Source organism: Methylophilus rhizosphaerae (assembly GCF_900100975.1).
Taxonomy (GTDB): Bacteria; Pseudomonadota; Gammaproteobacteria; order Burkholderiales; family Methylophilaceae; genus Methylophilus; species Methylophilus rhizosphaerae.
The window spans coordinates 123,491-354,176 of sequence record NZ_FNFX01000001.1; the positions used below are offsets into that span (position 1 = coordinate 123,491).

The following is a 230,686-nucleotide window of genomic DNA, read 5'->3' on the forward strand; positions in this document are numbered from 1 at the left end:
GTATGCGCGTGAATTACGGTATCCGCATCGATACGCGATTCATGCAGGATGTGGTCTTTCTTTTCGGAGAAAGTATCAATACTCACCACCGGGTCACGCGACTTTTCCCATGGCCATGGGAAGCGGATATTCAGCAGTTTGTCCTGGCCTGGAATTTTGTGGGTGATATGGTAAGTCCAGGTAGCAGACAAAGTGCCGGTTTCTTTCAGGAAGTTGAATGAATGCAACGCATCCGCCTTGGCCTGTTCTACATACTTGATCAAATCTGCTTCTGTAACGATGTCGCTCATAATAAATGCTCCTGTTTAAGTGGGTTATGCAGCTTTTGCTGCCTCAAAGGTGGTAAATTCCGGTTGCTGCCTGACCAGTTTTGCGGCACGCTGCAAAGGCGCCGGGTCTATCCAGTCCTGGATATCAAAATCCTGTTTTACGTACCCCCAGTCGCGCAGGAAATTCTTCTGGATTTCCAGGCCTTTGACATATTGGTTACTCAGGGATGGGGTAAAAGAGAGATGTACATTGGCCCCATGCGAGGCAACGACCTCGGATTCGCTGGCGCTCTGCGCTTCTGGTGCCAGCAGGTGCAGCACATCCTGCGGATGCGTCTTTGCCCATTCGGCAGTGCGTAACAACACGGCCAGGTAGCGGTCTACAATATCCGGATGCTTTTGCAGGAAAGCACGGTCAATCGTGATCGGTCTGGGCGTGCCATTGTTTACACGCACAAAAGGATCGTGATGCTCGTTAATATTGAGCAGTTGGCGATAGCCTGGGGTATTTGCCAACCGCACACCACGGGCAAACCGGACGAAAATGGCATCCACGTGCCCATCATTCAACGCCTCCAGTTCAACATGGCGGTATTCAGGGCGCTCACGTCTTGGGCCATCACTCAGGTCATAGCTAGGGGCAGCGATATCCACCCATTGTGCATCGGCTGGCGACAATCCATGTAATGCAAACGCAGTCGCAAAACCATGCTGTGCCGCACCCCGCTGGAAGTCAATCACGGCATCCGCATGGTCAGGAATACCCACGCGCTTGCCTTTAAGATCGCTGATGGAATGGATGGCACTGTCGTCCCTGACAATAATGCCCTGATACTCATCCAGCCAGGTGATGCCGACGACCACGGTGTCATGCCCCAGGCCCTTGGCCCAGATAGGGGGAATATTACCGCCCTCCCTGAACATGCCGGATTGTTTGTGGTGGTAATGTGAATTCCTGACTTCCAGGCTCTCAGCATCACGCAGTGAATGTAACCGCGTCCCATGCCCGGCAAATTCCTGCTGTAGCCATTGCTGGCGGATAGCTAATGCCGAAGCCGTTGCAGCACCGCACCGGGTGTACCAGAGATGCACGACCTGATCTGAGACCGATAAATGTTGACTCATACCTTACCCCTTGGGATTGCCTAAATGACAACCATAGTGGCAAACAACATGCCAACCCTATCTGCGTGCACAAGAATATATGGGCAATCCACAGTATCTATATGATATTTAAAGAATATCTTTGGCGGGCAATGATTGCCCCTGCCCGGCATTCAAGCTCGCCTGCCAACATTCTTCTGCTTGCCCTGCAACAGCAACCTGGATTTTTGCTGCTACCGCAACAAAAAAGCCGGCCACCTAAATCATTGTCTTCCGGGGCACCTGGCTTCTCAGTTCAAGCCTCATGCCTGGCCGCTATGCTTCCCAGAGGGATGCCACATTTCCCCTGCATGAAAAATACAAGTTCTGTACCTATGAATACAGGCTACCCGGGACAGGAAAAATAGCCAGGCCCACAGCCCGCAATCAAGCCCTCAAAAAGCCGTAAACATTTTTTAAAAGTGTTTGTTCAGCAACATCCCGGTAAAACAGTTACCCCGCGTATTGTTGCTGACAAAACAATTTACCTGTCAAAGCCAAAAATAAAAATTCCAATAAAAACAATAATAATCAAAAGGTTATAAAAAAATTATTTGATTGGCATGATTCATGCCCTTGAGGTCACAACACTTTTTTTAAGTGCTTCATCTCAACTCAAGGGAACATTATGAAAAGAACTAATGACACAATCGGCGCGCAACAGCCGAGCAATTTATGGAAATTAAGAACAGTCAAAATAGCTGTTTTAAGTGCCTTTGCAGGTTCACTGGCATTCAATCCAGCCTGGGCTGCCGAAGAAGAAAAAGTAGTTGAAGGCCAGGAAGCACAAGTTTCAGAAACTGCCGAAAACAATGAAGCCAGCAACAAACCTGAAGAGAATCAAGCCCAGGATTCTTCTTTGGGCAGCGTCACCGTAACCGCAAACAGACGCAAGGAAAATGCACAGAAAATCGCTACCCCGATCACAGTTCTCAAAGGGAAAGACCTGCTTGACCAGGGTGTTGGCCGTTCAGCACAGGAAGTTTTTAACTATGTGCCTAACGCGACAGCCGTTGGCCAGCAACATGGCCGGCCACGCTGGTGGATTCGTGGTATCGGTGCCGGCCAGCAACAACAGGATTTGGCCAGCCCGATCGGTTTTTACCTGGATGAGGTGTATATCAGTAATACAAATGCCACCGGTTTCCCATTATTTGACCTGGAGCGTGTTGAAGTGCTTCGCGGCCCTCAAGGTACCAAGTATGGTAAGAACACGACTGGTGGTGCTGTCAATATCATCTCGCAAAAACCTTCATTGAAAGAAGGCAAAACAGATGATTATGTCAAAGCGGAGTATGGCACTTTCAATGACAAAATCATCCAGGGGGGTGTCAATATCCCTCTGGTTGACGACCGCCTCGGTGCCCGTATTTCTTTCTATAACGAAGATACCGATGGTCGTTTCCGCAATCAATTTAAAGGCACCAAAGATGGCGGCTTGCAGGATGGTGCATTGCGCGGCCAGTTATTGGGAAAAATCTCGGATGACTTTGAAGCATTGCTGAATGTCCATTACCGCAAATATAAAACGGATGGTGCCATTACCAACACAAACAGTTATAGAGCAGATGGCGTACTGCGCGCAAACTACAGGCCTAGCACAGACTATGATGATGTCAGCACCAACGCAGACAACTGGACAGACTCGTCACAAACGGGTGCTAACCTGAACCTGAAGTGGAATGTTGGCAAATATGCCCTCACTTCGATTACTGGTTTCGAGGGCTTCAAGAACGAAGGCTTGAGTGATGGTGATAACTCGCCACTTGAACTTTCCCGCAGCCACACAGACAGCCAATCACGCCAGGTTTCCCAAGAATTCCGCATTACCTCCCCGCGTGAAGATCAATGGAACTGGCTGGGGGGTGTGCATTTGTTTAAAGAGACTATTGATTTAGCTAGCCAAAATGCAAAATTGCCTGCTGGCCAGGTCGCTAACTCAAGCCCTGCTGATTCTGGTACAGCCGTTACTTACAACGAAACGGATCTGAAGCACGAAACAACAAGCTTCTCATTATTCGGCAACACTACCTATAACTGGACAGATGCATTTGCAACTTCAGCAGGGTTAAGCTGGAGCCATGAGAAAAAAGACTATGACTTAAATCGCAGAGGGACTAGCAATACGGGTGTCAATGGCAGCTTCTCGAACCTGGCTCAATGGTGGAATTCATTTACGCCATCAGGCGCTGGTTTTACACCAGCCGGTACATTAGGGTCAGGGACATTTAGTACCAGTGACTCCGCCACTTGGAATCGTTGGAGCTATGACTTCACACCAGAATACAAAATAACACCTACTGATCGCGTATTTTTCAAATATGCACATGGCATCAAATCTGGTGGTTTCAATACGGCTGCGACTAATCTGGCTGCTGTCAATGAGGTAAAGCCTGAGCAGCTGGACTCTTACGAATTAGGCTACAAATCCGAATGGCTGGCTGGCCGTTTGAACTTCAACGCAACTGCGTTTTACTACGATTACAAAGACGTTCAGGTCAACGTGGTTGGCTTTAACGTATTGGCAGGCCAAACCGTGTCTTACCTGCAAAACGTAGATAGTGCCAAAACCTATGGCCTGGAGCTGGAAGTACAGGCACTGCCAACCAACGACTGGTTTATCAATGGCAGCCTAGGCCTGCTCAGCACCAAGTACGAAGATGCAGAGATCCTGAACAATGGTGGTAACTTCGACGGCAACCACCTGGTTCGTTCACCTAATGTCACCGCCAACATCCTGAGCACTTATACCTTCCACGTCGACAATGGCGCCAAGGTAGTCGTAGGTGGGGATGCCCGTTTCCTGTCCAAGCAATACTACTATGTGACACCACAAGGTGTGGATGATAATGGTGTATACCGTTCAGGGCTTGAGCAAGGAGCGTTCACCATTGTGAATGCGCGCATTTCCTATATCACTGCAGGTAACAAATACACAGTGACTGCTTATGCCAACAACCTGTTTGACAAGCACTACCTGCAACACTCAACACCGTCATATAGCGCAGGACAGGGTGTTTTTGGTGACAACATCATGCAAGGCAGCGTCAGAACGGTAGGTGTTTCTTTCGCAGCAGCGTTCTAGCGCCTGTAAAACTTCTGCCAGCGCCAGTGCATCTCGTATGTCCTGGCGTTTTTTGCTTGACTCACCACTAAGGAGGACTGCTTGAAGTCCTACATCAATACTGAAGAGAATGGGGTATATGCGCCATCGTCGCGCGCGCCCCTGTTTCAACTAAAACAACCATTGCTGCGTTGCCTGGCCTTGTATGCCCACATGCCGTGGCAATTCACCCTCACTGCCCTGCTGTTTATCCTGGTCAATGCAGGGATGGCCTGGCAACTCTGGCTGGTAGGCCAGATAGTGCAATCCATTCACGTTGGCGAATTTGTCACGCGCAATATGCAGGGCCTGCCTGATTTCACCAATGCGCGTCACTGGCTGATGCTGCTGATTGGTGTGGCAATTGGCCGTGGCATCCTGCAATATATTGGTGGCGTGATGTCACTGATTATTGGCCAGGAACTGCTCTATATTCTGCGCGAACGCATTTTGCACCAGGTACAACGGTTAGACCTGGCCTATCACTGGCAACACGGCATCGGTGAAATTGTGACACGTACCACGCGTGATGCCGACAAAGTGCGTGATGCCCTGATCAATTTCTGGCGCCAGGTGTTTGAAGCCTCCATCTGGGTGCTGATCTCTGTCACCGTTCTAAGCGTTTATCATCCGCTGATTGGCCTGGGCATCCTGCTGCTGGTCGTGGCTGGCATGTGCTTGTTTGTCAGGCATACCAATACTTTGGTCATCCTGGACCGCGAAGTCGGCAACGCTTATGACCAGGTCAATCAGGAACTCAGTGAGGGCGTCAATGGCATACGCGTGATTAAAGCCTTTGGACTGGAATCTCCCCGTACCAAACACTTTGCCAGCCTGGTTGATACCTTTGTCAGCCATGCGCATACCGCGCTGGCCTTTGCCGCCAAAAGAATTCCTCTACCGCAGATGGTGATTGGTTTTAGTCAGGTGTGGATCCTTGCCTTTGGCGCTTACCTGGTCAGCAAAGGTACATTGAATATCGGTCAGCTAGTGGCCGCTTTACTCATCGCGAATGCCCTGGTGTTCCGCGTCGAAGGCATCGGCCGTGTCATGCAGGTATTTGCCGATGCACGCGCTTCTGCCAGCCGCATCTGGGAGTTGCTGGATGAAGAGCCACAGATCCTGTCCGGCTCTCACACGCTGGCGACACAAGCACTGGGTTTCCGCCTAACCAATGTCACTACCCAGGCACCTAACAGTGACCAGGTCATTTTGCATCATTGCAGCCTGGAGGTCAGCCCGGGCGAAACGGTGGCCATAGTCGGGGCAACGGGTGCCGGTAAGAGCTCATTGGCCGGGCTATTGCCGCGATTGCTGGATGCCAAACACGGTAGTGTGGAAATCGGCTCCGCCTGGGCAGGCTGGCATGACGTAAAAACCTTAAACCTGCAACAACTGCGCAAGTCTGTACATGTCGTGCCGCAGGAAAGTTTCTTGTTCTCGGACACACTGGCGGCCAATTTACGCCTGGCCAAACCCGATGCGACGGATGAAGAACTGTTGCAGGCTCTGCATCTGGCAGCCGCCGATGAAGTACTGGAAAAACTCAGTGATGGCCTGCAGACCAAAATCGGTGACCGCGGCATTACATTGTCAGGTGGGCAACGCCAGCGCATCAGCCTGGCGCGTGCCTTTTTATCGGCGCCTTCCATCCTGGTGCTGGATGACTCGACCAGTGCACTGGATGCCATTACCGAGCGCAAAGTACTGGATAACATCCGTAACCTGCGCGATACCACCGGCAAAAACACCACGGTACTTATCATCGCCAGCAAGCTATCCACCATTTTGCTGGCAGATCGCGTCGCCATGCTGGCAGAAGGACGCATGATTGCCGAAGGAGCGCACGAGGACCTGATACAAGCACATTTCGCTTACCGCGAGTTAGTTGGAGTTCAACATGGCTGAAAAATTAAGACAAGAGCGCGCGCTCAATGACATTGAGCTGGAACAGGCGCTGGCAAAAAAGAGCCTGGACCGCAATATGTTCTGGCGCCTGCTGCCGCTGCTGCAACAGGTCTGGGGCAAAGTCACGGCAGTCATCCTGCTCGAAACCTTGCTGGTGGGCGTGATTTTTATCCGCCCCTGGTTTTTACGTGAGGTCATTGACCATGGTTTTCTGCAATCAGCGCAGGGTGTCATCCTCAACACGCCATTACTGGTGTGGATGAGCATAGGCATGGGTTTAAGCTGGATCGTACGCTTTGGTGTATCGGGGCTGTCGCAGTACCTGTCCGGCAGTGCTGCCGTGCATATCCTCAATAGCCTGCGTGTGCAGGTGTTTGCACACTTGCAACAATTGAGCATGCGCTACTTTGACCAGACCAAGGCCGGCCGCATTATCTCTCGTGCCGACCGTGATATCGACGCCCTGGAACCACTGCTGATTCAAGGCCCGCCAGAACTGCTGTCCGCATTGTTGCGCTTTGTGGTGGCGAGTGTCGCGCTATGGATCATTTCGCCCAAACTATTATTGGCCTTGGCCAGTATCGTGCCGGTGCTGTTTGCTGCTACCTGGTTATTCAAACGTATCTCGGAAAAAAACTGGGCCAAAGTGGCCGAGGCCAGGGCCCGCTTTACCGCGCACCTGGTCGAGACTGTGTCTGGCGTACGCATTATCAAGCAAACCGTGATTGAGGACGATAATGCCACCCGCTACCGCGCGCTGTTGCATGACTTTAATACCACCTTAATCAAAGGCAACCTTAGATCCAGCTGGTTTTTACCGTTGACACAAGTGCTAAGCACGGTAGGTATGGCGTTTCTGCTGGCCACCGGCAGCCTGGGCATTGTCGAACACGAAATGACGGTCGGCCAAATCGCACAGAGCCTGTTTTATGTGCAGCTATTTTTAGGCCCATTGCAAGAATTGAATGACCTGTTTGAACGTTATTCTACGGGCGCATCCTCGGCACAACGTATTTTCCTGCTGCTGGATACCGAGCCTGAAATTATCGATCCGGCAACACCGCAACTGCCGGCAGTGCGTGGCCATGTTGCCTTTAACAAGGTGCATTTCAAATACAACCCGCAGGCGCCTGGCTATGTAATTCAGGATCTGAGCCTGGAAATCCCGGCCGGGCAAGTGCTGGCGATTGTCGGCCCGACCGGCCACGGCAAGAGCACCATCGTGCAACTGCTGACGCGCTTTTATGAAGTGAATGCAGGCGAAGTGCTGGTCGATGGCGTCAATGTCAAAGACTACGAGCAAAGCAGCCTGCGGCGTAAAGTTGGCCTGGTATTACAGGACAATGTACTGTTCAGCGGCACCGTGCTGGAAAATTTGCGCCTGGCAGCACCCCAAGCCAGCGATGCTGAACTGATACATGCAGTGAAAGAACTGGGTGCTGACGAGATTCTGGAACGCCTGCCACAAGGTTATGCCACGCAAGTCGGGCCATTGGGTGCCTTCCTCAGCCACGGCCAGCGGCAACTGGTGTGCATTGTCAGGGCTTACCTGGCGAACCCGGCCATCCTGGTGCTGGACGAAGCCACCTCTGCGGTCGACCTGCAAACAGAGCGTAAAATCCAGACTGCTTTCAGGCGTTTATGCGAAGGCCGTACCGCCATCATCATCGCGCATCGTTTATCGACCATCCGTGATGCGGATGCCATTGCCGTGATTCGCGATGGACAGGTGGTAGAGAAAGGCTCGCATGGCCAGCTGATTGCGCTGGACGGTCATTATTCAGGGCTGTACAAAGCCTATCAGGAAGCCTCTGAAACCACCCTGGCCGCTTGATGCTGTCAAACCAACAGTTAGCCGGGAACGGATGTTGCACAGGCAACAAAGTGTCCGCTCCCGCGCACGACAAAAACCATTATATTATTGATTTTAAATAGAATTACCTGCTGGCACGCTTCCTGCAATTGATTGAGCTCCCAAGTCGTATTTACTCACAATCAGGAGACAAACATGTCCACAGATAACAAAATTGACAGCATTTGGTACACCCGCTGCCCGGTACCCACCCCACTCGGCCTCGCCGCACGTGAAGGCTGGTTTAGCAGCGAATTTGTGCAAGATGGCATCACCATCAATACCCTGCAGGAAACCCAGGACCCGGAGTTGCTGGAGTCACACTACGACCACCGCCTGCCGCACTCTTTCCGCCAGGGCGGCAACGTGCCAGCGATCTGGGCCAAAGCCAGAGGCACAGACACCAAAGTCATTGGCCTCAACTGGGTAGACGAAGCACAATTGATCGTGACGCTGCCAAATTCAGGTATTACAAAAGTTGAACAACTCAAGGGCAAACGTATTGCGCTGCCAGTACATGACATCAGCATTGATCACCAGCGTGCCAGCGCTTTACGCGGCATTGTGGTGAGCCTGGAAGCCGCTGGATTAACACCGAAAGACGTAGAGCTGGTCGATATTCCAGTTGAGAAACAACCGCCAAGCATCAGCTGGGCATCAGGCACGCGTGCTGCTTATGCCGCGGAATACAAGGCATTAGAGAGCGGCCTCGTCGATGCCATTTATGTGAAAGGTGCCCGCGGTTATGAAAGCGCCAATGCCCATGGCGTCACCATTATCTACGATGTTCGTCAGCATCCCGATCCTATCGTGCGATCAAACAACAGCGCACCGCGTCCAATTACTGTCGACGCAGCATTGCTGCGAGACCGTCCAGACCTGGTAATCCGTTTTTTGAGCCGCATTGTAGATGTGGCTGAATGGGCAGCCAAACACGAAGCTGAAACTGTGGCCTATATCGCCAAAGAATCTGGTTCAACTGACGAGTGGGTACGCAAAGCCTACGGTGACGACGTGCATCTGCATCAAGGCACCAACCTGGATGCACAAGCGATCGCCGGGCTGGAGGCCTACAAAAACTTCCTGCTGGAATGGGGTTTCCTCAAGGGCGACTTTGACGTCAACGCCTGGATCGACCCGGCACCGCTGGCAGAAGTGTTCCGCCTGAAGAGAAAAGCTGCTTGATTCATTAGCGCAGATCAGGTATTTCCAGGCGGAAATACCTGATCTGCAACCAACTCGCCGACGCCAGTCACATGAACAACATCGAACGCTCTGTGTCCATTCTAGAACAACAAGCAGGCATGGCTCCGCCGCGTGCCCACTGTCATTAAGGCTGCGCGCTGCTGCCGGCCAGTCCCAACCACCGAACACCCATATCAAGCAAAAGGAGTTTTATCATGACACTCAGACTAGGTGACATCGCCCCCGACTTTACCCAGCAATCCAGCCAGGGCGCTATTTCTTTCCACGAATGGCTGGGTGATAGCTGGGCCATCCTGTTTTCGCATCCGGCCGATTACACACCGGTGTGCACCACCGAGCTCGGCGCCACCGCGAAACTGGCGCAGGAATTTAAAAAGCGTAACGTCAAAGCCATCGCACTGTCGGTAGACCCGGTTGAATCACATCAAGGCTGGATCAAGGACATCAATGAAACACAATCCACGGATGTGCAGTTCCCCATCATTGCCGATGCTGACCGTAAGGTTTCGACCTTGTATGACCTGATCCACCCCAATGCCAGCACTACGGCCACCGTGCGATCTGTATTTATCATCGACCCGCACAAAAAAATCCGCCTGACGCTGACCTACCCGGCCAGCACCGGGCGTAATTTTAATGAGCTATTACGCGTCATCGATTCATTGCAGCTAACCGAATACCACAGCGTGGCGACGCCAGCCAACTGGGAAGACGGCCAGGATGTCGTGATTTTGCCGTCAATCACAGATCCGGTGGTGCTTGAAACCAAATTCCCCAAAGGCTATAAAACCGTCAAGCCCTACCTGCGCCTGACACCACAACCGAATAAATAAGCGGTGGATACAACGGACCGGTCTTACCTCCGGTCCGCCCCACGCACACGTATTGCCGAGAACCTATTCATGACACGATTAACACAATTACTGATGGCCGTTTTATGCTTACTCAACCTGCCAGTACAAGCAGCCGATGCAGTGAACGTTGATACCCCACGTGGCGCACCAATCAGTGTGGTTGCCAATTTTCCTGAAGGGAAAGGCCCTTTTCACGCAGTGATTCTGGGGCCAGGCACCGGCACCATGAAGCAAAAAATCAATGAAGTGGTGGAACGCGAACTGTTAAAGCACAACATTGCCGTGTTTCGTTTCGAGTGGGCACTCTATGTGAAAGACAAAAACGGCAAGCCGTCAGATACTGACCGCTCACCAGAGATTGAAGACTTTACGACCGTCGTCGCGCTCGCCAAAGCCGACAAACGCGTGGATCCCAACGCCATCATTGTCGGCGGAAAATCCCGTGGGACGGTCATCGCCTGGCAGGTTCTGCGCAACGACCCAACGCTCAAAGGCATTTTGCAACTGACGCCGGTTTGCAGCAAAGAAGGCTTTACCGCCGACCAACTATATCCAGACATTGCTAACGAGCGCAGCCCCTCACTTTGGATTGCTGGCGATACAGATTCCGCATGCAACCCGAAAACACTTTATAGCTTTCTCGCACGCGCCGGAGGCCCTGCCAGGGCAGCGATCGTGATTGGTGATCATGGTCTGGCAACAGAGCCAACCAGCCAACTGACAGCAGAACTGTCTGCCGACTTCATATCAGCGGTGATCAAATAAAGAAATATATGCCATGCGCAAATTAAAAATTGTTGTCTTGTTTGGCGGCATCAGCGAAGAGCGAGATGTGTCTATCGCCAGTGCTGCACAAGTGATTCCAGCGCTGAGAGAAACAGGGCACGAAGTCATTGCAATGGATACGGCAACTGGCGTGCTTAGCAAGCAACAAGAGACTAAGCTACTCACGGAAAAAGTTGCAGTGCTGCCGCCAGATGCAGATTCACTGGCTCTGATCCGCCATGCTCAAACACATATCCTGCCATCACAAGACCTCACCAACGTAGATGTCTATTTTTTGGCTTTGCATGGCGGCAGCGGAGAAAACGGCAGCATTCAGACCATTCTTGAATTGGCCAATATTCCATTTACCGGCAGTGGCTCGCTTGGTAGTGCCATCGCCATGGATAAAGATATCTCGAAGCGTCTATATTTAAATGCAGGCATTCCGACACCCGCATGGTGCATGACCTCTGACTACAGTCAGCAAACCTTAAATGCCCTGGGTTTACCACTGGTCGTCAAACCAAATGCACAAGGCTCTACGGTGGGTTTATCTATTATTCACGCTCATGCAGAACTCGATGCAGCGATTGATTTGGCCAGTCGTTTTGGCAATGAAATCATGCTTGAGCAATTTATCGCCGGTAGGGAATTAAGTGTGGGTGTACTGGATAACCAGGCCCTTGGCGTCGGGGAAATCGTGCTTGAGCCTGATGCCATTTTTGATTATGAATCCAAATATCAATCTGGGCATGTCACAGAAATTTTTCCTGCCGATCTTCCTCCTGCCATTTATAAACAAGCACAAGAGCTTGCATTGCGGGCGCATAAGACACTCAAACTGGAGGGCTATAGCAGGACAGACTTCAGGCTGGATTCCCAAGGCAAGCTCTGGTGCCTGGAGACAAATACATTGCCAGGCATGACATCAACCAGCCTGATGCCCCAATCAGCCGCTGTCATGGGCATTTCATTTCCAGACCTTTGCGAGAGAATCTGTCAGTTAGCTTTGAGAAGCAAACAATAACATGCCTTACCTGATCTGGGACTTCGACAATACATTGGCATATCGACCAGGCCTATGGTCGCAATGTCTGGTTGACCTCGCGAAAGAGGCTTTTCCTGATACCCGATTAACGCGTGAAGACCTGCTCCCGCACTTGTCACAAGGCTTTCCCTGGCATAGCGCTGAACATAGTCATCTGCATCTTAATCATCCCGATGCATGGTGGAATAACCTTTTACCGATGCTGGCCCGTGCGCTGATTTCCGGTGGCTCGATGGAAGCTCACGATGCAATACAAATTGCCAACCGTGTGCGCACCGAATTTATCAACCCGTCAAAATGGGTAGTATTTGCAGACACCGTGGTTACGCTTAATGCGTTATCTGCACGCGGCTGGCGACATATTGCGTTATCCAATCATGTTCCAGAGTTGCCTCAATTGATGAAAGCGCTCCATCTTGACCATCACTTCGATCACATTGTGACATCCGCATTGCTCGGCTACGAAAAACCTCATCCTTTGGCATTTGAAGCGGCTATCGCTCTTATTCCTCAAAGTGAACATATCGTCATGGTTGGTGATAACTTTATCGCCGACTATCAAGGTGCCAAATCTGCAGGATTGCCAGCCTATCTGGTGCGCAACTCAGATCCTGAATGCGAAACCGCTTTCCCGGATCTGGACACACTGCTACAACATCTTCTTTTACAATCAGAATCCCATACTTGATAGCGATTGGTCACTCAAACACAGAGCCCAGACTTGATAGAAAGTCATCGCTCACGATAAGGTTCGCCACATTGGTTTAGAAAAGATTAAATCTTCTCATGAAAATTAGTCGTTCCCTTTTTCCAATAAGCAGCCGCTTTCATCAGTTCTGTTGGTTGGCCGCGTTCAATCAGCAACGCCCTCACCTGTAAAGCAAAACTATGCTCTCCGGCGACCCAACTGAAGCCATCGCCATCGGGTAATTGTATGGCCCTGACCATATCGATCAACGCTTGGTGAGAGTTAGCCCAGTGTATGTCTCTTGCGGGCACATGGCCGAAGTCGCGGCGGTCACTGTCGTGTTCCACCTGAATCAACGTAATCACCCTGGTATCTACCGGCAACTCTTCCAACCGGCGAGCCACCGCAGGCAAACTGGAAGAATCCGCAATCAACAAATGCCAATCAAAATCCTTGGGAATAATTCTGGAACCTTTAGGCCCGGCAATGATGGCCTGGTCTCCTGGCTTGGCATTCCTGGCCCAATCCGAGGCATCCCCATTCGCATGCAATGCAAACTCAATAGCTAACTCGCACGAGGCGGTATCAAAACTGCGTGGCGTGTAATCGCGCCTGACCGTTTCGCCTTGGCTATTGGTAAAAATGAACGTGATATGATCATCAAACGACAGGCTGTTGAATTGCGCCAGCAATGGCCCGGTAAAAGTCACCGTGACAAACCCTTCGCTTGTATGATCTACTTTCAACACTTCAACAGGTCTTTGTTGCAATTCAAAGCGGACTCTCTCAAACTGATGCTCTTTGATAAACATTTCCATCACACCTTATTTAGTTGATAATATCAACCATGATGACCAACAAAGTAGACATTGTCAACAATAATCCGGATGATACGCATCAAGTTTTTGAAACCATCCACCGACTGATGCACATATTCCGCGCACGCCAATACCGCCTGATACAAGACAGTGGTGTCGACCTGACACATATGCAGCATAAAGTATTAGGTTACTTTGCACGGCACCCAGACGCGACTCTGAGTGATTTGGTAGCGGATTCTGGTAAAGATAAAGCGCAGATTGCACGGCTGATTACCGAGGTGCGCGCGAAGGGTTTATTGGATGCAAAACCCGACAGAACAGACAAAAGGGTGACGAGGCTGAACCTGACTCAAACAGGCAAAGATATATTTGAAAGCCTGAAAAAAGCCGAAAGAGAACTATCCGATCTGGCAGTGCAAGGTCTCACGAAGGAAGAACGCAAAGTACTGCTCAAGCTTTTAGGCGATATTAAAAACAATTTATCAGGCTCAACGCCTTAAACAAGGCCATATACGTTACAAATACCCCACAAAAAACGGCCCGAGAATCAAACCCGGGCCGTGATCAAGACACTACACTGGGTATTATTATTCTTCGATTCTGAAGCCGACTTTAATCGTGACTTGAAAATGTGCGACTTTGCCATCCGCAATATGCCCACGCGTTTCGACGACCTCAAACCAGTTAAGGTGATGTAAGGTTTTTGCCGCACGTTCAATGGCCTTCTTAATGGCATCATCACTGCTGATGGGGGAAGACCCGACCAGTTCAACAACTTTATAAATATGCTCTGACATGGCTCTGTCCTTGATATGGTTGAAGGATTTGCTTGACTGCCAGTTGATTATACTGGCTGCCAAACACGTCCGGGCGCATTCTGGTTAGGATTTCCCTCAATGCGGATCAGCTTGGCCGGGCCATCACGGCGTGGCGAATGAATTTCGTTTTCGTTGTAGACGCGGACATTGCCAGGCCTCAACTCAATAGAATCGCGCAGTTTAACGGTGCCGGGCTTGCCACCTGGCTCTGCGGGCTCAATCACATCCCAGCCATCCATGGTCGTCACGCCAGCCACCTGGCCATAAATGGCCCAGGAAACACCGTGATCATGTGGTTGTGTTTTTCTGGCTTCTTTAAACACGTGGCCCAGAATGGCAAAGCCTAAATCGGTATCTTCGTACAGTACGCGACGTTGTGGTTGGGCATCATCCAGGTATTGCTGTGCGAATGCCTGATCGGACACCACGTCTTGCAGATAGACGCGTACACGCTCGCGGCCAGCCGGACCTTTGTCCTCCAGCAAAAAGGTGCGCACCTGCTGCGCGACCGAATCAATTGTAAAAGCCATGCTTGCTCCTGAAAAAGAAAGATGGCACGTGCAAGACACGCGCCATCATGGTGTTAGGCAGCCAGTTTGCCGCCCTGTTCGTTAGCCAACAGTTGTTGTAAGGCCTGCTGGGCATCGGCCAGTGGTCTGGTATCAATCCAGGCATCAAAGTCAAAGTCACGGTCCAGAATGCCATAGGTGAGCAGGAAGTTTTTCTGCTGACGGAACAGCTCGATACGTTCTGCTGACAAGTCAGGGGCCAGTGATAAGTGGAAATCGTTGCGATAAGCAGCCGCAACGCCTTCTGCCGTACCTCCGGTCTCGCTTTGCAGGATTTCATGCACCCCTGCCAGGTTGGTTTTAGCCCACTCTGCCGCGCGCAGGGTTTGGGTTAAAAAGCGCACCACGATGTCGTAGTGGTTTTCCAGCAGGTAACGGTGCACGGTGATCGGGCGCGGTGTGCCGTTATTCACACGGAAACGTTTTTCCGGCAACGCATCCAGGTCAATTCCCACCACCAGCCCCTGGTCGCGGGCCCCATCCTGCGCAGCAGCGCCTTTGACATACACGGCATCGACTTTGCCTTCAAGCAAGGCATTGAAACTGGATTGCCAGCCACCATAGCGACGACCAGAAGCAGTGACTTCGTTTTGGCCGACTTCTACCAGGTGGATATCATCCAGCGTCAGGCCGACTGAATCCAACGCGCCTTTGTAACCATGCAGGCTGCTATGACGCGTGATGGTACGGCCACGCTTGTTTTCAATCACGTCTTTTGGGTTATAAGCTGGTAATGCCAGGCGTTTGCCTTTGAGGTCTTCCGGGCGGTGGATATTTGAATCCGGGCGCACAATAATCGATTGAGACTCCTCAATCCAGGTCAGGCCGATCAAACTGGTATCGGCGCCTTGTGCCTTGGCCGGGATCGCAAACAAATTGCCACCCTCGCGGATTAGCGTTTGCAGGCCGTGATCGTAATGGTGATGCCTGAAGTCAGCGCTATCGTCATCCTGCAAGGCACGCAGGCGCAGATTGTCTTTGGAAAACTCCTCTTGCAGCCAGCCCAGCTTAAACGCAATACCGGACGCTGTTGGCACGCCACCCTGGCCGTTACCGGCACAACGGGTGAACCAAAGTGTATTGTCTGGAAGTTGTTGTTGGTTACTCATAGCATATTCCTTTAGTAAGTAAAATTATTTTCATGGCAGGTCAAATACGTTGCATTTGCCATGTCAGCAGGTCACACATGATGACCTCTGCGAACACACACAAGACCCAGCTGGGAAGCTGCTCCTGCAGGACATTCCATATCAAATCCTGGGCTTGTTTAACAGTTCACCTAATCTTTTGCATAAAATATGCCAAATGCAGAAAAATTAAATAAAACCTATAATTCAATTACTTACATAAATAAATCAACCCTGGCAGAAATACGAATGTCCGTGATTAAGCAGCCGGGTGATGAGATGGCAACAGTGGATCGTTTATTTCATCAAAGCTGCTCACCCGCCTCATATGCGTGATATAGCTCGGCATATTTGCCCTGCCGCTGTATCAGTTGTGCGTGCGGACCCAGTTCGGCCAATTCACCATGATGAATGACGGCAATCAGGTCAGCATCACGTATGGTGGCCAGGCGGTGCGCGATAATAATGGCGGTGCGGCCTTCGCATAAACGGCGCAGTGCGTGCTGGATACGACGCTCGGTTTGTATGTCGACTGCCGACGTCGCTTCATCGAGAATAAGGATGGTGGGATTGGCCAGGTACGCGCGCAGCAAGCAAATTAATTGACGCTGGCCGTGGCTGAGGTGTGAGCCCAAGGCCCCAACCTCGGTGTGATAGCCGTGCGGCAAGCGGCGGATTAAATCATCAATGCCCAGCTCAGCAGCGGCCTGCTCAAAGTCGGCCAGCGTGGCCTGAGGTTTGGCCAGATGCAGGTTATCGACAATGCTGCCACTAAACAGCACATTATCTTGCAGTACCACGCCGACATGTTGACGCAGGTTACGCTGGCTAAGCTGGCGGATATCAACCTGGTCTATCAGTACCTGCCCTTGCTGCACATCATAAAAGCGCGTCAGCAGCTGGATTAAGGTGCTTTTTCCGTGGCCGGTGGGGCCAACAATCGCCAGCACATGCCCGGCCGGGACGGTCAAATTGAGGTGTTTAATGACTGGTTTGGACTGGTCTGGCAAATAAGAGAAACTGACATTTTTAAACGCAACTGCACCCTGAATGACCGGCAAGGCAATCGCATCTGCCTGGTCTACAATTTCTGGCTTGGTATCCAGTAATAAAAATACACGCTGTGCCGAGGCAACCCCATTGGTATAGCGCTCCACCAGGTCGCCCAACTCTTGCAATGGCCCCAAAAACATATAGACATAAAACAGGCTGGCGGCAAATTGGCCCAGGGTAAGATGGCCCAGGGTGACTTCTTCACCACCGGCGACCAAAAGCAGCATCAGGCCCAGTATGGTCAACACGCCAGTGAAATGCGTAAACCAGCCCGAGGCAATATTACTGCGTACCAGTGAGTGAATAAAGGCATTCACCAGCGTGCGGTAGCGATGCAAATTGCTGTCTTCCTGCACGGTCTGCTTGATAATGCGCACCCCGGCTACCGTCTCTACCAGATGCGCAGTAAAGCGCGTGCGGTTTTCGGCCACACGGGCAAAATGCTGGCTCGAAAGTCTGCGAAACAGGGTGCTGGACAATATCAGCAAGGGAATCACCAGCGCCAGGTGGTAAAACAGCGTGGGTGATACCCACAGCAAAATACCCGCCGCCATGACAAACCTCAGCAAAGCAGAAAATATCTCTGGCGGCCCCTGTATCAGCAAGGGTTCCAGGGCATCAATATCCCTATCGATTCGGGAAATAATGCGACCGGATTTGGTGCGATCAAAATAAGCCACACTCAATTGCTGCACGTGGCTGAACAGGTCTATACGCAACTGGTTCAAAATGCGGATAGCCGCCGTGCCGGAAAAATATTGCGACAGGCCAGCCAGCACAAAACGTGCGGCCCACATACCTGCCAGCCCGATCATGGCCAGGTTGATTACATGCCAATTAAGGCCAACCACAGTAGTACGGTCAGCCGCTGACTCATAGAGCAAACCAGCATCAATGGCCTGCTGAATAAAGTAAGGTCGCAAAAACACGAAACAGACCAGGGCCAACTCCAGCAACATGGCAATAAAAATATAGTTTCGTACAGGCTTGAGCAGTGGTAGCAGGCGCCCGAACATGTTCCTATTCAGCTGCTGTTTGGCCAGGGTTTCTTCGAGTTCGATATCGGACAATGCCCTGACATTCGGGTTACGTTCAGCGGCCATCATCCAACCCCATCAATTCGCGGTATTGCGCATTATTCTGTACCAGAGACGAATGCGTATCTGACGCTACAATATGGCCATCTGCCAGAAAAAGCACTTTATCTGCCAGCAAAATGGTCGATAGCTTGCTGGCGATTACCAGCACCGTTGTCGCCCTGTCTTGCGCTTTCAGCGCGCGGATATTGTTTAATACATTACGCTCGGTCACGGCGTCCAGTGCACTGGTGGCATCATCCAGCACAAGGATGCGTGGCTGCCCGAGCAAGGCACGCGCCAGGCATACACGCTGGCGCTGACCGCCGGACAAAGTCACGCCGCGGTCCCCAATACGGGTTTCCAGGCCATCACTCAAGCTCTCCAGCAATTCTGATGCACTGGCCATTTTTAATGCCCATGCCAGGTCTTCATCAGTCGCCTCCGGTGCCGCCAGCCGCATATTGGCCGCCAGGCTATCAGAGAACAAGAAAGCTTCCTGTGGCACGGTATGCACCTGTTTGCGCAACTCGGCCAGTTGCAGGTCTTTCACATCCAGCCAATGGCCGTCATCCCCGGCAATCGCGACCCGGCCATGGGTGACTTCCGCCAGCCTGGGCACTAGGCCGGCCAGCGTGCTTTTACCTGAACCCGTGGTGCCTACCAGCGCCACAATCTCACCAGCGCCAATTTCAAACGTGCAATCGCTGAGTACCGGATTACCTCCTTCTGGCGGTAATACCGACACCTGCTCAAAACGCAGGGATAAAGGCCCCCCTGGTAAAGCTTGAGTGCCAGAGTGTATTTCTGGCTCGGCATCCAATAAATCCCAGATACGCGCTGCCGACGAGCGGGCATCGGCAAACACCTGTATCACCCGACCGACCCCCTCTACGCGGAAAACCAGCGTATTCACCATCAGCAAGGCGGCAATCAACTGCCCAAGATTCAGCGCCTGTGTGTACACCAGGTGACAGCCAAAACCCAGCACCCACACTTGCCCCAGGGCGACCACAAACTGCGGCAAAGGGATACGCGAGGTATAAAACGACAGGGCAGCAAACGCCTGCGCCATGAAGCGCTGCACCTGTTGCTCAAAACGCTTGATACGGCTGTCTTCGAGCGCAAAGGCCTTGATCACGCGTACGCCGTTAACGCCTTCTGTCAGGTCCTGGTTCACTGCATCGTAGGCTTCGCCCACCGCCCGATCAAGTTTAACCAGGTGTTCGGTTTGCAACAGCAAAATGCCAAAGCCCAGCAAACACAGCAGCAGTGGCACCACGCCTAGCCAGAAGTGATACCAGAATAAAAAGCCCATGGCCGCGCTGACCACCAGTGAGGTATCGACCACCTGGCGCCAAAAGCTGATGAGTGCATCCCGCAGCTTGTCAGAATCGCGCGTAGTACGCGTCACCAGTTCGCCTGCTCCGTGTTGCCAGTGGTAGCTTTGGTCCAGTCGCTGCACCTGAATCAGGATACGCTCACGCAAATGGCCAATCAGGTTCTGCTGGATAACCAGTGATAGCCAGCCGACAAAATACAAGATTGCAGCACGCGCCAGCGCAATGCCGACAATGATCAGTAGCCAGTGCCAGGCCACTTCGCTATCCAGGGTGCCAGTGACCGTGCGCACGATGGCTTTGCCATGCTGCACATCATCAATGGCACGCGCAATCAACCCTTGCTGTAGCGCCAGCATGACATTCGCTGCCGCAAACAGGCCGGTACAAATCCAGAACCTGACTGGTGTTCTGCTATATAGCAGCAGGCAGCGCATCAATGGGTAATCGCGCAGGTTAAATGCCATCAAAGCAGGCCAGCGACGCTTGCCTGGCTGCGTGAATACAGGTTTTTCTTCAAGGGAGGCTTCAGTCAATCGATTCAACTTCTATCTAGTATTCACCTTACCGCAAAGTGGTACAGCGTTTAGCGGTAAGTCTATGTAGGTTTATTGGGATGGCAGGCAACAGCTGGCTTAGCCCACTTGCCGCCACTTGAACAGGTGGGCACTCGCCAGCTTGATCAGCAAGGACATCAGGTACCCCAGCACACCAATGACAAACGTCACGATAATCAGGATATCCATGCGCGAGGCTTCCTGCGCGTTCATCATTAAATTGCCCAGGCCTGCGCCGGCAGTGAATAGCAGCTCGCTACCGATGGTGGATAGCCAGGCAAACGCCAGTGCCAGTGAAAAGCCGGTAAATACCTGCGGCAAGGCGGCTGGCAAAGTGATGCGGCGATAGATTTGCCAGCGGCTCAATCGATAGACCTGCCCGACTTCCCGAAACTTGCTATCCACCTGCAACATGCCTTCAAAGGTGGATAGCACCACCGGGTAAAACGCCGACAGGCTGACGACGATCAGCTTTGAGGTATCGCCATTACCAAACCACAAGGCGAACAAGGGCACCAGGCCTAATAAAGGCACCTGGCGGATCGCATGGTAAACCGGCGTAATCAGGATATTGGCTGTGCGCGACACAGCCACCAGTGAGCCAATAAGGAAACCGGCACTTGCGCCCAGCAACAGGCCGGTGAGCGCACGCTGCACACTGGCCTGCACATTGACCAGCAACTCGCCACTGCGACTGAGCTCAACCACGCCCGCCCAGATCTGCCCCAATGAAGCAAAAGCATAAGCATGATTGGCATCCAGGCGCGACATCGCATCCCAGGCCAGAATAACTAATATCGGCAATACCCAGCCACGCCAGTCGGGGATCCATTTATAAAAAGAATTTTGCATGCGGATGTCTATCTACTTATTTGCTGTGAATGGATGACTATGCTTTTACCGCGGGCTGCCAGGGAATCAGGCGGATCTCGGCCCACTTAAAGATTTTGTCTATGCTAAAACCAACCAGGCCGGTGATGACGACACCAACCATGACTATATCCAGGCGGAACATTTCGCGCCCTAATTGCATCATTTGGCCGATGCCGCTATCGGCGGCCAGCAATTCCGCCGCGACCAGGATAGTCCAGGAGCGTGAAAAGGCGATCCTGAGCCCGGTGAAGACCGGTGGCGTAATGGCCGGAATAATCAGCTTGCGATACAGCGTCGTTTTGGGCAGGTGATAAATACGCGCGACTTCAAAATAGTTGCGGGATACCCCCTTGGTCGCATCATAGGCCGCCAAAGCCACGGTCAGGAAAGCTGCCTTGACCACGATAATGACCTTGAAACTCTCATCTACGCCCAGTAACAGAATCAGGATAGGAATCAAGGCGATGGTAGGTACCTGACGCAACCCCTGGAACGTGGGCAGTACAAACGCTTCCACCCGCGGTGAAATGGCCATCCAGATACCAAACAGCACGCCAGTCACGGCGCCTGTGCCAAAGCCGATCAATAGCCGCAAGAAGCTGGTTTTGAGGTGCAACGCCAGCTCGCCACTAGCTACCAGTTCCTGCAATGTCGCCAGCACCGCAGCCGGCGAGACCAGCACATCGTCAGAATACCAGCCGGCTGCAGTTGCCCACCACCAGACCACCAGTAACAGCAGCGGTGATATCAGGAAAGGAAGGAATCGTTTCCAATCACGTGTCATGAATTATTGCCCTTATACTTGCTACTCACCCTGCGTCAGCACCGCCACCCGCGTAATGCCGGCCCGTTCTATCGCCGCCATCACTTTGGCCACCTTGCCATAATTGACAGCTTCATCAGAACTCAGGTGCAAAGTTACATCCGGGTTATGGTCATGCAATTGCTTGAGCGCAGGCTCTATCTTTTCCAGGGGATATTCCTCACGGTCAATAAACAGCTTGCCCGCCGCATCCACTGACACCGTGACCGGTTTTTTCGGCTCAGGTGCCTTGGTGGCTGCAGTCTTGGGCAGGTTGACCTGGATCGCATTGTTCATCAATGGCGCGGTGACAATAAAAGCCACCAGCAGTACCAGCATGACATCAACCAGGGGCGTGACATTGATTTCACTCAGTACATCATCTTCAGCACTTGTTGAAATAGCCATTATGCAGTTGCTCCTTTGAGGTTACGCACCACTGCAGACGTCCCAGAGGCAACGAACTCGCCCGGCCTGGTCGCATCGGTTGCTTTTCTGAATGTCACGCGGCGGGAAACTTTAATCAGGTCTTCGGCAAAATCATCCAGGTTATTACTACTTGTCTTTAAGCGACGCAGGAAGAAGTTGTAAGCCAGCACGGCAGGGACCGCTACGGCAATACCAATGGCAGTGGCGACCAGTGCTTCACCAATCGGGCCAGCAACAGCTTCCAGGCTGGCGGTGCCCAGTTTACTGATGTCAGTCAGCGCATGCATGATGCCCCATACCGTGCCCAGCAAGCCGACAAACGGCGCGGTACTACCGATACTGGCCAAAACGACCAGGCCAGCTTCGCGCAAGACTTTTTCTTTCTGGATTTGCTGGCGTAAGGCCCGCTCCAGCACTTCCTGGCGGTCACCGCTATGACGCAAGTCATCCGCGGATTCGGCATCCAGGTCTTTCAGCGTTTCAAAGCCGATCTGGGCAACGCGGTAAGCAGGGCCATTATGCCCTTCCAACGTCGCAGCTTCCTGCAGGCTCTTGGCGCCCCAGAAGGCTGCCCTGAATTTGACGTTCTGCTTTCTGATCAGCCAGACCTGGAAAGACTTGGCCAGGATAATTGTCCAGGTGACACCAGATGCCACCAGTAAAGTAATCAATACACCAAGCACCACAGGGGATGCACTTTGATAGGTTTCCAAACTAAACATGTTATTTCCTTCTCTTCAAATTAAAAAATTACTGCAGCCTGAACTCAACCGGGAATACTGCCCAACCTTCAACGGGTGTATTTCCACGCTTTGCCGGTGTAAATGCCCATTTTTTTGCTGCAGCAACCGCAGCATCATCCAGCAAACTGAAACCACTGGATTTCTTAACCTTAACTTCTGCAGGTTTGCCGTTCGGCAGGACCTTTACTCTCAGAATAACCGTGCCTTCACTGCCTTGATCTGCTGCAAACTCAGGATATTCCGGTGGTGGATTGTTTAAATGGCCAACACCGCCTTTGGCCTCTACCAATGGCTCTTCTTTCACCACCGGTGGCGCAGGTGGGGCGGGCTCTGGTGCCGGATCGGCAACTACAGGCCCGGTGGTTTTGGCGGCGGTAGTGTTTTCCTGCACTACCATGTCATTTGGCGCAATATTTTGCTCGGCCGGTGCCGTTTTCAGCGCCGCTGGCTTGGGTGCCACTTTAGGCGGCGGCTCGGCATGCTGCACCTTGGGCGGCGGTGGAGGTAATGGTTTGGGTGGTTCAATCACCGGGGGTGGTTCAATTTCGGGTTTCACAAACTCGACAATGACTTCGGTTTTTTTGGGCTTGACGATGCCAGGCTGCTTCAAGGCATTGATAAAACCTGTGAGCCCCAGGATATGCGCCAGCACCACCACAGCGATAAGTACCAGCAATTTGTTGCGTGGGATAATCTGCTCTACATGATGCAATTTGCTAACCACACGCTCAGATAATTTGTCAAAATCCTCGCTGGTGGCAACCAACTTCCTGGCCTTGCTTTTATCCGTCAGGGAATCCCAGATCGTGGAATGCTGCGCTGGCGTTTTTAGTGCCGTTGTTGACATACAAACTCCTAATGACTCTAACTAATCTCGATGAAGTCACTTAGGACATCATCCTTAATACGTTGAAACTCGGCTGAAGTGCGGTGCCGCGGCCTAGGCAAATCTACCTCCACCACACGCTTGATACGCCCTGGATTCGCCTCCATGACCACCACGCGGTCCCCCAGGAACACAGCTTCCTCGACATCATGTGTGACCAGAATGGAGGTCGTGCCTTCGGTTTCCCACAAGCGTTGCAACTCCTGCTGCATTTTGAGCCTGGTCAACGCATCCAATGCCCCGAACGGTTCATCCAGCAATAACAACCTGGGTTTAAGCACCAGCGCCCTTGCAATCGCCACGCGTTGTGACATGCCACCCGAAATCTGATGAGGGTATGCATTTGCAAAGCCGCTCAACCCAACCAGCTCAATCTGGTGGGTCACCCTCGTTTTCACTTCATCCGGCGTTAAACCGGAAGATTCCAGCGCCAGCGCGACGTTTTCCCTGACAGTCAACCAGGGGAACAGGCGGTGCTCCTGAAATATCAGGCCGCGATCAAGCGAAGGCCCCACCACTGTTGAGCTCAACCAGGCAATGCTGCCGTCATACACCGTATCCAGCCCGGCAATCAATCTCAATAATGTAGATTTACCGCAACCGCTGCTGCCAACGATAGAAATGAACTCCCCCTTCACAACTTGCAGGGAAAAGTCGGAAAGTACATTCAAGGGCTTGCCATTTAACTGAAAAGTCTTGGAAACACCACCCACATCAAGCACTGTGGTTGTACTAGCCAAGGCCAGATGGCTTACGCCATTTAATTGCGCAACGGGTGCTGTAGCATGATCAAGATCGCTGATACTTTCCTGATCCAGGTAATTTAAAGCGGCTTTGGTACGACCCATGACTCTTCCTGTACAAAACAATAGTTCTATATAGGCAAGCCCTATGCCAAGTTTGAGATAATTAAATTTCCCTTTAAAAACAGATAACTATGAATATCTTGTTAAATATGGACAGTTAAGAATGTTGTATATCAATCATTTGAGTGATCGCTGGTGCTGTTATAGCAACAGACATAAAAAAACAGATGGAAGGTATCCATCTGTTAATAGTGAAATTGCCCGGAAGCAAGAATATTATTGTTTTGATGCAATCTGGGATGGCGCCCAGAAGGTTTCCAGTTTCAACTCTTTTAAAGCTTTGTCGACAAAGCTCGCATTCAAGAGCTGGTTGATGTTGATCTCATTGCGGATCAGCCCTGACTCACGTGCATAGGCTGCAGCCCGTTTATAGTGATCAATCAGGGCCTGGTCGTACAGGGGGGACCAACGGTCACGCCAGCTGACACTATCCTCTTCATAATCACGCCTGGCCACACTCTCGGGCTGCACCACGCTTGCATATTCTTTCAAGTAAGTTTCCTTATGTGCTTCTTGCGCAGCCCAGTGGTTGGCCTTGATAAACGAAGTGACAATTGCCTGGGTTAATTCCGGGTATTGCTGCACAAAATCATTGCGTGCCCACAAGCCTCCCATCAGTTTCCAGTCCGGCGGAGCGTTTTTAGTCGACCAGATGATCTTGCCCACCTTTTTATCCACCAGGTTATAAGCGTCACTCAGGGAATAAAAAGCATCCACGGAACCACTGGCCAGTGCAGCTGCGCCGACTTGTGGATTCACATTCACAATTTTAAAATCAGTGAGTTTGAAGCCGTTTTTTTGCACCAGGTTGGCAAACGCGATTTCCCATGGCCGTCCCCGGTGCAAGGCAATGCGTTTCCCCTTGAGGTCTGCAATATTTTTTGCAGTGGAATTTGCCGGGACAACAAGATACGAATTGCCACTGCGTCCCCAGGGCGCTACGAGCTGCACCCGTGGTTTGGAGCCATTGAGGATAATCGGTGGCAGATCACCATAGGCGGCAAAATCGATGGTTTTATTGGCAAACGCTTCGTTGATAATCGGCCCGACCATGGCGGTGGCTGCAGGCACCCACTCGACTTTTACCCCCCGCTTTGCCAGCTCGGCATCCAAACCGGTTTCTGTGACTAATTCCGTACTGCCCAAGTAGCGGGTTTTACCGTTGACGTTATATGCAACGGTTGCAATACGGACGACTTTCGGTTCGTTTTCCATACTATAAGCATCGGTTGTGCCAAAGAAGAACGCCAGTACCGATATTGAAAAACCATATTGTAAAAACTTAATCATGCTTACTCCTATAAACTGCAAGCCATCACGTTCATCCCGTGATGACTTATTTGCAACGATTCCAGACACCCAAAGGGTCAAGCGACAGCTGCATATTGATGCAATAACTGCCCTGCTTCACGCAACGGCCTGTCATCCACCCATGCATCCAGGTCAAAATCCTTGTCCAGGAGCCCATGTACTAACATGAACTGCTTTTGCTGCCTGAACAATTCGATACGCTCTCTGGATAAATCCGGGGCCAGGTGCAAATGGAATTCCTCACCATAGGCCGTGGCCACGCCCTCTTCACCGGAACGCGTCTCCGATTCAAGAATGTCGCGCACGCCTTTAAGGTTATTTTTGGCCCAGTCCGCTGCCCGCAGGGTCTGGTATAAAAACCTGACGACCAGGTCAAAATGATTTTCCAATAGGTCCTCATGGACAGTAATCGGCCTGGGTGTACCGTTGTTCACGCGTGTAGATAAATCCGGAAAGCTATCCAGGTCAATGCCGACAACAGCACCTACCCGTTTTGCGGCATCCACGGCGGAGGCACCTTTCACGTAGACGGCATCCACATGCCCGGCGATCAGGGCATCCAGGCCAGCCCATAACTCACCCAGCCCGTTACGGTTACCGCGGCCGGAAGCCACTTCAACCAGGGTGACATCATCCAGCGTCAATCCGGCAATCTTAAGTGCTCCCTTGTAACCGTGCAGACTCATGCCACGTGCAATACTGCTGCCGCGCACATGGCTGGGGATGGGGTGATCAATAAATGCCGGCAAGGCAAGACGCAAACCTTTCAAATGCTCAGGCTTGCTGATGCCGCTGTCCGGCCTGACCAGAATGGCCTGCCACTCATCAATCCAGGTCAACCCGATCAATCTGGTTGGTGCACCCTGGGCCCTGGCTGCCAGGGCCAGCAAATTGCCGCCTTCACGGATCAGGCTGTTTAACTCATGATCGTAATGGTGTTTTGATAATTCTTTTGGCGCCTCTTGCAAGGTCGCTATCCTGATATTGTCACGCGCAAATTCATCGGTCAGCCAGCCTAATTTATAAGCCAGCCCGGTTGCAGTCGGTACCGGGCAGCGCGTGAACCAGATTTGATCAATATTTTGTTGGGTGGTAGTCACAATTTTTCCCTTGCTGTTACAGGTCGGAAGGACGCAGCAGCCCTTCTTCTTTCGCCTGGTCGTATAGTTTGGCCATTTTCCATTGCTGTTTCAGCACCCCGGGACCGTACTCTCTTGAACCACCCAGCGCTTCTGCAAGTGTCTGTAATTTGGCACCTTCTTCAAGCAATAAAATAAACTCGGCTAATTTACGTACACCTTGTTTACCCCAGACCGTGGAGCCACCATTGGCTTCGAGGATGGCAGTATTGTGAGGATTGATGGCAATCTGATCCAGGATGAAATCAACTTCCTGCTGGCGGCGGTCAATATAGATAGGCAATTCCTTAATCAATTGAAAGCGCTGGACAGGCACATAACGGATAGGTAACGTGCGATGTGTTTGTGCCCATGCCCCCAGGTAAACGGAGTGGACATGCGAAATGGTGGTGACGTCAGGATGCGCCTGGAATAACTTCAAATAGCGATTAACTGCTGCACCGTTGCCCTTGCCTGCATAGACAACGCCATCAAAATCAGCGACTAATGCTTCAATCGGTTTATTTTTATTAAATGGGCCCGGGTCGTTCACGATAATCAACTTCTCCTGGCTAGGCACCCTGTGCACAAAGCCAACCGTACCATTGGCAGTAATGGTGCCAGTTTCCCGGAACACCTCGAATGCCAGTTTGGCCTCGGCAACGGTTTCTTCAATGTAACGATCCAGATCCAGCTCTGTATTCACTGTTACGACTGTCATTTCCCAACCCTTTCTTTTTTCATTCGGAATTTCATCCCTGATGGTGGCAAAGAATGTGCCACTTTATTAAATTTAAAATTACCCTTTAAAATCATATGTTTAACTATTTTTCGTTTCATCATTAAGGGTTGAAATCATGTTGCGGATGCAGCAGGTGTTTAAATTGAGTCAGTGAAATGTTGAATATCTAACTGGCAACCATCGCTATCATATTTATAACAATATGGAATATAAATATAATTTATAGAACTTTGACTTATTAATGATAAATATAATATATTGACTCGCCTGTTAAGTGAGGGAGTCAAAAATGAGCGCACAACGCTGGGATATCCGTGATTCATACACAGAACGTGTTGATCATGTGATTACTCACCCAAACCCGTCCGCTGTCAGCTTGTCTGTTCGTGCAAGCGCACTGGTCTTCAGCGACCCGAAATCGCAAAACCTGCTTTCTTTAATCGAAAGAATTGCCACCAGCGATGCGACAGCATTAATTATTGGTGAAACTGGGACGGGTAAAGAGTTAATTGCGAGACACATCCACTCGTTAAGCAACAGGCGAAATGGGCCTTTTCAGGCAATCAACTGCGGGGCATTCTCGGAAACGCTGGTTGAAAGTGAGTTATTTGGGTATGAAAAAGGCGCTTTTACCGGAGCCAATACTTCAAAAATCGGCTGGTTTGAAACAGCGAATGGTGGCACGTTGTTTTTAGATGAGATCGGTGATTTACCGCAGTCCACGCAGGTGAAACTGCTTAGAGTATTACAGGAACGGGAAGTAGTGCGCGTCGGTTCCAGAAAACCGGTTCCCATTGATGTGAGGCTGATTGCAGCGACCAACGTCAATCTGGAAGAAGCAGTCAAAGCTGGCAGATTTAGAGAGGATTTATACTATCGCATCAAAGTCGTGCCTGTTGATTTACTGCCTTTAAGAGAACGGCGTGGAGATATTCTGCCTCTGGTTGAACACTTTCTAAATGTTTACCGCAGCAAGTTAAATACCTCAAAACACACGCTGTCGCCAGAGACTACTTCATTATTAATGGAGTATGCATGGCCCGGCAACATCCGCGAACTGGAAAATGTCATTCATCGTGCAGTGTTGGTCAGTACGTCAGATACATTGTCGCCAAAGGACTTGAATTTACCCAAGCTCAGCCTTAATACCCAGCATGCACCCAGTGAAGATGACCGGCATGTTTCTATCGTTGCCAATAAAATCAGCTTTGAACAACAGAGTACGCTCTACAAATTGGAAAATGTACTTGAAGAACTATTCGAACAAGCCCCTGATAACCTGTATGAGCTGATTAATGGGTCTACTGTCAGAAAAGCTTATGAACATAGCAAGAATAACCAGGTGCATACAGCTAAACTATTAGGCATTAGCAGAAATATCTTGCGTGCCAGGCTTAAAGAACTAAACCTCATTGCATAAAAGGGGCCGATGGCCCTTTTTATGCATATTGATTATGCGACCAACGCCTCAGCTAAATGCTGTTTGATTAATACACTTGCCTGCTCTAACGCCTGATCAATCCGTTGCTCGATTAACGGACTTTCCAATTGATAATCCTTGAACTCAATATCTTTGGCGTAGATAGTAGTAGGAATAGTATAAATGCCAAAAAAGCTCGCCAGGCTCCGCAGGTGGGATTCCAACACTAGTGCATGATGATCGCTGCCACCTGTAGCCACCAATATAGCCACTTTTCCCGTCAGTTTCTTGGGGTCGATTAAGTCAAAAAAGTGTTTAAGCAAGCCGGTATAAGAGGCTTTATAGATGGGGGTGCCGATTACAATCAAATCGGATTGATGCAGTTTCTCATATACTTGCGTCAAACTGGCGGGAAAATTATTAAATGATACTGTAGGCCCCAAATCTTCAGCGATCTGAGCAATATCAATCACATCGCCAGGGCTATGAAACTTTTGGCTCGCTCTTGTGACAACAGCATTTACTAATGAAAGCGTTCTGGATGGGGTCGTGATATTTCCTGATATTCCAATAATTTTTGGCATTTCAATTTCCTAAGTGATATATGCAATACATCAATAGCAAATTAAATGCCATTTATTTGTTTATTAGAAATCAATCAATTAGAATTTTAATGTTGCTATCGCTGCATAGCAGGCAGCATTTAGTGTTGCTTAGCGTGCAGTACATATTCTTTATTACAGCAAATCTCGAAGTTTGTATCTGAACAGATACAACTTAAAGCTTTGAATGAAGCTCAGATAAAACATAGCATGACGGAGTATAAAGGAAGTTCCCTCAAGAATGCTTTGGCCGGTGCCCCAGAAATGGCATGCTTTCTGCTAACCGCATGCAGCCAGTGACAGACGGGGAATACCAAGACTATTTCATCAAATAGTGAAGATTTTTTGCCTGTCTGGCAACATAATAGATGCCGCTAAAATAAACCTTAGCATTAGATGATTAACTGACTGTGTAATTTGATGCCTTTTAAAAAACTACTCATTAATATCTCAATTGCTGTGTTCGTAATCGTTAGCGGAATATGGCTCTGGGGAAAGATACATCCAGGCGATACTGAAGCTCAAACAGAGGCAATTCCGGAACAGTCGGGCACAGGCAGAAAATATGGTCATGCCGGTGCGGGCGGCCCTCATGGTGACAAGGCCGTACCGGTATTGGCCGCTCAAGTCACCAAAGCGGACATTCCGGTGATCTACACGGCACTGGGCACTGCGACACCTTCGGCAGTGGTCACCGTGACCAGCCGTATTGACGGGCAGCTGATACAGGTGCTGTTCCAGGAGGGCCAACTGGTGAAACAGGGGCAGTTACTGGCCAAAATTGACCCGCGCCCGTTTGAAACGGCACTGGGCCAGATCCAGGGGCAGGCAGCGCGTAACCAGGCCTTGCTGAAAAACAGCCAGATTGACCTGGAACGATTTAAAACCTTGCAATCCCAGGATTCCATCGCTTCGCAGCAAGTGGACTCCCAGGCCTCACTGGTACAGCAATACCAGGGTACTGTGCAGGCGGACCACGCATCACTGGAAAGTGCCAAACTGCAACTGGCCTTCACCAATGTGACAGCGCCCATTAGTGGTCGTATCGGCTTGCGCCAGGTGGATTCCGGCAATAACATCACAAGCGCCAACCCGATTGCCATCATCAATGCCGTGCATCCTATCCACGTGGTATTCACCTTGCCGGAAGACAAAATCGCCAGCCTGATCAAGCACTCACAGAATGACGGCAACGCACGCAAACTCACGGTGGAAGCCTGGGATAAATCGAATACCAGATTACTATCCACAGGCGTGCTGGCCAGTATTGATAACCAGATTGATACGACCTCCGGCACTATCAGGCTCAAGGCTGAATTTTCCAACCAGGATAACCAGTTGTTCCCCAACCAGTTTGTCAATGTCAGGTTACACAGCGACACCCTGCGGGATGCCAGTGTGATCCCGGTGAATGCCGTGCAACATGGCGCCCAGGGTGCCTTTGTCTACCTGATTAACAGCAGTGACAAGGGAGACGAAGTGACCTTGCAGCCAGTTACGGTCGCTTATAGTGATGGCGAGCGCGCTGCCATCTCGCAAGGGCTGAATGCCGGGGCGCGAGTGGTCAGCGGTGGTACGGACAAATTGAAAGACCATGCCAAAGTCACCGTCAAGGACCCATCACGAGGTTCAGGGGCAGATGCTGGCGCAGAGAAAGAAACAACAGCGCATACATCGGCAAACCAGCCGTCAGGCCGCCAGCATCGCCGTGCTGCGGCTGAATAATTGAGGCTACATTCGTTGTCATGAATCCTTCGCGCATTTTCATTATGCGTCCGGTAGCGACTTCGCTACTGATGATTGCAATTTTCCTGGCTGGTATCCTGGCATATACACTGTTACCAAAAGCTGCTTTACCGCAAGTCGATTACCCCACGATCCAGGTAGTGACGCTGTATCCGGGGGCCAGCGCCGAAGTCATGGCCATGAATGTCTCTTCCCCGCTGGAGCGTCAGTTTGGTTCCATGTCAGGGCTGGCGCATATGTCTTCGGCCAGTTCCGGCGGCGTGTCCGTGATTACGCTGCAATTCACGCTGAAAAACAGCCTGGATGTGGCGGTGCAATCGGTACAGGCCGCCATTAATGCCGCCAGCAGTTTCCTGCCGGCCGACCTGCCCTCGCCGCCCATCTACAATAAGGTCAACCCGGCAGATGCGCCAGTCCTGACCCTCGCAGTGACTTCATCGACGCTGGCCTTGCCCAAACTGAGGGACCTGGTGGATACGCATATGGCGCAGAAGATAGCCCAGGTCAATGGCGTCGGCCAGGTCAGTGTCGATGGTGGCCAGAAACCGGCTATCCGCATCCAGGTCAACCCGGCAGCGCTGGCGGCCTACGGCCTGGGTTTTGATGATCTCCGCACCGTGATCGACAATGCCAACTCCAACCAGGCAAAAGGCAATATCGACGGCCCCTTGCTGGCTTATGAACTGGAAGCCAACAGCCAGCTCAGCTCGCCTGAAGAGTACCGCGACCTGATTATTGCCAATGTTGCCGATCACCCGGTACGCCTGCGCGACATTGCCGAAGTCAGGGAAGCACAGGAAGACAAATACCTGGCGGCGTGGGCCAACCGTAGCCCGGCCATCCTGGTCAATATCAAGCGCCAGCCTGGCGCCAATGTGATCGAAGTCGTCGAGCAGATCCATAACCGCCTGCCTTCCCTGACCGCAGGGCTACCGGCAGACGTGACTGTGACCGAATTGACCAACCGCACCCACACCATACGCAGCGCCCTGGAAGATGTACAGTTTGAAATGATGCTGGCCATCGCGCTGGTGGTGATGGTGATTTTCCTGTTCCTGCGCACGGCAGCCGGTACCATTATCCCCAGCCTGACGGTGCCGCTCTCGCTGGTGGGCACTTTCAGCATCATGTATGCCGCCGGCTTCAGCATCAACAACCTGACCTTGATGGCCCTGACCATTGCCACCGGCTTTGTGGTGGATGATGCCATTGTTATGATCGAAAATATCGCCCGCCATATCGAGGAAGGCGAAACACCCATGAATGCGGCACTGAAAGGCGCGCGCCAGATTGGCTTCACCATTATCTCGCTGACCTTTTCGCTGATTGCGGTCCTGATCCCGCTGCTATTTATGGGCGATGTGATCGGCAGACTGTTTCGTGAATTTGCCGTGACCCTGGCGGTGGCCATCCTGATTTCGGCCTTCATCTCACTGACCCTGACACCCATGTTGTGCGCCAGGTTGCTGAAACCGCATACCGAGCCGCCACCAAATGCCAAAAAAACCAGCCTGATGGATCGTGTTGTGCAACTATATAGCCAGGGGCTGGCCGTGGCATTAAAACACCAGCCACTGGTGTTACTGATTGCCGCCGGATCACTGGCACTGACGGTATTCCTCACCGTGGTGATTCCCAAAAGCCTGTTTCCGGTGCAGGATACCGGCCTGATACAGGTGATGACCGAAGCTTCCGGCGCAGCCTCTTTCCAGCAAGTGAGTGCGGCACAGCAGAAAGTGGTGCATAAGATACTGCGCGACCCAGATGTCGCCAGCGTGTCATCCATCGCGGGTGTCGACGGCGTCAACACCACGCATAATAGCGGCCGCCTGCTGGTGAACCTGAAGCCTTACCCGCAGCGTGCCATCACGGCTGAAGCCGTCATTGCACGCCTGCAACGCACGCTGGCAGGCAGTGCAGACATCCGGCTGTATATGCAACCGGTACAGGACCTGACCTTGTCAGACCGCATCAGCAGCACGCAATACCAGTATTTACTGACCGGTACCGACCTCGCCGCGCTGGATGAACTGTTACCGGTGTTCCTGGAAAAAATGCGTGACTTGCCACAACTCACTGATGTGGTCAGCAACCAGCATGATGACGGCTTGCGTGCGGCCATTGAAGTCGACCGCGACAATGCCGGCCGCCTGGGCATTACCATGGCCGATGTCGATAATGCCTTATACAGTGCATTTGGCCAGCGCATGATTTCCACCATATTCACCCAGGCCAACCAGTATCGCGTCATCCTGGAAGCACAATTGTCGCAAACACCCGGCCTTGCCGCCCTGCAACAGGTGTATGTCAGCAGCAGCAATGGCAAGCAGGTACCGCTGGCCACCATTGCCACCATCACGGAAAAACCCGCCTCACTGGTGGTACACCGCGAGGACCAGTTGCCTTCTGTAGAAATCGGTTTCAACCTGGCGCCTGGCTATGCGCTGGGCGATGCCGTCAGCGCCATCGACCGTATCCAGCAGACACTGGATGTGCCACCTACCGTGATCACACGCTTCCAGGGCGCGGCTTCCGCATTTGAATCGGCCCTCAGTAACGAGCTGTTTTTAATGATTGCAGCCGTGCTCACCATGTATATCGTGCTGGGTATCCTGTATGAAAGCTATATCCACCCGCTGACCATCCTGTCCACCCTGCCCTCTGCCGGCATAGGCGCCTTGCTGGGCCTGATGCTGACCCAGCATCCGCTCAGTGTGATTGCCATTATCGGCGTAATCCTGCTGATAGGTATTGTGCAGAAAAATGCCATCATGATGATCGACTTTGCGCTGGAAGCGGAAAGAACGCGCGGCATGCCAGCACAGGAAGCCATTTACCAGGCCTGCCTGTTGCGTTTCCGCCCTATCCTGATGACCACGCTGGCTGCACTGCTGAGTGCCATCCCGCTGGTCACCGGCGATGGGCCCGGCTCGGAATTGCGTGCGCCGCTGGGCATTGCTATGATAGGCGGTTTACTGGTCAGCCAGTTACTGACACTGTTTACCACGCCTGTAATTTACCTGGCCTTTGACAAGCTGGCACGCCGCTGGCAACCCGCGCCCGCCAGCCCGGAGGCCCTGCACTGATGGCCTGGTATACCGTTTTCATCAGCCGTCCGGTAGCAACTTCACTGCTGGCGCTGGCGATTGCACTGATGGGTATAGGTGCATATTTCGGCCTGCCGATTGCTTCCCTGCCGCAAGTGGAAATGCCCAGCATTGATGTCAACGCCCGCTTGCCGGGGGCCAGTGCCGAAACCATGGCCTCGTCGGTGGCCGCGCCGCTGGAACGCTCGCTGGGCACCATTGCCGGCGTCAATGAAATGACCTCCAACAGCAGCAAGGGACAAACACGCATCAGCCTGCAATTCGACCTGAACCGCAATGCAGACAGTGCTGCCCGCGATGTACAGGCAGCCATCAATGCCGCCATTCCCTTATTGCCGTCCGGCATGCAGAGCAACCCGACCTGGCGCAAAACCGGGCCGACCATGATCATGCATATTGCGTTGACCTCCAGCCGCTACAGCCAGCTGGAGTTGTATGACGTGGCATTCACCCTGCTGGGCCAGCGCATCGCGCAGGTGGATGGCGTCGGCCAGGTCAATGTCAATGGCAGTTCACTGCGCTCGGTCAGGGTAGAAGTCAACCCGACCATTGCCAACCAGTACAATGTGACCATGGAGCAAATCCGCAGCGTGATCGCCAACACCAACGCGCACCTGCCCAAAGGCTTTATTGAAAGCCCGCAGAAACGCTGGCAGATCGATGTCAACGACACCGGCACGCGCGCGGTGGACTTTAAAGACCTGATAGTCGCCTGGCGCAATGGCGCACCTGTCCGTCTGCACGATCTTGCGGAAGTCAAGGACTCTGTCCAGGAGCTGCGCAGCATGGGGACCGTCAATGGCAAGCCCGGCGTGGTCATTTCGGTCAACAATATTCCCGGCGCGAATATCGTGGCCACCGTCGATGGCATCAAGGCCTTATTACCCCAACTGAAGCCGCTATTGCCGCCCGGCATCGAGATGGAGGTGCTGATCGACAGGAGCACCATTGTCAGGAAATCGCTGCAAGAGGTACAACACACTCTGCTCATTTCCATAGGCCTGGTCATCCTGGTCACTTATATTTTCCTGCGCAGCGGTCGTGCTGCCCTGATTCCCAGCATTGCCATCCCGGTATCGCTCCTGGGCACCCTGGCGGTCATTTACCTGTGCGGATTCAGCCTGAACAACCTGACCCTGATGGCCCTGATCATTTCCACCGGTTTTGTGGTGGATGATGCCATTGTGATTGTGGAAAACACCACCCGCCATATTGAAGAAGGCCTGGCGCCGCTAGCCGCGGCATTGCAAGCCATGCGCGAAGTCTCGTTTACGGTGATTGCCATGAGCGTGTCGCTGGTGGCGGTATTTATTCCGCTGCTGTTCATGGATGGTGTGGTCGGCCGCATGTTCAGCGAGTTTTCCATCACGCTGGCCAGTGCCGTGATGATTTCATTGTTCATCACGCTGACGCTGACGCCCATGCTATCTTCCCGCCTGCTCAAGGCTTACCAGCCACCGGCAGGCCTGACCGCCTGGCTGGCACGCGGCTTTGCCTGGCCGCAACAGCATTACCGCACTGTGCTGCACATTGCCCTGCGCCATCGCTTTGTCGTGTTGTTGCTGTTCCTGGCGGCGATTGGCTGTAATGTTTATTTATATTCCATCGTCCCCAAAGGTTTTTTCCCGCTACAGGATACCGGCCGCCTGCAAGGCAATTTTGAGGGCGACCAGAATATGTCTTTCTGGGCCATGCGCACCAAAGTGGACCAGTTCATGCGGATTATTGCCCGGGATCCCGACATTGAAACCTATTATGAATATACCGGCGGCTTCGGTGGTGGCCAGTCGAATACAGGGATGATGAATGCCCGCCTGAAACCACGCGCTGAACGCCAGGCCTCGGCGCAGGAAATTGTGGATAGACTGCGGCCCAAACTGGATAAAGTGGCCGGCGCATCCCTGCGCCTGCGCCCCCAGCAGGAATTTAATATGGGACTGCGGGCCAGCTCGGCCGAATTCCAGTACACCATGCTGTCTACCAGTGTCGAGGACTTGCGCAGTTTCTCGCCCAAACTGCGCGAGGCGATGTCCCGGTTACCGCAGCTCACCGATGTCAGCACCGATGCGCAGGACAAGGGGCTGCAGGTCAACCTGATTGTAGACCGCGCCGCGGCGACCCGTTTTGGCATCACCCAGCGCCAGATTGATACTGCGCTTAATGACGCGTTCGGCCAACGCACGGTGTCGACCATTTATGAACCACTCAACCAGTATTATGTGGTGTTGAGTGTAGCTGCGCGTTTTGCCGAAGGCCCGGAATCACTGGCACAAGTGTATGTCACCGGCAGCAATAGCCAACGTATCCCGCTGGCCAGTTTTTCCCATTGGGAATTGCAAAATACGCCGCTTTCCGTCAACCACCAGGGGCAATTTGCCGCCGCAACCGTTTCATTTAACCTGGCGCAAGGCGTATCGCTGGAAGCGGCCAGCCAGGCCATCGAAACTGCTTTTGCCACGCTGGATCCACCCGCCACCATCCACGGCACCTTTGCCGGCAAAGCCAAGGCATTCCAGGATTCCATGAATAGTCAGCCCTGGCTGATCCTGACCGCACTGATTACCATTTATATCGTGCTGGGCATGCTGTATGAAAGCCTGATCCATCCGCTGACCATCCTGTCCACCCTGCCTTCTGCCGGGATAGGCGCCTTGCTGGCGCTGATCTGGTTTGGTAGCGAACTCTCCATCATCGCCATGATAGGCATCATTCTGCTGATCGGTATTGTCATGAAAAATGCCATCATGATGATTGATGCCGCGCGCTATATTGAACAAACCCAGGGCCTGGTGCCGGAACAGGCCATTGTAGAAGCCTGTTTGCAGCGTTTCCGCCCTATCCTGATGACCACGTTTGCCGCGGTGCTGGGTGCCACTCCCCTGCTGTTTGGCGTAGGTGACGGTGCAGAAATCCGGCAGCCGTTGGGTGTTTCCATTGTCGGCGGCCTGCTACTCGGCCAGATACTCACCCTGTTTACCACGCCGGTGGTTTATATTTACCTGGATAAACTCAGCCAGCGCAGCCACCACTGGCTGCGCCGCCTGTCTTTGACATTACACGCAAAACCACACACGTATGAGCATGATTAAACCGCTAAGCCTGATCACCGCCAGCCTGCTGCTCAGCAGTTGCAGCGTCTGGGAGGCCTATACCCGCCCATCCATGGCCCTGCCGGATCACTTCAAGGAAGCCGAGCAATTTGCCGGCTGGAAAACCGCCACGCCAGGAACGCCGGAGATTTCCGGGCGCTGGTGGCAACGTTACCAGGATCCGCTGTTAACCTCCCTGCTGGAGGAAGTGAATCAGGCCAACTTCACCATCCAGATTGCTGAAGCCAATTATCGCCAGGGGGTAGCGCTGGCTAGGGCCAGCCGTGCCCCATTACTGCCAGCGGTGAATGGTCAATCTTCCATCACCCGTGCAAAAAGTGGCCGCGACAGTGCCGATACCGAATATGCATTAGGGCTCAATGCCAGCTGGGAAATAGACCTCTGGGGCCGTATCCGCAACAGTATTGCCTCCGGCGAAGCCAATGCAGAAGCCACTGCAGCCGACCTGAATGATGCCAGGCTGTCCGTGCAGTCTGTACTGGCACAAACCTATTTCCAGTTACGCATCCTGGACTCACAAAAACTGTTGCTGGATAACACGGCGCAGAATTTTGAACGTTCGCTGACACTGACCACCAACCGCTACAATGTCGGCCTGGCATCACGTACTGAAATTGCCCAGGCCGAAACCCAGTTACGCAATACGCGCGCGCAAGCCATTGACATCACCGCTTCAAGGGCACAACTGGAACATGCCATTGCCGTGCTGCTGGGCAAAACACCGGCAGAGTTTTCCATCCCCGATAGTGCTTATCCCAAAACCACCGGCATCACGCTGCCCATTGCCAACGCCAGCCTGCCAGCATCACTGCTGGAGCGCAGGCCTGATATTGCAGCGGCAGAACGCCGTGTTGCCGTCGCCAATGCGCAAATCGGCATTGCGCGGGCAGCGCTTTTCCCTACCCTGACACTGGGCGCCGGATTAGGTTACAGCAATAGCACAGTGAGTGATCTGCTTTCCCTGCCTAGCCGGGTATGGTCCATAGGACCAGCCCTGGCGGGACCAATTTTTGATAACCAGCTGCGCAAATCACAGACAGATGCGGCCATCGCGCGCTATGACGCAGCGGTTTCCACCTACAAGCAAACGGTGATTAATGGCGTGCGTGAAGTGGAAGATAACCTGGCACTGTTACGTATCCTGGCGGCAGAAGCCACGGAACAGGAAATCGCGGTTAAATTTGCCAGGGAAGCGGTGGAACAGACTGAGAATCGCTACCGGGCCGGCATCAGTGAATACCAGAACGTGGTGATTGTGCAGTCAGCCCTGCTGAGTGCAGAACGTAACCTGCTTTCCATCATGGGGAGGCGCCTGAATGCCAGTGTGGCCTTGATGGTCGCGCTGGGCGGCACTTATTAGCTGGTTAAACGGCCCGGCGCTACCAACTGGCGTATAGCCAATAAAAAAAGCTGTGTCTCTCGACACAGCTTTTTTCGTCATATTCCCGGCATTAACGGTTATTGAAATAACCGATATTCATCACCTTGTCGTTTACAAACGTTACTTCTGTTTCCTTGTACGTGTGCTTGTCATCATATTTCACCAGGTTTTTGTAGTACCACATTTCCACCTGTACCGGCTTGGAGTTCTGCTCCTGCCTGGCTCCACCAGGAACCATGTTATCGGCATTGCTGGGTTTGACAGACTGCTGTTTCCTGGCAGGCTCGCCCAGTTTTTCCAGAACCAGCTTCTTGGGCTTGCCGCTGAAGTTGTTGATAAACTCGTCTTCCGTATACGTCTTGCCGGCAAACGCTGAAGCAGCGCCAGCCAACATCACCAATGCAACAATAGCAGCCGAGATTTGTGAGTAAAGCTTCATCATTCCTGATCCTAAATCAAATGTTTTAATAATGCCTGTAGGCGAAAGTATAACTGTTTATATGCCTGTTCGGTTGACTGCCTGTTTGCCCTGGCATGCATTGGCTCAAACCTGTAGTTGCAGGCCATCGTAGCCGGCCACCACATGCGCTGGCAGCCTGGCCTGCAAGGCATGGTACTCCAGCTCATGCGTCATGTGGATCAGCACATTGCATTTGGCAGCTATACGCTCAATCAGCGCCAGCGACTGCGCCAGGCTGACGTGCGTGGGATGTGGTGTTTCGCGCAGGCAATCAATCAGCAGCACCTCCACCCCTTGCAGCAACTCAAAAGAAGTCTCGGGAATCTCCGATACATCGGTCATATACACCAGGTTGCCGATACGGTAGGCATAAATGCGTATCTTGCCATGCATGACCGGCACCGGAATCACCGTCTGGCCGCAGACCTCGAATGGCGCCTCGACCACATGCGCTGCCAGCACGGGTAAATCCCAGAAATCGCAGGGCTCACGCAGGGTGTAGCCAAATTTTTCGCGGATATGCTGAATCGCTTCCGGGTAACTGTAGAGCGGAATCTGGCAACGGTTAAGCTGGCAGAAGGCACGTAAATCATCAATACCATGCAGGTGGTCGGCATGCGTATGTGTATACAGTACGGCATCCACGCGCTGCATGTGTTCGCGCAAGGCCTGCTGGCGCAAATCGGGGGAAGTATCAATCAGGATCACCTGCCCGTCGTCCAGCGTCACCATGCTGGAACAGCGGCTGCGTTTATTGCGGGCATCTGTGGACAGGCAAGTCGCGCAGCGGCAACCAACCGCCGGCGTACCAGCGCTGGAACCAGCCCCTAAAATCGTCAGCTGCATGGCTGCGCGTGCTTGAACAGGCTGAAGAAGTTACGCGTGGTCGATTCCATCACTTGCGACAGCGGAATCTCGCGCAAACGTGCTATTTCTTCGGCCACATGCCGTACATACGCCGGCTGATTGGTTTTACCGCGGAAAGGAATAGGTGCCAGGTAAGGCGAGTCCGTTTCAATCAGCATGGCCTCCAGCGGGACTTTCTGTGCGACTTCTTTAAGGGCCTGCGCATTCTTGAAAGTCACGATGCCGGAAAACGAGATATAAAACCCCATTTCTATCGCGGCCTGCGCTACTTCCCAGCTCTCGGTAAAGCAGTGCATGACGCCACCAATCTCGGCCGCGCCCTCTTCCTGCATCAGACGGAGCGTATCCTGCGCAGCATTGCGGGTATGGATAATCAGCGGTTTGCCGCTTGTCCGGGCCGCGCGGATATGGGTGCGGAAACGCTCGCGCTGCCAGTTCAAATCACCAGTCAGCCTGAAATAATCCAGGCCGGTTTCACCGATGGCCACCACACGCGGATGATCTGCCAGCGCCACCAGCCCGGCCACCGTCGGCTCCTGGATGTCTTCATAATCCGGATGCACGCCAACCGAGGCGTACATATTCGGGTATTGCTCGGCAATGGCCAACACTTCCGGAAACTTGTCCAGCGTCACCGATACGCACAATGCATGCCCGACCTCATTGGCCTGCATGCTGGCACGTACCTGGTCCATATTGGTGGCCAGTTCCGGAAAGTTAAGATGGCAATGTGAATCTACAAACATGAAAACCTGTCTATCAAATACTAAATGGTATGGGTGGGCCGGCTGGATTTGAGCGCCGCACCAAGAATGTTCTCTATGCGCTTTTTTGCTTCTGCGCCACCATCGCGGTCACTGAATTGTATGCCTATGCCCTGTGGTTTGTTATTGACTGTTTGTGGCGTGATCCAGATCACTTTACCCACAATCTTGAGCTTGTGCGGGTCATCCAGCAAGGTCAGCAGCATGAACACCTCTTCCCCCATCTTGAACGGTTTGCTGGTCGGGATAAACAGGCCACCATTTTTCACAAATGGCATATAGGCCGCAAACAAGGCAGCTTTTTCGCGAATCGCCAGCGATAGCACACCAGGCTTGGCAGAGATTGTTTGTGGTGCGTCACTCATGCATGGGCTCCTGACAGTCCGGCAACACCCGCTAGGGCCTAGCCGAATAATTTCTTGTATTGCAACAGCAGTTGTTCCAGTTGCAGTTCCTGGTTCAGCGAATGCTGCGCAGTCATTTTAAAACGATTCAGCTGCTGTTGAAATGCCAGCAGCCTGGTGACGTCCAGTTTTGCCGCCAGCATCTGCAATGTGTTCGCCTCGGATGGATGATAGCGCAACGGCTGCGCATGACGCGCCAGCCATATATCCAGCAACCATTTCTGCAATACCTGGATCGCATGTTCCATGCCCTGCTTAAGCAGGACCGGACCGGCCGCCACAATATCCATCGCACTGCCGCGTGACAAGTGCGGACTCCACTGCTGGTACCACACATACCAGTCCAGGTCTTCCTGCTGCACAGAGGTCGGCGCACCGCCACTGTAATGCCAAATCCATTCCGGCTGCGTCACCGACTGCGCCTGCAGCCATTGTAGTCCCTGCTCACGTGTGGGCACCGGCATATCCACCTGCATGCAGCGACTGAGGATGGTCGGCAACAGGGCCTGCCGCTGGTGCGAGACCAGCAGGAACTGCGTGCGCTGCGGTGGCTCTTCCAGCAGCTTCAGCAGGGCATTGGATGCCGCCACATTCATCGCTTCCAGCGGGTGGATCAGTACCACGCGCATGCCATCGACACGATGGCTGGTCAAAGCCAGGTAATCATTTAAAGCCCGGATCTGGTCGATCAGTATCTGCTGCCGCTTGCGTGTTTTTTTCTTGCTGCCATCCGCATTGTCGTCATCTTCCGGCGTGATTTCCCTGAAATCCGGGTGTGCCCCTTCGGATAACCAGTGGCAGGACCCGCACTCTCCGCACGCCATAGCATTGGCTTGCGGTTGCAGGCACAGCAGGCTGGCCGCCATGGCCTGTGCAAATGCCAGTTTGCCTATGCCGGCCTTGCCGTGGAGTAGCAGGGCATGATGGCGCGCTGTACCGGCATGCATCCACTGCGAGAACAAAGCCTCTTGCCAAGGATATATATTATTAATCATAAAGATAGAATAATTTCCTCAACTGATTTCTTCACTTCATCCAAAGGGCGATGGGAATCTATGACACGAAAACGCTGCGGGTATTCCGCCGCACGTGCCAGGTATTGTGTACGCAACCTGGCAAAAAACTCCACGCCCTGCGCTTCGAATTTATCCGGCGTACGGGCGCCTGCCAGCCGTGCCAAGCTGACCTCTACCGGTACATCAAACAGCAGGGTCAGGTCCGGCTGCAAACTGCCTTGAACCCAGGTTTCCAGCGCCTGCATCTTGTCCAGTGGCAAACCGCGGGCGCCGCACTGGTAGGCATACGATGCATCGGTAAACCGGTCAGACACCACAATAGCATTGCGTTGCAATGCCGGCAGGATGACCTGGTGCAAATGCTCGGCGCGCGCGGCAAACATCAGCAGGGATTCTGTTTCCACATGCATCTCTTCATGCAGCAGCAATTCACGCAATGTTTCGCCCAGCGGCGTACCGCCTGGCTCGCGCGTGACGACCACTTCACGGCCCGTCTTCGCCAGCAACTGCAAAATGGCCGGGATATGCGTGCTCTTGCCTGCGCCATCCATGCCTTCCAGTGTGATAAACAACCCTGCCATGACTTCTTATTCCCGGTTTTTCCAGTGTTTTTTTCAGTTGGTTAGTGCTTTTTCAATTGATAAGTGCGCACAGCTTTATTATGTTCTTCCAGCGAGCTGGTGAACACATGGCTGCCCTGCCCGTTCGCCACAAAATACAGCGCCCGGGTATTGGCCGGATGCAAGGCCGCCTGAATAGATGCCAGTCCAGGCAAGGCAATCGGCGTGGGTGGCAAGCCGCTGCGCGTATAGGTATTGTACGGCGTATCTGTGAGCAGGTCGCTGCGGCTGATATTGCCATGATAACGGCTGCCCATGCCATAAATAACGGTGGGGTCGGTCTGCAGGCGCATGCCCAGGCGCAAACGGTTGACAAACACGCCGGCGATCTGCGGACGCTCGATCTCCACACCGGTCTCTTTCTCCACAATCGATGCCATAATCAGCGCTTCATAAGGTGTCTGGTAAGGCAGGCCAGCCTGGCGGGCTTCCCAGGCGGCAGACAGGTATTGCTGCATTTTCTGGTAGGCACGCTTGTACAGGTCAATATCGCTGCTTTGCGTATCAATAAAGTAAGTGTCCGGGAAAAACCAGCCTTCCGGTTGCGCCAGTTCGCCGCTGACCAGTTGCATCAGCTCCATGTCTGACATATTCAGCGTGTCATGCCGTATGCCCGGCATTTCTGCAAGTTTCTGCCGTAAATCGGCAAACGTCTTGCCTTCGGTCAGTTGCAGCTTGAACTGGTCAAACGTGCCATGCTGCAACAGATCTATCAGGCCCAGCACCTGCAAGGGCGCATTAAAGGCATAATCTCCGGCCTGCAGGCGGCTGCCGCTACCGGTTAATTTGACAATCGCCAGGAAACTGTATGGCTCGCGCAATATGCCAGCCGTGACCAGCTGATCGGCAATACTGCGCACACTGGCACCAGCCGGAATCTGCATGCCTATGGTTTCTGCAGTCATCGGCAGGGGCCGGATGGTGAAAATGACCAGCCAGAGTGCCAGCGCCAGTCCGGAGATGCCCAGCAACGCCGCTACATATTTCAAACATTGCTTGATAAACCGCATAATTCCTAATGAATGATGTAATGAAGATGTGACCTGAGTTCTTTTGCCCAGTGATCGGTCGCCATGACGTGGTCATCAATCTGCGTGACCTGTAACACGCCATACACGCTGTTGGCGATCACGACCGCATCTGCCGCCAGCAACTGCTCCAGTGAGATGGCCGTCACCGCCACCGGTTGGCCATGCGTCCTGTACCAATCCATGATTTTCTGCCGCATCACCCCCGCCACACCGCACTGGTCCAGTGCCGGCGTCATGATGACATTTTCCTTCTGTATCAGCAGGTTGCCGCTCACGGCTTCAATCACATGCCCGTCATAATCGCGTAGCAAGCCATCGAAAAAGCGCGGATCTTTCAGTTCTGCGCGGGCCAGTACATTTTCCAGGCGATTCAAGTGCTTGATGCCCGCCAGCAAAGGCTGCTGGGCTAAGCGCGTCTGGCAGGTATACAGTGCTACCCCTTGTTGGTAAATCGCGGCCGGGTAAACCGGAAGCGGGCTTTGTACCAGCACCCGCGTCGGCTCACAAATGGCCGGTGGCGCATAGCCACGCGCACCTTCCCCGCGGGTAATGATGATTTTGATGATACCGGACGCGGCCTCTTCCGCTGCTGCGGATGAGACCAGGAGCCTGAAATCCTGCATCAGCAAGTCGGCAGAAGGACACACAATCTGGATTTTGCTGCAATCGGCCACCAGCGTCTGGTAGTGCTGCGGCCAATCCTGCAATTCGCCATCCAGCAGGCGCATGGTACGGAACACGCCATCGCCATAGGCAAAGCCGCGATTGGTAGGTGCAATGCCACTCACCAGTTTGCCATTGATGCAATAGCGGACAGTTGTCATCTCGAATAAATCTGAAAAGTCATGGATTCTAACAAGGCTGAAACCTTACCATAAATCCGGGCTGGCCGAGCCATCCCGTGGCATTAATTGACCACGGCCAAACAGGGGTGAGCCGAGAAATAAACGATTTTCCAAAGTTTATTGTCAGGATAGCACGGGCCACATCAGGCGTATGGTATCTGCATTATTCCCAGGAACGCCAATATGTCACTTTCCACCATCCAGGCCAATATCGCAGCCATCCTGAACAAGGCTTATGGCGCCGATACCGGCACAGTCGCCGCCAGCACTGATACCAGCAACGAAACCAAGCCAGTTTCAAATGATAATAACGAAACGGCATCTGCCAGCACCGAAGTGACGCTGGGCGAAGGTGGCAATACCACCGAAATCTATACCGCACAGGGTTTGCTGCAACAGATGCGCCAGATCCAGCTCAGCAATACGCAGTTATTATTCGGCAGTAACGGGGACAGCAGTGATGATAACAACAGCCTGTTCGGCCTGTCAGGCAACGCGGGCAGTGATGGCCTTGAAAGCGCTAGCCAGGACTGGGTACAAAGCATCAGCCAGAACCCTGGCAAAGCCGCCGTGATGGTGGAAAGCGCCAAAAACACTTCCCTGACCACCATTCTGGGCAATTAGATAACGAAAAATCCAGGCCCGCCTGGATTAGCTGTCGGCCTTGACGAAGCTGCCCTGCGCCTTGTCCGCCAATAACTTGAGCAAATCGGCCGATTTCAGCGCCAGCGCATACCCCAGCACACCGCTACCAATCACCACGTTTTCATAACCGGCTACGCTGTTATCCACCAGCACACGCAAACTGGCAGGCAAAGCCACCGGCGGCACAGCGCCCACCACATAACCGGTTGCTTCAGGTACTTCGTCATAGTCGGCCATGCGGCATTTACGCTCATTCAAATGCGCACGCAACAAGGCCCAGTCAGCACGGCCGCCACCCGCGACAGCCAGCAGGCAAAAGCCGCTGGTTTCGCCCTTGAACACCACGCTACGCACCACCGAGGCCGGATCCAGGCCTTGCGCGCTTAACAGTTCTTCCAGGTTGCGGATAGGCTTACTGTCTTCGCTTAAGGGAATTTCAATGACCTGGAAAGCAATAGTGTGCTGTTGCAGTAATTCCGTCACTGGGGAAGTGATTGTCGTCGCCATTATTCATTTCCTATAAAATACTTTAAATAATAAAATTAACTTATTGATATTTAGTATATTTATCGTTACTTCCCTTGCATTTCTCTACCGGGTATTTCTGTGCATTGAGGGCAATTTTGGCATTGGTCGCCGCAATCAGGTCTATCCCGCACACTTCGGCGATACGCATCAGGTAGACAAAAGTATCTGCCAGCTCCTGCCCTACTTGTTCCCTGGTGTCAGCCGCCAGCTGGCGGCTGTCCGCCTCAGTCATCCACTGGAAATGCTCGACCACTTCAGCCGCTTCCACGATCATGGCCATAGCCAGGTTTTTGGGGGAATGGAACTGCGCCCAGTCACGCTCCTCGACAAACTGGTTCACACGGGCGCGTAAGGCATCAATGGAATCTGGCATGGGGTTCCCTATCGTTATTTAGCTGTTTGGTGACTGCTGTGCTGCCGAGGCTGGTTTATCGCGACGGTTACTGCCGGCCACCATCCTGATTTCAAACAGGCGGCACTCCAGCGGGCCATTAAACAACGGTGTTTTTTTGCTCGGGCTCAGGCGCATCAGCTTGGGCATGCGTAAATCATTAGTCAGGAAATAAGTGTTCCAGCCACTGAATTTCTGCTTGAGCGTGGCCGCCATCTGCGGATACAACTCAGCCAGCGTGTCATCTTCACCGATACGCACGCCATAAGGGGGGTTGGCTACCAGCACACCGCTGTCCGCAGGCGGAACCACCTGCGTGAATTCCCAGTGTGTCAGTTGCACCGCCTCCAGCCAGCCAGCCATTTCCAGATTCTGTTTGGTCACCCGTACCGCACGCAAATCCATATCCGAACCATAAATGCCCTGGAAACTGACTGGTTTCATCGCTTTGGCCGCCGCATTGCGGATTTTCCTGAAAGTGTCGGATTCAAAGTTTTTCAGTTTTTCGAAACCAAAATTGCGGTTCAGGCCAGGCGCGATATTCAGCGCCATCATCACTGCTTCCAGTAAAAAGGTGCCACTGCCACACATGGGGTCGAGCAAGACCTGTCCCGGCTGCCAGCCGGTCAGCTTCAGGATGCCAGCCGCCAGGTTTTCACGCAAGGGCGCTTCTATGCTGTTTTTGCGGTTGCCGCGCTGGTATAGCGGATTACCGGACGTATCCACGTAAAGCTGGTAACGGTCACTGGTCAGGTACACGTGCACGCGTACCGCAGGTTCACGCGTATCAATATTCGGCCGGCTGCCCACTACCTGGCGGAATTTGTCGCAAATCGCATCCTTGACGCGCAAGGTGATAAATTCCAGGCTTTTCAGCGGACTGCGCACGGCGGTCACCTTGACCATCATGCTGTGCCTGACATCAAACCAGTTCGGCCAGTTGATTTTCAGTGCGCCCTGGTAAATATCGTCTTCTTTAACGTATTTACCGCTGCCGACCTGCATCAGTACACGGGTGGCCACACGTGAATGCAGGTTGATGTGGTAGCACACGGCTAAGTCACCGCTGAAGCTGGCACCGCCGTCGGTCGGTTTGATATCACGCGCCCCGCTCTGCTTGAGCTCTTCGACAAGCAGGGTTTCCAGGCCGCGCGGGCAAGTGACAAAATAATGGTTATGCATAAGTGGTGATGTCCTGATCGGGCGGATTAATCTCTGCCCAGGGTGAAAACTTTACCATCATTGGGGTTGGCGCTCTGCAGGCGGTCAATCAAATCCGGGAAGGGAATGTGGTGTGTCTGTGTCGCCTCCTGCGCCCGTTTACGTAAGGTCGCCAGGTCAGGGATAGCCAGTTCCGGCTTGAAGCCGAACACAATGATATTGCCTGGTTTGCCAGTCGGCATCATCAGTACGCGCTGTTCAAAACTCTGCTCCATGCGCTGCATATAGATATCGAATTTCTTGTCCGAGCCCCACAGGTTAATCGCAAACAGGCCGTCCGGCGGCAAGGCGTCGGCACATTCATCAAAAAATGCCTGCGTGCAGAAATCTGGCGGCAGGCCATTGCTGCCGAACGCATCCATCATCAGCCAATCGCAACTGCCGGGATGCTGGCGGATATAAGCGATGCCGTCACCTTCAACGATGGCCAGGCGCTCATCATCGTCAGGCACGTAAAAATGGCTGCGCGCCACTTGTATCACTTGCGGGTTCAGTTCAATCACGGTTTGCTGAATCTGCGGGCAGTATTGCCAGATATATTTGGCAATGGAACCGCCGCCCAGGCCGACCAGCACGGTATTGCGGATTGCCGGCTTGAACAGCAGGCTGCCCAGCATGCCCCAGGAATACGCCAGCACCAGCGCATAAGGATCCTTGACCTTCATACTGCTCTGTATAGTGGGCGAACCCAGGTGCATGGAACGCACACCATCGGTTTCGGTGACTTCCACCATTTCGAAATCGGAAACGGCTTTGTGGATTTTACGATTCAGTTTAAACATTATGTACTTTCCACCATGGCCACCGGCGGGTCACCCGCTGCATCAGCCGCAGTTTCTTCGCCTGTTTCTTCAATCAGGCGCAGGAACTTGCAATCAAGCTCCATCAGCAAGGTATCCACGTGCTGGATGGCCAGTTGCACTCTGCTGCCAGGTTTTAGTACTGGCAGGCTATGTACTTTGGTCATATAAGGCAGGTCTTTCAGGCGCACCAGGTTTTCACGCCAGACGGTGCCCTCCACTTCTGCCATATCTTCCTGGATCAGGTATTGCAAACACCAGTAACGCTCCATGCGGGTCTGGAACTCGTTATAGGCATTATAAGTCAGGTCAAACTGGCGCATATGGCCGGTAATTTCATCGCCATTCGCAGCGTAAACCGGTGGTTGCAATGTCAGTACACTGATAATTTGCCGCTGGTTAATCAAATCCACCGCACGGCGCAGTGGCGACGTACACCAGGCATATTGTGCGACGCCCAGGCCCTGGTGAGCCTCAGCCTTGGTGGTCATATATACCTTGCCGCCGTTCTGTGCACGGTAGATGCCAGGCACGCCGTGCTCAGCCAGCAATAATCCCCACTGGCTATTGGCAGCTATCATGAGCTCAGCCACCAGTTTGTCCATGGGAGAGCCACGCTGGCGGTTGACAATGCTGACAATGCCTTCGGTGACATAAAAATTATAGTCCACCGGTTGTGGCCGGGTCGGGTCATATTTGCCACGCGCCTTTTCCAGGCTTTCGGCAAAGCGGAACAGGAGCACCAGTGGCGCCCATAAGGGATGACCGCTGTCCTGCTCCAGTACGGTTTCGTTGAAGTAGGGTTCCAGTGTATCGTGGCGCAGATTGTCAGCGATACGCACACGCTCCAGGCAGCTGCGCTGGCTGACGATGGTGAAATCCGCCGCCACTTCCAGGTACAAGGACAAGGCTGGCTTGGTTTCACCGGCATCCAGGCTGAACGGCCGGATGGCCACTTCCGGCAACATGGTGATTTTATGTCCCGGCATATACACCGTAGACAAACGTTTCATGACTTCATGATCCAGTGCTTCACGCGGAGAAATACCTAGTGACGGAGCAGCAATATGGATACCGACCTGCGTATGCCCATTCGCCAATGGCGTCACCGACAAGGCATCATCAATTTCAGTGGTGGTACTGTCATCAATACTGAACGCCTGCACTTCGGACAAAGGCAACTCAGCAGGCAATTCCGCCAGGGAAAATGCGGGGAATGTCGTGCCACGCGTAAAATATTCGCGCAGGAACGCACCCAGGTGATAATCATGGATGGAAGGGATCGCGCCCGCAGCATGCAATATCTGCACGGGCAGTTTTTTCAGCTCGCTGGCAGCCTGGTCCAGCGCTTTCCACTCCAGGGAGTTCTTGTCCGGTGCATATAGCAACTGGTCCAGTTTGCCTGCCATGCTATCAGGCAACTGTTTTGCTTTGAGCTGTTCGACCATCCGCGCCATGAATTCTGCCTGCTGGCGCTTTTTCTCCATCCCGGCCAGCGCCGCTTTCAAAGTGTCATCTGGCGCAGCCTTGTAATGGCCCTTGCCTTTGCGGTAAAAATACATGGGCGCGCCATGCAGCTTGATCGCAATCGCCGCGGCCTGCTGACGGCTGGGCTTGCCACCATAATACTCTTCAGCCAGCGCCTCAAACCCGAACTCGGCTTCCCCGCAGCATTCCCACAGGAAATCAGTGTCCAGCGTGTCGGCTTCTGCCTGCGCCGCTTCCATAAAGCCAGCCAGGCTGGCGTCAAACCGCATCAGGACGTTCGCTGTCTTGATCTTGCTGCGCTTACCGCTGCTGGATTCGACCTGCATGCTGCTGTCCGCTTCGGACATGATGGAAGCGATTTTGAAGCCACCGTCTTCTTCGTAAAAAACATTCATTGCGGGAAATTACGGCGTGCGACCACACGCCAACAGAATTCAAAAGCGTATTTTACCCGAGAAGCATGGACTTTTTTGGCGCGCACTGAACTTTCACCCCGGAATCACTCCCCAAACTGGCAATAGGCACTAAAATACCCGTATGCACCCGTTAATCTTCGATAATCGCTTTATCCGCGAACTGCCGGGCGACCCGGTAAAAGACAACTACACCCGCCAGGTGAGTGACAGCCTGTGGTCTGCCGTACAACCGACGCCGGTCCGGCAGCCTGAAATGCTCGCTTACAGTCAGGAGGTCGCCCACATGCTGGGGCTGAGCGAAGCCGATATGCAGGATCCCGCCATGATACAAACGCTGGGCGGCAATGGCGCCTTGCAGGGCATGTTTACCTATGCCACGCGCTATGGCGGCCACCAGTTTGGCCACTGGGCCGGCCAGCTGGGCGACGGGCGTGCCATTTACCTGGGCGAGCTGATACACAATCAGCAGCGCTTCGAATTGCAGCTCAAGGGCGCCGGGGAAACACCCTACTCGCGCTCTGCCGATGGCCGCGCCGTGCTGCGCTCCAGTCTGCGCGAATTTTTGTGCTCCGAAGCCATGCATCACCTGGGCATCCCGACCACCCGCGCCTTAAGCCTGGTGACCACGGGCGAGCCTGTGGTGCGTGACATGTTTTATGACGGCAACCCGCAATTTGAACCCGGTGCCATCGTCTGCCGGGTCGCACCTTCGTTTACGCGTTTCGGCCATTTTGAACTACTGGCCAGCCGCGATGAGCTGCCCTTGCTCAAGCGCTTTATCGGCTTCACCCTGGACCGCGATTTTGCCGACTGGTGGCCAAAAACCGGACTGTTACTGGATATTGATCATCCTGGGCAAGCCCTGATAGAAGCCTGGTTTGCCGAAATCTGCACACGCACCGCCATCATGATTGCGCACTGGATGCGCATCGGTTTCGTGCACGGCGTGATGAATACCGACAATATGTCCATCCTGGGCCTGACCATAGATTACGGCCCCTATGGCTGGATAGATAACTTTGACCCTGGCTGGACACCGAATACCACCGATGCACAAGGCCGCCGTTACTGCTATGGCCGTCAGCCGGATATTGCGCGCTGGAACCTCGAGCGCCTGGCAGAAGCACTGGCAACCATCCTGCCGGACAGTCATGGTCTGGCACAGGGTTTAAGCCAGTTTGACCAGGTCTATATTCGTGAATTGTCCACTGCCCTGGCCAGCAAATTCGGCCTGGATAACTGGCAGGCAAACGATGGCGAGCTGATCAATGCCGTGTTTGAACTGATGCAGCGCGCCGAGGTTGACCAGACCCTGTTTTTCACGCACCTCAAACAACTGGATATCTCCCAGCCACAGCTTTCCACCTTGCAGGCGGCTTTTTATACCGAGCAGGGTTATCAACAGTTCGGGCAGGATGTTCAGGCCTGGCTGGATCGCTACAGCCAGCGCGTGCAGCAGTCCGCCCTAACCCCAGCGCAGCGGTTGCAACGCATGTCAGAAAACAATCCTGTCTATGTACTGCGCAACTACATGGCGCAGGAAGCGATAGATTTAGCGGCACAAGGCGACAACACGCGCCTGCTGGCCCTGCTGGAAGTGTTGCGTCATCCATATACCGAGCAGGCCGGTATGGAAGAGTTTGCGAAAAAGCGCCCGGACTGGGCACGCCAGAAAGCCGGTTGCTCCATGTTGTCCTGCAGTTCATAATTGAAATATGCAAACTGCCGAACAATTGATGACCGATGCTGGCTTACGCCCGACCAAAGCCAGGACTGCGGTTTTAAATACCCTGTTACACTCCACCACCGCGCTCAGCCACCCCGAGATCCTGGCCGCCCTGCAAGGCATTAAAGAAATAGACAGGGTCACCGTCTATCGTGTGCTGGACTGGTTACTGGAAAATACCCTGATCCATAAAATTTCCACCGATGACCGCGCCTGGAAATTTCAACTGAACGCCCCAAAACGTAACTACCGGGCCGCAGACCCCTCAAACAACACCAGCCTGTTAAGTAGCCATGGTCATGCGCATTTGCATTGCCAGCGCTGCGGAACAGTACTCTGTATTCACGAACTGGCCGCCCATATCCCGCAAACAATTTTTGATACCTACCAGGTCTCCCAAATCGACATCAGCCTAAAAGGGCTGTGCCCGGACTGTCAGCAGACATAAACTGCATACTCTTGCGCTGGAACATTCAAGCAACACCCTCATTCCGGCACCTTAAGCTCTCCGTTTTACTGCCCCAATAATGCAACATAGTTGCAAATAAAATTTGCACACATTAAAATGCAACTTTATTGCAATGCAATAAAGTTGCTTCTAAATGCTCAATACATCTGAACTCCTCGCCATGCCTGAAGATGCCTATATGAATAAGGCTCAGCTCGCATTCTTCAAACAACTGCTACAAGCGCAATTACAGGCACTACAAGGCAATATGCAGTCGACCAGTAAGCATTTGCTCGATCAGCAGGAAACGCCTGACCCTGCAGACCGGGCGACCCAGGAGGAAACACAAAGCCTGGAGCTACGCACGCGGGAGCGGGAACGCAAACATGTCAAAACCATCCATGCAGCGCTGCTACGCATTGAACATGGTGATTATGGCTACTGCGAAGAAACCGGCGAACCGATTGGCCTGGCACGGTTGCTAGCCAGGCCCACCACCAAACTATGCCTGGAAGCACAAGAGCGTCATGAGCGCCGCGAACGGCAATTCAACCATTAAGGAACCTTCACATGAAAAAACTCCCAGTGACAGTACTGTCCGGTTTTCTGGGCGCAGGGAAAACTACCCTGCTCAATCATATTTTGAATAATCGCGAAGGCCTGCGCGTTGCGGTGATCGTCAACGATATGTCCGAAGTCAATATCGATGCGCAACTGGTGCGCGATGGCGGCGCTGAATTATCCCGGCAGGAAGAGAAATTGGTTGAGATGAGCAATGGCTGTATCTGCTGCACCTTGCGCGAAGACTTGCTGGTAGAAATTACGCGCCTGGCGAGGGAAAACCGCTTCGACTATTTGCTGATTGAAACAACCGGCATTTCCGAACCGTTGCCCATTGCGGAAACATTTACTTTTGCCGATGAAGAAGGCATGTCACTCAGCGATATCGCGCAACTGGATACCATGGTGACTGTCGTCGATGGTTACAACTTCCTGCAAGACTACAGCTCACAGGATATGCTCACCAGCCGTGGCGAATCCCTGGGCGAAGAAGATGAACGCACAGTGGTGGATTTGCTCATTGAACAAATCGAGTTTTGCGATGTGTTAATCCTCAACAAGACTGACCTGATGACGCTGGGCGAAATCTCCCGCCTGGAAGGCATCCTCAAGACACTGAATCCACGGGCGCAAATCATCCACAGCACATTTGGCAAAGTCCCGCTTACCCGTATTATGAATACGGAACTGTTTGATTTTGACCAAGCAGCAGAAGCCTCTGGCTGGTTACAGGCCTTGCGCGGCGAACATATACCGGAGACTGAGGAATACGGGATTTCCAGTTTTGTTTACCGCGCCCGCAAACCATTCCATCCCCAGCGTTTATGGCAATGGATGAATAGCGAGTGGCCAGGGGTTGTGCGCTCCAAAGGGCGTTACTGGATCGCCTCCCGTCCCGAATTCTGCGCCATGTGGTCACAGGCGGGTGCCGTGACCAGGACTGAACTGGCAGGTATGTGGTGGGCGGCTACGCCAGAAGAATTCTGGCCTGAAGATGCAGAGAGCCTGCAACATATCCGTTCCCGCATGCAAACGCCTTATGGTGACCGCCAGCAGGAACTGGTAGTTATCGGTATGCATATGGATCAACAAGCCCTTCAAGCCCGTTTTGATGCCTGCCTACTGACTGAAGCGGAGCTTGCCTCAGGCATGGCTGCCTGGAAAAAACTGCCGGACCCGTTTCCACACTGGGCAATACAGGCGTCAGTGGCGCCGGGGGAAGAGGAAGTGATTACGCAGCTTTAATGTATGCGCATGGTTCAGGTGCATTTCAGGCCTGATTAAACTACGTAAAATCATGAGTAGATTTTACGTGATCACCGCAGGGAGCAATTGAAACACCGGCGTATAGTAGCAGTCATACAAGTACATCACCGGGATGCACTTCAACTAACAACCAAAAGGAGATCATCATGTGGACTAAACCAGCTGCAACAGAAATGCGTTTTGGCTTTGAAGTGACCATGTACGTCATGAACAAATAATCAGCCAGCGCTGAACAGAAAACCGCCGGTCTCCCGGCGGTTTTTTTATGGCTTAATGCGTACCAGTGCGAAACTGGGTTTTAAACGGGGCATGCGCCTGTAGCCCTGGTACCTTTGACGCAGGCGATTGATGGCTGTACGCATGGATATGGCTGACAGTGGCATGCCGGTCAGCCTCTCTTTCGTTGCCTAGCCTGAACGCATTCACAGCCCTCACCAGGGTTTCCGCCTGCTCGACCAGCGACTCCGAAGCCGCGGCGGCCTGCTCTACCAGGGCGGCATTCTGCTGTGTGACATCATCCATGGACATGACGGCCTGGTTGACCTGGCTAATCCCCGTGCTTTGCTCTACCGAAGCAGCCGCAATTTCACTCATGATACCGGTGACTTGCTGCACCGCTGTGACCACCTCGTTCATGGTTCTGCCGGCCTGTCCCACCAGCTGGCTACCTTGAGCGGTTTTGCTGGCAGAATCGTCAATCAGGCCCTTGATTTCCTTGGCAGCGGAAGCCGAGCGCTGGGCCAGGTTGCGTACTTCCGCTGCAACAACGGAGAACCCTCGCCCCTGCTCACCGGCCCTCGCAGCCTCAACGGCGGCATTGAGCGCCAGGATATTGGTCTGGAATGCGATACCGTCAATCACAGAGATGATTGCTTCAATCCGTTTGGCACTCTCATTGATTGCATGCATGGTTGCCACCACCTCATCCACCACGGCCCCGCCTTTCAGCGCCACCTCAGAAGCGGAAGCGGCAAGCTGGCTGGCCTGTTTGGCATGATCCGCATTCTGTTTCACGGTAGAAGCCAGCTCTTCCATACTGGCCGCAGTTTGTTCCAGGCTGGATGCCTGCTGCTCGGTACGGCTGGACAGGTCATTGTTACCGCCCGAGATTTCAGATGCCGCCGTATTAATCGTAGCCGATGCCTCACGTACCTGCAGGATGACTTCTGCCATTTTGTCCATCAGGGCATTCACGCCATCACATAAGGCCGCAATATCCCCGGTTTTCCCCGCAATGGAAACGCGGTTACTTAAATCACCGGCTTTGGCTGCTTCAATCATCGCCCTGGTTTCTTCCACGGCACTGGTCAGTGCCAGTGCACTTTCGTGCTGCGTGGTGATATCCGTCACATAACTTACGACTTTGAAAGGCTGGCCATTCATATCCAGGATAGGGTTATAAAGCGCCTGTAGCCACATGGTCGTGCCATCTTTCCTCACCCGCTTCACCTGGCCGGCCTGCGCCTCGCCACGACGCAAGGCATTCCAGAACGCCTGGTATTCCATGCTGGAGCGATAGCTTGCCTCCACCAGCATGCCATGGTTTTTGCCTGCAATTTCATCTTCGGCATAGCCGGATACCTTCAGGAACAACGCATTGGCGGAGAGGATAGTGCCATCAAGCGTAAAGGCAACCACCCCCTGGCTTTGATGGATACCCGAGATCTGGCCTGCATTATCCGCGGCAATCAGCCTGGATTCCGTAATATCCATAGTGTAATTCACGATCTTGCACGGCTGTCCCTTCAAATCGTAGATCGGGTGGTAAGAAGCCTGAATCCAGACTTCGCGCCCATCCCTGGCAATCCGCTTGTACTGACCCATATCAGAACCGCCATTCACCAGCTTGTTCCACAAGGCAGTGCAGGCCGCACTGCCGACAAATGCCGGATCCAGCACCTTGGTCATGCTGTGGCCCACCAGCTCGCTTTCAGTGTAATCCAGCATGTCCAGGTAGGTTTGATTGACCTTGAGCACCGTGCCATCCAGGCCAATCTCAATCACGCCCTGGGATTTCCCGATGGCGGTAATCTGACTTTCGAAATCGGCATTCTTCAGCTTCTGCTCCGTGATATCCGTGGCATATTTGACCACCTTGTAAGGCTTGCCATCCGCATCCAGAATCGGATTATAAGTGGCATCCAGCCAGATTTCCCGGCCATCTTTGCCGATCCGCAAAAACTCACCCTTGATAGATTCGCCACAGTTCAAGCGCTGCCAGAATGCCTGGTAAGCGCCGCTGTCCACAAAGGCTGGCTCCACCAGCTGGTGATGGCTCATGCCCAGGAGCTCACTGCGCGTATAGCCCAGCACGGACAGGAAAATATCATTCACTGCCATCACCGTCCCATCCAGGCTGAACTCTATGGCACCCGTCGATCTCTGGATGGCGGCCAGTTCATTCTCGAACAATGCCGCTTGCTGCCGGGTTTCTACGGCAGATTCTTTCAGGGTGTTTTCGTTGACACTCAGCAATGTCTGCATTTTTTTCAGTGCCTGCAGCACTTCGCCCAACTCGTTGCTACCCTGCGCATCAATACAAGTGGTGTAATTACCAAGGGTGATTGCCCTGACCGCGCCCATGGTGCTGGCGAGGGGGCGTGTGATTGAGCGGGAAACCAGCAGGCCGCTTCCCATGATTGCAAGTATGGCCAGGCCCGCACCGGCATAAGCCATGACAGGCGCAAACGTGAACACCCCTGCCGCGCCTGCGCCAGCCAATCCTGCCAGGCAGGCAATCGCCAGTACAACCATGCCCATCAGCCGCTGCCGGAGGGTGATATTTCCCAGCAAGCGGACACATGAGCGAAAAGGTGACTCTTTGACGACCTTGCCGTCCACGATAGCCAGGCCGCTGGCCTGGCCGGTTTTAAACAACTGGTAGGCCGTTGCTGCTTCGTTAATCTGCTCACGTGTCGGTTTTCTGCGGGCAGACAAATAGCCCACCACCTGGTCATTCTCGGTCACCGGCGTGATATTGGCCACCACCCAATAGAAATCTCCCTGCTTGGTGCGGTTTTTCACCAGCCCGGCCCAGGGCTTGCCCGCTTTCAGGCTACGCCACATATCGGCAAATGCCTCCCCGGGCATATCGGGGTGACGCACGATATTATGGCTGCTGCCTACCAGTTCCGAGGCGCTAAACCCGCTGGTCTGGATAAAATCCTTGTTGGCGTAAGTAATGATGCCCTTGAGGTTGGTCCTGGTCAGCATGAACTGATCATCATCGAACTGAATTTCCGTGCTAGTGACTGGCAAATTTATTTTCATACTGCGCTCTATCCCTTTATCAAGATATCAATGTGTACTGACATCCATTTTGTCTGTTGTTTATGACGGTATTTGTCCTACAAAAAAGATTATTTTCTCTTTTTTATACAATAACTTAATGAATAATTGCCAGTATTGAGCCAGATCAAATCAAGATGAATCAATCAGCTGATCGAATGACGCCTGGAAACCTGCCGCTCTTTTAAGGCACAGGAACCTAATGCCGTTGCGGTTTACTAAACACACAACATAGCCACCTGGCAGCAAACGGCGAATATCCGGCCAGATGGCGATATAATGAGCCACATCTCTGTTATTACATTTTCATGGAGTCATGCATGCGCGTACACCCCCTCCTCCTGGTTTTATTACTCCTGCCTGCGCTGGGCCAGCCAGCGTTTGCCAGGTCCATCCTGACCGAACAGAATGATGCAGCAAGTGCGCGTGATGCCTATGGTGACGCCATCAGCAAACTGGATGATATCCGGCAGAAAATCAAATCCCAGCAGGAGCTGGTCAATCGGGAGCAGGAAAAATTAAAACAGTACCAGGCAGATGAAGTACAGGCGCAACAAGACCTGGAAACAAAAAAATCCACCTTTGAACAAAAATCCAAAACCCTGGATAACGCCTGGAAGCAGCGCAACGATTATTAACCGGACTACCGCAACATCCTTCGCCAATACCCGCGCCTGCCGCGGGTATTTTGCTTTCTTCTCCCCCATTTCCTGCCAGCCTGGCGACGCTCACCACAAAACTGTCCTGAATTGACGTGCGTCAATACCGGGGTTTATGCACCCTCCTACAATGCGCCCATATTCAACGCATGACCAATCAGCATCTTCAAATTCAAGACAAATGGAGTGAGAACAATGAAAAAAACCGTAATCAGTTTAATGTTGGCCGCCTTGCTGCCTGCCATGCACGTGCAGGCTGAAGAAGGTGACTGGGTAGTCCGCCTGCGCGCCACCAATATCAGCCCGAACGAAAGCAGCCGCCTGGGCAGCACCGTGAATAAAGCAGTCGGGGCCGCCGTGATGACGCCCGGTGCAGACCTAAAAGTTGACAGTAACACTATTCCGGAGCTGGATATCAGTTACTACTGGACCAAGAATATCGCCACCGAACTGATCCTGGCCCTGGGTACCAGACATGATGTCAAAATCAGCGGGGACAGTGCCGGTGTCGTGGGTAACCAGCATCTGGGCAGCGTCAACTTGCTGCCGCCTACCTTGACGGCACAGTGGCACTTCAATCCTGACCAGACCTTTGACCCTTATGTGGGTGCCGGCATCAATGCCACATTCATGCTGGACCGCAATTTGCGTTTCGAATCCGGCGCCACTGCCGGTGAGAAAATCAAAATTGACCGCAACAGCTTCGGCCCTGCACTGCAAGCCGGTATTGATGTCAACCTGAAAGATGGCTGGTTGCTTAACGCAGACGTGAAATATGTATGGATGGATACCGATGTGGAAATGAAGAGCGCCACCACAGGTAACCGCTGGGCAAAAATTGATTCGCTGGATATCAATCCCTGGGTCATCAGTCTGGGCATAGGCAAACGTTTCTAATCAAATAACGTCTCTTCCCTGGGGCATGACGCTCCAACTCGCCTCTGGTATCCCATGTACCAGAGGCTTTTTTTATGCTGATTGCCCACGCTCCGCTGGCGCACCTGGCAGCCATGCTTGCCTATTTGCCTAGTCAGTCAGGTTAAACCGCGCTGCCAGGCTGGTCAGGTTCAGCTGCTCCATCAATTGCTGGCCACGTTCGCGGGCACTGCGCTTTTTCTGGCCGGTATACCTGGCGATGATCAGCTCGTTTTTCATCGAGTGCTCCCAGCCAACTAATTCTGTCACGGTCACCTGGTAACCATGGGCTTCCAGTTCCAGGCAACGCAGCACATTGGTCACATGACTACCGAATTCGCGTGTATGGATAGGATGCCGCCATAACTCACCGAGAAAAGTCCTGGAGAGGGATTCTGCCTTGTGCTGGCGCATGGTTTCTGCAACTTCGGCCTGGCAACATGGCACCAGCACCATGTATTGCGCCTGTTTCTGCAGGCCGAACTGGATGGCGTCATCGGTAGCGGTGTTGCAGGCATGCAAAGCCGTGACAATATCGACGTTGCCCGGCAATTGTGCAGCATCCATGGCTTCTGCCACGGTCAAATGTTCAAACTGCATGCGTTCAAATCCGCATTCTTCGGCCAGTTGCCGGGATTTTTCAATCAGTTCGAGACGACTTTCAATACCGATCACCCGACCACCTGCGTGTTGTTTAAGCAACAGGTCATACAGGATAAAACCAAGATAGGATTTACCTGCACCGTGATCCACCAGCACCGGGGCCGGTTGATTCGTCATCACCGCCTGCATCAGCGGTTCGATAAAATTGACCAGGTGGTAAACCTGCTTGAGCTTGCGACGACTATCCTGGTTGAGCTTGCCATCCCGCGTCAGGATATGCAGCGCCTGCAACAAGGGCAGGGATTGGCCCGGTTTTACCTCGGGCGGTAATGTTGAAAGCGGCAATATTGGGTTGACCATGCGTTTGACTGCTTTAAAATAGCAAACGCGTAGTTTAGCAGCATACGCCCCTGCCCGGCATCTGCCATGATGAGGCGCAGATCTGCGGGAACTCGGGTATGTTTTTGCTGACTACCTATCAGGCTGGGCAATCTTGGCGCCATGCCCCTGTTTTCCCGGGGTGCGCTTGCCAGCCGCACAGCCATGCCAGTTCATGACTGTATTCAATTCGCCGTCACCCGGCGCGAAGTTGTTCAAACGCATCAGGGAGTATGTATGTCATCCAAGTCAGCCAGCATGGTTTTTATCCAGCTGGAGAAATTCCGCAGGGTTTGCCTGTTCCTCCTCATGGTCATCTACGCCTTATGTTCAGGCCATGCATTTGCCGACAGTGTACGACTGAAAAATGGTGACAGGATCACCGGCACACTGGTCATCAAGGTCACCGACCAACTGGTGATTAAAACCAGCTATGCCGGCGACATCAAGCTGAAGTGGGCCGAAATCCAGAGCGTGGATGCAGACAAACCGCTAGTGATGATGCTTGCGGATGGCAGCCTGGTCACTGGCCGTCTCCAGCATGGCGAGCAGGGCCAGATTATCCTGGATGAGGAAACCAACGCACCGCTGATAGACACCGAACTGGCCGAGATCCAGTATATCAATCCGTCCCGCGATTTGATCGGTGAAGGCTATGTCTGGAGCGGCAACCTCAACCTGGGCGGCACCTTTAATAATGGCAATAGCAAAAACCGCAATATGCAGCTCAATGGCGAGTCCATCACGCGCGGACTGGAAGATCGTTATACCGTGCAGGGCTATTACTACTGGACAGAAGATAACGGCGAGCAAACACAAAATGATGCCCGCGTCCGTGGCCAGTATGACCATTTTTTCACACCCAAATGGTTCAGCTACCTCAACACCATCCAGGAAAAAGACCGCTTCCGCGATATCAAACTGCGCAGCACCTATGGTGCGGGTACCGGTTACCAGATGTTTGAAGGAGAAAAGCTGAACCTCTCCCTGGAAGGCGGCCTCTCCTGGATTACCCAGGATTATTACCAGGAAAATGATGAAAATCATGCCGCATTACGCTGGGCAGTCAACTACAACCAGTTCCTGTTTGATTCATTTGTGCAGGTATTCCACCGGCATGAAGTCATGTATACACCGAGGGCACCATCACAGATCCTGCTCTATAGTTCCACCGGCCTGCGCTTCCCTTTCCTGCTGGGACTGAATGCCACCACCCAGCTGGATTACAACTACGACAGCCGCCCGGTAGACGACCAGAGAAAAGGCGATACGCGTGCGCTGTTCACGCTCGGCTACAGTTGGAAGTAGTGACTGCACAAGCGGCCATGCGCGCGAGAACATCGCGGCAATGTTAAAATACGGCTTTATGGCAGAATTTGAGGTGTAAGGTGGCGATACAATGGTTTCCGGGGCATATGACATCCGCCCGCAAAAAGGCGGAAGAAACTCTGGAGCATATCGATGTCGTGATTGAAGTGCTGGATGCACGCGTGCCGGCAGCCAGCCATAATCCCATGATTGAGGAGATGCGCAATTTCCGCCAGCGTCCCAACCTGAAAATCCTCAACAAGGCCGACCTGGCCGACCCGCAAATCACGCAAGCCTGGCTTAATCACTTCAACAGCCAGCCCAATACCAAAGCCGTCGCTCTCTCGTGCAAAAAAGCCGGCGATGCAAAAAAAATCCCCGGCCTGTGCCGCCAGCTGGCACCGCATCGGGGCAGCCCGCTCAAGCCCTTGCGCATGATGATCATGGGCATCCCCAACGTCGGCAAATCCACCCTCATGAATGCCCTGCTCAACCGCCGCGCGGCCAAAGTCGGCGACGAACCGGCCGTGACCAAAAGCCAGCAACGCTTTGAACTGAGCGACAGCCTGAATATCACCGACACGCCCGGCATGATGTGGCCAAAAATCGAGCATGAATCCGATGGCTACCTGCTGGCCGCCAGCCACGCCATTGGCCGTAACGCCGTCATTGATGAGGATGTAGCGGAATTTCTCGGCAACTTACTGCTGGAACAATACCCGGCCCTGCTCAACATCCGCTACAAGCTTGATGTGATGAAACTGGATGTGCAACAGATGGACGGTATAGATCTGCTGGAAGCCATCGCCAGACGCCGCGCCTATAAACGCACCGACGGTGCATGGGATATGGAACGCACCGCCATGGCATTGCTGACCGATTATCGCAGCGGTGCCATCGGCAGGGTTAGTCTGGAATCGCCGAAAAGCCGCGCTGACATGCTGGCGCACGCCGCCGCCCTGCTGCGCGAACAAGCCTCACAAGTGGGCACTGCCCCAGAAGAAACCGATAGCCTTTAAGGGAAACAGCTTACGCAATCACGCGGGCGTGCCGTTTGGCAGGCCTGCTGATTTCGCGCGGCAGCTGGGTCATCAGCAGTTCCATATTGCTGGCCACGCGGTTGCGGCCATGCTGCTTGGCTTTATACAGGTTCTGGTCTGCCGCAGCGAACATGCCATCCAGTGCGTAACCCACGGTTTCAGAACTCACCGCGCCCACACTGACCGTGCATTTGATCGCCCGGGTATCGTCATGCATGCTCTCTACCCCTGCAATACTGACCGGTGTCTTTTCTATGGTCCGGCGTATACGCTCGGCCAGCACCATGGCCTCCTGCTCACCGGTATTGGGTAACAGGATGCAGAACTCCTCGCCACCATACCGGCCGATTACATCGCCACCGCGCAAGGCGGAGCGTATGGTCGCGGCACAGGATGTCAGCACCACATCCCCCACCAGGTGGCCATAGACATCATTCACTTTCTTGAAATAATCCAGGTCGACAATCAGCATACCCATGGGCAAGGCCATACGTTGTGACACGGCCTGCATGCGGTTGGCCGAATCCTGCAAGCCACGGCGGTTCAGCGTACCAGTCAGGCTATCCATAGTTGCCATGGCCTGTAACCCCGCCTGGGTGCGGATATTCATGACCAGCAATAACAGGCTGGTCACTGCCATCAGCACCAGTACAGTCGCCGCCGCCATATAGGCATGTACCGGCCAGGCTAAAAAGCTGGCCAGATCGGCTTCATCTGCCAGTACCACTTCCAGCATCAGGAATACCAGCCACAGGCTGAGGCTGGCAAACAGGCTGCAGCACAACCAGAACACCTGCGCCACAAAATCGGTACCATAACCAGCCAGGCTGCGGCAGCCATATACAAACACCCAGACCAGGATAAACAGGTTGCCCAGGATCAGCCACCTGACCGGCGCATGCAAATTCAGCATCACCGTATTGCAGCTCAGCAAAATGGTCATGACCAGCAGGGAGCGGTAACGGTAGACGCGATAGCCACGCAGCATGCGGATGCCGTTGACATAAATACTGATACCCAGCGCCGCCAGGGTCATCGCCAGCGCGGCATAGCCCGGGCGCACCCCATCCATATCCACCACGCGTGAAATGAAATACAGGCTATAGCCGCCGCCCAGCGTCAACAGGCCGCCTGCCCAGCGCATCACCGGCGCTTTCTGCTGGTATGCACCAAACACCAGCAGTACCAGTACCAGGGTCAAGGCAAGGCCGATTGATGATAGAATGACGCTATTGAGATCCAGCACAGGGAAGGTCAAAAGAAGTTACCTGAACAGTCAGAATTACGATAGTTGTGCGACTATACTCATATAAATGAACGGGTTAAATAGTCCATACAGGCTAATTTCCCTCCCTGTTTGCGTTACCAATTCCTGAAGTTCCATGCAACATCTGTTAAACCCTCCACAACGTGAAGCCATCCATTACCTGGACGGTCCCCTGCTGGTGCTGGCCGGAGCTGGCAGCGGCAAAACCCGCGTCATCACGCAAAAAATCGCCTATCTGGTCAACCAGGCCGGCTACAAAGCCTCGCAGATTGCCGCCATCACCTTTACCAATAAAGCCGCGCGTGAAATGCAGGAAAGGGTCACACCGCTGCTGGAAGGCAAAAGCGGCAAGGGCCTGACCGTCACCACGTTCCATTCGCTGGGCTTGCAGATCCTACGCCAGGAAGCCGCCCTGCTCGGCTACAAACCGCAGTTCTCCATCCTGGATGCTTCCGACAGTTTTAAAATCCTCAGCGATATCCTGGCTACCACCGACAAACAGTTACTGCGCAAAACGCAATGGCAGATTTCCGGCTGGAAGAATGCCTTTGTCAACCCAGACCAAGCCAAAGCCCAGGCGGACGAAGAACTCACGCATGCCGCAGCGCGTGTCTACCAGCTTTACCAGCAAACCCTGCGTGCCTACCAGGCAGTCGATTTTGATGACCTGATCAAAGTCCCGGTTGAACTGTTTGACCAGCACAGTGACATGCTGGACAGATGGCAACGCAAACTGCACTACCTGCTGATAGACGAATACCAGGATACCAACGCCTGCCAGTACAAACTGATCAAGCAACTGACCGGCCTGCGTGGCCAGTTCACCGCCGTGGGCGACGATGACCAGGCCATTTATGGCTGGCGTGGTGCCGACGTCGAAAACCTGCGCCAGCTGACCGTGGACTTCAGCAAACTTAAAGTCATCAAGCTGGAGCAGAACTACCGTTCCACCGTGAGGATTCTGCGCGCCGCTAACCATGTGATCGCCAATAACCCCAAATTGTTCGAAAAAAAGCTGTGGAGCGAACACGGCACCGGTGACCTGATCCATGTCACGGCGACGCAAAGCGAAGAACATGAAGCCGAAACCGTGGTCATGAAACTGCAAGCGCACAAGTTCGAGCACCGCACGACCTACAAGGATTACGCCATCCTCTACCGCAGCAACCACCAGGCACGCATCATCGAGCAGTTCTTACGTAACCATAAAATCCCCTACACCATTTCCGGCGGACAATCTTTCTTTGACAAGGCCGAAATCAAGGATATCACCAGCTACCTGCGCCTGATCGCCAACGAAGACGACGACCCGGCGTTTATCCGTGCTGCCACCACGCCGAAAAAAGGCATAGGCAACACCACGCTGGAACGGCTGGGTGAATACGCCAGTGCGCACAAAATGTCCTTGTTCGCAGCCGCCTTCGAGGGAGAATTTCAGCACGAAGTCGGTGCCAAGCAATTGGATGACCTGTTAACCTTCTGCCGCTATATCCAGACCCTGCAAGGCCGCGCAGTCAAAGACCCGGCCAATGAAGTATTAAACGACCTGCTGACCGCCATCCAGTATGAAACTTATTTATACGATGGTGAAGAAGCACGTGCCGCCGAAACACGCTGGGGCAATGTGCAGGAATTCGTCGCCTGGCTGAGTAAAAAAGGCGAAGCCTCGACCGAATACGGTAACGAATCAGATGGTAAAAACCTGCTGGAACTGACACAACTGGTATCACTGATTACCATGCTGGAAGGCCGTGAAGACGGCGAACCGGACGCTGTCAAGCTCTCCACCCTGCACGCCTCCAAAGGCCTGGAATACGGCCATGTATTCCTGATCGGCTGCGAAGACGGCATCCTGCCGCACACCAACTCTATCGACAGCGACCAGATCGAAGAAGAACGCCGCCTGATGTATGTAGGCATCACCCGTGCCCAAAAATCGCTCAACATCACCTGGTGCAAAAAACGCAAACGCGCCGGCGAGATGCAAGCCTGCGAACCCAGCCGTTTTATCGCAGAGCTACCCAAGGACGACGTCAAACACTTCGGCAACCCATTTAATAGCGCCGACCAATCCGTCAGCAAGGAGTATGGTAAAAGTAAGATGGCGAATATCAAAGCTATGCTTGGCCAGAAACAGTCGTCAGAATAAACTTATCATAACAAAGAAAATAAAATACATAACTCATTGACTTTATTATAAATATAAATAGAATTATCTTATTATAACTTATAAGATAATAGCGGAATGCGCCCACAAAACGAGAGTGCCCGTGCCCGGTTGAGTCAAATCCTGCGCGTAAGGGGATGGAGCTCAGCCTCCTCATTAGCCCAAACCCTTGGTATCAGCATTCCCACCCTGCACCGTATCCTGCAAGAACACGAAACCAACATTGTCCGCACAGGTGTGACCAAGTACGCACGCTATGCCTGGCGCAGGGCACTACGCGGCACCTACGACCCGATTCCCGTCTACGCCATTGATGCGCACGGACAAGGTCAAGCACTCGACTTTCTGCATCTGGTCGAACCGCAAGGCAGCGTGTTTAATCTCGTGCCCTCTGCCTGGCCTATAGATCGCGAACACCTTTCCGGCGCATGGGAGGGACTTCCCTATCCGCTTTACGATATGCGCCCACAAGGTTATCTGGGGCGAAAATTTGCCAGGGCCTTTTCTACAGACCTTGATGTGCCTACCGATCCGGAAGCATGGTCAGATGACCATATCGTGTACGCACTCAGCCGCCGTGGCAACGATACGCCAGGTAATCTAATTATCGGCTACCATGCCTATCAACAGTGGCTGGAGAATATCGCCCATCCTGAAACCATCATTCCTCCCGATCAATTACCCAACCACTATGCAGCACTGGCCACTGAGGCCATTTCACTTTCCGGCAGCGGATCCAGTGCTGGTGGCGAATTTCCAAAATTTACTGCCCAGCGAGCATTGCCAGGCAGCACAACACCGCATGTCATTGTGAAGTTTTCTGGTGCAGATGCCTCCCTTCCTGTCCAGCGCTGGGCAGACTTGCTCGTATGTGAACATCTGGCACTGGAAACCCTGAAAAAAAACAGACACCTCAAAGCAGCGAGCAGCCGCATCATTCAATCTGCAGGCAGGACTTTTCTTGAAGTCGAGCGATTTGACCGCTGTGGCACACATGGCCGCCTTCCACTAATCTCGTTAACCAGCCTGGATGCTGTTTTTTCCGGCAAAGGCAGCGGTGACTGGCCCACACTGGTACAGCCCCTGATAAAAAACGGACTATTGCCAGAGACCTTGTTGCTGGAAGTCGAAACCCTATGGTGGTTTGGTCGCCTGATCGCAAACAATGATATGCATCCGGGCAACCTGTCATTCCAACTCATAATGGGCGAACCCCTGCACCTCTCCCCTGCCTACGACATGCTCCCCATGCTCTATGCCCCTCTGTCAGGAGGAGAAATACCACCACGGCAATTTGCCCCAACACTTCCCCATCCACACCAGACCCAAGCCTGGGAAGCTGCTTATCCTATCGCCCTGGATTTCTGGCAGTCCGCTGCCAGTGATGACCGCATTAGTCCGTCATTCAGAAAAATCTGCCAGGAAAACCTGCAACAACTTCATCGGCTCTCAACACGCCCCTAATGAATCAAGAAACTATCCGCTTCTCGCTGAATTTCGGCTAAAAAGGATTAAGAGATAATCAGTACACCTTCTATTGAATTCCCTGCATTCGGTCATACAAAGGCAACATGCTGATATCAAGCCATGCAACCAGGAAAACACCGCAGCATCACACCAATCCAACACTGGTTACTGCGCCGCACATGCTATAATCCGAACACTTTTTAACCCAGCAATGCAAACCATGTCACAAAAAATCGCATTAATTACCGGCATCACAGGACAAGATGGTGCCTACCTCGCAGAACTATTGCTGGGCAAAGGCTATATTGTGCATGGTATCAAGCGCAGGGCCTCACTATTCAACACCGACAGGATCGACCATCTGTACCAGGACCCGCATATCGAGCACCAGAATTTCATTCTGCATTATGGTGATCTTACGGATTCCACCAACCTGATCCGCATCATCCAGCAGGTGCAGCCGGATGAAATTTACAACCTGGCCGCCATGAGCCATGTCGCAGTCAGCTTTGAAACGCCTGAATATACGGCCAATGCAGACGGTATCGGTACATTGCGCATCCTTGAAGCGATCCGCATCCTCGGTTTAGAGAAGAAAACCCGTTTCTACCAGGCCTCCACTTCTGAGTTATACGGCCTGGTGCAGGAAATTCCACAGAAAGAAACCACACCATTTTACCCTCGCAGCCCATATGCGGTTGCGAAGATGTACGCTTACTGGATTACCGTCAACTATCGTGAAGCCTATGGTATCTATGCCTGTAACGGCATCCTGTTCAACCACGAATCCCCTATCCGTGGCGAAACCTTCGTGACCCGTAAAATCACCCGGGCCTTGGCGAGAATCAAACTTGATTTGCAAGACTGTTTATATTTAGGCAACCTGGACTCATTACGTGACTGGGGCCACGCCAAAGACTACGTGGAAATGCAGTGGCTGATGCTACAGCAAGAGCAAGCGGAAGACTTTGTTATTGCAACCGGCAAACAATATAGTGTGCGTGACTTTGTCAATGCTGCAGCCAAAGAACTGGATATCTCCATTACTTGGCAAGGCACTGGTGTGGAAGAAAAAGGCTATTGGGGCGACAAATGCATTGTGCAGGTAGACCCACGCTATTTCCGCCCTACTGAGGTCGACACATTGCTCGGCGACCCTACTAAAGCGAAAGAAAAACTGGGCTGGGTACCAAAAACCAGTTTTGAAGATCTGGTATCGGAAATGGTGCGTGAAGATTATAAATCCGCTCAGCGTGATGAACTTATCAAACGTCATGGCTACCAGGCCATGGACTACCACGAGTAAATCATGGATAAAAACGCAAAGATTTATATCGCTGGCCATCGCGGCCTGGTAGGCTCTGCACTGATCAGAGCCCTTACCAAACAAGGTTATCTCAACCTGGTCACGCGCACTCATGCGGAGCTGGACTTAACCGATCAAGTTGCTGTGAAGGATTTTTTTGCGGCAGAGAAGCCCGAGTACGTTTTATTGGCAGCAGCAAAGGTAGGAGGCATTCACGCTAACAATACCTATCCAGCTGAATTTATCCATGAAAACCTGGCGATTCAAACCAATGTCATCCACCAGTCCTACGTGAATGGTGTAAAACGGTTGTTATTCCTCGGCTCCAGCTGTATTTATCCGCGTGATTGCCCACAGCCAATCAAAGAAGAATACCTTCTGACTGGGCCATTGGAACCAACAAACCGCCCATATGCGCTGGCAAAAATTGCTGGTATAGAAATGTGCTGGAGCTATAACAGGCAATATGGCACGCAATACTTAGCCGTCATGCCGACCAATCTTTATGGTCCTGGCGATAACTACGACTTGCAAAACTCACATGTGCTCCCTGCATTAATCCGCAAATTCCATGAGGCCAAACTGGCTAACAACCCGACAGTAACGGTTTGGGGGTCTGGCACGCCAAGAAGAGAATTGCTTCACAGCGATGATATGGCAGAAGCTTGCCTGCACTTTCTCCAAATTTCACCACAAACACTTCAAGAGAAACTACCAACAAATCAACCGCCTTTGATTAACATTGGTTGTGGTGAGGATTTGACTATTTTTGAACTGGCGCAAAAAGTGGAGACCATTGTCGGCTATCAAGGCGAAATCGTGCTGGATAGCACAAAACCAGACGGCACCATGCGTAAGTTACTGGACGTCAGCCTCGCCAAAAACCTTGGCTGGCAAGCGAGGCTACCACTTGAAACAGGCATTCACTCCGTATACCAGCAATACCTGTCCTCACTGTAAGCTATGAGCAGTTTCAATAAATTTTTATCCCTGCTAACCGCTTCAGAAAAAGGGAAAGCCAAACTACTTATTGTTTTAATGACGTTTGGCATGATACTGGAGACACTCAGTATCGGCCTGATTGTGCCGGTGGTAGGTTTACTGGTCAAACAGGATATGCTCAATCAATATCCTGCCATCCAACACTTGGTTACACTTTTAGGCAACCCCTCACCTAGCGGGCTTATCATGTTCGTCATGTTGTTCCTGGTGGTTATGTATGCCCTGAAAAACCTCTATTTGGGCTACATGGCATGGCAACAGACCCATTTTGCCTATGATGTACAAAGACAACTGTCAAATCGCCTGTTTAATATTTACCTTACTCAACCATATACATTTCATCTGCAAAGAAATTCGGCTCAGTTAATCAGGAACATTACCGTTGAAACCAACCTGCTAAGCATTTCAATCAACGCATTTTTGCTGGTTATTGCAGAGTCTCTCGTCATTATTGGCATTGCATCCCTGCTATTCTGGTTTGAACCAATTGGAGCACTGGCTGTAGTTTCCATTCTATCAATCGCAGGCTATGGTTTTCTGCGTCTGACCAAACGCAAAATCATTCACTGGGGCGCACAACGACAACATCATGATGGCATGCGGATTCAACATTTACAGCAGAGCTTAGGCTGTATTAAAGATGTGATTCTACTTAACAGGCAAAATCACTTCCTCGAGCAGTTCAAATTACACAATCATCAAAGTATCGAAGTTACTTCTCGACAGATTAGCTTGCAACATATGCCTAGACTAGGGCTGGAATTTTTTGCCATCAGCTCCCTTGCCTGCCTAATTCTTGTGATGCTTTATCAAGGAAAAAACCTGTCTGAAATAGTTCCAATACTTGGACTCTTCGCTGCAGCAGCCTTCAGGCTTTTACCCTCTGCGAACAGAATGCTGCAATCTATTCAAACAGTCAGATTTGCGATACCGATTGTCAATTTACTCCATGATGAATTGAAGCTGGCGCAAAGTCTCAGCAGTGAGCAATCCAGCCATGTTTTCAATCACAGCGGTCAGATTAAAATTAGCAACCTTTCCTTTAGCTACCCCGATACAGAAACGTTAGCGCTGAAAAATATTGAAGCGGCTATTGAAAAGGGAACCACTGTCGGTCTGATAGGCGCCAGCGGTTCGGGCAAGAGTACTTTAGTCGACTTGATGATGGGATTATTACAGCCAATCTCCGGTGAAATTTCAATCGATGGCCACAATATTCATCAGAATATTAAAAGTTGGCAGTCTAAAATTGGTTATGTCCCTCAAACCATTTATCTGATGGATGATACAATCCGTCGCAATATCGCATTCGGTATTGACGCTGCGGCTATCAATGAGCAAGCCTTGGCAGATGCCATCAAAGCTGCGCAACTGAATGATTTTATAGAGAACCTGGGGTTGGGACTGGATACCATCGTTGGTGAACATGGTATCAAGCTCTCCGGCGGCCAACGACAGAGAATTGGCATTGCAAGAGCGCTGTACCATAATCCAGAAGTCCTGATTCTTGATGAGGCGACCAGTGCATTGGATGTTAAAACAGAAAGCGATGTCATGGCTGCCATTGATGCCTTGCATGGTCAAAAAACAATTATCATCATCACGCATAGAATGACGACTGTAGAAAATTGCGATCATCTTTATGAACTTGAAGCAGGTTCTATCAAGTCGGTGAATTTAACCCATAAAAAAACTATAACCCTAACTAATGGATTTTAAAATGCTTTCCAATGCATCCATATTGATCACGGGTGGAACAGGCTCTTTTGGGCATACGTTTGTTCCATTAACACTTGCCAAATACAACCCACGCAGGCTTGTCATTTTTTCAAGAGACGAAATGAAGCAATGGGAAATGGCAAAACTTTATGGCAATGATTCCAGAGTCAGGTTTTTTATCGGCGATGTGAGAGACAAGGACCGTCTGAGTCGAGCATTGCACGACATTGACTATGTTGTGCATGCCGCAGCAACCAAAATTGTACCAACCGCGGAATACAATCCATTTGAATGTGTAAAAACGAATATTAATGGTGCAATGAACCTGATTGACGCCTGTATTGACCAAGGTGTAAAGCGTGTGGTTGCTCTTTCTACTGACAAAGCGAGTAGTCCGGCAAACTTATACGGTGCAACCAAACTAGCTTCAGATAAATTATTTGTGGCAGGTAACTCGTATTCAGGAAAGTCATCCACTCAATTCTCCGTGGTACGCTACGGTAATGTGATGGGTTCAAGAGGCTCGGTGATTCCATTTTTTATGTCTATAGCAGATAAAGGAACTCTGCCAATCACGGATACCAGAATGACACGATTCATGATTACTCTGGAGCAGGGTGTAGAGTTGGTTTGGCATGCTTTTGAAGATATGGTTGGCGGGGAAATATATGTCAAAAAAATTCCCTCAATGAATATTCTGGACATCGCAAAAGCTGTTGCTCCACAAGCTCAACATGAAATAGTTGGGATACGTCCTGGCGAAAAACTGCATGAACAAATGATTGGTGAAGAAGATGCGTTATATACCTATGAATATCCTGAGCATTTCAAAATTTTACCGGCGATACACCAATGGAGCGAAGATCCTAAAAGAATTAATAATGGTGTAAAAGTCTCACCTGATTTCACTTACTCATCAAGCAACAACAAAGAATGGATGACTGTTCAGCAACTTCAGGCTTGGTTATCAAATAACCTTAATACCATCGGGAAAATTTGATTAATGATTCCATATGGTCGTCAATCAATCACAGAGAGTGATATTCAAGCAGTCGTCGACGTATTACGTTCAGACTATCTAACGCAAGGCCCCGTAGTTCCGGCTTTTGAAAATCACATAGCCAATTATTGTGGAGCAAAACATGCAGTGGCCGTAAATAGTGCTACCAGTGCACTGCATATTGCCTGCCTGGCGCTTGGCGTTGGGCCTGGTGATATCGTTTGGACCACGCCGATTACATTTGTTGCCAGTGCGAATTGTGCATTGTATTGCGGTGCTGACATCGATTTCGTTGATATTGATCCAGATACTTACAATCTCAGTATTGAGTGCTTGACACAGAAACTGGAAATAGCTGAAAAGCAGGGAAAACTTCCTAAAGTCGTAATTCCTGTTCATCTTTGTGGCCAATCTTGTGATATGGCTTCTATTTTTGCACTTAGTCAAAAATACGGTTTCAAAATCATTGAGGATGCATCCCATGCTATTGGCGGCAGGTACAAAGGTGAGCCTATCGGTAATTGCAAATACAGTGACATCACTGTATTCAGCTTTCATCCGGTAAAAATTATTACCACTGGTGAGGGAGGTATGGCACTGACCAATCAGCCAGAACTTGCCAATGATATGCAGAGACTGCGCAGTCACGGCATCACCCGAAATCCTGAAGAGATGACACATGCGCCTGATGGCTCATGGTATTACCAACAAATTAGTCTCGGATTTAATTACAGAATGACAGATATCCAGGCAGCACTAGGATTAAGTCAGGTGCAAAGGTTGGATGAATTTGTTACAAAAAGACATGACATAGCAAAGCAATACAATCTTTTTCTTGAAAATCTCCCGGTATTAAAACCATGGCAACACCCGGATTCTTACTCAGCGCTTCACTTGTATGTGATTCGCCTGAAACTGGATGACCTCAATAAAACCCATAAAGAGATATTTGAAGAGATCCGCCAGGAAAATATTGGCGTTAACTTACATTACATTCCGGTGTACAGACAACCATATTACTCACAACTTGGTTATAACAAAAATGACTATCCGGAAGCTGAAAAATATTACAGAGAAGCAATCAGTATCCCCATGTACGCTGACTTATCTGCTCCTTTGCAAGATCAGGTGAAAGAAAAACTCAAATTCATCTTGAAATAACCATTGTTTAAAGACTTAGTAAAATGAACAAATACCCCGAACTCACCCTTGCTATCGAAGACATGCAAGCTCAGGCATCTATCTATCAGCCTTCGGCATTCTGGAGTGAAGCCTCTGATCAAATAGTGAAAGAGATTGGCGATGGCGGAATAGAGAATTTCAGATCCTTACAAAAACCGCTTGGTTTTTTTGTACCTACTTATGGCTCCCCTGCAAATGGTTTCAGTGTGGAGCAAAGCAAAGCGCTTAATCATTGGTTTGAAAGTCATTATGCCAGTGCCAAGAAACCCATACTTGCACTTGATCAATTTTTAAGTGGTTACAGCGCAGCCCTGTCTGATTACAGGGTATTGTTAGCCGCTGACAATATCAACAAGCCTCCCTATCTGCATACTTTCTCGGAAAGTACAGTTGGCAATCCAATCGAGCATTGGGAGTTTAATGAGCGAAAATTCAGCCGCTCCTCTCTCAACTATGCATTGGGACTTGCCCTTCTTAAAAAGCATCTTGCAGATGCGCCCCGAACAGTATTAGAGATTGGTGGTGGCTTTGGCACACTAGGAGAGATACTTTCCCAGTCAGGCATCCATGATATGCGCTATATTGATGTCGACATTCCTCCAACAAGTTTTATTGCTCAGTATTATCTGAGTGAAGTGCTTGGCAAGCAAAACGTAGCTACATTTGCTCAGACGAGAACCAGCGATAGTATAGATATTAACGCCCTTCCCAAAGCCTCAGTGCTTGCATCATGGCAGATAGAAAAGCTAAAAGGCAAAGTAGACTTGTTCGTTAATTTCATCTCCTTTCAGGAAATGGAGCCGCATATTGTTAGTAACTATTTAAGGCATGTATCCAGACTTGAAACTTCATGGATACTTCTCCGGAATATGCGGGAAGGAAAACAGGTACGCAAATCTCCAAATGAGGTAGGTGTTGAAACACCAATCCTGAGTGATGATTATTTATCCATGCTTCCGGAATACGAACTAATCGAACGTAATGTGTTTCCTTATGGCTATCGAACGGTAGACGGATACCATTCCGAGTTGCTGTTACTGAGACGTATGGTATGACAAATAAGACAATTGCAGTGATTCCTGCCCGCGGAGGAAGCAAAAGAATTCCCCGTAAGAATATCCGGGATTTTTGTGGTAAACCGATGATTGCGTGGTCTATTGAGGTCGCTCGCTCCTCGGGCTTATTCGATCATGTCATTGTTTCTACTGATGATAGCGAAATAGCAGACATTGCCATTCAGTATGAGGCAGAAGTGCCGTTTATTCGTCCAGTTGAGTTAGCTGATGATTACACCGGCACCACTCCCATCATTGCCCACGCCATTGACTGGGTGAACCTTAACATCGGTAAAGTTGACTACGCCTGCTGCATCTACGCTACTGCTCCCTTCGTTCAGGCAGAAGAGTTGCAGATAGGGCGAGACTTGCTAAAACAAAGCGGCGCTGATTACACCTTTTCCGCCACCAGCTACGCCTTCCCCATCCAGCGCGCCATCCGTATCACCGATGAGCAGCGGGTGGAGATGTTTTATCCCGAGCACTTCAACACCCGCTCACAGGATCTGGAGGAAGCCTACCACGATGCCGGCCAGTTCTATTGGGGCCGATCTGATGCTTGGCTGGCTGGCAAGCCACTATTCGCTAAGTGCGCCGCGCCGGTGCTTCTACCGCGCAATCGTGTGCAAGACATTGATACTGTCGAAGACTGGGAGCGTGCTGAATGGTTATTCAAAGCCATGTCAGCTCGAGAGACTAAGTAGTACCTTGAGGAGCAATCAAATGACTCAGCGCATTAACATTGATGGCCGCGATATTGGTGAAGGATGCCCTCCCTACATCGTGGCCGAGATGTCAGGCAATCACAATCGTGATCTATCTAGGGCTTTACGGATTATTGACGCAGCCAAGGCTGCAGGAGCTGATGCTGTAAAACTTCAGACTTACCGGGCAGACACTATAACAATCGATCATTACGGCGATGAGTTTATCGTCAAAGGAGGGCTCTGGAATGGACGTCGCCTCTACGAGCTTTATGAAGAAGCGCATACTCCATGGGAATGGCACGCTCCAATTTTCGAGCACGCTCGGCGAATAGGCATCACAGTTTTTTCCTCGCCATTTGATAGTACGGCTGTTGACTTTCTCGAAGAGCTTGGGGCGCCAGCTTACAAGATTGCTTCTCCGGAACTTATCGATCTACCGTTGATCCGCAAGGTGGCACAGACTGGCAAACCAATCGTGATGTCCACAGGGGCCGCGACGCTAGAAGAAATCGCAGAAGCCATTCAAACTGCTCGCAGTGCGGGAGTAAATGAGTTGGTGGTTTTGCATTGCACTGCAGCTTATCCTGCGCCACCTGAAGAGGCTAATTTAGCGTCCATAAAATCATTGGCAGAGCAGTTTGATGTTGTCGTTGGTCTGTCTGATCACACTTTGGGCACAACGGTATCCGCAATGGCTGTTGGATTTGGTGCAAGCTTCATAGAAAAGCATTTCACCCTTGCGCGTGCCGATGGTGGTGTGGACAGTGCTTTTTCTCTTGAGCCTCATGAACTTGCCGAGTTGGTAACGACTGCCCGAATTGCCCAAACAGCCGTAGGCAAACCGACCTTTGGGCCTACATCATCAGAGGCTAGCGTACTTCGGAATCGACGCTCTTTGTATGTGGTGAAGCCGGTGATAAAGGGCGAGGTATTAACGTTGGACAACATTCGCTCCATCCGGCCAGCAAATGGCCTTAAACCAAAGTTTCTTGAAAGTGTGCTTGGTCGTCGAGCTGCCCGTAACCTAGCCTTTGGTGAGCCATTGAGCTTTGAGATGCTTGAGAATTGAACGAATACATTACAAAACGAAGGTCCTGCCCATGAAAGACTCAAGACTAAAACGACATGAACTTGGTTTTCTGCAAGTTGCCGACAAGCCATCGCCGGAAGAATTAGCTTCATATTATAAAAACACCTACTTTCAAAACGAAAAGGCCAATTATCGTAAAAGCTATTCGTCGCTTGAGTTAGAGGTAATTGCGCTGCGAATTGCTCAGCGCGATGCTCAGGCCCAAGCACTGTATGGGCGCGATGACGCTTGCAGTATGCTAGATGTGGGTTGTGGTGAAGGATTTGTTCTTAAACATTACCTTTCTAAGGGTTGGCAGGTTACGGGCATTGATTTCAGTCGTGCGGGCGTCGAGCAGATGAATCCAGATTGCTTACCATTTGTCCAGCAGGGTGACATATTCCAGTTACTGGATGCCCAGATCGCTGCTGGCAATAAGTACGATCTCGTTTGGCTTGGTAATGTTCTTGAACATGTACTGGATCCTTTGGGTCTTCTGCATTCATTGCGTCAAATAGTTGCCTCTAATGGTCTGCTTGTGGTGACTGTGCCCAATGATGGCAATCTCTACCATGAATCTTTGCTGGAAAATGGTGATATCCCTCAGCCGCCCTTTTGGATTGCTATCCCTGACCACATCAGTTACTTCACTAGCGAGAGTCTAAAGCGTGCTGTATTTGCGACAGGATGGAATTTTCTTGCCTTACAGAGTGACTTTCCGATTGACTGGTATCTCGCCCATGAGGGCTCTAACTATGTAGCCGACAGATCGCGTGGTCCCGCTGCTCATCAGGCTCGCTTACGCCTAGAGCACCTAATCGGCCAGGCCGGCCCAGCTGCGGCCAATAGATTTTATGCTTCTTTAGCCGAGGTTGGCTTGGGTCGCAACATGATAGCTTATCTGCAACCTCTACCTGAAAGTCAAACGATATGACACAAGACAAAACCATACGCACTCTTGGCGGTTCTACGACCACTGAAACCGAACGCAAACTTGAATTAACTAAGGGTTTACGTAACTCGCAAATTCCTGACAGGGAGCTTCTCGACAACCTCGGACTCTATCTCACACGTCAGACCCTGTCGCGTATCAATTTTATGCAAAAAATATATGAGTTGATCATTCCAGTCCATGGGGTGGTTATGGAGTTCGGGGTACGCTGGGGGCAAAACATGGCATTATTTTCATCGTTGAGGGGTATCCACGAGCCATTTAATTACAACCGCCGCATCATCGGTTTCGATACTTTCGAGGGCTTCCCATCTGTCGCAGCCGAGGATGGAGAGCTGGTCAAAGCAGGTGACTATGCAGTGGCTGATGGATGGATGCAAGAGCTCGATACGATTTTAGACTTACATAGTCAAGGATCTCCAATTCCACACAAAAAAAAGCACGAACTGGTAAAAGGCGACGCTACAGTAACTTTGCCAGGATATCTGCGAGAACATCCCGAAACGGTGATTGCACTGGCATATTTCGACTTTGATCTTTATAAACCAACCCGGGATTGCTTGGAAGCCATATTGCCGTACCTAACAAAAGGCAGTGTGTTAGCTTTCGATGAATTGAACACCCCTGAGTTTCCCGGGGAAACTATCGCTGTACGTGAAGTGTTTGGTTTACAGAAATATGCAATTCGCAGAGACCCATCAAACCCATTGACTTCATACCTGATCATAGATTAATGATTAACGCGCACGATTATAAAGTGATGCTGCGTTCGCAACTTCACGATGGTGATTTAACGTTGCGAGCAGTAGGTCCGCAGGATATTGAGTCCATACGCCAGTGGCGCAATGCACAAATGGATGTGCTCCGACAAAGTACTGCTATTAGCTTCGAAGAGCAGAAAAGTTACTTTGCTGAGCATATCTGGCCAGATAAGGATTCATTGAATCCTCGGCAGATTCTTCTAGCCATTGAACAACACGGGGAATTAATCGGATATGGAGGGTTGGTACATATCTCTTGGCCTTATCGGAGGGGAGAGATATCTTTTCTCCTTAATCCCAGTCTCGAGCAAAGTCATAAAGTACTTAGGGATATATTCTCACGCTACCTGATGATGATTCAGAGTTTTGCATTTGAAGATATTAAATTGCACAGATTGACTACAGAAACCTATGAACATCGCGTATTGCATATTGAAATACTTGAATCAGTCGGTTTTAAGCTGGAAGGACGGCTACGAGAGCATATAATCGTTGACGGCAAACTAAGAAATTCCCTGTTGCACGCATCGCTCGCGAATGAATGGTGTGGCCGCCGCAATTCAAACAGTCTTTTAGGAGTAATTGTTACATCAGCATCTAGAAAAGTGCCCCTCATTCGCGCATTGAAGGATGCCACGTTTAGACTCAGTCGCAATACACAGGTGATTGCGGGAGATATTGATCCTCTATCTATAGCCAGATTAGAAGCCGACGACTTCTGGCAGATGCCTCGTCTAGGCGATGAGACAATAAGCGACCTCATAGAAGGGTGCCTGTCTCGCGGTATTTCGATCGTATTGCCTACTCGTGATGGTGAATTGGAGTTCTGGGCTCGCCATCGCGAGGCATTTTCTCAGGCTGGTATCGAAGTGATTGTATCTTCATCCGAATCCATTGCGCGTTGTCGTGACAAGTTGGCATTTGCTAGCTTCGGTTGTGATGCTGGTCTACCCATGATACCTGCCTCCAAGTCGCCTGATATATTTGGTGATATCCCGCTGGTGGTAAAAGAGCGCTATGGTTCGGCTTCTCGTGGTCTTGGACTCAATATGACTCTAGCTACAGCCCTTGAACACGCCCGAGATCTGGAGGAGCCAATATTTCAACCGTTAGTGCCAGGGCCTGAAATCAGTATTGATGGATGGGTGGATAAACATGGAATAGTGGCAGGCGTTGTTTTAAGACGGCGGGATCGAGTGATATCGGGCGAGTCGCAGGTGACTACCACCTTTACCGACACTGCTTTGGAAGAGCAAGCGACACAAGTTCTTACGGCGTTGCAATTGCGAGGGCCAGTAGTCATGCAAGCCATCGTTGACGAAGGAAAATTGCATGTCATCGAATGCAATCCTCGCTTTGGCGGAGCCTCCACTGCAGCTATCGCGGTCGGACTGGATTCCTTGTATTGGAGCGTTGCCGAAGCTTTGGATGAATTGGATTCGCCTGTATTCAAAAGAGTACCGGGTGAAGTTAGACAGATTCGCATGCCAGTTGACCGAGTGATCCATGATCCTGATCTTTGATCTCGATGATACCCTTTATGACGAGATGACCTACGTCATGAGTGGCCTTAGAGCCGTTGCGCGGTTCGGAGAAACAACATTCGGTTGGGATGCTGCTCAGTCATTGGCCTTCATGCAGGCTCATTTGTTAAAACATGGAAGAGGGAAAATATTTGATGAATGGCTCAGGTATCACGGCAGATTCTCGAGTGCCCGCGTGGCTACATGCATACGTGTATATAGACACCATCAACCTGAGATTGAACTCTTTCCAACTGCATTGAAATTGATACAGCTTTATCAAAAGAAGTCGCCTTTGTATCTTGTTACCGATGGTCATAAGGTGGCACAGAAACAGAAGGTTAGCGCATTAAAACTAGAGGCCATGTTTAAGCGCATCTTTATCACGCATCGCTTTGGAATTCAAAACGCCAAACCATCGTTGCATTGCTTTGACATTATTCGTAAAACGGAGTGCCGCGATTGGTCTAGTATAGTCTATGTGGGTGATAACCCTACGAAGGATTTTGTGAATCTCAACGAGATGGGAGCATTAACTATAAGGGTTAGCACTGGTTCACATGCGACAGCAATTGCCCAACCGGGGTATGACGCACGTGTGACAATCCCTGATCTCACGCACCTCCCTGCAACCTTAAATATGTGGAAAGAGCGAGTATAAGTGTGCTTATTGCTGACTCCGCAGAAATCCAATAAGCCATGGACATCGCGCGCGATGTGGACTGCAAAGATGAATATACCTACAGCTAGATATGCTAAATATTCTTTGGATCACTTAAGTTCCAATTATGTAAAAAATCACATTAAGTTTATTGATAAAGTTTTTACTGACAAGCTTAATTAAAGCTATACATGACTTGATTGATCTCTTAAAAATAGAAACAGTATGACTAGCCAAATAACCACCCCACTCTTCTTTTCCAAATCTTTACCGGAGGAGTTACAAAAGCTAATTTTGCCTTATACAAACCATATAAAAGTCAGAAGTGAACCTGACTTTTATGGCACAAGTAAAATTCTGTCTGACAAATTGAATTTGAAATATACGCCTCGTTCATTTTCCTCTTGGTCTCATGGAGCACCAATAACAAGGCTTAAATTCTCAGAGCAAGTTATTTGGAATAATAACTGGGTCAAGCATAGACTTGTTTCTAATTCAAGAATTAAATTATTTTTGGAATCTAAAGGAATAGATAAAGTACGTGCAATTGGCTCACCAATAATATATGTAGATGGGAATCAGGTAATACGTAAAGAAAATAGTGTATTAATAATGCTTGCGCACTCACTTTCTTATGCGACATTTGATAGAAGTTTTCAACAGGCAATCGAATTTTCAAAGAAATTGGTAGGTGAAGGAAAATATGTTTGCTTTTGTGTCCATTCCGATTGTTTTGCTGAGAACAAGATTACGTCTGAACTTGATAAACACAATATAGACTGGTTTGTTGGCTCCTCTGTAAGCGATGTGAATTCTCTTAGAAGGATGAGAAATATATTTGAGTATTTTGAAGTAGTAGGAAGTGACGCTCTTGGCTCACATTTTCTTTACTCTCAGCTATTTGGATCAAAATTCTTTTTCATGAAGCCTTATTTCGAGTATAAAGCAGAGTTTTTTAAAAATGATCCTAATTGGGCTAGCAAACAAGAAGCGTTCACTCATACATTAATGGAGTATAGCGAAGCCGTCGTAAAGGCAAGGCACCCCAAATATTTTGAGGGGTACCATAACGCTTTATGCAATAAAGAAATGGCAGAAAGAGAGTGTGGTATATCAGAGAAACTTGAACCAGATGAGGTTGCAGAGCTATTGGGCTGGAATACAAAGGATCAAATTATTTGCTCATTACCTTATTATGGGTCAAAACTTGCAAGTAAAATCAAAGCTAAAATTACACGGACTTAACTCTAAATTGCGAATACTAAATAAAATTAAACAGGCTTTTCTTCTACTCACAAACTTAGAGTCCAGGCTTGATAATATCCAAAATGCGCTTGGCAGAATTGAGGCAAAAACTAATGCCAGTCAACCCTCCAAGAAACTTTCGGATGTGGAATTCAAGGTATTCTCGCAATGGGGTGAAGATGGAATTCTTCAATTCCTCATATCCAACCTCGAAATTAAGAATAAGGTTTTTGTCGAGTTTGGTGTAGAAACCTATAGGGAATCCAATACACGCTTTTTGTTAATGAATAACAACTGGTCTGGTTTGGTACTCGATGGTTCACGAAAAAATATTGACTACATTAAATCAGACTCGATTTATTGGAAGTACAACCTTAAAGCTGATTGCGCCTTTATCGATCGAGACAACATCAATAAATTGATTGAGAGAAATGGACTTGCAGGTGAAATCGGACTTTTATCAGTTGATATTGATGGTAACGACTACTGGGTATGGCAAGCGATTACTGTCATCAATCCTGTGATTGTCGTTTGTGAATACAATAGTTTGTGGGGTGCTAAAGACGCAGTCAGCACGCCTTATGACGCTAATTTTGTTAGAAGCAATAAACATTATTCGAATTTATACTACGGAGCTTCAATAAAAGCTTTGAATGATTTGGCTATCAGTAAAGGATACTCCCTAGTTGGTGGTAATAGTGCTGGTAATAATGTTTTCTTTGTCAGAAACGATATGATGATGGGAAGCATTGAACCTGTAACGGTTGAAGATGCCTGGGTTCAGTCCCAATTCAGAGAGTCCAGAGACCCTCAAGGTAATCTGACTTATTTAGATTTCGAAGTACGGAAATCATTACTAGGTGACCTGCCCTTAGCCGAGGTAAATACTGGGCAATTAATTAAAGTTCGTGACCTTAAATGAGCTCAATCTGGATAACAGGCGGGAAAGGCTTTATAGGCCGCCATCTTGCGCAATTCGTTGCTGGCAACTCACAAACTGTACATGGGCTTGGACACGGTGCATGGGTTGAGGACGAATTCTCAGCCTGTGGCTTTAAAAGCTGGCTCAATGCGGAAATAGATTTTGCCAGTTTGAGTCACTTGGCAGCAAGTTCAGGCCTCCCCGATATTATTTTCCATTTGGCTGGTGGTTCGGCTGTTGGCCCCTCTATTCAAAACCCTTATGAAGATTTTCAGCGTACTGTAGAAACAACAGCGCGGTTATTGGAATGGGTGCGCCAGCACTCTCACCAAACCAGAGTAATTGGTGCCTCAAGTGCAGCTGTTTACGGATCGGGATTTTCCACGCCTATCCCTGAAAATACGCATGCAATGCCCTTTTCACCCTATGGCTTCCACAAGGCAATGCTAGAAAAACTGTTTGATTCCTACCGTGAAACGTATGGATTAAAACTGGGTATTGTGAGGCTGTACTCCATCTATGGCCCTGGACTGGAAAAACAGCTCTTATGGGATATATGCCAGAAACTCGAAAAGTCAGCTAACGGTGAAATTCTCTTGCACGGAACCGGACAGGAGTTACGAGACTGGTTACACATCAAAGACACCTGTAGTCTGCTATGGAAAGTTGCCACTTTGCCTGATTTACCGCAGGTGATTAATGGAGGCACAGGTAAATCCACCAGTATTTTTGATATTGCCCATCTTGTTTCAGATGCATGGGGAGAGAAACATAAAGTGGTGTTTAATGGCATTGGCCGCAAAGGCGACCCGGCTTCACTTGTCGCCGACACAACGTTATCACAGCAACTTGGCTATACTCCCTCAATCAACATTCAAGATGGCATCAAGGGCGTGGTTCACTGGTATCGGGAAAGATCACGTTGAAACGCATTGCTTTTACCCAGATAGGCGGAAGCAAATGGATGGGCGGGTTGAATTATCAGATAAATCTCCTGAACGCATTATTAGCACGCCAATCGCACAGAATCACACCGGTACTGTTTTTAGGGGAGGATGTCGAACCTTCGATTCTTGAACGCTATCACCGTATTACTGGGCTTGTCATCGTTCGGGACAGTCTGTTCAATCAACAGAAAAACTGGTTCCGATTATTTAATTCCATGCTTTCAGGCATTGATTATTCAGCACTCAAACTGTTTGAAAAACATGAGATTGATGTGGCATTTGAATCTGCCAGCTTTTATGGTTGGAGATTCCCGCTCAAGGTTTTAGCCTGGATTCCTGATTTACAGCATCAACGACTTAAACACTATTTTGGTTTCCTGACATTTTGGAAACGGGAGATAGGCTTCCGCATGCAATTGCTTGGCAAACGCCACATTATGTTGAGCAGTGAGGATGCCAAAAGAGATTTTCAGCATTTCTATCATACAGCCTCTCAACGGCTACATGTCGCCAGGTTTGCCGTGCCAGTACAGGTACCAGAGTTTGATGACAATCATTTAAAAGTACGATATGAATTGCCAGATCAGTTCTTTTATTTGCCTAACCAGTTCTGGCGGCATAAGAATCACGAGTGTGTCATTCGTGCTTTGGCCATTGCCAAACAATCCGGCCACTCTTTGACAGTAGTTGCTACTGGCAATTTAAATGATCCGCGAGATTCTGAGCACTTTCCGAATCTGACGAAGCTGATCAACAGTCTTGGATTAGAAAATAATTTCAAAGTGCTGGGATTAATTCCCTATCAAGATGTCCAGGCGCTGATGATGAGTTGTATTGCGCTGATTAACCCTTCCAGGTTTGAAGGCTGGAGTACAACAGTTGAAGAGGCCAAGGCACTGAATCTTGACATGATATTATCAGATATCAATGTACATAAAGAGCAGGCAGGAACAAAAGCTCGCTTTTTTAATGCCGATGATACCGAAGGATTGGCAAAAATTCTGATTGATATTGCAAGCCGTCCATCTGAGAAGCATTTGCACAATACGAACGATATTGGCGAAACATCCCTCAAAAATATGGCTGATTTTGCCGAGTGTTTTACAAACATAGTTTACAAAGTGACCGAGCCCGTATGAAAGTCACCATTATTACCGTCTGCTACAACAGTGCAGAAACAATAAGCGACACCATTTCGTCTATTGCCTCGCAGCAATACCGCAACAAAGAACACATTATTGTAGATGGCGAATCGAAAGACAAAACCGTTGATATTATTAAATATGCCCCAAGTGTGACCCGCTATATCTCGGAACCGGACAAAGGCATTTACGATGCCATGAACAAAGGCATTAAGCTGGCAACAGGCGATATTATTGGCTTGCTGAATGCCGATGATTTTTATGCTGATGATACAGTCTTGACCCAGGTTGCTGAAACCTTCGGGGATCCTACGGTACAGGCTTGCTATGCCGACCTGGTCTATGTCGACAAAAACGATACCTCACGTGTACTGCGCTACTGGAAATCCCGGCCATTTCGAGCTGGCCTATTTAAACATGGCTGGATGCCGGCGCACCCTACTTTCTTCGTGCGGCGCGAAGCCTATGAACAATGGGGAAATTTCAATCTGGACTTCCCCCGGCAGGCCGATTTTGAATTGACCATGCGTTTTCTGGAAATCCATCGGATAAAATCTGTTTATATCCCGAGAATCTGGGTGAAAATGCGTATTGGCGGCGCATCCAATAATAGTATCAAAGGCATCATTAAAGGGAACCTGGAGGCCTATCGGGCCTGTAAGCTACACAATTTAGCGGTAGGCCCTTTTTTCATAGTCAGAAAAGTTCTCTCCAGGATTCCCCAGTTTTTTAGCAAGCCCGAGTTCAAATAATGCATGTACTGGTCACAGGTGCCAGCGGTTTTGTCGGCCAAGCATTACGCAAGCAACTATCTGCCCATGGCTGCGCCTATACTGCGATACAGCGGGAAGCACTTGATCCTGAACGCTACTCAGCCGCCTATGATTGTATAATTCACCTGGCTGGCCGCGCCCACGTCATGCATGACGCCGCGCAAGATATCTACCAGGCTTATGCTGCCGTCAATATTGACTTCACACTTAAAGTCGCAGAACTGGCAAGACAACTGAAAATCAGGCGCTTTGTCTTTTTAAGCTCAATCAAAGTCAATGGTGAATCGTCAGCCCAACCTTTTACCGAGACAGACACACCAGTGCCATTGGATGCCTACGGCCAGACAAAACTGGAAGCAGAGCTTGCGCTAAAAAAGTTCTGTCACGAACATGGGATAGAACTGGTGATTATCCGCCCTCCATTAATTTATGGCCCTGGTGTCAAAGCAAATTTCAGACAGTTGATCAAACTCTGTTTGCTGCCGTTTCCGCTGCCATTCGCCTCCGTGAAAAACAAACGTAGTTTTGTCAGCCTGGAAAACCTGACCGATTTCATTACTTTATGCTGCACCCATCCGCAAGCAGCCAACCAGACTTTCCTGATTGCAGATGATGAAGATGTGTCGCTGACTGATTTAATCCGGACGATCCGCAGTGTGAAACAGCAGTCATTGCTGCTATTCTCCTTGCCATTATGGCTGTTAAAAATACTGTTCACTCTGCTAGGCAAATCAGGCATGGCAGCAAGATTGTTTGGCACATTACAAGCAGATATAAGCAAAGCGAAAAGCCTGCTCGGCTGGCAACCCAAGTTCAGTTTCCGTGAAGGCATTCAGCAAACCCTGAAAGAACTCTAATTTTGAAAAGATTATTCGATATTGCGCTGACCCTGGTTGCCCTGTTTTGTTTGTCCCCACTGATTATCCTCACCTGGTTACTGGTAAAGCTCACTTCAGCCGGCCCTGCTTTATACTGGAGCCAGCGCGTGGGCAAAAACAACCAGTTGTTCAGCATGCCCAAATTCCGCTCCATGCGTATCGGCACCCCGCAACTGGCCACGCACCTGATGAACCAGCAGGTTAGCCCGAATGCGTTTCTCACACCGGTGGGCAGCTTTATCCGCAAAACCAGCCTGGATGAGCTGCCACAGCTGTGGAGCGTACTCACAGGCGACATGTCGATTGTCGGGCCGCGCCCTGCCCTGTTTAACCAGGATGATTTAGTCGCACTACGCACAGAAAAAGGTGTACATATATTAAAGCCCGGCATTACCGGTTGGGCACAGGTGAATGGCCGCGATGAAATCCCGATTCCGCAAAAAGTAGTGCTGGATGCTTATTACCTTAACCATCAATCCTTTTGGCTGGACCTTAAAATCATCCTGCTGACCATAATCAAAGTGGTCAGACGTGATAACATCACGCATTAATCGACTTTAACGACCATCAGATGCTCAAGCTGCCTGCTCGATTGCTATCTCTGTTAGCCTACTTTCATGATGCCATTGCAGTAGTGTTTGCCTGGTGGGTGGCTTTTCTGTTTCGCTTCAACTTTCACGTACCTCCTGCTTACCTCGGCTATTTGCTGGAGAGTTTGCCGATTATTTTTATTCTGCATAGCGTCTGTTTTTATAGCTTCGGACTGTATCGCGGCCTATGGCGCTTTGCCAGTCTGCCGGATCTGAAACGCATTGTACGGGCGATTGCGTTTGGTGCGCTGCTCACAGTCAGCTTTGCTCTGGTAATACATCCCGAGATCATTATTCCGCGATCGGTATTATTTATTCATCCCATGCTACTGGTCATCCTGATGGGCGGTAGCCGCTTCGTCTATCGCGCCTGGAAAGAACGCCGTATGTTCAATAGCGTGGCTGCCCAAGGCAAACCCGTGATTGTGATTGGTGTGGAGGACAGCTCGCTTAACCTGATCAAGGAATTAAGCAAAAGTCCAGAGTGGCGTGTGGTGGCCATGATAGACCCCAACAAAAAACTGGTGGGGCGTGAAATCATGCATACCAAGGTGGAAGGTGGTTTGCAGGATATTCCCCGTATTGCTCAACGTTATGACTGCAAGCATTGCATGATTGCCATGCCGGGCAGTCGCCATGAAAAACGCCGGGCGGCGGTGGAGGCAGCGCGCCAGGTGGAAGGCATGGAAGTGCTGACCTTGCCGGCCATGTCTGACCTGATCAGTGGCCGTGTCAGCCTGTCGCAGATCCGCAGGATTGATGTCGAAGACTTGCTGGGGCGCGATGTCGTGCAACTGGATACGCATGGCCTAAGTGCGATGCTGGCGAATAAAGTGGTGCTGGTTTCCGGTGCAGCCGGGTCTATCGGTTCCGAACTGTGCCGCCAGATATTGAGTTTTCACCCTGCCCAGCTGGTTTGCCTGGATATTTCCGAATATGCCTTGTACACCTTGCAACAGGAATTCAACCAGTTGGTAACAGAGACTGAACTGGTGTATGTGGTGGCGGATGTCAAAAACCAGGTGCGCATGCAGCGCATCCTGCAGAGCCACCAGCCGGATGTGGTGTTGCATGCCGGAGCTTACAAGCATGTGCCCATGATGGAGCATTTCAATGTGGTGGAAGCCTTGCAGAACAATGCTTACGGCACTTACCAGATCGCGGCAGCCTGCCAGGCCGTGCGTGTGCCGACCTTTGTGCTGGTTTCCACCGACAAGGCAGTGAACCCGACCAATGTCATGGGCGCGAGCAAGCGCCTGGCAGAACTGATCTGCCAGGGATTACAGCACCAGAAGCACTCCCCTACCCGTTTCATTACCGTGCGTTTTGGCAATGTACTGGGTAGCAGCGGCAGCGTGATTCCCAAGTTCCGCGAACAGATTGCGCATGGCGGACCAATTACCATCACCCATCCCGAGATTACACGTTATTTCATGTCTATCCCTGAAGCAGCCCAACTGGTGTTGCAGGCGGCGACCATGGGCAATGGTGGTGAAGTGTTTGTACTGGATATGGGCACACCAGTACGCATCATTGACCTGGCGCGTGACATGATCAAGCTTTCCGGCTTGCAGGAACAGGATATCCGCATTGAATTCACCGGTCTGCGGCCTGGTGAAAAACTGTACGAAGAGTTGCTGGCCGATGACGAAAACACCCTGCCGACCAGTCATGAGAAACTGCGCATTGCCCAGGCACGCAGTGCGGATGGTGCCTGGCTGGCCAGCCTGCTTGAATGGCTGACTCTGACCCCCAATATGACCGAAGAACAGATCAAGCAGGGCTTGCAGCGCTGGGTGCAGGAATATCAGCCAGATACACGGCCTGCGCCAAGCATTTCCTTACGTGTTAAAGACATGTCGACTGAGAACATACACGCCCCCTCTCCGTCGCAACAATTACACTAGCGCATCGACTTTAATTTGTATACGCGTTAAAATATGCGCATATAAATATGCGCATGGAATATATCAATGCAATCAACGACACCAGCAAGGCCACGCCAGAAGAGCAGTATGAGCGGAAAGCGAGCAACCAACCTGAGCTTGAGCGTGGATGTCCTCGAACACGCAAAGCTACTGGACATTAATATCTCTCAAGTATGCGATAACCACCTGCGCGAAGTTGTTAGACTTGCGCAAGCCAGAAAATGGCAAGAAGAGCATGCTGAGTTTATTGCCGCATACAATCGGATTATCGAGACTGAAGGCTTACCTCTTGACGAATGGAAAAGCTTCTGATGGCAAGATTTGACGTTTATGCGAATACAGGCAGCCATGCCTCCACCACGCCCTATCTGCTGGATATTCAAAGTGATCTGCTGAGTGGCCTGGATAGCCGAATGGTCATTCCACTGCGACATCTTGCACAATTCCCCAGGGTCAAACTGCCATCCGAATTGACACCGGTTTTCAATATTGAGGGCGTAGATTGTCTGTTGGAAACTCCCAAAATGGGGGCAGTGCCGCAACGCCTTCTTCGTTTACCAGTCATGTCCCTGGCAGCATCACACGATCAAATTACCGCCGCGTTAGATTTCCTGTTTCAAGGTTATTAACGCTGGCACTTTCTCAAGTTACTCACAACACATCATGCCTTTAATTACCCTGAAACAGGCAAGCTTGGCCTTTGGCCATGTACCTTTGCTCGACCACGTCGATTTCCAACTTAATAATAAGGAATGTGTGGGCATTATCGGGCGGAATGGTACGGGCAAATCCAGCCTGCTTAAAGTGGCTGCCGGACAGATCAAGCTGGATGAGGGCGAATGCTGGCGCGACCCGAACAGTAAAATTGCTTATGTGCCGCAGGAGCCTGTACTGGATTCATCACATGATGTCTTTACTGCTGTTGCCCAGGGTTTGGGTCAAGTTGTGGCGCAATTGCGCGAATATCATGATATCTCGCAGCAACTTTCCCACACACAGGATGCGGAAAATCTTTTAGATCGCTTGCAGCAACTGCAACAGGCGCTGGAAGCGGAGAACGCTTGGGCATTGCAATCACGCATTGAATCTGTGCTATCCAGGCTGGGATTGAACTCCGATACGCCGATTGCCACGCTTTCCGGCGGCTGGCGCAAACGCGTGGCGCTGGCACAGGCGCTGGTGCAGTCACCTGATGTGCTGCTGCTGGATGAGCCGACCAACCACCTCGACCTGGAAGCAATCCTCTGGCTGGAAGAGCTGCTGCTGGGCTTCCAGGGCAGCGTCATGCTGATTACGCATGACCGACGCTTCCTGGACCGGCTGGCGACACGCATTGTGGAACTGGACCGCGGCCACCTGACCGAATTCACCGGTAATTACAGCCAGTACCAGGTTAAAAAAGTCGAACTGCTGGCCGTGGAAGCACAACACCAGGCCCGGTTTGACAAGTTCCTGGCACAAGAGGAAGTCTGGATACGCAAAGGCATTGAAGCGCGCCGTACACGTAACGAAGGCCGTGTACGGCGTCTGGAACAGTTGCGCCGTGACCGCGCGGCCAGACGCGACCGCCAGGGACAGGTGCAATTACAACTAGACAGCGGCGAGCGTTCGGGCAAGCTGATTGCCGAACTGGAAAACGTGCATATGGCCTATGGCGACAAAGTACTGATCCAGCGCTTCAGTACGCGTATCATGCGTGGCGACCGCATCGGCCTGCTCGGCCCCAACGGCATTGGAAAATCCACCCTGCTCAAGCTGATTCTGGGTGAATTGAAACCAACCCAGGGTCGCATACAGTTAGGCACCAATATCCAGGTCGCCTATTTTGACCAGATGCGTGAGCAACTGGATCCTGAAGCCACGCTGGCAGATACCATCAGTCCAGGCTCCGACTACGTGCAGATTGGTGATGAACGCAAACATGTGATTGGCTACCTGGAAGACTTCCTGTTTGCGCCACAACGCGCACGTTCACCCGTGAAATCACTCTCAGGTGGCGAACGTAACCGCTTATTGCTGGCACGCCTGTTTGCACGGCCGGCCAATGTACTGGTGCTGGATGAGCCCACCAATGATCTGGATATTGATACGCTGGAGTTACTGGAAAACCTGCTACAGGATTACGCTGGCACGCTGTTCCTGGTCAGCCATGACCGCGCCTTTCTCGAAAATACAGTCACGCATGTGATTGCATTTGAAGGCCAGGGCAAACTGACCGAGTTCGGTGGCGGTTATGATGACTGGCTGCGCTTTAGCCAGGAGCGTGCCAGTCAGGCTGCTGCTTCACAAAAAACACCTCCCTCGCCTCAAACCGGTGCCGCGCCAGCAGCCACATCACAACCTGCCAGCCGCAAGAAACTGAGTTTCAAAGAGCAACGTGAGCTAGAGGCGCTGCCACAGGAGATTGAAACCCTGGAGCAGGAACAGGCCGGCATCCAGGCCCAGTTTGCGCAGGGAGATATCTACAAACAGGCGCCGGAACAAGTGAAAGCATTGCAGGAAAGACTGGATGAGATTGAGGGAATGGTGCTGCAAAAGCTGGAGCGCTGGGAAACGCTGGAAAGTTTACGCTAATCGGTCAACAAGCCGTATTTGCCCTTATGATTTATCAATAAAAAAGCCGAACCACCCGGGTTCGGCTTTTCAATTTAACAGGTACTTGCCTAGACAGAGAAACTGGTGCGTGAGCTATTGGCTGCATGAGCCTGGCCATTTTTACCATACAGTTGTGTGCTGCCGGAGGATTTACCTTGCAAGACATCCAGTCTTTCCTGGTTGCGCTGGAAATGCTTGTTGATCAGGAGGCCGTTGAGGCGGTTAAGCTCTTTGGCTTGTGCCAGTTGTTGCTGGAAATCCATCCACGCACGATCCGTGCCCTGGCTGGAGCGTAGCTTCAGCCATTTTTCCATGCCGGTTTCATTACCTTCAAATCCTGCTGCGGCTAATGCGACGTAGCGCTGGTTGGCAGCTTCACCCAGTGCCTGTAACAATTCGGCACGGTTATCGACCAGTTTTTCTATGGTCGCCATGTCTGCGGACACCAGGGCCGTTTGTTCATGCTGCAAATCCTGAATCAACTTCGCCACCAGCATAGCATCGGCATCAAAACTGATCGCCGGCATTGACGTTTGATTTGCAGTATTCATTAGGTCATCCTTTATTAGGTTGTATCAAATCTTTGACTGTCTGCAGCAAACCATCTGCTACTTTGGCTGTATCTACCGAGAAGTCGCCACGGGCAATCGCGGCTTTAATCTCGTCCACTTTATTGGCGTCGAAAACTTCACCACTGGCCAGGCCTGACTCCAGGGATTGCAACTGTACCGAGGCGGCAGACAAAGTCACATTATCCGTGCCCGGCTGCTGGCTGGTGGCCGCTCCTGCCTTGTCACTGCGGTTGCTGCCGGCATTTTTGTCCAACGCCGTTTTATCTACACCCGTGGTGCCCAGTTTTTTAATCGAATCTGAAATATTCATGCCGTATCTCTCCTGTTTCGCTGACTTCAGGGTGCGCAGACCCTATTTGTTAACAGTTCTAACGGCATAGTTTAAGCGAACTTTAGCGCTGAAACCACTTTTTATCGCAAGTTTTTGATCAGCAAGCACTTTTCAGTTTGGAAACATCCGCTGGCAAGTTAAAAACTGGCGGTTAAAAACGCACATCTACTTTGCCATTGGCCTGGGCAATTCCCTTGACCAGCTGGCCACTGCTGACTTTCACATCCACCACCTGACCGACATTCGCGGTCTGCATGGCGGTGCCATCTGCCGTGATGACAAACCCCTCACCCCGGCTGCTTAATTGTACGGTCTGTCCCTGCATCACCACCGGCATCGACTTGAGCAGGTCCGGCCTCAGCACAGTGCCCAATGGCATATTCAACAAAGTCTTTTTGCCTTCCAGCATGGACAGGTCAGTGATAATACCAGCCGGTAACTTGGTCAAGTCGCCGGTCTGCATGACGACGTCAGAAGACTGCAACGGAGAGCCCTGGCTCAGTGGCAAGGCAGTTACTGCATAATCGCCCCATACCTGCACATCGGTCTGTACGTACAGGGTCCATGGCTTGGTCGCAGATTGCACACAACGCACGCCGACATGGGTTTTACCCCACAGGCGCGCACCTTGCACCGTAAATCCTTCCATCAGGTCGCATTCCGCAATACGGATACGGCTATCCAGGGGCTGGATTTCGATATTGACTTTGCCGGGGTAGCCCTGGGTCTGGCTTTGCACATATTGCATCACCGTCTGGTATACCCGCGTATGGATATCGCTGGCAGGCACCATGGGCTGCTGGTTAGCCATCACAGGATTCGCCGGAACACGATCTGCTGCCTGCACAGGGCAGCACAGAAACCAGGCCAGGCCTGGAATCGCTGCAGCAAGAAATATGTCTGGACGAAGTTTCATGGAGGCCATTGTACGCAAAAGCATCATCAGCAATTGATGAAATAAAGGCCATTTACCCCGCTTAATTGAAAAATCATTCTCGTCACCGCGGCGTAGACTAGGCACAGCTAGAAAAAGTCATGTGCGCGAGTTGACCCGTTTGCTGATGCCAGTCTGCTTATCCGGGTTAACGGTTGCCGATGACAAAACTTTAAAAGAATACCGAGACTTTTCGGGTAACCCCGGGAAAGGAAAAGACGATGATGAACAAACTGGATGCTGCGCTGAATTTTCACCAGACAGCCCTGCGTGTACGCAATCAGCGTCAGGAGCTGCTGGCTTCCAATATTGCCAACGCGGATACACCACAATACAAGGCACGCGACATTGATTTCAAATCCGTCATGCAGACAGCTCTGCAATCAGGGCCGGAGGCAAGCTCTGCACAGACAGCAGCCAGCCAGCTGCAGCAAACCAATAGCGCACACCTGGGTGGCAGCGCGGGCAGTGGTTACGCCAGCAATAGCGATGTGCTGTTCCGCTCAGTCGTGCAAGGCTCTGTGGATGGCAATACGGTCGACATGGACGTGGAACGTAATGCTTATGTGGACAATGGGATCCGCTACGAAGCCAGCCTCACCATGATGACCGGCCAGATCAAAAAAATGCTGTCAGCCATTACTGGCCAGTAAGTAAGGGAGCAACGTTATGTCTTTATTTAATGTGTTCAAGATTTCCGGCTCCGCCATGAGCGCACAATCCATGCGCCTGAATACGGTCGCCAGCAACCTGGCCAACGCCGACAGCGTAGTCAGCTCGGATGGCAAGCCCTACCAGTCCAAACAGGTGGTCTTCAAGGCCATCCAGGATGCTGCCAGCAATACCAGCACGGTACAGGTAGATCGCGTCATCGAAGATACCAAGCCGGGCAAAATGGTGTTTGACCCCAAACACCCCATGGCCAACAGCGATGGTTATGTCACCATGCCCAACGTCAACGTGACGGAAGAAATGGTCAATATGATCTCGGCCTCGCGCGCTTACCAGAACAACGTGGAAACCATGAATTCTGCCAAAACCATGTTGCTCAAAACCCTCAATATCGGTCAATAACCCTAGATTCAATAATCTTAGATAAGGACGCTTAACATGACAACCGTGAATACGAACAACCAGGTATCGCAAGACGTCCTGGATATGGTGAACACACGTAAAAACTCGGAGAAAAACAGTGTGGATGAAGCACAGGACCGTTTCATGACCTTGCTGGTCACGCAAATGCAAAACCAGGATCCACTGAACCCGATGGACAACGCACAGGTGACCAGCCAGATGGCCCAACTGAGTACGGTGACCGGCATCAACAAACTCAACGACACCATGAGCAGCATCATCAACAGCGTACAAGTGGGCCAGGCTTACCAGGCCACCAGCATGATAGGCCATGCAGTACTGGTACCAGGCAATGCCCTCAGCCATAATGAAGAGGGTGGCTATTTCGGGGTGGATGTGCCGAATGGAGCAGACAGCCTCACCGTCAATATCAAGAATGGTGCCGGCCAGACCATACGTACGCTGACCTTTGGCCAGCAGGAAGTCGGCGTCAATGCGCTGTCCTGGGATGGCAAAATGGACGATGGTACCGTCGCACCGAGTGGCAACTACACTTACGAAATCAGCGCCAAACTGGGGGACAGCACCACCACCAGCACGGCCCTCAGCCTGGCACAGGTACAAAGTGTCTCTAACAAAAATGGCAGCATCAAGCTTAACTTGAGTAATAACACCGACATCGCAGTATCTGATGTGATGGAAATTTTCTAATTCATTGACAGCATTCAGTCTTTCCAGGAGAGAGCATTATGGGTTTTCAACAAGGCTTAAGCGGTTTAAATACAGCATCCAAATCACTGGACGTGATTGGTAACAACGTCTCGAACGCCAACACGGTCGGCTTCAAGCAATCACGCGCAGAATTTGCCGACGTGTTTGCCGCTTCACTGATCGGCAGCGGCGCACCGCAAATCGGCATCGGGACCAAAATCGCCAACATTGCCCAGCAATTTACGCAAGGCAACATCACCTCTACCGACAATACACTGGATATTGCCATTAACGGTTCTGGCTTCTTCCGCCTGAGTAACAACGGCGCCATCACCTATACGCGTAACGGCCAGTTCGAGATGGATAAAAACGGTTATATCATCACCAGTGACGGCAAACGCCTGATGGGCAATAGTGCAGACAATATCAATGGTTCCACACCAGTGGAAATCCAGATTGATACCAGTGACCTGCAACCTGTTCCATCCACCAAAATTACCGGCCAGTACAACCTGAACGCCGAAGCCGATGCGATTGACCAGACCGTCACCCCGTTTGACCCCTCTGACCCGACAAGTTATACCAATTCCACCGCGATTACCGTGTATGACTCACTGGGAAATTCCCATACCGTACAAAACTATTTTGTAAAAACCGCTGACAATAGCTGGAACGTGTATACCACAGCAGATGGTGCCGATATTACGCCCAGCCCTACGCCGGTCATGCAATTTACCACCACGGCAGCATACGATACTGCCAACTCTACCGTAGGCAGCGTCACATTTACGCCTACGGGAGCCAATCCGATCACCCTGGCACAGGATTACACCAAATCCACCCAGTATGGCTCTGTTTTCAGTATCAACAAACAGACTCAGGATGGCTATACATCAGGCAGGATTGCCAGCTTCTCCATCGGGTCTGATGGTGTGATCCTGGGTCGCTATACCAATAATGAAACCAAGCAGCTTGGCCGTGTCATGCTGGCCAACTTTGCGAACCCGAACGGACTGGTCTCGCTGGGGGGGAACCAGTGGGCGGCCACCAATGCATCCGGTGACGAATTGCTAGGCGCACCGGGCAGCAGCACCATGGGTTTGTTGCAATCCTCGGCCCTGGAAGACTCCAACGTCGACCTGACTGCTGAACTGGTCAACATGATTACCGCACAACGTGTCTACCAGGCCAATGCGCAAACCATCAAGACCCAGGATCAGGTATTACAGACATTGGTCAACCTGAGATAAGTAGCACGCTGACTTGAAGAGATGACTGAATGACTGAGGAGCTGGTATGGATCGCTTAATTTACACGGCAATGACAGGCGCCAAACATATCCTGGAACAGCAGGCCACGACTGCACATAACCTGGCGAATGCGACCACGACCGGCTTCAAGGCACAGATAGACAGTTTCAGGGCAGTGCCTGTCCTGGGCGATGGCATGCCGACGCGTGCTTTCGTGGTCGATGCCACGGTCGGTACCGATTACAAATCCGGTACGCTCCAGCAAACCGGGCGCGACCTGGATATCGCGGTACAGGGAGAAGGCTGGATTGCAGTCCAGCGTACCGATGGCTCTGAAGGCTATACCCGCAACGGTGACCTGAAAATCAACGAAAACGGCCAGCTGCAAACCGCCACCGGCCTGAATATCATGGGTGACGGCGGGCCTATCAGCATTCCACCGGACTCGACCATCACCATAGCTAAAGATGGCACGATTTCCACGGTCAGCAAACTGGCAACGCCCAGCCAGACCACCATTATCGGCAGGATCAAGCTGGTCAACCCGCCTGCTGCCTCGTTAAAACGCGCAGATGACGGCGTATTTGTCACCAGCAACGGCCAGGCAGCCCCGTTAGACCCTAATGTCACCGTGGCCAGTGGCACGCTGGAAAGCAGCAATGTCAACGTGGTGGAGACCATGGTCAACATGATCAGCCTGGCACGCCAGTTCGAGATGCAAATGAAGATGCTGGAAAATGCGCAAAATAACGCTGGAAAAGCCGATCAACTCTTCAGTATGAATGGCTAAGGCCTGCATTACTATTTAAGGCATGAACAGGGGGATCCCCCCAAGGAGTAGACGATGATACGCTCATTATGGATTTCAAAAACCGGCCTCGATGCGCAGCAAACGCAAATGGACGTGATTTCGCATAACCTGGCCAACGTCAGTACCAGTGGTTTCAAGAAATCGCGGGCCGTATTTGAGGACCTGCTCTACCAGAATATCCGCCAGCCAGGCGCGCAATCTTCCCAGCAAACGCAGCTGCCAAGCGGCCTGCAACTGGGCACAGGTGTGCGCCCGGTCGCTACCGAGCGCCTGTTTACCCAGGGTAACCTGCAGCAAACCGACAACAGCAAGGACGTGGCCATCCAGGGTAACGGTTTTTTCCAGATCATGATGCCGGATGGCAGCACTGCCTATACGCGTGACGGTTCTTTCCAGATGGATAACCAGGGTCAGCTGGTCACTTCCAGCGGCTTCCCGCTGCAACCGACCATTACCATTCCACAAAATGCACAGAGCCTGACCATAGGCCGTGACGGCGTGGTCTCCATTACCACGGCGGATTCAACCGCCAGTACGCAGATTGGCCAGATCCAGCTTGCCACCTTTATCAACCCGGCCGGCCTGGAATCCAAAGGCGAAAACCTGTATGTGGAAACCACGGCTTCCGGCAACCCGAATACCAACACGCCTGGCCTGAACGGCGCAGGCTTGCTGCAACAGAACTACCTGGAAACTTCCAACGTAAACGTGGTCGAGGAACTGGTCAGCATGATCCAGACCCAGCGTGCCTATGAAATCAACAGCAAGGCCATTACCACGTCGGACCAGATGTTGCAGAAACTGACCCAGATGTAATGTTTGTTTGAAGGCAGGCACCATGATGCATAAATCCATTTTCAGCTTGTTACTCTGTCTGGCACTTTCCCAGTTACTGGGCGGGTGCGCCGTTACGCCTTCCACCATCGTACAGACACCGCCCACCCCGCGTGTGGCGATGGCGCAACCGAATACCCGGACCGAAGGGGCCATTTTCAATACTGGTGGCTATCGTCCGCTGTTCGAAGACCGTCGGCCACGTTATGTCGGTGATATTGTGACCGTGCGCATTGCCGAAAACACTAGCGCCAATAAAGCTTCCGATAATGCCCAGGGCAAAGATGGTTCAGTCGCCGCCTCTGTGACTGGCCTGTTTGGCCATAACGTACCGAAATCAGCGTTTGGCGCCAACTCTGCGATTTCATTCAAGGACAAAGGCAGTGCCGATGCCAGCAATGCTTTCAGTGGCGATGTCACTGCCACCGTCGTAGACGTGTTGCCAAATGGCTATCTGGTCATCAGCGGCGAGAAGCAGATTGGCTTTGATAAAGGCACCGAATATGTCAGGTTCTCCGGCGTGGTGAACCCTGACATGATTATGCTGGGCAACATAGTGCCTTCAACCAAAGTGGCGGATACCCGGGTCGAGTATCGCTCCAGCAGCAAAATTGATGCTGCCGAAGCGTTCTCCATCTTCTCCCGCTTCTTCCTCAGCATGATCCCGTTATAGGAGCGCTGACCATGTCACGCCTGTTTAAACTGTTTACTACCGTTTTAATCGCCAGCCTGGGGTTGAGTGCACCGCTCGCCCATGCGGAACGTATCAAGGATATCAGCAATATTCAGGGGGTCCGTGCCAACCAGCTGATCGGTTATGGCCTGGTGGTGGGCCTGGATGGTACCGGTGACATGACCACACAAACGCCGTTCACCGTGCAGAGTATTACCAGCATGATGAACCAGATGGGCATGACTTTACCTGCCGGCACCAACCTGCAACTGAAAAACGTGGCCGCCGTGATGGTCACCAGTTCACTGCCTGCTTTTGCCCAGACCGGGCAAACACTGGATGTGACTGTCTCCTCCATGGGTAACGCCAAGAGCCTGCGCGGCGGCACCTTGCTGATGACGCCGCTCAAAGGCGCAGATGGCCAGATCTACGCCATGGCCCAGGGCAACCTGGTGGTCGGTGGCGTGGGTGCTTCCGCCAATGGCAGCCAGACCCAGATTAACCATTTAAGTGTAGGCCGCATTTCAGAAGGGGCCACGGTTGAACGCGCCCTGCCCAATACCCTGCTCGACCAGAACATTGTGCGCCTGGAATTGAAGGACAGCGATTTTTCCACTGCCAACAATGTGGTAGAGGCCATTAACAAGAAATTCGGCCCGCAGACCGCCCAGGCGGAAAGTGGCCGCGTGATCCAGGTACGCCCACCGGAAACCATGAGCCGCGTCTCTTTCCTGGCCAACCTGGAAACCATTAACGTATCGCTGGCAGCCACCCAGGCCAGGATTATCCTCAATGCACGTACTGGCTCCGTGGTCATGAATAAAGCCGTTACCCTGGACAGCTGCGCCGTGTCACACGGTAACCTGTCCGTGGTGATCAACACCTCACCGGTGATCAGCCAGCCTGGCCCGTTCTCCAACGGCCAGACCGTGTCTACCGCCGTGTCGGAAATCAATATCAACAAAGAGCCTGGCAAAGTGCTCAAGCTGAACAATGGTGCCAACCTGTCTGATGTGGTCAAGGCCCTGAATGCAATTGGCACTTCCCCACAGGACCTGCTGGCGATTCTGCAGGCAATGAAAGCCGCCGGCGCCCTCAACGCCGAGCTTGAGGTCATTTAAGCGAGACGGCCATGCAAGCGCGTGTCGATACCAATAGCCTGGCGATTGATGGCAATGCACTGAACAGCCTGAAAAACGCCAAAAGCGACTCCCCGGAAGCCATCCGAGAAGTTGCCCGCCAGTTCGAGGGTATCCTCATGAACATGATGCTAAAAAGCATGCGCGACACCGTGCCGCAGGATGGCATCACCGATAACGAGCAAAGCAAGATGTTCATGGGCATGCTGGACCAGCAGCTCACCAGCCAGCTCAGCCAGAAAGGCATGGGACTGACCGATGTACTGGTCAGGCAGCTCAGCAAATTTAGCCACAAGCCAGCAGAAGAAACCGGCAAGGCAAAAACGCAAGAGCATGACAGCAAACACAACCTGGTGAATGGCTTGTCCTCCAGCAATGCCACTCCGGGCAAAGCAGTCCTCATGCAGGCAGCACAGAAAATCCGTGACGCCTACCAGCAATGGGAAGCCACGTCCCCGGATACAACCGGAACAGACAATGATGCAACCGGCGCGGGCGGCATTCCCGAATTGCCGCCGCTTCTGGAAGAAGCCAGGGAAAACGTACAAAACTTCACCTTGCCGCAAGCGCCGCTGGCCAATGCGGTACGCACCGTCGCCGGTAAAACGCAACAGTTTATCCAGCAGATGCTGCCGCATGCGCAGGCAGCCAGCAATGATTCCGGTATTCCTGCCCAATTCATGCTCGGCCAGGCCGCGCTGGAAAGCGGCTGGGGCAAACATGAAATCAAAACGGCAGGCGGCGTCAACAGCCATAACCTGTTTGGTATCAAGGCAGATGCAAACTGGAAAGGCAAAGTGGTCAACAGCACCACCACGGAATATGTCAATGGCGCTAGGGAAACCCGCGTGGAAAAATTCCGCGCCTATGACAGTTACAGTGATGCCTTCAAGGATTACGCCAAACTGATTTCACAAAACCCGCGTTACCAGCAGGCCATGAACAGTACGCATGACGCCAGTGCCTACGCCCATGCACTTCAACGGGCCGGCTACGCAACCGACCCGCAATATGGCAAAAAACTGACCCAGGTGATTAAACACTTGCAAGGTTGAGATTAAAGAATTTGAAAAAACTGCCGATAGGCAAATTAATTGTAACTTTACAAACGTGTCTGTCGCTCTGCAGGGCGAAGGCACCTGAGGTCATCCAGCTATGTCCAGTATATTCAATATCGGCAAAAGTGCATTAACGGCCGCCCAGATCGGTATTACCACCACAGGGCACAATATCGCTAACGCCTCGACGCCAGGCTACAACCGCCAGGTTATTGTGCAATCCGCCGCACAGGCCCAGAACTGGGGCTATGGCTATATCGGCCAGGGTACGAATGTCTCCAGCATTACGCGTGTATATAACGATACGCTGGCCAAACAGATGCTGAGCGCCACCTCCTCCAGCGGCGCAAGCGGCGCCTATTACAGCAATATTTCAGACATTAACAGCCTGCTCTCTGATTCCAGCGCCGGACTCGGCCCGGTAATGACCCAGTTCTTCAGCGCCGTCAGTGCGGCGGCAGCCAACCCCGGCGATATCGCTACCCGCCAGACTGTCCTGTCATCGGCAAACTCGCTGCTGGGCCGGTTTGGTGCGGTGAATGACCGCCTGAATGATATACGCCAAAGCCTGAATACCCAGATTTCCACCAGCGTAGACAACATTAACAGCTATGCCACGCAGATTTCACAACTCAATGCGGCAATTGACAAGGCCCGCAGTACATCCGGTAACCCGCCGAATGACCTGATGGATCAGCGTGACCTGCTGGTCTCCCAGTTGAGCCAGGAAATCAAGACCACCGTCGTACAGCAGGACGATGGCAGCTATAACATCCTGATAGGCAATGGCATGCCGCTCGTCGTTGGCAAGGAAACTTACCAGCTTACCACCCAGCCCAACCCGACAGATCCGGGCCGACTGGAAGTTGCTTACGGCAACAATAACCCGAAAATCATCACGGGATCCACACTGGCAGGGGGCACACTGGGCGGCATTATAGCGTTCAGGAGTGAAACACTGGATCCGGTACAGAACCAGATCGGCCAGCTGGCGATCACGCTGGCCACGCAGTTTAACGAACAGCAGCAGAATGGCTATGACCTGAATGGCGATGATGGCGTTGCCATGTTTAATATTCCGCAACCCGTGGTCACCAGCAGCGCCTACAATACGGACCCATCCAAACAGGCAACGGCAACATTCGTCGCCGGACAGTCCTCCCAGCTGACCAGCAGCGATTACACGCTGAAATATACCAACGGCCAGTACAACATCATCCGCAACAGTGATAAAACCGTCACACCAGTGACTACCTTGCCTATCACGGTGGATGGCATTGAGTTCAATGTGAATACCTCCACGCCGGCGGAAGGTGATGAATACCTGATACGCCCTACCCAGGCAGCTGCCGGCAAGATTACACTGGCCCTTGATAACCCGGAAAAACTGGCACTGGCCGAGCGCATTGATAAAGATGGCAACCTGGTCGCATTCAAGGGTCCTGGCGACAACGGCAACGGCTTGAAACTCGCCCAGCTACAGGATAATGGTGGCGTGCGCCTTATGGGTAGCAACAGCACGCGCTCCTATACCCAGGCATTTGCACTGATGGTGAGTGCCGTGGGCACAAAAACCAATGAAATGATGATTACCAGCAAGGCAGATGCTGCTTCGCTGGAAGCCGCCAACAGCGCCATGCAATCAGAGTCTGGCGTGAATCTGGACGAAGAAGCTGCCAATTTGCTGCGCTACCAGCAGGCCTACCAGGCTGCCGGTAAGATGATGCAGATTGCCAGCCAGATGTTTGACGTACTGATGCAACTGGGCCAATAGTGACCTAAAGGATAGTCCACCATGAGAATTAGTACCAACACCATTTACCAGAGCGGCACCAACCGCCTGATGGATCTGCAGAATGACCTGAGCAAGCTGCAGGAACAGATTTCTTCCGGCAAGAAAGTACGCTCTCCTGCCGATGATCCGGTGGCCGCGGCGCGTGTGCTTGAGCTGACCAATGCCCAGAATATGAACAACACCTATACGGAAACGCGTAAGGTGGCCAAAACCTCGCTGGAAACCTATGAATCCAGTCTGACCAGCATCACCAATGTGATCCAGGATATACAGTCTTCCCTGGTCAATGCCGGTAATGGCAGTTACACCAACGATCAACGCCAGATTATTGCCAATGAACTGCAGACTCGCCTGGATACCCTGGTCGGCCTGAGTAATACCAAGGATTCACAAGGCAATTACATGTACTCCGGTTACCAGACAGAAACAGCGCCGTTTGACACGTCCACGGGCAGTGTGGTTTTCCAGGGGGATTCCTCAAAACGCGCGTTACAGGTAGATGTACGGCGCCAGATGCAGGTCACTTACACCGGTGACCAGGTATTTCAGGCCAATGGCAACGATTTGTTTGCCACCCTGCAAGACACTATCAATCTGCTCAACACCCCCATTACGGATGACGCCTCACAGCAAGCCTTTAGTAGTGGCCTGGCAGATTCCATCACAAAAATGCAAGGCTCCCTGAACCAGGTATTGAGCGTACGTGCTGATCTCGGCAGTAAACTGAACGAACTGGACACCCTGGACACCACAGGCAGCGATATGGATTTGCAGTATCAAACCTCCATTTCCAACCTGCAGGACCTGGATTACACTGAAGCCCTGTCAGACCTGGCCAAGAAAAGCACCATTCTGGAAGCGGCACAGAAATCCTACGTGCAGACTTCGCAGCTTTCACTGTTCTCGTTTCTTTAAGGGAAAAAGGGAGCAACAAAAAAGCTGGCTTGCGCCAGCTTTTTTATTTTTGGTTAGGCGCTGCCGGAACAGACAGGCATGCGATCAGCGTATCACCTGCAACATCAATTGCTGCGCATCTATCAGCCAGCGGCTGATCGGGCTGACCAGGGATGGCAGGCTCAGCAAAGTCATCACCATACCGACCGAAATCGTAATCGGGAAGCCGATACCGAAAATATTAAACTGGGGTGCCGCCTTGGTCAGGATACCAAGTGCCATATTGGTAATCAGCAAGCTGGCGACCACCGGCAATGCCAGCAGCAACCCTTGCGAGAAAATATGCCCGCCCAGCAGCGCAATGGCCTGCGCATTCAGTTGCCAGTGCTGCAGCAGGATAGGCATGGTTTCGAAGCTTTGCAGCATCACGGCCACCACAATCAGATGCCCGTCCAGGCTCATGAAGACCAACAGTGCCAGCATGGTCAGGAACTGGCTGATAGCGATACTCTGCCCTTGCGCCTGCGGGTCATAAAAGCTGGCAAAGCCCAGCCCCATACTCATACCCATCATAAAGCCGGCCATCTCCACGGCGGTGAACATCAGCCGCATGACAAAGCCCATGCTGATGCCAATGAGCGCCTGCGCCAGCAATGACAACAAGCCCTGCCAGGACATCACTTCAATGGCGGGCACCTGGATAGCGGGAACGATAGCCAGCGTGATAACGAAACCGATCGCAAGCTTGATACGCTTGGGAATGGAAGGATGGCTGAATAAAGGCACCACAGACAGGCAAGCCAGGATGCGTGTCAGTGGCCATAACAGCTGCACTATCCAGTGTTGCAGGTCAGAGGCATGCAGCGTAAGCATGGGTCACCTGGTGCTGGATTAATTGACGAATTGCGGGATCATGCTGAACACATGATGCATGTAATCCACCAGGGTCATCAGCATCCAGTGCCCGGCCAGCAGCATCATGGCCATCACTCCCACCAGTTTGGGGATAAAGGAAAGGGTTTGCTCGTTAATCTGCGTGGCTGCCTGGAAAATACTGACTACCAGACCTACCGCCAACGCAATGCCCAGGATAGGGGCCGCTACCATCAAAGTGGTTTGCATCGCCTCACTGCCTAAGGTCATCACTTGTTCCGGACTCATTGCTTACTCCTTGATCTCAAATGCGCTATTCACTGAACAGCCACCTGGTTACATGACAAAACTCTGTGCCAGCGACCCCAGGATCAGCTGCCAGCCATCCACCAGTACAAACAGCATCAGCTTGAACGGCAGCGAAACAATCGCCGGCGACACCATCATCATCCCCATTGCCATCAGGATACTGGCCACCACCATGTCTATGATCAGAAAGGGAATATAGATGGCAAAGCCGATCTGGAAAGCCGTTTTCAGCTCGCTGGTCATAAAAGCCGGTACCAGGATACGCAAGGGGACTTCTTCCGGTGTCTTGATGGCTTCGTTATGTGCCATATTGGCAAACATGGCCAGGTCATTTTCACGGGTCTGCTTGAGCATGAACGCCTTCAGCGGCACAACGCCCTTCTCCAGCGCTTCCTGCATGGTAATTTTGCTCTCGGACAAAGGCTGGTAGGCATCGGTATAAATTTTGTCGAACACCGGCCCCATGACAAAAAAGGTAATAAACAATGCCAGGCCGATCAATACCTGGTTGGATGGGGCAGACTGCGTGCCCAGGGCCTGGCGCAACAGCGACAGCACAATCACGATACGGGTAAAGCCGGTCATCATCAGCATCGCGGCCGGGATAAACGTCAATGCGGTCAGCAGGATCAGCGTTTGCAGGCTCAGGGTGTAATCCTGCCCGCCGCCAGCCGCCGGCGTCACTGTGCCCAGGGGCAGGCCTTCCGCTGCCCAGGAGGTGGCTGGCAACAGCCACAGCAGCCCGGCCAGCAGTGGCAACCAAATAGATTTCAATACAGAGATTACGCGCATGTCATGGCACCCGGAATTTAATCAGGCCGGCCAGGGCCGGGCATGATTGAAAAAGATGAGGCTATGGTACGCTGACCCGGCCTGAATCAAAGACTGGAAATGAACGACTCAAGGCTTGTTTTTGAAGGATTTGACGGTTTGCTGCAAGGTATGTTGCATCGCCTGTTGCAAGCGTACTGCAAAAGAAGCCTGCGGATCAATGACGGCATCATCACCGGCCTGTATTGCTGGCGCAGGCGTTGCAGAAGGTGGTATCACCTCCCCCAGCGCCGTCATTTGGCCAGGGCCCACGCCGACCACCAGCCAGCGACCGGCCACTTCCAGTACGACCACCCGTTCCCGGGGGCCCAGCTGCACCCCGCCCACCTGTTTGATAATGCCGGTATGGGACAAACCCTGCCCCGGCATCACACGTCTCAACAGCCAAGCGATTGCTGCAATCACCAGCAGGACAATCACGGTACCCAGCACCATGCGGCCCAGGCTGTCTCCAGCAGAAGGCGCCGAAGCTGCCGCAAGACTGGCCGGTTCAGCCGCCAGTGCCATCCCTGGCAGCAGGCTGGAAAAAAACAATGCGAATCGGGTAAAAGTCTTCATCAGGCAGCGCCTACAGGGTTAGCGGTTCAGTTTGCGTATGCGTTCAGCCGGCGTGATGATATCAGTCAGGCGGATACCGAATTTATCGTTCACCACCACCACTTCACCCTGCGCAATCAGGCAGCCGTTCACCAACACATCCATGGGTTCGCCAGCCATGCCGTCCAGTTCCACCACCGAGCCTTGTGCCAGTTGCAGCAGGTTCTTGATCGAGATCTTGGTGCGCCCCAGTTCCACTGTCAGCTGTACCGGGATATCCAGGATGAAATCAATGTCATTCTGCGTGCCCTGCAATTTATTGTTGGCACTGAACTCGTTGAATACGGCGGTTTTGCTGCTGGGTTCCTGCAATGCCGCCGATTCCGCCTGCGTCTGCTCTGCCAGGGCTGCTCCCCAGTCGTCCTCGGCAATCGTCTGTACATCACCATCGGCAACATCAGACATTCCCATTGCAGCGGCAGCCGCTTCCAAATCATCATCTGCACTGTTACCAGTGGCGGGATCCATAGCCATTATGACTCTCCTTGCAATTGCTCCTGACTACCGTCAGCGCGTATTAATTTCTCAACTTTGAGGGCATATTGCCCGTTAAATACCCCGTAACGGCATTCCATCACCGGGATATTGTCAATCTGCCCTTCAATCATGTCGCTGATATTGATGGGAATCACATCTCCCTCTTTCAGCTCCAGCAGGTCAGCTACCGTCATGCGGCGAGTGGCCAGGTTAGCCACGATCTCGACTTCTGCGGCCTGGATCTGCTGCGTCATCAATTTGACCCAGCGCTTGTCGCCACCCAGGTTTTCCCCCTGTAAGGGCGAAGTCAGCAGGTCCTTGATCGGCTCCACCATGGAATATGGCACGCAGAAATGCATTTCGCCGCTATTCGGGCCCAGCTCGATATTGAAGGTAATCGCCACCACCACCTCATTCGGTGTCGCAATATTGGCAAATTGCGTATTCATTTCCGAACGCAGGTATTCGAACTGCACCGGATATACCGGCGCCCAGGCTTTACCATAGGCCTCAAACATAATGTTGAGGATGCGCTGGATAATCCGTTGCTCGGTCTGTGTGAAATCGCGGCCTTCCACCCGGGTATGAAAGCGGCCATCGCCACCAAACATATTGTCCACCACCAAGAACACCAGCGTCGGATCCAGGACCAGCACGCCAGTGCCACGCAATGGATTCATGTGGATCAGGTTCAGGTTGGTGGGCACCACCAGGTTACGGATAAAGTCGGTGTACTTGGTAATCCTGACCGGGCCGACCGAGACTTCCACGGTGCGGCGCAGGAAGTTGAACAACTCGACCCGCAACAAACGGGCAAAACGTTCATTGATGATTTCCAGCGTCGCCATACGGCCACGCACGATGCGCTCCTGGGTAGCCAGGTTGTAGTCACGAACGCCACCCTCGTCCTTGACGGGTGCATCGCTGTCGTCATCGCCCGCCACGCCTTTGAGCAGCGCGTCGATTTCATCCTGTGATAGAAACTTGTCAGCTGACATGATGGTTCACTTTTAACACCAGGTGTTCTGCATTACTGGATCACAAATGAGGTAAACAATACCTGTGTGACGTTCAATGGCTTGCCTTTTTCCGTCAATGGTTTTTTCAGCTCGGCCAGTAACTCTGCACTGAGTTGCGCCTTGCCTTCCGGCGTCGCGATATCTGTCGATTTCTTGCTGGTCAGCAACAGCAGTACCCGGTTGCGTAACACCGGCATCTGCGCTTTCATTTTGTCTGCCAGCTCACTCCCCTTCACCTCCATGGTCAGGTCCAGCTGCAGGAATTTTTCATCAGGGTCGGGCAACAGGTTGACGGTAAAGGTTTCGAACGGGACATAGGTCAAGGCTGTTTTCGGGTCAGCATGCGCGCTTTCCGCTTCGTGCTCAGCCTCTTCGTCTGCCTTAGCTGCTTTGGTCTGGTGGGTATCCTCTTTTTTCTTCATCAGGAAAAAAGCGGTACCACCGCCCACCACAACCAGGCCCAGCACGACTGCCAGAATAATAATGATCTTTTTCTTGGAGTTGGGCACTGCGATTGCAGCTTCTGCTTTCGCGGGTTCTTGAGCCATGACACAAACCTTTCAATTGAACTTCAATACAGCATGCGAGATGGTGTCATTATGCGTAAAATGCGGTCCCGGAGATTGCCGGATAAAAGGGCAAATTGGGCGTTTAATTAGCCTTTATGCCGCCGGGGAAGGCAGCATTGCCCTTATCAGACAAAGGTATCGACCAGGCCGCGGACGGACGTCGTTCTCACTGCGGCGGCAGGTGCTACCGTCTCAACCCCCGCCTGGGCACCCTGTCCAAAGGCTCGGCTACCATCCTCCGAAGCCTGTTGCCCGAAGTGCTGTTGTGCCTGCTCGCCATTGCCGACAAACGTTTGCCCCAGGGCCAGCCCTTGCGACTGCATGCGGTCACGCAAATCCTGCATGCCGTCTTGCAGTGCCTGGCGCACCAGCGGGTTATCGCTGATAAAGCTGGTATTCACCGACTGGTTATCCACTTTCAGGACTACCTGGATAGGCCCCAGGTCAGGTGGGGACAAGGTCAGGCTGGCGACATCATCGCCACTGCCTACCATATTCAGCACATGCTGGTTCATGGCTGCCTGCCAGCGCTCATTGCCGAATGGCGTGGCAATTTGCGACATCATTACGTTGGCACCCTGGGAAACCCCTGCCGCATTCAGCCACGCATTGTTAGGCATCACCTGCGCTGCCGGTGCTACTTGCGCAAGGCTGGATATTGCCGGTTCGGTCTCTATCTGGTTCAATTGACTGGCCGCTTTATCCGTACCAGCTGTCTGTTGCACGGCCGCTGCCACGGCTTTGGCAATGCCCAGCGTTTCAGTGAAGTTGTCATTTTTATCTGCCAGGGCAATATTTGGCTCATCCGTGGAGAGCTGCCTGGCCTCCACTCCCTGGCCAGCGCTGTCCTCCGCCACAGACGTGTCGGCCGGAAGCACACCACGCGCTTTCTCTGCGGTATCACCAGGAACAACCGTCGCTTTTGCCAATAATGCATCGCTTTGCAACGGGTCTTCCGCTATGTCACCGGATACGCCTTTAGCTTTGTTGATCACCCCTTGGCCTGTGGCCGGGCGCATTGCCATCATGGTCTGCATCCAGGGCGCCAGGCCAGCGGCCTGCGCATCGGCGGTTTCCAGGTGAGCCATTAGGCGTTTCTTGCGCGCCTGTGGTGTTTCATCAGCTGCGGACGTTTCTTTTGTGCCATCAGTGGGCTGGTCATCGTGACTATCATCGCCCTGCGTTTCCTGTGCCTGCTTTTCATCCGTCTTGGCAGCAGGTGCCTGGGTTTGCTCCGCGGCAAGTTGCCCATTGGACTGGGCCACGGCGGACCTGGAAGATTCGCGCATATCTTTTGCCAGCGGCCTGGGTATTGGATCGGTACCGGTAGTGGTACCGGAAGATTTGTTGGTCTGCTGCATCTGCTTGCGCAAGGCCTGTGCAAATTCATCCGGTGCATTCGCCACGGATTCCTGAGACTGTGTATTGCCGGCAGCGGGCTTCACCGCGTCAGCTGCCCCCATATTCAATAATACCGAGGGGTTTAAAAATGTCATGTCAATCTCCTGTACAACTTTTGATTACAAGCGCGTACGTTTGGCACGGCTGGCAAATTCATCCATCATTTTCTGGTCACGCTTGTTTTCGGCCTTTATCTGCAAGGTTTCTGCGCGCGTGATCAATACTTCATACGACTTTTGCTTGCGTCGTTTTTCCTGCAATACCTGCTGTTTCTGCAAAACCATTGCCTGGAACTGTTCTATTTGAGCATTTTGGCCTTGCACGGCAGATTCCAATTGCGAGAAAAAGCCCTGGAAATTACGGTATAAATCGGATTTGATGCCTTTTTGTGCCAGCTGCTGCCATTGCTGCTGGTACTCCTGCTGATATTGCCCAAGCAATGCCTGCTGCTGCCTGGCGTGCTCCAGCTGTTGCATAACCTGCGCCAGCACCTGCATGGCTGCTTCGACTTCCTCGCCAGCCAGCCGGTTCAGCAGGGCCAGGGTATGGGTGGACTGTTTCGCCATGGATAAGGCCCCGCTGCGTTAAGACACCACTTGCGAGAGTTGCTGCAAGCTATCCTGCATGGCCGCACATTCATGGATATCCTGCTGCAGGAACTGGTTAATCTGGTCATGCTTGCTGATAGCGACATCCAGCATAGGATCGGAACCCGGCTGGTAAGCACCGACCGCAATCAGGTCCTGGTTACGCAGGTAGCGGGAATACAGCTGCTTGAGCAAGCGGGCCGACTGCTGGTGCTCCTTGCTGGTGATATTGTGCATGGCACGGCTGATGGATTGCTCAATATCAATCGCCGGGTAATGGCCGGCTTCCGCCAGGCTGCGGTTAAGCACGATATGCCCATCCAGAATCGCCCGCGCCGAATCGGCAATCGGGTCCTGCTGGTCATCGCCTTCGGTCAGTACAGTATAGAAAGCTGTAATCGAGCCTTCACCACGTGCGCCGTTGCCGGTACGTTCTACCAGCGCCGGTAACTTGGCAAATACAGAAGGCGGATAGCCTTTGGTCGCAGGCGGTTCACCAATGGCCAGCGCAATTTCACGTTGTGCCATGGCGTAACGGGTCAGGGAATCCATGATCAGCAGTACATTTTTGCCTTGCTGGCGGAAACGTTCGGCAATGGTGGTGGCGTAGCTGGCGCCTTGCAAACGCATCAGGGCGGAAACATCAGCCGGTGCAGCCACGACCACGGAACGGGCCAGGCCTTCAGGCCCCAGGATCTGTTCAATAAACTCCTGCACTTCTCGCCCCCGCTCACCGATCAGGCCAACCACAATCACATCCGCGGTGGTATAACGGGCCATCATGCCCAGTAATACGCTTTTACCAACACCGGAACCGGCGAACAGGCCCAATCGCTGGCCGCGGCCCACCGTCAGCATGGCATTAATGGCGCGTACGCCTACATCCATGGTTTCTTCAATCGGTGCGCGCATCAGCGGGTTGATCACACGGCCATTCAATGGTGCGGTCACGTCAGTGGCAATCGGCCCCAGGCCATCCAGAGGCACGCCGGCAGCATCGACCACACGCCCCAGCAAACCATCACCGACAGGGAAATGACGCGCCCGGTCCTGGGCGCGGCGGCGTGGCGGACGGCCAAACTGCGGTTTGGGCAAGGTGTCTGTGACTTCCATACTGAATACCTTCGCGCCGGGCACCACGCCATCCACGGCAGTCTGCGGCATCAGCAACAGGTTTTCGCCATCGAAGCCTACGACTTCCGCCTCTACACGGCCGCCGTCCTGCAACGGGATAAAACAGGCACCGCCGATAGGCATTTTGATGCCGGTCGCTACCATCACCAGGCCGGTGACTTTGACAATACGGCCCGCCACTTCCAGCGGTTCAACCAGGTTGATGATTTCGCGGCAGTCTTTCAGGTAACTTTGCCAGCGCAGGGTATGAATGTTATCGCGAGTGGTGTCGGCAGCAGGCGCTGCCGCCTGGATATCAGTCTGTGGCTCCACAGCGGAATTGGAGTCAACAGCAGGGTCGTTTAACTGTGTCATACGGTGGCCACCAACATGCAATTGCGTTAATTACTCGGCTGATGACACAGGCTTATGCCAGTCATCGTAATGGGACAGGCCCTGCACCAAGCGTTTCCAGCGGATTTCGTTACTGGCATCAATCTGGTTGTCAGCTGTCTCCACCAGGCAGCCACCGCGTTCAACCTGGCTATCCTCCACCAGTTGCCAGCCCTGCTCTTTCAGTTGTTCGCCGATATTGGCACGCAGCACTTTGGCATCTTCATGATGCACAATCACCCTGGCGGGCTGCTTGATATGCGGCAGGTATTGCATGGCATCCAGCACCACCGGAATAATCGCTTCGCTATCTGCCTGCAGCTTGCTCTTGAGCATGGCCTTGGAGAGTTCCAGGGCCAATGTCAGGATAGATTCGGCCACCGCCACATCCTGCATGGACAAGGCCTGCTGGAAACTGGCAGACAACTGTAATAATTGCGCACTTTCCGCCTCAATGCGGGTCTGGCCTTGCACCAGGCCATCCTGGTAGCCGGTTTTGAAACCCTCTTCATAGGCTTCCTGCCTGACCTGTTTCAGGATATGGCTGACAGTACGCGCATTCTCTTCGGCCTGCGCTTTCTCCCGCCTGACCCGCTCGGTGTCAGATACCTCATCAAAACTGGCTAACTCCCAGCGTTCATAAGCGGTCATTTTTTCTTTGGGTGTTGCAGAGGCTACCATGCGACATTTTCCTTCGTATGACTTTTAAATATACTGCTCGCTGTCACCTTTGCCAGCCAGCATAATCTGGCCCTCATCGGCCAGGCGGCGAACGGTTTGCAGGATAGTTTTCTGCTGGTTTTCCACTTCGGACAGCTTGACCGGTCCGCGGCTTTCCAGGTCATCACGCATCATGTCTGCCGCGCGCGAAGACATATTGCGGAAGAATTTTTCGCGCATTTCCTCGGACGTCCCTTTGAGCGCGACGATCAATACATCGGACTGCACTTCACGCAGCAGAATCTGGATGCTGCGGTCATCAATATCCATGATGTTGTCAAACACAAACATCTGGTCCATGATCTGTTGCGCCATGGCATCATCGTAGCTCTTGAGGCCATCCATCAGCTTGGCTTCATTTTCACCACTCAGGTAGTTCATGATATCTGCCGCCGTTTTCACACCGCCTATAGCCTGACGCTTGAGGTTGTCATTACCGGACAGCATTTTCAGCATGCCTTCATTCAGCTCCCGCAATGCGGTTGGCTTGACGCTATCCAGTGTGGCAATACGCAGAATCACATCCTGGCGCAACCGCTCGGTGAAATGGCTCAATACTTCGGCGGACTGCTCTGCTTCCAGGTGGGAGAGGATGGTTGCAATAATCTGCGGATGCTCATTCTTGATAAAATCGGCCACGCTGAAGGCATCCATCCACTTCAGGCTCTCAATGCCGGCAGCATCCTGCGATTGCGGAATACGGTTGAGCAAATTGGAGGCCTTGTCTTCACCAAAGGCCTTGACCAGGACGGAACGGATATAGCTGTCTGAGTCCAGGCCGAAATCGCTGCTGCCGGCAAAATCCAGCATGAATTTTTCCAGTACTGACTCGACCTCTTCCTTGGGGACGGGCTTCATCGCAGCCATGGCCACGCCGAGTTTCTGTACCTCTTTGGGGGAAAGATGCTTCATGACCTCGGCGGCCTCATCTTCGCCGAGGGCCAGCATCAAAATCGCACTTCGTGTTACGCCATCAACAGCCATCTGCTATTTCTCCACGGAAGTCCAGTTGGAAACCACATTCGCCACCATGCGTGGATTCTCCTTGGCCACCTGTTTGGCCGCCTGCAAACTCTGGGACAGGCCTTCGCTATCAGCGCCTGGCAAAGCCGGGGCATCGCCACTCAGCGTCACCAGCGCATCGTCACCATTGCGGCTATCGCCTTCTATATGGGGCAAAGCGGTAGCCGCGGCGGCTTCCAGCGCCTTCTTGTCCGCACCAGTCAGCTTGTTGGCCAAAGGCTTGAGCAATTTCTTGTACAGCATTACCAGCACGATGACACCGGCCAGGAAGCGCAAGGACTGCGTCGCGTAGTCAATCACCATGGGGTCTTTCCACCAGGGCGCTTCGGCCAGTTTTTCCTGTGCTTCGCTGATAAAAGGGGTATTCACGACGGAGATGGTGTCGCCACGCTCGCGGTTGAAACCCATGGCCTGCATGGCCAGGTCGCTCACCTGTTGCTTCTCGGCAGCATTCATGGCACGGTAAGTGGTTTTACCGGTACTGTCGACCAGAGGAATATGGTTCACCACCACCGCAACATGCAGGCGCTTGATGCCACCTTTCGCCTGCTGGATATAGCTCACGGTTTTATCCAGCTCATAGTTGGTTGTATTATCTTTCTGCGTATTTTGTGGCGGTGCCGGTGCAGCAGCAGGTGCTGCACCTTCACCTTCCGGCTGTGCGCCTTGCGCATTAGGTGCATTGATAGGCGCAGTAGCATCACCAGGTGGCTGGTTGCTCAGGGCACCAGGCACGGCGCCGGTGTTGTTATTGCTGCTCTGGGATTCATGACTTTGCGCACTACGCACGGCCATCTCTTCCGGCTTGCTGTTGGGTTTATAGGATTCGTTGGCCTGCTCGGTGTTAGAGAAATCAATTTCAGCACTGGCTTCGGCATGTACGTTTTTGGCACCGACAATCGGTGTGATAATGGACTCCACCCGACGGGCAATACTGTTCTGCATATTTTCGACATACGCGACCTGTTCCGGATCCAGGCCGTTCTGTTTGGCCTGCTTGGCGTTGTCAGATAACAGGTTGCCATTCTGGTCAACCACGGTGACATGGTCGACTGACAGGTTGGGTACGCTGCTGGCGACCAGGTGTACCACGGCACCGACCTGCTGTGCATCCAGGCGGCGGCCACTATGCAAATTCAGTAACACGGAAGCGGTAGGGTACTGCTGCTCGCGCACGAATACGCTGGGTTTGGGGATTGCCAGGTGGATGCGTGCGGCCTGCACGGCGGAAATGGACTGGATGCTGCGCTCCAGTTCACCTTCCAGGCCACGCTGGAAATTGACCTGCTCGACAAACTGGGAGACGCCGAATTTCTGGTTTTCCAGTAATTCAAAACCGATATTGCCACCTTTAGGCAAGCCTTGTGCCGCCAGCCGCAAGCGTACCTGATGCACCTGGTCCGCAGGAATCAGGATGGCGCTGCCACCTTCGGAAAATTTGTAAGGGATATTCTGCTTTTCGAGTTCGGCAACAATGGCGCCGCCATCCTTATCGGCAAAATTGGAGAACAGCACGCGATAATCCGGCTTCTGGCTCCATAACCAGAACACCACCATGATGGCGACGATGGCGGCAATCCCCGCAACCAGCAGCAACTTTTGCCCCAGCTGGCCGAATAGATCGGGTGTGCCATTTGACTCTATCGTTGACTCGAGCGCAGCAGCATCAGCAGCCATTTAAATCTCCATGTTCGACAATCTGCAGGAATACATGAACGCCCTTCCGGGCAAAGTTGCAAATCATGCATTTCAACTTGAATACCTTGAGCGGCATTCATACATGGAACGCATTATGCGCCTGCCCTGCAAATTCAAATTGGCAAATAAGACGGATTAATCTCGCCTATTTTCCGGAGCAGCCGGGGGAGCGCAATGTTACAGTGGCTACCATTGTCATCCGTGGGTCAGAACGACCCGATACAACGAAAGGAGACCACATGAACGCAGGCGGTATTGATGCCCAGCGCATCTCGTCCATGCTGGCACAGTTACGTGCAGCAGCACAGAAACCGGAAGGCCTGGGCGCCCCGGCAACCCAGGCGCTCAGCCAGGTGCAGAAGCCGGCGGCGGCCAGCCCCACTAGCCAGGTCAGTTTCAGTGATGCGCTAAAAGCGTCACTGGACCAGGTCAACAACATGCAATTGCAGTCAGAAAAAATGGGCCAGGATTTTGCCATGGGCAACGATAATGTCAGCCTGTCCGATGTCATGATTTCCGGGCAAAAGGCTAACATTGCCTTTCAGGCCACGGTACAAGTCCGCAACAAACTGGTCAGCGCCTACCAGGAAATGATGAACATGCAGGTTTAACCTGCCTGACACTTTTCTTGCCAACCGGCTTTACCCCTTCTTCATCCCGGCGGGATTTCCTGCCCGCCACCCTGCTCCAGCTGATATAGCCAGGCCAGAATTTCGGCAATGGCCTGGTATAGCTGCGGCGGGATATGCGCATCCAGCTCCACCTGCATCAGCAACCCCAGTAAGGCCCGCGATTCATGCACATAGACATTGTGCTCCCTGGCGATCTCAATAATGCGTTCTGCCAGCAAGCCGTTGCCCTTCGCCACCACGCGCGGCGCAAGGTCACCGGCTTCATACGCCAGTGCCACGGCAGACTGGGTATAGTGTTTATCCGGTTGCATGGGATGGTTCACCGCTATCAGGGGTGTCGCGACTGATCTGTAGCGACGTCACTGCCAGGCCGGCAGTGTGTAAACTGCCCGCCAGCTGGCTGCGTGCCGCCTGCATGCGTTGCAGCGTTTCATCCGCTTCCGCCTGCATGTGCACTGCCAGGCGCCCGTCGGTCATGACGATGCGCACCACGACATCCCCCAGGCGTGGAAATTTCAGGGTGAGGTCGCTTTGCAAGGTGTTCATGGCAGGATCTTCGGCCGGATTGGGGGAAGGGTCACGTTCACTGACCTCCCATTGCATGTGTTGGCCCGGCCAGATTTCACCGTGCCAGATCACGCGCTGCTGTTCCAGCACCTGCAACTGCTGCGCGACCATTTCCGGCGCTATAAATTGCGGTTTGTTTTGCGGCTCCTGCAGCAACTGGTGCCACGGACGGCTGCCCAGCGTAGCCTCTTTCAGGTGGGATTCATAAAACAGGCCAGAGCTATCCAGCGCATGCTTTAAATCCCTGGCCAGCACTTGTGGTTTTTGCGGGCTATGGCTGACGACGGCTTGTGCTTGCAGTGCCATCGCCTGTTGCTGGAACATGGGAGAATTGATCCAGCGCTGTAGTTGCTGGGCGGGATTGCTCAGGTCAACCTGGCTTGCCTGCCCAGGCATGGCATGCAGCAACAATGCCAACCCTTCAGTGGAGCCATGCTGCGCGGTATTGGCCAGCAAACCGGCAGATACCAGCCCGGTGCCAGGCTGGTTGCCTTCTTTCGCCGCATCGGCCAGGCTCCAGCGTACCTGCGGGTACGCTGCCTGCGCCTCTTTCCCGGCGGAAGATTGGCCCAGGTACTGCATTTGTAATGCTTGCTGCTGTGCGAGATGTGCCGGTAACTGCATATACACCAGGGCAGGTTTCTGATCAGGCAACTGGATTTCAACTTTGAAGCTGGCCATGCCAGCGGTATTGGGAGATTCTTTTTGCAGGATTTGTCCGGTGAACTGTGCGCCCGGACGTAAACGGCTCCATAGCGGCGCCTCAGCCTGTGTGCCTTCGACCGGTGCGATCAAAGATACCGCACGCAAGCCCTCTGTCTCTTGAGATATGTTACGAGGAGAGAGAACTTGCGGGATCGGGAGCATTTACAAGGTATCCGGCGGGATGCGCGCATGGAGTTGCGCATCAAAAATCATATCGGTAATCCGGTGCATGACAGGGTAAAGCAAATCGCGGATTTCACCATCGTCGGCCAGGATCTGCTGCACCAGCACCTGTTTGCGTTTATGCTGTTCCGGTGTCAGGGATAAGGACTGCAACCGCAGGGTCTGTTCCAGGGTTTTAATCACTTCGATCTTGAGCATGTAGGACTGCTCCAGTTCCGTGACTTTTTCCCAGGCATCCTGCCTGGCCGCAATCAGCATCTGCGCCATGATCTTGGCAGAAGATTCGTAGGTATCAATCAGTGCTTTCGACATGTTGTTATGCCCCTGCCATCGCCAAACGGTTAAAAGCGCTGGCCTGGCCTTGCTGTGCAACCAGCGTATCCATGGCAGCATTGGCCTGCGCGGCTTTAGTTACCCCGTTCTTTTCCAGGGTTTCCCAGGCACTTTTCAGGCTCATCAGCAATTGCTGGATTTCATGCACTTTTTTCGCATCCATATGCAGGCTGGCCTGCATCAGGCTACGGGTCATGTATTGGTACAATTGGTCCAGGCTACCTGCAATCTGGCCACCGGCCTGCTTGTTCAGGCTGGCGCGCAAGCCATTGTCAATAATGGAGACAGCTTTGGTCAGGCACTCTCCCTTTTTCGTGATGTCGCCTTGCTGCATGGCCTGCTGCGCATGGATGCAGGCAGTGATAGCGCCTTCATACAACATCACGGTTAATTTTAAAGGGCTGGCATCGACCATGCCGGTTTCCAGGCTAACATTGGCGTAGGCATGAATGCCTGACTGTTTGTTTCCGAACATAAAACTCTCCTGACTGCTGGTCTGTGTTAGCTGTGATTAGCTTTTATTCAATGCCGCAATTTGCTGGCTGAGATAAGAACTGGTGCTTTGCATGCTGCTCAGCAAGGCATCCAGGTTGGCGTACTGCGTCCTGTAGCGCTGCTCAATAGCCGGCATTTTGGCGTTCAAATCATCATATCTGTCTTGCAACCCCTTGATAGAGGTCTGGATACCATCGGTTTTCACTGTCAGTGATCCCACATCTGCTTGCAGCCAGCTATCGATCATGCTGCTGAGCTCGCCGGCGAGGCCCTGGCTGAATGTGACTGTGCCGCGGCTACCCGTGGCAGAGCCGTTAATCATGATTTTGAGGCCCTGGGCCGCGTTGTCTACGCCCCCTGTCAGGTTGGCACCACTGCCTATAGCCGCTACGCCATTAATGGTGCCGGCAACACTCTGTGTCCCGTCAGCCAGCTGGCTGACATTGATGGCGTAGGTGCCAGACAATGTTTTGCTGGAGCTGCCCATATAAGTGACCTGCGGGTCGGAAGTGGTGGCAGACGGCGCAAACAGTTTGGCCACATCAGATAAGTTGGTACTTAATGCTTTTGCCAGTTTGTCGCTATCCAGGCTTAATGAACCATCGACATAGGAGGATTTGATGCCAATATCCGCCAGGGTACGGAACGTGGTTGCCGTGGGTGAGGTTTTTGCCAGCATGCCCTTCAGTTTGACCATGATGTCGCGTGCGGTTGAATCGCCCAACAAAGGACCGTTGGAGGAAGAACCGCCTTCAACAAACTTGGTCAGGTCGTTCAAGGTGGAATTTAACTTGTTGTAAGCATCAACAAAACTTTGTACTGAATCTTGTATCGCGCTGGTATCCGTTGCCACCTCCAGTGTGGCATTGGTACTGGTCACGGATTTCAGGTTCAGCGTCACTCCCTGGATCACATCACTCAGCGTATTGCTGGATTTGCTCACGGCCAGACCATCCACGGTCAGCAAGGCATTTTGTGCCGCGACCAGTTGTGTCATGTTCTTGCCGCTACCTGCTGTTGCCAGCGGATCATACGCCAGCGCAGACAAACCCGTGCCATCGGTGCTGTTACCATCGGCATCAGTCACATCAATTTTCATGCTGTTGACTTCGCCAGTCTCTTTTGAAGTGATGACCAGGCGGTTACCGCTGCCGTCATTCACAATCGACGCACTCACAGACGCATTTTGTGCGTTGATGGCATCACGAATACCGGACAGCGTATTGTTGCTGCTGTCTATCGTGATAGTGATCGCCTGTTTATCCAGGTTGCTGGTAAAACTGGCGGCGGTACCATTCGTGGTATCCGCTGCGTTATAAGTACCAAAAGAGATCTTCAGGGTACCAGTGCCTATGATATCGCTGGTATTGGCAAAAGCAGCTGTCGCCAGTTTTTGCGAAGCTGCCAGCTGGTTGACGGAAATGTTGTAGCTACCACTGGTCGCCGTACCGTCTGCGGTGGCCACAATACTGCTGCCGTCAGACAAGGTAGCGGTTTGTGTCGTGAACTTGGCTGCGGTTGACAGCTTGTCTAGTGCGGCCTGGAAAGTGCTTAAACCGCTTTTTAGAGTGCCATACGCGGAGAGTTTGGTATTGTAAGAGCTGATCTGCGTTTGCAGTTGCGTCAGGGGTTGCTTTTCAATCGTCATCAACCCGGTGACAATCGAGTCAATTGCCAGGCCGGACGCGCCGGTTGTTGGGGTAATTGTCGCCATCTCTTCTCTCCAGACACTAAAAAAATAATGCCCCTAGGCTTTCTGCCTGATCACCAGACCACGCAGATTATCCAGGGTTTTGCTAATTGCCAGCACTTCCTCATTGGGAATCTGGCGCAAGACCTGCTGTGTTTCAGTATCTACCACTTTCACTACAATACGATCAGTGTCGTCATCAATTGAAAACTGTATGGTTTGCAATGCAGGGGCCACATAATCATTCAGTTTCTGTACGGCGCCAGTCAATGTTGCCTTATCCATCACATCTGCAGGTTTCTGCTCACCACTACTGGCATACTTCACCAGTTTGAGGCTATTCACAGCTGCCAGCCCTTGGGGTGGTCTTTGTCCGCCCATGCCATCTATAGATTGAGTCATGATACTGCTCCTTCTGCTTAGCCTAAATCCACAGGGACAAGTCCCTGTGGATCCGATTGAACTGGGTTAGAGAAAATTATCTCAACAGTGTCAATACTTGGTTAGGCGTCTGGTTCGCTTGTGCCAGCATCGCTGTACCTGCTTGTTGCAGAATTTGTGCACGTGTCATGTTGGCAGTTTCTGCGGCAAAGTCAGCATCCATGATACGGGACTTGGCAGCAGACATGTTTTCAGATGAAATCTGCAGGCTGCTGATCACAGACTCGAAACGGTTCTGGTAAGCACCCAGCTGCGCACGGCTGGTGTTCACAGCTTTCAACGCTTCATCAATCGCAGACAGTGCAGCTGAAGCAGCTGAAGCTGAAGCAATCCCGCCTGAGATGGTACCTGCAGCCGCAACAGAGCTTACGTCGATGGTATCAGCGGCATCGGCACCTACCTGGAATGATGTGGTAGAGGAACCAAATGTCGCAGAACCGTTAAACTTGGTCGCAGTGCTCAAACGTGTCAATTCCTGGTTCAACTGGCTGAATTCTGCATCCAGGTTGGCACGGTCACCGCTACCATAGGAGCCGTTGGCAGCCTGAACAGCCAGTTCACGCATACGTTGTAAGGCATCAGTACCTTTAGCCAAACCACCTTCAGCTGTTTGCAGGAAAGAAATCGCGTCATTGGAGTTGCGGATCGCTACGCCCATACCGCGAATCTGTGAATCCAGGCTGGTAGCAATCGCCAGGCCTGCAGCGTCATCCTTGGAGTTGTTGATACGCAGACCAGAGGACAAGCGTTGAATAGAGGTATTCAGGCTTGACTGTGAAGTAGTCAGGTTACGTTGTGCATTTAAAGATGCAATGTTGGTGTTAATTACTGCAGCCATGTTATGTCTCCTTTAGAGTCGTATATCCAGTTAAGTGTCAAATCGTCGTATTACTGTTACCTCAACGCTGATTCGCTTGCTACTTACCAAATTTTGCTAATTCATCGTTGTTGTTTGTGTTATCGACCAGTCCGGAAATTTCTTTAATACTGTATGTAGAATTTCTTTTCCATCGGTCGAACACTTGTTTCTGTTAACGACTGCTCTGCGGAGTTCTTTAATCCTTTTATCAATATTCGTTCATCATTCAACCCGATCTATTTTATATAAAGTAGCCTGGGCTTCATTGCCAGAGATAACTGTCAATTACCTTTTAATTCCGGTGACACGCCCCATCCTGCCTAGCAAAAAATAAAGCCGCCCAATTACTCAGGATTTGGAGGCTGTTTAAGGCGCTTTTCTGCCAATCACTTCACTCCCTTTCACACCATAATTCTGATAAATGTGCGCTGGTCTTGAAGGCTGGTGTCAACAAGACATATATAAGGAGTGTGGCATGGCATCAGTGTATGTAGGAATGACAGTGGATATTCTGCATCATGGGCATATCAATATTATTGAGCAGGCCAGGAAATATGGCGACGTAACCATTGGCTTGTTATCCGATGCCGCTGTGTCAGATCACAAGCGTTTGCCCTACCTGACGTTTGAGCAGCGTAAACGCATTGTCGAGAATATTCGTGGTGTCGTGAATGTGGTGCCGCAGGAAGAATGGGATTACGCGCCTAACCTGCTGAAATACAAGCCCGATATCATGGTACACGGTGATGACTGGCTGGATGGTCCGTTACTGCCTTACCGTGAGCGTGCACGTGCCGCGCTGGCCGAATATGGCGGTCACCTGATTGAGATTCCTTATACCCGTGGTGTCTCCTCCAATGAAATGGTGGGGTAGATGCAGGCGTTGGGAACCACACCGGATATCCGCCGCCGCACCCTGAAAAGGTTGCTGGCGGCCAAACCTATTTCCAGGTTTATCGAAGCCCACAACCCGATTTCCGCCCTGATTGCCGAACACGTCTCCGCACAACGCAATGGCAAAACCTGCCAGTTTGACGGGTTCTGGTCCAGCTCGCTGACGGATTCTACCGCACGCGGCAAACCGGATATTGAAGCGGTGGAGATCAATAGCCGCTTATCCAATATCAATGACATTTTCGATGTCACCACCAAACCTCTGATTATGGATGCGGATACCGGCGGCAAGCTGGAGCACTTTGAACTCAATGTGCGCAGCATGGAACGCCTGGGTATCTCCGCCACCATTATCGAAGACAAAATCGGCCTGAAAAAGAATTCCCTGTTTGGCAATGAAGTGCCGCAATTACAGGATGATATCGAACCCTTCTGCGAAAAAATCATGGCAGGCCGTGCGGCACGGGTCAGCGATGACTTCATGGTGATTGCGCGTATCGAAAGCCTGATCCTGGAAAAAGGCATGGAAGATGCTGTCAAGCGTGCACAGGCTTATGTCGGTGCCGGCGTGGACGGCATCATGATCCACAGCCGCCAGAAATCCCCCGATGAAGTATTCGAGTTTGCCAACATCTTCAAATCCGAATTCCCCACCACACCACTGGTGTGCGTACCGACCAGTTATAACAAGGTCACTGAAGAAGAACTGGCTGCACGTGGCTTCAACCTGGTGATTTATGCCAATCATATGATGCGTGCAGCCTATCCGGCCATGCAGCGCACCGCCATGGAAATCCTCAAGAACGGCAGGACCGCAGAAGTCGAGTCAGAATTGATGTCGATTAACGATGTGCTGGAACTGATTCCCGGAACTAAATAATTAGGAGCGCTATCATGATTGAGGCTGGTGCATTTCTGGAAGCCCTGCAAAACGAAGGCGTGCAATTTTTTACCGGCGTGCCTGATTCATTATTGAAAGAGCTGTGCGCCTGTTTTTCTGACCGGCTGTCTGAATCACATCATGTGATTGCGGCCAATGAAGGCGGCGCCACCGGCCTGGCCATGGGCCATTACCTGGCGACTGGCACGCCGGCGGTGGTGTATATGCAGAATTCCGGCCTGGGCAATGTGGTGAATCCAATTGCATCGCTGGCCGATCCGCAGATTTATGGTATTCCCATGTTACTGGTGATTGGCTGGCGCGGTGAGACTCAATCAGATGGCAAACAGATCCACGACGAACCGCAACACGTCAAGCAAGGCCAAATCACGCTGGAACAACTGGATCTGCTTGGTATTCCGTTTGAAATTTTCCAGACCGATATCAACTGTGTCGTGACACAAATCCCCCGTTTGCTGGCAATTGCCAAACGCAGGTCGGGGCCGGTTGCCCTGGTGATACGCAAGCAGAGCTTTGCACCATACAAGGCGAAAACAAGCAGAAAATCAGCCCCGGCAAATGACACTTTGCCCAGCCGGGAAGACATGCTGACCAATATCGTGCGCCTGCTTACAGATGAGGTGGCAGTCGTTGCGACCACTGGCATGGCTTCGCGTGAACTGTTTGAATTCCGGCATGCACAGAACAGTGGTCATGCCAGGGATTTTCTCACCGTCGGCGGTATGGGCCATGCCTCACAGATTGCCTGCGGCATCGCACTGGCACAACCGGACAGGCAGGTAGTCTGCCTGGATGGCGACGGCGCCCTGCTTATGCACATGGGCAGCCTGACCCTGAATGCGCAACAGCGTAACCTGGTGCATATCGTGTTTAACAACGGCGCGCATGATTCCGTTGGCGGCCAGCCAACCGTGGCTGCCCAATTGAACCTGTCCGATATTGCCAAAGCGGCCGGTTACCAATGGGTGATCCGCGTAAGTTCAGGCAGCCAGCTCAGCGAAGCCTTGCACTATGCGCTGAGCCTGGGCCAAAGCTGCTTTATCGAAGTACTGTGCCGCAAAGGTGCGCGTGCCGATCTTGGCCGCCCTACCCGCACGCCGGCACAAAACAAACAGGACTTCATGCAGTTCCTGGAAGAGGTTGAGTATGCCTGATCAGTCGCCCACCCTGCTTGCACACATCACGCAACAGAATAGCGTCAAAGCCTTATTCACAGCTGGTCCTGCCAGCCTGCTGGAAGAAAACCTGCGTGGTCTGCGCCCCTGTTTTGGCCGTGGCGATGAAGATTACCAGCAGGTGGAACAGGCTGTGCTGGATGCCCTGAAACAGATGAGCGGCCATGCACAGATTGCACGCCTGCAAGGATCTGCCAGCCTGGCGCTGGAAATTGCCTCGCTCAACTTTTTGTTTGGCAAAGTGCTGGTCATAGACAGCGGGTATTACGCACAACGCCTGGTGAGTTTTGCCGAAGCGGCACAGCGCCTGGGCCATGTCGGCTCAGTGATTGTCGCCAACTGGCAAGACCTTGCCAATATTGAAGGCAAGTTTGACTGGATTGTCGCCTGCTATACCGAAACCAGCATAGGCTTGAAACTGCCTATTCATGAATTACGCGCACTGGCTGATCGTGCTGGCGCACAGTTATTTCTGGATGCCACCGCTTCAATTGGCCTGGAATCAGCCCACGAACAGGCCGATGTGATTGCCTATAGTTCCTGCAAGGGACTGTTTGGCCTGACCGGCGCCGCCTTTATTGCCTTTAACCAGTTACCGACACAAACCGTGGATGGTTTTTATCTGGACCTGCATACGCACCTGGAACGGCGCATGACCGGCCCTTACCATGCAATTGCTTCCTTATATGAAGTATTACCGCAGCATCACGATTTACGTGAAGCGGTGTTTACCAATAAAGCAATGATGCTGCAAAAATTTTCCGGCTTTGATACCCATCCAGCCAGCCACCAGCCAGCGCTATGCACCTGGGTAGATGCCAGGATTGGTTCACATGACCCGCGTGCCGTGTTGTACGCACCGCGTGGTATCAGCCGTGGCAGTGTGGTTTGCCACCTGGGTGAAGCGCATTTGGGTAAAGCTGCGCGTGGCGAAATTTTAAACATGCTGGAGGTATTGGCATGAGTACACAAAAACGCATCATGGTGGATATGTCAGCCACGCTGATCCATCACGGCCATGTCCGCCTGTTAAAAGCGGCCAGACAACTAGGTCGAGTCATTGTGGCACTAACGACCGACGAAGAAATCCGCAGCAAAAAAGGCTATGAGCCTGAGCTGGATTATGCCGCCCGTACCGAAGTATTGTTAGCCATGCGCGACGTCGATGAAGTGGTGCCTAGCCCATGGCTGCTTGATGAAGCCTTTTTACAACAGCACCAGATTGATCTACTCGTCCACGGCCACGATAACAGCAACCCGGTTGCGGCTGAAAAATTACATATCCTGCCTCGCACAGAGGGCATCAGCAGCACGCAATTGCGTGCCCGTGTCCTGAAAGCCGTCAGCCAAAAAATGGAGGCGAACACATGAGCAATTTATGGCAACAAATCTGGGAAAAACGCACCCTGCAACCTCAGCACGCGATCACGCTGGACACATTGATCTCGCTGGATGGTTTTGATAGTGGTGCCGGCAAAATCAACCCTGCCGACTGGCAGGAGTACACCCGCCGCATCAGCGAAAAACTGGGATTAAAACCAGGTGACTCGGTATTTGAAGTCGGCTGCGGCGCTGGCGCTTTCCTGTTTGCACTACGCCAGCAATTTGCGCTTGAGGTCGGCGGCCTCGATTACACAGCCGGCCTGATTGAAGCAGCACAGCAAGCCATGCCGGACGGCGATTTCCATGTGCAGGCTGCGCAATCATTAGAAACTGAACCTGCTTATGATTTTGTGATTGCCAACAGTGTCTTCCATTATTTCGATGAAGTCATGGCGGCGCAGGTGCTGCAGGCCATGTGGAAAAAATCCCGGCATGGTATCGCCATCCTGGATATACCAAATGCTGCCACACGTGACGCCTGCGAACTTGCGCGCAGAGAGGCATTGACGCAAGCCGAATATGAAGAGAAATATAAAGGCCTGCACCACACTTATTTCACTCCTGAATGGTTTACCCGGCAACTGCCTGAGCGCTCGCATCAAGTGTTCCAGAGTTGCGTGCCTAATTATGCACAAAGTGAGTTCCGCTTCAGTGTGATTTTTTCCAAACATTTGCATGGATAACGCGTGATCATGACTACTTCCGCTATCAATACTTTGCCTGCCATCACTTTCTTCTACACCGACAATTGCGAGCGCCAGGCACTGGCACCTATCGCAGACGAAGCGGCAAGCAGAGGCATCCCTATTCAATGGAGCACGGATTCCAGGCAGTATGCCGAGATCGGCGTTTACTGCGAGCACGCGTGCAAGCCGAATGCCGGCTTTTCAATGATATTGCTGCACGACCTGGCACAGCGCCATGATATCTGGCCGCACTTCTGGCACCATGAGCCCTGGCAGGCGTTTGACATGGGGATTGTGCCCGGCCCGGCCTGGGTAGACCGCTGGCAAACCCAGGCAGTCTATGCCCAGGCGCGTCCTAAATTAGGTTTATTTGACCTTGGATGGCCCAAGGCTGACCTGGTTTACCGTAATCAGAACGAATTCAAACAGCAGGCACAGGCTTTGCGTGAGAAGCTGGGCCTGAAGCATGAGCGTTCAGTGCTGTATGCACCTTCCTGGGAAAACCACGGCAAGCAGGATGATTTTGTTCAGGCACTGAAAGACCTGCCCGTGAACCTGTTGCTGAAGCAGGCGCCATGGTCAGAAAAATACCGCTGGGTACTCAACAATATTGATGAGATGGATGCCTTGCATAGAGGCTGCGCTGACAACGTGTATGTGATTGACCGCGAAATCAGCATCATGTACTGCCTGGGCTTGGCCGATGTGATGGTGTCTGACGAGTCCAGCGTGCTGACAGAAGCCTTGTTGCTGGATGTGCCTGGCGTGGCCGTGATTGACTGGGTCATTCCTGACACCAATCCGCCAAGACCTGCGTGCGTACCTTATGACTATGTCACTAAAACCACACGCGCCAACTTGCGCGACACCGTATTGAACGTGCTGGAAAACCCGCAGCAATACCAGGCTGAGATTGACGAAAACAAACAGCAGCAATTCGCCTACCTGGGTGAAAGTGCCAGGCGTATTGTTGATAATATGGTCGCCGCTTTGCAAGGCCAACCGCTACCTACACCGCCACTCACTGCACAGGTGGAAATTGACCGTACGACTTACCTGCATGCGGAGAAACTTGCAGCTGAAGGCGATATGAAATTGTCGACACAAATTATGCTGGAGCTCATCAAGAAAGACAGCACTTGCTGGGAGCCATACAATGACCTGGGTACAGTGCTGGTAGGCCAAGGCCAATACGAGGATGCCGAATTACTGCTTGAAAAAGCAGTACATCTGGCGCAAGACAATCCGTCAATTCCTTTAAGCAACCTGACCGAGGTCTATTGCCTGCAGGAGAAAGCAGATAAAGCGCTGCAGACATTGGTCAAATTAAGCAAGCATGCGCCTAATGCAGCGGCTTCTATTCCACATATCCGCAAATGCATGGAAACGATGTTTTAGTTTTCCAAACGCTATTTGACGGGTTAGCAATCACATTCATTTAACTGCTGTGAACCTGCAGGATGATGATTCGTCATTACGGCTAATACCGGAATCCAGGCATGGTGTGATTTGAACTAATATGAGTTTAGATTAGGAACGTTGTCTTTCGCCTCTGGGCGAAAAGGATAGTTCACCATCCTAAGAAATACTTTCATCCGCACATACCCTACTTCAATATCGGCTAGCCTCTTCAAATCTAGCCACCATAAAAAAAGCCTGCCATTTTTCAATAGCAGGCTTTGATCACAACACGTTCATTAAGTAAACAACTGCCGTACCGGCAACCCCGCACGTGAAAACTCCGAGGTCAATCCATTCACATGCTGCTCCGGCAACCCCTGGATCAGGTTCTGCAAGCGGTTGAACACACTGATGAATGCCTGCAATTCATGATCCTGGTAGCTATAACCCAATTGCTCCAGCACTGCCAGTGATAATCCACCAATATCGGAGGGTGTTTGCGGATGCGGTTTGGCGCAACCACGGATACGGTGCAATGTCAGGAACAGGCCCCGCAAGGCCACGAAAGACACCGGCAACGGAATGGCAAAGTCCCATTCCAGGTCAAAGAAGTTGCCCTGCCCTTGCGCATCCACAACAAAGTTGGTCGGGGTGGCATCAAAATATTGGGATGGCAGCAGTGTTGTCGCACCTGCGAATTCCGGCAATGTATGGCCACCTTTAGTCACATTCGCTTCCAGGGCTTTCACCCAGACAGAAGCCCAGGCAGTCAGGTCTTCTACGCGCCAGCCAGGACGGTTGACCAGTTGGGTCAATTTGTCCATCCACAACGTGCCACCGTGGTAAGGCGATGGTTCCCAATCGGCTTGCAGCAATTTGGCCGTTTCCCCGGTATTGCGGGTACGGGTCGACAAGGTATTGTCGGCATGGACGAATTGGGTTTCCTTGCTGAACACTGCCTGGCGCTGGCAGCCGTAGTGTGCCGCCAGTACATCAGAGTGCTGTTTCCCGGCCTGCTGTGCCGGGTAAGCCACAAACATGAATGAGTTGGCCATATCTTCCACCAGGTGATTGCGTGCCAGCACTTGCCAGGCATTTTCCAGCGAGAAGGTCGGGTGACGCGGTGACTGCCTGTCATGCACAACCGAGCCAGCCGCCAATGCGCCGACATCCCAGCCCGCTGCCTTATGCGCAGGATTAAAGCCTTCAGGATAAATCACGGTCACCGGTGTTTTGTAATCGGGCAATGGCACATACAGTTCGGTGGTTGCAAAACCGGCACTGCGGATCAAGGCATCCAGCTCTACCCGGCCAAATGTGATCGGCGTGGTCGTGCTGTAGGAATCATTAATCCCATACATGGCCTGGCCCATGTGGTCTTCAGGCGCACCGCAGAAATACTTGAGGCCCAGCTGGTTTTCAATCGCCACAATCAGCATGCCGTCTTCCTTGAGGAAAGACTTGGCTTTTTGCAGCAAGGCCAGCAAAGGATTAGCTTCCTTGACATAGACCTGCGCATATTCAAGCACGCCGATCAGGGTGACGACATCGAATTTTTCATCGGTTTCATAAGACTGGATCAGGTCGCAGAACACGCTGACGTTCTGTAATTCAGCGCAGCGCTGACCAATGATACGCGCACGGTTAGGGCTGCCTTCCACGGCCACCACTTGTCCGCCCAGTTCCCCCAGGAAACGCGTCACTGCACCGCAACCGGCGCCCAGCTCCAATACTTTGCCGGAAGCAATTTTTTCCGAGAATGGGCGCAGCAGGTTGGCGCGCTGTGAAGTCAGGTGATAGTAGCTTGGCCAGTCAGTGGCTTTCGCTGAAAGCTCATCAGAAAACACGCTCCTGTCGCGTGACTGGCGGATGATGTCATACAGGCGCTGTTCGGCATTGCCGGCATCCTGGTAACCGAATGCTTCGGCCTGGGCACGCTGGTAAAAATTGTCCTGCGGACGGTAGATATAGCCACCCACAGTTACCGCTTTTGTATTCTCTACAGCCGGTGTGGCAACCTCTGCATAATAAGCGGCACAAATCTGCTGTAACCTTTGTACTGCAGCTTCCGGCAAACCATGCTGGCGGGAGAACTCAATCACTTCAGTGACTTCCTGCTGGTGGGTGGTTTGCATCAGGGCATGCACATAAGCCGTCCAGTACTCTTCCGTTTGCGGCGCCAGGATCACGGCCTGTTCCAGTAATGGCAATGCCGCTTTGGCGGATTCCGGCAAAGAAATCAGCCCCAGCCCATAATAAGCCACGTGGTGTTTCGGGGAGATACTCAAAATCTCCTGGTACAACGCAGCGGCTGGTGCCAGTTCGCCCTGTTCCTGGTGTTTGATGGCCAATTGCAGCACTTCTTCAATCGACTGTTCCAGCGCCTGCTGACCAGCTGAATCCTGGTCGATAGCTAAAGTTTCCATGTAAGGTCCTTTGGTGATAATTTGGTTTGCAGTTGGCGCAATAAGTGCTTCATCGCCTGCAAGCAGGTTGATATTAAAAGATTCAGGAGACTGGTTTTGACACCAGCGATACCACATATTGCGCAAAGCTTCAGCCAGTGATGCTGATAATCTGGCGGGCTGTGATAATAATGACTGCTGTAAGCGGTCACGCATGCCGTTGTGCAGTGCTGCCAATGCAGCCAGGTCAGCACACAAACTTTTTCCCTGTTCTATCCAGGCCTGGTGATTCGCGGCAATCCATGCCGGCAGGCCCGCATGTTGCATCAACGCCATGGCACCACGGCTGCTCAGGCGGTCACCTGCCAGACATAACGTTGGCACCCCCATCCATAAGGCGTGTGCGGTCGTTGTGACGCCATTAGAAGGGAAAGTATCCAGGCAGATATCCACACGGTGGTATTGCTGCAAATAATCAGCCATATCACTGCGTGCAACCAATTCCACCCTGTCTGCGGTAATCCCTGCCGCATCAAACCATGCCAGCAGGTGCGCATCATTATCAGTTGCTGCCATGCCGCCCAACAGCATGCGGCTGTCCGGTACGGCTTGCATCAACTGCGCCCACAATTGCACGGTAGCCTGTGTGATTTTGTTCGGGCGGTTAAAGCAGCCGAACGTGATATAGCCATTGTTAAGTGCGGGTAATGCCTGGACATCCGGCATATTCGCATCCGGGACAAAAGGCGCATTCACCGGCAGCTGCACCAGCTTTTCCGTAAACTGGCCATCCAGTTCTCCTGCCGGTGCCAACGCCGCATCTGCCAGGTAATAATCCATGGCGGCCAGGCCAGTGGTATTCAGGTAACCCAGCCAGCTGATTTGCACCGGTGCCGGCTTGCGTGCAAATGCCAATAAGCGGTTACCTGAGGTATGGCCGGACAGATCAATCAGGATATCTATCTCATCCTGGCGAATGGTCGCGGCCAGGGCTTCATCCGATAGCGCAGAGACTTCCTTCCAGCCAGCAAAATACTGGCGCATGTCTGCGGTCACTGTGTCACTGACCGGATGGTTGTAATAGGCATATAACGCCAGTTGCGGGTCACTGGCCAGCCCGGGCAGTAATGGCTGCAGGAAATGGGCGACGGAATGCGCCCTGAAATCTGCCGACACTATCCCTATCCGCAACCTGCGATCTGGATCACGGATATTGGCATGCGGCTGCCAGCCAGCTTTCAAGGGGGTTTCATACCTCTCGGCATAAGCCAGGTGTGACTGTAATAGCGTTGCTGTATCCACTTCCTGCGCATGGCTCATGCAGAACAGCAAATTGCTGAAACAACCCGCGTCAGCAGGTTGCAATGCCAGTGCCTGTCTGAAATGGCTGATCGCAGCAGGTACATCCCCCAGGTCCTTGAGTACAATACCCAGGTTATTGTAGGCAGCGGCATAATCCGGTTTCAGCGCAATTGCCTGCTCGAATGCCTTGGCGGCTCCCCTTAAATCGCCCTGCGCTTTCAGCACCAGGCCATAATAACAATGTTCTTTCGGGTCATTCTGATTGAGGTCCAGGGCATGTCTGGCCGGTTCGCGTGCATCTTCCTTGAGCAGCATGCGCACATCACTCAGCATTTTCCAGCCGTTCAGCCAGTCAGCATGCTGGTGTAACAATGCCTCTAAACGTTGCTGCATCTCGGCATATGCTGCCTGCTCAAACAGCGCAAGCAGAGCCGCTTCTTCGGCTTCCAGAGCATTCATCAGCTGCTCTGTGGCCGAGTCATTGATCCCCCAGCTGGCCATTAAAGATTGTAGTGCCTGTGTGTGATGACCACGCTGTAGTGCCTGCGCCAGCACGGTTTGCAGTTGCGGATGTTTAGCCATCTCCAAGGCATTGACATAGCTGCTGAGCAACTGCCATTGTTCTGACTCTAAACCATAGGCTTGCTCAAACAGGGCAATCGCCTGCGTTTGCTGTTGTTCATTCCAGGCCATCAGGCCCAGGTTATGCAAGGACAAGGCATGCTGCGGATGAATCTGCAGGATTTCCTGGTATAACGCACGCGCGGCCTGGGATTGCCCCTGCTGTTGCTGCGCGACCGCCAGGTCAAATACTTCGGCAATCGATTCGAGCAATGCCGCAGAGGGTGCCTGCTGGGCAGCTTCCCACTTGCGTGCGTATTGCTGATATTTCTCACGCCAGCGCTGCGTACCAAACGCCCCGCCACTCTGGTGCGTCAGGCGCACTGGCCATACACCCAGTTGCAATCCGGCCTGGGTGGCTGTGCGGCAGAAATCCAGGTCATAAAAATGAAAGTCAAACTGCGGGTCAAAGGTGACATTGGCTTGTACCAGGCGCTGTTTATAGGCAGCCAGGAACACGCCATCCATCAACTGAGCGCTGCCTGACGGTTTGCCATAGGCAGAAACCGGTCCAAATGCATACTGGCCATGACCAACCGTCCCGCGCAAATACACAGGGTCATCCCAGGTAAACCGGGTATCGACAAAGCACCACGCAGGCTGGCCTGGCTGCAGGCGTGCATTACCCGCCACGCCAATGACGTCATACTGCTGCAAACCGTTAGACACGCTTTGCACAAAGGTATTTTCATCAATCCAGACATCATCATGGATAAACACCAGCAAGGCATTATCCGGTGCCGCAGCTATCGCTTCATTGAAAATCTCCGACAATCCGCGAGTATTCTCGCAAGCCACTTTTGCCACCAGGCGTGCATCCTGCTGCATATGCCGCGTCAGCGACCTGCCCAAGGCTGACTCACGCCAGAAAGTGGCTTCATCCATACGCGTAGCGCTGACGACCCAGACTGGCGTATCGCCGGCAAAGGCTGCTTGCACCGGCGTCTCGGCCAGGCATTGCTCGGGTTTCAGCTTAGTCAGTGCTTGTTGCCACAAACTGAACAGCAATTGCTCGAAATCATGCGCGAACTGCCCACCATTCATCAAAGGTGAAGCGATCACCTGCGCGCGTAAGCTGGCACGCAATGTCGCCAGGGCATCCAGGTCACGGCCAAACGCAATGGCTTTGCGGATATAGTCCTCACGACTGGTTGCCACCCACTCAGGCAAACCGGTGCAGGTCATAAAACTGGCACCCTGGCGCGCAATCAGGGTATCACCCAGCACAGTCAGCGTCGGTACGCCCATCCACAACGCCTCGCAGGTAGTGGTGCCACCGGTGAACGGGAAAGTATCCAGGATCATGTCGATCTGGTGATGGTTTTTCAGGTACTCTCCCCTGGACACGCCGCCAGCCAGGGTGCAGCGCTCGGCCGCAATACCATGTCTCTGCAACCAGGTGAATGCCTCTGCGCGCACCTTGGCATCATTGAAAGCCCTGGTCTGCCAGTACAACCTGGCCGAAGGCAGGGCTTGCAGGATTTCTCCCCAGCAGGCCAGCACATCATCGTTGACCTTGCTGTATTTCTGGAAGCAACCGAAAGTCACCGCGCCCGTCGCCAGCGCTGGCAGATCGTTGACGGCGACATCATAGTCCGGGATAGCGAAACACATGCGTGTATGTGGCAGGTATTCCACCTGCTCGGTAAATTGTGCCGCAACCTGTCTATCTATGCTGACCGGATCAGCAATCACATAATCCATGGCCGGCAAACCGGTGGTCCCCCAGTAGCCCAGCCAGGTCGCCTGTACCGGGGCGGGCCTATGAGCGAAAATCGGCAGGCGGTTACCTCTGGTCAGGCCGGACAAATCCAGCAGGATATGAATACCATCTTCACGGATCTGCTTGGCCGCTTGTGCATCTGTCAACCCGGCCAGGGAGCACCACTGGTTGCACAACGCTTTCAACTCATGGGAAAAAGCATCTTCGCAACCATCGGTGGAATAACCATAAATTTCCAGGCGGCTGGCATCAAACTTCTGCAACCACTGATGCAGGAAATAACCCACCGGATGTTTACGCAAATCAGCCGATACCACGCCGATACGGATACGTTGCTCCTGTGCATGCACATGCCAACTGTCATAAGGCAGCACATGTTGCATGATGGACGTACCCAGTTGGCGCGCGTACTCCAGGCTTTCATCGTGTGACAAGGTATTGACGTAACTATTGCAAAATAACAGGTTGGTCAGTGTCATCGCATCGCCAGGTTCCACTGCCAATGCCTGCTTCAAAATCTCAATCGCTTTTTCGACCTGCCCCATATCCAGATAAATATTGGCCAGGTTGACATATCCGCCGATAAATTCCGGATGACTGTTCAATACTTTTTCCAGGCAAGTGATGGCTTCATCGAAGCGCTCCAGCTGGCGCAAAATGACACTGTAATTACTCACAATCACTTTAGCGTCCGGTAATTGCTGCAAGGCCTGCTCATAATAGTGGCATGCCTTGTCATATTCCTGCCGGGTGCCCTCGATCAGGCCCATGTTCGCCAGTACATAAGGATTATCCGGATCCTTTTCCATGGCTTTCAGGCAGCAGCTTTCAGCCTGGCTGTACAAATGCTGGTTGATCATTTCAGTCGCAAAGCTATTCAGGGACTCCGCGCTGAAATCCTCAAGGCGCAGGATCTGGTCCAGGTATTGCTGGTATTCCCGTGGGCGCTGCGTCACACGGTATAACTTGGCCAGCCCTTTCAGTACGGATAATGCCTGTGGCTGTATGGCATAACCGGCCAGCAACCATTGCTCGGCTTCATTGAAATTTTCTTTTTCGAGGTATAGCGCCCCTAAATGGCCGTATGCCTCGACGTAATCAGCCTGCAGGGCGATTGCGGTTTCATAGGCCTGGATGGCCTCACTTTCATTGTCCAGTAACGCCAGCGCCACCGCCATATTGAAAAAAACAACCGCGTTTTGCGGTTCCAGCCCTGCGGCTTCGCGATAATATTGAATCGCCTCCAGCGGCTTGTCTGCTTCATGCAACAGCGTCGCCAGTTCAAAATTGACACGCCCATCCTGTTGCTGCACCTTCAGGCCTCGGCGCAGCAGTTTTTCGGCTTCCTGCAATTGCCCGGTTTGTTTCAACTCACCCGCCCAATTCGCATAAGCGCGGCTGAAGCCGGGATTCAACTTGATGGTCTGCTGGTAATATTTGATGGCTTGCGAGTGGTCTTCCTGCTGGGCGTAGACATTCGCCAGGTTATAAAACACCTCGGCATCTTTTTTCAGTAATTTGCCGGCCTGGGAAAACGCGTCTGCGGCGGCAGCGAGATCGCCTTGCTGCTGGTACAGGCTCCCCAACAGCTTCCATGCCAGTCCTTCCCGCGGAAAATCTGTAGTGATTTTCTGCGCCAGAGACATGCATTGTGCCCACTCGCCCTGTTGCCAGGCCTGTATCAGTTGCTCCATCCAGTAGGGACTATCCTTTTCCGGCGAAGCAGCGGATGGCAAAGAAGCAGACGACGGTCTCATAAAAGAAATTCCAGAAAATTTCTCTTATTATTGAAAATTCAGGCGCAAATGGATTGCCCAAAAAAAGCGGGAAAAACCGGTCAACTTGCCTGTTTCAAGCAGCTTGATACAGTGAAATAGCCAGGAAAGCCGCGGCCAAGCTCAAAACACGGGAAACTTCCTCTCAATGCAGAGCGTGATAGTGCGAGATCAGAAGATTAAAGTCACCGGCAACATTGCCGTAAACAATGTCCCTGAGGGCTGCGATGACGGTTATTGAGAGAGCATCAAGCGCGCTCAGGCAACTTGTTCCTGCAATACCGGCAGGTCAGGCTCCCATCGCACCAGCTCGTACAAACTGCATTGCAAATATGCGCAGAGCTTATTGAGATGATCGGTACTGGCGTTATAAGCGCGGTCTTTTAACATGCGGTGCAGCGTCATGCGGCTGATACCGCTGGCATCCGCTATTTCCGTGACAGTGATGGTCCTGCCCCACGCCAATTGTTTTTGTAACATCACCGACTTTAGTTCAACGTAAATCACATTTTTTCCATATTCAATGACCACACCCTCTCATGCAGGTCATGGTTGAGGGCAGATAGCCAGCATAACGTAGCTCCCCGCTTTGCCCTTGATGCATATCAACCAAGCAGGCCAGTGGCAGGAGAAGCAGGTATACATTATACAATTTTATATAATGTATAAAATGACAATCCTATGAAATCCGGCGATTAAACGCAGTTTATTTCAGCGGGCAGGAAGAATTGCACACGATGCTACTTTCTGGCACGCGTGACTTTGGCTGGCGGACTGTCCGGGACAGGTGTTGACCTTTCGTTTTCTGGCGCACGCTTTGCCAGCGACGGTAGCATATGCTTGCCTTTGCGTGAGCCGAAAAAATGCGAATAGGCCCAGGTAAATTCTGCGCCCAGCAGGAAGATTTGTGCGGAATAATAAATCCAGACCAGCAATGCAAGCAGCGAGCCTGCCGCGCCATAACTGCTGGAAATAGCGCTACGGCCGATATAAATACCAATCAACCATTTACCCACGGTAAACAAGGCGGCAGTGATGGCAGCGCCTGTCCACACTTCACTCCAGCGGATACTGGCACGCGGCATAACTTTGTAAATCATGGCGAACATGCCGGTTGTCAGTAAAAAACTGAATACAACATTGACAATAGAAGCAATCAGCATCCAGTCCGCAAACACCGGCGACCACCATTTATTCATGGCAGAGAGGCCGGCACTGAAAATCAGTGACACCATCAGTAAAAAACCGATACCCATGATCATGCCGAACGATAACAGCCTGGCACGTACCAGGCTCCACAAACCGCTATTATCCCTGACCGGCGCCCGCCAGATCCTATCCAGCGAATCTTGCAACTCCCCGAAGACGGTGGTGGCGCCGACCAGTAGCAACACCATGCCTATCGCGGTGGCCGCAACGCCTTCTGTCGGTTGATTGGTACTTTCCAGCAATGCCTGTACCGCGCGTGCACCCTGCTCGCCCATCAGGCTGTTCAGTTGGCCGAGAATCTCTCCTCGCGCCGCTTGCGGCCCGAACACGATGCCGGAAATGGCAATGACGATCAGCAATAATGGTGCAATCGAGAACAGTGTGTAATACGCCAGCGCTGCGCCCATGCTTTGGGCATGGTCATCGTTCCATGACCGGAATACGCTCTTGATAAATATCCACGCCTGTTTGACCGGCATCGTTTATTAAGCCTGTCAATCTGTGGTAATCAGGGCAGATGTACTGGGCGACGTTACCATATCTTCCTGCAGTATCTTTTCCGCTGCTGGCACAGGTGGCTCAGCGGCGTTTGTGCCATTTAATACCTGATCCAGATATTGCAGCCCCTGGGTTTTATCCTTGAAAACGGCAAAGGTTTCATCGGGGTGCTGGACGAGATAACCCCATTGCGTAAATGTTTGCGGGGCAAGTTTGATATATAACGCGTGCAGCGTATAACCGTGACTTGCAAACAATGGTGCTCCGAATTCTGAAAGCATGGCAAGCTCCTGACATGAAACTGGGAAGGATGCCTGCACAAACACACGCTATTGCGATGCAGGCATTAGCCGTTACAGGATACAAAGAGGGAGAAGCAGGCGGTATAAGCCTATCGCGTATTTCGCTGTCAGATATGACCGCGATAGCGGCCAGCACCTATTGCCGCCTTAACAGGATCGTGATGAGCAACACAGAATCCGCCAGCGCCTTGACCGTATGCGCATCATCCGCTTTCAAGTACACCAGCTGGTTGGCTTCCAGCACCTGTACGCGGCCATGCATGGTCAATTCCACCACGCCCTGCAGGCATTGTATGGTCAGGTCCCCGGCAGCGGTATGCTCCGGGGTAGACTTGCCTGACTTGAGGACGAAGCGGAATACTTCAATATGATTTTCCCGGATCAAGGTGGCAGAAGCCGTCGCCTCCAGATTGCCGCCCACAGGGCTGATGTCGATAATATCGCCTGGTGCAAAATGCTGGATACTCATGTGCCACCTCCATTCAGGTCAAGAAATCAAGTCTTTCGCTGCAACGCCGGGCGCCTGAACAATGTCAGCAAAATCTGGCTGGCAATGGATACGGCCCCGATGATAAAGACCACATCACCAAACGTCCTAACCCAGCGCAGCGTTTGCATATGCGGTTGCTGCATGAAAGCCTCGCTGCGCGCATACCACAGACCTTCGCTGACACTGGCCTGGAACTGCAGGAAACCTATGGGCAGCAGGCTGGTGAAGATCATCAGCAACAGGCCAATATTCAGCGCCCAGAAGCCGGTTTTCATCAGCCGTTCGTTAAACGCCACCTGTGGGTACAGATAACGTAATACCAGCAAGGTAAAACCCAGCGCCAGGAAACCATACACCCCAAACAGTGCCGCATGGGCATGCACGGCCGTGGTATTCAGCCCCTGGATGTAATACAGCGAAATCGGCGGATTAATCAGGAAACCGAATACGCCGGCACCCAGCATGTTCCAGAACGCGACTGCAGCAAAACAGCATAAGGGCCAGCGCAGGTTATTCAGCCAGGCAGCCCGCGTGTGTATATGCCAATGATGCCACGCTTCATAACTCAGCACCAGCAAAGGAACCACTTCCAGTGCACTGAAACTGGCACCCACCGCCATAATCGGGGTCGTGGTGCCCGAAAAATACAAGTGGTGGAAAGTGCCGGGTACGCCCCCTATCATGAACAATGAGGCAGAGGCCAGGCTGGTCACGGTCGCCGTTGTCCGGGAAACCAGTCCCAGCGATAGAAAGACATAGGCCAGAGCAACCGTTGCAAACACTTCAAAAATGCCTTCCACCCATAAATGCACCACCCACCAGCGCCAGTACTCCATCACGGACAGGTTGCTATGCTCACCATAAAACAGGCCGGAACCATAGAACAGGCCAATGGCGATCACCGATGCCGTCAGCAAGGCCAGCAGATTTTTATCGCCGGCAGGCACTTTAAGTGCCGGGATCATGCATCGCAGCATCAACCCCAGCCACAGCAGCAGGCCAATAAACAGGGCAGCCTGCCAGAAACGGCCCAGGTCTATATATTCATAGCCCTGGTGGCCGAACCAGAAATTAAACCGGATCGGCAATAGATTGGCGATCGCCGTATATTGGCCGAGGAAAGAGCCCACCACTACGATCAGCAAGGCCACAAACAGCAGATTGACACCCAGTTTCTGGTAAGCCGGGTCACGACCGCCATTGATAATCGGGGCCAGGAACAACCCTGCCGCCAGGAAGCCGGTTGCGATCCAGAACAGTGCGCTCTGGATATGCCAGGTGCGTGTCAATGCATAAGGAAACCACTGGGAAACATCCACCCCGTAAAACTCTTGGCCTTCTACGGTGTAATGCGCGGTAAAACCACCAATCATGACCTGGAACACCAGCAGCGCGGCGACAATAAACAGGTATTTCCCCAGGGCCCGTTGCGAAGGTGTCAGCACTAAAGTGGTAATCGGGTCCAGCATGCCCGTGACCGGCAAATCTGCTTCTTCTTTACGCAGCATAGAGGCACCCAGGATCAGGAAACCGACCCCTGCCAGCAACAAGATCACGCTGCCCATGGACCACAAAATATTTTCACTGCTCGGCTGGTTGCCGATCAACGGCTCGTGCGGCCAGTTATTGGTATAAGTCACCTTGCCATCAGGGCGCTCAGTCGCTACGGCCCAGGCTGTCCAGAAAAAGAAATTGGCCAGTTTCTGCCGGCTTTCAGCCGCTGGCAAAGTATTGTCCTTCATGGCGAATGCAATGCGTGTCTGCTTGAGCGCCGCCGCATCGGAAAACAAGGCATCGTAATAAGCCGCCGCCTGCTGCACCGCTGCCGCACGCCTGGGCGTCAGTTGCAATACACCCTGCGCATCCAGCCGGTTACTGCGGTATTCTTGCTTCAGCAACTCACGCAGGCCAGCCTGATGCACGGCATCCAGCTCGCTGTAGGGCTTCTGGAAAGCGTCCTTCGCAGCCATGTCCAGCCATGCCACCAGTTCACGATGTAACCAGTCTGCAGTCCAGTCAGGCGCCTGGTAAGCACCATGTCCCCAGACAGAGCCTAGCTGCATCCCGCCTACGGATTGCCAATAAGATTGCCCTTGAAGAATATCTTCCCGGCTAAATGATACCTGGGAATCAGCACTGCTCACCCGCTCCGGCACCGGAGGTGCGAACCGGTAAATCTCGGACCCATAATAGCCGAGGATAGTGAAAGTGACGATCAGGACAGCGATCAGGATAAACCAAAGCTTTTTATACGCCCCCATATGTTTCCCCTTATTATTGAGTTTGGATGATCACGCTCGAGACTGCCTGGAAACTATAGCACTAATCACAGGCGGAACGAGGCAGCGCATACTTGGTTGAAGTATTTGTTTATGGATTATTTGATCTTTATCAAACTTATTCAAAACACGGCAAGAAGAATATCTTGACGTGGTGGCCCAACTTACAGGGCAAGAAAAATGGAGCGGGAAATAAAAAACCAGCTGAACAGCTGGTTCTTAAAAATCCTCTTTTGTTTTTTCTAATTGGCCGGTTGCGCAAAGAGGCCTGCATGGCCAGCCTTGCAGTGCGCTCTTCGTTTGCTCACACCAATCTCATGACAGGTTCTCAACCATCCTCCTGTCATGACACTTACCGGATAACGACGCCCCAGGGCAGTTTTCCTACGGCAATATCCTTGAGTTTGGTATTTGTTTGGGTATCAATCACGGACACATTATCACTACGGCCATTGGCCACATACAGCTTTTTACCATCTGGTGTCAGCGCCATATTCCATGGCCGCTTTCCGACTGCGACCGTGGCGATGATGCGCTGACTGGTAGCATCAATCACACTGACATTGTGGTCGCCACCGTTGCTGACATAGACACGGCTGCCATCCGCATTCACGACCACCCCGTTGGCCCGCAAACCCACCCTGACCGTTGCCTCCACCTTCCAGCTTGCGGTAGAGATGATTTCCAGCAAATTGGCAGCTTCATTGGCAACATAAGCCAGTTTGCCATCAGGGCTGAAAGCCACCCCGCGCGGATGCTTGGTTGCGGCGACCAAATGCTCGGACTTGAACGAGGTGAGGTTAATCACATCCACATTATTACTTTTCTCGTTACTGGCCAGCAGCCATTGCTGGTCAGGTGAAAAAACACAATGCTCAGGATTGCGCCCCTGGGTCGCGATGGTTTTCTTCAGCTGATTGGTTTGCAGGTCTACCAGTGCCACGGCATTTTCCTCTTCCAGGCAAGCGGCCAGTAGCTTTCCATCCGGTGAAATATCGATACCCTCAGGCTCATCGCCGACTTTAATCAAGGCAGTTTGCACGCCTTGTACCGTATCCACGACGGCCACTGCGTTTTTATCACGCACGACCACATACAGTTTCTGGTTAGCGGGGTGGATGGCAACTGCCTGGATTTTCTTGCCCAGCCTGCCATTGGCTGGCAATTGTTTCACTACCTCATCTGTGCCGGTATCAATGACAGATACCGTGCCATCTTTTTCATTCGGGACATACGCCATTGGCTGGGAAAATGCAGAGGAACAAAAGAGGGTGAATACACATGCGGTCAATGTATATCGCAGGTTGCCTTGCATAGGGAATCCTTCAAAAAAAATTGGCCAGTTGTTACAAACAACTGGCCGTATGGAGATAGATCTTATGCAAATCAGTTAAATCTAAAATTTAAATGACAGATGCATAGTAGTCGCTTGTTTTTCAAAACTATAGCGAGAAACTTCCCGATATGATTGGGAAAAACTCCCGACAACGCCAGGTCATCCCTCCTTTGATGGTGCCTGGTACCAGGATTGTTCACCTAACAAAACCTCAGGGCAGGCTTCCGATGAACTGGCCAAAAGCTCTCGGTTGTGAACCTACGGCAATGGATGCTTTCACATTCAAGCTTTGCCCATCTATCACGGCCAGTACATTCTTCATCCAGCTAGCGACCAGCACCTGTTGGTGCACGGTATCGTAAGCAATGCCCTCAGGCGTGCCTGGCACACGTATGGTACGCATCACCTTCTGGCTGACCAGGTCGATCACGCTGACAGTATCCTCACCGGTATTGGTCACAAACAACCGCTGCCCGGCACTGTCTTCTACCACGCAATAAGGGTGGTCACCAACCGTCCATGTATGCACGACTTTATTGCTTGCTGTATCTACCACACTGACAGAATTTGAATACACATTGACAGCGAATAACTGTTTGCCATCCGCACTTAACGTCAGTCCAAACGGATGCTGCCCGACATTGACCCGGCTGAGTTCCTTGCCGGATTGCGTATCAACAACGCTGATATCATTGCTATCCCGATTGGCGACATATAACGTTGCACCATCCTGGCTCAGCTGCAAGCCGCCTGGCGCCTGGCCAACTTTGACCCTGGCCATGATGGTCCCGGCGTCAGCGGCGATGATCAGGATGGTGTCGTGATACCAGTCAGCCACATATAAGCGGTCGCCATTACGATTGACGGTGATGCCGACCGGCGAGATTGGCAAGGCAATCGTCTGAATCACCTGCTGGCGCACCATATCGATCACGGACAACGACTTGCCCTCGACATTGCTGATATAAGCCCTTTGGTGAAGGTGATCGATTGCCACACCCACCGGTGCCCTGCCCACCTTGATGGTGCTGGTTACCCGCTGCTGTTCAAGGTTGATCACCGAGACCGTATCTTCGCCCTGGTTGGTGATATAGGCACTCCCGCTTGCCTGCCCCAATAGCGGCATGCTTATTCCCAGCACACATAGCCAAGCCCTCAATCCCGGCAACCTCACTTTATTCATGCCTGACCAGATAGATCGCAATCGCCCTCCTTTCATTGCTGCCACCTGTTGCACAGAGGAGAATTGCCCTGGAAAGGCATGACGGTACATACTCGATCGGGGATGCGCGTCCTGCCTTCATTTGCCGGCGGTCATTTTTTGCTCGAAATGTGCCGTCATTGACGCCATGTCCAGGGCCTGCCACATTTGCACGTGGTGATTCAGCTCATGAGCATGCATGGCGCCAGTCACCATATCCACCACCACGCGCTCACGAATAACCATTAAAGCCGGAACTTGCCTGACCTGGAAATTGGCGGTCAAATCGGTAGCTACATCAATATCCGCCACGGCAAATAATATCTGCGGATAACGGCCAGCCACTTCAGTGAAAACAACGGCAAATGGCTGGCACGGATGGCACCATTTGGCGGTAAATAACAGCACCAGAAAATCATTGGCGGTCACCCAGTGATTAAATTGTGACTGGTTGCCGATGGTTACCGGGGTACATGACATAGGCTCAGTATTCATGGTCATTCCTTGTGTGCTGCGGCTCCGCCCTGGAGCAAGCGTTTGATGGTACTCAGGGTCCAATGCTGTGGTCCGGCCATGCTATACGAACACCCCAATTCTGTTGCAGGATCTGCCGCGGTTAATACATGCCGGGTATGGTCTGCCGTTTGTACCTGCATAAACCAGCGATCAACCCATACTTCCACAGCCTCGTCCCGGGCAGGCATGGCGGCTTCGTTTAATTGCAATGAAACCAGCTTGCCACCATGTGCCAGGCAAAGTGCATCCTCAGTTTCAACCAGTACCACCAGTTCAGCCTCATCTGCAGCGACAGCCATGCCACTGCACAAGGCTGATACCATGGCGGTAAAACAGAGGAACACGCGCATATCCATTGCCTGTAGCCGCTATATTCAAGCGCAGGTTGTCATGCCCAAACGGCTGAAGATCGGGCGCAGGTTCAGGCAAATCTTATTGCGCAGACTGTTATTACCAGCAGCGGCATTCTTGCGGCCATCTTTCAAGCCTTGCAAGCCCGCTTTGACAAAAGCGTCTACCGCGGTTTTGGCAGATTCGTCATCCTGGCCGGCAGGTGGTTCATTGCCGGTAAAGGCACGGTAGTAGCGTGCCATCCAGGTCACTTTGGCATTGGCGCCTTCTGCCGCCACCTTGATTTTGCCGTTGAGCGAACTGACCGGCAGTGCTTCCAGGTCGATATCGCCAGACAAGCGGTATGACACCGTCATGTCCGCCACAGACACTTCGTCGATTTCCTGCAACAACTGCTTGCCATTTTTCAGGGTAATTTTCTGCTGCTTATCATTCACTTCTTCACACGCCGTCACTTCCGGGTGCCATTGTGCCAGCGCACAGGGACTACTGACGCGTTTCCACACCGCCTCTGCCGCTGCGTCAACCTGAATGGATTCATCCGTTTTTTGCGGCGTTGGGCCGTGCGCCCAGACATTCGCACTCAGCATTAATCCAGCCAGTAATAAACACTTTTTCATTTCTACTCCTTCTCGATAAAATCTGTAGCCGGGACTGTCCCGTCATGGCTACGCACGGACAAACTGCCCGAGCTTGCGCCAGCACTGTTTTATATACCTGAGCCAATGACTACCGGCAAAGGTCAGCCCCAGGTAAACCAGCCAGCACATCAGCACGGGTACAGCCAGCCAGGGCCTTAAATCCGTATCGGCCCAGCGCCAGGCGGTCATACCAAAGCCTGTGGCCCAGTCACTGCTCTGTGCTGCCGTATCCAGCCGCACATAAGACAGGCCGGTGCTGCCGGCCAGCTGTTGCAGGTTATGTTCATCCAGCGCCGACAGATGGGCATTGTCCAGTAAGGTGTTGCCAGGACCGTGCCCGGCATTACGGTCATGTTGCCCCTGCTCCATGGCCAGCACTGATAACGTTTCGGCCATGCCAAAATTGCCATAGCGTTGCACTTCTTCCTGTTCCCAATACCCTGCCACCGCATTCTTTTCATCCAGTTTGGGGATTTTGCTGAGTACGGGCTTGCCCATGCCAATCAGGTAACCCTGCACCTCTCCGGATTTACCGGCATAGGCAGGCATATACCTGGGATTGGCAGGCGGCGCTTGCTGGCCATCGGTAAAAAACATCACGCGCATCTGTTTGCCAAGCTGCGGTGCCTGCTCCAGGGCGTTGTACAATCCATGTGCAATAAATGAATCGGCCGCCCAGGCCATGCGCCAGTCCATGCTGGCGACGGTCTGGTCCAGTGCGGCAAAATGACGGCATACCTCGACTGGCCTCACCACATTGACCACATTGCGCTCGGTGAACATCCCCAACGCCACTTTCGAGCCGCATGGCAATGCTGACAAGGCTTTGCGTATGCTTTGCTTGGCCACCTGCAAGCGGCTCATGCTTTTGCCGCCCACCTCATAGTCAGGCACATTCATGCTCTGCGTGATATCCACCACGAAATACCAGTCATACACGCGATTGGGCAGCATGCTGTGCGGTTTGAACAGCGCCAAGGTAAGCAATAAGCACATCAGCATCAGGCAGCGCCTGCGCCAGGCCAATGTCCGGCCTGCTTCCCCTTTCCAGCCGCGCAGCCATATAGCTAGGCGGCCCACCCAAACACTCACCATACCAGGCTGCATCAGGGCATACCCCTAGGATTACCTGGCATGGCAGGCCAGCCACTGGGCTGCTCTTCTGCTTTAATCTGGTCATCTTCGTATTGCTGTGGTCCTGACATGCCATGGCTAGTCGGCGACAGGCGCAAGGCCAGATGATAGTTATACTTTGCCTCTGACCAGTCCGGCTGAATGCGCAAGGCTTTCTGATAACTTTCTTTCGCCAGCGCAACCAGCGGCCCTGCCTCATCCCAGGCTGGCAGGCCCCGTTGCTCCAGCAGGCGCGTCGCCGTACGCATATAGAGATTGCCGGCGTTGAAATATGCCTGTTTGCGCAAGGGGTCATCTTCACCCACCTTGCTTACCAGCGCGGCATATTGCGCCAGGGCCTGCTCCGGTTTTAACTGATTGTCATAAAACACGGCATTGGCAAACAGGGCTTGCGGTGTCTGGTTTGCCGAAAACAAGCTTTGCCTGATCAGCACCTGTGGTTCCAGGCTACTGCGGTATACCTGGGCCTGGTACATTTCAATCAATTGCCTGATCAGCATCAGCGTAGCAATCAATACGATCAGGCCAGCCCACAATATGCCACGCCGCATCACGCCTGCCAGTTTTCCATTCATGCCTGCCACCGTTTCAATTCCAATCCATACAAAGCAATCAGCAACACCGCCGCCAGCCAGGCCAGGCCATAGGCAAACTGGCTCAAATCCCGCCGTGACACGGGCTCCAGGTAACGCGTTGGTTTGTTTTCCAATTTGGAAATATCCCGCACAGCCGCCATCACCGCCTCAGGGTTCTCCGCCTCATATACGCGATAAGGGACATTCAGGGTCTGGAAATATTCATGCAGGGCATATTCGGGATAGGCATCAATATTTTCACCTTCCGCCAGGTTTTGCTTGAGGCTGACGCCGCTTTCAGAACGTAAATAAATCCAGTACAGCGAAGCCTGCTGGCGCATAAACATGGCTCGCAACATATCCTGGGTTTTACCATCCAGGTGTGCGCCACCGTCGGATACCAGCACCATGGCACGCGCGCCAGTGACCGGCTGATCGGCAAAATAATCCAGCGCCATGCCCAGGCCACGCGCCACGGCCGTAAACCCCATGCCGCCAGCCTCGGTGGCATCTAGCGCCGCTTGCACATAAGCACGGTCATTACCCAGTGGTGCCGCCAGGATAGGAGACGTACTGAACGTGACCATGCCCATCAGGTCATCATGTCCTTGTGCGACCAGTGTTTTGAGCACATTGCGTGCGACTTCCATCTTGGGCATGCGCGCCTGCACATTCCCTTTTTTCACAAACGGCTCATTCATGCTGGCACTGCGGTCCAGCACGATCATGACATGCGCCCCACGCCCGACTTTTTCCACATATTGCGACTTGAGATATGGTCCGGCCAGCGCCAGCGCCAGTGACAGGACCAACAGGCTCAAGGCCATTTTCCATAGCCTGTCCAGCCAGGTCGACAAGGGGTCTTCAGGCAACCCTTGCAACGCCGGATGCGGAAAATTCATTTGCCCGTGCAGTATCCAGGGCAAGATTGCCAGCGGTAACAACAACAGTGGCCACAAATGGGACAACCCCCAATGCTCACCATAGCCGGAGGCCAGCAATACCTGCTGAGTGCCATCGCTCCACATACTCAGGAAACCTCCACCTGGCTCAGGCGCCTGGCCAGTTGTTTTAGCTCTTCTAATGACCAGGCTGCCTGCTGGCCAGCGAAGAAGGCATGCTGCACTTCCTGGTAGAAATGCCTTAATGCCTCGGCATGTGCCGCGATCGCTGTTTGTGTCGCTAACAACCCGGGCAGGTTTTCTATGGTCACGGCATAGCCGGCACACTGGTCCATGGCCCGGCTGATCAGCCGCATGGCCTGCATGCGCGCTGCATTACCATCATCCGGCAAGCGACGAATGGTGCGCCACGCCTGCCTGAACGGCATGCGTTTTTCCTGCGGCAATTGAATCCAGCCAAAGTACCACAGCAGGTAGAGCACGCTAATACCCAGCAAAGACAACCAGCCAGCCAGCTGCCATAACTGGCTGGCCAGCGGCCACTCAGGTAGCGGTGTATCGGGATACAATTTGACATGCTCGGCATCAATGCGCGCTGGCAACAGGCTGGACACAATAACTTTATCTGCCGGCACATCGACGGCCAGCCGTTGCTGGTCACGCCTGAACTCCAGGTGCAGCTTCTTCAGCGGCAGGGTCTTGACCGTATCGCCTGCGGCAAATATCTGCCAGTCGATATCAAGCATAATCAGGCGCTCATGCGCCATATCCTGAGTTTTCCAGTGCGCATTCCTTAATTCAATCGCCTCATTTTGTGCCGGTGGCGGCAGGCTGGAGGGATCCAGTTCAAAGCCTGGCGGCACATGCAGCGTGATGTGCTGCCGTGCAATACTGCCCAGCGTGTAGTCCGTTTCACGCGTGGCACTTTCAGCGCGCACCTGGAAATTGCTGTTTTCAGCGGTCAAACCAGGCCCGGACAATAAGCCCAGGCCAAGTAACAGGCTGGCTACCCTCACACCTTTAAATTGACACCATGTGGCACTCATGTCATTGTCTCCATCAAATGACGGCTGATATCTTCAGCCCGCCAGCCCGGATACAGCCACAAAGGCGACCGTGTGCCGGCTTTGAGAAATTTCGTATTCAATATCTGTGTCTGCTGCCGGGCGTGCGCTGCAATCTGCTGGTGCAGGCTGCGCCTGAGCATCCAGCTGCGCTCTTCACCGGTTTCCATATCCCGCAACCTTGCCCAGCCAAACGCCGGTAATCCTTCCGTTGCCGTCCGGTCCCGCAAGATCACGGGGATCACATCATGTGGCTGCCCAGCCTTCAGGGTTTGCTGCATCAGGGTTTCCGGCCAGTAAAAATCGGAGAGCAGGAAAACCAGCGCCCGCTGCGGCCCAATCGCTTCCATCACTGCCGGCATGGCAGAGGCACGATGGCCCTGTACATCACCAGCCGCTTCCTGCTGCTGCCAGTAGCGGGTCAGTTGCCGCGCCACCGCATGTGCCGTACCAGGCTGGAAGGTAGGTAATACCTGCAACGCTTCTTGTGGGATGTCATTGGCTGCACGCATGCCGAAAGCATCCCCCTGACGGGTGGCAGACCAGGCCAGTGAAGATACAAATTCCGTGACCTGCTGGCGCATATTGGCCGTGCCGTTAAAAAACATGGAGCTGGACACATCGACAATGGCATAGACGCGGATAGCGGCACGCTCAAGATAAGCCCTGACCAGCCACTGCCTCGGCACAGTACGCACACTGGCACGGATATCGATGCGCTTGGGGTCGGGGCAAGCCAGCAATGAAGCAAACCCGGCAAAATCGCTGCCGTTGCCATGATGCGGGGTCAGGGTTGCGCCTGCATGGTAGGACTTTGAACGCCAGTTGGTTTTGTAGAAAAACAGGCTGGGTTCAAATGCCGCATGCACATATGACGTCTGGTCTGTCATGACAGGAGGTACGGAGGGAATAGCCATATTGCGTGACGCTGCCTGTTATTCAAGGCGCGGAGACCTTATCCAGCACCGCTTGCAGTAACAGCGGTGCCAGGTGTTCGTGCTGCAAGGCGTAGGCACCATTGAAGAATACGCGATGCGTCACCACAAACGGCCATACGGCACGGATATCATCCGGTGTCAGATAATCACGGCCCTCCAGCCAGGCACGTGTACGTGCGCTACGCATCAGCATGGCCATGCCGCGAGGGCTGGCTCCGCCCGCCAGTAGGCGGGACATGTCCACGTCCGGCAACTGTATGCCTGCTGCCAGCGGATCCTTGAGTACCCGCCACAAATCCACCGCATAATTCTGCAGCGGCATTTCGGCACGGATGGAGACCTGTATGTTTTCTGCCAGCAGGTTCAACTGGTCATAAGGTGTCAGGCCGGCAGGCAACTGCCCCACCAAGGCTTCCACATCGTAAAAGCGGGTATCGAACATCAGCGCACGTTGCAAGTCACGTTCATCCGGTGCCTTGACCGAAATTTCCATCAGGAAACGGTCACGTGCTGCTGCAGGGATTTCAAAGGTTTCTTCACGTTCCAGGCGGTTCCTGTCGGCAAATACGGTCAGATGTGGGAAGTGGTATTCGCGATTAAAGGCATTCACCGAACGCTCCGCCATCAGGCGTAAAAACAGGGCGTGCGCCTGTGGCCGGGCACGGTTGATTTCGTTAAAAAAGAATACGGATAATGCCTCATCATGCTGCAACAAAGGGCCAGGTTTGACCGCAGCCTGGCCTTGCTCATTGATGTAGGCATGGTAAAGAAAATCGCTGGGCATCAGGTCGATGGCGCCTTCAATCCGCTGGTAGCCCCCACCCAGCAAATGCGCCGCGGCACGCAGTAATGTGGTTTTACCGACGCCAACATCCCCTTCCAGCAGTACATGTCCACGGGAGAAAATCGCAATCGTCAGCGCGCGGATTTGTTCCGGCATACCCACCACGGCTGTGTTCAAAGCTTGTTCAAACGCCAGTGCGCGCTCGCGCCAGGCTGGCAGATCCATTTTATTTTCCATACATAATCCACGATTCAGGATGAAACAGGCCACTGTCGACTGCATACAATCGACACCGGTTTGCCACATACAAAGGGATGCGAAAACTGACACCGGAAACGATGCCAGTTTCCTTGGGGGGAATTTAGGATTACTTCACGTCAAACACGAAGTTGCCGCTGGATTTGGCGTTCGCAATGCGTTTCGCATTACGCTCGTCCATCGCCTTGATGGCTTGCTCTTGCTTGTTGAGTTCTACCGGATCATGTTTAGGGTCATATTTGGAACCCTCGATTTTTGCCGGATAGCCGGGTTTGGCTTCCCAGCAGTTACCTGGCTCTTTACAGTTTTGACCGTCGTAAGCCAGGGCCTGATTTGACACTGCAAACACACCGGCCACGGCCAGTAATGTCAATACGTGTTTCATCACTTTCTCCTTCATCACAAATTAACTGGTGTATTGTTTTCAATTAACGGATTGCCCACCAGTCCAACAATCCGATAATGGGGTTAACTATGCGGCGCAGCACCACCGTTTTTCAGGTTCTCTTCTGCCTGATGGCGGATCCAGGCGACCACATGAATGATTTCATCCACGGTCAGGCGGCCTTGCTGCGGCCCCATCATGCCGGCTGCACCGCCATAAATGGTTTCAAAAATGCCCTTGTCGGTTTCGTTCTTAGGATAAGTCCAGTACTCGTCTGCCAATGCAGGACCCAGCTTGCCCTCCGCCAGGTGGCCATGGCAGCCGGAACAGGCGGTTGAGAAAATGGTGTAACCTTTTTTCACCTCCTCCTCATTGCCACGATAAGGGTTCTCGCCGGTGGCCAGGAAATGCTTTGCTTCCGGTGTAAAGGTCTCGCCTTCCATAGGCGATACATCCAGCACATCCCCGGAAATCGTGCCGCGGAACTCCAAAGGTGGTCCATCTTTGAGCGTCACCTGGGCAGAGGTACTTTTAACTTCACTGCTGGCCCGGGTAGACGATGTATCATCTTTGGCACAGGCAACGGTCAGGAAAGCGGCCATAACCAGCCCGGAAACACCAAACGCCATGGCAAGCTGCTGCTTCATGCGGCGCGATTGTGGTTGTTGAGATTCTTTCACTTCAAACTCCAAAAACTAATTAATAAGATAGCGGCCGGTTAAAGGCTCAACAGCGGAATGCCTTCAGTTTTAAGAATGGCGGTGATTTCAGTCCCATGTGTCTCAATCACTTTGTTCAGGGCATCCACCAGTTCAGGGTGCTGTTTGCTCACGCCCATCACGACGCTGTAATGCATGGGGATTTTTTCGCCATTGGATTTCTTGGCGTTGTCTTCAACCAGCACCATATTCAGTGGCACGTCCGAAGCACGCACATAACGTGCCGCTTCCGGCGCCCACAACATCGCCATATGCAGGTGCATATTTTTCACATCATCAACCAGGCGCGAAGGTGGGACATGTACATAACGGTTACGGGTAGACTGGAAATTCTGGATTTCGGTAAAGTAATCAAACATGTCGTCAAAACGATTGATTTGCAGCAACATGTTTTTTCCGGGACTATCCGGCATCACACCGATACGGAAACTCTTCTCCTTGAGGTAGGGATGATCCCAGGATGTGACATCAATCTCCCTATCCTTGCGGGTGACAAACACATAGCCAGAACGGTAATAAGGCTTGGTGGCTAATACACGTGGATCCTGTGGATCTGTGCCTATCAGCACATCGCATTTGCCCGCCTCCATATCTTTTTGCAAGGTTAAAGGATTGGTCCACCAGAAATAATTGACCGGGACATTCAATGCTTTGCCAATCACAGCCGCAATCTTGTTTTCAAAGCCTTGCTGCTGGTCATTGGAAAAAGGTAATTCGGATTTGCCGGCACACACATTCAGTGCATTGGCCGCGACCGCAGGCAGGGCAAGCAGGCTTAACGCCATGGACAAACATACACCCAACCATGTATTGCGGGATTTCTTTACTTCAGGAAACATCTGATTTTCTCCGGGGTAGAGAACAGGATGGCCTGCCATCATTGCGACTGACGGCCATCCTGCACACTTACATCAACAGGTTCAGTGGTTGTTTGATTACAGGCTGAACACCATCAGGCCACCGCCCATCTGTGTGTGGTTTTGCAGTTCCTTGAACGCACCAACCGCACCCAAACCGGCACTTGGGTCTGTCAAATCAAACACCAGACCAACACCTGGCCAGCCACCAACACCGTACATGCTGCCTACGTATTGTTTGCCTTTGAAGGTGTAAGTCATTGGAGAACCGATACCACCGGATGGCATCTTGAAGTTCCACAACTCTTTACCGTCTTTGTTATCCAACGCTTTCAGATAACCGTCCAGGGTTGCGTACCAGACCAGGCCACCTTTGGTGTACAAAGTACCGCCCCAGGCCGCGAATTTCTCCCACTTGGTCCATTTGGCTTTACCTGTGGTCAGGTCAAACGCACGGATCTGGCCCATTTCTTTCTTAGTTGGGCCGTTAGGGCCAGGGTACATCGCCAGCGTTGCACCGACGAAGAACTGACCTGCACGGTATGGCAGCATGAACGGCTCCCAATCCATACAAATATGGTTCAGGCCAGCGTACAGAGTACGGCTTTCCGGATCGTAAGAGTCAACACCTTGGTTGTGGAAGCCCATCGCTGATGGACAAATGTTGATACCTTTATGGTCCATACGTGTCGCAAATTCTGGATCACGTACTGGTGTACCTGTTTTCAGGTCAACTTTCTTGAACACGTTTACAGCCGGGTCAACTTTTTCAGCCACTACCAGGCTGCCGTTTTCGCGGTTCAGTGTGTACAAGATACCGTTACGGTCAATGTGACTCAGCAATGGCGTCATTTTGCCGTTCACTGGCTGGTCAGTCAGTACCATCTGGTTCACACCAGCAAAGTCCCACTCATCATGTGGCGTTTTTTGGTAGCCCCATTTAGCCATCCCTGTATCCAGGTCACGGCCCCAAATGGTCATTGTCCACTTGTTGTCGCCAGGACGCATGGTTTCGTTCCATGGTGCAGGGTTGCCTGAACCGTAGTAGAACAGGTTCAATTTAGGATCGTATGCATACCAACCCCAGTTTGTACCGCCACCGATTTTCCAGGCATCGCCTTCCCAGGTTTTAGTACCCAGGCCAAACTGGCCGTAGTGCGGATTGTCTTTGTTGAAGTCTTTCGCCAGGCGGATGGACTCATCAGAACCGGTTGCGAATGCACGCCATTTCAGCTCACCTGTTTTCAGGTCCAGTGCGTTCACCGCACCGCGCACACCCAGTTCAGCACCAGAACAACCGATCAACACGGTGTCTTTAGCCACGAATGGCGCCTGTGTCAGTGTCTGACCCACTTTAGGATCACACATTTCCACTTCCCAGTTCACCTTGCCGGTTTTCGCATCCAGCGCCAGCACGTGGCCGTTCGCTTGTTTTTTAACGATTTGACCAGCACCATATGCCAGGCCGCGGTCCACCACGTCACAGCACATCACTGCTTTAGTGGATGCATCCTGCTTGGGTTTGTGCTGCCAGACAATTTTGCCCGGATCGTTCAGGTTCAAGGCATAGGTGTTGTTCGGGAAAGCCGAGTGGATATACATCATGTCGCCGATCACCAATGGCGCACCTTCGTGACCATTCAGTACACCGGTGGAGAATGACCACGCAGCTTTCACGTTTTTAACGTTGGATTTGGTAATCTGGGCCAACGGGCTATTGTGCTGGCTGTAGTAGCCACCGGTTGCGATTGGCCAGGAGCCAGGGGTGTTAACCACTTTGTCCAGGTCTGCGTCCGCCATGGCCAGGCCGGAGAAGCTTGCAAATAGGCCCCCGACCAAAGCACCCAGCATAGCACTTGATGTTTTCATTTTCATACAATCTCCTAATCACTTAAGAATGAGTTTTTTTTGTGCTGTCGCTGACACCCCCCCGAATGCCGCACTTCACGACCGAGATTGTTAATAATTTGTAACATCGCTAACAGATGAAAGATTCCCTATGATGACTTCAAGAATTCATTCGTCATGACCGGCCAATAACGGGAATTTTTCACAAGGCGTTGGGAATTGATGTGGTCTATAGTGGCGCATGTCCCGGCGCCATACCTGCTGTGGCGTATCGGAAATATTCCATAAAGTATCTGGTCACTCAGTCATGCATTCTTATAACCGGTCTATCCACTTGAATACGGCCATTCACAAGCTCGGCAAATTAGGCCGCCCCGGCCGGGACACGCTCATCGTGATCACTGGCGTGGTGCTGACTTTTGTTCTTTCGTCGGAATTCGACCTGGCCGAGCGCATCAATGCATGGCTGCTCACCTATGAGTATGCGCAACTGGACGAAGTCCCATTGACCCTGTTTGTATTTGTATTACTGAGTGTCTGGTTCAGCCAGCGCCGCTGGCGGGAGATTCATGCAGAGATTCAGCGCCGCAAGCAAACCGAGGCACAGTTAAGCAGTAGCCGGCAACTTTACAAAACCTTGTTTGATGGAGACCTGACGGGCAATGTCGTGCTGGATATGGAAGGCAATATAGGCATGCATAACCGTGCGTTTGACCGTATCTGCCGTCCGTTAGACCATGACAGAAATGCCCGTGACCTGTTCTCGTTTGAGTGGCTGGCATTTGTCGCGCAACTGAAACATCACCAGGAAATCAATTTCAGCAAACTGCAAATCCGCCGCCCTGACGGACTGCCATGTTATGTGGGTGCACGTTTTATTTATGTGCACGCCAGCCAGTCGCAACAAGCACAGATTCATGGTTACCTGGTGGATATGACTGAGCAGTGCCTGGTAGAACTGGACCTGGAACGCACCCTGAAAGAAAACAGGATACTGGCGCGCCACGCGATGCAAATGCAAGAGCAGGAGCGCAAATATATTGCCAGCGAGATCCACGATGAAACTGGCCAGTACCTCACTGCCATCCGCATGGATGCGCTGGCCCTGCAAAAAAGCCCGCCGGACCAGGCGCATGTGATCTCCGTCAGGATCGCCTCCAACACCCAGCATGTCCAGCAGTCCATCCGGGCACTGATCAAGCATCTGCGTCCGCCAGCCCTGGATTCGCTGGGGCTGATCGGGGCCGTAGAACGGCTGGTCAACGACTGGAAGAAACACAATCCCCAGGTGGATTGCAAAGTACGGCTGGATACTGGCGATCATGCCCTGAGCGAGGATATCAATATTGTGGCCTTCCGCGTCGTGCAGGAAGCACTGACCAATATTTCACGCCATGCGCAAGCCAGTGAGGTCTGCGTTGATATCCAGGTCATCACCCGCCAGGGCAAACCCATGTTGCAGATAGAAATTCGCGATAACGGCAAAGGCATGGATATGTCGCAAACCTCGGAAGGCATCGGCCTGGTCGGCATGCGCGAACGTATTGAATCCCTGCAAGGCAGCTTCAAACTCATGAGTGGCCAGCAAGCTGGCACACTGGTGACAGGCTTGCTGCCCCTGCACGCCAGTAAACAGGCGGCACCGCTGCCGCTTGCTTCCAACCTGTTTCCAGATCCAGGAGTGAATGACTATGCAACATCCTAAATGGTTAGCCCTTATCGCCCTTGCCTTACCGCTTACGCTACCGGCCAAAGACTTGCAGACCAAAGAACAGCCGTTCCTGCAGGCTTATAGCGGCAAGTCCCGCCAGTTTGTCGAAGAGCAGCTGGGCAAGCCGGTGAAAAAAGAAACGGCGGTCAAACCGCACAATGCAGACCAGATTCTGCAAGCCCAGCAACAAGCGATACCTGGTGCTGGCGAGCAGATTGAAATGTGGTATTACCGCGGCAAAATACAATACGCACCCAACAAGTTTTTCAATACGGCGGAACTCACCTTTGCCAATGACAAATGCGTCAACATCACCTTTGCAAACAAAAAGTAAGGGGGTCGCGCCATGGCTAAAGTAATGATCGCCGATGACCACGCCATGCTCAGGCAAGGCCTGCGCACCCTACTGGAACAAGCCAGCCACCAGGTGATGACGGATGCATTGACGGGGGAAGAAGCCTGCCTGCTGGTAGATAAACATCACCCTGACTTATTGATACTAGACCTGGATATGCCAGGCATAGGGGGTCTCGAAACACTTAAACGCCTGATGCATCGCCAGCCACAGATGCGCGTGCTGATTTTCAGCATGCATGATGACTGTACTTATGCAACACGCGCCATCCAGGCCGGTGCGCGCGGCTATGTCACCAAAACGGAGCCTCCCGAAATCGTACTGGAAGCTATCCACAAAATCCTCAAGGGGGGGCGCTACCTGAATAACGAGCTGGCGCAAAATCTTTCCATCTACCATATGGAAGGCCAGGAAAACCCGATCCAGAAACTGTCGCCGCGCGAATTTGAAGTGTTCCGCCGTATTGCCCAGGGGGAAACCCTGGCGACCATTGCCAAAGGGATGTATATCGGCTACAAAACCGTTGCCAACCTGCAAACCAGTGTGCGCCAGAAACTGGGGGTAGAAACCACAGGCCAGCTGGTACATATCGCCGTCCGCTTCGGCATCATCAAAGGCCTGGAACGCTAACCCGGCCCAGTACACATGATTCTGGTCATCGCCCGCAAAGAACTTCGCAGCCTGTTCGCCACGCCTATGGGCTGGCTTATCCTCGCCATTTTCCAGGCGATTGCCGGCACCTATTACAGCCTGAGCTTTAACCAGTATTTTGAAATCATGCAAAGCGCACAATGGCAGGTACAACGCATAGGCATTACCCAGTTCATGGCCGAAGGCGTATTTGGCGTGGCTACTGTCCTCATGTTATTTGTCGTGCCGCTGGTGACCATGAAACTCATCAGCGAAGAGAGAAAAAACCAGACCATGACCTTCCTGATGAGTGCGCCACTGTCCATGAGCGAACTCATTCTGGGCAAGCTGCTGGGCATTATCAGTTATCTTAGCTTACTGATTTTCAGCATGACGCTGATGATCGTCCTGATGCGCCCCCTGGCAGAAATAGACCTGCCCTACCTGCTCACCCATGCACTGGGACTCTGGTTGCTGATGGTTGCCAGCAGTGCGCTCGGATTATATGTTTCCTGCCTGACAGCCACCCCTATCCTGGCCGCCTTCTGCAGCCTGGTGGCGCTGGCCGCCTGCTTATTGCTGGACAAATTCTTCACCGATAACCAGCAGGCCCTGTTTTACGATTTTTCGCTAATGCAACATTACCGCCAATTCGCCTCGGGGATGCTGAACAGCTTTGATATCCTGTTTTTCGTACTCTTTGCCACATTCTTTGTACTGCTGTCGATTCGACGCTTACATGCCGACCGCCTGTATGACTGACTCTTCCCGCTTCAAACCGCTTCGTTCACGATTATCACTTGCTGCACACTGGTGGCAGCACCGCCTGGCGATTCCCGCGTTATTACTGGTGGCACTGGCGCTGGGGTTTCTGTCCTGGCGATTCAATGTCATGTCTGACCACACCAACAATCACCGCAATACCCTCTCAGCTGCCAGCATCCAGGTGCTGCACGCATTACCCGGGCGCATAGAAATAACCGCTTTTTGCAGCAACAGCCCGTATAAGGGGCGCTATTTCAGAAAATCCATTGAAGCCCTGCTGCAGCGCTACCAACATCAGCACACTGATATACACCTACAATTCATCGACCCGGCAAATGCCCCCACGCTAGCTCGCGAGCAACAGATCAAAAAAGAAGGCGAAATGATTATCCGCTACCGCGGGCAGCAGGTGCACATGTATTTACCTTATACCGAAGAAGCCTTCACCAATCTGCTACTGCAATTGCAGCACGGCGAGCGTGCGCCCTTACTGTTTGCAGGCAGTAACGGAGAACCATCCCTGGATAACACCACGGACACCGGTGCCAGCCAGCTCGCCACCGCTATCCGCAGTGCCGGGCTACATGCATACACCGCAGCCTCCCTTGAACCAGCGCCCGGCACTAATGAAAAACTGCCTACCCTGGTTTTGGGTGGTGCATCAACCCCTTATTCAGACACACAGGTACACGCCATCCAGGCGCACATTAGCAAAGGGGGCAGCCTGATATGGCTGGTAGATTCGGCTGAAAAACAGGGCTTACAATCACTGGCACAAACACTGGGACTGGAAATCAGCCAGGGCATCGCCATTGACCCGGCCAACCGCCAGTATGATATTGCACTACACGCACTGGGCACACAACGCTACTCCGGCCAGGGTCCTACAGAAGACTTTGTGCTACGCACTTTTTTCAATACAGCCCATGCCATCGTGCGTTACCGCCAGCCCAACGATACCTGGCAAACCATGCCACTGGTCGCCGCAGCAGAACAAGGATGGGTCAGCGCAAGCTACCGCAGCAACCAGCCAGATAAACTGCCCGCATTTAACCCTCAAACCGATACGCAAGGGCCGGCCACCGTGGCATTGGCACTGGAGAAAAAATTCGAAACAGGTGAATGGCAAAGAGTCCTGGTCATTAGCAGCACAAGCTTTTTCACCAATGTACAATTGCAAAAAGGCGGCAACCTGGCATTGAGCCTGCGCAGCCTGCAATGGGTAGTCAATAACCAGCCAACGGTCACGCTACCAGTCGCCCCATTGCGCGATAGCGTGATCCTGTTACCCTCACAGCCAGCCTGGCTAATGCTGCTATTCAATGGCTTCCAGTTCGGCCTGCCCGCCCTGCTACTTATCGCTGGCTGGTGGACATGGCGCCGGAAATACCGGCATTAATTGAAAATATCCCACTCAACTCAATGGGGCCTGGCTCCATTGGTTATTCGTTCTGCGGTGCCTGATCAATCCGGTTCGAAATGCCAGTTCAGGCTGAACCAGACACCACGCGGCGCACCAGGGGCCAGGAAGTTGGTCATCAGCCAGTCGTTGGAGTTATGGTTGTAACCATCCGGGCCAATGGCACCATTGATACTGGGGGAAAATGGATTGCGGCCCAGGCGCCCGGCGCTGAAATATTCCTTGTCAAAAATATTGTTCACAATCATGCTTGCCGTCCACTCCTTGCTGAGCTTGTAACTGGTCTGAAAGTTAAAGAACATATAGCCAGCAACCTTGCCGGGGTTATTCGTGACCGGTCTGGCAATGGGTTGGTTATTAGCGTCCAAATCATAGACAGTCACCCCTTTCTGATGGTCATTGTTTTCGTTGCCACGTAAGAAGGCTGAAGAATGGGCCACAGCTGACAAGCCTACCTGCCAATCGGGAGTCACATCATAGCTAAGGCTGGCATTGAAGTTATGCATGGCCACGCCTGGCATGCGATCACCAGGTTTGACTTTGATGCGCCTTGCCGTGTCACCTACATCGTAGACGCATTGACCTGATGAATTGCAGTAGGGGTCAAGCGTGGAGCTGCTGTTGTCATCAGCCGCCATGGTGAAGTTGCTTTCAAAGGTGGCATCGGTCAGCGCATAGTTGAGGCGCATCCTGAACTTGTCATAAGTGGCGGTCAGCCCTGCCTCCAGCCCTTTCCTGCGGGTTTTATCAATGGTGTCAAAGAAGGTACGGTTACCCGGGTAACTGATCATGTAAATATCGTCCTTCAGGTCAGTTTGATACACTCCGAGGTTCCACTCTATATTGTCTGTCCATCTGCCGCGCATGCCCAAATCAATCGTGGTCGCTTTAATCTGGGGTAAATAAGGGTCGCCGGACAGCGTGGTTGGTAAAGAGCAGGAGCGGTTTTCAATAATGCTCTTTTCAATATACTTTTGTGTACCATCTGGATTAAGTCCATTAGGAATCATGGTCTTATCAAATGCGCAGCCTAGCTCAATCACGGAAGGCGTTCTGGTGCCCTGTGCCCAGTTACCGTACACATTGAGATTTTCCTTAGCTTGCCAAGTGGCGCCAAAAGAAGGGTTCAATGAGTAGTAGCTGAACTTTTCCTTTTCTGCCGGGTGCAGCAGGTTGGCAACATTCGGCACGATATATCCGGTGGTAGGACATACCCCATTCACGCACACATCATTGTAATTAGGATATGCCTGGTATTGCGCCAGATCCCAGACAAATGTGCCGTAGGTGCGTGACGCAATCCTGTTTTGCCCATGGGTTTCGTTATAGCGTGCGGCACCAGTAATATGCAGCGTCTCTACCGGACTCCAGGTTTCGCTGAAGTAGATACTTTTTGTGATCTGTTTGCCGTCAAAATTGTTGTTACTGATTTCCTGGCTGGCAGCGGCATATTGGTCACGAATTTCATCCGGGGCCAGATAGGCATTGCGCTCGGCATCCAGCATGCCCAGCATCTGGCCACTGGTATAGGTGGCCGAAGGCGCATCTATCGACATGCCCAGCATGAACTTATGTTTAGGGAAGTTCCAGTTGAACTGGATAGACGCTCCATCTGTGATCTGGTCAATCTGGGTATTGGAAAGCACGGCGGTGGGTGTGCCTTCCACCACGCCTTGAGAGCCGGGGCCGGTACCATAATAGGCGCCATCGACGGTCTGTGGCGGCGATCCCGGCGTCCCCGATACCGGGACGGACAGGGCGCGCAGACCCAGATCTTCCGGCTTGGTGATATCGCCGTGACACACGTCTCCATTGACCGGCGAGCGGAACACTACGATGTGTTTGACGCCGACCCCGTCACCAGGCGTATCGTCGCCAGCGGCCAAGGTATCCGGGCTGTACCAGTAGAACGAGGTCATGCCGCTGATCAGGGTATTACCCGGATCATTGATCTGCAGCGCGGAAAGCGTGGTGACGGATTCAAAGTAGTAGGAAAGATCACCGCCGGAATAGCTGGTAGTGTCGCCGTTCGGCACTTCCTGCCCCAACCCCTCACCGCCCGGGGTGAAGATATTGGTCTGCTCGAAATTCTTCTGCCGCTGCAGATTATCCAGCGCCCGTGCCAGAAACTGCGGGTTATCAATCGGGGCGTTGATGGCGCTGGACGGCAGGCTGGCAAAGGCGTCGTTCACCGTTGGGGCAGATAAAAATCCGCTGAGTACGGGATCCGCGAACAATGCGCCCCAGTCGCCATTCGGCACGTCAAGAATGGCATAATCCGGCAAGCCATATTTGTTGGTACTGTTAAACAAACAGGTAAACTGCTCACCTGTAGCCAGGTTTCTTTTAACCTGCTGGTTGCCAAACTCGGTATAAACATCCGCCCCCAAAGATTTACGCTTGCTATCCCGACGATAAGCCTGGGCAGTGATCGTAAAGTTATCATTCACAAAATAGCTACCAGATAACTGGAACTGGGCCAAGCGGTTCTTGGTGGTGTCTGGTGAGGTGTATACGCCGTTCCTGTCCTGACGGTACATTTCATTTGGCAATAAACCATTCCCCACCAGGTCATTCCCGACAAGCAGTGTGCTCAGGTTTAAATCCAGCTTGTCACCGCGATAGCTGGCTTTGCCAAAAAACTGGTTGACCTTGCTCGGTGAGTTTTCACGCCAGCCATCTTCCATAAAGAAATTACCAGCCCCAAATAACCCGACTGTGCCATTATTCCAGCCGCCTTCTAGCTGTAATTGCTTGCGGCCAAATGAGCCGGTCAGGACATTCGCATCGACGCCCGCATTGTTAAAGCCATCCTTGGTTTTCAGCGCAAATGCGCCCCCGAGCGTCCCCAGGCCAAACACAGGGTTAGAGCCAGGGAACACATCGACACCGGCCAAGGCATTCATGGGCATCATGTCCCAGTTCACCACATCACCAAACGGTTCATTGACACGGATACCATCAAAAAATACAGATAATCCTTGTGGCGTACCAATCTGCGGGCCGGCAGTAAACCCGCGGTACTGCACATCCATTTGGAATGGATTGCCCTGGTAATCATTGACGGTTACCGACTGCAGTTTTTTATTCATCAGGTCCGCAATACTTAATGAATGAGAGTCTTTAATCTCCTGGGCAGAGATACTTTGCACGTTGCCAGGAATCTCTTCCTTGGTCAGCCCCAAACCAGGTAACGGACCGATTTCATAAAAACGTTTGGCACGTACTTCGACTTTATCCAACTGGACACTTTTATCTTCAACTTTAGAAACACGCTGGATATAAAGCGTCTGGTCATTCAGCCTGGCTTCAAGCCCGGTATTCACCAATAACTTCTGCAAAGCCTCTTTACTGCGCATGGTGCCACTCAAAGCAGGTGCCTGTTTATCTGAAACCAGATTGTCGTTATAGGTAATATTCAGGCCGATTTTTGCGCTGAGCGCCTTGAGTGAGGTGGCCAGTGGCTGGGCGGGCAGATTGACGGTTATTTTCTGCGACAGGACAATGTCTTCATCAGATTGTGGCAGGCTGGTATTGAGTTCTGCCGCCTGTAACGTGGCGAACCAGGCATCACCATTGGCAAAACATGCCGCAATCGCCACCCCCATCATCAGTTTTATAGATTTTTGCATCAGGATTTCCTCGTTATTCCTTGGCTTGTTACTGCCTTAATGCACGAGAAACAGAAATCCTGATATGCCGATTGCAAAAAATTGTTAGCAACCGGCGCTGATGTGGCCCATTAATTGATTATTTGTCTGGACTGACAGTTTCAAGCAATGTGCCTGCCGTCGTTTGGCGGACACGGACATTGGCGATACGTGGCAGCGTGGAAATAAAGTTATTGGTATCTTTCACTGTCACCACGGCACTGATATGCTCGGTGGATAGCCCATCCGACATGACTGGGGTCGGGTTATACCGGCTCAGTGTTTCTGCAATTTCCGGCAGGTCCGCCTGGTTAAATACCAGGGTTCCGCTACTGAATCTAAAATAATCCTGTGCCGATACATTGCGGCGTGGCTGCAAGTGGTTTTGTTTAAACTCTGCCACCTGGTTATTTTGCAGAATGATCTTCTCCGGTCCGGTTTTGGAAACCACCTCCACCTTGCCATGATCCACACTCACCCGTTCCAGACGACTGAGTTTGTTGACGGCAAAACGTGTGCCTAATACCGTCACTTTCATACGGTCGGTTTCCACCACAAACGGTTTACCCGGATCGCGCTGCACCTCGAAAATGGCTTCCCCTTTCAGCAAGGTGATATGCCGCTGATGACGGTAATATTTCACTTCGATTTGCGTGTCGGCATTTAATGTGACATGGCTGCCATCTTCCAGCATTTGCGTGATCTGTTGCGCCCGCGTGGTTTGGGAGGCCAGTTGCAACGTTGGCGTGGCCTGCCAGGTGTGATATTGCTGGTAACCTGCCCAGCCGACAAACATCAGTGCAACACAGGTAGAAACAGCGCCGGCCACTTTGCGCACAGCCTTCTTGCGCTCGCTGCGTTTAAAGAACACATCCGCCTGCCTGCCTTGCGCAATAGCCTGCAACTCATTCACCGAATCAATGCCCTGCCAGGCATCACTAATGCTTGAATACTCTTGTTGATGTAGCGGGCTTTGCATCAGCCAGGCTTCAAACTGGCTGCGCTCAGGCGCATCAGGCGCAGCCTCCTGCATGCGGATAAACCAGCGGGCGGCAGTTTCACTGATTTTTTTCTGCGCAGTCATGGTTTATTTGAGAAATTGTTCGCGGGCAGCACGGATATCAAGCAAAGCGCGGATCAGGTGGCGCTCAACCATGTTGAGGCTGATATTCAACTGGCTGGCGATTTCTTTCTGGGCGTAGCCCTCGATGCGGTACATGACAAACACCTGCCGGCACCGTGGCGGCAAATCCTGGATAATCTGGGTTACCAGTTCCAGGCGCTGTTTGATATCTGCCAGATGCTCGACTGATACCGTAAAAGGCTCTTCAAGATCGGCCTGTTGTTGATAGTCAGCAAAATAACTCTCTCTACGGTATTGCTCAAGTAACAGATTCTGCACAATCGTGCGCAAATAAGCATGCGGCTCATGTGCGCGATTCGGACTGGAAGTCAGGGCAAACCTGAGAAACCCATCATGCAGAATATCGCTGGCCATATGCTGGCACCGCGTTTTACGCCGGATACCAGGCAGTAACGTCGTATATGCCCAATGTAAGTTGATCCCGTGCCAGAACATTTTGCTTCACTATAAATGGCTGTTCCCTTTACATAGGCAAAGATCGTACCGGCAAAAAAACACTTATCCATTTTTATGTAAGCGATTGTTTCATCATGACTTTTTGATTAACTCACTATGCGTCGATCAGTTAAAGCTGGTTGCAATCAACCACGATGGTCCAATTTAACCAGCAATATGTCAGCCTAATCAATCTGGCACAAAGTGCCAATTGAGGCTAAACCACACCCCACGAGGCGCTCCAGGCGCAACAAAGTTAGTGCTTAACCAATCACTGGAATTATGGTTATAGCCATCAGGACCGATAGCACCCAAAATACTCGGTGAAAATGGATTGCGCCCCAAACGACCTGCGCTGAAATATTCTTTGTCAAAAATATTGTTCACGATCATGGTTGCGGTCCACTCTTTATTGATTTTGTAACTAGTCTGGAAATTAAAGGTGGCATAGCCGGGCAATGTTCCTGGATTAGTCGTTTGTTGACGTGGTACCACTGCAGTTTGTCCAAAGCCAGTTGTCACTTCCCTATACATTGTTACACCTTGCTTATGTTCATTATTCTCGTTGCCTCGAGCATAACTACCAGAGTGCATCACTGCAGTAAGCCCTACCACCCATTTATCTGTCAGGTCATAGGTCAGATTTGCGTTCAGATTATGCAATGCCGCACCTGGCATACGATCCCCAGCTTTAACCTTAATCACTCCTCGACCTAAAGCAGGGATATAAAATGAGCTACTGTTATCTTCACTCATCATGTAAAAGTCATCCTGAAAAGTTGCATCCGTCAAGCTGTAGTTAAGGCCAAAACCGAGCCTGCCCTCTTTACCTGATAAGCCGGCCTCAATTCCACGGCGGCGGGTTTTACCAATAGTGTCAAAGAAGCCTTGACTATTACCTACTGCGACAAAATAGATATCATCCTTTAAATCAGTTTGGAAAGCGCCCAGATTCCAACGCATATTTTCACCAATCGTGCCTCGCATCCCGATGTCGTAAGTAGTGGCCTTAATTTGAGGAAGATAAGGGTCACCGGATAGCGTTGTAGGCAAAGTACACTGGCGATTCTCTAAAATACTCTTAGGAACCTCGTATGTACCCCCCTGACCATCGCTATAAAATTTGCCGGTTGGGGTGTGATCAAGCGCGCAACCGAGTTCAATTACACTTGGCGTACGCGTCCCTTGTGCCACATTGGCATAAATATTGAGATTTTCCTTAGCCTGCCAGGTAGCACCGATAGAGGGATTTAGCGAGTAATAACTAAATTTCTCTGTTTCAGCAGAATCCAGTTGATTATATAAACTTGGAAGCCTGAAATTCAAAGGCACATTGGAGCAATCACCATCGGGGCAAACAGCAAACTCACTTGGTATGGCAATCACATCCCCAATCTCATAAGCAAACAACCCACGACGGGCAGCAATTTTATTTTTGGTTTGTGTTTCGTTATAGCGGGCTGAGACATTGAAATGCCAATCATCTACTGGCGTCCAGGTTTCAGAGAAATAAACGCTCTTGGTTGTATTCGTGCCCGTGAAATTGTTATTTTCGATGGGAATAAAAGCACCGACAAATTGTGGATGTGCTTGTGCCGGGTCGAGATAACCATTTCTGTCTGCATCAAAAAATCCCAGACGTTGCGAATTGGTGTAATCAGCACTGGCAGCATCAATCGCAGCGCCGACCATGAATTTATGATGTTCAAGATTCCAGTTAAATTGAATCGAAGCACCATCAACAATCTGATCAATCTGGTTGTCAGTCAGGAGTGCAGTAGGCGTTCCCTGCACATATCCTGGTTGCCCTGTACCTGCACCATCAATCAGTTTAGGATCAATGCCATTTTGTTGATATAAAACATATCCTGGCGATGGTGCTCGTAATGATAAACAATTAGACTCATTTGTTGCTGGTAATAGCATTACATAGTTTCTGATTACGTCTGTTCCTGAAGCACCTCCGGCAGTATAAAAATAAGTTAAATCATTAAAGAGAATGCCGGAGCCTTGGCTATCAAATGTTTGAAATACATTGTCAAAATCACCGAGAAATGAATAGTCACCTGCAGCAGGATCAATATCCCCTCTACTAGGTGGAGGTGGCGGCGCATTTCTGTTGTAAGCTGCTTGTTCTGTAAAATTACTGTACAAGTTGAAATTGTAGCGATAAGTATCTACAAGCCCTTGTGATGTAATGGCAGCATTCAGATTACCAGAATAAGCAGTACGTAGATCTACACTTCCTGGAGCCCCTACATTTGTAATCACATCATTAAAAAAATTAGATGTGAATATATCTTCCCCTTGCGTAACATTGATGGGAATTACTAAATAGTCTGGCAACCCATACTGATTACTATTTGTAGTAGTTGTAAAAGTACAAGTAAACTCTTCTGCAGGAGTACCATTCGCAGGGTCAGCTGGCTTTGGCAAACGCTTAGCTGTTAGCTCATCATCCCAATTTGTCATGACATCAGATCCCTTCTGATGTCTCTTACTGTTTCTTCGGTATATCTGACCTGTGATAGAGAAAGTGTCATTCACAAAGTAGCTGCTGCTTAACTGAAACTGCTGAAGTCTGTTTTTAGTCGTGTCCGGGGAAGTAAACACGCTGTTTCTATCCTGTGCGTACATCTCGCTTGGAACCAAGCCATTGCCCACCAAATCGGTTTGTACTAGTAATGCGCTTAAATTAAGATCTAATTTATCTCCACGATAGCTAGCCTTTGTGAAAAGCTGGTTCACCTTACTGGGTGAGTTTGTGCGCCATCCATCTTCCAAGAAGAAGTTGCCTGCTGCGAAGAGGCCAACCGTACCGTTATTCCAGCCACCCTCAACTTGTAACTGTTTACGGCCAAATGAACCAGTGAGAATATCTGCATCTACGCCGGCATTATTAAAGCCATCTTTAGTTTTAAGCGCAAAAGCACCGCCTAAGGTATTCAGACCAAAAATCGGGTTGGAACCAGGAAACACCTCAACACTCTCCAGCGCGTTCATGGGCATCATGTCCCAGTTCACTACATCGCCGAATGGCTCATTCATGCGGATACCATCCAGGAAAACACTTAATCCCTGGGGTGTACCAATCTGCGGGCCTGCGCTAAAGCCACGATATTGCACATCCATCTGAAAAGGGTTGCCCTGATAATCATTCACCGTCACAGATTGCAACTTACGGTTCATTAAATCCGCTAAACTAAGCGAGTGTGCTTCTTTAATCTCCTTCGCTGAAATGCTTTGCACGTTGCCAGGGATTTCTTCCTTGGTTAGCCCTAGCCCAGGCAAAGGGCCGATCTCATAGAAGCGCTTGGCGCGGACTTCGACTTTATCTACCTGCACGGTTTTCTCCTCTTTTACCGCACGCTGGATAAAAATCTTTTCACCTTCGATCCGCCCTTGCAGGCCGGTACCATCCAATAATCGTTTAATCGCTTCCTTACGGGTCATGCGGCCTTTAATGGCAGGTGATTTCTTATCTACGATGAGATTGCTATCCACCGTTAATGACAAATTGGACTGGATGGAAAACTGGCGTAGCGCTGCGGCAAGCGGTTGCGCGGGCATATCCAGGTTCATGGGAACAGAGAAACCTTCGTCCGCCTCCTGGGGCAAGGCGGTATTGAGTTCTGCGGCAAGGGCTGCAAATTGAACTGGTACACTCAGGCCAATGAATGTGGCTAAAACCGTTTTTCTAATGGTATTTTTTTGCATGGAAATTCCGCCGGTGACAGATCTTGATAGAGGTGTAACCGGCGGAATGGCAAAATGCCTGATATGCAAAAGTTAAAAAGAAATGTAAAGAATCACCTGGCAGGTTTGATCACCAGTTGATCCTGCCTGTTTTCCAGCATGACGGGTACCGAGCGTGGTAAGGTCTGGATAAAGTCTTCAAGCTCCGACACTTTCAGTACGGCATTGACGCGCGGACTATCATCGCCAGGAAACCGCGCGCTGACAGCGGTCTTGCGGTAGCGTGAGACAGTCTCGGCCACTTCAGACATATCGGCACGGTCAAATACAATGTGACCGGTGGCAAAGCTGAAACTGTCTGCCGCATTACGATCAACCTTGGCAGGAACGGCGGTTGGTTGTGCAATCTCGGCCACTTCACCATCGTGGAGTATGAGTGTGTTTTCCGTGCCATCGGCACGCGCCACCTGCACACGCCCATGATCAACACTGATACGTACTTTCCTGTTCAACTGATTCACGGCAAAACGGGTCCCTAGCACCGTGACCTTCACCTGCTGCGTTTCAACCACAAATGGCCGCTCCGCGTCTTTGGTCACTTCAAAAATAGCTTCGCCGCGACTCAGTTTCACCAGGCGCTGATGGCGATAAAACACGATTTCCAACGCGCTATTGGCATTGGCGGTCACCACAGAACCATCGTCCAGCGTACGCTTCACAATCTGGGCAACTGCCGTGGTTTGTACTTGGGTGGAAAGCGGCGTGGCCTGCCAGTGCTGGTATTGCCGGTGCCCCAGCAGGCCCAGGCCAACACACACCAGCACCACCGCCAGGCCGGATCCCAGCCTGGACACTTTCTTGCGGCGGGTAGACTGCTCGAAATAAGCTTTCTGTGACAATGCGCTAGATAGCTCCTTCAGGCGTTCGGTGGACGTAAAATCATCCATGGTATCTGCAATGAGTTGATAGGCGGCCTGGTGCCGGTGATCAGATAACAGCCAGGCCTCAAACACTGTGCGCTCAGGCGCATCCGCCGCAGCCTCCCGCATGCGCATATACCAGCGGGCAGCTTGTTTTTTGATAGACTCGTCAGCCTTACTCATATCACTCGCTAATCAATTCACGGGCGCCGCTTAAATCCAGAATGGCGCGCATGACATGGCGTTCAACCATGTTTTTACTGATACCGAGCTTTACTGCAATTTCGGGGTGGGTATAGCCTTCCACGCGATACATCCAGAACACCTGACGGCAGCGTGGCGGCAATTGCTCCAGTATCTGCTGAATCATTTCCAGTCGCTGCCTGATGTCATTTAGTTGCTCGACAGACAACGCAGGGGCATCCAGCCATTCCCGGTTAAGTCCAATATCGGCCTCTAATGATAAAAACCGCTGACTGTTATGATAAGCATCGACAATCAGATTTCTGGCTATGCTCCGCATGTAGGCATGTGGCTCTTCCTCTTTGTGAGGGCTGGCAGAAACCGTATAACGAATAAAGGCATCATGCAAAATGTCTTTGGCAACATGCGGGCACGACACCTTAAACTTTATATAGCTCAACAGGTCGGTATAAGCCCAGTGCAGGTTAATTCCACACCACATCATTGTTTTTTCCATGGCAACCATGCCGCAAAATGCATGCCATGCCTGGGAGGTGGATAAATCCCCGCCACGTGGCAAAACAGGCGCATATCAACCACCACAAAGGCTGAAAACAACCACTCCTGGGTGTTTGTCAGTCAATCATGTTGCAGGAGAGGCTGGCATGCCTGCGCCGATGTCAGCCTCGGCAAAAAAATTCCCTGCACCCGCCGGAGGAAGCCAGCAAGTGCAGGGACAGGATAGAATTACCAGTCTTTTTGGGAAAAGGATCACTGATAATTCCGGGGGCAAAACGATTATTATTATTGTTATGCTTACTCCAGCTTGAAAGAGACGGGAATAGTGATACGGAAGGTCTTGCTTCTCAAGCTATCTTTCATCCCCAGTTGCTGTATGGCTTTTTTCACCATGCGCATGGCCTCTTCATCCAGCGGCACATGCTTGCTGCTTTCTGCCAGCGAAACCTGTGTCAACTCGCCGCGCGTGAACTGGGCAACTACAGTCACCTCGCCTTCCAGATGCCGCCTGATGGCAATGGTGGGGTACTGCTTGCTTTTGTTCACCAATGCACGCAACTGCTCGCCATAATCACCCCAGGCATCATTATCATTAGCCGTTAACTCATCGGATTCACTGTTGGTCCGTACACTGCCAGAGGTGGCAGATCGTGCCTCTTTCGCAGTCTGCTCTTCTGATGAATGCTGGTTTTCAACCGGGCTGGGAACTGAGGGAGCGGTAACCGCTGGCGCTGGTGCAGGTTCCACTTTAACCGGCTCAGGCTCGGCTTTGGCCTGTGTTTGTTCAGGTACCCGGTATTCCGCTTCATGATTAACCGGGGCGGCCAGCACCTGTTTCGGTGTCGGCACGGGGGTTGGCGTAACCACGGGCTTCTGTACAGGTTTGGGCGGTTCAGGCGGCGCAGGGGTTGATACCGGTTCGACTACCTCCTGTTGCCTGGCGGATGGCGCAGGTGCCTTGACAGAAAAGAACTCGATTTCCAGCCGGTCCGGCACATCTGGCAATCGCACCTGGCTCAAATGCGGGTAAATCACCACCACCAGCGCATGCAGTGCCAGCGACAATATGACCGCACGCCAGACCTGCGTATCATCCGCCCTCCCTGCATGCACGCCATGATTGAACGCCAAGCTGGTCATGTTATTTCTTTGACTCCGGCGACATCACAAAACTGAATTTGCTGATACCGGCGCGCTGGATAGCCGCCAGGACTTTGGCCACAATGCCATATTCGGCATGTTCATCGGCATAGATTTCCACTGCCGGGTCTTCCCGCTGTTTGAGGTTATCCAGGTCGGCAGTCAAGGTTTCCAGGGTCAAGTGTTCCTGGTCAAGAAACACATCGCCACCATCAGTGATACTGATATGTGCCGTTTTAGGCACCGTCACGGCCACCTCAGCGCTGGCCTGCGGCAGCTTGACCTTGACTGCATTCATCAGCAAAGGGGCAGTCACAATAAACACCGTGAGCAAGACCAGCATCACATCCACCAAGGGCGTCACATTGATTTCACTGACCAGGTCTTCCTGCTCTGCATCACCGAGGATCGCCATGGCCTTACCCTTCCATGCCAGACTGGGTCAGCAGGGACTGGAAACGGCTGGCCACCTGCTCCATATCCGCCCTATGCACTTTCTGCCTGCGCATAAAGTAGTTGTAAGCCAGCACAGCAGGCACCGCCGTGGCAATACCAATCGCCGTGGCAATCAGCGCTTCACCAATCGGGCCAGCAACTACATCCAGCCCGGCAGAGCCAGTGGCCGTGATGGTCTTGAGCGCATTCATGATCCCCCACACCGTGCCGAACAGGCCGATAAACGGCGCAGTAGAGCCGATGCTGGCCAGCACAGCCACCCCACCGTCCATACGCTTATGCTCTTCATAAGCCTGCTGCCTCAGGGATAACAGGATCACTTCCTGGCGCTCGTTCCGGCGCAACACCGAATTAGCCATCACGGCATTCATGGCATCCATTCCGGCATTGCACAGTCGCGCAAAACTGCTGTTACTCTTGGCAATCAGCTTGGGCAATTCATAGATGGTTCTCACCTGCTGCCATTCAGAGAGGAAATGATTGGTTTCATTGCGGGACTTGTACCACGCCCAACTCTTCATGATGATGATAGCCCACACCACTACCGAGAGAACGCCCAGCAGGTACAACACAAAATCGACAATGTCAGGTACTGAATCCACAAAAGGCTCCAAAAGAAAACAAATGATTCAAAACGCCCGGAGAGTCAGCTGATCAAAAACCGTCTCACGGATAAAAATGCCACTACGGGAATAATTCCCATACATTTAGGGAAATTTACGTATTCACCTCCCTACAATTGTTTAATCGCTGGGCGAGGCAAAACCCTGATGTTTTTAACAAAATTTTACAAATAAAAAGAGGGAGACCATGAATTAAGTGGAAAATGATCCTCTCAATCATGCATTACAAACTGAACATGTTGGTCGGTTTTGAGAGCGATTCTGCAAAAGTGGAGGGTATAACGTATATGTCAAATACGTCAGGAAAACTGGCTTTCATGCGTGAACGCCAGCCGGGGATAGCGATATTTCTTCAGACGGTATCACCCCCTACAACCCTCACAACGGGTTCCTGCCGGAGATTTCCTGGGGCACGTAGACAAAATACCACTCACCGTAATAACGCTTGTTGTTCAGGTGTTCCAACTCGCCGTGATAGCCTTTGGTTTTAAAGGGCGGTTTATCGGAAAGACTATAGATGCCCATGATGCCGCCACTAGGCGCCTCTACAATACCCCAGCCTTCGCGCTGGGTAATCGGGTCCAGGTAGGCTTTACGTAAATGCTGCCTGGGGGTGGCGAAGCGCTCGTCCTTGAGCAAGGCTTCAAAGCTGCGTGGAAATGTTTTCACTACTCCCGGCGTCTGGTTGTAATAGCGCCCGATGGCGTTCCGGTAAGCAATGCCGACCCGGATCAGTTCCTGCTCTCTTTCGCGCAGCACCTGGGTTTGCCAGCGCATGGCTGCTTGCGCCATTACCAGCCCGCTCAGCATGATCAGCATGAACATGCCAATCAGTACAAACCCTGCTTGTGCGGCAGCGTTCTGTGGCTGCCTACCAGAGCGCATACGGTGTGCCATCTTCCGAAACCAACGTCGAGCCGCTATGCACATCGAACACACTGCCCGATTCGTCAATATTCGGTGGCAGCGTGATCACCCAGGTATCCACGCGTTCGGTGACCGGGTCAGGAGGAATCGCTTTCAGGTATTGCCGTTCGACCAGCTCATCCAGGGTTTCAGGGTAGCGGTTCTTGTCACTGTAAAATTTATCAATGGCATCACGCATGGTGAGCAAATCATGCCGCAATGTGGTCTCTTTGGAGCGCTGTAACACATGCATGAATTTGGGGGTCACAAGGGTCAGCAGCGTGGCGAGGATCGCCAGTACTACCAGCATTTCAATCAGGGTAAAGCCGCGTTTCATGTGCTTACCATTCGCTGTAAGGTTGCTGGTTAAGGCCAATGCCCGCGGAGCGCGAAGAGACATCATAGACATCCTGCGCCATGTCATCCACTGCCCCGTCATAGGCACGGATACGCCAGGTTTGGGCATTGCTTGACTGGATATCGGAGGCAAAAGGATCACGTGGAATACGCCGCAGAAAAAACAGCCGTTTCTTTTTGGGATCCTGTGCATTCTGCACACCGGTGACCAGGATGGTTAAATTGGGCGGGTAGCCGCTACCATCGGCCACCTTCTTGATCAGCCCCTGGTCAACCGCATCTTTATACGCATCCAGTGCATCGCGGATCTGCCACAAGGCACGCTTGAGTTCACGCTCTTTTTCGCGCTTGCTGTTCAGTTGCACTACCGGGCTGGCCGAAGTCACCAGCAAGGCCAGCAGCGCCAGAGTCACCAGCAGTTCCACCAGCGTGAATCCCGCTATACGCAGCGATGAAAAGGGCAAGCGGTTCATACACTTCCTTCCCCTATTAAGGCTGGCTACTGCCAGTCTCTGTACTGTTCATGATCTGTGCGCCAAACCCGCCATCGTTCAGGACATTGCTGCTTTGCCGGGATTCCGGCGTCACCACCGGCGCTGGCGGGGTTGTCTCGGCGGCAGGGGCCGCACGCACATTGCCTGCACCCAGCGGATTGGCCGCAGCCGCCACGCCGGAAGGAATCAGGCTGTACACCGCATTGGCCGGGCTGATATTGTGCATGATACGTGGGGTAATCAGCAGCACAATTTCGTTCTTGCGCTTGTCCTGGTTATCATTGCTGAATAACTTGCCGATAATGGGCAGACTACCTAGCCCGGGCACTTTGCGGCGGACCTTCTGTTCATCGTCCCGGAACAGGCCCGCCAGGATCTGGGTTTCGTTATTGCGTAACTGCAAGGTGGTATTGGCGTTGCGGCTGCCTATGGTATAGGCGACCACGCCACTGCTGGTGGTCACCTGGTCGGTGATATTGCTGACCTCCATTCCCACCTTGATGCTGACCTGGTCCTGCATCTGGATGACCGGTTCCACATCCAGCTTGATCCCCACTTCGATATAGTTCACATTCTGGCTGACAAAGCCCTGGGCACTGGCCACACTGGTGAGTACCGGGATTTTGTCACCGACATGAATCTTGGCGTGGTCACGGTTTTTCACCCGGATCTTGGGGCTGGCCAGGAGATTGGTATCCGTGTCCTGATGCAGCAGGTTGAGCACAATGGCAGGATCATTAATGCTGAACACGCCCAGGTTACCATTGAAATTGCGCAGTTCGGTCAGGCTCAGGCTGCCCGGCTGTGGCTGACCGGCGTTCCCGATGGCATTGCCCTGTACCCCGACACCGATCTGGCTTGGATACTGGATCCCCAGGTTTTCCAGGTTGCGCCGGTTGATCTCCATCACCTCGACTTCGAGCATGACTTCGGGTTCATTCAGGTCTTGCGAGGCAATCAGTTTTTCCGCGACTTTAATCCTGTCCATGGTATCGCGGATCACCAGCGTATTCAGTTTCTCATCAATATAGAGGTCACTGGCGCGCAAGACCGTTTTCATCATGTTCAGGGCCCGCTTGGCATCCATGTGGGTCAGGTAAAAACTGCGTACAAACAGCTCTTCATACTGGGCGGCACGTGACATGGGGTAAATCAGCAAGGTATTGCTGTTCAGCACCTTCTTGCCCAGTTGGTGACTGGTCAGGATCACATCCAGTGCCTGCTCCACCGGAGTGTCCCGCAGCAACACATTGACACGGATGCCCTCGTTCAGCTCCTGGTCGAACGAAAAATTCAGGTCTCCCGCCTTGCCCAGGTACTCAAACGCACTCTTGATAGGCGTATTTTTCAGTTCAAGCGTGACTTTCTTTTTAAGTGAAGACTGCAGCGGCCGTACCACACCACTACGTTCGGATTTTTGTTGCTCCAGTTCCTCAAACAGTTTTCGCGCCTCGGCATGCGCAGGTTGTTCTGCCAGTATGCTGCGCAACGTGAATTCCGCACCGGCAAAATCCTCAGCCGCAATAGCGGTTTTTACCTGCGCAATCTGGGCATCATGCGCACGCGCCTGTTGCACTTTCTGCAGGCCATCTACCGCCAGCCGGCTATTGGGCGCAGCCTGCAATACCTGCTGATAGGCGCGGGTGGCATCATCATACTGCTGCGCCTCCCGCAGGTTATCCGCCTGCTGGACCTGTTTTTGCAGTTTCCTCTCCTGTAACAGCGCCAGCCAGTTCTTATATTGCGGCTGGCGCGGATTTCGTTCCACCAGCGGTTGCAGCAACTGGATGGCTTCATCCTCCTGCCCGCGGGCGGCATAAAGCCTGGCCTGCTCAAGGTTTGCATCATCCGCGGTATTGGCCGGCAGGTAACCGCAACCGGCTAACAGCAACCCCAATGTGCAGACGTGTACCCATTGCCTTTGTTTTTGCTTTAATTGTTTTTTCAAAACACTACCCCATCGTCCAGCCTGATTTCAAAACGCTCACCAGCATGCTGCAACACGACTTTTTGCTGGTCGAGTGCCGCCACCTGCCACCCTTCGGCAAAGCGGTCGCCTGCCTGTAATACATATTGCTGCTGGCCATCGGTCAGGAACACCCTCCAGCGACCACCTTCCAGTAACCGGCCTGCATATTGATAAGGGTTCACCGGGGCGGCCGGTGGCGGTGCCATCGCGGCTGCCCCCGGCATGGCCAGTGCCGCAAACAGATTGACGGCAGGCCCTTCTTCGCCGCTACCAGCCTGCACCGGTACAGGCACCGATGGCATCGGGGGTGCCGTGACTGGGCTGGCGGCTGACAAAGGCACGCTTTTTAGCGGAACGCGAGGTGATGTTGCAATCGCACTGTTCCCTGCGGACGGCTCATCCTGCCCTACCCACCAGCAGGCCAGCAATGTACCCGTCAATGCCACCCAGACGACCCAGCGCCGCATCACGATGCCCCTCGTTTACGCGTATACAGGTTGAACTCAATATAAGCCTCAATGCCAGGCTGCATGACATCGGTACGTTGCAATTTGAACTGGCTGAGCGCCAGGCTGGGATAGGCCTGCAATACCTGTTGCAGGAACTGCCTGAGTGGCAGGTATTCCCCTTTAAGTGGCAGTTTGATGCGTTGGACCTTCAAAGCGGCATGCTCCAGCGGCAGTACCTGGAATTCAGCGCGCTCAAACAGCATGCCCATGGCATCTGCCTGTACCAGGATATCCGCACTGATCTGGTCGGCCTGGTCTTCTGTCGGCCAGGTTTGCAATACTGTCGCAGCGGCAGGTGCTTTCATCTGTTCAGGCACTTGCACCTGTTTTAACGTGCGGGTGGCGGCGACATGCCGCGGTAATGACTGCAGGGCCTGCTGTAAATGCTGCTGGCTGAACCAGGTATAAGCAACCAAACCTAGCAATAACACGTTCACTACCAGCAACGCCGTCAGCCAGCGCTGGCTGAAAATACTGCGCTGCCACAGGAAAAGCAGGCGTTGCGTCAAAATATCCATCCTGCCTCCAGCTGTACGGTGGTCATGGCCAGGCCATTCACGTCGGTAGATTCACTGGCATTCAGCTTGACATCCGCCAGCGTGGCCTGCTTTTTCAAGCGTTCCACCAATGCCCAGCCCTGTTGGCGCTGAGGTGCCAGTACCGTCATCCGCAAGTGCTTATGCCGGGCATCCGGTGCCAGTTGCATCCAGTAGAGTTCGGGCTGGTGCACCTGCTCCAGGGTGGTTAATAACGGCAGCCAGGGCGTTTGTATAGATGCCTGGGCATCTGCCACCTCTCTAGCGACCGCCTGGCTCACTGTCCCCATATTGCCTGCCTGCCGTGGCATGGGTGGTTGCAGGGCAGCCTGCCGTGTACGCAATTGCTGTTGCAGGGCGGCATTACCGGTATCCAGCTGGCGATAAGCACCAAACGACCCACCTGCGCACAGCAACAGGACCAGCCCCCATACGAAGATCATGGGTGCAGGCAGGCGGCCATGGGCATGGTTAAATATCAGCGGCTGCATCAGGCCACCTTCCTGCGCAATAGCTGGTTAAATGATTCGCCCAATCCCTGCAACGGCTTGACATCGACTACGGTAAACGGCGCCAGGGTATCGCGGCTGATGCCGCTCAGCTGTGCATGCGGCAGATAAACCGGCAAGGCAGCGCGTTGCGGGTACATGACCTGCTCCCGCAACAAAACCTGCTGTAACGTCTGCCGCCAGTGCGCATCCACCGGCACATAACGAATGTGTTGCCAATCGCCATGTATAAGGCAGGCCAGCGTCAGGCTGTTTGATTCGCGGCAGACCACCCAGCCATCCTGCCTGTTTTTTTGCCGTTGCAGCATATGCAGCGCCTGGTTGGCCGCCAGCATCCAGGCTGGGGCTATCATTCCTGGCAGCAACTGGTATTCGGCGCACACACCCTGTAATTGGGTAATCAACGTTACCGGCAGTGCATTCACCAGCGTGTGCTGGCCGAAGCCGCCAGTGTGTGCTTCTATGTGCCAGTCCTGCATCTCCTGGCCAAATGCCTGCTGCAAGCCATGGCGGTAATAAGCCTGCCGGTCAGCCTGGCTGCGGATTTCACTTTGCCAGGGCAATGCCAGCCAGCGCGCATACTGGTTGGAAAGCACTACCACCACATGCCAGCGCTGCCCTGTCAGTGGCGCCAGCACATCACGCAGCGTTTGCCACAATATCTCCGGCGGCATGGCTTCCTGTGCATTGCCGGCCAGCGGATAACGCTGGTGCCCGATCAATTGCCTGGCCCTACCGGGCAACCATTGCCGTGAGAACATGAACACTTCCAGCTCATCACAGCAAATGACCAGCCTGAGCTCCGGTGCCGTCAGTGCCTGCCACCAGCGGCGGCTGGCTGCCGGGCGGCAATCAATGCCTGGTTCAGGATAGTGATGTAACACGATTAATCTCCTGCAAGGTGGTTTCACCACTTTGTACTAGCGCCAGGCCTGCCTCACGCATGGAACGCGTACCTGACTCGGCCGCCAGCGCCTTGATCTGGCTGATCGGTGCCCTGGATACAATCAACTCCCGCATACGGTCATCAAACAGCAATAATTCGGCAATGCCTTTTCGCCCCTTGTAGCCCGTGCCGTGGCACTGCCCGCAACCCTGCCCTTTTTTAAATGCATAGGTTTTCACCGTGCTGGCAGACAGCCCGGATTTCTGCAATAACTCAGCATCGGGCTGGTCATCCACCTTACAGAACGGGCAGATCACGCGCACCAGCCGCTGGGCCAGGATCACATTGACCGCAGACACGAAACTATAGGCATCCACGCCCATATTGGTGAAACGGCCTATCACATCAAATACGTTATTGGCATGCACCGTGGTCAGCACCAGGTGCCCGGTCAGCGCAGACTGCACGGCGATCTGCGCCGTCTCGCCATCACGGATTTCGCCGACCATGATCTTGTCCGGGTCATGGCGCAGGATGGAACGCAAGCCGCGCGCAAACGTCAGGCCTTTTTTCTCATTCACGGGGATCTGCAATACACCGGGCAACTGGTACTCCACCGGATCTTCAATGGTGACGATCTTGTCCTGGCCCTGGTTGATCTCGGAAATCATGCCGTACAAGGTAGTAGTCTTGCCGCTACCGGTGGGGCCGGTGACCAGCAGCATGCCGTAAGGCGCCTCCGCCTGGGCACGTATCTGGCTTAACAATGCCGGGGCAAACCCCAGCACCTCCAGGCTGATGCCCTGCGCTTCACTCAGCGCCTTGCGGTCCAGTACCCGCAAGACCGCATCTTCCCCCACCACGCTGGGCATGATGGACACCCGCAGGTCGATCTCACGCCCCAGCGCGTGCACCTTGCAACGTCCATCCTGCGGGATGCGCCGCTCGGCAATATCCAGCTCCGACATGACCTTGATACGGGAAATGGCCTGCTCCGCCTGCATTACGCCATTGAGCCCGCCTACTTCATTGAGTACGCCATCAATACGGTATTTCACGCGCAGGCCATGGATGGTCGATTCGAGATGGATGTCGCTGGCACCGGCCTTCAGTGCATCATATAAAGTGGAACGCACAAAGCGCACCACCGGGCTGCTGTCTTCGCTGATGGACTTGAGTGACAGTTCTTCCACCGGCACATCTTCTTCGCTGGCAACGCCTTCGCCCGTGTGCACCTGATCCAGCGCGCGCATTTGTGCCTCGTGGAACTGCAGGCAAGTGGCAATATCATGGCGGTGTGCCAGGCACCATTGCACCGGCAGGCGCACCCGGCTTTGTAAGCGTGTTTGCAGACCTTCATCAAACGGATTGGCAATCACCAGGTGCAAACAGCCAGTTTCTGCCTGCATCAATATGGCCTGCTGCGTGACCGCCTCGTTAAACCCCAGCAGGTCGAATACCGGCTGCATGGCATGCAATTCCAGCGCGTTCAGGATGGGGTAATGCATCAGTTGGCCGAGCGCCTGCACAAAGGCATCCGGTGCCAGGCCGGACAATTCTTCCAGGATCTCCATCAGTGGCCGTTTACTTTGAGCGGCCAGCGCTTGTGCCTGCGGCAATAGCTCAACAGCTAGTGGCGACATCGCTGCCTGCTGCGTCGGCAAATCCTGCATATTCATCCTATGGCCACCTTCACTCCCTGGCGCTGATTACTCGATCGCGCCAGCCAATTCAAAAATCGGCATATACATCAATACCACCACCAGCCCGACAATCAGACCGATCACCACCATCAATGCCGGCTCCAGCAATTTGCTAAGCCATTCAACCCGACGCGCAGTATCCTCATCATAAAAAACACCTATGCGCCCCAGCATCTCATCCAGCTGGCCGGACTTTTCCCCGACGCGCAGCATCCGGTTGGCAATCGAAGTCGTCAGCCCGTGAGATTCCATGGAAGAGGACAACGGCTTCCCCTCCCGCACCTCGCCAATCACTTTCTGCAACGCTCGTTGCAATTCCTGCGGCAGCAGAGATTGCACCATTCCCAACGCGGTCAGCAAGGGAATTCCTCCCTGTAACAACATACCCAGCGTGCGGTAAAAACGCGCCAGCTGGTAAATACGCAAAGCCTCTCCCAGGCTGGGGATTTTCCATACCTGCTGCATCACCCATGCCTTGCTGGCCGGGCGGGAGAACACCAGCCACAACAGCATTGCCATGCCCAGCGTGCCCATCAGCACCACCTCGCCATGGCCCTGCAGCAATTGTCCCCAGCGCAGCAACATCCTGCTGGCCCACGGCAGCTTATCGCCGCCACTTTCATAAATCGTACTGAACCGCGGCACGACATAACCGAGCAGGAACAGCACCACCAGCCCGCCAACCGCCATCAGCAAAACAGGGTAAATAGAAGCAGAAATGATTTTTTTGCGGATCGCCTCCACCTGCGCCTGGTAAGCCACATGGCGCCGCAGGGCCTGCACCATATCGCCGGTACGCTCACTGGCCCGGATCAGGGCCACATACAGCGGACTGAATACCGAAGGCTGCAACGCCAGTGCCTGCGAAAGCGGCAAGCCTTCGTACAAGGCAGTACGCAGCCTGGTCAGCACGGCACGTGCATGATCCTGCTGTTCTTTTTCCGCCAGGCCTTCAATCGCCTCAATCAGGCTGAGGCCGGATTCCAGCAGCGCCAGCAACTCCTGGCTGAACAAACTCAGGTTGAAGGTTTGCGCCTTGAGTGGCCAAGCAGGCAACCAGCGGCCCTGCGCCTGTCGCACCTGCAACACGCCATAGCCCTGGGCCTGAACCTGCTGGCAGGCAGACTGCCGATCCGTGGCTTCCAGCGTCAGCCAGCTGACCTGCGTCCCCTGCATGACCTTGAGTTCAAACTTCATGCCTGTGCGCTTCCTTGGCCAGGTTATTGCCAGCTGCTGATATCGCTGTCGGCATCCTGGCCGCCCGCCGTGCCATCGCTGCCCAGGGTCCACACATCGTAATCGCCGTGCTCACCTGGATAGCGGTATAGATACTGGCGCCCCCAGGGGTCAGCCGGCACGCCTTTGGCCAGGTATGGCCCTTGCCATTTCGGCTCGTTGTCAGGGTTGCGGTTGAGCGCTGCCAACCCCTGCTCGGTGGTGGGGTAATGCCCGATATCCAGCCGGTAAAGATCCAGCGCATGAGCCAGTGCCGTAATTTGTGCCTTGGCCGTCTTGGTCTCCGATTTACCAATCTGGGCAAAATACTTGGGCCCGACATACCCGGCCAGCAAGCCAATAATCACCATCACCACCAGCAACTCCAGCAAGGTGAATCCCGCCTGCCTGCCTTGTTTCAATCTATGTTTCATCTTCTTTCCTTATTTGCCGGGAATAAATAACTGGCTGACGCGGTTGAGCGCTTCCAGTGTCAGCAGGCCGCTACTGAACTGCAGATTGGCCCAGTCACTGATCAGGCTGTAATAAGCCTTGGTCAGCGACAATTGATTGGTAAACAGTTTTTGCTGCGCATCCAGCACTTCGTGATTGGTCTTAAACCCGGCCAGGAAACCTTTCTGGGTACCATCCAGCGCCACTCTGGCCGACTGGACCGCCTGCCGGTAGGCATTAATGGCCTGCTGCTGCGCCAGCAGGCTTTGGTAATATTTGCGCACATTGAACTCGATCTCGCGCGACTTGGCCGTCATGCTTTCTTCGCTGGCGGTCAAGCGGCTGGCACTCTGGCGCACATTGGCGTTGACATAGCCGCCGGCGAACAACGGTACATTCATCTGCAAGGCAATGGTGGTGGTATCAAAGCGCGAGCCCAGCGTATTGTTACTGTCGTTCTCGCTATAGGAGCGTATGCCGACCAGGTCCAGCGTGGGGTAATGCCCGGCCTGTTTTTTCTCTACATCTTTCCTGGCGACCTCAATCTCGGCATTAGCCGCCGCCAGTTCAGGGTGGTGTTGCCTGGCCAGCGCCAGCCAGCGATCCAGCGGATACTCAGCGCCCGTGAATGTATTGAGTCCGTCCACCACCAGCCCGGCAGACAACGGCGTAGCCACGCCCGTTAGTATCTGCAGGCTTTGCTGGTTGGAAAGCAGGTCATTCGCTGCCTGGATTTCCTCTGCCCTGGCCACATCCAGGTTCGATTGCGCCTCACTCACTTCAACCACGGTACCGCTGCCGTGGCGATAACGTTGCTCTGCCTGCTGCAATTGCTGGCTCACTGCCTCGATCTTGCTTTGCTGCAAACTGACCCTTTCCTGCGAATACAGGGTTTCCAGGTAAACCGACACCAGTTTGAGGATCAGCTTGGCATTCTCCTGCGCCAGCAAAGACTCCTGCTCACTGACATAGGATTTGGCACCACCATAAATGGCCATGGTTTCCTTATTGAACAAAGGCTGCCTGACGCTCAGGTTATAGTTCTGCAGGGTATAGTTCAGGTCGCTGTTGACTGCGCCTATGCTGGTTTGGGTCGTGCGGTCGGTGTCGCCTTTCCCGCGCATCAACCCCAATTGCACTTTCGGATAGAACAGCGCTTTGGCCTTGGTCAACTCTTCCCGCTCGGCTTCGGTATTGGCCAGCGCCGCACGGTAATCCGCGTTATGCGTCACCGCCAGCTGATACAGCGCATTCAGGTCTTCCTGCGCCTGCGTTTGCGCTTGTGTTTGCAAGGCCAGGCACGGCATCACACAGCACAGTACCGCATAGGCGTTCAATCTATGCCACATCCGCATAAGGAAACCCGGAATCAGTGATCTAGCGAGATGAAGTGCAAGGCGCACGGCACGCAGGAAGCAAGACAGTACATAGAGTACGGCTTGCTTACGAGTACCGCGCAACGCCGCAATTCGCTCGCGCAGACATTGATGACGTGTTTCCATTACTCTTCCTTCATCGAAGCTGCCAGCCGCTTGCTCAACGGATGCATCCAGTAACTCCACAGGGTACGCTCGCCGGTTTTGATCACTACCTGTACCGGCATGCCAGGCTGAAGCTGGCGACCATGCAATGTTTTCATGCCTTTTTCCGTGAGCACCACCCGGGCCAGATAGTAGCTCTGGCTGCCTTCCAGCGTGGCTGCAGGCTTGGTCAGCAAATCGCTGGAAACGGATTTCAGGCGGCCTTCGACCAGCAATTGCGGACTGTTTGAAAAGGTCGAGAAGCGGATATCCGCAGCCTGCCCGGCATGAATCTTGTCGATTAAATGGGGCGGCACCTGTGCATCAATAATCAGCGGCTCCCCTGACGGCACGATATCCATCAGCTTTTGTCCCGGCTGGATCACGGCGCCTACCGTATGCACCTGCAAACCCACCACCTGGCCGGCAGCCGGGGCACGTATTTCGGTACGCCCCAGTTCATCGCGCAAGGCCAGCAGTTTTTGTGCATCCGCATCGACCTGCAGTTTGACCTGGGCCATTTCCGCATCTATTTCTTTCTGTTCCAGCTGGTTACGTTGCGTGATCTGCTGTTGCAGCTCCATGATGGCGCGCTGGGTGCGGATGATATTCGCCTGGTTATTGGCCTTGTCGCCATGCAAGGCCGCAATGCGCTGTTCCAGGTCACTTTGCTGGTTACGCGGGGCATATCCCTCGGCTGTTAATGCTTTCAGGTCTTGCAACTGCGCCAGCAACAGCGCCAACTGGGATTCATCACTGGCCAGCATGCCCTGGTACCCTTCAATCATGGCCTGGTAGCCGGCAATGGACTCCTTCTTACCGGCGATATCGGCTGCCAGGGTAGAGGTTCTGGCAGCCAGCAGCTGGGTCTGGTTACGCATCTGCTGCCGGATCAGCGGGTCTTGCTGTAGCGCCAGTAAATCCGGGTGAAACTCAATCACCGGCTGATGCAATTGTTCGGCACGCAAGCGGTCTTCCTGCGCACGCAAGCCGGCATAGCGCTGGCGCACTTCCTCGTAGCGTGCCTTGCTGGCCTGTTCATCCAGCTTGAACAACACTTCGCCGGCGCTGACTTCCTGCCCTTCATGCACCAGCAGGCTGCTGACGATGCCACCGGTGAAATGCTGCACCACTTTGTGATTGCCTTCGACACTGACCTGGCCTTCGGTAGGCACCCCCTCATCCAGCGGAGCGAGTGAAGCCCACACCACAAAGCCGATCACACCCGCCAGCAAGATGAGAGTGCCTTTCCTGGTGCTGCTAGCATTACGGGCATAAGTTTCAATCGCATGCACATTGCCCGCTACAGGATTGGCATCGGGGTTGGCCATTGTCAAGCGCATGGGGACTCCGTAGCCACGCCTGGAGCAGTGGCATTCAGTTGGTTAAGGTAGACAATTCCCGCATCGCGCGGGCCATGATGCACGACTTCGCCGCGCTTGAGTACCAGCAAGTCATCCGTGACTTTCAGCACACCGGCACGGTGCGAGATCACCACAATGGTGGTCTGCAATTGTTTGAAGGCCTGCAACAGTTGCATCAGCATCGCTTCGCCAAACTCATCCAGGCTGGCATTGGGCTCATCCAGCACCAGCAAGGCAGGTTCCTTATAAATGGCACGGGCCAGCCCGAGTAACTGGCGCTGGCCGCCGGAAAGCGGCAAGCCCTGTTCATCCAGCCGAGTATCATAGCCCTGCGGTAACCGCAGGATGGCTTCGTGCAGGCCCACCCGCTGGCAGGCCTGGATAATGTGCGGGCTGTCCAGGGCGCCGAATCTGGCCACATTCTCGGCAATCGTTCCCTCCAGCAGAGAAACCTGTTGCGGCAGGTAGCCCACGCTATTCAATACCGTGCGCGCATTTGCCGCATTAATCGCAAGCTGGTTGATGTAGTAAGCCCCGCTATGCGGCACCACCCCCACCAGCAGGCGTGCCAAGGTACTTTTACCAGAGCCGGAAGGCCCCATGACACACAATACGCGGCCAGGCGCAATGGTCAGGTTCAGCGCATGCAGGATGCGCCGTGATTGCAACTCCACGCCGAGATTTTCCAGGATCAAGGTATAAGGCCGCGCCAAGGCCTGGGCTGGTTTCGGGTCAACGGCGATACGGCCCAGATTGAGCAAGGCCTGCAATTCACTGGCAGCCGCATTCGCCTGCAACCACTGCCGCCAGCTGTGCACAATCACGTCAAACGGTTGCAGGGCACGGGCAATCAATACATTGGAAGCAATCATGGAACCAAGGCTGAGCTGCCCCTGGATAGTCAGCCAGGCAGCCACGGCCAGCATCAATGATTGCATGGTATAGCGCACCCATTTGTTGACGAACTGGCTGCGGTCACTGGCAGCCAGCCAGGTATGCTCGGCCTGCGCCTGCTCGGACAATAATGCCTGCCAGCGCTGTCGCAGGGTCTGTGACATGCCAAGCACATGGCTGGTCTGCAGGTGCCTGACCTTCTGCTGGATAAAATAATCGGTCATTTGCCTGGCGACCTGTGCCTGTAGCGCCGGTGCCGCCACCACGCGCTGGTTCCAGACGGCCACACCGCACTGGATCAGGCAAAATACAATCGCGGTGCCGCCCAGCAGTGGATGCAAGGTAAACAACACTGCGATATACACCACGCTCCACGGGATATCCAGCATGGCAAACAAGCCCTGGCCGGTCATGAACTGCCTGACCGCGTTCAACTGCTGCAAGGCCTGGGCAGGCGGCTGGCGCTGCACATGATGCGGATCAAACACTGCCGCAAATACCTGCTTGCCATAGGTCAGGTCAAACTGCACGCCGGTCTTGATGGCATACAGGCTGCGCAGCCAGTCAGCGCCCGCCATCAGCAACAGCAAACCCGCCGCCAGCATCGTCACCGCCACCAGGGTCAGGGTGCTGCGGCTGAGCATGACCCGGTCATATAACTGCAACATATACAAGGTTGGCACCAGCATCAGCACATTGGTCAGCAGGCTGAGCCAGGTCATCTGTATAAACTGCGGGCGGAAAGGCCTGACCAGGGACCACCAGGCCCCGCGACTGAGTGATTGCATGACGGCGTTCATGGCCGTGCCACCTTTCCGGCTTCCTGTTGAAAACTGGCCAGCACTTCTGCCGGTTTGCCATAACGGATCATCTGCCCCTGGCGCATGACCAGCATAGCATCCGCAATGGCCAGCACATGCTGCAAGTGGCTGATGATGATAAACGTGGTGCCCTGCTGTTTAAGTCGCGCAATCGCCAGTTGCAACGTGCGCTCCGTGCCGGTATCAAGATTGGCATTCGGCTCATCCAGCACCACGATGCGGGGCTTGCCATAAAAGGCGCGTGCCAGCCCGATTAGTTGCCGCTCGCCACCTGACAGTGGTATGCCACCCTGCCCAATGCGGGTCTCCAGCCCGTCCGGTAACTGCTGAATCCAGTCAGCCAGCCCCAGCAGGTCAATCACCTCAGCCAGCGCCTGCGAGTCAGGAGTCTTGAAACGGCAGAGGTTATCAATCAGCTTGCCATCAAACAGGTCCACTTCCTGCGCCAGGTAGCCGATATGTGGCCCCAGTTTCACTTTATCCCAGCCATAGACATCCACGCCGTCATAGCGCACGCGGCCACTACTTGGTACCAGCAGACCCACCAGCAGCTTTGCCAGGGTGGTTTTGCCTGAGGCGGAAGCCCCTGCCACCACCAGCACATGGCCGGCGGGCAAGGTAAACTGCACCTGGCGGATAAATACTTCAGACTGGGTCTTGCCAGCCTGCGGAATAGCATAGGCCAGTTGCTCGACACGCACTTCGCCGGTCGGCGGCGGCAGTACCAGGCCATCGGTTTTTTTAACCGCCCCGGCAAACAGGCTGTCAATACGCCTGAATGCCGTCCATGCCTGCTCATAAGTTTTCCAGTGGCCCACGCATTGCACCAGCGGCGCCAGCACCCGGCCCGCCAGGATAGATGCAACTATCATCATCGCCCCACCCTGCACCAACTCACCGTTAATAAACAGGTAACAACCCAGCCCCAGGATCAGGCTGGTCTGCATGGTCTGCAACCAGCGCGACACCGCCGCACTCCTGCCCGCCAGCTCGGAGGCTTTCGTCTGTTGCCACAGAAAACCGTGCTGGCTCTGCAGCCAGCGCTGTTCCACCGGTGCCAGCATCTGCATGGCATGCATCACATCGCCATGACGGCTGATACTGGCAAAATAACGCTGCGACTCCATCGCCTGTTCATTCGCCAGCTTCATTAATGGGGTCACGCGGGCCTGGTTCTGTACGGTCAATGCCAGCTGGATCAGCAGCCCTACCAGCGTCAGCACGCCCAGCGCAGGGTGTATCCAGAACACCGCCCCTAAAAAAATCAGGCAGAAAGGTGCATCCAGCAAACTGAGCAAAGCAGAAGAATGCAAGGTGCTTTTCAGCGTGGAAAAATCGGAAAATACTTGTGGTGCAGGAAAATCCGGCATGGATAACCTGGCAGCAAACACCCGGTCAAACAGGCGTTCCTGCAATAACTGTTCAAAACGATGGGCATTGGCCTGCAACAACAGGCGGCGCTGCCATTCCATGGCTTCCATCACCAGGTAAGCGAAAACAGCCAGCAAGGTCAGCATCAATAATGTAGACGCATTACGGCTGTTAATGACGCGGTCATACACTTCCAGCATATACCACGAAGGCACCAGGATCAGCAGGTGCGTGACCACGCCAAACATCCACACTTTGTGCCAGGCTGGCCAAAGTTCGGACATGACTTGTTTAATGCTCTCGGATTGCGACAACATGCTCAGCAGACTTTCAAACATAGACTGCGGGCAGGGGGAAAGTCTGCCCGCAGTATGCGTGTAATTACGCGATGATGAAGTCCGAAGTGGACACTGTGTTGACACCCGTCAGCACGGCAATGTCTACTGCTGCACCACTACCGTTACCATCAGCGTCATAGCTCAAGGTATGGGTTGTCGTGTTGTATACCAGGTAGTCATTGGCATCCTGTGCAGTCCCAGTTGAATTCACACGCAGCATGCTGGCATTGAAGCCTGCCAACTGGCTGTACTGATCCAGATGCAGTTCGATCTTGTCAGTGCCACGGGTAAAGTCAGTGATGGTATCCACACCGGTCAGGTTGAATGCAGTGTTGGTGTAAGTCTGCACAGTGGTTGAAGAACCTGTCACCACCTGCTCATACACCTTGCCGAATACAAACGTATCCGCACCGCCGCCGCCAGTCAGCGTATCGTTACCACCATTGCCGATAAACACGTCGGCCTTGCTGGTGCCGATAAAGGTTTGCTGGTCAGCGTTACCTTCAAAGCGCAGGCCATTGGTAGTCACGCCAGAAGCATCGACCACCACATTGTTGATAGTGCCGCCGTTGTTACCCAGGGTGTTGGAAAGATCAGCCACAGTGCCATTGGCCTTGAAGTAGTAATGATCGTTGAGCAACTGCAAATCGGTGTTTTCAACGTTCAAACGCCCCACTGTGCCACCCACTTGCACCACTTCCATAGACTGGAAGTTAGCATCATTCAGCACCACAGTACCATTGGCTTTGGTGTTGGCACCAATACCAGTCGTGATCCGCAAAGTATCCACGCCATCACCACCCACGATCACATCGTGTTTAGCACCAGTCGCAATCCACTCTTTGTTACCGTCATCAACCTTGGAAGTCGTGCCTTGCACACCACTACCAAAACCGCCGATCACAAAAATGTCATCGCCTTCACCACCATCCAGGTAGTCAGCGCCGCCATGACCGATCAACAGGTCATTGCCGCCGTTACCGTAAACAGTGTCGTCACCCAAACGCATGGTGACATACTCAACACCATCGCCACCGTAAACGATTTCGTGGGCATCACTGCCTTCGTTAGCGCCGTCAATGCGCGTGTAACTACCAGCCTCGCCTTCAGATGCATCGTAGATTACGTCGACGTTGTGGTAAAGATTAGCTACGGAATAATCATCTACCTCAAATACGGCAGCTTCATAAGTCACTGGTGTTGCACCAACGATGGTTGCTGCTGGAGTGAAAGTAGCGTCTTCAAACTCTAGTTCGACAGTGACAGTTTCAACTGGGCCACCGGCAACACCATAGATATGTGTACCAGGGTTAAACTCACCGGTACTTAATGACTCACCATTTTCCTCCAGTTGTTCAGCTTCTAGCGTGATATGGACGCCACTCGCCAACTCAATGCGCTCAATGCCAGAGAAAACAATATCCTCAAACTCACCAGACTTTGTGAATTCAAGGGTATCCACCGCATTGTAACCAGCAATCGTTGTGGCAAAGGTACTTATGGCTGATGAGCCAGGACGAGTAACGATATTCAAGCGAACATCTGTTTCTGCCTCTAATGACATATCGTCATCGTCAATTGCGACGATCTCACCAGTTGTAGTATCAATTGCAACCAAACCGGCATCTTCATCAGTTTCATCGGCTTCAGACAGTTCAATATAGCGTGCTTCATTGCCTGAATTATCAAGACCCGATACACCACCTTCAATAATGATATGCCCAGCATCTTCCTCATTCCCAATCCGGAAAGTATCATTACCGTCTCCTCCTATAGCAACATCATATGATGTCATCAGAAAAAGATTACCTTGGACTGTTTCATCTCCTGAGGAACTATCGTCACCCTGAAGGTAGTCATTACCCTCACCACCACTTAAAACGTCATCTCCATCACCACCATAAATGACATCATTACCGCTTCCGCCATACAGGGTATCATCTCCAGCACCACCAAAAATATTGTCAATGCCATCGCCACCATCAATATAATCTTCGCCATCACCAGTTTCGATAGTGTCATCGCCAGCGCCGCCTAAAATTATGTTGTTGCCATCACCACCAAAGATGATGTCATCACCATCACCACCAAAGATAATGTCATCACCATCACCACCGTCAATGAAATCACTACCTGCCAACCCTAAAATGATGTCATTCCCTCCGTCACCGTAGATAGAGTTATCTAAACTATTGCCCACGATCAAATCAGGGTTAGATGTGCCTGTATAATCTGTTTCTGTACCATTAAAAATTTTAATTGCCATCATGAAGCTCCTCAAATTTTGGAACCAGAGCAGATTCAGCATCTACTCTGGTGAATTAATATAGAAACACTTAGCTATTAAGGTACAGTAGCCCCAGGAGGTGCATAGCCGAGATCAAGAGTAATTTCTTGCATAGTGGTAGCTTCCTGTCCGGTCTGACGTAAACGAATAGCACCAGCCTTTTCCCAGCCAGAAATAGCTGAATCATCGCACGCAGCCTCTACATAGGTCATTGCAGAGTTTACATTCGTGCCGCCATCATCATCCAGGTAACCAGAATCCAAAGTAAAATCTATCCAGTTGCTATTGACAACAGCATCCTGTGTTGTTGAAGAAGTTGAAGCCACAGTTGTAGCATTGATTCCAGTAGCCTCCCCACTCAAATTACTTGTCACGCTATTTTTGGTCGGCAAATCAAGATAATTGGTACCAAGCAAAGCTTTATTTGTAGCTGTATCATATTTGTAAGCACGGTGCTGTACAGAGGTAAATGTTCTACCAATACGATATACTGGGGAGGCATTTGTCGCTTGAATGTAATAACCTGCATTTACAGATAAAGAACCAAACCCTGCACGTGCAATGTCATTTACCTCGAAGTACTGTGTACCTGCTGTATCAGGATCCCAATCCGCATCATATGCTGTAAAGCGTGCACCAAAGATGCAAGAGGTTTTAGCTGCATTTCTCCATACCCGATCTAAAACATAACCGACAGTTACGCCGTTGATGGTCGCACTGCGTGTTTTGGACGCAGCTAATGTATAACCAGCCCCAGTCGGATCTGCAGACTCGCTTGTTGGAAATACGGCACAAGTATTGTTAGCAGTAGTAGTTGGTAAAGTTGGGATGCTAGATCCAAAATTCCCAGTGGTATTGCACGAGGTATAAGCCGAGCTGGTGAATCCAGTAGTCGGAATCGCCACTAATCCAGTAGCCATACTCTGCATAGAAATAAAACTCAAAGCACCTAACACTGCAAGTTTAATCGTTACACTTTTCATAATTACTCCTTTGAGACATTTTGCAAAGCACTGAGGTAGCCTGCATCACCCATTCCCACACCCTTCTAGCCCCTCGTCAGTTCTAAGCAAGGTGTGGCAAATTTCTAGTACAAATACTTTAAAAAAACATTAAGGCGTAAGCCGACTCACTGAAACCAGCAACTGGTATCACGACCAGCTCTGTTGCAAAAGCAAATGTTGTATTGAACGCACATAGTCCCAAAACTGCCATCGCCAAAATCAGTTCTTTCATCTTCTACTCCCTGGAAAAAGGTACAATAAGCAAGCATTTGTGGCTGCCCGCATCACGGATTTCCGTCATTTCTGGTCCCTCGTAAGTTCTAAGCAAATCACGGGAATTTAATCAAGGTACGCCACAAATGCCCTTTTTCATGCTCCCCAGAAGTTAACTAAACTCACGCAAGTTTTCACTAGGAGTTTTTCCCGCCTGTATTAATCCGGCTGGAAATGCCAATTCAAGCTAAACCAGACTCCCCTTGGTGCCCCTGGCGAAATAAAATTCGTGCTACGCCAGTCTGCTGAATTATGGTTATAACCATCAGGCCCGATATTGCCTAACACGCTTGGTGAAAAAGGATTTCTCCCCAGACGTCCAGCCGTAAAGTACTCTTTATCAAATAAGTTGGTGACAAGTACAGTAGCCGTCCACTCTTTATTGAAGCGATAACTGCTTTGCAAGTTAAAAGTCGCATAACCAGGCGCCTTGCCTGGGTTAGTGGTAGGCGCTAATGTGCGGGTATACACCTCGGTCATGGTTGTACCATTTCCGCTACCATCATCTACCTGTCGAAAGGCGGTGAAAGTTCGTGAAACACCCACCTGATGCTCGTTATTCTCGTTGCCGCGCATAAAACTATCAGAATGCGCGACCATAGTCAGACCCACATTCCAGTTGTCAGTCAAGTCATAGCTCAGGCTAGCATTCAGGTTGTGTAGTGAAACACCAGGCATACGATCACCAGGCTTAACATTAATGACACCCTCGCCCAATGTATTCACAGTTCTAGAGCTACTGTTATCTTCACTGAACATCAGAAAATCATCCTGAAAGGTAGCATCGGTCAAACCGTAATTCAGCCCCCAATGCAACCGATCAATATTGCCTTTAAAACCTGCTTCAAGCCCACGACGACGAGTTTTACCCACTGTGTCAAAGAATCCTCGCCCGTTGCTAATGGCCACAAAATAGATGTCGTCCTTGAGATCGGTTTGATACGCGTTGATATTCCATTGCGTGTTTTCACCCCATGTACCTCTCATCCCAACTTCATAACTGGTTGCTTTAATTTGCGGAAGATATGGGTCACCTGACAGGGTGGTTGGTAAGGTGCACTGGCGATTTTCGGCAATACTTTTGGGCACTTCATAAACATTACCATTGCCATCGGATTGAAAAACACCTGAAGGTCTATGATCCAAAGCACAACCAAGCTCAATCACACTGGGAACACGCGTACCTTGTGCCACATTAGCGTAAATATTTAAATCAGGCCTGGCTTGCCAACTTGCCCCCAACTGCGGATTGAAAGAGTTGAATTTAAACTTCTCAGTTTCCGCACTATCTAGTGCATTGGTGATTCTAGGTGTGGTGTATTGTGTGGAAACGCCGGTACAAGCTGGGTCAGTACAAATATTGTAACTATCAGGATAGCCAATGACATCGCCAATTTCATAGGCACCTATGCCACGTCGTGCAGCAATCTTGTTTTTTGTTTGCGTATCATTATAACGGCCTGACATGCTGAAGTGCCAGTTATCGACGGGGCTCCAGGTTTCACTAAAATAGATGCTCTTAGTAGTTTGGGTCCCTGAGAAATCGTTATTACTAATCCACTGATCTGCGCCTACAAACATGGGGTGAATATCATCAGGAGCCAAATAAGCATTACGCTGTGCATCCAGTAAGCCTAGACGTTGCTTATTCGCATAAGTGGCATCAGCAGCATCTATGGACGCACCAACCATAAACTTATGATGGTCAAGATTCCAGTTAAACTGAACTGACCCGCCATTAGTCACTTGGTCTATCTGATTATCGGTAAATATAGCTGTTGGGATGTAATATTTTTTACCGGTATCGGGATCAACTTCGTATACTACCCCCCCTGTTCCACTACCAGCGCCATCCACAGTAGCGATAGTGTTGGAATTAGGCGCAAAATATGAAAAAGCCCCATCCATTGTAGCTTTATCTCGTAATTGAGTAGCTAAACAATTTGCGTTGTTAGTTGGGGCAGTAAAAATAACAAAATTTTTATAATTGACCCCTCCCACAGTTGAGTAGTACCAGTTTTGATCCGAGAAATAAATATTTTCCCCCGGAGCCGTAGGAAAGCGTCTTAAACTCAAATCACCTGAAAAATAAGACTCTTCACCGCCAAATGTTGTACCTGAATAGTCTGGAGCACTTCCATGGGCAGCACCATCAACACCAGTATTTCGATTGTAAATTTTATTTTCGTAAAAATTTCTCCAAAAAGTAAACTGCTCCGTAACAGCATTTACATAGTACTGAGGTAACTCTTGATTGAACTCTCCTAATGAAAAATCAGCAGTTCCATTTGCAAAATAATCTAGTACTAGCGGACTACTAAAGAAATCATAACCATCAGCCTCACTTACTGACACCACTACATAATCAGGCAACCCATATTTATTGTTCGCACTACTGTTAAATAAACAGGTATATTGCTCAGTAGAGGAGGGGATACGGCGCGCAAGGGCATCATCTTCAATACCCATAAACGCATCTGCCCCTACCTGATGACGGCGGCTATTTCTGCGATAAACCTGACCTGTAATACTGAAAGTTTCCGTTGCCTGAAATGCACCTGATAACTGGAATTGAGCTAAGTTATTATCGGTTTTATCAGGTGCGGTAAAGATACTTGTCGGATCTTGAGCGTACATCTCATTAGGTAATAAACCATTACCGGTCAATTTCGTTTGCACGAGTAACGTACTCAAATTTAAATCCAGTCTATCCCCTCGATAACTGGCCTTACCAAAAGCCTGATTAACTCTGCTGGGTGAGTTCTGTCGCCAGCCATCCTCCAGAAAAAAGTTGCCCGCACCAAACAAAGCAAGCTCACCATTATTCCAGCCCCCCTCAACTTGGAGTTGTTTGCGGCCAAATGAACCAGTGAGAATATCAACGTCGGCACCAGCGTTATTGAAACCATCTTTGGTTTTCAGTGAGAAAGCGCCGCCAAGTGTATTTAACCCAAATATCGGATTGGAACCGGGAAACACATCTATGCTAGCCAATGCATTTAAAGGCAGCATGTCCCAGTTCACCACATCGCCAAATGGTTCGTTTACTCGGATACCATCAATAAACACGCTCAAACCTTGCGGCGTACCAATCTGCGGACCAGCAGTAAAACCACGATATTGCACATCCATCTGGAATGGGTTGCCTTGGTAATCATTCACCGTGACTGATTGCAATTTACGGTTCATTAAATCCGTAATGCTCAATGAGTGAGCTTCTTTAATCTCTTGTGCAGAAATGCTTTGTACGTTGCCAGGGATTTCTTCTTTGGTTAAGCCCAAACCTGGCAGTGGGCCGACTTCATAGAAGCGTTTGGCGCGCACTTCGACTTTATCCACTTGCACGCTTTTGTCTTCAGCTTTGGGTGGTGCTTTTTGAATAAACACGGCATCGCCTTCGTTTTTAGAAATCAGACCGCTCTCCCCTAATACCCTGCGCAAGGCTTCTTGGCGCGTCATGCGACCACGCACCTCCGGTGCGGTTTTACCTGCAACAAGGTCGTTAGGGAAAGAAATGCTCATGCCCGTGCTTTTTCCCAGATCGTGCAACGAATTTGCAAGGGGTTGCCTTGGAATATCAATATTGACCGGAACACTGAACGTCTCCTCTTGCTGTTTTGGCAACTGCGTATTCAACACTTCAGCCTGCGCCCCATGCACTGATACCACCCCCAACACTGCTACGATGGTGTGCAGTGTTTTTATATTTTTGACTTTCATCCCAATCCCTCTCCTCTATGTAGACTCATCTGATGAAGAGGCAAAACCCTGACGTTATTAACGTAACTTTACATAAATAGTGTATGATGCAGATGCGAATTATTCAGATGAACAGATATCCGCTTGCATTAAAGATGCTGTTCATATTTCGCGATTGATATCTACATGACATCACTGGGATTGACATGTCCCATTTTGGGACTATAATTATTGTATGCGAATCATTGCCGTGAGCTATCTACGCTCATTCTGGGAGAAGAACCTAAATGCAGAGCAGCATTTAAAGTCGTGGATTGATGAGGTGAAACAGGCAAATTGGAGTCAACCGACAGATATCAAAGACCAATATCGTAACGCCAGCATCCTCAAGAACCGCCGGGTAGTCTTCAACATCAAGGGCAATGACTATCGATTAGTGGTCTCAGTGGCGTATCGCTACCAGGCCATCTATGTGAAGTTCATCGGCACGCACGCCGAATACGATCTGATTAATGCCGAAACCGTTGAGATGGAGCACTGAGATGGAAATTCGTCCAATTTACACAGAAGCTGACTACAAGACTGCCCTACATGAGGTGTCTGCTTATTTTGACAGGGAGCCTGAGCCAAACACTCCTGACGGTGACCGATTTGAAATACTGCTGACCTTGGTAGAAGCATACGAAGCAAAACATTTCCCTATCGACTTGCCTGATCCAGTCGAGGCCATCAAATTTCGTATGGAACAGGCAGGCCTTGGACCGAAGGATTTAGTACCAGCGATTGGTCGATTGAACCGTGTTTATGAAGTGCTCAACCGTAAAAGACCATTGACTCTCAATATGATATGGAATCTCCATGAAAAACTTGGTATTCCTGCCGAGTGCTTAATTCAACCACCCAAGCATCGTATTACAGCTCAATCCTAATTTGTATCAGATAGTTGTAATCAATCACTGATATGAATACCTGATTCAAGTTATTCCGCTTGCTACATGAAAAATCACCAAGTTTTCACTTGACGGTTAGTGTCGCAACAGCCTTAAAATGCGCGTACATATCGGACTTGGGGCTGCTTAAACCTGAAGCACTGCCGATATTTATCGGCGTCCATCTGCGGTTCATTAAACAGGGGGGAAGTAATATGAAAAAGACTCACGTTAACAAACTCGCAGCATTTGATACCGCAGCGTATTTGACCAGCGAAACCGCGATTGCGGCTTATTTGACCGATATTATTGAAGCGAATGACCCTGGCCTACTGGCAGATGCGCTAGGCACCATTGCCCGCACACGCGGCATGTCAGAAATTGCCAATGAAACCGGGATTGGCCGCACTGCCCTTTATAAAGCTCTGCGCTCTGACAGTGCCCCCCGCTTTGACACCATTAACAAAGTCTGCCAGGCATTAGGCCTGCAACTCATTGTACAACCGCAAGATGCTAGTATCTACGGCGTGCCAGATGAGGAAAACCCTGAATTGACGGCCAACGACTTCAAACAGATGCGCCCCCTGGAGGAGTTCTTAGCCGAACTAAACCTAACGACACCACCAAAAAAACCGACTAATAAGCATAAAAAAGCCGCTTGAGCAGGGTTATTTTATCAGCGTGCATTGGCGCTCATCTGCGGTTTATTAAGCTGGGAAAGAAAGACCAAACTTTATGAAAAAACAGCTGCACGACATTGACAATGTACCGGAACAGACTGTTGAACTCACCAAAAGACTGAAATCAATTGATCGGATCGCCCCACAACTGACCATAGAACATTCAAGCAGTCAACGAATTGGAGTCATCAAAGGAAAACTTGCAATTCCCGATACGATTGATGCACATAATGAAGAAGTGCTGCGGCTGTTTACAGGCGCTCCCGCATAACACCACGCTTGGTGATTTTATCCACCTACCCACAAATATCCTACTTTAATAAAACAATAAGTTATACTAAAATAGGACAAGCTCAAAAACCTGGAGACTGCAATGTTTCAAACCTTACGAAAAGCGGGTGGATCACTCGTCATGACCGTGCCAAAAACTTTTATTGATCAGAATGGGCTTGGTGAAGGCTCACAAGTAAAACTACATTTGCTTGGTGCAAAGATGACGGTTGAGGCACCTACCAGGCCACGTTATAGCTTGGCCGACCTGATGGCTGAAATGCCGGAAGGATTACCGCGTGTCGAGGGCTGGGATGAAATTCCCTCGGTGGGCCTGGAGAACATGTGATGGCATACGTGCCAAACCGTGGAGACCTCGTGCATCTCGATTTCGACCCTGCATCAGGATGGGAAATGAAAGGCCCTCACTTTGGCCTTGTATTGAGTGGAAAAGTCTTCAATCAACAAGGTTTGGCATTGGTTTGTCCGATTTCCCAGGGCGCTGCAGCGGCCTCACGCACGTATGGGACAGTAGTGACACTTATGGGGGCAGGAACCGATACTCAAGGCGCAATACATTGCCATCAGTTGAAATCGCTGGATTGGCGCGCGCGAAATGTACACCTAAAGGAAACCGTGCCGCAATATATAGTAGATGAGGCTTTAGCCAGAATCGAAGCCATTCTTTTTGAATAAAAATCCAGTGCCCATTTTCGATGGCGCCCGCCCGTATCGAAACAACAGGTTATGCATGGCGAGCCAGGATCTCACTTGAATGAGTGACCGTTTTCTTTAAATAATTGGTGCTGGAACCTTTGTGTATTGCTTGCGATGTGCTGATGTAACCGATCTATCATGGTTTTCTCTGTACCAGGAGAAGCGATTGCATTCATTTCTTCTGCAACAGCACTCAAGGTAGCCAGTAAGTTGACCGCAATATCTTCGGCGACGGTGAGTATGTATTTTGATTTAGATCCCCACGACCTGGCCATTTGCGTGACTTGATCTTGATGAATGTTTGATGGCTTATTTTCGCCGCCAATATTGAATGCAAATTTTCGGGACAGTCCAGGGTAGACTGAGGTGGAAAGTATGTCATAGAACGGTGTTAGCCTCACCTCACCTTCAGCGGTGTAATAGATGGATAGATTTTTTGCATGGCTATCGTTATTGCCTACGTAAAGATTAAAAAATAGCCACTGAATAAACCTTTTCGTGTCCGCGGCAGTTACGCCACACTCTTGAAGCATCTCCCGACATCTCAGCAGCGTTGGGCCACCATCTGACTCATATTTAGTTGTCGACGGTTTTCCATCGATCTGACATAAGTCTAGCTGGTGTAGTCGTTTAATCCGTCCGTGAGTGTCTATAGTTCTGTCATATCTTTTAATGACACATGCCTTTGCGATTGGTTGATAACTAACCTCGGCCACGCCTAACCCCAAGCGATCAGCGAGTGTCATGGTACAGGTTTCATTAATGGCCGATGCCCAAACGCCTTCCACATCCCTGATATCAGGTTTAATAATATAGGTAGATGGGGCGCTGCCCAGAGGCAGGAGAAGATTTCCATCATGGTCGATATGTATACTGAGTTTTCTTTGTGCACCAGCTAATGAGACTCTAAGTCCATCCTCTTCCTGGATTGTGCGAATAATCCCTTGCTGGTGGGTGAATTCTTCCGCGATATCCTGCCAGGTGATCGGTTGGTATTGTGGAGGCTGTGGTGTTTCATCATCAGGTAAAATAGTGAGATCACTTGCGGTATCACCACCTATCACACTCAATAGGCCAAATGTGGAAGTGGCTTGATGTTTAAGTTTTAATAATTCCCGAATGCCAGCTTCAGGAAGCAGATTCTCAAAATAGGACTCAACAGCTGCTCCAGAATGCTCTGCCTGAGATAGAGGTAATTGGGGTGATATGCCAGTGTGATGATTGCTCTGCCATTGATGGGCGTAAATAAACTTAATGGGCGTTTCATTCATTAATGTTCCGACCAAGTCACCCTCTCTATAGACGCCAAGCTTTTTAACTGTAGCCATTAATAGCGACCTTTTCTCTGTATGACCATTTCCAGCCCAAGGGTATCTAATACATCTAATACCTTCTGAAGCTGTACTGTAGGTTTCCCGTTTTCCAACTCAACAATAAAACGATTACCTGTATTGGCCAAACCTGAAATGTCTGCCTGAGTCATTTTTTGTGCAACTCTAAACGTACGCACGAAACTACCCAAGTCTTGGGTAGATTTTATAGTCACAGACTGAATTGGCTTGTTGATGTTATCCATGATAATGCGCCTAGAATATTACCTAACGGTAATATAGTACATGATTAGATATGCTTTGCAATCACTTAATTACCGTTAGGTAATATTTTCATTTTCTTTGCTTTATGAATATCTTTAAATTACCTTTCGGTAATTTCTAATCATCAAGATTCAGGGATGCATAAGTACGGGATAGAGGGCTTGAAAGAAGAATACGTGATCGCTACAGCGGGAGAACCGCGTTGACAAACACTGTTAGACTCTCATTGAATTAAAGCTGTCATCAAACAGACATAGACATCCAAACTTTGCCTAGTGTTTTTTCCACTGAAACGCCAGTCGATGTGGTTTTACAGGCCAACGCTTTATCCTCATTGGCCTGACCCAAATCCGTCTGATACCTTGTTAATTCTGCTGGCTATCGATCAGCGTATATTGCGCCGTCTCTTTTACCGAGACAGGCGCAATATTGGGCAGGCCACGCAAGAACTGTTCAATATCCTGGATATTGATATCCGCCGAAATATTGCGCAGCTGTTTGCCTTGTGTCTCCACAGGTTTGAGGCGATAGCGTGAAACGGTGGTTGCGATTTCGCCCACACTGGCCCGGTCAAATACCAGGCGGCCATCAAGAAAGGCAAAGGCATCGGAAGCTGGGCGGTTGACCAGCACGGTGGCATGATTGGGGTAGACTTCAAGCACCTGGTCATTGGTGATGATGCGCGACTCGACAGGTGCATCCTGCACAGAGGGTCGTAGCTGCTTAGGTTCCACTTTGACGCGCCCATGATCGACGCTGATACGCACCAAACCATCCAGGCGATTCACGGCAAAGCGGGTACCTAGTACGGTAATCGTGGCCGTATCGGTCTCCACCACAAAAGGTCGCTGCGGATCTTTTGTCACCTCAAACACGGCCTCCCCTTCCTTAAGCAGCACATGGCGCTGGTGGCGGTAATAGGTGACCTCCATTTTGCTCCTGGCACTTAATGCCACACGTGTGCCATCATCCAGTGTTTTAAGGGCAATTTGCCCCACCGGGTTTTGGGCTGCCATCTGCATGACAGGGGCGGCCTGCCAATCCTGGTACTGGTGATAGAACAGCATGCCCATGACACTGAACAGGAAAATGGCGAACACTTGCCCTACACGGCGCTGCCGGGCCTTGCGCCTGGTCTCCTGCGTTAAAAAGGTATGCTGTTCGGCCGCATCTGCCAGGCTGGCGAGAGATTCAGTGGAATTGAGCTGATGCATGGCCCGAGTGATGCTGTCATATTCGGCAGCATGCCGGGGATCTTCGGCCAGCCATTGTTTAAACGCTTTATACTCTGCCGGATTGTACGGCTCCCGCATATGCAGGTACCAGCGGGCAGCCATTTCACTGAGTGAAAGCGGTTTGGCAGGCATCGTACTAATTTGCCAGGGATTGCTGGAATGCCCGGATATCCAGCATGGCGCGGATCAAGTGCTTTTCAACCATATTCACGCTGATTTCAAGGTGTACCGCGATTTCCCGCTGTTTCATTTCATCCACATGATACATCCAGAACACCTGGCGGCATTTGATTGGGAGCAAGTCGATAATGCGTTGCAGGTGAAAAAGCTTTTGCCGGGTCTCATAGAGCTGTTCGGGCGAACATTCCAGGATCAGGGCCGTTTCGTCTATATGCTCTTCATCGACAAAACGCATTCTGTAGCGAAACTCATCCACCAGCAAGTGGTTCACTATGCCATTCAGATAGGCTTGCGGGGATTCTTCCCTGGCCGGATGGCTGGATACGGCAAAATACACCAGCGCATCATGCAGAATATCCTTGGCTTTTTGTACGCATGCCGTCCGGCGACCAATACGCTTAAGCACATCGGTATAAGCCCACTGTAAATCAACGCCGCACCATGCCAGGGTTTCGCTCATATTGCACCACCACATTTTTTACAATCGCACTATTGATTGCAAAACACGTGCCATTACATTTTTTTTGCAATAAGCGATTGATTCTCAATTAAAAAATTATGAGCGGCGAATTTTTACCGGTTAACTTGCGGCTGAATTAAACCAGATTTAAAAGAATTGGTTGAATGGAACCACCAGAATTTTGCCCCTAATGCCTTTGGCAGGGGAAGCGAATAAAATATAAATAGGCACATATTCAACCCAGGCTTGCCCGCATTCGCCCGCCCTACTCTGTTTCGATCAGGCCGTGCTTCATTGCCAGCCTGACCATTTCCACCGGGCTGCTGACAGACAACTTTTGCTTGATCAAGGTGTAGTAATTAGCCACCGTTTTCTGGCTGATTTTCAGCGTGTCTGCCACCTCTTCGACCCGCTTGCCGGCTGCCAGCAGGCGGAAAACCTCAAATTCCCTGGCGGTCAGTTGCTGTAACGGATTATTTTCACCGATTAAGGTTTGCAACGCGATTTTCTGGGCCACTTCGGGGCTCAGGAAGGTCTTGCCTCTGGAGACATGCAGGACGGCCTGTAGCAGGTCATCTGCCACACCGGTTTTGGTGACATAGCCTTTCACACCAGCTTTCAGGGCTTGTGCCGCGAAAGAAACAGCTTCATGCATGGAAAAAATGACAATGCGCGCATTCGGGTAGCGTTGCAAAATACGCTTGGCGGCTTCCAGCCCGCCCATGCCGGGCATGGAAATATCCATCAATACCACATCCGGTTTTACCTCGCCATATAGTTGGTAAGCCAGCTCGCCCGTCTCGGCCTCGGCCACAATCTCTATCGATTTATGGCTTTCAAGTAGCCGCCGCAAGCCTGAACGTACCACGGTATGATCATCTACCAACACGACTTTAATCGTCATGTCGCTGCCTCCCCGAATGTACCTGCTTGAGTGAACTGCACCTCTATGCGCGTCCCCTGCCCCGGTATACTTTTAATTTGCATACGTCCCCTTAACCCTTCCACACGCTCTTGCATCCCTGCCAACCCATAACCACGACTTTGCGCAGAGGGATCAAATCCGCGACCATCATCTTCTATTGCCATATACAAACCTTCTTCCCTATTCGCGACCTCAATCGTCACTTTGTTTGCCGCTGCATGTTTGCTGATATTCGTCAGGCATTCCTGCAAAATGCGGTATACGGTGACAGACACCGATTCATCCGGTTGCAACAGATCGCTGGAAATCACATTCACGACAATGACACTGCGATGCCTATCCTGCCAGTGGTGAATCAGTTCGGTCAGTGCCAGGCTCAATCCCAGTTCATCCAGCACACGTGGCCGCAGGCGGGCCAGTAAATCCTGGATGGTAAACATCATCTGCCTGGTAATGCTGGCGATCGCCTGTGCGCTTTCCCGCGCAACCGTCAGCTTCTTCGCGGCAACCATTGCACTGGCATCGATATGCACCGCTGTCAGGTATTGCCCTATTTCATCATGCAAATCGCGGGCCAGTTTTTTACGCTCTTCTTCCTGCAAGTGAATAATCTGCTGCGTTAACCGGTGATTGTTGCGGATACTTTGCTCCAGCGTGCTTGCCATCCGGTTGAATTTATCGCTGATCTCCCGCAATTCGACCTGTTCGAAACTAGGTAGCCGGCTTTGATATTCGCCATGCTCAATCTGGTTCAAGCCATGAATAATCTGCTTGACTGGCTGAAAGGTGGAGCGTACTGCCAGATACACAAAAACCAGGACGCTCAAGCCAAATAGCCCTACGATTGCCAGCAGGCCGGCGGTATCATCCCATATCTCCCGCAATTCGAAAGTCGGGTCTGGCGTAATCACCAGTTCACCGATAAAACGGCCATTTAGAATAATATTCTTGCGCTTTGGCTCTTGCAGCACGCTCGAAATATCCAGCAGTTTCACAAACCACTCTGGTGGGTCTTCTCCATCATGCACTACACGGACTGAACGGTTCGATTCCCGTAAATGCCCATTATTATCAAAAAAATCTATTTTCAAGTGGCGGATATTCACCAGTTGCTCCAGCCGGAAAATAGTGATTTTTCCATCTCCGCCCCGATTCAGCCAGCCAAAATCCGTCATGTAATGCGCGATCTCGGCATCCAGCAAATGAATGACCAGGCTGGTAGTCGACTCGACTTCAGCCAGCACATCTTCACGTGCATTTTTAATCACCGACATTGCCCAGGATAACAACAACCCTACCAGCAATAAACTGATAATCAGGTGGAGCTTGGTCTGCAGACTTAATGATTTCATAGCCGGGGATGATACTAGCGAGCCTCATTCAAAAGCAATGAGGAATTTTCCCGGCCTGATAGGAAGACAAGATATGTTGGCACTGTCAGCGAGGCGGAAGAGCACAAGAGGAAGCAGGAAAAATCAATGAGATACCCTGTCCAGTAACCCCATAATCTGCCAGTGTCCCGGCAGATTCAAGATAGAGATGCATGGCTAAACTGTTCGTGCACGCCCTGGCCCCTACCTTTTGGCTGAACAAACAAAAAACCAGCTAAGTAGCTGGTTTTTAAAGGATATTTTGGTGCCCGGAGCCGGAATCGAACCGGCACAGCCGTTAAGCCGAGGGATTTTAAGTCCCTTGTGTCTACCAGTTTCACCATCCGGGCGGTAGCTCTGACAAGCTGCGTATTCTACCACCCTGAAAAAGTTTGCCTAGCTTAGGATGCAACGCACTTGAGAGAAATCTGGAGCGGGAAACGAGTCTCGAACTCGCGACCTCAACCTTGGCAAGGTTGCGCTCTACCAACTGAGCTATTCCCGCATATCTGGAGGCGCGAGCCGGAGTCGAACCGGCCTAAACGGCTTTGCAGGCCGCGGCATAACCGCTTTGCTATCGCGCCAGAACCAACAACATAAAAACAACTTATGTTAAAAAGGGAAAGCTGCGCTTTCCCCGAAATTTGGAGCGGGAAACGAGTCTCGAACTCGCGACCTCAACCTTGGCAAGGTTGCGCTCTACCAACTGAGCTATTCCCGCGTATTTCCTTGCGTCATGCATCGTAAGGAAGCTGGCATTTTAATGATTTTTGACCCGGTGTCAAGGAAGTTTTTTTAAAAAAGCATTCTTTATTGCAAATGCTTTTTTCAGATGGTTTCACGGATGGCGGGCCAGGCAGCGCGCAGGTAATAGCCCATGGAAATCAATGTCAGCAAAGCGGCAATCACTATCAACCACTCTCCTATCCACTGGATGTTCAAACCAAGCAGCGGGTCGTACCAGAGTAACAGCACGATGGCGATCATTTGTGCTGCGGTTTTTACCTTGCCAACCATGGCGACGGCCACATTGGCGCTTTTACCTATGCTGGCCATCCATTCGCGCAAGGCACTGATGGCAATTTCGCGGCCGATGATAATCAGGGCGACTACGGCACCGACACGATGAAGCTCAACCAGCACAATCAGCGCAGCCGCTACCATTAACTTGTCAGCAACCGGATCAAGAAAAGCACCGAATTTGGACATCTGCTGGTATTTACGCGCCCAGTAACCGTCCAGCCAATCCGTCAGCGCAGCCAGGATAAAGACCGAAGAGGCAATCAGGTTCACCCAGTGAGCAGGAATGCCTTCTGAGGTGATGGCGTGCGCTGGCAGGTAGAAGATGCCGACGAATACCGGAATCATGGCGATACGCAGCAAGGTTAATAGATTGGGAACGGTCCACATATGTCTGTTTCTTGTCATGATGCACGGAGCAGGTTAATGCAGGCGCTCGTAAATGGTTTGCGCCAATGCCGGACTAATGCCCTCCACCTGGGCAATTTCATCTATGCTAGCACTTTTTATCCCATCCAGGCCACCAAAACGCATCAGCAGCGCCTTGCGCCGCTTGGCGCCCACGCCCTCTATTTCTTCCAGGCTTGAAGTCACCCGTGCCTTGGCCCGCTTGGCGCGGTGCCCGGTAATGGCAAAACGGTGGGCTTCATCACGGATTTGCTGCAACAAGTGCAAACCCGTATTATCCATGGGCAGGTTCAACATTTCGCCCGTATCGGAAAAAATCATGGTTTCCAGGCCGGGTTTGCGTTCTTCGCCTTTGGCAATACCCACCAGCAGAATATCGTCCAGACCGACCTCCTGCATCACTTCCATGGCAACACCCAGCTGGCCTTTGCCGCCGTCGATAAAAACCAGGTCTGGCCGCTTGCCTTCGCCGGCCGCCACTTTTTTATAGCGCCGCGTCAAGACATCGCGCATCGCAGCATAATCATCGCCAGGCGTAATGCCGGTGACGTTATAGCGGCGGTATTCGCTGTTCTGCATATCGCCACGGTCAAACACCACGCAGCTACCGACCGTGGCTTCGCCCATGGTATGACTGATATCGAAACACTCGATCCGCTCTGTGCTTTCGGCCAGGTTGAGTGCTTCACGCAGGGCAAGCAATCGTGCCTGCTGGTTGGCCGAAGTCGCCAGTCTTTGCTGCAAGGCCAATTCGGCATTGGTTTGTGCCATTTTCAGCCAGACTTTTTTATCGCCAATGGCATTGGTCAACACCCGTATTTTCCGTCCGGCCAGTTCACTCAGCATGTTTTCAAATGCGGTTTTATCGACTTCTGCGCCACATACCAGCAACGGCGGTGTATTTTGCGCCACATAATATTGCGTCATAAAGGCTTCTACTGTTTCGACAAGGTCTGCATCCTGGCTGTTTTTCGGGAAGAAACTTTTATCACCCAAGTGGCGGCCACCACGAATCATGACCAGGTTAATGCAATGCTGGCCCTGGATATCCGCACAGGCAATCACATCGGCATCACTGACACTGAAATCACTGACAAACTGCTTGGCCTGTACCTGGCGCAAAGCCTGCATGCGGTCACGCAAGACAGCAGCCTGTTCATACTCCATATTGTCAGCCGCCTGGTTCATTTCATCGCCCAGGGCGTCGATCACTTCACTGGTTTTGCCCAACAGGAACATGGCCGCATGCCGTACATCGTGTGCGTAATCCTCTTCAGAAATCAGGCGGACACAAGGCGCGGTACAACGTGCAATCTGGTATTGCAGGCAGGGTCGCGAGCGGTTGGCAAAAACGGTGTTTTCACAGGTGCGCAACTTGAATACCTTTTGCAGCAACTGGATGCTTTCCCGCACGGCTGGCGAATTGGGAAATGGCCCGAAATACTGGTGCCCTTTACGCTGCGTGCCGCGATGGAACGCCAGGCGTGGAAATGCATCGCCCGTGAGCGTGATGTAAGGATAAGACTTGTCGTCGCGGAACAAGACGTTGTAACGCGGCATCAGCCCTTTAATCAGGTTGTTTTCCAGCAGCAGCGCTTCGGCTTCCGAGCGTGTCACCGTGGTTTCGATATGGTTGATTTGCGACACCATCATTTTGGTGCGCGGGCTGGCAAGATTCTTGTTAAAGTAACTGGAGACCCGTTTTTTCAGGTCTTTGGCCTTGCCGACATAAATCACCGTGTTTTCCGCATTCAGCATGCGGTACACACCGGGTAAATTGGGCAGGTTCTTGAGTATCGGCTTGGGGTCAAACATGCGCGTATTTTACACGCATGTTTGCGGGTTGGCAGGCGTCAGCCAAGCAGTTCACCGCCGATCGCCCAGTCTTCGAACTCCACTTCCTCAAAGACGATATACGTGTAATTGGCCGGTTTATGCGCATGTTTGGTCAGTGTTTCGGTGATTTCCTTGGCAATTTGCTTTTTCTGCTCCTTGGTCACAGAGCCGGCCAGTTTGACGTTGACAAAAGGCATAATGATCTCTCCTTTGAATGATAATGAACTGTGGCGCCAGGGCTTGGTACAGTGTTAATGCGTATGCCCTGTGCCGCCACGCCAGATATCCCTGATCAGGTTCAGGGTAACCACCAGCAGCAACACCGAAATCAGGATGGACAAGATGGGGTCAATGGCCATCCAGCCAGTGAAGTAAATCACGGCACCCGCCACCACGGCTGCCACAGATCCCAGTAAATCACCCAGCACGTGCAAAAAGGCTGCGCGGTGATTCAGGCTGGCATCACCGCCATGATGATGGTGCTGGTGATGCATATGTCTGGCCACAAAGATATTCACCAGCAAGCCCAGCGTGGCAATGACGCCGACGTAGCCACCAGCAACAGAAACCGGGTGGCTGAGCCGCTCCACGGCTTCAATGATAATCCAGATGGCCACCCCCAGCATGGAAAGCGCATTAATCATGGACACCCGCCGCTCCAATTGGCTGGAAGCGTCATTGTGCCGTGTTTGATGCGCTGCCCACATGGCCAGGCCGAGCGCGACTACGTCGAACAGCATATGCCAGGCATCACTGAGCAAAGCCAGTGATTGCGTCCAGACACCGCCAACAAATTCGACAATGGTAAAAATACTGATTGCCAGGAAAGGGACCAAGAACGGGTTGCCATGCGCATGGTCATGAGGCGCTTCCTGCTGCGCTGGCTGGTGTGACTGGCAGCATGCTTTAACGTCAGGCTGTTCCATAGGGGCTTGATGATTTTTCATGCTTGCATGCTAAAGCAATTTGGCCTGTTTTCACAATAGGGTACAAAACGAAATTGCAGCATTGTGACTTATAATGGCGGCTGTTCAAGAGTGATGCCATGTTAAGTTACCGCCACGCCTTTCACGCCGGCAATCATGCCGATGTCCTCAAACATTGGGTTTATAGCCTGGTACTAGACTATTTCAACCAGAAAGACAAACCTTACTGGGTGGTGGATACCCATGCCGGCGCGGGGATTTACCGCCTGGATGCGGCGGTCGCCAATAAAACGGCGGAATATATGGACGGGATTGCCAGGCTGCAAAATACCAAAGTGCCCGCCGCGTTTGAGCCTTACCTGCAAGCCGTTTCTGCGACGCATAGGGATAGCGGCAATGAGACTTATCCCGGTTCACCGGTGATCGCCAGCCATTTCTTGAGATCCACCGACAAATTGCGCCTGTTTGAGCTGCATCCGGCAGATGCCCCCTTGCTTGAGCAACATTTTAACGGCCAGAAAAGACAGGTCTCTATCCAGGTCAAGGATGGTTTCGAAGGTGTTAAAGCCTGTTTGCCACCACCAACCAAGCGCGGCGTGGTGCTGATAGACCCGCCCTATGAGGTCAAGCAGGATTACGCCCATGTGGTGAATTGCCTCAAAGACAGTTTGAAACGGTTTGCCACAGGTACTTACCTGGTGTGGTACCCCCGCCTGCAGCGGCCTGAGCCGCAGCAAATGCTGGATCAATTACGCAATTTGAATACGGATTACCTGCATATCTGCCTAGATGTGCAGGCACCCAGTGCTGAAGGTTTCGGCATGCACGGTAGTGGCATGTGGGTGATTAACCCACCCTGGACATTGCGCCAGTCAGTCGAACCGCACCTGGCCTGGCTGGCACAAACACTGGCGCAGGACGCAAATGCACGTGCCTGGTGCGAAGGCCAGCAACGCTAATACGACGACTAATAACGGATGCGTACACGGCGAGCCTGGTCTACATGGTCTGCGATACGTACATCGAATGTACTGACAGCAATGGTTTGCCTGGTGGCCGTTTGAATGCGCACCCGCCATTCCCCGTCGCTCAGGTTGGTTTTATAGGTATAGCCACGATAGCCACTGTCGCGCCCGCCAGCCAGCGAGAAGCCGGGAGTAGACATGCTGACCCAGCGCCCCGCCACTTTCTTCTGCCAGTCATGTACCAGCCTGGTATGCAAGCCCTGTGGTGCGAACACAGCCGAAAAACACACCAGTTTCTGCCCCGGCTGCAAGGAAAAATGGTCACTATCCACCCGCCAGAAATTCCACCACGGGGATTTTTCCACCGTCATCCAGTAGCCCTGTGGTGACTTCTCCAGATCATACGCAATCACCACGGCCTGTTTTACCAGCGGTACCGGCGGAATCATGTCTGCACGGTAAGCCAGCATTAATAGCCCGGCAATTACCCACACCGGCCAGATACGCCCGGTATGATGCGGCGCACGCTGGTATAACAGAAAAGTGATCGCGGCCCCTAACAGCGTGCTTAAATAAAACCAGGCAGCATGCACACTGCCAAACAGGAAAGGGAAAGCAAAATTACACCATAAAATGGAACATAAGCCGAACATGCTCCAGCACAGGCTGAAACGCCGGTATTCACTTTCCATAAATTCGTTCGCGATCAGTAATACGCCCAGTATCAGGGTCACTACCCAGGCCAGGCCATTACTGGAGCTTTTAAAATACAGGATAAACAAGGCGCTCAGTACACTGCCAAACAGGAATTGTAATATCCAGTATGGCCAGTCCTGCACCGGCCAGCCTGCAATTTTGCGCTGTATCCATGGCCAGGACAGCACTCGCTGTCCCAGGCGCGTGGCACCTGCAATCGGCTCAGCCAGGTGATACATCAAGATTGCTGCCACCAGCAGGTACAGGGCAAAAGTCACCATATCCAGTACCGCCACTTTTTTACCTATGGTGATGGCATCCCAGGCAAATCCACCGATAAAAAAGGTAATCGGTAACAAAGCCTTGGTGCGTGCCAGGCATAGAGATAGTAGAGATGGCTGGTCGGGATCGGGAGCGGTCATCATCGGGTCAGGCATCGTCAGGCTCGGGACATCCACAGAACATTGCTGTTTTTTATCATATCCCATAATGATGAGTACCGGACAGATGTAAAGCGTAAAGCTTCTTCTATTATCAAAAGGGGCCTGTTAAACTTTAAGTTATCTTAAGAAAAAGTCGTTATATGTATTCAACGGGAAGATATATGGGCAATCCCTCTCTGGACATGAAGTGATTCAGGCACACAATCAGGCATGCGTGATTTATTCAGACAATTAAAAGATAAAGTAACCGAAATTAAATCTGTCAGTAATGAAACTGAACAGGCGTTAATTCGCGTGACTTTTGTCAGCTTTATCACGCTGTACCTGCTTTTCAATCACAGCGATATTGAACCGGTGGCAGTCTGCCTGCTTTACCTGGGCTGCGGTTTCCTGATGCTGTTCAACATTTTGCGTAATCCGCAGAAAAATGAAAGACGCCAGTGGATAGCCATGATCATGGATATTACGGCTACTTCGCTGGAGCAAATGATCTCCGGCGCCATGGCCGGTATATTCATTGGTATCTACCTGTGGCTGATTATCGGTTATGGCCTGCGTTATGGCACCAAATTCTTCAAAGGCTGTTATGCCCTCAGCCTGATCGGCTTCAGCCTCACGCTTTACCTGAGCCCTTACTGGAACCAGCACTTGCACGTGGCGTATGGTTTCCTGCTGACCTTGCTGCTGGTTCCCCCACATACCTTGCGCCTGCAAATCAGCCTGGAAAAAGCAACCAAGCTGGCTGATGAAGCCAACGAGGCCAAAACCAACTTCCTTTCCAATATCAGCCATGAAATGCGGACACCGCTCAACGGCATTATTGGCGCCAGTGAATTGCTGGTGCAATCGCGGCTGGACCAGAAACAGTCGGAGTTACTGAAAATGGTAGGCACCTCTGCCACCAGCCTGAAAAAACTGATCAATGATGTGCTGGATATCAGCAAAATCGAAAAGGGCAAGATAGACCTGGAAGAGATTTCCTTTTTCCTGCCTGACCTGATCCAGCGACTGCAGCTGATGTTCCAGCTGGAGGTAGAACGCAAACAGTTATGGTTGCGCTTTCACCTTGATCCCGCGGTAGAACGGCATTACACGGGCAGTCTGCATCATCTTGAACAGGTCTTGATGAACCTGGTGGCAAATGCGATTAAATTTACGCAGCATGGTGGCGTCGATGTCACGGTAGGCATCCGGCAAAGCCATCTCCATACCAGCCTGCTGAAGTTCAGCATCCGGGATACCGGCATAGGCATCAAGCCGGATGCGCTACCGTATATTTTTGACAGTTTCACCCAGGCTGACAGCAGCATTACCAGACGTTATGGCGGCACTGGCCTGGGCACCTCGATTGCCAAACAGCTGGTCGAATTGATGGGCGGGCACATTCATGTTTCCAGTGACGAAGCCAGCGGGACCACTTTTGAGGTGATTCTGCCATTGAGCCATGCCGAGGCCGCGGACCAGGTAGCCCTGGAGGAAATGAACCTGACCGGCACCTCCAACGTGGTGCCATTGAGCAGCCATACCAAATTCCGCAAGAAAATCCGTGTCCTGATCGCGGATGATAATGTGGTCAACCGCATGATCCTGAATGAAACGCTGCAAAGAATGCACTGTGTGGTAAAAGCGGCGGAAAATGGTGACGAAGCACTGGATGCACTGGAGCATCACCAGTTTGACCTGATGATCCTCGATTACAACATGCCGGAAATGAACGGCCTGGAAGTCTTCAATATCTATCACGCGCTACCTGGCAGCAAACCGTTACGCACGGTGATATTAACGGCCGATGCCACCAAAACCACACAAGATCGCTGTTTGCGCGCCGGTGTTTACCAGGTGCTCACCAAACCGGTGGTTTCCAGGCAGATTCAGGCACTGATAGAGACCGTTGGGCGGACCATGGACACGGAAAGCATCGCACTGCCTGTACCTGCTACGCACGCAGCGTCCAGGCCAGTGCAGGTAAACACACCTGCTTCCCCGGCAGTTATCACCACACTGACGCCTGGTAGCGAGCCCATGCTGGACAGCAACCGCATGGCGCATTTGTTAAAACTGGGCGGTAGCGAAGCCTTCCTGCATCGACTGATTACGGAATTTATCGACACCACGGATGACCTGATGCGGGTACTGGGCACAGAGTGCCTGGACCTCAACTTTGAGCATGTGCACAAACTGGCGCACATGCTGGCCGGGGAATCCGCCAATATGGGCCTGATGCCACTCAGCAAGCAGAGCCGCCGCCTCTTGGGCCTGGCAATGGAGGATGCCCCCATGATTTCAGGGCTATACCAGGCCGTGATGGATGCCTATGAAGAGACGCGTGCGCAATTGCATCAATATCGCAGCACGCTTTCTTCAAAACGCTCAAATAAATAATCAGGCACCTTCTAAGCCCTGGCACTATTGGTTTACCGCCTGCTGTAGCACTTCGGTTTGCAAGGCTGGCTCGGCAACATCCTCCTGGCTTGGGAATAAGCGTGACTGGGCACGATAGAACCGGTCCATGACTTTCAGATCCCGTTCAGTGAGCCTCAGCGCGTTCTCTACCCAAACATTCACGATATCTTCCAGTTCACTATAGGCCAAAGGATTGACTCTGGCTTTGGCTTTCTGCGCAGATAAAAAGCCCTCAGCCTGTTTGCTGTTTTTATGGATAAACGCCTGTACAGCCTGTTCTCCCTGCCCTTCATCCACCACAATGTCGATCAACCCCATTTCCAGGCATTGCTCGGCGGTAAAACGCTCGCAACCCAAGATCATCTTGTCAGCCACCGCCATGCCTGCCTTGCGCGCAATAAAGCTGTAAGCGCCCATGCCGGGAATCATATTAAAAAACAGTTCCGGAAAGCAGAAAACTGACTGGCGTTCCGCGATCAGTACATCGCTGGTCAGCGCCGCCTCTATGCCGGCCCCCAGCACTTCACCTTGCAATAACGAGATTTTGGTCACATGATCCAGCTCGAAGCGGAAAGCGCGTTGTGCTACCACATCAATACTCAGTTTGGCATAGACTTGTAATTGGGCCCTATCTTTATTGCGGATAGCCGTGGCCATCTTCTGCAAATCCCCCCCCATATTGAAATAACCAGGCGTGGCTGACGCAAATACCGAATAACGGATAGGCAGCACCTCATCACTATCCGTTTGCACATATCCCCCGCTACGCCGGATATCTTCATGATGCGTATGCAGGTCCACCAGCAGCGCATGGTTAATGCAAGGGATACGCTGCGGCTGGTGCAGATAACTCCATAATGTCTGCTGTGCCGCATCAAAGCGGCAAAACACCTGACCATAATCATGTGCCAGCAAACGATGTTGATAATTAACTAATCCTTGCTCAAACGGTTTCATGTGCTTCTCCTTGGACATTAAAAAAGTCATGTGATGGTTATCCATCGCGCGATGGACGCTGACAACACATCATAATCAAAAGTACAGGAGACGATTTGCCTTTTACAGTTGCAAGGATGTTTCAGCCCGGAAACAAAAAAGGGGCCTCAGCCCCTTTTCCATACCGTACAAAAACAGTCAGGCCGTTTCTTGAATCGGGATCACTTTTCTTACATTTTGCAGGGAACCTGCATATTGTGTCATCTGGTCAAAATTGAGGTATTTGTAAATCTCTGCCGTATTGGTCAGCTTGGTGCCCAGCGTATCCAGGTACTCCTGCACGGTCGGCATCCTGCCCAGCTTGGCGCAGACAGCTGCCAGCTCAGCCGAGCCCAGGTAAACACGCGCATCCTTGCCCATACGGTTATCAAAGTTACGGGTAGAAGTGGAGAACACGGTGGCTTTGTCCGCTACACGTGCCTGGTTCCCCATACATAATGAACAACCCGGCACTTCGGTGCGCGCACCAGCCACGCCAAAAGTGGAATAAACGCCTTCAGCCCTTAATTGCGCCTCATCCATCCGCGTTGGTGGTGCAATCCATAAACGCGTCGGGATGCTACCTGCGCCTTCCAGCACTTTACCTGCCGCACGGTAATGGCCGATATTGGTCATGCAGCTACCGATAAACACTTCGTCAATCTTGTCGCCTACCACGGCTGACAAAGGCTTGATATCGTCCGGGTCATTCGGGCATGCCACCAAAGGCTCAGTAATTGTCTTCAAATCAATTTCGATCACATGTGCATATTCAGCATCCGCATCCGGTTGCAGCAACTCCGGTTTTTCCAGCCACGCTTTCATGCTGGCAATGCGGCGTTCCAGCGTACGCGCATCGGCATAACCGTTTTCTATCATGTTCTGCATCAGCACGATATTGGAGTTCAGGAATTCGATGACAGGCTCTTTATTCAGCAACACGGTACAACCGTTGGCGGAACGCTCGGCAGAAGCATCCGCCAGTTCAAATGCCTGTTCCACCTTCAGGTCAGGCAAGCCTTCGATTTCCAGCACACGGCCGTTAAATACGTTTTTCTTGCCCTGCTTGCCGACCGTCAGTGTGCCTTCCTTGATCGCGGCATAAGGAATGGCATTCACCAGGTCACGCAAAGTGATGCCTGGTTGCATTTCGCCTTTAAAACGCACCAGCACAGACTCCGGCATATCCAGTGGCATCGCACCGGTGGCAGCCGCAAACGCAACTAAACCGGAACCGGCGGGAAAGCTGATACCAATCGGGAAACGCGTATGCGAGTCACCGCCGGTACCCACGGTATCCGGCAGGATCAGGCGGTTCAGCCAAGAGTGAATCACGCCATCACCGGCACGCAGGCTGACGCCGCCACGGCTGGACATAAACTCTGGTAACTCGTGTTGCAGTTTGATATCCACGGGCTTCGGATAAGCAGCGGTATGGCAGAAGCTTTGCATCACCAGGTCAGCACTAAAACCCAGGCAAGCCAGTTCTTTCAGTTCATCACGTGTCATGCCGCCCGTGGTATCTTGCGAACCCACGGTGGTCGCTTTTGGTTCGCAGTAAGTGCCTGGACGAACCCCCATATCTTTCGGCAAACCACAGGCACGTCCTACCATTTTCTGTGCCAGGGTATACCCTTTGCCAGTCTCCCTGGCCGGTGCAGGTTTGATAAATACATCGGTTTCCGGCAAATTGAGCGCCTTACGCGCGTTCGCAGTCAGGCCACGGCCAATAATTAACGGAATACGGCCACCGGCACGCACTTCATCCGGCAGCGTGATCGGGGTCATTTCAAAAGTCGCCAGCACTTCGCCCGAGGCTGACAATACTTTTCCTTCAAATGGCCTGATTACAATCACGTCCCCGGTATTCAGCCTGGAGACGTCACATTGAATCGGCAACGCACCGGAATCTTCCGCGGTATTGAAGAAAATAGGTGCAATCTTGCTACCGAGAATCACGCCACCGGTACGCTTGTTAGGGATAAAGGGGATATCATCACCCATCCACCATTGCACGGAGTTAATCGCCGATTTACGGGAGGAACCGGTACCGACCACATCGCCAACATAAGCCAGTGGCAGCCCTTTTTGTTTCAGGCTTTCAATGGTGCTTAAACCATCTGCCATGCGGTTGACCAGCATGGCTTTGGCATGCAATGGAATATCCGGACGGCTCCAGGCATCCTGCGCCGGGCTCAGGTCATCGGTATTGGTTTCGCCATCCAGCTTGAACACGACCACTTTGATTTCTTCTGCCAGGGCAGGCTTGCTGGTAAACCATTCAGCATTCGCCCAGGATTCCATCAAGGCTTTGGCATGCGGATTGCCTGCTTTCATTTTGGCATCCACATCGTGGAAGGCATCAAACATCAGGATAGTCGTCGCCAGGGCTTTGACTGCCTGTGGTGCCAGCGGCGTATCCAGTAATGCCACCAGGGCCTGTACGTTATAGCCACCCAGCATGGTGCCCAGCAATTCAACCGCCTTTTCAGCGCTGACTAATGGCGAGCTGGCTTTACCATTGGCCACATCAGCCAGGAATGCCGCTTTGACATAAGCCGCCTGGTCTACCCCCGCAGGCACGCGGTTTTGCAACAAGTCAGTTAATAATGCCTCCTGGCCAGCCGGCGGATTTTTTAATAATTCAACCAGGGCGGCCACTTGCTCTGCATTCAGCGGCAAGGGAGGCAGGTTCTGCGCGGCGCGCTCTTTTACGTGGGTATCGTATGCTTGTAACATGGTTCGTTCAGCTCTATCAATCAGACTCAAGGTTGGTAAGGGTGGACCAGCACCATGGGCTGGCCGCGAAATATTCCGTTATTATAATTCAGTCCCCCCTGCCGCATGTGAATTGTGTGCCACATTCCGGCATAGCGGCGCCTCAACCAGCACTATTGGGCGCTGGTTCCGTATAGCTGTTTGGCAAATGGTGTGCCGCAACTTTTACCGCTGGCAGACGACTCCCATTTATCCAGTAATGCTTTTTCATACCCTTTGCCATGCTGCTTTTCCAGGTAGGCACGTACTTCAAATACATCGGCAAAACCGTTATGGTCACTATCCATCAGCGCAACCTGGTCTTCCAGTGAAGGCCCCTGGTAACGCCCCTCGCGGGTAAAATATTCCAGCGCAGACTCTGCATATACGGGCAAAGCCAGCCCCAGCATCAGGCATGCCCCGAGTGACCGCAATATCCCGTTGTCTACATTCATCATACTGTCCTCTGTTTATTAAGTATGACCTATCTTTCATTAAATCATGCCAGGTCTCTGTGATCTGGCTCACATGGTGCTATACCGCATGCAGGGCAATTTTTTTCTTCCATTGTGCCGGCCCGGTATTGTGCACGGATTCGCCATTGGCGCTCACAGCCACGGTGACCGGCATATCTACCACCTCAAACTCGTAAATGGCCTCCATGCCCAGGTCTTCAAAGGCCAGGACGCGGGATTTTTTAATCGCCTTGCTGACCAGGTAAGCGGCCCCACCGACCGCCATCAGGTAGACGGATTTATGCCTGGCAATCTCCGCCAATGCCTCTTCACCGCGTTCAGCCTTACCGATGGAACCCAGCAGGCCGGTATTCAGCATCATATCGGTATAGCTATCCATGCGTGTAGCCGTGGTTGGTCCGGCCGGGCCAACCGCCTCATCGCGCACCGCATCTACCGGGCCAACGTAGTAAATAAAGCGGTTATTGAAATCCACAGGCAATGGCTCGCCTTTGTCCAGCATGGTTTTAATACGTTTGTGTGCGGCATCCCGCCCGGTCAGGATTTTGCCGGTCAACAGCAAGGTATCACCGGTTTTCCAGGTGTGTGTTTCTTCACGTGTCACCGTTTCCAGGTTGACCCGTTTGGCTTGCGGGCTCGGTGTCCAGTGCACATCAGGATAAATATCCGGGTTGGGTGGCGCCAGTTCTGCTACACCGGAACCATCCAGCGTGAAATGCACATGCCGCGTTGCAGCACAATTGGGAATAATCGCGACCGGCAGGCTGGCGGCATGGGTGGGATAATCCAGGATTTTTACATCCAGCACCGTGGTTAAGCCGCCCAGGCCTTGCGCACCTATCCCTAACTGGTTGACCTTCTCATACAGTTCCAGCCGCAGCTCTTCAATGCGGTTCTGCGCACCACGTGCCTGCAGTGCCTGGATATCAATCGGCTGCATCAGGGATTCTTTCGCCAGTAGCATGGCTTTTTCTGCGCTACCGCCTATGCCTATGCCCAGCATGCCCGGCGGGCACCAGCCGGCGCCCATCTTGGGCACCACTTCCAGCACCCAGTCAACAATGCTTTCATTCGGATTGAGCATGACCAGTTTGGATTTATTCTCGGAGCCACCGCCTTTGGCCGCAATCTGGATATCCACCTTGTCACCGGCGACCATTTCCACATGGGTAATGGCCGGTGTATTGTCCCTGGTGTTTTTACGTGCACCGGCCGGATCATTCACAATCGAAGCGCGCAAGGTATTATCCGGGTGCAGATAGGCGCGGCGCACGCCTTCATTAACCATGTCTTCCAGCGTCATATCGCCTTCAAACTGTGCCTGCATGCCGACTTTGACAAACGCCACCACAATGCCGGTATCCTGGCACAAGGGCCGCTTGCCTTCTGCACACATGCGTGAATTGGTCAGAATCTGTGCAATCGCATCCTTGGCGGCGGGCGATTGCTCTTTCTCGTAAGCCACGGCCAGCGCCCGGATGTAATCTTCCGGGTGGTAATAAGAGATATATTGCAGGGCATCGGCAATACTCTCAATAAAATCTTGGGTCTTGATCAGGGCCATGGTGTTCTGAAAAATTAGGTGTTCTTGAAAAACGCTTGTCGTTAGCGGGCGCTGCTTTTCATATAAGCAATCGAAGGGCTGACATCTTTACGCAGGATTTTACCATTTTTGGTGCGGGGAAATTCCTTCGCCAGGTAAACTGTTTTCGGTGCCTTGTACGCTGCCAGGTGCTGTTTGCCAAAGGTAACCAGCTCATCTGCCTGTATTTCAACCTCCGGTTTGGGAATCACATAAATCACCACCAGCAATTTATCTTTCTCCAGTTCCTCGCCTACTGCGGCGCAATCTGCGACCGCTGGGTGCCCTTTATACACCCGCTCAATCTCGTAAGGGGACACGCGGTAACCGAAGCTCTTGATAATGTCATCCTTGCGCCCGAGGAACCAGAGATAGCCATCGGCATCGTATTTGGCGTAATCGCCAGTGAAGAAATAACCATCATGTTTATATTTGGTGGTTTCTTCCGGTAAATTCCAGTAGCTCAGGAATAAGCCCGGATCGCTATCCGGCACGCAAATCATGCCCTCCTCGCCTTCAGCCACCGGTTCACGTGTTTCAGGATTCAGCAACACGATAGCGTGACCTGGCTGTGGAAAACCGGCAGAGCCAGCACGAATCGGGCGGTAAATGCTTTGCGACAAATAGTAAGAAAACTCGCTCATGCCGACTGCTTCATAAATATCCAGCCCGAAACGCTCACGCCATTGCATTAGCACTTCATCCGATAAGTGTTCACCGGCGCTCATAAAATGACGCACGCTGAGAATATCGGCCTGAGTGGCCCTGGTTTTCTGCAGCAATTGGCGATAAATCGTCGGTACACCAATAAAGATGGTAGCTTTATGCTTGGCAATCAAGTCCAGCCATTTTTGTGCATCATTTTTACCTTCATGGACAATGACCGTTTTACCGAGATACAAAGGATCCATCAGGCCGGTACCCAGCACATAAGTCCAGTTGAACTTGCCGGAATGCATGATACGGTCTTGCAACTGGTCACTGTAATTGAACCAGTATCCTGCCGCAGGTTGGCGACCCAGCAAGGCACGGTGCGCATGCAATACGCCTTTGGGATAACCTGTGGTGCCCGAGGTATATACCAGGTATGCCGCATCTTCGGCAAGGGTTTGATAAGCAGGTTGTATATTTCCCACTGCCGCTAACGCTGCATCCAGCGACAAAACATTGAAACCCTCAACGGGTGTCACTTGCCCATTAAGCTGCGTCAACAGGATATGTTTCAGGTTGGGTGTCTGGGTAATATTGTTTTGCATCTTGGCTGACATGCCAGCCCAGGCCGCTGCATCTGTGACTAACACAACCGCACCAGAATCTTTAGCCAGATACGCCACCTCCTCCGCCGTCAGCAAGGTAGAAGTAGGCACTGAAATAGCCCCTGTTTTCATGGTACCTAAAAAGGCGATCGGGTAATCCAGGCTATTAGGTAAACGGATCAGCACACGGTCGCCCGGTTGCACCCCCAGATCACGCAATACCTGCGCAAAGCGGTCAGTACGATCAGCCAGTTCAGCGAAAGTAATCGTACTGGTACCAAAGGTATCATCCTCCACGATCATAGCGATCTCATCAGCCTTGGCTGTTCCAAGATGACGGTCGCTACAAGCGACACCAATATTAAATAGCTCCGGGATTTTCCATTGCCATTGTGGATAAGGAGTTAGCTGTGTCATGTTACAACCTTTCAAATTCAAACCTGCGATTTAACCGCCGATGAACGCGGATAAACGCCGATACAACCTATTTAGTATCTTTAAAAATATGCATGCAGTTAAATGGGCTCCATTTTCACATCGGCGTGCATCTGCGTTCATCGGCGGTTAATTCTTGAAGTTAGCTATCTCCAAGGTAGCCAATGTTTTAAAGCAAAATGCCATAAGGCCAGTTCTGGCGTACTACTTGCGCCGGCATCAACTGCAGCACATGCAAGGCAAACTCCATATCGCTGGTTTTCAGCGCCCGCAACGCATGCGCCCGTAACAAGGTCTGCAAGGCCTTACCAAACATGGGTGGATCCAGCATCTCGCCTTCAAACTTGATCGCCCCACCCAGCAGTGCATCCGCTTCAATCGCCGCCTTCAGGATCGCCACCTTCTGATTAATTTCCGTCGGTGATGGCGTATAAGCAGTCTTGCACAAATGGATATGCCCAGGATGAATCACCTGTTTGCCGGTCAGGCCCATGGCTGCTTCCTGGCAGGCGTGCTTGTAGACCACGCGTGACTCGTTATCGCCATGCAAATCCAGCCAGCGGCGTACGTCATGCGGCTCTACAAATTTGTCCGGCATGATGTTGCTGCCTATCAGGGTTTCCACCCCGCCAATCACCCCTTTACCGGCGATCCTGGCCTCAAAAATCAGTTGGTTGATAAAGTAAAACAGTTCTTCAATCCAGTGCTCAGGTGTGATGTGTATGCCCAGCGCCTTGGAAAAATCGTGAATCCCGAACACCACGTGCTTCACTGTGTCGTACTGCATCAGGTCAGGCGCGATTTTGAGTGATTTCGGATGCTCGATAATCGGCTGTATTGTGATGTGCGGATTGATACTGATCAGGAAGCTGGATAAATCCCGCACTTCCGCTGCGCCATAAGATTCACCGGCTTTGGCCAGCATCACCACATCGATATACTCACCCATATCGCGCACCAGTTTCATGTCTTCTTCGTACTCATCGGTACGGAAAGAATTGGCGCGGATGGCAATCGTCACGCGTTCGTTGACCTTGCGCAGTTTTGGTAACTCCTGCCGCAACAGGGTACGACTCATTTCCTTCTGACGACAGCCATCTTCCAGGTCAAAAATCAGGGTATGCGCATTAGTAAAATGGGCATGCTTGACCATGCGGTTGGCCGCCTGCTCCATATCCTCATAAATACCGAGGCTGGGTGCGTATTTCACTGGCGGGTAATACAGTTGTATGCCTGGCCAGTAATCGCCCAGGGCGCTGGCATCCAGCGTGATTGGCTCTTCCCCCATATGCTGCATCATGCGGTTTCCTGTTCTGCCGATGGCCGGCTCGCTCTTAGTTTTTCCAATACAACCGCCTGTGGCTCCCGCAGCGGCGGCCTGCCTGCCGTGTGTGTATCCTGTATCAGTTCCCAGAACACGTTATCCGGTAATTCCAGCAAGGCATCCAGTTGACCCATTTCCGCCATGGTCAGGCCACTGAAATGCTCGCTGACAAAACGTTGCAGGACGATATCCAGTTCCAGCATGCCACGGCGGCAACGCCACGCCAGCCGCCGCTGTTCTGCTTCACGTAAAATTTCTGCGTTCAACATGCCATCCCTCCTTACAACACCTTGATACCAAATATCTTTTTGCTAGGCTTATGCTGCGTATGTTCTTTGGCTTTTTCGATTTTCAAATTCTTGATTGCCGCAATGGCCGCATTTGGATTGAGTTTTTTCGGGCAGACATCGGTACAGTTCATGATGTTATGGCAACGGTACAAACGGTAAGGGTCTTCCAGGTTTTCCAGGCGTGCTTCCTGCTCCTGGTCACGGCTATCGGCAATGAAACGGTAGGCCTGTATCAGGCCGGCTGGCCCGACAAATTTGTCCGGATTCCACCAGAAACTGGGGCATGAGGTGGTGCAGGCACCGCATAAAATGCATTCATATAAACCATCCAGTTTGGCACGGTCTTCCGGGCTTTGCAGGCGCTCGGTTTCGGGTGGCGGCTCGTGGTTTTGCAGGTACGGCATGACTGAATGGTAGTTATCGAAGAACTGCGTCATATCCACCACCAGGTCACGGATCACCGGCAAGCCAGGCATGGGGCGTAACACGACCGGCTCCTGTAAATCTTCCAGCTTGGTGATACAGGCGAGGCCGTTTTTGCCGTTGATATTCATGGCATCGCTGCCGCAGACACCTTCACGGCACGATTTGCGCATGCTCAGGGTGTCATCGACTACTTTGAGGCGCATAAGCGCATCCAGCAGCATCTGGTCGCTGTCTTCCAATTCGATGTCGTAGTCCTGCATATAGGGCTTTTTGTCTACGTCCGGATTAAACCGGTAGATGGAAAAACGCATATCAATACACCCTTTTCTTCAGCTCGAATGGTTCTACACTTAATGGTTTGAGCCGTACCGGTTTGTAAGCCAGTTTTTGCCCGTCAGCAAAATATAATGAATGGCTCAGCCAGTGGACATCATCCCGCTCCGGGTAATCTTCCCTGGCATGTGCGCCACGGCTTTCCTGGCGCGCATTTGCTGCATGCATGGTGGCCAATGCCACTTGCATCAGGTTGTCCAGTTCCAGTGCCTCAACACGTGCGGTATTAAATACTTTGCTCTTGTCAGTAATCCGCAGATGCTGCGCCTGTTCGGCGACTTGTTGGATTGCATCAACACCACTTTCCAGTAACTCAGGAAAGCGGAATACCCCGCAATGTTTCTGCATGGTTTGCCGCATGGCCTGACCTGTTTCCGCCACAGTGGCACCGGCAGTAGCAGTTTCCAGTCGATTCACGCGTGCCAGCGTGGCATCTGTAGCATTGGCGGGCAATGGTTTGTGCGCTTTAGCAGCTGCAATATCGGCAGCCATTTTGTCGCCAGCAGCTTTGCCAAATACCACCAGATCCAGCAGTGAATTGGAACCCAGCCGATTGGCGCCATGCACGGAAACACAGGCGCACTCACCCACGGCATACAACCCGTTCACTATTTTTTCAGACTGACCATCGTGCACGACTACCTGGCCATCCAGATTGGTAGGAATACCACCCATCATGTAATGCGCGGTCGGTACCACCGGGATAGGGTCATTGGTCGGATCTACGCCAGCAAAGGTCTTGGCAATTTCGCGAATGCCAGGCAAACGCTTGCTGATAATGTCTTCACCCAAGTGGTCCAGTTTGAGATAAACCGCATCTTTATATTTGCCAACACCGCGTCCTTCTTTGATTTCGGTCGCCATGGCGCGCGAGACGACGTCACGGCTGGCCAGGTCTTTCGCGCTTGGCGCATAACGCTCCATAAAACGCTCGCCATCGCCATTGACCAGGTAACCCCCTTCGCCACGCACGCCTTCAGTAATCAGCACACCGGCATTCAATACGCCAGTCGGGTGAAACTGCCAGAACTCCATATCCTGTAATGGCAAGCCGGCACGTGCCGCCATCCCCAGGCCATCGCCGGTATTGATATAGGCATTGGTACTGGCCTGGAAAATACGGCCACCGCCACCGGTGGCCAGCATGGTTGCCTTGGCATGGATGACATGGATATCGCCGGTTTCAATTTCCAGCGCAATCACCCCCAGCACATCACCATCGCTATCGCGGATTAAATCCAGTGCAAACCATTCGATCAGGAACTGGGTATTGGCTTTAACATTGCGCTGATACAAGGTATGCAGCATGGCATGGCCGGTACGGTCAGCCACAGCGCAAGTACGTGAAATCGGTTTTTCCCCAAAGTTACGCGTCATGCCACCAAACGGGCGCTGGAAGATGCGGCCATTTTCCAGCCTGTCAAACGGCATACCGAAATGTTCCAGCTCAATGATGGCCTTGGCGGCGTTACTGCACATAAACTCGATCGCATCCTGGTCGCCCAGGTAATCCGAGCCTTTAATGGTGTCGTACATATGCCATAGCCAGTTGTCGTCGGAGACATTCCCCAGGGCTGCCGCGATGCCGCCCTGCGCTGCCACGGTATGCGAACGGGTAGGAAAGACTTTGGATAGCACGGCCACATCTGCGCCGGATTCCGCCAGTTGCAAGGCGGCACGCAACCCGGCACCACCGCCACCGACGATGACGGCATCTACCTGATGATGCTGAATATTACTTGCACCTGTCGTATTGCTTAAAGCGGCCATGCACTCACCTTTTAAAAATCCATTCCAAACAAAATCCACAGCACTGCCAGCGCATTGCCGCAAACGGCGATATTCACCAGCCACTGCAACACGAACCTGCTCCCCAAATGCGGCACGTAATCGCGCAATACATCACGTACGCCCAGCCAGGCATGCATCAGCATGCAGATAAAAAACCACAACGTGAGCAAACGCCACCACAAAGGTGAAAATACTGCCACCCAGGCTGCATAATCCTGTGGTGCCAGCCATAACACGCGCACCCAGAACAGCAATAATACGATTGCCATCGACAGCGCACATAGCCGCTGGGTCAGCCACAATCGCATACCCGGGTATCTGGCGGTGAGTAATTCAAATAACATGCCAGCCTTCTACCAGATGGCGCAGATCACAAACAACATGGTGAAGGCCACCAGCCCAAGAACCACACGGCTGGAAAAGCGCGCTTTTTGCAGCGTGGTCATCCAGTGCACATCCATGGCCAGGTGACGGATCCCGGCATAAAAATGGTGAAAAAAAGCCCAGGCAAGTCCGGTCAGAAGTAACTTGACCGGCCACTGCTGTAGTTGCGCCGACACTGCCAGGTAGCCTTGCTCGTTACGCAATGAGAGATAAAGCGTCCATAACAATAATGGCTGTACCAGGAACAGAATCACCCCACTGGCGCGGTGCATGATCGACACCACGGCATTGATCGGTAAACGAATCGTGAATAAATTCAGATTCTTTGGGCGCTGCTTTTTCGGCTTCTGGACAATCATGCCTGCTTACTCGCCTTTGCTGGCTGCCTGCGCTACCGCCCCTGCGACAAATGCCATCAGGCGTGGGTCGAATGGTTTGGGGATAATGTAATCCTTGCCAAACGACAGTGATTGCAACTGGTAGGCATCCAGCACCTGCTGCGGCACAGGCTCACGTGCCAACGCACTCAATGCGTGTGCCGCAGCCACTTTCATCTCTTCGGTAATCTGCCTGGCCTGCGCATCCAGCGCACCGCGGAACAGATAGGGAAAACACAAGGCGTTATTCACCTGATTGGGGAAATCACTACGCCCAGTCGCCATAATCACGTCATCGCGGACGGCGAATACCTGGCTGGGTAAAATCTCGGGATCAGGGTTCGCCAGCGCAAAAATAACCGGCCTGGCAGCCATTGAACCGACCAACTCAGGTGGCAGGCCATTTTTGGCAGAGACGCCAATAAACACATCGGCCCCCTGCATGGCATCTGCCAGGGTTTTAACGGGGCCTGGCGCAATGGCCAGCTCGCGATTGTTGTCATGCAAATCATCGCGGCTGGTATCCAGGATACCTTTGCGATCAACCATCGTAATATCCGTTGCGCCCATACGCTTGAGTAGCCTAGCACAGGAGCAACCCGCCGCGCCCGCGCCTAAAAACACAATCCTGGCGCGGGGCAACGTTTTGCCTTGGAGATCCAGCGCATTCAGTAAGGCAGCCGCCACAATCACGGCCGTGCCGTGCTGGTCGTCATGAAAGACCGGGATATCCAGCCGTTTTTTCAATTCGTTTTCGATGTAAAAACAGTGTGGTGCCGCAATATCTTCCAGGTTGATGCCGCCAAACGTCGGCGCAATATTCACCACCGTCTGGATAAACTCGTCCGGCGTGGCGGCATTCACTTCAATATCAAACACATCAATGCCGGCAAAACGCTTGAACAGTATTCCCTTGCCTTCCATCACCGGTTTGCCCGCCAGTGCGCCGACATTACCCAGCCCCAGCACTGCCGTGCCGTCGGTAATCACCGCCACCAGGTTACCCTTGTTGGTGTATTTATAAGCGTTGGCCGGATCCGCTTCAATTTCACGCACTGGTGCAGCCACGCCTGGTGTATATGCCAGGGACAAATCCTGCTGTGTCGCACAAGGTTTGGACGACTCCACGCTCAGTTTCCCGGGCTTGGGAAACTGATGGTAATCCAGTGCGCGCTGCTTTAAATCGTCCATTTCCGAATCTCTTTTCTCTTAGATGTCCGTCCCACGCTCCAACAAGACTTTTCAAAATGCATTTTCAAAAGTCGCCTATTCCAGTTCGCTCATGTAGTGATGGTCATCCGTCAAACAGAATCCCAGCCGCCACTCCATCGGCCGGTCGCCATAGGTAAAAGATACGCGTTCCACACTCAGCAGCGGATACCCTTCCTTCAACCCCAGGGAACTGGCGACTTCTGCACTGGCCGCCACGGCCTTGATACGCTCTTCGGCGCGTATCATGCGGATGCCGAACTGGGATTCGTACATGCTGTACATGGAGCCATTACTCTCTTCCACCTTGGCGCGATTAAGCCCTTTAAACGGCGCTGCCGGCACCACAATATAGTCATAAATCAATGGACGGCCGGAAAACGTCAGCAAACGCTTTACTTCTATGGTCGTGGCGCCGGCCTTGATTTCCAGCACCTTGCCGGTATGCACATTGGCCTTGCTTTTCACGCAGGAAAGAAATTCGTTCTGCAATAGTTCCTTCTGGCCACTTTCTGCCGTCAGCCTCAGGAAACGCAACCTGACATCATCCTGGTTATGGGTGGCGACAAATGTACCCTTGCCCTGGCGGCGGATCAGGATGTTTTCAGTGGCAAGGCTATCAATCGCCTTGCGTACCGTGCCCTGGCTGACTTTATAACGCTGCGCCAGTTCGATTTCACTCGGAATCATGTCGCCGGGCCGCCACTCCCCGCCAATCAGGCTTTGTGTCAGCAAGACTTTGATCTGGTCATATAGCGGCCGGTAACTTGGCGACCCAAACGACTTATCTACCATAAGTAAAAACTCCAATCAGTAAAAGTACCAGGCAACAACCGCATGAACGACATGCGGAAACCTCTTTCGTACTGCTTAATTTATTTATATCCCAGCCTCATTATCGTGTCAACTGTTTTATATCTTATATAAGACATAAGATATTTATTGACAGACATTTTTTTATCATGAATAATTTGCCCAACCCTTCCAGAAAAGGAAACGCAATGTCATATCCACTGAGACCCAGGCGCTCCATGCTCTACGTTCCCGGATGCAACACGCATTACCTGGATCGCGCACGCACGCTGGCAGCCGATTCAGTGATCCTGGATCTGGGTGACCCGATCCTGGTTGATGCCAAGATTCAATCACGTGACAACGTAGTACAAGCCGTGAAGCAAGGGGGTTACGGCAAACGTGAGGTGGTCATCCGCGTCAACGACCTGGACTCCATCTGGGGGCACGATGATATTAAAGCGGTCGCCACCGTCGGTGCCGATGCCATTCTGTTCCCCAATATTGAATCCCGCGAAGATGTATTGCGCGCCCAGCAATTACTGGATGACGCCGGTGGCAAAGATGTCCCCATGATGGTCATGATAGAAAGCCCGCTCGCAGTATTGAATGTCAAGGAAATTGCCGCCGCCTCCGAACGCGTGATCTGTATGGTGATGGCGACCTCAGACTTGATTTCCCAGCTGCATGCGCGCGTCACGCACGAGCGCTCGGCTATCCTGACCTCACTTTCGCTGGTGATCCTGGCGGCGCGTGCATATGGCAAAGGCGTGATTGACGGTATTACCAGCGACTTCAAGAACATGCATTCGTTTGAATATGCCTGCCGCCTCGGGCGAGATATCGGTATGGATGGCAAATCGCTGGTGCATCCGGCACAGATTGCCTATTGCAATGATGCCTATACACCACAACGGGCCGAAGTGGCACATGCCCGGCTGATTATCAAGGCGCTCAAAGAAGCCAACGAAGCCGGCCATGGCACGGTTGTCGTCAATGACAAACTGGTGGAACATCATCACATCAAGGCCGCACAGCGCCTGATCCGGCTGGCTGAAGCCATCAGCGAACTGGAAGAAGAGTTTATTTAAAGACACAGCAAAGGAGCTTGCCATGCAAAACAAAATCCATGCGGGTCATTTCTTTGAAGACTTCAAACTGCACGAAGTCATCCATCACGCCACGCCACGCACCATTACGGCCGGCGATTGTTCGCTGTACATTGCCCTGACCGGTGCCCGCAATCCGCTGCATTGCAGCGAACCACTGGCCCGGTCACTGGGTTATCCTTCGGCACCGGTCGATGATTTGCTGGCCTTTCATATCGCGTTTGGCAAAACCGTGCCGGATATTTCAGTCAATGCCATTGCCAACCTGGGCTATGCCGATATGCGTTTCCTGCAACCGGTCTATGTCGGCGACACACTGGCTACTTCCAGTGAAGTCATCGGCCTGAAACAGAATTCCAGCGGTAAAAGCGGTGTGGTCTGGGTGCATTCCACCACCGTCAACCAGCATCAGCAACCGGTCTTAAGCTGGGTACGCTGGGTCATGGTGCATAAAAAGAACCAGGATGCGCCAGCACCAGACACCGTGATACCGGAACTGCCTGAATTTGTCGCGCCGGAATTGCTTTCCGTCCCCGCGCATTTCACCATGCAACCCACACTGGCGGCGGCTACCGGCGGCCAGTACTGGTGGGAGGATTACGCAGTAGATGAATGCATGCGTCACCCGTCCGGCCTGACCATTAATGAGAGTGACCACACCATGGCAACGCACCTGTACCAGAACAATGCGCGCCTGCACTTTGATGCGCACCTGATGAAAAGCACGCCGCAAGGCCAGTGCCTGGTCTATGGCGGCGTCATCATGTCCGCCTGCAAGGCACTCAGTTATGAAGGCCTGGAAAATGCCATTGCCATCCTGGCGATTAATGGTGGCAGCCACGCCAATCCCAGTTATGCCGGTGACACCATTTACTGCATGACCAAGGTACTGGACAAGTGGGCCCTGCCCCATCCCGGCCTCGGTGCCTTGCGCCTGCGCATGGTCGGCGTCAAAAATATCCCGCCCGCCACACTGGAAAACATCAAAACCGCGCAGGGCTACCATCCGCACGTAGTGCTCGATCTCGATTACACCGTTCTTATTCCACGCAAAGGAAATTAAACCATGGCAGTCCATCCCAACCAGGCACTTTTTGGTGGCGAAAAACCTTTCCGGGTCATTCCGGCCTGCGAGCATTTTGCCGGTAGTGAGAAACTGATGCTGAAAGCGCTGTCACTGCAGGATTCCGCCAGCCCGAACGGGATAGGTGCGGTATTCGATGTCACCTGTGACTGTGAAGACGGCGCGGCCAGCGGGCAGGAACAGGCGCACGCCGAGATGATTGTCCGCGTGCTGAACTCCGACGCCAACCAATACAAAATGGCCGGCGCACGTATCCATGACTACACGCATCCGCACTGGAAACAGGATATCGACATCCTGGTAGGAGGTGCCGGGAATGTACTAAGTTACATCACCATCCCGAAATGCACTGATATTGCCCAGGCACGTGAAATGATTGCCTATATCCAGCAAATAGCCAGGCAGCATGGCATTTCCCGCGAAATCCCGGTACATCTCCTGATCGAAACCCACGGTGCCTTGCGGCAGGTGCATGAGATTGCACAACTGCCATGGTTGCAGGTGCTGGATTTCGGCCTGATGGATTTTGTCAGCGCCCACCACGGTGCCATCCCGGCCAGTGCCATGCGTAGTCCGGGGCAATTCGAGCACAAGCTGCTGGCGCGTGCCAAAACTGAAGTGGTCGCCGCTGCCCTGGCGAATGGCCTGATTCCGGCCCACAACGTGACGCTGGACCTGAAAAATGCCGAAGTGACCTACGGCGATGCTTTCCATGCCCGCAACGAATTTGGCTTTATGCGCATGTGGAGCATTTACCCAACGCAGATACAGGCCATTGTCGATGCCATGAAACCTAATTTTGATGAAGTGACGGATGCCGCCAATATCTTGCTGGCCGCACAAGCCGCCGACTGGGGGCCGATCCAGTATGCCGGTGAACTGCACGACCGCGCCACTTACCGTTATTTCTGGGAAGTATTGCAGAAAGCCCGGCAAACCGGCGTTGCCATGCCGCAAGAGGCTAAACAGGCTTTCTTTTCCGTTTGATATTAACCGCCGATAAACGCAGATGCACGCAGATAAAAATATAAGATCAATGACTTATTTTTATCTTGTTTGAAAATATCGGCGGTTAAATAGAATTTAATTTTAAAAGGCTCACCATGCAATCATCCAACACCCCAGGCGCGCGTTTCCGCACGGCGCTGGCAGCTGAACAGCCACTGCAAATCATAGGTGCGATTAATGCCTATCACGCCATGCTGGCCACACAATCCGGCTTCAAAGCCATCTATTTATCTGGTGGCGGGGTTGCCGCCGGCTCACTGGGACTGCCTGACCTGGGTATTTCCAGCCTCGAAGATGTACTGGTCGATGTACGCCGCATCACCGATGCCGTGGATACGCCGTTGCTGGTGGATATTGATACCGGTTTTGGCGGTGCGTTCAATATTGCGCGCACCATCAAAAGTGTTGCCAAGGCAGGCGCAGCAGCCGTACATATTGAAGACCAGGTCAGCGCCAAACGCTGTGGACACCGCCCCAACAAGGCGATTGTCAGCCTGGATGAAATGGTGGACCGCATCAAAGCTGCGGTAGATGCCAAGCCTTACGATGACTTTGTTGTCATGGCACGCACTGACGCACTGGCGGTAGAAGGCCTGCAATCGGCGATTGACCGTGCCTGCGCCTGCGTAGAAGCCGGTGCCGACATGATTTTTCCCGAAGCAATGACGGAATTGGCCATGTACCGGCAGTTTGTCGATGCCGTCAAGGTACCGGTGCTGGCCAATATCACTGAATTCGGTGCCACGCCTTTATTCACGGTGGATGAACTGGCCACTGCCGGTGTCGGCATGGCGTTATACCCATTGTCTGCCTTCCGCGCCATGAACCAGGCAGCCCTCAAGGTATATCAGGGCGTACGCAAGGATGGCACCCAGAAAAACGTGCTGGATCTGATGCAGACACGTGCTGATCTATATGAGCACCTCGGTTATCACGCCTTTGAACAGAAACTAGACGCGCTGTATAAAAAATAAGCGCACGCGACCAGAAACAAGGAGGTTTGTCATGAATACCACCACTGATCCTACTACCCCCGTCACTGAAGCTCCCAAACGCAAAAAAGGCGTGGCTTTGGCAGGCGTGGCTGCAGGGACCACGGCCATTTGTACCGTGGGTCATAGCGGTAATGACTTGCATTACCGTGGTTACGATATCATCGAACTGGCAAAACACGCTACGTTCGAAGAAGTCGCTTATTTGCTGATACACGGCGAGCTGCCCACCCGGCCACAACTCACCGCC

The 230,686-nt window shown here is 52.2% G+C and carries 218 protein-coding genes and 4 tRNA genes (2 of these 222 cut by a window edge); 87 read left to right on the forward strand and 135 right to left on the reverse strand.

Annotated elements, in window-relative coordinates; translation table 11 throughout:
- Window positions 1–290, reverse strand: partial view of a class II aldolase/adducin family protein gene (locus BLP53_RS00555; RefSeq protein ID WP_091468194.1) — the start only. The gene continues 415 nt to the left of window position 1, outside the view; 290 of the gene's 705 nt are visible here — the first part of the coding sequence; the start codon lies at window positions 288–290; its stop codon lies beyond the left edge, outside the window.
- A 24-nt stretch (window positions 291–314) separates the two neighbouring features.
- Complete coding sequence (locus BLP53_RS00560; protein WP_091468198.1) at window positions 315–1,394, reverse strand: ABC transporter substrate-binding protein; 1,080 nt, start codon at window positions 1,392–1,394, stop codon at window positions 315–317.
- Window positions 1,395–2,040: 646 nt separating this feature from the next.
- Between BLP53_RS00560 and BLP53_RS00565 the strand changes: the two genes are divergently transcribed.
- The 8 genes from BLP53_RS00565 to BLP53_RS00600 all read left to right on the forward strand — a co-directional run bounded on the left by BLP53_RS00565 (window position 2,041) and on the right by BLP53_RS00600 (window position 12,836).
- On the forward strand, window positions 2,041–4,497 hold the full coding sequence (locus BLP53_RS00565; protein WP_091468200.1) for a TonB-dependent receptor: 2,457 nt from the start codon (window positions 2,041–2,043) through the stop codon (window positions 4,495–4,497).
- Between the two features lie 81 nt (window positions 4,498–4,578).
- Entirely contained in the window at window positions 4,579–6,423 is a 1,845-nt protein-coding gene (locus BLP53_RS00570; RefSeq protein ID WP_091468203.1) for an ABC transporter ATP-binding protein, read from the forward strand.
- On the forward strand, window positions 6,416–8,257 hold the full coding sequence (locus BLP53_RS00575) for an ABC transporter ATP-binding protein (protein WP_091468207.1): 1,842 nt from the start codon (window positions 6,416–6,418) through the stop codon (window positions 8,255–8,257). The genes BLP53_RS00570 and BLP53_RS00575 overlap by 8 nt, the downstream gene beginning before the upstream one ends.
- Before the next feature lie 174 nt (window positions 8,258–8,431).
- Window positions 8,432–9,460, forward strand: coding sequence for an ABC transporter substrate-binding protein (locus BLP53_RS00580; protein ID WP_091468209.1), 1,029 nt, complete (start codon window positions 8,432–8,434; stop codon window positions 9,458–9,460).
- A 215-nt stretch (window positions 9,461–9,675) separates the two neighbouring features.
- The gene (locus BLP53_RS00585; RefSeq protein ID WP_091468212.1) at window positions 9,676–10,314 is read left to right on the forward strand and encodes a peroxiredoxin; all 639 of its coding nucleotides are present in this window, start codon (window positions 9,676–9,678) and stop codon (window positions 10,312–10,314) included.
- Between the two features lie 69 nt (window positions 10,315–10,383).
- Window positions 10,384–11,100: an alpha/beta family hydrolase gene (locus tag BLP53_RS00590; protein ID WP_091468214.1), complete on the forward strand. Its 717-nt coding sequence runs from the start codon at window positions 10,384–10,386 to the stop codon at window positions 11,098–11,100.
- Window positions 11,101–11,113: 13 nt separating this feature from the next.
- Complete coding sequence (locus BLP53_RS00595; RefSeq protein WP_091468218.1) at window positions 11,114–12,127, forward strand: D-alanine--D-alanine ligase family protein; 1,014 nt, start codon at window positions 11,114–11,116, stop codon at window positions 12,125–12,127.
- Window position 12,128: 1 nt separating this feature from the next.
- Window positions 12,129–12,836 carry an HAD-IA family hydrolase gene (locus BLP53_RS00600; RefSeq protein ID WP_091468220.1) on the forward strand — a complete coding sequence of 236 codons (708 nt, stop codon included), beginning with the start codon at window positions 12,129–12,131 and terminating at the stop codon, window positions 12,834–12,836.
- A gap of 86 nt (window positions 12,837–12,922) precedes the next feature.
- On the opposite strand, the gene BLP53_RS00605 is transcribed toward BLP53_RS00600, so the two are convergent.
- On the reverse strand, window positions 12,923–13,648 hold the full coding sequence (locus BLP53_RS00605; protein ID WP_091468224.1) for a siderophore-interacting protein: 726 nt from the start codon (window positions 13,646–13,648) through the stop codon (window positions 12,923–12,925).
- A 35-nt stretch (window positions 13,649–13,683) separates the two neighbouring features.
- Here BLP53_RS00605 and BLP53_RS00610 point away from each other — a divergent pair, with 35 nt between their 5' ends.
- A complete protein-coding gene (locus tag BLP53_RS00610; RefSeq protein ID WP_245652553.1) occupies window positions 13,684–14,157 on the forward strand; it encodes a MarR family winged helix-turn-helix transcriptional regulator in 474 nt (157 codons plus the stop codon).
- Between the two features lie 87 nt (window positions 14,158–14,244).
- Here BLP53_RS00610 and BLP53_RS00615 read toward each other — a convergent pair whose 3' ends face one another.
- The 14 genes from BLP53_RS00615 to BLP53_RS00680 all read right to left on the reverse strand — a co-directional run bounded on the left by BLP53_RS00615 (window position 14,245) and on the right by BLP53_RS00680 (window position 27,946).
- On the reverse strand, window positions 14,245–14,454 hold the full coding sequence (locus BLP53_RS00615; protein ID WP_091470281.1) for a dodecin: 210 nt from the start codon (window positions 14,452–14,454) through the stop codon (window positions 14,245–14,247).
- 47 nt (window positions 14,455–14,501) lie between these two features.
- Window positions 14,502–15,005, reverse strand: coding sequence for a cupin domain-containing protein (locus tag BLP53_RS00620; RefSeq protein WP_091468230.1), 504 nt, complete (start codon window positions 15,003–15,005; stop codon window positions 14,502–14,504).
- Window positions 15,006–15,058: 53 nt separating this feature from the next.
- On the reverse strand, window positions 15,059–16,153 hold the full coding sequence (locus BLP53_RS00625) for an ABC transporter substrate-binding protein (protein WP_091468232.1): 1,095 nt from the start codon (window positions 16,151–16,153) through the stop codon (window positions 15,059–15,061).
- Window positions 16,154–16,476: 323 nt separating this feature from the next.
- Entirely contained in the window at window positions 16,477–18,330 is a 1,854-nt protein-coding gene (locus BLP53_RS00630; RefSeq protein WP_091468235.1) for an ABC transporter ATP-binding protein, read from the reverse strand.
- On the reverse strand, window positions 18,317–20,185 hold the full coding sequence (locus tag BLP53_RS00635) for an ABC transporter ATP-binding protein (protein ID WP_091468239.1): 1,869 nt from the start codon (window positions 20,183–20,185) through the stop codon (window positions 18,317–18,319). The genes BLP53_RS00630 and BLP53_RS00635 overlap by 14 nt, the downstream gene beginning before the upstream one ends.
- A 90-nt stretch (window positions 20,186–20,275) precedes the next feature.
- A complete protein-coding gene (locus BLP53_RS00640) occupies window positions 20,276–21,049 on the reverse strand; it encodes an ABC transporter permease (RefSeq protein WP_091468243.1) in 774 nt (257 codons plus the stop codon).
- 37 nt (window positions 21,050–21,086) lie between these two features.
- Complete coding sequence (locus BLP53_RS00645) at window positions 21,087–21,854, reverse strand: ABC transporter permease (protein WP_091468246.1); 768 nt, start codon at window positions 21,852–21,854, stop codon at window positions 21,087–21,089.
- A gap of 21 nt (window positions 21,855–21,875) precedes the next feature.
- The gene (locus BLP53_RS00650) at window positions 21,876–22,280 is read right to left on the reverse strand and encodes an ExbD/TolR family protein (RefSeq protein WP_091468250.1); all 405 of its coding nucleotides are present in this window, start codon (window positions 22,278–22,280) and stop codon (window positions 21,876–21,878) included.
- On the reverse strand, window positions 22,280–23,023 hold the full coding sequence (locus tag BLP53_RS00655) for a MotA/TolQ/ExbB proton channel family protein (RefSeq protein WP_091468253.1): 744 nt from the start codon (window positions 23,021–23,023) through the stop codon (window positions 22,280–22,282). The genes BLP53_RS00650 and BLP53_RS00655 overlap by 1 nt, the downstream gene beginning before the upstream one ends.
- Window positions 23,024–23,051: 28 nt before the next feature.
- Entirely contained in the window at window positions 23,052–23,891 is an 840-nt protein-coding gene (locus BLP53_RS00660) for an energy transducer TonB (protein ID WP_091468254.1), read from the reverse strand.
- A 17-nt stretch (window positions 23,892–23,908) separates the two neighbouring features.
- The gene (locus tag BLP53_RS00665; protein WP_091468258.1) at window positions 23,909–24,778 is read right to left on the reverse strand and encodes an ABC transporter ATP-binding protein; all 870 of its coding nucleotides are present in this window, start codon (window positions 24,776–24,778) and stop codon (window positions 23,909–23,911) included.
- 234 nt (window positions 24,779–25,012) lie between these two features.
- A complete protein-coding gene (locus tag BLP53_RS00670) occupies window positions 25,013–26,086 on the reverse strand; it encodes an ABC transporter substrate-binding protein (protein WP_091468261.1) in 1,074 nt (357 codons plus the stop codon).
- 77 nt (window positions 26,087–26,163) lie between these two features.
- Window positions 26,164–27,207: an ABC transporter substrate-binding protein gene (locus BLP53_RS00675; protein ID WP_425412884.1), complete on the reverse strand. Its 1,044-nt coding sequence runs from the start codon at window positions 27,205–27,207 to the stop codon at window positions 26,164–26,166.
- A gap of 16 nt (window positions 27,208–27,223) precedes the next feature.
- On the reverse strand, window positions 27,224–27,946 hold the full coding sequence (locus tag BLP53_RS00680) for a class II aldolase/adducin family protein (RefSeq protein ID WP_091468268.1): 723 nt from the start codon (window positions 27,944–27,946) through the stop codon (window positions 27,224–27,226).
- A 310-nt stretch (window positions 27,947–28,256) separates the two neighbouring features.
- On the opposite strand from BLP53_RS00680, the gene BLP53_RS00685 reads away from it, so the two are divergent.
- Window positions 28,257–29,387: a sigma-54 interaction domain-containing protein gene (locus BLP53_RS00685; RefSeq protein WP_091468272.1), complete on the forward strand. Its 1,131-nt coding sequence runs from the start codon at window positions 28,257–28,259 to the stop codon at window positions 29,385–29,387.
- A gap of 32 nt (window positions 29,388–29,419) precedes the next feature.
- On the opposite strand, the gene BLP53_RS00690 is transcribed toward BLP53_RS00685, so the two are convergent.
- A complete protein-coding gene (locus BLP53_RS00690; RefSeq protein ID WP_091468275.1) occupies window positions 29,420–29,971 on the reverse strand; it encodes an NADPH-dependent FMN reductase in 552 nt (183 codons plus the stop codon).
- A 438-nt stretch (window positions 29,972–30,409) separates the two neighbouring features.
- On the opposite strand from BLP53_RS00690, the gene BLP53_RS00695 reads away from it, so the two are divergent.
- Genes BLP53_RS00695 through BLP53_RS00710 form a run of 4 tightly spaced genes read left to right on the forward strand, consistent with a single transcriptional unit; the run spans window position 30,410 to window position 39,312 of the window.
- The gene (locus tag BLP53_RS00695; protein WP_091468279.1) at window positions 30,410–31,714 is read left to right on the forward strand and encodes an MdtA/MuxA family multidrug efflux RND transporter periplasmic adaptor subunit; all 1,305 of its coding nucleotides are present in this window, start codon (window positions 30,410–30,412) and stop codon (window positions 31,712–31,714) included.
- Between the two features lie 20 nt (window positions 31,715–31,734).
- Window positions 31,735–34,821: an efflux RND transporter permease subunit gene (locus BLP53_RS00700; RefSeq protein WP_091468283.1), complete on the forward strand. Its 3,087-nt coding sequence runs from the start codon at window positions 31,735–31,737 to the stop codon at window positions 34,819–34,821.
- A complete protein-coding gene (locus tag BLP53_RS00705) occupies window positions 34,821–37,931 on the forward strand; it encodes an efflux RND transporter permease subunit (RefSeq protein WP_091468287.1) in 3,111 nt (1,036 codons plus the stop codon). Before BLP53_RS00700 ends, BLP53_RS00705 begins: the two co-directional genes overlap by 1 nt.
- On the forward strand, window positions 37,924–39,312 hold the full coding sequence (locus BLP53_RS00710; RefSeq protein WP_176755175.1) for an efflux transporter outer membrane subunit: 1,389 nt from the start codon (window positions 37,924–37,926) through the stop codon (window positions 39,310–39,312). The genes BLP53_RS00705 and BLP53_RS00710 overlap by 8 nt, the downstream gene beginning before the upstream one ends.
- A gap of 91 nt (window positions 39,313–39,403) precedes the next feature.
- Here BLP53_RS00710 and BLP53_RS00715 read toward each other — a convergent pair whose 3' ends face one another.
- The 8 genes from BLP53_RS00715 to pabC form a co-directional block, all read right to left on the reverse strand.
- On the reverse strand, window positions 39,404–39,772 hold the full coding sequence (locus tag BLP53_RS00715) for a hypothetical protein (RefSeq protein WP_176755197.1): 369 nt from the start codon (window positions 39,770–39,772) through the stop codon (window positions 39,404–39,406).
- A 105-nt stretch (window positions 39,773–39,877) separates the two neighbouring features.
- Window positions 39,878–40,639 (reverse strand): MBL fold metallo-hydrolase, encoded by a 762-nt coding sequence (locus tag BLP53_RS00720; RefSeq protein ID WP_091468294.1) that lies wholly within the window; start codon window positions 40,637–40,639, stop codon window positions 39,878–39,880.
- Window positions 40,630–41,406, reverse strand: a complete 777-nt coding sequence (locus tag BLP53_RS00725; RefSeq protein ID WP_091468297.1) for a TatD family hydrolase — start codon at window positions 41,404–41,406, stop codon at window positions 40,630–40,632. The genes BLP53_RS00720 and BLP53_RS00725 overlap by 10 nt, the downstream gene beginning before the upstream one ends.
- Before the next feature lie 20 nt (window positions 41,407–41,426).
- A complete protein-coding gene (locus BLP53_RS00730; RefSeq protein WP_091468300.1) occupies window positions 41,427–41,789 on the reverse strand; it encodes a PilZ domain-containing protein in 363 nt (120 codons plus the stop codon).
- Between the two features lie 38 nt (window positions 41,790–41,827).
- On the reverse strand, window positions 41,828–42,823 hold the full coding sequence (gene holB / locus BLP53_RS00735; RefSeq protein WP_091468304.1) for a DNA polymerase III subunit delta': 996 nt from the start codon (window positions 42,821–42,823) through the stop codon (window positions 41,828–41,830).
- Window positions 42,820–43,425, reverse strand: a complete 606-nt coding sequence (tmk, locus tag BLP53_RS00740; protein WP_091468307.1) for a dTMP kinase — start codon at window positions 43,423–43,425, stop codon at window positions 42,820–42,822. The genes holB and tmk overlap by 4 nt, the downstream gene beginning before the upstream one ends.
- 41 nt (window positions 43,426–43,466) lie before the next feature.
- Window positions 43,467–44,474 (reverse strand): endolytic transglycosylase MltG, encoded by a 1,008-nt coding sequence (mltG, locus tag BLP53_RS00745; protein WP_091468311.1) that lies wholly within the window; start codon window positions 44,472–44,474, stop codon window positions 43,467–43,469.
- A gap of 5 nt (window positions 44,475–44,479) precedes the next feature.
- Complete coding sequence (gene pabC / locus BLP53_RS00750) at window positions 44,480–45,319, reverse strand: aminodeoxychorismate lyase (protein WP_091468314.1); 840 nt, start codon at window positions 45,317–45,319, stop codon at window positions 44,480–44,482.
- Between the two features lie 204 nt (window positions 45,320–45,523).
- On the opposite strand from pabC, the gene BLP53_RS00755 reads away from it, so the two are divergent.
- Window positions 45,524–45,964, forward strand: coding sequence for a hypothetical protein (locus BLP53_RS00755; RefSeq protein WP_091468317.1), 441 nt, complete (start codon window positions 45,524–45,526; stop codon window positions 45,962–45,964).
- A gap of 27 nt (window positions 45,965–45,991) precedes the next feature.
- Here the strand turns inward: BLP53_RS00755 and BLP53_RS00760 are convergent, their stop codons facing one another.
- Genes BLP53_RS00760 through BLP53_RS00780 form a run of 5 tightly spaced genes read right to left on the reverse strand, consistent with a single transcriptional unit; the run spans window position 45,992 to window position 50,808 of the window.
- Window positions 45,992–46,492 carry an aminoacyl-tRNA deacylase gene (locus tag BLP53_RS00760; RefSeq protein WP_091468320.1) on the reverse strand — a complete coding sequence of 167 codons (501 nt, stop codon included), beginning with the start codon at window positions 46,490–46,492 and terminating at the stop codon, window positions 45,992–45,994.
- A gap of 40 nt (window positions 46,493–46,532) precedes the next feature.
- Window positions 46,533–46,886: a nucleotide pyrophosphohydrolase gene (locus BLP53_RS00765; RefSeq protein WP_091468323.1), complete on the reverse strand. Its 354-nt coding sequence runs from the start codon at window positions 46,884–46,886 to the stop codon at window positions 46,533–46,535.
- Window positions 46,887–46,904: 18 nt separating this feature from the next.
- A complete protein-coding gene (locus BLP53_RS00770; protein ID WP_091468326.1) occupies window positions 46,905–48,086 on the reverse strand; it encodes a THUMP domain-containing class I SAM-dependent RNA methyltransferase in 1,182 nt (393 codons plus the stop codon).
- Window positions 48,087–48,112: 26 nt separating this feature from the next.
- Window positions 48,113–48,907, reverse strand: a complete 795-nt coding sequence (locus tag BLP53_RS00775) for a polyamine aminopropyltransferase (protein ID WP_091468329.1) — start codon at window positions 48,905–48,907, stop codon at window positions 48,113–48,115.
- Window positions 48,907–50,808: a ribonuclease catalytic domain-containing protein gene (locus BLP53_RS00780; protein ID WP_091468332.1), complete on the reverse strand. Its 1,902-nt coding sequence runs from the start codon at window positions 50,806–50,808 to the stop codon at window positions 48,907–48,909. The genes BLP53_RS00775 and BLP53_RS00780 overlap by 1 nt, the downstream gene beginning before the upstream one ends.
- A 142-nt stretch (window positions 50,809–50,950) precedes the next feature.
- On the opposite strand from BLP53_RS00780, the gene BLP53_RS00785 reads away from it, so the two are divergent.
- From BLP53_RS00785 to pqqA, 5 genes are all read left to right on the forward strand, one after another.
- Complete coding sequence (locus tag BLP53_RS00785; RefSeq protein WP_091468339.1) at window positions 50,951–52,537, forward strand: protein adenylyltransferase SelO; 1,587 nt, start codon at window positions 50,951–50,953, stop codon at window positions 52,535–52,537.
- 7 nt (window positions 52,538–52,544) lie between these two features.
- Window positions 52,545–53,003: a Fur family transcriptional regulator gene (locus tag BLP53_RS00790; protein WP_091468344.1), complete on the forward strand. Its 459-nt coding sequence runs from the start codon at window positions 52,545–52,547 to the stop codon at window positions 53,001–53,003.
- A 154-nt stretch (window positions 53,004–53,157) separates the two neighbouring features.
- Entirely contained in the window at window positions 53,158–53,562 is a 405-nt protein-coding gene (gene dksA, locus BLP53_RS00795; protein ID WP_091468349.1) for an RNA polymerase-binding protein DksA, read from the forward strand.
- An 11-nt stretch (window positions 53,563–53,573) separates the two neighbouring features.
- The gene (zigA, locus tag BLP53_RS00800; protein WP_091468352.1) at window positions 53,574–54,809 is read left to right on the forward strand and encodes a zinc metallochaperone GTPase ZigA; all 1,236 of its coding nucleotides are present in this window, start codon (window positions 53,574–53,576) and stop codon (window positions 54,807–54,809) included.
- A 167-nt stretch (window positions 54,810–54,976) separates the two neighbouring features.
- Window positions 54,977–55,048, forward strand: a complete 72-nt coding sequence (pqqA, locus tag BLP53_RS00805; protein ID WP_081624291.1) for a pyrroloquinoline quinone precursor peptide PqqA — start codon at window positions 54,977–54,979, stop codon at window positions 55,046–55,048.
- 52 nt (window positions 55,049–55,100) lie between these two features.
- On the opposite strand, the gene BLP53_RS00810 is transcribed toward pqqA, so the two are convergent.
- Window positions 55,101–58,100, reverse strand: a complete 3,000-nt coding sequence (locus BLP53_RS00810; protein ID WP_091468354.1) for a PAS domain-containing protein — start codon at window positions 58,098–58,100, stop codon at window positions 55,101–55,103.
- Between the two features lie 338 nt (window positions 58,101–58,438).
- Between BLP53_RS00810 and BLP53_RS00815 the strand changes: the two genes are divergently transcribed.
- Complete coding sequence (locus BLP53_RS00815) at window positions 58,439–58,756, forward strand: hypothetical protein (protein WP_091468357.1); 318 nt, start codon at window positions 58,439–58,441, stop codon at window positions 58,754–58,756.
- Window positions 58,757–58,972: 216 nt separating this feature from the next.
- Window positions 58,973–59,674 carry an OmpW/AlkL family protein gene (locus BLP53_RS00820; RefSeq protein WP_091468361.1) on the forward strand — a complete coding sequence of 234 codons (702 nt, stop codon included), beginning with the start codon at window positions 58,973–58,975 and terminating at the stop codon, window positions 59,672–59,674.
- 129 nt (window positions 59,675–59,803) lie between these two features.
- Here BLP53_RS00820 and BLP53_RS00825 read toward each other — a convergent pair whose 3' ends face one another.
- Both BLP53_RS00825 and BLP53_RS13850 read right to left on the reverse strand, forming a co-directional pair.
- Complete coding sequence (locus BLP53_RS00825; protein ID WP_091468364.1) at window positions 59,804–60,655, reverse strand: class I SAM-dependent methyltransferase; 852 nt, start codon at window positions 60,653–60,655, stop codon at window positions 59,804–59,806.
- A gap of 111 nt (window positions 60,656–60,766) precedes the next feature.
- The gene (locus BLP53_RS13850) at window positions 60,767–60,898 is read right to left on the reverse strand and encodes a hypothetical protein (protein ID WP_281202779.1); all 132 of its coding nucleotides are present in this window, start codon (window positions 60,896–60,898) and stop codon (window positions 60,767–60,769) included.
- 12 nt (window positions 60,899–60,910) lie between these two features.
- Here BLP53_RS13850 and BLP53_RS00830 point away from each other — a divergent pair, with 12 nt between their 5' ends.
- Both BLP53_RS00830 and ylqF read left to right on the forward strand, forming a co-directional pair.
- Entirely contained in the window at window positions 60,911–61,981 is a 1,071-nt protein-coding gene (locus BLP53_RS00830) for a DUF481 domain-containing protein (RefSeq protein WP_091468367.1), read from the forward strand.
- 80 nt (window positions 61,982–62,061) lie between these two features.
- The gene (ylqF, locus tag BLP53_RS00835; RefSeq protein WP_091468371.1) at window positions 62,062–63,000 is read left to right on the forward strand and encodes a ribosome biogenesis GTPase YlqF; all 939 of its coding nucleotides are present in this window, start codon (window positions 62,062–62,064) and stop codon (window positions 62,998–63,000) included.
- A 10-nt stretch (window positions 63,001–63,010) separates the two neighbouring features.
- Here the strand turns inward: ylqF and BLP53_RS00840 are convergent, their stop codons facing one another.
- Window positions 63,011–64,279 carry a GGDEF domain-containing protein gene (locus BLP53_RS00840; RefSeq protein ID WP_245652554.1) on the reverse strand — a complete coding sequence of 423 codons (1,269 nt, stop codon included), beginning with the start codon at window positions 64,277–64,279 and terminating at the stop codon, window positions 63,011–63,013.
- 124 nt (window positions 64,280–64,403) lie between these two features.
- On the opposite strand from BLP53_RS00840, the gene BLP53_RS00845 reads away from it, so the two are divergent.
- The 25 genes from BLP53_RS00845 to BLP53_RS00965 all read left to right on the forward strand — a co-directional run bounded on the left by BLP53_RS00845 (window position 64,404) and on the right by BLP53_RS00965 (window position 91,858).
- Complete coding sequence (locus BLP53_RS00845; RefSeq protein WP_091468374.1) at window positions 64,404–66,437, forward strand: UvrD-helicase domain-containing protein; 2,034 nt, start codon at window positions 64,404–64,406, stop codon at window positions 66,435–66,437.
- Between the two features lie 96 nt (window positions 66,438–66,533).
- Complete coding sequence (gene yjjJ / locus BLP53_RS00850; protein WP_091468378.1) at window positions 66,534–67,919, forward strand: type II toxin-antitoxin system HipA family toxin YjjJ; 1,386 nt, start codon at window positions 66,534–66,536, stop codon at window positions 67,917–67,919.
- 223 nt (window positions 67,920–68,142) lie between these two features.
- A complete protein-coding gene (gene gmd / locus BLP53_RS00855) occupies window positions 68,143–69,228 on the forward strand; it encodes a GDP-mannose 4,6-dehydratase (protein ID WP_091468382.1) in 1,086 nt (361 codons plus the stop codon).
- A 3-nt stretch (window positions 69,229–69,231) separates the two neighbouring features.
- Window positions 69,232–70,188, forward strand: a complete 957-nt coding sequence (locus tag BLP53_RS00860; RefSeq protein WP_091468386.1) for a GDP-L-fucose synthase family protein — start codon at window positions 69,232–69,234, stop codon at window positions 70,186–70,188.
- 3 nt (window positions 70,189–70,191) lie between these two features.
- Window positions 70,192–71,949 carry an ABC transporter ATP-binding protein gene (locus tag BLP53_RS00865; protein WP_091468389.1) on the forward strand — a complete coding sequence of 586 codons (1,758 nt, stop codon included), beginning with the start codon at window positions 70,192–70,194 and terminating at the stop codon, window positions 71,947–71,949.
- Window position 71,950: 1 nt separating this feature from the next.
- Window positions 71,951–72,949 (forward strand): UDP-N-acetylglucosamine 4,6-dehydratase (inverting), encoded by a 999-nt coding sequence (gene pseB, locus BLP53_RS00870; protein WP_091468393.1) that lies wholly within the window; start codon window positions 71,951–71,953, stop codon window positions 72,947–72,949.
- 3 nt (window positions 72,950–72,952) lie between these two features.
- Window positions 72,953–74,110 carry a UDP-4-amino-4,6-dideoxy-N-acetyl-beta-L-altrosamine transaminase gene (gene pseC, locus BLP53_RS00875; protein WP_091468396.1) on the forward strand — a complete coding sequence of 386 codons (1,158 nt, stop codon included), beginning with the start codon at window positions 72,953–72,955 and terminating at the stop codon, window positions 74,108–74,110.
- Between the two features lie 23 nt (window positions 74,111–74,133).
- Window positions 74,134–75,186: a putative sugar O-methyltransferase gene (locus BLP53_RS00880; RefSeq protein ID WP_091468400.1), complete on the forward strand. Its 1,053-nt coding sequence runs from the start codon at window positions 74,134–74,136 to the stop codon at window positions 75,184–75,186.
- Window positions 75,183–75,890 (forward strand): pseudaminic acid cytidylyltransferase, encoded by a 708-nt coding sequence (gene pseF, locus BLP53_RS00885; RefSeq protein ID WP_091468404.1) that lies wholly within the window; start codon window positions 75,183–75,185, stop codon window positions 75,888–75,890. Before BLP53_RS00880 ends, pseF begins: the two co-directional genes overlap by 4 nt.
- Before the next feature lie 19 nt (window positions 75,891–75,909).
- Window positions 75,910–76,962 carry a pseudaminic acid synthase gene (gene pseI, locus BLP53_RS00890; protein ID WP_091468409.1) on the forward strand — a complete coding sequence of 351 codons (1,053 nt, stop codon included), beginning with the start codon at window positions 75,910–75,912 and terminating at the stop codon, window positions 76,960–76,962.
- A 31-nt stretch (window positions 76,963–76,993) separates the two neighbouring features.
- Entirely contained in the window at window positions 76,994–77,896 is a 903-nt protein-coding gene (locus BLP53_RS00895; RefSeq protein ID WP_091468412.1) for a class I SAM-dependent methyltransferase, read from the forward strand.
- Window positions 77,893–78,648: a class I SAM-dependent methyltransferase gene (locus tag BLP53_RS00900; protein WP_091468416.1), complete on the forward strand. Its 756-nt coding sequence runs from the start codon at window positions 77,893–77,895 to the stop codon at window positions 78,646–78,648. The genes BLP53_RS00895 and BLP53_RS00900 overlap by 4 nt, the downstream gene beginning before the upstream one ends.
- Window positions 78,648–80,198 (forward strand): GNAT family N-acetyltransferase, encoded by a 1,551-nt coding sequence (locus tag BLP53_RS13720; protein WP_218119014.1) that lies wholly within the window; start codon window positions 78,648–78,650, stop codon window positions 80,196–80,198. Before BLP53_RS00900 ends, BLP53_RS13720 begins: the two co-directional genes overlap by 1 nt.
- Window positions 80,182–80,859 (forward strand): HAD family hydrolase, encoded by a 678-nt coding sequence (locus BLP53_RS00910; protein WP_091468419.1) that lies wholly within the window; start codon window positions 80,182–80,184, stop codon window positions 80,857–80,859. The genes BLP53_RS13720 and BLP53_RS00910 overlap by 17 nt, the downstream gene beginning before the upstream one ends.
- 225 nt (window positions 80,860–81,084) lie before the next feature.
- Entirely contained in the window at window positions 81,085–82,104 is a 1,020-nt protein-coding gene (locus tag BLP53_RS00915) for a hypothetical protein (RefSeq protein ID WP_091468422.1), read from the forward strand.
- Window positions 82,067–83,026, forward strand: a complete 960-nt coding sequence (locus BLP53_RS00920; RefSeq protein ID WP_218119015.1) for a hypothetical protein — start codon at window positions 82,067–82,069, stop codon at window positions 83,024–83,026. Before BLP53_RS00915 ends, BLP53_RS00920 begins: the two co-directional genes overlap by 38 nt.
- Complete coding sequence (locus tag BLP53_RS00925) at window positions 83,023–83,952, forward strand: NAD-dependent epimerase/dehydratase family protein (RefSeq protein WP_091468426.1); 930 nt, start codon at window positions 83,023–83,025, stop codon at window positions 83,950–83,952. Before BLP53_RS00920 ends, BLP53_RS00925 begins: the two co-directional genes overlap by 4 nt.
- Window positions 83,949–85,112, forward strand: a complete 1,164-nt coding sequence (locus BLP53_RS00930; RefSeq protein WP_091468430.1) for a glycosyltransferase family 4 protein — start codon at window positions 83,949–83,951, stop codon at window positions 85,110–85,112. The genes BLP53_RS00925 and BLP53_RS00930 overlap by 4 nt, the downstream gene beginning before the upstream one ends.
- Window positions 85,109–85,867 (forward strand): glycosyltransferase family 2 protein, encoded by a 759-nt coding sequence (locus tag BLP53_RS00935; protein WP_091468433.1) that lies wholly within the window; start codon window positions 85,109–85,111, stop codon window positions 85,865–85,867. The genes BLP53_RS00930 and BLP53_RS00935 overlap by 4 nt, the downstream gene beginning before the upstream one ends.
- Window positions 85,867–86,745: an NAD-dependent epimerase/dehydratase family protein gene (locus BLP53_RS00940; protein ID WP_091468437.1), complete on the forward strand. Its 879-nt coding sequence runs from the start codon at window positions 85,867–85,869 to the stop codon at window positions 86,743–86,745. Before BLP53_RS00935 ends, BLP53_RS00940 begins: the two co-directional genes overlap by 1 nt.
- 2 nt (window positions 86,746–86,747) lie before the next feature.
- A complete protein-coding gene (locus BLP53_RS00945) occupies window positions 86,748–87,317 on the forward strand; it encodes a sugar transferase (RefSeq protein WP_091468441.1) in 570 nt (189 codons plus the stop codon).
- Between the two features lie 20 nt (window positions 87,318–87,337).
- The gene (locus BLP53_RS00950; protein ID WP_091468444.1) at window positions 87,338–89,263 is read left to right on the forward strand and encodes a polysaccharide biosynthesis protein; all 1,926 of its coding nucleotides are present in this window, start codon (window positions 87,338–87,340) and stop codon (window positions 89,261–89,263) included.
- A gap of 66 nt (window positions 89,264–89,329) precedes the next feature.
- Complete coding sequence (locus BLP53_RS00955; protein ID WP_091468448.1) at window positions 89,330–89,596, forward strand: type II toxin-antitoxin system CcdA family antitoxin; 267 nt, start codon at window positions 89,330–89,332, stop codon at window positions 89,594–89,596.
- Complete coding sequence (locus BLP53_RS00960) at window positions 89,596–89,913, forward strand: CcdB family protein (protein ID WP_091468453.1); 318 nt, start codon at window positions 89,596–89,598, stop codon at window positions 89,911–89,913. The genes BLP53_RS00955 and BLP53_RS00960 overlap by 1 nt, the downstream gene beginning before the upstream one ends.
- 34 nt (window positions 89,914–89,947) lie before the next feature.
- Window positions 89,948–91,858: an ATP-binding cassette domain-containing protein gene (locus tag BLP53_RS00965; protein WP_091468457.1), complete on the forward strand. Its 1,911-nt coding sequence runs from the start codon at window positions 89,948–89,950 to the stop codon at window positions 91,856–91,858.
- A gap of 89 nt (window positions 91,859–91,947) precedes the next feature.
- Here the strand turns inward: BLP53_RS00965 and BLP53_RS00970 are convergent, their stop codons facing one another.
- The 3 genes from BLP53_RS00970 to flgA form a co-directional block, all read right to left on the reverse strand.
- Entirely contained in the window at window positions 91,948–92,430 is a 483-nt protein-coding gene (locus tag BLP53_RS00970) for a flagella synthesis protein FlgN (RefSeq protein ID WP_091468461.1), read from the reverse strand.
- Between the two features lie 4 nt (window positions 92,431–92,434).
- Window positions 92,435–92,761: a flagellar biosynthesis anti-sigma factor FlgM gene (gene flgM / locus BLP53_RS00975; RefSeq protein ID WP_091468464.1), complete on the reverse strand. Its 327-nt coding sequence runs from the start codon at window positions 92,759–92,761 to the stop codon at window positions 92,435–92,437.
- Between the two features lie 172 nt (window positions 92,762–92,933).
- Window positions 92,934–93,698, reverse strand: coding sequence for a flagellar basal body P-ring formation chaperone FlgA (gene flgA / locus BLP53_RS00980; RefSeq protein ID WP_091470300.1), 765 nt, complete (start codon window positions 93,696–93,698; stop codon window positions 92,934–92,936).
- Window positions 93,699–93,937: 239 nt separating this feature from the next.
- On the opposite strand from flgA, the gene flgB reads away from it, so the two are divergent.
- The 11 genes from flgB to flgL all read left to right on the forward strand — a co-directional run bounded on the left by flgB (window position 93,938) and on the right by flgL (window position 103,976).
- Window positions 93,938–94,369 (forward strand): flagellar basal body rod protein FlgB, encoded by a 432-nt coding sequence (gene flgB, locus BLP53_RS00985; RefSeq protein WP_091468468.1) that lies wholly within the window; start codon window positions 93,938–93,940, stop codon window positions 94,367–94,369.
- Window positions 94,370–94,385: 16 nt separating this feature from the next.
- A complete protein-coding gene (gene flgC / locus BLP53_RS00990; protein ID WP_091468471.1) occupies window positions 94,386–94,790 on the forward strand; it encodes a flagellar basal body rod protein FlgC in 405 nt (134 codons plus the stop codon).
- 36 nt (window positions 94,791–94,826) lie between these two features.
- Window positions 94,827–95,501 (forward strand): flagellar hook assembly protein FlgD, encoded by a 675-nt coding sequence (locus BLP53_RS00995; RefSeq protein WP_091468475.1) that lies wholly within the window; start codon window positions 94,827–94,829, stop codon window positions 95,499–95,501.
- 38 nt (window positions 95,502–95,539) lie between these two features.
- Entirely contained in the window at window positions 95,540–96,751 is a 1,212-nt protein-coding gene (gene flgE / locus BLP53_RS01000; protein WP_091468480.1) for a flagellar hook protein FlgE, read from the forward strand.
- 46 nt (window positions 96,752–96,797) lie between these two features.
- Window positions 96,798–97,541: a flagellar basal-body rod protein FlgF gene (gene flgF / locus BLP53_RS01005; protein ID WP_091468483.1), complete on the forward strand. Its 744-nt coding sequence runs from the start codon at window positions 96,798–96,800 to the stop codon at window positions 97,539–97,541.
- Between the two features lie 54 nt (window positions 97,542–97,595).
- The gene (flgG, locus tag BLP53_RS01010) at window positions 97,596–98,378 is read left to right on the forward strand and encodes a flagellar basal-body rod protein FlgG (RefSeq protein WP_091468489.1); all 783 of its coding nucleotides are present in this window, start codon (window positions 97,596–97,598) and stop codon (window positions 98,376–98,378) included.
- Window positions 98,379–98,400: 22 nt separating this feature from the next.
- Window positions 98,401–99,069 carry a flagellar basal body L-ring protein FlgH gene (locus BLP53_RS01015; protein WP_245652555.1) on the forward strand — a complete coding sequence of 223 codons (669 nt, stop codon included), beginning with the start codon at window positions 98,401–98,403 and terminating at the stop codon, window positions 99,067–99,069.
- A gap of 11 nt (window positions 99,070–99,080) precedes the next feature.
- Entirely contained in the window at window positions 99,081–100,190 is a 1,110-nt protein-coding gene (locus BLP53_RS01020) for a flagellar basal body P-ring protein FlgI (protein WP_091468494.1), read from the forward strand.
- Window positions 100,191–100,201: 11 nt separating this feature from the next.
- Entirely contained in the window at window positions 100,202–101,263 is a 1,062-nt protein-coding gene (gene flgJ / locus BLP53_RS01025; RefSeq protein WP_091468497.1) for a flagellar assembly peptidoglycan hydrolase FlgJ, read from the forward strand.
- 100 nt (window positions 101,264–101,363) lie between these two features.
- Entirely contained in the window at window positions 101,364–103,040 is a 1,677-nt protein-coding gene (flgK, locus tag BLP53_RS01030) for a flagellar hook-associated protein FlgK (protein ID WP_091468501.1), read from the forward strand.
- Between the two features lie 21 nt (window positions 103,041–103,061).
- Window positions 103,062–103,976 carry a flagellar hook-associated protein FlgL gene (flgL, locus tag BLP53_RS01035; protein WP_091468506.1) on the forward strand — a complete coding sequence of 305 codons (915 nt, stop codon included), beginning with the start codon at window positions 103,062–103,064 and terminating at the stop codon, window positions 103,974–103,976.
- An 84-nt stretch (window positions 103,977–104,060) separates the two neighbouring features.
- Here flgL and fliR read toward each other — a convergent pair whose 3' ends face one another.
- From fliR to fliF, 13 genes are all read right to left on the reverse strand, one after another.
- Complete coding sequence (gene fliR, locus BLP53_RS01040) at window positions 104,061–104,828, reverse strand: flagellar biosynthetic protein FliR (protein ID WP_091468510.1); 768 nt, start codon at window positions 104,826–104,828, stop codon at window positions 104,061–104,063.
- Window positions 104,829–104,846: 18 nt separating this feature from the next.
- On the reverse strand, window positions 104,847–105,116 hold the full coding sequence (fliQ, locus tag BLP53_RS01045) for a flagellar biosynthesis protein FliQ (RefSeq protein ID WP_091468515.1): 270 nt from the start codon (window positions 105,114–105,116) through the stop codon (window positions 104,847–104,849).
- A gap of 48 nt (window positions 105,117–105,164) precedes the next feature.
- Window positions 105,165–105,929: a flagellar type III secretion system pore protein FliP gene (fliP, locus tag BLP53_RS01050; RefSeq protein ID WP_091468519.1), complete on the reverse strand. Its 765-nt coding sequence runs from the start codon at window positions 105,927–105,929 to the stop codon at window positions 105,165–105,167.
- A gap of 108 nt (window positions 105,930–106,037) precedes the next feature.
- Window positions 106,038–106,526, reverse strand: coding sequence for a flagellar biosynthetic protein FliO (gene fliO, locus BLP53_RS01055; RefSeq protein WP_091468522.1), 489 nt, complete (start codon window positions 106,524–106,526; stop codon window positions 106,038–106,040).
- Between the two features lie 18 nt (window positions 106,527–106,544).
- A complete protein-coding gene (fliN, locus tag BLP53_RS01060; RefSeq protein WP_091468524.1) occupies window positions 106,545–107,039 on the reverse strand; it encodes a flagellar motor switch protein FliN in 495 nt (164 codons plus the stop codon).
- Window positions 107,039–108,040 (reverse strand): flagellar motor switch protein FliM, encoded by a 1,002-nt coding sequence (gene fliM, locus BLP53_RS01065; protein WP_091468527.1) that lies wholly within the window; start codon window positions 108,038–108,040, stop codon window positions 107,039–107,041. The genes fliN and fliM overlap by 1 nt, the downstream gene beginning before the upstream one ends.
- 32 nt (window positions 108,041–108,072) lie before the next feature.
- Window positions 108,073–108,609: a flagellar basal body-associated protein FliL gene (fliL, locus tag BLP53_RS01070; RefSeq protein ID WP_091468532.1), complete on the reverse strand. Its 537-nt coding sequence runs from the start codon at window positions 108,607–108,609 to the stop codon at window positions 108,073–108,075.
- A 146-nt stretch (window positions 108,610–108,755) separates the two neighbouring features.
- Window positions 108,756–110,126, reverse strand: a complete 1,371-nt coding sequence (locus tag BLP53_RS01075; RefSeq protein WP_091468536.1) for a flagellar hook-length control protein FliK — start codon at window positions 110,124–110,126, stop codon at window positions 108,756–108,758.
- A 24-nt stretch (window positions 110,127–110,150) separates the two neighbouring features.
- Entirely contained in the window at window positions 110,151–110,597 is a 447-nt protein-coding gene (fliJ, locus tag BLP53_RS01080) for a flagellar export protein FliJ (protein WP_091468539.1), read from the reverse strand.
- Window positions 110,598–110,615: 18 nt separating this feature from the next.
- A complete protein-coding gene (gene fliI / locus BLP53_RS01085) occupies window positions 110,616–112,106 on the reverse strand; it encodes a flagellar protein export ATPase FliI (RefSeq protein ID WP_245652556.1) in 1,491 nt (496 codons plus the stop codon).
- Between the two features lie 30 nt (window positions 112,107–112,136).
- A complete protein-coding gene (locus tag BLP53_RS01090; protein WP_091468542.1) occupies window positions 112,137–112,805 on the reverse strand; it encodes a FliH/SctL family protein in 669 nt (222 codons plus the stop codon).
- Between the two features lie 24 nt (window positions 112,806–112,829).
- Window positions 112,830–113,828, reverse strand: a complete 999-nt coding sequence (gene fliG / locus BLP53_RS01095) for a flagellar motor switch protein FliG (protein ID WP_091468546.1) — start codon at window positions 113,826–113,828, stop codon at window positions 112,830–112,832.
- 3 nt (window positions 113,829–113,831) lie between these two features.
- Complete coding sequence (gene fliF / locus BLP53_RS01100; protein WP_091468549.1) at window positions 113,832–115,544, reverse strand: flagellar basal-body MS-ring/collar protein FliF; 1,713 nt, start codon at window positions 115,542–115,544, stop codon at window positions 113,832–113,834.
- A gap of 260 nt (window positions 115,545–115,804) precedes the next feature.
- Here fliF and fliE point away from each other — a divergent pair, with 260 nt between their 5' ends.
- The gene (gene fliE, locus BLP53_RS01105) at window positions 115,805–116,176 is read left to right on the forward strand and encodes a flagellar hook-basal body complex protein FliE (protein ID WP_091468554.1); all 372 of its coding nucleotides are present in this window, start codon (window positions 115,805–115,807) and stop codon (window positions 116,174–116,176) included.
- Between the two features lie 41 nt (window positions 116,177–116,217).
- Here fliE and BLP53_RS01110 read toward each other — a convergent pair whose 3' ends face one another.
- The 7 genes from BLP53_RS01110 to BLP53_RS01140 all read right to left on the reverse strand — a co-directional run bounded on the left by BLP53_RS01110 (window position 116,218) and on the right by BLP53_RS01140 (window position 121,449).
- Window positions 116,218–116,508, reverse strand: coding sequence for an EscU/YscU/HrcU family type III secretion system export apparatus switch protein (locus BLP53_RS01110; RefSeq protein ID WP_091468557.1), 291 nt, complete (start codon window positions 116,506–116,508; stop codon window positions 116,218–116,220).
- Window positions 116,495–117,574: a flagellar hook-length control protein FliK gene (fliK, locus tag BLP53_RS01115; RefSeq protein ID WP_245652557.1), complete on the reverse strand. Its 1,080-nt coding sequence runs from the start codon at window positions 117,572–117,574 to the stop codon at window positions 116,495–116,497. The genes BLP53_RS01110 and fliK overlap by 14 nt, the downstream gene beginning before the upstream one ends.
- A 57-nt stretch (window positions 117,575–117,631) precedes the next feature.
- Window positions 117,632–117,964 (reverse strand): flagellar protein FliT, encoded by a 333-nt coding sequence (locus tag BLP53_RS01120; protein WP_091468564.1) that lies wholly within the window; start codon window positions 117,962–117,964, stop codon window positions 117,632–117,634.
- A gap of 4 nt (window positions 117,965–117,968) precedes the next feature.
- Complete coding sequence (gene fliS / locus BLP53_RS01125) at window positions 117,969–118,460, reverse strand: flagellar export chaperone FliS (RefSeq protein ID WP_091468568.1); 492 nt, start codon at window positions 118,458–118,460, stop codon at window positions 117,969–117,971.
- A gap of 36 nt (window positions 118,461–118,496) precedes the next feature.
- Window positions 118,497–120,194 carry a flagellar filament capping protein FliD gene (fliD, locus tag BLP53_RS01130; protein WP_091468571.1) on the reverse strand — a complete coding sequence of 566 codons (1,698 nt, stop codon included), beginning with the start codon at window positions 120,192–120,194 and terminating at the stop codon, window positions 118,497–118,499.
- 33 nt (window positions 120,195–120,227) lie between these two features.
- Window positions 120,228–120,572: a flagellar protein FlaG gene (locus BLP53_RS01135; protein ID WP_176755176.1), complete on the reverse strand. Its 345-nt coding sequence runs from the start codon at window positions 120,570–120,572 to the stop codon at window positions 120,228–120,230.
- A gap of 76 nt (window positions 120,573–120,648) precedes the next feature.
- The gene (locus BLP53_RS01140; RefSeq protein WP_091468577.1) at window positions 120,649–121,449 is read right to left on the reverse strand and encodes a flagellin N-terminal helical domain-containing protein; all 801 of its coding nucleotides are present in this window, start codon (window positions 121,447–121,449) and stop codon (window positions 120,649–120,651) included.
- A 496-nt stretch (window positions 121,450–121,945) separates the two neighbouring features.
- Here BLP53_RS01140 and BLP53_RS13750 point away from each other — a divergent pair, with 496 nt between their 5' ends.
- The 7 genes from BLP53_RS13750 to BLP53_RS01170 are packed head-to-tail and all read left to right on the forward strand — an operon-like array spanning window position 121,946 to window position 127,907.
- Window positions 121,946–122,344: an FAD synthase family protein gene (locus BLP53_RS13750; protein WP_245652558.1), complete on the forward strand. Its 399-nt coding sequence runs from the start codon at window positions 121,946–121,948 to the stop codon at window positions 122,342–122,344.
- On the forward strand, window positions 122,345–123,244 hold the full coding sequence (aepX, locus tag BLP53_RS01145) for a phosphoenolpyruvate mutase (protein WP_245652559.1): 900 nt from the start codon (window positions 122,345–122,347) through the stop codon (window positions 123,242–123,244). It begins immediately after the preceding gene.
- Window positions 123,245–123,258: 14 nt separating this feature from the next.
- The gene (gene aepY, locus BLP53_RS01150) at window positions 123,259–124,419 is read left to right on the forward strand and encodes a phosphonopyruvate decarboxylase (RefSeq protein WP_091468581.1); all 1,161 of its coding nucleotides are present in this window, start codon (window positions 123,259–123,261) and stop codon (window positions 124,417–124,419) included.
- Window positions 124,412–125,404 carry a pyridoxal-phosphate-dependent aminotransferase family protein gene (locus BLP53_RS01155; RefSeq protein WP_091468584.1) on the forward strand — a complete coding sequence of 331 codons (993 nt, stop codon included), beginning with the start codon at window positions 124,412–124,414 and terminating at the stop codon, window positions 125,402–125,404. Before aepY ends, BLP53_RS01155 begins: the two co-directional genes overlap by 8 nt.
- On the forward strand, window positions 125,401–125,811 hold the full coding sequence (locus BLP53_RS01160) for an adenylyltransferase/cytidyltransferase family protein (protein ID WP_091468588.1): 411 nt from the start codon (window positions 125,401–125,403) through the stop codon (window positions 125,809–125,811). The genes BLP53_RS01155 and BLP53_RS01160 overlap by 4 nt, the downstream gene beginning before the upstream one ends.
- A complete protein-coding gene (locus BLP53_RS01165; RefSeq protein WP_091468591.1) occupies window positions 125,808–126,506 on the forward strand; it encodes a class I SAM-dependent methyltransferase in 699 nt (232 codons plus the stop codon). The genes BLP53_RS01160 and BLP53_RS01165 overlap by 4 nt, the downstream gene beginning before the upstream one ends.
- Window positions 126,507–126,515: 9 nt before the next feature.
- Window positions 126,516–127,907, forward strand: coding sequence for a CDP-glycerol glycerophosphotransferase family protein (locus BLP53_RS01170; protein ID WP_091468594.1), 1,392 nt, complete (start codon window positions 126,516–126,518; stop codon window positions 127,905–127,907).
- Between the two features lie 299 nt (window positions 127,908–128,206).
- On the opposite strand, the gene BLP53_RS01175 is transcribed toward BLP53_RS01170, so the two are convergent.
- The 21 genes from BLP53_RS01175 to BLP53_RS01275 form a co-directional block, all read right to left on the reverse strand.
- On the reverse strand, window positions 128,207–135,718 hold the full coding sequence (locus BLP53_RS01175) for an O-linked N-acetylglucosamine transferase family protein (protein ID WP_091468597.1): 7,512 nt from the start codon (window positions 135,716–135,718) through the stop codon (window positions 128,207–128,209).
- A 276-nt stretch (window positions 135,719–135,994) separates the two neighbouring features.
- Window positions 135,995–136,216, reverse strand: coding sequence for a helix-turn-helix domain-containing protein (locus BLP53_RS01180; RefSeq protein WP_245652560.1), 222 nt, complete (start codon window positions 136,214–136,216; stop codon window positions 135,995–135,997).
- 260 nt (window positions 136,217–136,476) lie between these two features.
- A complete protein-coding gene (locus BLP53_RS01185; protein WP_091468600.1) occupies window positions 136,477–137,424 on the reverse strand; it encodes a YihY/virulence factor BrkB family protein in 948 nt (315 codons plus the stop codon).
- Between the two features lie 15 nt (window positions 137,425–137,439).
- Window positions 137,440–137,724, reverse strand: a complete 285-nt coding sequence (locus tag BLP53_RS01190) for a hypothetical protein (protein WP_091468604.1) — start codon at window positions 137,722–137,724, stop codon at window positions 137,440–137,442.
- A 157-nt stretch (window positions 137,725–137,881) separates the two neighbouring features.
- Entirely contained in the window at window positions 137,882–138,214 is a 333-nt protein-coding gene (locus tag BLP53_RS01195; RefSeq protein ID WP_091468607.1) for a cupin domain-containing protein, read from the reverse strand.
- A gap of 26 nt (window positions 138,215–138,240) precedes the next feature.
- Window positions 138,241–140,496 carry a nitric-oxide reductase large subunit gene (locus BLP53_RS01200; RefSeq protein ID WP_091468611.1) on the reverse strand — a complete coding sequence of 752 codons (2,256 nt, stop codon included), beginning with the start codon at window positions 140,494–140,496 and terminating at the stop codon, window positions 138,241–138,243.
- Between the two features lie 370 nt (window positions 140,497–140,866).
- On the reverse strand, window positions 140,867–141,829 hold the full coding sequence (locus BLP53_RS01205; protein ID WP_091468615.1) for a beta-propeller fold lactonase family protein: 963 nt from the start codon (window positions 141,827–141,829) through the stop codon (window positions 140,867–140,869).
- A 232-nt stretch (window positions 141,830–142,061) separates the two neighbouring features.
- Window positions 142,062–142,976, reverse strand: a complete 915-nt coding sequence (locus tag BLP53_RS01210) for a YncE family protein (protein WP_091468619.1) — start codon at window positions 142,974–142,976, stop codon at window positions 142,062–142,064.
- 174 nt (window positions 142,977–143,150) lie between these two features.
- Window positions 143,151–143,546 (reverse strand): thioredoxin family protein, encoded by a 396-nt coding sequence (locus BLP53_RS01215; RefSeq protein ID WP_245652561.1) that lies wholly within the window; start codon window positions 143,544–143,546, stop codon window positions 143,151–143,153.
- Between the two features lie 2 nt (window positions 143,547–143,548).
- Window positions 143,549–143,917 carry a hypothetical protein gene (locus BLP53_RS01220; protein ID WP_176755177.1) on the reverse strand — a complete coding sequence of 123 codons (369 nt, stop codon included), beginning with the start codon at window positions 143,915–143,917 and terminating at the stop codon, window positions 143,549–143,551.
- A 24-nt stretch (window positions 143,918–143,941) separates the two neighbouring features.
- Window positions 143,942–144,538, reverse strand: coding sequence for an SRPBCC family protein (locus BLP53_RS01225; RefSeq protein ID WP_091468624.1), 597 nt, complete (start codon window positions 144,536–144,538; stop codon window positions 143,942–143,944).
- 48 nt (window positions 144,539–144,586) lie between these two features.
- Window positions 144,587–145,666: a vWA domain-containing protein gene (locus BLP53_RS01230; RefSeq protein ID WP_091468627.1), complete on the reverse strand. Its 1,080-nt coding sequence runs from the start codon at window positions 145,664–145,666 to the stop codon at window positions 144,587–144,589.
- Window positions 145,666–146,268 (reverse strand): hypothetical protein, encoded by a 603-nt coding sequence (locus BLP53_RS01235; RefSeq protein WP_091468632.1) that lies wholly within the window; start codon window positions 146,266–146,268, stop codon window positions 145,666–145,668. Before BLP53_RS01235 ends, BLP53_RS01230 begins: the two co-directional genes overlap by 1 nt.
- Window positions 146,265–147,296: a vWA domain-containing protein gene (locus BLP53_RS01240; protein WP_091468636.1), complete on the reverse strand. Its 1,032-nt coding sequence runs from the start codon at window positions 147,294–147,296 to the stop codon at window positions 146,265–146,267. The genes BLP53_RS01235 and BLP53_RS01240 overlap by 4 nt, the downstream gene beginning before the upstream one ends.
- A gap of 2 nt (window positions 147,297–147,298) precedes the next feature.
- A complete protein-coding gene (locus tag BLP53_RS01245; RefSeq protein WP_245652562.1) occupies window positions 147,299–148,216 on the reverse strand; it encodes a hypothetical protein in 918 nt (305 codons plus the stop codon).
- A complete protein-coding gene (locus BLP53_RS01250) occupies window positions 148,213–149,151 on the reverse strand; it encodes a DUF58 domain-containing protein (protein WP_245652563.1) in 939 nt (312 codons plus the stop codon). The genes BLP53_RS01245 and BLP53_RS01250 overlap by 4 nt, the downstream gene beginning before the upstream one ends.
- 22 nt (window positions 149,152–149,173) lie before the next feature.
- Window positions 149,174–150,193 (reverse strand): AAA family ATPase, encoded by a 1,020-nt coding sequence (locus tag BLP53_RS01255; RefSeq protein WP_091470318.1) that lies wholly within the window; start codon window positions 150,191–150,193, stop codon window positions 149,174–149,176.
- 130 nt (window positions 150,194–150,323) lie between these two features.
- A complete protein-coding gene (locus BLP53_RS01260) occupies window positions 150,324–150,599 on the reverse strand; it encodes a methanol dehydrogenase [cytochrome c] subunit (RefSeq protein ID WP_091468644.1) in 276 nt (91 codons plus the stop codon).
- Between the two features lie 83 nt (window positions 150,600–150,682).
- Window positions 150,683–151,279, reverse strand: a complete 597-nt coding sequence (moxG, locus tag BLP53_RS01265) for a cytochrome c(L), periplasmic (RefSeq protein ID WP_245652564.1) — start codon at window positions 151,277–151,279, stop codon at window positions 150,683–150,685.
- A 38-nt stretch (window positions 151,280–151,317) separates the two neighbouring features.
- Window positions 151,318–152,157 carry a methanol oxidation system protein MoxJ gene (gene moxJ, locus BLP53_RS01270; RefSeq protein ID WP_091468652.1) on the reverse strand — a complete coding sequence of 280 codons (840 nt, stop codon included), beginning with the start codon at window positions 152,155–152,157 and terminating at the stop codon, window positions 151,318–151,320.
- Between the two features lie 96 nt (window positions 152,158–152,253).
- Entirely contained in the window at window positions 152,254–154,050 is a 1,797-nt protein-coding gene (locus tag BLP53_RS01275) for a methanol/ethanol family PQQ-dependent dehydrogenase (RefSeq protein ID WP_091468656.1), read from the reverse strand.
- A 280-nt stretch (window positions 154,051–154,330) separates the two neighbouring features.
- Between BLP53_RS01275 and BLP53_RS01280 the strand changes: the two genes are divergently transcribed.
- From BLP53_RS01280 to BLP53_RS01300, 5 genes are read left to right on the forward strand one after another with little or no spacing between them, the layout of a single operon-like run.
- Entirely contained in the window at window positions 154,331–155,728 is a 1,398-nt protein-coding gene (locus BLP53_RS01280) for a histidine kinase (RefSeq protein ID WP_245652565.1), read from the forward strand.
- On the forward strand, window positions 155,715–156,068 hold the full coding sequence (locus BLP53_RS01285) for a hypothetical protein (protein ID WP_091468659.1): 354 nt from the start codon (window positions 155,715–155,717) through the stop codon (window positions 156,066–156,068). Before BLP53_RS01280 ends, BLP53_RS01285 begins: the two co-directional genes overlap by 14 nt.
- Window positions 156,069–156,080: 12 nt before the next feature.
- Complete coding sequence (locus BLP53_RS01290; protein ID WP_091468662.1) at window positions 156,081–156,719, forward strand: response regulator transcription factor; 639 nt, start codon at window positions 156,081–156,083, stop codon at window positions 156,717–156,719.
- A 15-nt stretch (window positions 156,720–156,734) separates the two neighbouring features.
- Window positions 156,735–157,481, forward strand: coding sequence for an ABC transporter permease (locus BLP53_RS01295; protein WP_091468665.1), 747 nt, complete (start codon window positions 156,735–156,737; stop codon window positions 157,479–157,481).
- Window positions 157,474–158,883 (forward strand): Gldg family protein, encoded by a 1,410-nt coding sequence (locus BLP53_RS01300; protein ID WP_176755179.1) that lies wholly within the window; start codon window positions 157,474–157,476, stop codon window positions 158,881–158,883. The genes BLP53_RS01295 and BLP53_RS01300 overlap by 8 nt, the downstream gene beginning before the upstream one ends.
- Before the next feature lie 65 nt (window positions 158,884–158,948).
- Here the strand turns inward: BLP53_RS01300 and BLP53_RS01305 are convergent, their stop codons facing one another.
- The 6 genes from BLP53_RS01305 to BLP53_RS01330 form a co-directional block, all read right to left on the reverse strand.
- Window positions 158,949–162,512 carry a TonB-dependent receptor gene (locus BLP53_RS01305; protein ID WP_425412887.1) on the reverse strand — a complete coding sequence of 1,188 codons (3,564 nt, stop codon included), beginning with the start codon at window positions 162,510–162,512 and terminating at the stop codon, window positions 158,949–158,951.
- A gap of 142 nt (window positions 162,513–162,654) precedes the next feature.
- Window positions 162,655–163,638, reverse strand: a complete 984-nt coding sequence (locus BLP53_RS01310; protein WP_091468679.1) for a FecR family protein — start codon at window positions 163,636–163,638, stop codon at window positions 162,655–162,657.
- A gap of 3 nt (window positions 163,639–163,641) precedes the next feature.
- Window positions 163,642–164,133, reverse strand: coding sequence for an RNA polymerase sigma factor (locus tag BLP53_RS01315; protein ID WP_091468682.1), 492 nt, complete (start codon window positions 164,131–164,133; stop codon window positions 163,642–163,644).
- 189 nt (window positions 164,134–164,322) lie between these two features.
- On the reverse strand, window positions 164,323–167,850 hold the full coding sequence (locus BLP53_RS01320; RefSeq protein WP_091468685.1) for a TonB-dependent receptor: 3,528 nt from the start codon (window positions 167,848–167,850) through the stop codon (window positions 164,323–164,325).
- Window positions 167,851–167,942: 92 nt separating this feature from the next.
- Complete coding sequence (locus BLP53_RS01325) at window positions 167,943–168,932, reverse strand: FecR family protein (protein WP_091468689.1); 990 nt, start codon at window positions 168,930–168,932, stop codon at window positions 167,943–167,945.
- A gap of 1 nt (window position 168,933) precedes the next feature.
- Window positions 168,934–169,437, reverse strand: coding sequence for an RNA polymerase sigma factor (locus BLP53_RS01330; protein WP_245652566.1), 504 nt, complete (start codon window positions 169,435–169,437; stop codon window positions 168,934–168,936).
- A 10-nt stretch (window positions 169,438–169,447) separates the two neighbouring features.
- Between BLP53_RS01330 and BLP53_RS13470 the strand changes: the two genes are divergently transcribed.
- Window positions 169,448–169,762, forward strand: a complete 315-nt coding sequence (locus tag BLP53_RS13470) for a hypothetical protein (RefSeq protein WP_143001337.1) — start codon at window positions 169,448–169,450, stop codon at window positions 169,760–169,762.
- Here the strand turns inward: BLP53_RS13470 and BLP53_RS01335 are convergent.
- The 22 genes from BLP53_RS01335 to BLP53_RS01435 all read right to left on the reverse strand — a co-directional run bounded on the left by BLP53_RS01335 (window position 169,749) and on the right by BLP53_RS01435 (window position 194,799).
- Window positions 169,749–170,591, reverse strand: coding sequence for an energy transducer TonB (locus BLP53_RS01335; RefSeq protein WP_091468693.1), 843 nt, complete (start codon window positions 170,589–170,591; stop codon window positions 169,749–169,751). The two genes, BLP53_RS13470 and BLP53_RS01335, sit on opposite strands and share 14 nt — an antisense overlap.
- A gap of 1 nt (window position 170,592) precedes the next feature.
- Complete coding sequence (locus BLP53_RS01340; RefSeq protein WP_091468696.1) at window positions 170,593–171,006, reverse strand: ExbD/TolR family protein; 414 nt, start codon at window positions 171,004–171,006, stop codon at window positions 170,593–170,595.
- A gap of 4 nt (window positions 171,007–171,010) precedes the next feature.
- Entirely contained in the window at window positions 171,011–171,649 is a 639-nt protein-coding gene (locus tag BLP53_RS01345; RefSeq protein ID WP_245652567.1) for a MotA/TolQ/ExbB proton channel family protein, read from the reverse strand.
- 399 nt (window positions 171,650–172,048) lie between these two features.
- The gene (locus BLP53_RS01350; protein WP_091468703.1) at window positions 172,049–172,555 is read right to left on the reverse strand and encodes a type II secretion system protein; all 507 of its coding nucleotides are present in this window, start codon (window positions 172,553–172,555) and stop codon (window positions 172,049–172,051) included.
- Window positions 172,542–172,913, reverse strand: coding sequence for a type II secretion system protein (locus BLP53_RS01355; RefSeq protein WP_176755180.1), 372 nt, complete (start codon window positions 172,911–172,913; stop codon window positions 172,542–172,544). The genes BLP53_RS01350 and BLP53_RS01355 overlap by 14 nt, the downstream gene beginning before the upstream one ends.
- Before the next feature lie 4 nt (window positions 172,914–172,917).
- Entirely contained in the window at window positions 172,918–173,406 is a 489-nt protein-coding gene (locus BLP53_RS01360; RefSeq protein ID WP_091468710.1) for a prepilin-type N-terminal cleavage/methylation domain-containing protein, read from the reverse strand.
- 16 nt (window positions 173,407–173,422) lie between these two features.
- Window positions 173,423–175,375, reverse strand: a complete 1,953-nt coding sequence (locus tag BLP53_RS01365) for a type II and III secretion system protein (protein WP_091468713.1) — start codon at window positions 175,373–175,375, stop codon at window positions 173,423–173,425.
- On the reverse strand, window positions 175,372–175,863 hold the full coding sequence (locus tag BLP53_RS01370) for a hypothetical protein (RefSeq protein ID WP_245652568.1): 492 nt from the start codon (window positions 175,861–175,863) through the stop codon (window positions 175,372–175,374). The genes BLP53_RS01365 and BLP53_RS01370 overlap by 4 nt, the downstream gene beginning before the upstream one ends.
- Window positions 175,863–176,423 (reverse strand): hypothetical protein, encoded by a 561-nt coding sequence (locus BLP53_RS01375; protein WP_091468720.1) that lies wholly within the window; start codon window positions 176,421–176,423, stop codon window positions 175,863–175,865. The genes BLP53_RS01370 and BLP53_RS01375 overlap by 1 nt, the downstream gene beginning before the upstream one ends.
- The gene (locus tag BLP53_RS01380) at window positions 176,411–176,932 is read right to left on the reverse strand and encodes a hypothetical protein (protein ID WP_091468722.1); all 522 of its coding nucleotides are present in this window, start codon (window positions 176,930–176,932) and stop codon (window positions 176,411–176,413) included. Before BLP53_RS01380 ends, BLP53_RS01375 begins: the two co-directional genes overlap by 13 nt.
- Window positions 176,932–177,834, reverse strand: a complete 903-nt coding sequence (locus BLP53_RS01385) for a hypothetical protein (RefSeq protein ID WP_091468726.1) — start codon at window positions 177,832–177,834, stop codon at window positions 176,932–176,934. The genes BLP53_RS01380 and BLP53_RS01385 overlap by 1 nt, the downstream gene beginning before the upstream one ends.
- Window positions 177,815–179,515 (reverse strand): GspE/PulE family protein, encoded by a 1,701-nt coding sequence (locus BLP53_RS01390; RefSeq protein WP_091468730.1) that lies wholly within the window; start codon window positions 179,513–179,515, stop codon window positions 177,815–177,817. The genes BLP53_RS01385 and BLP53_RS01390 overlap by 20 nt, the downstream gene beginning before the upstream one ends.
- Before the next feature lie 30 nt (window positions 179,516–179,545).
- Window positions 179,546–180,736 (reverse strand): type II secretion system F family protein, encoded by a 1,191-nt coding sequence (locus BLP53_RS01395; RefSeq protein ID WP_091468733.1) that lies wholly within the window; start codon window positions 180,734–180,736, stop codon window positions 179,546–179,548.
- A gap of 23 nt (window positions 180,737–180,759) precedes the next feature.
- Window positions 180,760–181,188, reverse strand: coding sequence for a type II secretion system major pseudopilin GspG (gspG, locus tag BLP53_RS01400; RefSeq protein WP_091468737.1), 429 nt, complete (start codon window positions 181,186–181,188; stop codon window positions 180,760–180,762).
- Window positions 181,189–181,197: 9 nt separating this feature from the next.
- Entirely contained in the window at window positions 181,198–182,709 is a 1,512-nt protein-coding gene (locus tag BLP53_RS01405; protein ID WP_245652569.1) for a TolC family outer membrane protein, read from the reverse strand.
- Entirely contained in the window at window positions 182,709–184,070 is a 1,362-nt protein-coding gene (locus BLP53_RS01410; RefSeq protein WP_245652570.1) for an HlyD family type I secretion periplasmic adaptor subunit, read from the reverse strand. Before BLP53_RS01410 ends, BLP53_RS01405 begins: the two co-directional genes overlap by 1 nt.
- Complete coding sequence (locus BLP53_RS01415; protein ID WP_245652571.1) at window positions 184,061–185,773, reverse strand: type I secretion system permease/ATPase; 1,713 nt, start codon at window positions 185,771–185,773, stop codon at window positions 184,061–184,063. The genes BLP53_RS01410 and BLP53_RS01415 overlap by 10 nt, the downstream gene beginning before the upstream one ends.
- Before the next feature lie 8 nt (window positions 185,774–185,781).
- On the reverse strand, window positions 185,782–187,515 hold the full coding sequence (locus BLP53_RS01420; protein ID WP_245652572.1) for a type I secretion system permease/ATPase: 1,734 nt from the start codon (window positions 187,513–187,515) through the stop codon (window positions 185,782–185,784).
- Between the two features lie 43 nt (window positions 187,516–187,558).
- Complete coding sequence (locus tag BLP53_RS01425; RefSeq protein ID WP_245652573.1) at window positions 187,559–189,784, reverse strand: calcium-binding protein; 2,226 nt, start codon at window positions 189,782–189,784, stop codon at window positions 187,559–187,561.
- A 74-nt stretch (window positions 189,785–189,858) separates the two neighbouring features.
- Window positions 189,859–190,785, reverse strand: coding sequence for a hypothetical protein (locus tag BLP53_RS13755; RefSeq protein WP_245652575.1), 927 nt, complete (start codon window positions 190,783–190,785; stop codon window positions 189,859–189,861).
- A 118-nt stretch (window positions 190,786–190,903) separates the two neighbouring features.
- Complete coding sequence (locus BLP53_RS13855) at window positions 190,904–191,038, reverse strand: hypothetical protein (RefSeq protein ID WP_281202783.1); 135 nt, start codon at window positions 191,036–191,038, stop codon at window positions 190,904–190,906.
- 200 nt (window positions 191,039–191,238) lie between these two features.
- Window positions 191,239–194,799: a TonB-dependent receptor gene (locus BLP53_RS01435; protein WP_091468750.1), complete on the reverse strand. Its 3,561-nt coding sequence runs from the start codon at window positions 194,797–194,799 to the stop codon at window positions 191,239–191,241.
- Window positions 194,800–195,013: 214 nt separating this feature from the next.
- On the opposite strand from BLP53_RS01435, the gene BLP53_RS01440 reads away from it, so the two are divergent.
- From BLP53_RS01440 to BLP53_RS01465, 6 genes are all read left to right on the forward strand, one after another.
- Window positions 195,014–195,319: a type II toxin-antitoxin system HigB family toxin gene (locus tag BLP53_RS01440; protein ID WP_091468755.1), complete on the forward strand. Its 306-nt coding sequence runs from the start codon at window positions 195,014–195,016 to the stop codon at window positions 195,317–195,319.
- 1 nt (window position 195,320) lies between these two features.
- Window positions 195,321–195,707, forward strand: a complete 387-nt coding sequence (locus BLP53_RS01445) for a helix-turn-helix domain-containing protein (RefSeq protein ID WP_091468757.1) — start codon at window positions 195,321–195,323, stop codon at window positions 195,705–195,707.
- A 215-nt stretch (window positions 195,708–195,922) separates the two neighbouring features.
- Complete coding sequence (locus tag BLP53_RS01450) at window positions 195,923–196,369, forward strand: addiction module antidote protein (protein ID WP_091470341.1); 447 nt, start codon at window positions 195,923–195,925, stop codon at window positions 196,367–196,369.
- Window positions 196,370–196,442: 73 nt separating this feature from the next.
- The gene (locus tag BLP53_RS01455; RefSeq protein WP_091468761.1) at window positions 196,443–196,658 is read left to right on the forward strand and encodes a hypothetical protein; all 216 of its coding nucleotides are present in this window, start codon (window positions 196,443–196,445) and stop codon (window positions 196,656–196,658) included.
- Between the two features lie 102 nt (window positions 196,659–196,760).
- Window positions 196,761–197,006 carry an AbrB/MazE/SpoVT family DNA-binding domain-containing protein gene (locus BLP53_RS01460; RefSeq protein WP_091468765.1) on the forward strand — a complete coding sequence of 82 codons (246 nt, stop codon included), beginning with the start codon at window positions 196,761–196,763 and terminating at the stop codon, window positions 197,004–197,006.
- A complete protein-coding gene (locus BLP53_RS01465; protein WP_091468768.1) occupies window positions 197,006–197,353 on the forward strand; it encodes a type II toxin-antitoxin system PemK/MazF family toxin in 348 nt (115 codons plus the stop codon). The genes BLP53_RS01460 and BLP53_RS01465 overlap by 1 nt, the downstream gene beginning before the upstream one ends.
- A 71-nt stretch (window positions 197,354–197,424) precedes the next feature.
- On the opposite strand, the gene BLP53_RS01470 is transcribed toward BLP53_RS01465, so the two are convergent.
- The 14 genes from BLP53_RS01470 to BLP53_RS01535 all read right to left on the reverse strand — a co-directional run bounded on the left by BLP53_RS01470 (window position 197,425) and on the right by BLP53_RS01535 (window position 207,350).
- Complete coding sequence (locus tag BLP53_RS01470) at window positions 197,425–198,702, reverse strand: type II toxin-antitoxin system HipA family toxin (RefSeq protein ID WP_091468772.1); 1,278 nt, start codon at window positions 198,700–198,702, stop codon at window positions 197,425–197,427.
- A complete protein-coding gene (locus BLP53_RS01475) occupies window positions 198,702–198,950 on the reverse strand; it encodes a helix-turn-helix transcriptional regulator (RefSeq protein ID WP_176755181.1) in 249 nt (82 codons plus the stop codon). Before BLP53_RS01475 ends, BLP53_RS01470 begins: the two co-directional genes overlap by 1 nt.
- Before the next feature lie 384 nt (window positions 198,951–199,334).
- Entirely contained in the window at window positions 199,335–200,336 is a 1,002-nt protein-coding gene (locus BLP53_RS01480; RefSeq protein ID WP_245652576.1) for a FecR family protein, read from the reverse strand.
- A 4-nt stretch (window positions 200,337–200,340) separates the two neighbouring features.
- A complete protein-coding gene (locus BLP53_RS01485; RefSeq protein ID WP_091468776.1) occupies window positions 200,341–200,844 on the reverse strand; it encodes an RNA polymerase sigma factor in 504 nt (167 codons plus the stop codon).
- A gap of 265 nt (window positions 200,845–201,109) precedes the next feature.
- Window positions 201,110–201,748, reverse strand: a complete 639-nt coding sequence (locus tag BLP53_RS01490; RefSeq protein ID WP_091468779.1) for a response regulator — start codon at window positions 201,746–201,748, stop codon at window positions 201,110–201,112.
- Window positions 201,745–203,121, reverse strand: coding sequence for an ATP-binding protein (locus BLP53_RS01495; RefSeq protein ID WP_091468782.1), 1,377 nt, complete (start codon window positions 203,119–203,121; stop codon window positions 201,745–201,747). Before BLP53_RS01495 ends, BLP53_RS01490 begins: the two co-directional genes overlap by 4 nt.
- Window positions 203,122–203,402: 281 nt before the next feature.
- Window positions 203,403–203,489 (reverse strand) — tRNA-Leu (locus BLP53_RS01500).
- Window positions 203,490–203,568: 79 nt separating this feature from the next.
- Window positions 203,569–203,644: transfer RNA gene (locus BLP53_RS01505), tRNA-Gly, on the reverse strand.
- 5 nt (window positions 203,645–203,649) lie between these two features.
- Window positions 203,650–203,723: transfer RNA gene (locus BLP53_RS01510), tRNA-Cys, on the reverse strand.
- Between the two features lie 61 nt (window positions 203,724–203,784).
- Window positions 203,785–203,860: transfer RNA gene (locus tag BLP53_RS01515), tRNA-Gly, on the reverse strand.
- Between the two features lie 107 nt (window positions 203,861–203,967).
- Window positions 203,968–204,549 carry a CDP-diacylglycerol--glycerol-3-phosphate 3-phosphatidyltransferase gene (gene pgsA / locus BLP53_RS01520; RefSeq protein ID WP_091468785.1) on the reverse strand — a complete coding sequence of 194 codons (582 nt, stop codon included), beginning with the start codon at window positions 204,547–204,549 and terminating at the stop codon, window positions 203,968–203,970.
- Between the two features lie 33 nt (window positions 204,550–204,582).
- Window positions 204,583–206,382, reverse strand: coding sequence for an excinuclease ABC subunit UvrC (uvrC, locus tag BLP53_RS01525; protein WP_091468789.1), 1,800 nt, complete (start codon window positions 206,380–206,382; stop codon window positions 204,583–204,585).
- Window positions 206,383–206,420: 38 nt separating this feature from the next.
- Entirely contained in the window at window positions 206,421–206,600 is a 180-nt protein-coding gene (locus tag BLP53_RS01530) for a tautomerase family protein (RefSeq protein ID WP_091468794.1), read from the reverse strand.
- Window positions 206,601–206,654: 54 nt separating this feature from the next.
- The gene (locus BLP53_RS01535; RefSeq protein ID WP_091468797.1) at window positions 206,655–207,350 is read right to left on the reverse strand and encodes a cation diffusion facilitator family transporter; all 696 of its coding nucleotides are present in this window, start codon (window positions 207,348–207,350) and stop codon (window positions 206,655–206,657) included.
- A 98-nt stretch (window positions 207,351–207,448) separates the two neighbouring features.
- On the opposite strand from BLP53_RS01535, the gene BLP53_RS01540 reads away from it, so the two are divergent.
- Window positions 207,449–208,288: a 23S rRNA (adenine(2030)-N(6))-methyltransferase RlmJ gene (locus BLP53_RS01540; protein ID WP_091468801.1), complete on the forward strand. Its 840-nt coding sequence runs from the start codon at window positions 207,449–207,451 to the stop codon at window positions 208,286–208,288.
- An 8-nt stretch (window positions 208,289–208,296) separates the two neighbouring features.
- On the opposite strand, the gene BLP53_RS01545 is transcribed toward BLP53_RS01540, so the two are convergent.
- Complete coding sequence (locus BLP53_RS01545) at window positions 208,297–209,478, reverse strand: DUF2914 domain-containing protein (RefSeq protein ID WP_245652577.1); 1,182 nt, start codon at window positions 209,476–209,478, stop codon at window positions 208,297–208,299.
- A 165-nt stretch (window positions 209,479–209,643) separates the two neighbouring features.
- On the opposite strand from BLP53_RS01545, the gene BLP53_RS01550 reads away from it, so the two are divergent.
- Entirely contained in the window at window positions 209,644–211,815 is a 2,172-nt protein-coding gene (locus tag BLP53_RS01550; protein ID WP_091468804.1) for an ATP-binding protein, read from the forward strand.
- A 24-nt stretch (window positions 211,816–211,839) separates the two neighbouring features.
- Here the strand turns inward: BLP53_RS01550 and BLP53_RS01555 are convergent, their stop codons facing one another.
- The 13 genes from BLP53_RS01555 to BLP53_RS01615 all read right to left on the reverse strand — a co-directional run bounded on the left by BLP53_RS01555 (window position 211,840) and on the right by BLP53_RS01615 (window position 226,246).
- Window positions 211,840–212,793, reverse strand: a complete 954-nt coding sequence (locus tag BLP53_RS01555; RefSeq protein ID WP_091468807.1) for a crotonase/enoyl-CoA hydratase family protein — start codon at window positions 212,791–212,793, stop codon at window positions 211,840–211,842.
- A 177-nt stretch (window positions 212,794–212,970) separates the two neighbouring features.
- Entirely contained in the window at window positions 212,971–215,550 is a 2,580-nt protein-coding gene (acnB, locus tag BLP53_RS01560) for a bifunctional aconitate hydratase 2/2-methylisocitrate dehydratase (protein WP_091468811.1), read from the reverse strand.
- A gap of 152 nt (window positions 215,551–215,702) precedes the next feature.
- Entirely contained in the window at window positions 215,703–216,023 is a 321-nt protein-coding gene (locus tag BLP53_RS01565) for a hypothetical protein (RefSeq protein WP_425412888.1), read from the reverse strand.
- Between the two features lie 79 nt (window positions 216,024–216,102).
- Window positions 216,103–217,608 carry a fumarate hydratase gene (locus BLP53_RS01570; protein WP_091468818.1) on the reverse strand — a complete coding sequence of 502 codons (1,506 nt, stop codon included), beginning with the start codon at window positions 217,606–217,608 and terminating at the stop codon, window positions 216,103–216,105.
- 41 nt (window positions 217,609–217,649) lie between these two features.
- Complete coding sequence (locus BLP53_RS01575; protein WP_091468822.1) at window positions 217,650–219,299, reverse strand: acetate--CoA ligase; 1,650 nt, start codon at window positions 219,297–219,299, stop codon at window positions 217,650–217,652.
- Between the two features lie 187 nt (window positions 219,300–219,486).
- Entirely contained in the window at window positions 219,487–220,617 is a 1,131-nt protein-coding gene (locus tag BLP53_RS01580; protein WP_091468825.1) for an HpcH/HpaI aldolase/citrate lyase family protein, read from the reverse strand.
- On the reverse strand, window positions 220,614–220,910 hold the full coding sequence (locus BLP53_RS01585) for an FAD assembly factor SdhE (RefSeq protein ID WP_091468830.1): 297 nt from the start codon (window positions 220,908–220,910) through the stop codon (window positions 220,614–220,616). Before BLP53_RS01585 ends, BLP53_RS01580 begins: the two co-directional genes overlap by 4 nt.
- An 11-nt stretch (window positions 220,911–220,921) precedes the next feature.
- Complete coding sequence (locus tag BLP53_RS01590; RefSeq protein WP_091468833.1) at window positions 220,922–221,668, reverse strand: succinate dehydrogenase iron-sulfur subunit; 747 nt, start codon at window positions 221,666–221,668, stop codon at window positions 220,922–220,924.
- A gap of 1 nt (window position 221,669) precedes the next feature.
- On the reverse strand, window positions 221,670–223,460 hold the full coding sequence (gene sdhA, locus BLP53_RS01595) for a succinate dehydrogenase flavoprotein subunit (protein ID WP_091468837.1): 1,791 nt from the start codon (window positions 223,458–223,460) through the stop codon (window positions 221,670–221,672).
- Window positions 223,461–223,471: 11 nt separating this feature from the next.
- Window positions 223,472–223,825: a succinate dehydrogenase, hydrophobic membrane anchor protein gene (gene sdhD / locus BLP53_RS01600; RefSeq protein WP_091468840.1), complete on the reverse strand. Its 354-nt coding sequence runs from the start codon at window positions 223,823–223,825 to the stop codon at window positions 223,472–223,474.
- Between the two features lie 9 nt (window positions 223,826–223,834).
- On the reverse strand, window positions 223,835–224,224 hold the full coding sequence (gene sdhC, locus BLP53_RS01605; protein ID WP_091468844.1) for a succinate dehydrogenase, cytochrome b556 subunit: 390 nt from the start codon (window positions 224,222–224,224) through the stop codon (window positions 223,835–223,837).
- A 6-nt stretch (window positions 224,225–224,230) separates the two neighbouring features.
- Window positions 224,231–225,433: a malic enzyme-like NAD(P)-binding protein gene (locus tag BLP53_RS01610; RefSeq protein ID WP_091468847.1), complete on the reverse strand. Its 1,203-nt coding sequence runs from the start codon at window positions 225,431–225,433 to the stop codon at window positions 224,231–224,233.
- Window positions 225,434–225,508: 75 nt separating this feature from the next.
- On the reverse strand, window positions 225,509–226,246 hold the full coding sequence (locus BLP53_RS01615; protein ID WP_091468851.1) for a GntR family transcriptional regulator: 738 nt from the start codon (window positions 226,244–226,246) through the stop codon (window positions 225,509–225,511).
- 206 nt (window positions 226,247–226,452) lie between these two features.
- Here BLP53_RS01615 and BLP53_RS01620 point away from each other — a divergent pair, with 206 nt between their 5' ends.
- The 5 genes from BLP53_RS01620 to prpC all read left to right on the forward strand — a co-directional run.
- A complete protein-coding gene (locus BLP53_RS01620) occupies window positions 226,453–227,334 on the forward strand; it encodes an HpcH/HpaI aldolase/citrate lyase family protein (protein WP_176755182.1) in 882 nt (293 codons plus the stop codon).
- Between the two features lie 22 nt (window positions 227,335–227,356).
- On the forward strand, window positions 227,357–228,415 hold the full coding sequence (locus tag BLP53_RS01625; RefSeq protein ID WP_091468859.1) for a MaoC family dehydratase: 1,059 nt from the start codon (window positions 227,357–227,359) through the stop codon (window positions 228,413–228,415).
- A gap of 3 nt (window positions 228,416–228,418) precedes the next feature.
- Entirely contained in the window at window positions 228,419–229,423 is a 1,005-nt protein-coding gene (locus BLP53_RS01630) for an HpcH/HpaI aldolase/citrate lyase family protein (RefSeq protein ID WP_091468863.1), read from the forward strand.
- A gap of 116 nt (window positions 229,424–229,539) precedes the next feature.
- Entirely contained in the window at window positions 229,540–230,418 is an 879-nt protein-coding gene (prpB, locus tag BLP53_RS01635; RefSeq protein ID WP_091468867.1) for a methylisocitrate lyase, read from the forward strand.
- A gap of 31 nt (window positions 230,419–230,449) precedes the next feature.
- Window positions 230,450–230,686 carry the beginning of a bifunctional 2-methylcitrate synthase/citrate synthase gene (gene prpC, locus BLP53_RS01640; RefSeq protein ID WP_091468871.1) on the forward strand. It continues 933 nt past the right edge of the window, so 237 of the gene's 1,170 nt are visible here — the first part of the coding sequence; it begins with the start codon at window positions 230,450–230,452; its stop codon lies off the right edge, out of view.

Bases quoted from the DNA above. Each gene is read 5' to 3' on its own strand.
- BLP53_RS00560 (WP_091468198.1), bottom strand. From the start codon at position 1,394: ATGAGTCAACATTTATCGGTCTCAGATCAGGTCGTGCATCTCTGGTAC.
- BLP53_RS00565 (WP_091468200.1), top strand. From the start codon at position 2,041: ATGAAAAGAACTAATGACACAATCGGCGCGCAACAGCCGAGCAATTTA.
- BLP53_RS00575 (WP_091468207.1), top strand. From the start codon at position 6,416: ATGGCTGAAAAATTAAGACAAGAGCGCGCGCTCAATGACATTGAGCTG.
- BLP53_RS00580 (WP_091468209.1), top strand. From the start codon at position 8,432: ATGTCCACAGATAACAAAATTGACAGCATTTGGTACACCCGCTGCCCG.
- BLP53_RS00585 (WP_091468212.1), top strand. From the start codon at position 9,676: ATGACACTCAGACTAGGTGACATCGCCCCCGACTTTACCCAGCAATCC.
- BLP53_RS00590 (WP_091468214.1), top strand. From the start codon at position 10,384: ATGACACGATTAACACAATTACTGATGGCCGTTTTATGCTTACTCAAC.
- BLP53_RS00595 (WP_091468218.1), top strand. From the start codon at position 11,114: ATGCGCAAATTAAAAATTGTTGTCTTGTTTGGCGGCATCAGCGAAGAG.
- BLP53_RS00600 (WP_091468220.1), top strand. From the start codon at position 12,129: ATGCCTTACCTGATCTGGGACTTCGACAATACATTGGCATATCGACCA.
- BLP53_RS00605 (WP_091468224.1), bottom strand. From the start codon at position 13,648: ATGTTTATCAAAGAGCATCAGTTTGAGAGAGTCCGCTTTGAATTGCAA.
- BLP53_RS00610 (WP_245652553.1), top strand. From the start codon at position 13,684: ATGATGACCAACAAAGTAGACATTGTCAACAATAATCCGGATGATACG.
- BLP53_RS00615 (WP_091470281.1), bottom strand. From the start codon at position 14,454: ATGTCAGAGCATATTTATAAAGTTGTTGAACTGGTCGGGTCTTCCCCC.
- BLP53_RS00620 (WP_091468230.1), bottom strand. From the start codon at position 15,005: ATGGCTTTTACAATTGATTCGGTCGCGCAGCAGGTGCGCACCTTTTTG.
- BLP53_RS00625 (WP_091468232.1), bottom strand. From the start codon at position 16,153: ATGAGTAACCAACAACAACTTCCAGACAATACACTTTGGTTCACCCGT.
- BLP53_RS00630 (WP_091468235.1), bottom strand. From the start codon at position 18,330: ATGATGGCCGCTGAACGTAACCCGAATGTCAGGGCATTGTCCGATATC.
- BLP53_RS00640 (WP_091468243.1), bottom strand. From the start codon at position 21,049: ATGCAAAATTCTTTTTATAAATGGATCCCCGACTGGCGTGGCTGGGTA.
- BLP53_RS00645 (WP_091468246.1), bottom strand. From the start codon at position 21,854: ATGACACGTGATTGGAAACGATTCCTTCCTTTCCTGATATCACCGCTG.
- BLP53_RS00650 (WP_091468250.1), bottom strand. From the start codon at position 22,280: ATGGCTATTTCAACAAGTGCTGAAGATGATGTACTGAGTGAAATCAAT.
- BLP53_RS00655 (WP_091468253.1), bottom strand. From the start codon at position 23,023: ATGTTTAGTTTGGAAACCTATCAAAGTGCATCCCCTGTGGTGCTTGGT.
- BLP53_RS00660 (WP_091468254.1), bottom strand. From the start codon at position 23,891: ATGTCAACAACGGCACTAAAAACGCCAGCGCAGCATTCCACGATCTGG.
- BLP53_RS00665 (WP_091468258.1), bottom strand. From the start codon at position 24,778: ATGGGTCGTACCAAAGCCGCTTTAAATTACCTGGATCAGGAAAGTATC.
- BLP53_RS00670 (WP_091468261.1), bottom strand. From the start codon at position 26,086: ATGATTAAGTTTTTACAATATGGTTTTTCAATATCGGTACTGGCGTTC.
- BLP53_RS00680 (WP_091468268.1), bottom strand. From the start codon at position 27,946: ATGACAGTCGTAACAGTGAATACAGAGCTGGATCTGGATCGTTACATT.
- BLP53_RS00685 (WP_091468272.1), top strand. From the start codon at position 28,257: ATGAGCGCACAACGCTGGGATATCCGTGATTCATACACAGAACGTGTT.
- BLP53_RS00690 (WP_091468275.1), bottom strand. From the start codon at position 29,971: ATGCCAAAAATTATTGGAATATCAGGAAATATCACGACCCCATCCAGA.
- BLP53_RS00695 (WP_091468279.1), top strand. From the start codon at position 30,410: ATGCCTTTTAAAAAACTACTCATTAATATCTCAATTGCTGTGTTCGTA.
- BLP53_RS00700 (WP_091468283.1), top strand. From the start codon at position 31,735: ATGAATCCTTCGCGCATTTTCATTATGCGTCCGGTAGCGACTTCGCTA.
- BLP53_RS00705 (WP_091468287.1), top strand. From the start codon at position 34,821: ATGGCCTGGTATACCGTTTTCATCAGCCGTCCGGTAGCAACTTCACTG.
- BLP53_RS00710 (WP_176755175.1), top strand. From the start codon at position 37,924: ATGATTAAACCGCTAAGCCTGATCACCGCCAGCCTGCTGCTCAGCAGT.
- BLP53_RS00715 (WP_176755197.1), bottom strand. From the start codon at position 39,772: ATGAAGCTTTACTCACAAATCTCGGCTGCTATTGTTGCATTGGTGATG.
- BLP53_RS00720 (WP_091468294.1), bottom strand. From the start codon at position 40,639: ATGCAGCTGACGATTTTAGGGGCTGGTTCCAGCGCTGGTACGCCGGCG.
- BLP53_RS00725 (WP_091468297.1), bottom strand. From the start codon at position 41,406: ATGTTTGTAGATTCACATTGCCATCTTAACTTTCCGGAACTGGCCACC.
- BLP53_RS00730 (WP_091468300.1), bottom strand. From the start codon at position 41,789: ATGAGTGACGCACCACAAACAATCTCTGCCAAGCCTGGTGTGCTATCG.
- holB (WP_091468304.1), bottom strand. From the start codon at position 42,823: ATGATTAATAATATATATCCTTGGCAAGAGGCTTTGTTCTCGCAGTGG.
- tmk (WP_091468307.1), bottom strand. From the start codon at position 43,425: ATGGCAGGGTTGTTTATCACACTGGAAGGCATGGATGGCGCAGGCAAG.
- mltG (WP_091468311.1), bottom strand. From the start codon at position 44,474: ATGCGGTTTATCAAGCAATGTTTGAAATATGTAGCGGCGTTGCTGGGC.
- pabC (WP_091468314.1), bottom strand. From the start codon at position 45,319: ATGACAACTGTCCGCTATTGCATCAATGGCAAACTGGTGAGTGGCATT.
- BLP53_RS00755 (WP_091468317.1), top strand. From the start codon at position 45,524: ATGTCACTTTCCACCATCCAGGCCAATATCGCAGCCATCCTGAACAAG.
- BLP53_RS00760 (WP_091468320.1), bottom strand. From the start codon at position 46,492: ATGGCGACGACAATCACTTCCCCAGTGACGGAATTACTGCAACAGCAC.
- BLP53_RS00765 (WP_091468323.1), bottom strand. From the start codon at position 46,886: ATGCCAGATTCCATTGATGCCTTACGCGCCCGTGTGAACCAGTTTGTC.
- BLP53_RS00770 (WP_091468326.1), bottom strand. From the start codon at position 48,086: ATGCATAACCATTATTTTGTCACTTGCCCGCGCGGCCTGGAAACCCTG.
- BLP53_RS00775 (WP_091468329.1), bottom strand. From the start codon at position 48,907: ATGTTTAAACTGAATCGTAAAATCCACAAAGCCGTTTCCGATTTCGAA.
- BLP53_RS00780 (WP_091468332.1), bottom strand. From the start codon at position 50,808: ATGAATGTTTTTTACGAAGAAGACGGTGGCTTCAAAATCGCTTCCATC.
- BLP53_RS00785 (WP_091468339.1), top strand. From the start codon at position 50,951: ATGCACCCGTTAATCTTCGATAATCGCTTTATCCGCGAACTGCCGGGC.
- BLP53_RS00790 (WP_091468344.1), top strand. From the start codon at position 52,545: ATGCAAACTGCCGAACAATTGATGACCGATGCTGGCTTACGCCCGACC.
- dksA (WP_091468349.1), top strand. From the start codon at position 53,158: ATGCTCAATACATCTGAACTCCTCGCCATGCCTGAAGATGCCTATATG.
- zigA (WP_091468352.1), top strand. From the start codon at position 53,574: ATGAAAAAACTCCCAGTGACAGTACTGTCCGGTTTTCTGGGCGCAGGG.
- BLP53_RS00810 (WP_091468354.1), bottom strand. From the start codon at position 58,100: ATGAAAATAAATTTGCCAGTCACTAGCACGGAAATTCAGTTCGATGAT.
- BLP53_RS00815 (WP_091468357.1), top strand. From the start codon at position 58,439: ATGCGCGTACACCCCCTCCTCCTGGTTTTATTACTCCTGCCTGCGCTG.
- BLP53_RS00820 (WP_091468361.1), top strand. From the start codon at position 58,973: ATGAAAAAAACCGTAATCAGTTTAATGTTGGCCGCCTTGCTGCCTGCC.
- BLP53_RS00825 (WP_091468364.1), bottom strand. From the start codon at position 60,655: ATGGTCAACCCAATATTGCCGCTTTCAACATTACCGCCCGAGGTAAAA.
- BLP53_RS13850 (WP_281202779.1), bottom strand. From the start codon at position 60,898: ATGCGTTTGAACAACTTCGCGCCGGGTGACGGCGAATTGAATACAGTC.
- BLP53_RS00830 (WP_091468367.1), top strand. From the start codon at position 60,911: ATGTCATCCAAGTCAGCCAGCATGGTTTTTATCCAGCTGGAGAAATTC.
- BLP53_RS00845 (WP_091468374.1), top strand. From the start codon at position 64,404: ATGCAACATCTGTTAAACCCTCCACAACGTGAAGCCATCCATTACCTG.
- yjjJ (WP_091468378.1), top strand. From the start codon at position 66,534: ATGCGCCCACAAAACGAGAGTGCCCGTGCCCGGTTGAGTCAAATCCTG.
- gmd (WP_091468382.1), top strand. From the start codon at position 68,143: ATGTCACAAAAAATCGCATTAATTACCGGCATCACAGGACAAGATGGT.
- BLP53_RS00860 (WP_091468386.1), top strand. From the start codon at position 69,232: ATGGATAAAAACGCAAAGATTTATATCGCTGGCCATCGCGGCCTGGTA.
- BLP53_RS00865 (WP_091468389.1), top strand. From the start codon at position 70,192: ATGAGCAGTTTCAATAAATTTTTATCCCTGCTAACCGCTTCAGAAAAA.
- pseB (WP_091468393.1), top strand. From the start codon at position 71,951: ATGCTTTCCAATGCATCCATATTGATCACGGGTGGAACAGGCTCTTTT.
- pseC (WP_091468396.1), top strand. From the start codon at position 72,953: ATGATTCCATATGGTCGTCAATCAATCACAGAGAGTGATATTCAAGCA.
- BLP53_RS00880 (WP_091468400.1), top strand. From the start codon at position 74,134: ATGAACAAATACCCCGAACTCACCCTTGCTATCGAAGACATGCAAGCT.
- pseF (WP_091468404.1), top strand. From the start codon at position 75,183: ATGACAAATAAGACAATTGCAGTGATTCCTGCCCGCGGAGGAAGCAAA.
- pseI (WP_091468409.1), top strand. From the start codon at position 75,910: ATGACTCAGCGCATTAACATTGATGGCCGCGATATTGGTGAAGGATGC.
- BLP53_RS00895 (WP_091468412.1), top strand. From the start codon at position 76,994: ATGAAAGACTCAAGACTAAAACGACATGAACTTGGTTTTCTGCAAGTT.
- BLP53_RS00900 (WP_091468416.1), top strand. From the start codon at position 77,893: ATGACACAAGACAAAACCATACGCACTCTTGGCGGTTCTACGACCACT.
- BLP53_RS13720 (WP_218119014.1), top strand. From the start codon at position 78,648: ATGATTAACGCGCACGATTATAAAGTGATGCTGCGTTCGCAACTTCAC.
- BLP53_RS00910 (WP_091468419.1), top strand. From the start codon at position 80,182: ATGATCCTGATCTTTGATCTCGATGATACCCTTTATGACGAGATGACC.
- BLP53_RS00915 (WP_091468422.1), top strand. From the start codon at position 81,085: ATGACTAGCCAAATAACCACCCCACTCTTCTTTTCCAAATCTTTACCG.
- BLP53_RS00925 (WP_091468426.1), top strand. From the start codon at position 83,023: ATGAGCTCAATCTGGATAACAGGCGGGAAAGGCTTTATAGGCCGCCAT.
- BLP53_RS00935 (WP_091468433.1), top strand. From the start codon at position 85,109: ATGAAAGTCACCATTATTACCGTCTGCTACAACAGTGCAGAAACAATA.
- BLP53_RS00940 (WP_091468437.1), top strand. From the start codon at position 85,867: ATGCATGTACTGGTCACAGGTGCCAGCGGTTTTGTCGGCCAAGCATTA.
- BLP53_RS00950 (WP_091468444.1), top strand. From the start codon at position 87,338: ATGCTCAAGCTGCCTGCTCGATTGCTATCTCTGTTAGCCTACTTTCAT.
- BLP53_RS00955 (WP_091468448.1), top strand. From the start codon at position 89,330: ATGCAATCAACGACACCAGCAAGGCCACGCCAGAAGAGCAGTATGAGC.
- BLP53_RS00960 (WP_091468453.1), top strand. From the start codon at position 89,596: ATGGCAAGATTTGACGTTTATGCGAATACAGGCAGCCATGCCTCCACC.
- BLP53_RS00965 (WP_091468457.1), top strand. From the start codon at position 89,948: ATGCCTTTAATTACCCTGAAACAGGCAAGCTTGGCCTTTGGCCATGTA.
- BLP53_RS00970 (WP_091468461.1), bottom strand. From the start codon at position 92,430: ATGAATACTGCAAATCAAACGTCAATGCCGGCGATCAGTTTTGATGCC.
- flgM (WP_091468464.1), bottom strand. From the start codon at position 92,761: ATGAATATTTCAGATTCGATTAAAAAACTGGGCACCACGGGTGTAGAT.
- flgA (WP_091470300.1), bottom strand. From the start codon at position 93,698: ATGAAACTTCGTCCAGACATATTTCTTGCTGCAGCGATTCCAGGCCTG.
- flgB (WP_091468468.1), top strand. From the start codon at position 93,938: ATGATGAACAAACTGGATGCTGCGCTGAATTTTCACCAGACAGCCCTG.
- flgC (WP_091468471.1), top strand. From the start codon at position 94,386: ATGTCTTTATTTAATGTGTTCAAGATTTCCGGCTCCGCCATGAGCGCA.
- BLP53_RS00995 (WP_091468475.1), top strand. From the start codon at position 94,827: ATGACAACCGTGAATACGAACAACCAGGTATCGCAAGACGTCCTGGAT.
- flgE (WP_091468480.1), top strand. From the start codon at position 95,540: ATGGGTTTTCAACAAGGCTTAAGCGGTTTAAATACAGCATCCAAATCA.
- flgF (WP_091468483.1), top strand. From the start codon at position 96,798: ATGGATCGCTTAATTTACACGGCAATGACAGGCGCCAAACATATCCTG.
- flgG (WP_091468489.1), top strand. From the start codon at position 97,596: ATGATACGCTCATTATGGATTTCAAAAACCGGCCTCGATGCGCAGCAA.
- BLP53_RS01015 (WP_245652555.1), top strand. From the start codon at position 98,401: ATGATGCATAAATCCATTTTCAGCTTGTTACTCTGTCTGGCACTTTCC.
- BLP53_RS01020 (WP_091468494.1), top strand. From the start codon at position 99,081: ATGTCACGCCTGTTTAAACTGTTTACTACCGTTTTAATCGCCAGCCTG.
- flgJ (WP_091468497.1), top strand. From the start codon at position 100,202: ATGCAAGCGCGTGTCGATACCAATAGCCTGGCGATTGATGGCAATGCA.
- flgK (WP_091468501.1), top strand. From the start codon at position 101,364: ATGTCCAGTATATTCAATATCGGCAAAAGTGCATTAACGGCCGCCCAG.
- flgL (WP_091468506.1), top strand. From the start codon at position 103,062: ATGAGAATTAGTACCAACACCATTTACCAGAGCGGCACCAACCGCCTG.
- fliR (WP_091468510.1), bottom strand. From the start codon at position 104,828: ATGCTTACGCTGCATGCCTCTGACCTGCAACACTGGATAGTGCAGCTG.
- fliQ (WP_091468515.1), bottom strand. From the start codon at position 105,116: ATGAGTCCGGAACAAGTGATGACCTTAGGCAGTGAGGCGATGCAAACC.
- fliP (WP_091468519.1), bottom strand. From the start codon at position 105,929: ATGCGCGTAATCTCTGTATTGAAATCTATTTGGTTGCCACTGCTGGCC.
- fliO (WP_091468522.1), bottom strand. From the start codon at position 106,526: ATGAAGACTTTTACCCGATTCGCATTGTTTTTTTCCAGCCTGCTGCCA.
- fliN (WP_091468524.1), bottom strand. From the start codon at position 107,039: ATGGCTATGGATCCCGCCACTGGTAACAGTGCAGATGATGATTTGGAA.
- fliM (WP_091468527.1), bottom strand. From the start codon at position 108,040: ATGTCAGCTGACAAGTTTCTATCACAGGATGAAATCGACGCGCTGCTC.
- fliL (WP_091468532.1), bottom strand. From the start codon at position 108,609: ATGGCTCAAGAACCCGCGAAAGCAGAAGCTGCAATCGCAGTGCCCAAC.
- BLP53_RS01075 (WP_091468536.1), bottom strand. From the start codon at position 110,126: ATGACATTTTTAAACCCCTCGGTATTATTGAATATGGGGGCAGCTGAC.
- fliJ (WP_091468539.1), bottom strand. From the start codon at position 110,597: ATGGCGAAACAGTCCACCCATACCCTGGCCCTGCTGAACCGGCTGGCT.
- fliI (WP_245652556.1), bottom strand. From the start codon at position 112,106: ATGACACAGTTAAACGACCCTGCTGTTGACTCCAATTCCGCTGTGGAG.
- BLP53_RS01090 (WP_091468542.1), bottom strand. From the start codon at position 112,805: ATGGTAGCCTCTGCAACACCCAAAGAAAAAATGACCGCTTATGAACGC.
- fliG (WP_091468546.1), bottom strand. From the start codon at position 113,828: ATGGCTGTTGATGGCGTAACACGAAGTGCGATTTTGATGCTGGCCCTC.
- fliF (WP_091468549.1), bottom strand. From the start codon at position 115,544: ATGGCTGCTGATGCTGCTGCGCTCGAGTCAACGATAGAGTCAAATGGC.
- fliE (WP_091468554.1), top strand. From the start codon at position 115,805: ATGAACGCAGGCGGTATTGATGCCCAGCGCATCTCGTCCATGCTGGCA.
- BLP53_RS01110 (WP_091468557.1), bottom strand. From the start codon at position 116,508: ATGCAACCGGATAAACACTATACCCAGTCTGCCGTGGCACTGGCGTAT.
- BLP53_RS01120 (WP_091468564.1), bottom strand. From the start codon at position 117,964: ATGTCGAAAGCACTGATTGATACCTACGAATCTTCTGCCAAGATCATG.
- fliS (WP_091468568.1), bottom strand. From the start codon at position 118,460: ATGTTCGGAAACAAACAGTCAGGCATTCATGCCTACGCCAATGTTAGC.
- fliD (WP_091468571.1), bottom strand. From the start codon at position 120,194: ATGGCGACAATTACCCCAACAACCGGCGCGTCCGGCCTGGCAATTGAC.
- BLP53_RS01135 (WP_176755176.1), bottom strand. From the start codon at position 120,572: ATGACTCAATCTATAGATGGCATGGGCGGACAAAGACCACCCCAAGGG.
- BLP53_RS01140 (WP_091468577.1), bottom strand. From the start codon at position 121,449: ATGGCTGCAGTAATTAACACCAACATTGCATCTTTAAATGCACAACGT.
- BLP53_RS13750 (WP_245652558.1), top strand. From the start codon at position 121,946: ATGGCATCAGTGTATGTAGGAATGACAGTGGATATTCTGCATCATGGG.
- aepX (WP_245652559.1), top strand. From the start codon at position 122,345: ATGCAGGCGTTGGGAACCACACCGGATATCCGCCGCCGCACCCTGAAA.
- aepY (WP_091468581.1), top strand. From the start codon at position 123,259: ATGATTGAGGCTGGTGCATTTCTGGAAGCCCTGCAAAACGAAGGCGTG.
- BLP53_RS01155 (WP_091468584.1), top strand. From the start codon at position 124,412: ATGCCTGATCAGTCGCCCACCCTGCTTGCACACATCACGCAACAGAAT.
- BLP53_RS01160 (WP_091468588.1), top strand. From the start codon at position 125,401: ATGAGTACACAAAAACGCATCATGGTGGATATGTCAGCCACGCTGATC.
- BLP53_RS01165 (WP_091468591.1), top strand. From the start codon at position 125,808: ATGAGCAATTTATGGCAACAAATCTGGGAAAAACGCACCCTGCAACCT.
- BLP53_RS01170 (WP_091468594.1), top strand. From the start codon at position 126,516: ATGACTACTTCCGCTATCAATACTTTGCCTGCCATCACTTTCTTCTAC.
- BLP53_RS01175 (WP_091468597.1), bottom strand. From the start codon at position 135,718: ATGAGACCGTCGTCTGCTTCTTTGCCATCCGCTGCTTCGCCGGAAAAG.
- BLP53_RS01180 (WP_245652560.1), bottom strand. From the start codon at position 136,216: ATGTTACAAAAACAATTGGCGTGGGGCAGGACCATCACTGTCACGGAA.
- BLP53_RS01185 (WP_091468600.1), bottom strand. From the start codon at position 137,424: ATGCCGGTCAAACAGGCGTGGATATTTATCAAGAGCGTATTCCGGTCA.
- BLP53_RS01190 (WP_091468604.1), bottom strand. From the start codon at position 137,724: ATGCTTTCAGAATTCGGAGCACCATTGTTTGCAAGTCACGGTTATACG.
- BLP53_RS01195 (WP_091468607.1), bottom strand. From the start codon at position 138,214: ATGAGTATCCAGCATTTTGCACCAGGCGATATTATCGACATCAGCCCT.
- BLP53_RS01200 (WP_091468611.1), bottom strand. From the start codon at position 140,496: ATGGGGGCGTATAAAAAGCTTTGGTTTATCCTGATCGCTGTCCTGATC.
- BLP53_RS01205 (WP_091468615.1), bottom strand. From the start codon at position 141,829: ATGCAAGGCAACCTGCGATATACATTGACCGCATGTGTATTCACCCTC.
- BLP53_RS01210 (WP_091468619.1), bottom strand. From the start codon at position 142,976: ATGCCGCTATTGGGGCAGGCAAGCGGGAGTGCCTATATCACCAACCAG.
- BLP53_RS01215 (WP_245652561.1), bottom strand. From the start codon at position 143,546: ATGAATACTGAGCCTATGTCATGTACCCCGGTAACCATCGGCAACCAG.
- BLP53_RS01220 (WP_176755177.1), bottom strand. From the start codon at position 143,917: ATGCGCGTGTTCCTCTGTTTTACCGCCATGGTATCAGCCTTGTGCAGT.
- BLP53_RS01225 (WP_091468624.1), bottom strand. From the start codon at position 144,538: ATGAAAAAGTGTTTATTACTGGCTGGATTAATGCTGAGTGCGAATGTC.
- BLP53_RS01230 (WP_091468627.1), bottom strand. From the start codon at position 145,666: ATGCAGCCTGGTATGGTGAGTGTTTGGGTGGGCCGCCTAGCTATATGG.
- BLP53_RS01235 (WP_091468632.1), bottom strand. From the start codon at position 146,268: ATGAATGGAAAACTGGCAGGCGTGATGCGGCGTGGCATATTGTGGGCT.
- BLP53_RS01240 (WP_091468636.1), bottom strand. From the start codon at position 147,296: ATGTGGAGCGATGGCACTCAGCAGGTATTGCTGGCCTCCGGCTATGGT.
- BLP53_RS01245 (WP_245652562.1), bottom strand. From the start codon at position 148,216: ATGAGTGCCACATGGTGTCAATTTAAAGGTGTGAGGGTAGCCAGCCTG.
- BLP53_RS01250 (WP_245652563.1), bottom strand. From the start codon at position 149,151: ATGGCTATTCCCTCCGTACCTCCTGTCATGACAGACCAGACGTCATAT.
- BLP53_RS01255 (WP_091470318.1), bottom strand. From the start codon at position 150,193: ATGGAAAATAAAATGGATCTGCCAGCCTGGCGCGAGCGCGCACTGGCG.
- BLP53_RS01260 (WP_091468644.1), bottom strand. From the start codon at position 150,599: ATGAAACACGTATTGACATTACTGGCCGTGGCCGGTGTGTTTGCAGTG.
- moxJ (WP_091468652.1), bottom strand. From the start codon at position 152,157: ATGTTTCCTGAAGTAAAGAAATCCCGCAATACATGGTTGGGTGTATGT.
- BLP53_RS01275 (WP_091468656.1), bottom strand. From the start codon at position 154,050: ATGAAAATGAAAACATCAAGTGCTATGCTGGGTGCTTTGGTCGGGGGC.
- BLP53_RS01280 (WP_245652565.1), top strand. From the start codon at position 154,331: ATGCATTCTTATAACCGGTCTATCCACTTGAATACGGCCATTCACAAG.
- BLP53_RS01285 (WP_091468659.1), top strand. From the start codon at position 155,715: ATGCAACATCCTAAATGGTTAGCCCTTATCGCCCTTGCCTTACCGCTT.
- BLP53_RS01290 (WP_091468662.1), top strand. From the start codon at position 156,081: ATGGCTAAAGTAATGATCGCCGATGACCACGCCATGCTCAGGCAAGGC.
- BLP53_RS01295 (WP_091468665.1), top strand. From the start codon at position 156,735: ATGATTCTGGTCATCGCCCGCAAAGAACTTCGCAGCCTGTTCGCCACG.
- BLP53_RS01300 (WP_176755179.1), top strand. From the start codon at position 157,474: ATGACTGACTCTTCCCGCTTCAAACCGCTTCGTTCACGATTATCACTT.
- BLP53_RS01305 (WP_425412887.1), bottom strand. From the start codon at position 162,512: ATGGGGGTGGCGATTGCGGCATGTTTTGCCAATGGTGATGCCTGGTTC.
- BLP53_RS01310 (WP_091468679.1), bottom strand. From the start codon at position 163,638: ATGACTGCGCAGAAAAAAATCAGTGAAACTGCCGCCCGCTGGTTTATC.
- BLP53_RS01315 (WP_091468682.1), bottom strand. From the start codon at position 164,133: ATGTTCTGGCACGGGATCAACTTACATTGGGCATATACGACGTTACTG.
- BLP53_RS01320 (WP_091468685.1), bottom strand. From the start codon at position 167,850: ATGCAAAAAAATACCATTAGAAAAACGGTTTTAGCCACATTCATTGGC.
- BLP53_RS01325 (WP_091468689.1), bottom strand. From the start codon at position 168,932: ATGAGTAAGGCTGACGAGTCTATCAAAAAACAAGCTGCCCGCTGGTAT.
- BLP53_RS01330 (WP_245652566.1), bottom strand. From the start codon at position 169,437: ATGATGTGGTGTGGAATTAACCTGCACTGGGCTTATACCGACCTGTTG.
- BLP53_RS13470 (WP_143001337.1), top strand. From the start codon at position 169,448: ATGGCAACCATGCCGCAAAATGCATGCCATGCCTGGGAGGTGGATAAA.
- BLP53_RS01335 (WP_091468693.1), bottom strand. From the start codon at position 170,591: ATGACCAGCTTGGCGTTCAATCATGGCGTGCATGCAGGGAGGGCGGAT.
- BLP53_RS01340 (WP_091468696.1), bottom strand. From the start codon at position 171,006: ATGGCGATCCTCGGTGATGCAGAGCAGGAAGACCTGGTCAGTGAAATC.
- BLP53_RS01350 (WP_091468703.1), bottom strand. From the start codon at position 172,555: ATGCGCTCTGGTAGGCAGCCACAGAACGCTGCCGCACAAGCAGGGTTT.
- BLP53_RS01355 (WP_176755180.1), bottom strand. From the start codon at position 172,913: ATGAAACGCGGCTTTACCCTGATTGAAATGCTGGTAGTACTGGCGATC.
- BLP53_RS01360 (WP_091468710.1), bottom strand. From the start codon at position 173,406: ATGAACCGCTTGCCCTTTTCATCGCTGCGTATAGCGGGATTCACGCTG.
- BLP53_RS01370 (WP_245652568.1), bottom strand. From the start codon at position 175,863: ATGCGGCGCTGGGTCGTCTGGGTGGCATTGACGGGTACATTGCTGGCC.
- BLP53_RS01375 (WP_091468720.1), bottom strand. From the start codon at position 176,423: ATGGATATTTTGACGCAACGCCTGCTTTTCCTGTGGCAGCGCAGTATT.
- BLP53_RS01380 (WP_091468722.1), bottom strand. From the start codon at position 176,932: ATGCAGCCGCTGATATTTAACCATGCCCATGGCCGCCTGCCTGCACCC.
- BLP53_RS01390 (WP_091468730.1), bottom strand. From the start codon at position 179,515: ATGAATATGCAGGATTTGCCGACGCAGCAGGCAGCGATGTCGCCACTA.
- BLP53_RS01395 (WP_091468733.1), bottom strand. From the start codon at position 180,736: ATGAAGTTTGAACTCAAGGTCATGCAGGGGACGCAGGTCAGCTGGCTG.
- gspG (WP_091468737.1), bottom strand. From the start codon at position 181,188: ATGAAACATAGATTGAAACAAGGCAGGCAGGCGGGATTCACCTTGCTG.
- BLP53_RS01405 (WP_245652569.1), bottom strand. From the start codon at position 182,709: ATGGAAACACGTCATCAATGTCTGCGCGAGCGAATTGCGGCGTTGCGC.
- BLP53_RS01410 (WP_245652570.1), bottom strand. From the start codon at position 184,070: ATGCGCTTGACAATGGCCAACCCCGATGCCAATCCTGTAGCGGGCAAT.
- BLP53_RS01415 (WP_245652571.1), bottom strand. From the start codon at position 185,773: ATGCAATCACTCAGTCGCGGGGCCTGGTGGTCCCTGGTCAGGCCTTTC.
- BLP53_RS01420 (WP_245652572.1), bottom strand. From the start codon at position 187,515: ATGTTTGAAAGTCTGCTGAGCATGTTGTCGCAATCCGAGAGCATTAAA.
- BLP53_RS01425 (WP_245652573.1), bottom strand. From the start codon at position 189,784: ATGATGGCAATTAAAATTTTTAATGGTACAGAAACAGATTATACAGGC.
- BLP53_RS13755 (WP_245652575.1), bottom strand. From the start codon at position 190,785: ATGAAAAGTGTAACGATTAAACTTGCAGTGTTAGGTGCTTTGAGTTTT.
- BLP53_RS13855 (WP_281202783.1), bottom strand. From the start codon at position 191,038: ATGAAAGAACTGATTTTGGCGATGGCAGTTTTGGGACTATGTGCGTTC.
- BLP53_RS01435 (WP_091468750.1), bottom strand. From the start codon at position 194,799: ATGAAAGTCAAAAATATAAAAACACTGCACACCATCGTAGCAGTGTTG.
- BLP53_RS01440 (WP_091468755.1), top strand. From the start codon at position 195,014: ATGCGAATCATTGCCGTGAGCTATCTACGCTCATTCTGGGAGAAGAAC.
- BLP53_RS01445 (WP_091468757.1), top strand. From the start codon at position 195,321: ATGGAAATTCGTCCAATTTACACAGAAGCTGACTACAAGACTGCCCTA.
- BLP53_RS01450 (WP_091470341.1), top strand. From the start codon at position 195,923: ATGAAAAAGACTCACGTTAACAAACTCGCAGCATTTGATACCGCAGCG.
- BLP53_RS01455 (WP_091468761.1), top strand. From the start codon at position 196,443: ATGAAAAAACAGCTGCACGACATTGACAATGTACCGGAACAGACTGTT.
- BLP53_RS01460 (WP_091468765.1), top strand. From the start codon at position 196,761: ATGTTTCAAACCTTACGAAAAGCGGGTGGATCACTCGTCATGACCGTG.
- BLP53_RS01465 (WP_091468768.1), top strand. From the start codon at position 197,006: ATGGCATACGTGCCAAACCGTGGAGACCTCGTGCATCTCGATTTCGAC.
- BLP53_RS01470 (WP_091468772.1), bottom strand. From the start codon at position 198,702: ATGGCTACAGTTAAAAAGCTTGGCGTCTATAGAGAGGGTGACTTGGTC.
- BLP53_RS01475 (WP_176755181.1), bottom strand. From the start codon at position 198,950: ATGGATAACATCAACAAGCCAATTCAGTCTGTGACTATAAAATCTACC.
- BLP53_RS01480 (WP_245652576.1), bottom strand. From the start codon at position 200,336: ATGCCTGCCAAACCGCTTTCACTCAGTGAAATGGCTGCCCGCTGGTAC.
- BLP53_RS01485 (WP_091468776.1), bottom strand. From the start codon at position 200,844: ATGAGCGAAACCCTGGCATGGTGCGGCGTTGATTTACAGTGGGCTTAT.
- BLP53_RS01490 (WP_091468779.1), bottom strand. From the start codon at position 201,748: ATGACGATTAAAGTCGTGTTGGTAGATGATCATACCGTGGTACGTTCA.
- BLP53_RS01495 (WP_091468782.1), bottom strand. From the start codon at position 203,121: ATGAAATCATTAAGTCTGCAGACCAAGCTCCACCTGATTATCAGTTTA.
- pgsA (WP_091468785.1), bottom strand. From the start codon at position 204,549: ATGTGGACCGTTCCCAATCTATTAACCTTGCTGCGTATCGCCATGATT.
- uvrC (WP_091468789.1), bottom strand. From the start codon at position 206,382: ATGTTTGACCCCAAGCCGATACTCAAGAACCTGCCCAATTTACCCGGT.
- BLP53_RS01530 (WP_091468794.1), bottom strand. From the start codon at position 206,600: ATGCCTTTTGTCAACGTCAAACTGGCCGGCTCTGTGACCAAGGAGCAG.
- BLP53_RS01535 (WP_091468797.1), bottom strand. From the start codon at position 207,350: ATGAAAAATCATCAAGCCCCTATGGAACAGCCTGACGTTAAAGCATGC.
- BLP53_RS01540 (WP_091468801.1), top strand. From the start codon at position 207,449: ATGTTAAGTTACCGCCACGCCTTTCACGCCGGCAATCATGCCGATGTC.
- BLP53_RS01545 (WP_245652577.1), bottom strand. From the start codon at position 209,478: ATGGGATATGATAAAAAACAGCAATGTTCTGTGGATGTCCCGAGCCTG.
- BLP53_RS01550 (WP_091468804.1), top strand. From the start codon at position 209,644: ATGCGTGATTTATTCAGACAATTAAAAGATAAAGTAACCGAAATTAAA.
- BLP53_RS01555 (WP_091468807.1), bottom strand. From the start codon at position 212,793: ATGAAACCGTTTGAGCAAGGATTAGTTAATTATCAACATCGTTTGCTG.
- acnB (WP_091468811.1), bottom strand. From the start codon at position 215,550: ATGTTACAAGCATACGATACCCACGTAAAAGAGCGCGCCGCGCAGAAC.
- BLP53_RS01565 (WP_425412888.1), bottom strand. From the start codon at position 216,023: ATGAATGTAGACAACGGGATATTGCGGTCACTCGGGGCATGCCTGATG.
- BLP53_RS01570 (WP_091468818.1), bottom strand. From the start codon at position 217,608: ATGGCCCTGATCAAGACCCAAGATTTTATTGAGAGTATTGCCGATGCC.
- BLP53_RS01575 (WP_091468822.1), bottom strand. From the start codon at position 219,299: ATGACACAGCTAACTCCTTATCCACAATGGCAATGGAAAATCCCGGAG.
- BLP53_RS01580 (WP_091468825.1), bottom strand. From the start codon at position 220,617: ATGATGCAGCATATGGGGGAAGAGCCAATCACGCTGGATGCCAGCGCC.
- BLP53_RS01585 (WP_091468830.1), bottom strand. From the start codon at position 220,910: ATGTTGAACGCAGAAATTTTACGTGAAGCAGAACAGCGGCGGCTGGCG.
- BLP53_RS01590 (WP_091468833.1), bottom strand. From the start codon at position 221,668: ATGCGTTTTTCCATCTACCGGTTTAATCCGGACGTAGACAAAAAGCCC.
- sdhA (WP_091468837.1), bottom strand. From the start codon at position 223,460: ATGGCCGCTTTAAGCAATACGACAGGTGCAAGTAATATTCAGCATCAT.
- sdhD (WP_091468840.1), bottom strand. From the start codon at position 223,825: ATGTTATTTGAATTACTCACCGCCAGATACCCGGGTATGCGATTGTGG.
- sdhC (WP_091468844.1), bottom strand. From the start codon at position 224,224: ATGATTGTCCAGAAGCCGAAAAAGCAGCGCCCAAAGAATCTGAATTTA.
- BLP53_RS01610 (WP_091468847.1), bottom strand. From the start codon at position 225,433: ATGGACGATTTAAAGCAGCGCGCACTGGATTACCATCAGTTTCCCAAG.
- BLP53_RS01615 (WP_091468851.1), bottom strand. From the start codon at position 226,246: ATGGTAGATAAGTCGTTTGGGTCGCCAAGTTACCGGCCGCTATATGAC.
- BLP53_RS01620 (WP_176755182.1), top strand. From the start codon at position 226,453: ATGTCATATCCACTGAGACCCAGGCGCTCCATGCTCTACGTTCCCGGA.
- BLP53_RS01625 (WP_091468859.1), top strand. From the start codon at position 227,357: ATGCAAAACAAAATCCATGCGGGTCATTTCTTTGAAGACTTCAAACTG.
- BLP53_RS01630 (WP_091468863.1), top strand. From the start codon at position 228,419: ATGGCAGTCCATCCCAACCAGGCACTTTTTGGTGGCGAAAAACCTTTC.
- prpB (WP_091468867.1), top strand. From the start codon at position 229,540: ATGCAATCATCCAACACCCCAGGCGCGCGTTTCCGCACGGCGCTGGCA.